Source organism: Falsiroseomonas tokyonensis (assembly GCF_019024325.1).
Lineage (GTDB): Bacteria > Pseudomonadota > Alphaproteobacteria > Acetobacterales > Acetobacteraceae > Falsiroseomonas > Falsiroseomonas tokyonensis.
Genome location: NZ_JAFNJS010000001.1, coordinates 615,236 through 844,788, shown reverse-complemented (window position 1 = coordinate 844,788; position 229,553 = coordinate 615,236). Strand labels below are relative to the sequence as shown.

Sequence of the window (229,553 nt, the reverse complement as noted above, 5' to 3'; positions counted from 1 at the left end):
AGCAAGGCGGAGACGGACGGCAATTTCGTCATGACCGGCTCCGGCGGCGTGGTGGAGGTGCAGGCGACGGCCGAGGGCGCGCCCTTCAGCGAGGAGGAGCTGCTCAAGCTGATGGCGCTGGCTCGCGCCGGAACGGGCAAGCTGTTCGAGATGCAGAAGGTGGCGATCCGCGGATGACGCATCGGCGCTTGGCGGAGACCCGGATCGTGCTGGCCTCGCACAATGCGGGGAAGGTGCGCGAGAATGCGGCGCTGTTGGCCCCGCACGGCATTTCCATCATCAGCGCCAAGGAGCTGGGGCTGCCGGAGCCGGAGGAGACCGAGGACACCTTCCTGGGCAACGCCAGCATCAAGGCGCTGGCCGCGGCGCGGGCCTCCGGCCTGGTGGCGCTTGCGGATGACAGCGGGTTTTCCGTGGCCGCCCTGGATGGCGCGCCGGGGGTGCGGACGGCGGATTGGGCGGAGACGCCGGCAGGGCGCGACTACGCGATGGCCATGGGCAAGGTCGAAAAGCTCGCGCGGCATGCGGCGGATCGGCGGGCCTGGTTCTCCTGCGCCCTGGTGCTGGCCTGGCCGGATGGGCACACGGAGGGTTTCCTGGGGGAGGCGCATGGCCAGTGGGTCTGGCCGCCGCGCGGCGCCAATGGCTTTGGCTACGACCCGATGTTCGTACCCGAGGGCGGCGCCGAGACCTTTGGGGAAATGACCACCGAGGCCAAGCACACCATCAGCCATCGCGCCGCGGCCTTCCGGCTGCTGGCCGAGGCCTGCCTGCCGCCGCCCGCATGATCCGCGCGGCCCTGCTGCTTCTGCTGCTCGCCTGGCCGGCGATGGCGGAGGAGGCGGGGCCGCTGCGGACGGAGGCCGGGGTGGTGGCGCGGGATGCGGCGGCCACCGGCGCGCTGGTCTGGCTGCATCCGCATTACATCGAGGGGCCACCCCCCGCGGCGCCGGGCTGGACGTCTCGGCTGGTGGCGGCGGGCTGGGACCTCTGGCGCTACGATCGCGCCGGCGGGCGGGACCCGCTGGAGGCCGGCGCGGCCGGGCTGGCGGCGGGAAGCGCAGCGTTGCGGGCGCGGGGCTATCGGCGCGTGGCAGTGGTGGGGGAAAGCCGCGGCGCCTTCATCGCACTGGTCGCGCTGCGCTATCCTGGCGTGGCCGATGCGGTGGTGCTGGCCGCACCCGCCGCGCATGGAAGGCGGGTGGAGCGGCGCCCGCAGGCCCTGGCCGATTTCACGGCCGCGCTGGCCGCCGCCGCGCCGACCCCGGGGCAGCGCCTGGCGCTGCTGCTGTTCCGCGACGATGGCTGGGACCCGGACCCGGAGGCCCGCGCCGCCGTCTTCCGCGCCGCCACCGCCCGGCTGGGCGCGGCCGGGCTGCTGCTGGACCGGCCCGAGGCCCCGACCGGCCATGGCGGCGTGCAGGAGGAGGCCTTCGACCGCCTGTTCGGCGCCTGCCTGGCCGCCTTCCTGGATTTTGCAGGCCCGCCGCCGGCCGCCTGCCCGCTCAGCCCGCCTTGAGCCAATAGGCGTAGCGGTAGTGCTCGGTCAGGCCGAGGCCGGCATTCATCGCCAGCGAGGCGAGGTTGGTGCAGGAGACCTGGGCATAGGCCCAGTCCGCGCCCTGGTCCGCGCCCCAGGCGCCGGCCGCCGCCATCACCCGCTGGCCGAGGCCGCGGCGGCGGAATTCGCGGCGCACCGCCAGGTCGAACAGTCCGGCGCAGCGGCCCTGGGCAGTGACGAAGGCGCTGGCGGCGGCGATGCCGTCGATCTCGAGCAGCGCCCAGGCGGCGGGCACGCCCAGCAGCTCCGCCATGCGGGCCTTCTCGGCGCGGCGGGCGGGCACCTGGTGCTCCGCGGTACCGACCACTTCCAGCCATTCGGGCGCGGGGCCGGTCAGGAAGCGCACGGCCGGGTCGTGGCGGGCGAAGCCAGCCAGCGAGCCGCCGATCACCTGGCTGTGGTCATGGGCGGTATAGCCGCGCGCGGCCAGCAGATCGGTCAGGCCCTCCGGATCCAGCGGCGTGGAGCGGAAGCGGCAGGGCTGGCCGGCGGATGTGTAAAAAGCCTCGGCGCGGGCGATGCGGGCGGGCAGGTCGGGGTCGGGGCGCGGGTCCAGGCCGCAGGCGGCATTGGCGCGGCCGGTGCCGCCCAGGAAGCGGCGGAACACGAAGGGGCCGTCGAAGGCCAGGATGGGGGCGGGCACGGCGGTCAGCGTCGCCTGCTCGATGAGCAGGATATCCGGGGTGGTCACGCAGGCGTCTCCGCGGCGAGGCCGGCGATGGCCGCGCGATAGGTGGTCTCGAACAGCGCATCCAGCGCGGGATTGGCGCCCTTCAGCCCGGCGGCGACGCGCCCGGCCCAGCCGACATATTCCACTCGCCGCGCATGATCCCAGCCCGCCGGAGGGCTGGTCGTGATGGCGCGGAGGTTGGAGATCTTGTCCGCCAGCTTCAGCATCTTGGCGGCCGGAGAGCGCCCCGGCGCGTGGCGCACCTGCAGCGCCTTGCGGGCTTCCTTGGGGAGCGACTTGTCATCCGTCGCCTCCGCCACCAGGCCCGCGACCTCGGCGCCGAATTCGGCCACCAGGCGGTCATGGGTGATGGGGTCCGGATCGGCGTCGCTGTCCTCGACCGTGTCGTGCAGCAGGGCGGCGAGGATGGCATCCTCCGGCGCGCCGTGCTCGGCCAGGATCTGCGCCACTTCCAGGACGTGGTTCACATAGGGCTCGGCGGCGGCGCCCTTGCGGCGATGGCCGGCATGGACGCGGGCGGCGAAGACGGCGGCGCGCATCAGGCGGGCGGATAGGGTGGGCTGGTCCATGGCGAAGTCCGGCGGGCGAGGGCGGCGCGATGCCGCCCCCGCGCAAGGTCAGGTGTTCATCGCGTCGAAGAAGTCCTGGTTGGTCTTGCTGTATTTCAGCTTGTCCAGCAGGAACTCCATGGAATCCTGCGTGCCCATCGGGTTCAGGATGCGGCGCAGGACCCACATCTTGGACAGCGTCGCGCGATCCACCAGCAGCTCCTCCTTGCGGGTGCCGGACTTGGTGATGTCGATCGCCGGGAAGGTACGCTTGTCGGACAGCTTGCGGTCGAGGATGAGCTCGGAATTGCCGGTGCCCTTGAACTCCTCGAAGATCACCTCGTCCATGCGGCTGCCGGTGTCGATCAGCGCGGTGGCGATGATGGTGAGGCTGCCGCCTTCCTCGATATTGCGCGCCGCGCCGAAGAAGCGCTTGGGGCGCTGCAGGGCGTTGGCGTCCACGCCGCCGGTCAGCACCTTGCCGGAGGACGGCACGACCGAGTTGTAGGCGCGGCCGAGGCGGGTGATGGAGTCCAGCAGGATCACGACATCCCGCTTGTGCTCGACCAGGCGCTTGGCCTTCTCCAGCACCATCTCCGTCACCTGCACGTGGCGGGTGGCCGGCTCGTCGAAGGTGGAGGCCACGACTTCGCCGCGCACGGTGCGGGCCATGTCGGTGACTTCCTCGGGGCGCTCGTCGATCAGCAGCACGATGAGGAAGACGTCGGGGTGGTTCGCCGTGATGGACTTGGCGATGTTCTGCAGCATCACCGTCTTGCCGGTGCGCGGCGGCGCCACGACCAGGGCGCGCTGGCCCATGCCGATGGGGGCCACCAGGTCGATGATGCGGTGGGTGTAGTCCTTGGTCGGGCCCTTCGCGACGGCCTCGGCCTCGGGGTTTTCCATCTTCAGGCGCCGCGTCGGATACAGCGGCGTCAGGTTGTCGAAGTTGATGCGGTGCTTGAGCGCCTCGGGCGGCTCGAAATTGATGGTGTCGACCTTCAGCAGGGCGAAGTAGCGCTCGCCATCCTTGGGCGCCCGGATCTGGCCTTCCACCGTATCGCCGGTGCGCAGGCCGAAGCGGCGCACCTGGGCGGGGGAGACGTAGATATCATCGGGGCCGGGCAGGAAGTTGGCCTGCGGGCTGCGCAGGAAGCCGAAGCCGTCCGGCAGGATTTCCAGCGTGCCGTCGCCGTAGATGGCCTGCTCGTTCTCCGCCAGGGTCTTCAGGATCGCGAACATGATGTCCTGCTTGCGCAGGGACGACGCGTTCTCGACCTGCAGGGATTCTGCGAAGGCGAGGAGATCGGCCGGGGACTTGGCCTTGAGTTCGGAGAGATGCATGTGCGGACGCGTCCGTCGTGCGCGAGGAAGGGGATCGGGCGGACCTGGGGTCTCGGTCTGGGCCCTGGTCCCTGGTGCCGGCGAGGGCCACGGGTCCGAAGGGCCATTCCCGCGCCGCGATCCCGTTGCACGGGTTGGGTTGCGGCGACCAGGAGAAGTCTGAGGAGAGGAGGGACCGGCTACGCCGCAGGACGCGACGCTGCGCCGATTTGTCGGAAGGACGCAGCGACCCTATGGGCCGCGCGGCAGACCGTCAATCCACAGATGGCGGTTTTTCGGGGGCTTTGCAAGCGCTTCCTCCGCCCCGTGGCCGCACCCCCCATTCCCGAAAACAGATGAGGGGTCCGGGGAGAATACCTTCTCCCCGGCCTTGCCGCTCAGAACGGCTTCACGATCACCATGATGACGATGACGATCAGCAGCAGCGTCGGCACCTCGTTCCAATAGCGCCAGGCACGCTCCGTCCGCGGCCGGCCATCGGCCTCGAAGCGCTTGCGGGCGGCGCCCAGCATGCCGTGGAAGCCAGACATCAGCAGCACCGAGGTCAGCTTCAGGTGCCACCAGCCGGCGGTCCAGTCCACCACGCCGGGGGTCAGGATCAGCGCCAGGCCCAGCACCCAGGTGGCGATCATCGCCGGGTTCATGATGGCCTTCAGCAGCCGCCGTTCCATCACCTTGAACAGCTCCGACCGCGCATCCCCGACCGGCACCTGGAAGTGGTAGATGAACAGCCGCGGCAGGTAGAACAGCCCCGCCATCCAGGCGATCACCGCGATCAGATGCAGCGCCTTGGTCCAGGGGTAGAGCGGCGCGAGAAAGTCGAGCGTCATGCCAGGCTCTCCGCGTTCAGGCCGAGCAGGCCGGGCAGCGCCGCCATCTCGTGGAAGACTTCGGCGCCCACCGCCGTCAACTCGGCCGGGTCGGTGGCATGGGCGAAGCCGAGCACGCGGCAGCCGGCGGCGCGGCCGGCGCGGCTGCCGGTGACGCTGTCCTCCACCACCACGCAGGCGCGCGGATCGGCGCCGCAGGCCTCGGCCGCCGCGCGGTACATGTCGGGCGCCGGCTTGGGCAGGGCGACGTCGTCGTAGGAGAAGGTGCGGCCGCGGAAGACCTCGGTCAGGCCGAGGCCATGCAGCTTGGTCAGCAACTCGGGGCGGGAGGAATTGCTGGCGACTGCCACGGGGATCCCGGCGGCGAGGATGGCGCGCAGCGCCTTCTGCACGCCGGGGACGGGCACCACCTCCTGCCGCAGCGCGCGCAGCACGCGGGCGACGACGCCCTCGACAAAATCCGCGGGCACGGAATCGGGGCCGAGGCGGGCCTGCACCAGGGGGACGATATTGCGCCAGGACAGGCCGATGAAGCGGCGCTCCGCCTCCGCCGCGTCCATCTCCCACCCCAGGGCCGAAATCTCCTCGGCGATGATGCGGTTGTGCAGCGCCTCGCTATCGGCCAGCACGCCGTCGCAGTCGAACAGAACGGCGGCGGGCCGCAGGACGGGGCGCCTCATGCCGCGGTGCGGGCGCGGGCGGTGCGGGCCGGCGGCGTGCCGGGCATCGCCTCCAGCTTCGCGATCAGCGCGGCGTGCGGGCAGTCCTTGTGGTTCTTGGGGCATTGCCGCGGGCCGGCGAAGGAACACAGCGTGCGCCCGCTGTCGCGGCCGTGCCGCACCAGGTCGGCCAGCGCCCGGATGAAGCCGGGGTGGGAATTCTGGGCGGGGGCGCGGAAATAGCCGGGGACGTGCAGCTTCTCCGCCTCCTCCCGGTATTCCACGTCCAGCTCCACCAGCGTCTCCGAATGCTCCGAGGTGAAGGCGATGGGCACCACCAGCACCGCGACCTTGTCGTGGCCGGCGCGCTCCAGCTCGTCCTCGGTGGAGGGTCCGATCCACTTCTGGGGCGTGACGCGAGACTGGAAGCAGACGACGTGGTCGAGATCGGGCAGATCCAGCCGCGCCACCACGCCGGCCACCGTCTGCTCCACCTGCCACTGATAGGGGTCGCCCGCCGTGACGATGCTCTCGGGCAGGCCATGCGCGCTGAACAGGACGCGCAGCGGGATGGCGGGGTCGAGTTCCGCCCGCGCCTTGTCCCAGGCCTCCCGCACGATCTCGGCGGTGGAGCTGGCGAAGCCGGGATGGGAGTGGAAGCAGCAGATTGTGGTGGTCGGCACCTCCAGCTTCGCCCGCGCCGCCGCCTTCACCCAGGCCAGCGCGCTGCTGCCGGTGGTGGTGGTGGAATACTGCGGATAGAGCGGCAGCAGCAGCACCTCATCCGGCGCCCAGGCCTTCACGGCGGCGGCCGTCTCATCGCTCATCGGGTGCCAGTAGCGCATGGCGGTGAAGCATTTCACCGTGTCACCGCCCTCGGCATTCAGCAGGGTTTCGAGTGCCTGGCCCTGCTCGATGGTCAGCTCCAGCAACGGGGACTTGCCGCCGAGGATGGCGTAGTTCTCCGTCGCCGGCTTGGTGCGGCGCCAGGCGATCAACCGGCCGAGCCAGGGGCGGATGAAGCCCGGCACGCGCAGGATCGCCGGATCGGTGAAGAGGTTCACCAGGAAGGGCCGGATGCTCTCCGGCGCATCCGGGCCGCCGAGGTTGAGCAGCACCACCGCCAGCCGCTTCCGGCCGCCCCCGGGGCTGGGGCAGGTGGCAGGCGCGGGCACGGTGGGGGCTGGGGCGTCCATCACCGCCCGGACATGCCACGTCGCGGCCCCGGGTCAAGGGGAAGCGGGCCAGGATGACGTCCGGCCCGGGCGATTTCCATGGGAATGATCGAAAGCGACTATCGCAGCGGGTCAGCGAAGGGCGGCACGGCGCGCCCCGGTGGCCGCCTGCGCCACCTGGGTCTGCAGCCGCGCCAGCTCCCCCGCCAGGGGGCGATGCACCTGGCGGCGGCCATGCAGCGGGGTCAGCTCGAACAGGCCATTGGCGCAGTAGCGATCCTCGTCCCATCCGAAATGGGAGATGACGGGATAGAGACAGACGCCCTGCACCGGCACGCCGCCGGCCGCCGCGGCCAGCGTCTCCTCCGTCACATAGCGCAGCCAGGTCGGGCGGGGCGCGCCCTCGATGCTCGTCTCGGCCACGAAGATGGGGCGCGGCGCGTAGCGGGCGGCGACTTCCGCCAGCAGATCCCGGAAGGGGCGAAAGCGCGTGGCGTCGAAGACGCTCAGCGGCTCCCCGTGATGCAACCACTGGTTGTTCCAGTAGTAGTTCACGCCGATCACATCCAGCAGATCCTCGGCCCCGCCGAGTTCCGGCGCCTCCCGCCCCGCCAGCATGTCCCAGGCCTGCCACTGGCTGGCATTATGGGCGCGCACCTCCTCGGCCTCCCCAGCATGGCGCGGGACGATGTGGATCAGGGGGTCGATGCTGGCGAAGCGCGCCGCCGGCGCCACTGCCCGCACCGCGCGGATGGCGGCGGCGGAGGCGCGCACGAGGTTGCGCTTCAGCTCCATCCCGCGGCCGGTGGCATGCGGCGAGGAGCGCGCCATGTCGCCGCCGGAGAAGGCGACGAAGGAGATCTCGTTCACCGGGCAGAGGAAGGGCGCGCAGCCGGTCTCCTCCAGGTGCAGGCGGGCGAAGGCGGCGGCGAAGGCGGCGAAGCGGTCGACGAAGGCGGGGCTGAAGACATCGAGGTCATCGGGCCAGCCGTAATGGCAGAGGTCCCACATCACCTGGGTGCGCATCGCCTCCGCCGCGCGCAGCATCGGCAGCAGGGAGGACCAGTCGTAATGCCCGGGCGAGGTCTCGATCAGGTGCCAGCGCAGCCCGTCCCGGACGCTGCGGATGCCGTGCTCGGCCAGCTGGCTGTAGTCCTCCAGCGCCAGCAGGTCGTGCCGGGTGGCGGCGATCATGTCGAGGCGCCGGCGGCTCATGTTCCGGTGCGAGGAGCATTCGAAGCCGGCGAGGAAGAAGGACTGGAACAGGGGGGCGGGGAAGGTCACGCAAGACTCCAGGGCCAGGCCAATGAACTCCGCCAACGCGCGAGGCGGCGGAACGTGCCCGCAGGCGCGGCGAATTCGCGCCGTCTCAGTCGGCCCTGCCGGCGGCTTCCGCCGGCAGCCAGACCCGGAAGGTGGAGCCGACGCCTTCCTCGCTTTCGATCAGCAGCTGGCCGCGGTGGCGGTTCACGATGTGCTTGACGATGGCGAGGCCGAGGCCGGTGCCGCCGGCATTGCGGCCGCGGCCGCGATCGACCCGGTAGAAACGCTCGGTCAGGCGCGGCAGGTGCTGGCGCGGAATGCCCGGACCGTCATCCGCCACGGTCAGCACCAGGCCGGGCCGGGCGGGCCAGCGGGGCGGCACCGTCTCCTCGGCCGGGGCCACGGCAAGGCGGATGGTCCCGCCTTCCCGCCCATAGCGCACGGCGTTCTCCAGCAGGTTGCGCAGCACCTGGGCCAGCTGGCCGGCATCGGCGGGCCGGGCGACCAGGCCGGCCGGCGCCTCCAGCGCCACGCGCGCGCTGCGGGTGGCGAGGATCGGCGCCATAGCCTCCACCTCCGCCGCCGCAAGGGCGCCGAGGTCGACGCTGCCGGTGGGGGGCTGGTGTTCCGTGATCTCGATGCGGGACAGGCCGAGCAGGTCGTCGATCAGCCGGCGCATGCGATCCGCCTGTTCGGCCATGATGCCGAGGAAGCGGGCGCTGGCCTCCCGGTCATCCACGGCGGGGCCACGCAGCGTCTCGATGAAGCCGATCAGGCTGGCCAGCGGCGTGCGCAGCTCATGGCTGGCATTGGCGACAAAATCGGCGCGCATGCGCTCCACCGCCCGGTCCCGCGTGCGATCCGAGAGCACCAGCAGCAGCCTTCCGCCATCGCCGAGCGGCGGGTCCATCGGCACCGCATGCACGCGCAGATCACGCGGCACCGGCACGGGCAAAGCGATGTCGGCCATCTGCTTCTGCCCGCCGGACAGCGCGGCGGCGACCGCCTCGGCCAGGGCCGGGTGGCGCAGCAGGGCGGCGAGGTCGCCGGCGCTGCCAGGCGCGGCGCCGAACAGGGCGCGGGCTTCCGCATTGGCACGCAGCGGCGCGCCATCCGCGTCCAGCACCACCAGCGGGTCGGGCAGGCGCTCGATGATCGCCTCATCCGCCTGGCGGAGGCGGGAGACCTGCTCGGTGCGGGATTGCAGGGCGCGGGCGACGCGCCGGGCGGTATCGGCCACATCGGCGATCGAGGGCAGCAGCAGCGGCCCGGCCAGTTCCGGCACCATGCCGCCGCCCTCCGCAGCCTGGCGCAGCGCGGCGGCCAGACTGCCGACATTGCCGAGCCAGATGCGCGCCACGGTCAGGGCCGCGACGATGGTGGCGCCGAGTGCCAGCAGGCCGGGGGCCGGGTCCACCGCCTCGCCCAGCAGCAGCAGCAGCAGGGCGATGGCCGGCACGCCGCCGATCAGCGCCGCGCCGGCCAGCCAGCGTCCGGTCGGGGGGGCGGCGACGGGCACCGAGCGTCAGCCCGTGGCGCGCCGGGCGGAGGCCAGGCGCGGCTGGGCAGCCGGGTTCATGATCCCGCGCCGGTCGGCACCGGGGCCTGTTCCACCAGCAGCGGCTCGCTGCCCGGGCTGACGGCATAGACGGCAAGGCCCCGCTGGGTGCGGCCATCCGGCAGCAGCAGCACCGGGCCATCGGCGCCCGGGAAGCCGGCGCCGGCGGTCACGCCGGGCGATTCGCCGTTGCGCAGGGCACGGGTGGCGATGGCGGCGGCGTCATAGGCAGTGGCGGCGACGCGCGGCGGGGTCTCGCGGAAGGCGTCGCGGTAGCGGGCCTCGAAGCGGGCGCGGGCGCGGCCATCGGGGCCGGCGAACCAGGCATCGACCAAAGCGGGCTCGCGGCCCAGCGAGGGGTCGTTCAGCCAGAGCGCCGTGCCCATCAGCCGCGGCGAGGTGCCGCCGGCCTGGGCCTCCGTCATCCAGGTGGCGGCGAAGCGGCGCGCGCGCTCCCCGGACTCGCCGATCAGCACCGCATCGGCCCGGCCGCCGCTGACCCGGGCGCCGGAGGCGGCCATGGCGGGTTCGGCATTGGCCGGGTGCAGGGCGATGCTGGGCGGCGGCAGGCCGAGATCGGCGGTGGCGCCGCGCAGGGCATTGGCCAGGGCGCGGCCGAAATCGGTGTCCGGCGCACCTAGGGCGAAGGTCCGCGCGCCACGCGCCGCAGCGGCGGAGACGACGCGGCGCACCTGCTGTTCCGGCGTGATGCCCAGCACCCAGACGCCATTGCCGGCGCGCTGCGAATCATTGGTGAAGGCCAGCACCGGCACACCGGCGGCCTGGGCCGGGCCGGCGACGGCCGCGACCTCGGCGCTGGTCAGCGGGCCGACCAGGATGCGCGCGCCATCGGCGATGGCCGCGCGGGCGGCGGCGGCGGCGCCGCTTGGCGTGCCGCCGGTGTCCCGCGGCGCAAGCTCGATCCCGGACTGCGATTCATCGAACAGCGCCATGCTGCCGGCATTCAGCATGGCCTGGCCGAGCGGCGCCTGCGGCCCGCTGAGCGGCAGCAGCATGCCCATGCGCTGCGGCCCCACCGGCCCCGGCTGAAGTGCCTGGCCGCCGATCGGCGGGGCAACGCCGATGAAGGAGGGGCGGGGGGCTTGCGGCGCACAGGCGGCGAGGCCCAGAAGGGTGCCGAGCAGCGCCCCGAGCGTCCCCCCGCCAAAGCGGCGGCGCCCCCATTCTCGGGCGCCTTCCCGGGCGCCGGGCGCCGCTTGCGAGGGCGCTCGGCCAGCGCAGGCTTCAGACGGGTAGCAGGACGACGGACGTGGCAAACGGCGACCCTCCTGAGCGGGCGGCGCCTGGGGAGGCCCCGCTTGGGCTTTCCCTGGTGGCGACACCGATCGGCAATCTCGGCGACCTTTCACCCCGGGCTCTCGCGGTGCTCGGCGCGGCGGATGCCGTGCTCTGCGAGGACACCAGGGTAACAGGCCTCATGTTGCAGCGTTATGGCGTCTCCGCGACGCTGGTACCACTGCATGACCACAACGAAGCGGAAATGATCCCCCGCGTGCTGGCGATGATCGAAGGCGGGCAGAGGCTGGCCCTGGCCTCGGATGCCGGCACGCCGCTGGTTTCCGACCCTGGATACCGGCTGGTGCGCGCCGCGATCGAGGCCGGAGTGCCGGTGACCGCCATTCCGGGGCCCAACGCGGCGGTGGTCGCGCTGACGCTGTCCGGCCTGCCACCTCACCCTTTCGTGTTCCTGGGTTTCCTGCCGCCGAAGGACGGGCCGCGGGCTGCGGCCATCGCCCGGCACCGGGCGGCGGAGCGGGCGGGGCTCAGCGCCACCCTGGTGCTGCACGAGGCGCCGCACCGGCTGGCGGAGACGCTGGCGGCGCTGGCGGAAGGGCTGGGCGGCGAGCGGCCGGCCTGCGTGGCGCGGGAGCTGACCAAGCGCTTCGAGGAGGTGCGGCGCGGATCGCTGGCGGTGCTCGCCGCGCATTACGCGAACGAGGCCGCGCGGGGCGAGATCTGCATCTGCGTGGGGCCGGCGCCGGAGGAGACAACGGGCGCGGCGGACCTCGATGCGCAGCTGCGCGCGGCGATGGAGGGGCAGAGCCTGCGCGACGCCGCCGCCATGGTCGCCGCCGCCACCGGCCTGCCGCGCAAGCAGGTCTATGCGCGGGCGCTGGAACTGGCGGGGCGCGGATAGAGCAGGGCGGAGCTGGGCGCCATCGTATTGGCGAGCTGGCCGAAGGGTGTGACGACGCGGCGATCCCCGGACAGCACCAGGCCCAGCACGGGCACGCCGCAGGCCTGGGCGAAGACGGCCGGGATGTCCTGGTTGGTGATGACGAGGCTGCAGCGCGCCACCGCCGCCTTCAGCCGCCCCGGCGACCATTGGCGCCGGCGCCAGACGGGATTGGCGAGCTCCGGCAGCAGCAGGGGGCGGTCGGGCAGCAGGGCCTCGGCGAAGGCCTGGGTGCCGAGGTAGTCGTCTTCCGGCAGGCCGGGATGCTCGATGGGCAGGGGCAGGATCGGCAAGCCGGGCGGCAGGGTGCCAAGGCGGTCGTGCAGCGCGTCCAGAACGGCCGGCAGCAGCGCGGGCCAGGCGGCGCGGATCCGCGTTCCATCCTGCACCGCGATGCCGAGCAGCGGGCCGTCGGGCAGTTCATGGTCGAAGGCGGGGTCCGGGGGCAGCGCGGCCTCGGGGTAGGGCACCAGGCGCGGCTCCGGCGTGACGATCTGCCAGAGCAGGATGCGGTCCATGGTGAACCAGTCGCGCAGCTCCAGCCGCGTGGCCTGGTTCAGAAGTTCCGCGCCCGGGGGCGGGTCGCGCGGGGCGGCGCCGCGGGCGAGGGAGAAGGCACGGGTTTCCAGGATGGCGCCGGCGGCCAGGGCGGTGGCGGCGATGGCCAGGGCCTCGGCCAGCTTGGCCGGCTCCTCGAAGACACCGGCCAGCACGACGCGCTGGATGCCGAGCTGCGCCGGATCCGGCTGCGCGGGGACCGAGGCGAATCCCTCCGGCGCGGTGGGGGCCGGCGTGGCCAGAAGCAGCGGACCGCTTTCGGGGAACAGCGCCGGCAGCAGCGAAAGCAGCAGGCGGGAGCGCAGGCCGCGGCCCGGTCGCTCGGCGAGGACGAGCGTGCGCATCAGGCGGCGCGCCAGGAGGTCGGCAGCAGGCCGATGCAGCGCGAACCCGGCCGCAGCCGATGCTGCAGGGCGATGAAGGTGCGGCGCAGGCTGTTATCCTCCAGCGGATGCAGCCCGATGACGCGCACGCCGCTGCCGATGGCATGCACCGCATTGTGCTTGCGCTGGGTGATCAGGGTGTCGAGGCGGCCGATGATGCCCTTGAGGCGCCGCGGCGTCAGTTCCTGGTGCCAGAAGCTGCGGTCCAGCAGCTGGGGCGCGGCGATGCGCCCCTCAGGCAGGAAGTCGTGCAGGAACTGGGTGACGCCGGCGAGGTCGTCCTCCTCGCTGCTGTAGCGGTGCACGGTGCTGACGATGGGCACCACGGCATGGCCGGCGAATTCCGCGAGCAGGGCGCGGATGCGCGGCGCTTCCAGTTCCAGGCAGGCCTTCATCATCGGCGTCGGGATGATGGACAGGCCGAGCAGCGGCATGCCCTGCGGCAGCAGGCGGTCGGCCAGCGCCGGATCGGGCGCGATGTTGCATTCGGGAAAGTGGGTGATGGCGGGCAGGCGCGCGATGCCGGCCTCCGCGAAATACTCCACAGCCAAGTGATCGCGCACGGTGAAGGTGCCGAGGCGTTCGATGACGCCGCGCGCCGCCTCGTCCAGCCAGGCCTCCACCTCCTTCAGCCGTCCGACGCCGAGATTGTGGAAATGGACCTCGGCGCCCTGGCGCTCCGCCCTGGCCATCCAGGGCAGCCAGGTGCGGAGGGCGCTGGTGACGCCCACCATGCCGCCGCCGAAGACGATGCGAGAAGGGTTCAGCGCCAGCAGGGCCTCGCCCGTGGCGAAGCAGCCGGTGAGCGCGGGGACGCAGCGGCGGGTCCAGTCCGCATCGACGGAGAGGGCATGCGCATCCTCGCCCGGGAAGGCTTGCATGGCCTCGATCAGGCAGAGCTCGTCGCCCAGATTGCCGTAGCCATAGGCGCCGAGAAAGGCCGTGCGGGGGGCGGCGGGCGTCGGTGCGGCCGCGGGCTCGGGCCGCGCAAACCAGCTTCGCCAGGACATCAACGCACCAGCAGCGGCAGCAGGGAATCGAGGCGCAGCAGGCCGTCCGGCGTCGCGGCCAGGCGCGCGGGCCCGTGCCAGGCTAGCAGGCCTTGGGCCAGCAGGTCTTTTAGCGCCTCCGCCTCCACGCAATCCGCGAAGGGCAGGCCACTGCGTTCCTCGATCCGCCGCACATCCACCCCCTCGGTCAGCCGCAGGCCCATCAGCAAGGCTTCGCGCGCGCGATCACGCGGCGAGAGCGCTTCCTCCTCCACCACCGCATGGCCGTAGCGGTTGACCCGGCGCAGCCATTCCTCCGGTCCGCGATGGCGCCGGATGGCGAGCAGGCGGCCATCCGGCATGGTCAGCCGCTGATGCGCCCCGGCGCCGATGCCAAGGTAATCGCCATAGCGCCAATAGGCGAGGTTGTGGCGGCTTTCAGCACCAGGCTGGGCGTAGTTGGAGATCTCGTAGGGGAGCAGGCCGAAGCGGGCGGCTTCCTCAGCGGTGGCGGTATAGAGGCGGGCGGCCTCTTCGCCCTCGGGCAGGGTGAAGGCGCCGCGGCCGAAGAGGGTGGCGAACTGCGTGCCGGGCTCGATGGTGAGCTGGTAGAGCGAGAGATGGTCGGCGGCCAGCGCCAGGGCCTGGCGCAGCTCCGCCCGCCAAGCGGCTTCGGCCTGGCCCGGGCGGGCGTAGATCAGGTCGAAGGAGAGGCGGGGGAAGGTGGCGCGGGCCAGTTCCAGCGCGGCAATCGCCTCTCCCGCATCATGGCGGCGGCCGAGGAAGGCGAGAGCCGCGGGATCCAGCGCCTGCACGCCGAGGGAGGCGCGGTTGATGCCGGCGGCGCGGAAGGCCCGAAGTTTCGCCAATTCGACGCTGGTGGGGTTGGCCTCCAGCGTGATCTCGAGATCCGGCTCGGCTTCGAAGAGACTTCGGGCGTCCTCGATCAGCAGGGCGGCGGTGGAGGGGTCCATCAGGCTCGGCGTGCCGCCGCCGAAGAAGATGCTGGCCAGGCGTCGCTTTCCCGCGTGATTGGCCCGCGCCGCCTCATGCGCCAGTTCCCGGCGCAGGGCGGCGGCGAAGCCGGCCTGGTCGATCCGGTCCCGCACATGGCTGTTGAAGTCGCAGTAGGGGCACTTGGCGGCGCAGAAGGGCCAGTGGATGTAGAGGGCCAGCGGTTCCATCAGCGGGGGATATGGCGATGTCGGGCGGATCTGTCGAACGGGTGCGCGCGGCGCTGCGCGCGGCGGGCCATGTGGATACGGTCGCGGCCTTCCCGGACGGCACCCGCAGCGCGGCGGATGCCGCGGCGGCGGTGGGCTGCGACGTGGCGCAGATCGCCAAGTCCATCGTGTTTCGTGCGGGTGACCGTCCGGTGCTGGTGATCGCCTCCGGCGCCAATCGCGTGGATATGTCGAAGGTCGCTTCCGGCCTGTCGGAAGCCAGCGGCTCGGTGTTTCACGTGAAACGCGCCCAGGGCGACTGGGTGCGGGATGTGACGGGCTTTGCCATCGGCGGCGTGGCGCCGGTGGGTCATCTGACGCCGCCGCTGGTGCTGCTGGATGAGGATCTGTTCCAGTACGAGCAGGTCTGGGCCGCGGCGGGATCGCCCATGCATGTCTTCGCGACCTCGCCGGCGGAGCTGCTGCGACTGACGGGCGGCAGCCGTGCGCCGATCCGGGAGGAGGCGTGAGGCAGGCCTGGCCGGCTCAGGGAAGCAGGACGGTGCTGCCCGTGGTCTTGCGCCCCTCCAGTGCCCGATGCGCTTCCGCCGCATCCTTCAGGCCGAAGGTCTGGTTGACCCGGATCTTCACGGCGCCCTGGGCCACCACCTCGAACAGCGAAGCGGCCTGCGCCTCCAGATCCTCGCGCTTCGCCGTGTAGGTCGCGAGCGTCGGGCGGGTCAGGTAGAGCGAGCCCTTGGCAGCCAGGATGCCGATATCCGTGGTGACGGGGCCGGAGGCATTGCCGTAGGAGACCATCATCCCGTAGGGCGCCAGACAGTCCAGCGAGGGGGTGAAGCTGTCGCGGCCGACGCTGTCATAGACAACGGGCAGCATGGCGCCGCCGGTGATCTCCTTCACCTGGGCGGGCAGCGTTTCCAGGCCGATGACGATGTGGTCCGCGCCATGCGCGCGGGCCAGCGCCGCCTTCTCCTCGGTGCTGACGCAGCCGATGACGGTGCAGCCGAGATGCTTGGCCCATTGCGTCATGATCAGCCCGACGCCGCCCGCCGCGGCATGGATCAGGATGGTCTGGCCCGGCCGCACCTTGTAGGTGCGGGTCAGCAGGAAGCCGGCGGTCATGCCCTGCAGCATCATCGCCGCCGCCTGATCGAAGCCGATCGCATCCGGCACCTTCACCAGCCGATCGGCCTTGATGGTGCGGGCTTCGGCATAGGCCCCGATCGGGGCGGTGGCATAGGCCACGCGGTCACCGGTGGCGACGTGGGTCACGCCCTCGCCCACCGCCTCCACGACGCCGGCCGCTTCCATGCCGATGGTCGCAGGCAGGGCAGGGGCCTTGTAGAGGCCGGTGCGGAAATAGACGTCGATATAGTTCAGCCCGACGGCCTTGTGGCGGACCAGCGCCTCCCCGGGTTTCGGCGCCGGCACCGGCACCTCCTCCCACACCATCTTCTCGGGGCCGCCATATTCGTGGATGCGGATGGCATGGTTCATCGGGGGGTCGTCCCTGCAGCTGGGGGGAGGAGGAATTCGGCCTGGGGGTGGCCGGAGGGGTTCTGGGCACGCGCCTGGCGCTCGAGGTCGAGCAGGACGCGCTTGGTGGCGGGACCCTCGCCGCCGGAATAGCCGCCGAGCCGACCGCCGGAGGCCACCACGCGGTGGCACGGGATCAGGATCGGGATGGGATTCGCCCCATTCGCCTGGCCGATGGCGCGGGCGGAGGATTTGAGAAGCTGCGCGAGATCGCCGTAGGAGCGGGTCTCGCCCGGCGGAATCGCCCGCAGCGCCGCCCAGACACGTTGCTGGAAGACGGAGCCGAAGGGCGCCAGGGGCAGGTCGAACCCGGTGCGCAGGCCGTCGAAATAGTCCTGCAGCTGGGTCACCGCCTCCCGCAGCAGCGGCGTCGGCTCCTGGTCGCGGCCACGGCCCCAATCGAGGGCGACGATCGCACCATCTTCCGCGGAAATGGTGACCTCCCCGATCGGGGTGAGGCAGGTGATTTGGGGCATGCGCATCCGTCCAGGGGCCGCCATGCGCCACAATCGGCGGGCGCTCGTCAAGCCGGGGCAGTCTAGGGCCTTCCGGGGCGGATGTCGCGGCCACGGCCGCCGCCCTGGCGGCTGAGGCGGCCCGCCGCTACATGCCGGGCGTGAAGGCCCTTCGCCGGAGGCTCCCGTGACCGATGCACCCACCGCCGCTGCCGGCGCGCTGCCGGACCCGCCCGCCTATTTCCGGGCCCATGTCTTCGTCTGCTGCAATCGGCGCCCCGATGGTCACCGTCGCGGATCCTGCGCCGCGCGCGGCAGCGAGGCGCTGCGGGACTATATGAAGGTGCGGGCCAAGGAGTTGGGGCTGAAGGGCGTGCGGGTGAACCAGGCCGGCTGCCTGGACCGCTGCGAATTCGGCCCTGCCCTGGTCATCTACCCCGAGGGCGTCTGGTACAGCCCGAAGACGCGGGAGGATGTGGATGCCATCCTGCAGGCGCATCTGTTGGAGGGCGGGCGCGCCCGGCACCTGATGCTAACCGAGCATGACCTGCCGCCCCCGAAGGTCTGACGTGCCCGGCCGCGTTTCACGTGAAACACCGGCGGCCGCATGACCGGGATGACGGATACCATCCTGGCGCGCGCCTCGGGCGCCGGCCAGGCGGCGGTGACGGTGCTGCGGCTGTCCGGCCCGCAGGCCGGCGCCATGCTGCAGACCCTGGCCGGCCGCCTGCCGGAGCCGCGGCGGGCCAGCCTGCGGCGGCTGCGCGATGCTGCAGGCGAGGTGCTGGACCAGGCGCTGGTGCTGTGGTTTCCGGGCCCCGCCAGCTACACCGGCGAGGATGCCGCCGAGCTGCACCTGCATGGCGGCAGCGCCGTGGTGGCGGCGGTGGAGGCAGCGCTGCTGCGCCTGGGCGGCCGCCCCGCCGAGCCCGGCGAATTCACCCGCCGCGCCTTCCTGCATGGCCGCATGGACCTGACACAGGCGGAGGCGGTGGCGGATCTCATCGCCGCCGAAACCGAGCAGCAGCGGCGCCAGGCCCTGCGCCAGGCCGAAGGGGCGCTTGCCACGCTCTATGGCGGCTGGAGCGTGCGGCTGACCCGCATCCTGGCCCAGCAGGAAGCGGCCATCGAATTCGAGATGGACGACCTGCCCAGCGATCTGTCGGAGCTGGCCCGCCAGGGCGCCGCCGCGCTCCGGGGCGAGCTCGCCGCGCATCTGGACGATGGGGGGCGGGGCGAGCGGCTGCGGGAGGGGCTGTCCATCGCCATCCTGGGCGCGCCGAATGCCGGCAAATCCTCCCTGCTCAATGCACTCGCCGGACGGGATGCGGCCATCGTCGCCGCCCAGCCGGGCACGACGCGGGATATCGTGGAATGCCGGCTGGTGCTCGGCGGCGTGCCGGTAGTGCTCGCGGATACCGCGGGGCTGCGCCAGACGGAGGATGCCGTGGAGCAGGAGGGGGTGCGCCGTGCCACCCGCCGCGCGGGGGAGGCGGACCTGCTCCTCCTCGCCTTCGCCTGCGACGCGCCGCCGGATGCCGAGAGCCTCGCCCTGCTGGAGGCAGCCCCGGCCGCGCTGGTGCTGGCCACAAAATGCGACCTGGCACCGCCGCCGCCCCGGATCGCGGGCCGGGAGGTCCTGGCGACCAGCACGCGGACCGGGCAGGGGCTGGAGTCGCTGCGGGACGCGCTGGCTGCCCATGCGCAGCAGCATGCCAGCCTCGGCGACGCCCCGGCCCTGACCCGCGCCCGGCACCGCGCCGCCCTGACGGAGGCCGCCTCTCATCTGGCTGAGGCCGAGACCGCGCGCCTGCCCGAACTCGCCGCCGAGAATTTCCGGGCCGCGCTGAACGCCCTCGGCCGGCTGACGGGGCGCGTGGAGGTCGAACAGATCCTCGACGCCATCTTCCGAGACTTCTGCATCGGCAAGTGATCGGCCTATACCCCGCGCCATGGCGACGATCCCTGAATTCGACGTGGTGGTGGTGGGCGGCGGGCATGCGGGCTGCGAGGCCGCGGCCGCGGCCGCGCGCTGCGGCGCCCGCACCCTGCTGCTGACCCATCGCCTCGACACGATTGGCGAGATGTCCTGCAACCCGGCCATCGGCGGCATCGGCAAGGGCCATCTGGTGCGGGAGGTGGATGCCCTGGACGGGCTGATCGCCCGCGCCGCGGATGCAGCCGCCATCCACGCCAAGCTGCTGAACCGCAGCAAGGGCCCCGCCGTGCGCGGCCCCCGCATCCAGGCCGATCGCCGACTCTACCGCGCCGCCATGCAGAGGCTTCTGGCGGAGACGCCGGGCCTCACCCTGCTGGGCGAGGCGGCCGAGGATCTGGAAATCGACGCGGAAGGCCGCCTCCGCGCCGTGCTGACCGCCGGCGGCACCCGCATCCCCTGCGGCGCCGTCATCCTCACCACCGGGACTTTTCTGCGCGGCGAGATCCACCTGGGCGACACGCGCACCCCCGCCGGCCGCAGCGGGGAGGCGCCCTCCATCGGCCTGGCCCGCACGCTGGACCGCCTTGGCCTGCCGCTCGCCCGGCTGAAGACCGGCACGCCGCCGCGCCTCGATGGCCGGACCATCGATTGGGAAGCCCTGGAGCCCCAGCCGGGCGACGACCCGCCCGAGCCTATGTCCTGGCTGACCGACAGGATCACCAACCCTCAAGTCGAGTGCCGCATTACCTGGACCACACCCGAAACCCACGCGCTGATCCAGGCCAACCTGCACCGTTCCGCCGTTTATAGCGGCCAGATCCAGGGCGTCGGCCCGCGCTACTGCCCCTCGATCGAGGACAAGATCGTCCGCTTCGCCGACCGCCTGCGCCACCAGATCTTCCTGGAGCCCGAGGGGCTGGATGACGACACGGTCTATCCGAACGGCATTTCGACCAGCCTGCCGGAAGACGTGCAGGCCGCGCTGATCGCGACAATCCCGGGCCTGGCGAAGGCCCGCATCCTGCGGCCCGGCTATGCCATCGAATACGACCACGTCGACCCGCGCGCCTTGCACCGGACGCTGGAAGTGCGGGCCGTGCCGGGCCTGTTCCTGGCAGGCCAGATCAACGGCACCACGGGCTATGAGGAAGCCGCCGCCCAGGGGCTGATGGCCGGGCTCAACGCCGCCCAACGTGCCGCCGGCCGGGTGCCGGACCGAATCCTCGGCCGGGCCGAAGCCTATATCGGCGTGATGCTGGACGACCTGGTCAGCCAGGGCGTCAGCGAGCCCTATCGGATGCTGACCGCGCGTTCCGAGCACCGTCTCAGCCTTCGCGCCGATAATGCCGGGCTGCGGCTGACGGATCGCGGCCTCGCCTGGGGCTGCATCGGCCCGCTCCGCGCCGCCCGCCATGCCGCCTTTGCTGGCCAGGTCTCGACCGCGCTGGATCACGCCGCACAGGATCTCGCCACGCCCTACGAGATCGCCGCCGCCGGCATCCCGATTCGCCAGGATGGCCGCCGCCGCAGTGTGCTGGAGGTGCTGGCCCTGCCGGATGTCACCGCCGCCATGGCCGCCGCCGCCTTCCCCTGGCTCGCCGAATTGCCCCCCGCCGTCGCCGTGCAGATCGAGGCCGAGGCCTTCTACGCGCCTCACCTCCGCCGCCAGGAGTCCGAACGCCGCCTGCTGGCGCGGGAGGAGGCGCTCGCCGTGCCGCCGACGCTCGACTTCCGCGGCATCCCCGGCCTCTCCGCCGAGATGCAGCAGCGCCTGGCCCGCGCGCGCCCCGACAGCCTGGGGAGCGCCAGCCGTGTCCCTGGCGTCACCCCCGCCGCGGTCGCCGCCCTGGCCATCCACCTTCGACGCGGCGTGGTCGAGCCGGTATAGGGGTTTCACGTGAAACACCCGCCCGCCCTTTCCCCGCACAACATCCCCGACCCGACGCCGCTGGACGATGCGGCACGGGCGCGGCTGGAGGCCTATGTCGAGCTGCTGCTGCGCTGGAACAGCCGCATCAACCTGGTCGGCCGCGCTACCGTGGAGCAACTGCGGCAGCGCCACATCGCGGATTGCCTGCAACTCGCCCCGCTGCTGCCCCCCAGCGAAGGCCCGCTCGGTGACCTCGGCTCCGGCGCCGGCCTGCCCGGCCTGGTGCTGGCCATTGTCACCGGCCGGCCGACCCATCTGGTCGAATCGGACCGCCGAAAGGCCGCCTTCCTGACTGAGGCCACCGCCCAGCTCGGCCTCGCCGGCGTCACCATCCACCCGACCCGAATCGAGACCGCGCGCCTGCCGCCGCTGGCGGTCCTCACCGCCCGGGCCCTGGCACCGCTCGACGCCCTTCTTGCCCATGCCGCCCGCCTGCTGGCCCCTAACGGCGTCGCGCTCTTCCCCAAGGGCCGCACCGCAGAGGCCGAGCTCGCCGAGGCCCAGGCCCACTGGTCCTTCACCCTGCACCGCTTCCCCAGCCGCACCGACCCGGAGGCCACCATCTTCCGCCTCACCGATATCCGCCATGTCCAGCCGCAAGACTGACCGCGCGCCGCCGCGCGTGCTGGCCTTCGCCAACCAGAAGGGCGGCGTCGGCAAGACGACCACGGCGATCAACCTCGCCACGGCATTGGCCGCCAACCACAAGGTGCTGCTGCTGGACCTCGACCCGCAGGGCAATGCCTCCACCGGCCTCGGCATCGCGCGCGAGCACCGCGCCGCCGGCAGCTACGCCCTGCTGGTGGAAGGCCGGCCCCTGGCCGAGCTGCTGCGCCCGACGCAGGTGGCGAATCTCTCCATCCTGCCCGCCGACCCCGACCTCGCCGGCGCCGAGATCGAGCTGGTCGGCCTCGACGACCGCGAGCACCGCCTCGCCAAGGCCTTCCGGGATGCGCCGGAAGCCCTGGCCGAGTTCGACTACGTCTTCTTCGACTGCCCCCCCTCGCTCGGCCTCATCACCCTGAACGCCCTGGTCGCGGCCGATGGCGTGCTGGTGCCGCTGCAGACGGAGTTCTTCGCGCTCGAAGGCATCAGCCAGATCACCCGCACCATCGAACGCGTCCGCCGCGCCCTGAACCCGCGGCTGCGGCTGGATGGCATCGTCCTGACCATGATGGACCGCCGCAACAACCTGTCGGAGTTGGTCGCCAGCGACGTGCGCGGCTTCTTCAAGGACAAGGTCTTCGAGACCGCGATCCCCCGCAACGTCCGCGTCAGCGAGGCCCCCTCGCACGGCCTGCCGGTCCTGCTCTATGATTTCCGCTCACCCGGCGCCCAGGCCTATGTCAAACTCGCCGCCGAATTCCTCAAACGGGAGCGTGCGCGGATCCGCGCCACATGAGCAGCACAAACCGCAAACCCACCTCCCGCCTCGGCCGCGGCCTTTCGGCGCTGATCCCGGACGCCCCCGCCGGCAATGCCGCCGAGGCGCTGCGCTCCGTCCCCGTCGAATCGCTGGAGCCCGGCCCCTTCCAGCCGCGCGGCGGCATGGATCGCGCCAGCCTGGATGAGCTCGCGAGCTCCATCCGAGAGCACGGCATCCTCCAGCCTATCCTGGTGCGTCCGAAGCCCGGCAGCTCGGACAGCTACGAGATCATCGGCGGCGAGCGCCGCTGGCGGGCCGCCCAGGCCGCGCAGCTGCACGAGGTTCCCGTCGTCATCCGCGACCTTGGTGACCGCGAGGCCATGGCCGCCGGCCTGGTGGAGAACCTGCAACGCCAGGACCTGAACGCGGTCGAGGAGGCGGAGGGCTATAAGCGCCTGCTCGACGAATTCGGCGTCACCCAGGAACATCTCGGCCAGTCCGTCGGCAAAAGCCGCAGCCATGTGGCCAATACCCTGCGCCTGCTGAACCTGCCGGGCCCCGTGCGCGACCTGGTCCGCAACGGCGTGCTGACCGCCGGCCATGCCCGCGCCCTGATCGGCACGCCGGACCCGGCACGCCTCGCCGCCCAGGTGGTTTCGCGCGGCCTGAACGTCCGCCAGACCGAGGCGCTGGCCACCGCCAAGCCGAAGCCCGAGGGCACACCGCCGCGGCCGCAGGACCCCGAGACACGCGCCCTGGAGCGCGACCTGACCGAGCGCCTCGGCCTACAGGTGCAGGTGCGCCACGCCGGCAAGGGTGGCGAGGTGGTTGTCCGCTACCGCGACCTGGACCAACTCGATGGCCTGATCCGGCTGCTCAACGGCGGCGGCTGACCCGCCGCCGGGCGCGGGCCTTCAGACCGCGCCAGCCACCGCCGCCACCACCCGCGCCACCTCGGCCTCGGTCAGATAGGGGTGCATGGGCAGCGACAGGATCCGCTCGCACAGCATCTCCGCCACCGGAAGCTCCGGCGCACCGGCCGCGATGCCGCCGGCATGGGCCGCGGCATAGGCCGGCTGCCGGTGCAGCGACTTCGGATAGTAGATCGAGGTCGGCACGCCCGCTGCCTTGCAGGCCTCCTGCACCCGGCTCCGCTGCGCCGCATCGGCCAGCAGGATGGAATAGAGGCCCCAGGCATGGCCCGGCACCAGCTCCGGCACCTGGACCTTGCCCGCCAGCCCCGCATGATAGGCCGTCGCCACCTTGGTGCGCGCCGCCAGCTCGCCCTCCAGCAGCGGCAGCTTGGCCAGCAGGATCGCCGCCTGCATGGTGTCCAGCCGCCCATTCATGCCGGTGCGCTCCACCTCGTAGCGGGTCTTGCCCTCGCCATGGGTGCGCAGGCTGCGCCACAGCTCGGCGCGGTCCGCGTCATCCGTCAGCAGCGCGCCGCCATCGCCGTAGCAGCCCAGCGTCTTGGTCGGATAGAAGCTGAGCGCCGTCGCATGGCCCCAGCGCCCCAGCCGCTTGTTGCCGAGCGAGCCCCCAAAAGCCTGCGCCGCGTCATCGAGGGCGAACATCCCCTTCTCGGCGCAGATCGCCTCGATCGCCGGCCAGTCCGCCGGCAGGCCGAAGAGGTCCACGCCCACCACCGCCGCCGGCCGCAGCCGTCCCTCGGCCTCGACCAGCGCGATACGACGCTTCAGATCGGCAATGTCGATATTGAAGTTTCGCGGGTCCACATCGACAAAGATCGGCGTGGCCCCCAGCACCAGCGGCACCTCGGCGGTCGCCGTATAGGTGAAGGCCGGCAGGAACACGGCATCGCCGCGCCCGATGCCCTCGCCCATCATGGCGATCTGCAGCGCATCGGTGCCGGAGGACACGCCCACGCCATGGGCGCAGCCGGCAAAGGCAGCGAGCTTCTGCTCCAGCTCGCCCACCTCGGGCCCGTTGATGAAGCGGCCGCCATCGAGCACGGAGGCCAGGCGCTGGTCCAGCTCGGCGCGGATCAGCGCCTGCTGCGCCTTCATGTCGAAGAGGGCGATGGGAGGGAGGCTGGTCATGGGTATCCGTCGGCAGGTTTCGCGGTCTTCTAGACCCCCCGCGCCGCGCCGGCCAAATCACCCGGCATTTCGCCGCTTTGCGCGGCACGGCGCCGGCGCGTTAGCGGCTTTGCAACCCAAAGGCGACTAGCTAGCGGTCAACCAGACCGGATCCTGCCCCGATGCGCATTCGCAATGTCTTCCTGCTGGCCTTCGGGCTGCTCGCCCTGCCCGGCCTCGCCCTGTCGATCTGGATTGCCGTGGGGGCCTGGCAGGAAGCCCGGCGAGCGGATCGCGCCATCCTCGCCACCCGCACCATCAGCGACGTGCTGCGCGCCCAGTCCACCTACGCCGTCCAGATCGGCCGGTTGAACAACGCCGCCCTTGCCCAGCAGTCCGATCTCGCGGAGCTGCGGCTGGGCCATGCCGACATCGCCGGCTTGCTCGCCGCCGCCACGGCCAGCGCCCAGGCGGCCGGCTTCGATCCCGCCGCCCTCACCACCACCCAGGCGCGGCTCGATGACCTGCTGCGCCGCGTCACCGCCGCCGCGGCGCAGCCGCCCGCGGCGCGCGACCCCGCCATCGCCCGGGACCTGACCCAGGCCCGGGCCGAACTCGGGCAGGGCATGACCAACCTGGCCCTGGCGGTCGGCCAGCGCCTGGCACTGACGGCGCCGGAACTTGCGGTGCGGCTGGAGATCGCGATCCAGGTCGCCGCCCTGCGCGAACTCGCCGGCCGGCGCGCCCTGTTCATCAGCAGCTGGGTCGGTGGCCAGAGCGTGCGGCCGGAGCAGATCCCCCAGGCCCATGAATGGAGCGGCGCGATCCGCGAGACCTTCGCCAATATCGAGCGCCTGACCCAGGCGATCGGCACCCCGCGCCTGATGCAGGCGCTGGCCGCGCAGCGGCGGAACTTCCTGGAGACCGCGGATCCGACCTGGCGTCGCATGGTGCAGGAAGCCGTGGCCAACCTCGCCTCCGGCGGGAGCACCTGGTCGATGACCCTGCCGCAGGTCCGCGCCTTCTCCCCGACGGAACTGACCCGGATCGTGGAAATGCGTGACGCGGCGCTGGAGGAAGCGCTTCAGGTGGGCATGGACAACAGCAGCGAAAGCTGGCGCAGCCTGGAACTGGCCCTGGCCGCCATGGCGGCGATCCTCGTCCTGGTCAGCGCCAGCCTGGTCATGCTCATGCGCCGTACCGTGGCGCCGATCGGCGCATTGACCCGCGTGGTCGGCCGGATCGGCGGCGGCGAGCTGACGCTGGATGTCCCCGGCCAGGCCCGCACCGATGAGCTCGGCGAAATGGCCGTCGCCATCGAGCGCCTGCGCCAGGCCTCCCTCGAACGCCTCCAACTCGAAGCCGCCCAGGCCGCCGAGCAGCAGGCCCGCCTCGCCCGCGCCGCCCAGGTCGAGACCCTCCTCCACGGCTTCGAGGAGGAAACCGCCGACGTCCTCCGCTCCGTCGCCTCCGCCGCCACCCAGCTCGACGCCACCGCCGGCTCCATGGCCGCCACCGCCGAAAGCGGCGCCGCCCGTGCCAATGCCGTGGCCCAGGCCTCGGCGCTCGCCAGCACCAATGTCGGCTCCGTCGCCGCCGCCACCGAGCAGCTCTCCGCCTCCATCGCCGAGGTCGTCCGCCAGATCGAGGCCTCCGCCACCGCCGCCCGCGAGGCCACCGCCGCGGCCGAGGCCACCGACGCCACCGTCCGCGGCCTGTCGGATGCCGCATCCCGCATCGGCGACGTGGTCCGCCTGATCGGCGACATCGCCGGCCAGACCAACCTCCTGGCGCTGAATGCCACCATCGAGGCCGCCCGCGCCGGCGAGGCCGGCAAGGGTTTTGCGGTCGTGGCCAGCGAGGTGAAGCAGCTCGCCGCCCAGACCGCCAAGGCCACCGAGGAAATCGGCTCCCAGATCGGCGCCATGCAGACCGAGACCAGCCGCACCGTCGAGGTGGTGCGCGCCATCGCCCGCACCATCGAGACCCTGAACACCACCACCGCCCAGGTCGCCGAGACCGCCTCCCAGCAGGCCCAGGCCACCGCCGAGATCGGCCAGGCCGTCGCCGAGGCCGCCAGCGGCACCCAGCAGGCTGCCCACCACGCCACCGGCGTCAGCGAGGACGCCGCCCGCACCGGTTCCGCCGCCAGCGATGTCCGCAGCGCCTCCGCCGAACTCGCCCAGCAGGCCGAAGGCCTGCGCGGCAAGGTCGATACCTTCCTCGGCGCCATTCGCGCCGCCTGAGGCAAAGGGTGCCGGCTGCGGGCGCTTCTTCCGGAGTGGAAGGTTTTGCCACGCCAGCGCGGCAGGGTGGGGGATTAGCGAAGATGTAAGTGATCCGGTGGCAAAAGCCACCCAACACAAAAAGGCTTCACCCCCATGCGCCTCCGCTCGATCCTGCTCCTGGGCCTTGCCGCCATCGCCCTACCGGGCTTCCTGATCTCGCTCTGGCTTTCCGCCAGTGCCTGGCAGGACGCCCGCGCCGCGGACCGCAGCATCCTGGCCACCCGCACCATCAGCGACGTGCTGCGCGCCCAGGCCGGCTATGCGGTGCAATCCGGCCGGTTGAGCGCCGCCCTGGTCGTGGCCCAGCCCAACCTGGCGGAACTGCGGGCGGGGCATGAGGAGGCGATGCGCGCGGTGGCGGCGGCGGAGGCCAGCGCCACCGCCGCGGGCTTCGAACTGACCGCGCTGCAGCGGACCCGCAGCGTGGCGACGGAGCTGCTGCGCCGCGTCACCGAAGCCGCGGCGCAGCCGCCGCAGGGCCGCGACCCGGCGATCCTGCGGGACCTGACCGCCGCGCGCAGCGATCTGGGCAACCGGCTTTCGGCCCTGGCGCTGGAGGTCGGCCGCCGCCTGGCGGTCACCGCGCCCGACCTCGCCATCCGCGCCGAAATCGCCATCCATGCCGCGAATCTGCGCGACCTGGCCGGCCGGCGCGCGCTGTTCATCACCGGCTGGCTGGGCGGCCAGCCGGTGCAGCCGGAGGCCGTGGCCAGCGCCCGGGTCCTGACCGGCCGCATGCTGGAAAGCTTCAGCCATATCGAGCGCCTGGTGGATGCGTTGGCCACGCCCCGCCTGACCCAGGCGCTGGAAGCCCAGCGGCAGGGCTATGTGGCGCGGTCCGAGCCGGGCTGGAGCCGGCTGATCGACGAAGCCTCCACCCGCGTCGTAGCGCCGCAGGCCGCCTGGTCGACCGATCTCGCCAGCTTCCGCCCCTTCTCCGTCGCCGCCCTGGCTGCCCTGCTGCCGATGCGCGATGCGGCGCTGGACGAGGCGCTGGCGGCCGGCGAGGCAACCAGCGACGAGCATTGGCAGATGCTGCAGGTCACCGCCATCGGCATGCTGGCGACGCTCGCCCTGGTCATCGGCGTGGTGGTCGCCATCCTCCGCCGGGTGGTGGCGCCGCTGGCCACGCTGACCCGCGTGGTCGGCCGGATCGGCGGCGGCGAGCTGACGCTGGATGTCCCCGGCCAGGCCCGCACCGATGAGCTCGGCGAAATGGCCGTCGCCATCGAGCGCCTGCGCCAGGCCTCCCTCGAACGCCTCCAGCTCGAAGCCACCCAGGCCGCCGAGCAGCAGGCCCGCCTCGCCCGCGCCGCCCAGGTCGAGACCCTCCTCCACGGCTTCGAGGAGGAAACCGCCGACGTCCTCCGCTCCGTCGCCTCCGCCGCCACCCAGCTCGACGCCACCGCCGGCTCCATGGCCGCCACCGCCGAAAGCGGCGCCGCCCGCGCCAATGCCGTGGCCCAGGCCTCGGCGCTGGCCAGCACCAATGTCGGCTCCGTCGCCGCCGCCACCGAACAGCTCTCCGCCTCCATCGCCGAGGTCGTCCGCCAGATCGAGGCCTCCGCCACCGCCGCCCGCGAGGCCACCGCCGCGGCCGAGGCCACCGACGCCACCGTCCGCGGCCTGTCGGATGCCGCATCCCGCATCGGCGACGTGGTGCGCCTGATCGGCGATATCGCCGGCCAGACCAATCTCCTGGCGCTGAATGCCACCATCGAGGCCGCCCGCGCCGGCGAGGCCGGCAAGGGTTTTGCGGTCGTGGCCAGCGAGGTGAAGCAGCTCGCCGCACAGACCGCCAAGGCCACCGAGGAAATCGGCTCCCAGATCGGCGCCATGCAGACCGAGACCAGCCGCACCGTCGAGGTCGTCCGCGCCATCGCGCGGACCATCGAGACGCTGAACACCACCACCGCCCAGGTCGCCGAAACCGCCTCCCAGCAGGCCCAGGCCACCGCCGAGATCGGCCAGGCCGTGGCCGAGGCCGCCAGCGGCACCCAACAGGCAGCGCATCACGCCACCGGCGTCAGTGAGGACGCCGCCCGCACCGGTTCCGCCGCCAGCGATGTCCGCAGCGCCTCCGCCGAACTCGCCCAGCAGGCCGAGGGCCTGCGCGGCAAGGTCGATACCTTCCTCAGCGCCATCCGCGCCGCGTAGGAAACCGACCGCCGGCGCCGGGCTCAGCCGGGGCCGGCGGTCCGCTCGTAGTGCCGGAAGTACTTGTCGGTGACCATGTCGGTCTTCACCACGATGCAGACATCGGTGGTGTTGAATTGCTGGTCGATCACCGCGCCATCGCCGACGAAGCCGCCGAGACGCAGATAGCCCTTCACCAGCGGCGGCAGCGCATTCAGCGCCGCGCGCATGTTCAGGGATTCGGCCGGCAGCCGGTCCATGGGGACATAGCGCGCCGGCACCGCGCGCGGCCGCAGCGCCGGCGGGGCCAGGTGGTTGGCATGCAGGTAGCTGAGCTGCGGTGCCAGCGCCTCCAGATCCGTGCCGGGCAGGGAGGCGCAGCCGAACATCAGGTCGATGCGGTGGCGGAAGACGAAGGCGGCAATGCCGCGCCACAGCAATTGCAGCGTGCCGCGCGTGCGATAGGCGCCGGCGACGCAGGATCGGCCCAGCTCCATGATCTCGCCATCGAAGGCCAGCAGCGGGGTCAGGTCGTATTCCGCCGCGGAATAGAAGCGGCCCAGTCGATCGGCGCCCTGCCGGCGGATCAGCCGATAGGTGCCGACCACCGCCTCCGGCCCATTGCCCAGGTCGTGGTCCAGCACCAGAAGGTGGTCCGCCACCGCATCATACTCGTCCCGGTCGCGGCCGCTGTCGCGGGTGGCGGCATCGGCATGCGCGCCCATTTCCTCGTAGAAGACGCGGTAGCGCAGGGCCTGGGCGGCATCGATCTCGGCCGCGCTTTCGGCGACGCGCAGGCCGAGATTGCCGGCGCGAAGCTCCTCGAACCCCCCTTCCAGCGCGGCGGCCTGCCGCAGGTCGCCGGGCATCGGTCCATCGGCCGGCCCAAGGTCCGGCATGGGGCCGTCCACACTCATGGCAATTCCTTCAGGCAGATGGTCGCGGCCTGGCGCTCAGCCGCGCGACTTCCCCGGGCGGGGTGGGCGGGCCGCCGGGGCGGCGGGGGCGCGGCGGCCGAAAAGTTCCAGCCGCTGGCCGACCAGGATGAAACCGAGCCGCTTGGCGATGGCCTGTGCCAGCTTCTCATGTTCCGGATCCTCGAATTCCAGCACCTTCCCGGTGTCGACATCGATCAGGTGGTGGTGATGGCCGCGATCGGTCGGGTCGTAGCGGGCGCGGCCGCCTCCGAAGTCGCGGCGCTCCACGATGCCCTTTTCCTCCAGCAGCCGGACCGTGCGATAGACGGTGGCGACCGAGATCTTGGCATCCAGGGTGACGGCGCGGCGGTACAGTTCCTCCACGTCCGGATGATCCTCGGCCTCGCTGAGGACGCGGGCGATCAGCCGGCGCTGGCCGGTCATCTTCAGGCCGCGCTCGATGCAGAGCCGCTCGATCCGCGACGGATCGGGGCGGTCCGCGTCAGCGCGCGTCGGGGCGTCGGAACTCTGCATGGTGGCGCGCGGCACCCTCCGGCGATCCGGCCGAGGCGGGCCGGAGCGCTATCCATAGCCCCGGCCGCGCCACGAGGCCACCCGGAGGATGCGGGTGGGTCGGCAGGCGCGGCGGGTCAGGCTGCGAGATGCGGCGGGCCGCTCGAGGCGGCAGGGGCGGAAAATCGCCGCGGAACCGACCCGTCCGGGAGTCTCGAACGGTCTATCAGGCCTCGCGGGCCGCCGCCGCGGTCGCGCGGCCCCGGCCGGGCGGGCGGCCGCGCGGCTTGGTGCCGAGGCCGATGCGCTTGGCAAGGGTCGAGCGGTGCTTGGTGTAGTTCGGCGCCACCATCGGATAGTCGGAGGGCAAGCCCCAGCGTTCGCGATACTGGTCCGGCGTCAGGTTGAAGGAGGTCTTGAGGTGCCGCTTCAGCATCTTCAGCTTCTTGCCGTCTTCCAGGCAGATCAGATACTCGGGCGTCACCGACTTCTTGACCGGTACGGCAGGCTGCGGCCGCTCCGCCACCTCAGCCACCGGCTGGCCCATGCTGGACAGGGTGCGATAGACTTCCTGGATCAGGTTCGGAAGATCCGCCACAGCCACCGAATTATTCGAGACATGGGCCGAGACGATTTCGGCCGTCAGGCCCAGAAGGTCGGGATTCGCGGTCGTGTCAGCCATTTTTCTGGTCTCGCTTGCGTCATCCGGCCGGTCTGGACCGAATACTTCGCACCAGCAGGACGAGAGGTCCTGTAGCACGATGCTCATCGCGACTATATTGCTTGGAATCGTGCGATTGCAACGTCGTTTGTCGAAGGAATAGGCAGGTTCCGATGAATCTTGTGACCGCGGAAGAAGTTGGCCCTGACCAATCGCTCGATATCACCGGAGAGACTTGCCCGATGACCTTCGTGCGCACGCGGCTGGCGCTGGACCGCATGCAGCCCGGCCAGGTGCTGCGCCTGGCGCTGAAGGGGGAGGAGCCGCGCCGCAATGTGCCGCGCACGGCCACCGAACAGGGCCATACCGTGCTCTCGGCCACCGAAGCGCCGGATGGCGTCCTGGTGCTGCTGATCCGCAAGAAGGGTTAAATCAGGAATGGTTCTTCAGATCGCGCCGCAGCACCAGCGCATCCGCGCCGTCCGGATAGTAGCGCCGGCGCCTTCCCACCTCGGCGAAGCCCGCCGCGGCATAAAGCGCCCGCCCCGCCGCATTGCGTTCCGAGACTTCCAGGAACATCGCCGCCGCGCCGCGCAGCACGGCGCCGGCCATCGCCTCCGCCAGCAGGGCCGAGCCCAGGCCGGCGCGGCGCTGCGCCGGGTGCACGGCCAGCGTCAGGATCTCCGCCTCATCCGCCGCCACCCGGGCCAGCACGAAGCCGGCGCCGGGGCGCAGCAGGCCGAAGGCGCCGGGCAGGTCCAGCATCAGGGCGATGGCATCGGCGCCCCAGGCCTCGCCGGGCGGAAAGGCGGCGGCGTGCAGGCTGGCGGCTTCCTCGGGATTCATCCCGCCAGATCGCCCCTGGGCGGCCGCACCGCCGGTGGCTCGACATAAAGCGGCCTTGCATCGCGCGGCGGGATCGTGCCCGCCAGCCGGCGCAGCGCCACCAGCCCGGCGGCGGAGGCCAGGGGCAGCAGGGCCTCGGTCAGCAGCGCATCGGCCCCCAGCTGGCATAGCCGCGCCGCCGCCTGCGGAGCGGCATCGCCCACCAGGGCGACCGGGCTCGCCGGCATGGGCAGCTCATCCTCCGCCATCGCGCGGGGCGCTTCCGCGGCATGCCAGGCGCCGGGGGCCAGGCATTCCAGCACCAGCCTTCCGCGCTTCGTATCGATGGCGGACCACACCGCCCGCGCCTCCCGCAGGGCCTCCGGCAGGCTGGCGGCCAGCGCTTCTCCGGTGGTGATGCCGATCAGCCGGGCGCCGGCGCCCAGCGCCAGCCCTTCGGCCAGCGCGATCGCGCTGCGCAGCCCGGTGAAGCCGCCAGGGCCCACCACCACCGCCACCGCATCCAGCCCCGGCGCCTGCGCGGCCAGCCGGCGCAGCACGCGATCGGCCATGGGCGGCAGGGCCGTCGGCTGCTGCCGCGCGCCATCGACCACCTCCTCCGCCACCAGCCGGCCAGCGGCAAAAGCGGCCACGGAACAGCGGGCCAGCGCGCCATCGAGCACGATCAGGTTCATCGCCACGGCCCCGATGCCGCAACCGCGACCGCGTCCGCGCATGGCAATGCTTGCCCAAGGGTCCGCCGCTTGCTTTGGTTGCGGTGCAGAAGGACCCCTCCGATGAACGAGATGCAGATTCCGCGTCGCAACAACCTCGACGCGTTCTGGATGCCCTATAGCGACAACAAGTATTTCAAATCCACCCCGCGCATGCTGGCCCGCGCCGAGGGCATGTCCTACTTCACGCCCGAGGGGCAGGAGATCCTGGACGGCACGGCGGGCCTCTGGTGCTGCAATGCCGGCCATGGCCGGCGGGAGATCGTCGAGGCGATCCAGAAGCAGGCCGCGGTGATGGATTTCGCGCCGACCTTCCAGCTCGGACACCCCATCGCCTTTGAGGCGGCGGCCCGCGTGGCGGAGATCACGCCGGAGGGCATGGACCGCGTCTTCTTCGTCAATTCGGGGTCGGAGGCCGCGGATACCGCGCTGAAGATCGCGCTGGCCTATCACAAGGCGCGCGGCGAATCCCAGCGCGTGCGGCTGGTGGGGCGGGAGCGCGGCTATCACGGCGTCGGCTTCGGCGGCATGTCGGTGGGCGGCATCGGCGGCAACCGCAAGCAGTTCGGCGCGCAGCTTCCCTATGTGGACCACCTGCCCCACACCCACCTGCCGGCCCAGAACGCCTTCGCGAAGGGCCAGCCGGAGCATGGCGAGCACCTGGCGGACGTGCTGGAGAACCTGGTGGCGCTGCATGGCGACACCATCGCCGCGGTGATGGTCGAGCCGGTGGCCGGGTCCACCGGCGTGCTGGTCCCGCCCAAGGGCTATCTGGAGAAGTTGAGAAAAATCTGCACGAAGCACGGCATCCTGCTGATCTTCGACGAGGTCATCACCGGCTTCGGCCGCATCGGCACGAATTTCGGCAGCGAGCGCCTGGGCGTGACGCCGGACATCATGACCATGGCCAAGGGGCTGACCAATGCCGCCGTGCCGATGGGCGCGGTGGCCACCAGCAACGAGGTCTACAGCACGATCGTGGATGGCATGCCCTCCGGCATCGAGCTGTTCCACGGCTATACCTATTCCGGCCATCCGCTGGCCTCCGCCGCGGCGATCGCCACCATGGAATTGCACCGGGCCGAAGACCTGCCCGGCCGCGCCCGCACCATGGAACCCTATTTCGAGGAGGCGGCGCATGCCCTGCGCGGCACGCCCGGCGTGATCGACGTGCGCAACATGGGCCTGATCGCCGGCATCGAGCTGGAGCCGCGCACCGGCAAGCCCGGCGCCCGCGCCATGGAGGTGTTCCGCACCTGCTTCGATGAGGGCGTGCTGGTGCGCGTCACCGGCGACATCGTGGCGCTGTCGCCGCCGCTGATCATGGAGCGGCCGCATGTGGACCGCATCTTCGGCACCCTGGCCGATGCGATCCGCGCCGTGCCGGCCTGAGTGAGCCTGCCCCGCCCCGCCTGGCCCCTGCTGCTTCTCCCCGCCGCAGCCGCGCTGGGCGGGGTGGGACTTGCCGCGGCGGGGCTCTGGCCGGGGGGGGATGCGGCGCCGATCCTGTCCGGCCTGGTCCTGCTGCAGGCCGCGGGCGCGCTGGGCGCCGCGTGGGCTTGGCGCCGCAGCGCCCGGAAGGCGACCGAGGATCTGGCGGAATGCACCCGACTGGCGGAGGCGGAGGCGCGGCGCCGGGCGGATGGGCTGCGCACGCAGATGCTCTCCACCGCGGCGCATGAGGTGCGCACGCCGCTCAGCGGCATCGTCGGGCTGCTGGAGCTGGTGCTGGACCAACCCGGCCTGCCGCCGGCGGTGCGGGCGGATGTCACGGCCTCCCGCCGTGCGGCCTCGGACCTGATGACGGTGCTGCGCGACCTGATCGAGGTGCCGGGCGCCGCCCAGCCGCCACTGGCCGCCCTGCCCTTCCGCATCGACGACCTGATGGAACAGGTGGTGGCGCTGCTGCGCGCCCGGGCCTCGGCCCGCGGAAACCGGCTGGCGGTCGCCGTGGCCGTCGGCACGCCGCCCGCCTGGCGCGGCGATCCGCCCCGCATCCGACAGATCCTGACCAATATGGTGGCCAATGCCATCCGCTTCACCGAAGGCGGGGAAGTGCGGATCGAGGCGCGGCAGAATGCGCAGGGCGCGCTGGAACTCTCCGTCTCCGACACCGGGCGGGGGATCGCGGCGGAGCGCGTCGCCTCGCTCTTCGACCGCTTCCAGGACAGCGATGGCGGCACCGGCCTGGGCCTGTCCATCTGCCGCGACCTGGCGGCGCGGATGGGCGGGCGGATCGAGGTGCATAGCGCGCCCGGCCGCGGCAGCAGCTTCACCGTCACCCTGCCGCTGCCGCAGGTGGCGGAGGCGCTGGTCCCGGGCGCCGATGCGCCGCCGGAGCGCCTGCCACCGCCCGGCCCCTTGCGCGCCGGGCCGCCGGTGCTGGTGGTGGACGATGTCTCGGTGAACCGCCGGCTGATCGGCACGCTGCTGGCCCGCGCCGGCTATGCGCATGAGGACGCGGCGGATGCCGCGACGGCGCTGGAGATGGTGGCGGCCCGGCCCTATGCCGCCGTGCTGATGGACCTGCATATGCCGGGGCTCGACGGGCTGGAAGCGACGCGGCGACTGCGCGCCATGCCGGGGGCGGCCGGCCGGCTGCCGGTGCTGGCCGTGACCGCCCAGGCCGAGGGGTGGGAGGCGGCGCGGGCGGCGGGCATGGATGCCTATCTGGTGAAGCCGGTGGCCATGGCGGAGCTGGTCCGGGCGCTGGAGGAAGCGATCCGCGCCCGCGCCCAGCCGAGCTGAGCCGCCCGCCCTGCAACCCTTGCGCAGGGCCCGCCCGCGGAACGCACGGGTAGCGGCGGGGGGCAAACCCATATATGCGCCCAAACCGCTTCCGGAGATTTTCGCGATGGCCGATGCCGCCACCACTGGTCCCGTCCCCGTCACCGTCCTGACCGGCTATCTGGGCGCCGGCAAGACCACGCTGCTGAACCGCATCCTGTCGGAGAATCACGGCCGGAAATTCGCCGTGGTGATCAACGAGTTCGGTGAGCTCGGCGTGGACAACGACCTCGTCGTCGATGCGGACGAGGAAGTCTTCGAGATGAACAACGGCTGCATCTGCTGCACCGTGCGCGGCGACCTGATCCGCATCATCGGCGGGCTGATGAAGCGCAAGGGGAAGTTCGACGGCATCATCGTGGAGACCACGGGCCTGGCCGACCCCGCCCCGGTGGCGCAGACCTTCTTCGCGGACGAGGATGTGAAGCGCGCAACCCGGCTCGACGCCATCGTCACCGTGGTGGATGCGAAGCACCTCTTCGCGCGCCTCGATGACAGCAAGGAGGCGCAGGAGCAGATCGCCTTCGCCGATATCATCGTGCTGAACAAGATGGACCTGGTGACGGCCGAGGAGGCGGATGCCGTGGAGCGCCGGATCCGCGGCATCAACCCCTATGCCGAGATCCGCCGCGCCACGAAGTCCGACGTGCCGATCGAGGCCGTGATCGGACGCGACGCCTTCAACCTGGAACGCATCCTGGAGCGCGACCCGGAATTCCTGTCCGGCGAGGACGACCACACCCATGACGACGCCGTCATGAGCATGTCCTTCGAGGTGTCCCGCCCGCTGGACCCCGAAAAGTTCAACGCCTGGATCAGCGAGCTGCTGCAGAAGAAGGGCCAGGACCTGCTCCGCACCAAGGGCATCCTGGCCTATGCCAATGACGACCGGCGCTTCGCCTTCCAGGCGGTGCATATGATCGCCGACGGCGACTATATCGGGAACTGGAAGGACGGCGATCCGCGGCGCTCCAAGATCGTCTTCATCGGCCGCGACCTGAACCGCCCGCAGCTGCGCCGCGGCTTCGAGGCGTGCCAGGTGCCAGCATGAAGGCGACGATCTGATGGCAGGCGTGACCGAAGCCGATTTCCTGCTGGCCCAGCGCGGCGCGACGCAGGAGCTCGGCGCCTGGGTGGTGGCGGCCATCTTCGACCGCGCAGGTGTGCTGGGCTTTGCGCTGGCGGATGGCACGGTGCAGATCGGCGACAAGGCGGTGACGGCGCATGACGGCGCCATCCTCTCCGCCTGCGCCGATGCCAGGGGCGGCTTCCTGACCGGCAGCGATGACGGAAGGCTGGTGCATACGGCGCCGGACGGCACCGTGACGCAGATCCAGAAATTCGGCAGCAAATGGGTGGACCATGTGGCCGCCCATGACTCCGGCGTGCGCGCGGCCTCGGTCGGCAAGGTGGCGCATGTGCTGGATGCGGCGGGGGCGGTCACGAAGTCGCTGACCCACCCCTCCTCGGTCGGCGGGCTGGCCTTCGATGCCAAGGGCAAGCGGCTGGCGGCCAGCCATTACGGCGGCGCCTCGCTCTGGTTCGTGGCCGCGAAGGAGGACAAGCCCCGCCTGCTGGAGTGGAAGGGCAGCCACCACGCCATCGCCTTCAGCCCCGACGGCACGCATGTGGTCACCGCCATGCAGGAAACCGCGCTGCATGGCTGGCGGCTGGCGGATGGCCAGCACATGCGGATGTCCGGCTATCCCGGCAAGACCCATTCCATCGCCTTCAGCAGCCGCGGCCGCTGGCTGGCAACCAGCGGTGCGGAATCCGTGGTGCTCTGGCCCTTCTTCGGCGGCGGCCCGATGGGCAAGGCGCCGACGGAACTCGCCGGCGGGGACGAGGTTCTCTGCAGCGCCGTCGCCTTCCATCCCCAGCACGAAGTCGTTGCCGCCGGTTTTGGCGACGGGCTGGTGCTGATGGCGGAAGTGGCCAGCGGCAAGGTGGTGCCGGCCTGCCCGCCGCGTGGCTCCGCCATCACCAGCCTCGCCTGGAACGCCACCGGCACGCGGCTGGCCTTCGGCACCGAGGCGGGTTTTGCTGGCTTCGTCGACCTTTCGAAGCGCTGAGGAGAGCCCGCATGGACATGCCCGTGATCGAGAGCCCGAACATCCGCATGCCGCGCCTCGGCCTCGGCACCTGGCCGATGAAGGGCGCGGAGTGCACCGCGGCCGTCGAATCCGCCCTGTCGCTCGGCTACCGGCACATCGACACGGCCGAGATGTATGGCAATGAGGAAGCGGTGGGCCTGGGCCTGGCCGGCGCCGGCCTGCCGCGCGGCGAGATCTTCCTGACGACGAAGATCTGGAACGACAAGCCGAACGGCGCCGCCATCCGCACCGCCTTCGATGCCAGCCTGAAGCGTCTGGCGACGCCCTATGTCGACCTGCTGCTGATCCATTGGCCGAGCCCGGAGCTGGACCTGCCGGATGCGCTGGCCGGCCTGGCCGCGATCCGGGCGGAGGGCCGCGCCAAGGCGATCGGTGTCTCCAACTTCCCGCCGAAACTGCTGCAGCGGGCGATCGACCAGGGGGTCGGGCTCGCCTGCCTGCAGGTGGAATGCCATGCGCTGCTGGACCAGTCGAAGCTGCTGGAGATCTGCCGGGCGAATGGCATGGCGCTGACCGCCTATTCGCCGCTCGGCAAGGGCAAGGCCCCGGACGAGCCCGCCCTGCAGGCAATCGCCAAGAAGCACGGTGCCACCGCCGCCCAGGTGGCGCTGGCCTGGCTGCTGGCACAGCCCGGGGTCGCCATGGTGCCGAAGGCGGCCAGCCCGGCGCGTCAGGCGGAGAATCTGGCGGCGCTGGATCTGAAGCTGGATGCGTCGGACCTGGCCGCCATCGCGGCGCTGCCGAAGGACCGGCGCTTCGTGAACCCCGGCATGGCGCCCGACTGGGTGAACGGCTGAGGTTTTTTTTGGGGCGCGGCTTGGAACCGGACCGGCCCGAACATTCTAATCCCGTGCAATCGCTGCGTGACGAAAAGGGGCATCCCATGGCGGAGCCATCGGAAGACGATCTCGACCTGGGCATCAGCCTGGAGGTGGTGGCGACACTGGTCGACCATGCCCGTGCCGTGCAGGGCACCGAAGTGGTGGACCTCGACGCCGATGAGGAGCCCGACGCGGATGCCGGCGAGGCCGAGGCCGAGTTCGACGAGGACAGCCTGCGGGCCGCGATCCTGGCGCTGAACGAGGACGAGCAGGCGGCGCTGATCGCCCTGGTGCTGGTCGGCCGCGGCGACTTCACCCCCGAGGAATGGGACGAGGCCATGGCCCAGGGCGCCGAGCGCGACAATGGCGAGGATGCCGCCGAGATCCTGCTCGGCATCGACAATTTCGGCGACCTGCTGGCCGAGGGCGTGGGCGCCTTCGGCCTGTCGATCGAGGATGTCGACCGGTAGAGCACGATCCGTCCTCTCGGACGGATCTCGTGCTGTACAAGTCATTGTTTTTAAAGCACGAAAGCGGATAACACTGATTCAGTGTTATCGGATAGTGCTTTAGCCTGCCGCGCTACTTCAACGGCGGCACCAGCAGCTTGGCATTGTAGTGGCAATGCGCCACGGCGGGGCAGCGCCAGCATTCCGGCTGGCGCGCCTTGCAGATGTAGCGGCCGTGCAGGATCAGCCAGTGATGCGCATCCCGCAGCATGTCGGGCGGGCAGCGCTTCACCAGCCCATCCTCCACCTGCCGCGTGGTCTTGCCCGGCGCCAGGCCGGTGCGGTTGCCCAGGCGGAAGATGTGGGTGTCCACCGCCATCGTCTCCTGCCCGAAGGCGACGTTCAGCACGACATTCGCGGTCTTGCGGCCGACGCCGGGCAGCGCCTCCAGCGCCGCGCGGTCGTTCGGCACCTTCCCGCCGTGGCGGTCCAGTAGGATCTGGGACAGCGCCACCACGTTGCGCGCCTTGCCCTGCCACAGGCCGATCCGGCGGATATGCGGCGCCACCCCCTCGACGCCGAGGGCCACCATGGCGGCGGGCGTGGCAGCGGCCTCGAACAGGGTGGCGGTGGCCTTGTTCACCGCGACATCGGTGGTCTGGGCCGAGAGCGCCACGGCGACCAGCAGCGTATAGGCATCCCGGAAATGCAGCTCCGTCTCCGGCGCAGGGTTCGCCGCCGCGAGTGCGCGCAGAAAGGCCTCGGCCTGGGCGCGGTTCATCGGGCGGGGCTTGCGGATCCGGGTGGCGGGCCGGGCGGCAGGCTTGCGACCAGGGTCAGGTTCTGGTTTTTCGGGCATGGCGGAAATCCAGCCCTACCCCATAGTGAAGCAGGATGTCAGCCACCCCGATCCTGTTCGAGGCCGTCAGCACGCCGTCGCAGAGCCTTTCCGCGCGGGGGATGCGGCTGCTCTGCCTGTTTTCCGCCGCGGGCGCGGCGATTCCGGGCGGGCTGTTCCTGGTGCTGGGCGCCTGGCCCGTGCTGGGCTTCCTGGGCGTGGAGGTGGCGCTGGTGCTCGGCCTGGTGGCGCTGCACCGGCGCTGGAGCGCCCGGGCGCGGGAGGTGGTGCAGCTGACGGAGACCGACCTGCGCATCGTCACCGCCAATGGCCGCGGCGGGCGGCGGGAGACGGTGCTGCAGCCCTATTGGACGCGGGTGGCGCTGGAGGAGGTGGCCGGCGGCGTCGCGCGGCTCAGCCTGGTGCAGCGGGGGCGGCGCGTGGAGCTGGGGTGCTTCCTCTCAGACGCCGAGAAACGCGACCTGGGCGAGGCATTGGCCGAGGCGCTGCACCGCTATCGCAACCCCGACTTCGACAACCCCCAGTTGCGCTGACCCTTCCGCTAATCGGCGGGGGTCAGGCTCTTGATCAGGTCGAAGACCCGCTTGCGGACGGAGGCATCGGTGATCCGGTAATAGGCGCGGACCAGCTCCAACGTCTCCCGCCGATGCAGGGTATCGTCCTCGAAGCCTTCCTGCTGCTCCTGGAATCCGGTGAAGCGGCGGTTGCCCTGGCTGCCGCCCATTTCCGGCGGCATGTCGTCGAAGAAGAATCCGATCGGCACGTCGAGGACGCGGGAGATGTCAAACAGGCGGCTGGCGCCGATGCGATTAACGCCCCGTTCATACTTCTGGACCTGCTGGAATGTGAGGCCCAGGGCCTCTCCCAGCTTTTCCTGGCTCATGCCGAGCAGGGTGCGACGAAGCCGCACGCGGCTGCCGACATGGACGTCGATCGGGCTCGGGCGGTGCTCACGGTCCGCGCGCTCGACCACGTCATCGGTTGGAATGGCCAATACTCCGCACTCCACTCCAGGGAAGTTCATGTCCACCCGTGCAGGGGGCCATCCTGGCCTGGGCGGAGCCGATGCAATGAGGTGCAGAACCCCAAGCCAGCGGCCCGGCCAATGGGTATCCGCGCGGTTAGGATTTGCCAACTCTTTTGAGAAATCTCAATAAAGCTTCCACACCCCCGGATGCGGATGATCAGGGAGACAACCCTTCGCGATGTGACGCCACTCGCGAAACCGAACCATAGATTGCACCCGCTGATACCAAGGCGAGTAAAACTAGCGGTATCCACAATCCGAGATAGGCGAAGGGCGTCGCCGGCGCCGCGCGCGGCAGGGGGGCCACCACAACCCCGGTTTCCGCCAGCCCCATCCGCGCCACCACCCGCCCGCGCGCATCGAAGACCGCGGAAATGCCGGTCTGCGCCGCCCGGACCAGGGGCAGGCCTTCCTCCACCGCGCGCAGCCGGGCCGCCGCCAGGTGCTGGTGCGGCCCGGCGGAGACGCCGAACCAGGCATCATTGGTGATGTTCAGCAGGAAGCCCGGCCGCTCCGCCGGCGTCACCGCGCCGGGGAAGATCACCTCGTAGCAGATCAGCCCGCCGAAGGCGGGCAGCCCCGGCAGGCGGATGGCGCGCAGCCCGGGCCCGGCGGTGAAATCCAGCGCCGAGACCACCAGGCGGATCGGCAGCAGCCCGCGCAACGGCGTGTATTCGCCGAAGGGCACCAGATGCGCCTTGTCATAGGCCTCCAGCACCGTCCCCTGCGCATCCAGCGCCAACAGGCTGTTCCAGACCCGGCTGGCCCGGCCATCGGCGCCGAATTCGGCCCGTACGCTGCCCGCCAGCAGCAGGGCGCCCGGCGGCAGGGGGGCGGTGGCCAGCTCCGCCGCGCGGGGGTCGCTGGCCAGCAGGAAGGGGCTCGCCGTTTCCGGCCAGACCACGACGATGCGGTTGCCCGGCGCCTCCTGCGCCGCGGTGCGGACGCCGCCGGCGGTCAGGTCGATATAGCGCTGGAAGATCGGCAGGCGGGCATCCTCCCGCCACTTCGCCTCCTGCGCCACATTGCCCTGCACCAGGACCATGGAGACGGGCTCCGGCTCCGGCTCCACGGGCCAGAGGCGGGCCAGGCCGATGCCGGCGAAGGCCAGCAGCGCCAGCCCGCCGCCGATCCAGCCGCGCCGGCCGGCGAGCGGCGCGAGCGCCAGCAGCACGGTGGCCAGTGAAAGCCCATGCACGCCCACCCAGGCGGCGGCCTGGATCGGCAGGCTGCCGAAGGCCCAGACGGTGCCGAGCAGGTTCCAGGGAAAGCCGGTGAAGACCACGCCGCGCAGCAGCTCGGCCGCCAGCCAGGCGGCGGCGAAGGCCAGCGCGGCCGGCCAGCCGGGACGCGCCCAACGGGCGGCCAGGGCCGGCAGGATGGTGAAGGCGCCGAGCGGCAGGGCCAGTGCCGGCACCGCGATGGGCACCAGCCACCAGAAGCGGTCGACCTCGGTGAGGATGGCGTTGGTCAGCCAGTGCAGCCCGGCGACATGGAAACCCCAGCCCCAGGCCAGGCCGATCAGCGCCGCGCGCCGCGCGCTGGGCGCGGCGGTGACCATCAGGAACAGGCCCGGAAGGGTCAGCAGCAGCACCGGCACCAGATGCACCGGCGGCAAGGCGAGCGCGGTGACGGCGCCCAGCCCGAAGGCCGTGGCCAGCGCCCGCCAGAAGCCCGGCCCCGCCACCCGCCGGAGCAGCGCCTGGCGCCAGCGGCCCGGCGCGGCCAGGCGGCGCACCAGCCCGGTGCGCGGCGCGGCCGGGGAAGGCTTGGTCTTCAGGCGACGCCGACCGGCGCCTGGGTCGCATCCTGGGCGCCCGGGCCCCGGCGGCTCTGCCACAGCGCCACGAAGTCGATCGGCGCCAGCATCACGGGCGGAAAGCCGCCGTCACGGGTGATGTCGGCCAGGATGTTGCGGGCGAAGGGGAAGAGCAGGCGGGGGCATTCCACCAGCAGCACCGGCTCCAGGTGCTGCTGCTCCACATTGATGGTGAAGACACCGCAATAGACCAGCTCGGCGATGAAGCAGGGGGTCTCGCCCACCTTGGCATCGGCGCGGATCTGCAGCGAGACCTCATAGACATTCTGGCCCTGCTCCAGCGGGCGGGCCTGCACGTCCAGCGCCAGGTCGACCCGCGGCTGCTCGCGCAGCGTCACGTAGATCTCGGGGGCGCCCGGCACCTCGAAGGACAGGTCCTTGGTGTACTGGATGTTCAGCTGCAGCGGCGGCGCCGGCTGGCCGGTCGGGCCGGAGGCCGCGCCGTTCGGGATGGGGGAGGAAGGCGCGTTCTGGTCGGACATCGGGGGTTCCCGCTCAAGCGAAGATCGGCGGCCGTCCGCTACCACGGGTCCCCGCGCCGGGCCAGGGTGGCGGGCGCCGTCCGGCATCACGCCTTGACGTGGGCGACCCAGGCTTCAAAACGGTCGCCGCCCAAGCAGAGTGCAATCCGATGATCCGCGTGTTTTCCGGCATCCAGCCGTCCGGCGTTCCCACCCTCGGCAATTACCTCGGCGCCATCCGCAATTGGGTGCCGATGCAGGACACGCATGAGGCGATCTTCTGCGTCGTCGACCTGCATGCCATCACCGTCTGGCAGGATCCGAAGGAGCTGGCGCGCCAGACGCGGGAAATGGCGGCCGCCCTGATCGCCTGCGGGCTGGACCCGGCGCGCTGCACCCTGTTCATCCAGAGCCATGTGCATGCGCATACGCGGCTGGCCTGGATCTTCAACTGCGTCGCCCGCCTCGGCTGGCTGAACCGCATGACCCAGTTCAAGGACAAGGCCGGCAAGGACCGGGAGGCCGCCTCCAGCGGGCTCTATGTCTATCCGAACCTGATGGCCGCCGACATCCTGACCTACCATGCGACGCAGGTGCCGGTGGGCGACGACCAGCGCCAGCACCTGGAGCTGGCCAATGACATCGCCCAGAAGTTCAACCACGACTACGGCGTGGACTTCTTCCCGAAGATCGAGCCGCTGATCCAGGGCGTCGCCGCGCGCGTGATGTCGCTGCGCGACGGGACGAAGAAGATGTCGAAGTCGGACCCCTCCGACCAGTCGCGCATCAACCTGACCGACGACCACGACGCCATCGCGCAGAAGATCCGCAAGGCGCGCACGGATGCCGAGCCGCTGCCCGGCCATGCCTCGGGCCTGGAGAACCGGCCGGAGGCGCGCAACCTGGTCGGCATCCTCGCCGCCATCACCGGCACGCTGCCGGAGAATGTGCTGCGGGAGCATGAGGGCAAGGGGTTCGGCGCCTTCAAGGAGGTGCTGGTGGCCGCCCTGGTCGGGCACCTCGACCCGATCCGCAAGGAAATGGCTCGGCTGCTGGACGACCCGGCGGCGCTGGATGCCCAGCTGCGCCTCGGCGCCGACCGGGCCGAGGCGATCGCCGCCCCGATCTGCGCCCGGGCCGAGGAGATTGTCGGGTTCTTGCCGCGGCGGTAGCGCGGGTCCGTCATAGGGCCGGCCGATCGCGCCGATCGGCGGATCCTCGTTTCGCCGAAGCCCCCTTCCGCCCTATCCTGGGCGGGAGGAGCGAGAAAGATGCAGCGACCGATCTCCCAGCCCGTCCCGCTCGACGATGCCGCCCTGGATCGCGTGACCGGCGGTAACGGCGTGACGCTGACCTTCGGCGATATCGATGGCGATGGCGTGCCCGACCTGGGCAGCATCGGGCCGAACCCGCCACCGGGCGGCGGGCCGGGCGGCGATATCGCCCCGCCGGAGCTCGACCCGGATGGCGACGGCATCCCGAACCAGGGGCCGGGCGGGGGCGTACAGCTCGGCCAGGGCGACCTGGATGGCGATGGCTTGCCGGACATGCCGGTCACCGGCGGCGGCCCGCCCGAGGATCCACCGACCACCCCGCCCGGCCAGCCGGGCGGCGGCGTCACGGTTGGCTGAGCAGCCAGACCCAGACCGGCAGGGTGAGGATGGAGACCGCATGCTCGCTGGTGGTGATCGCCGCCATCAGCGGCGCGTCGCCGCCCATGGCGCGCGCCATCACATAGCTGGTCGCCGCCGTCGGCAGGGCCATCAGCAGCACGGCGATGGCAGTGGGCAGCGCCTCCAGCCCCAGCAGCCGGGCGAGCGCCAGCGTCATCAGCGGCACCACCGCCAGCTTCAGCACGGCCGTCGCCAGCTGCACCCCCGGCCGGTCACCCAGCCCCTTCAGCGTCAGCGCGGCGCCGACGCAGAGCAGGCCCAGCGCGACGGAGGCCTGGCCCAGTGCCCGCACCGCCGGATTCAGCCCCGCCGGCAGCCCGCCCAGCAGCGAGAGGAGAAACCCCAGCGCGCAGGCGATGATCAGCGGGTTCAACAGCACCTGCCGCAGCAGCCGCCCCGGCCGCACCCTTCCCTCTCCGCCCAAGGCGAAGACCAGGGTGGTGATCGTCTGCACCATCGGCACGATCAGCCCGGTGCAAATGGCGCACAGCGCGATTCCGGGCGGCCCCCAGATGGCCCCGGCGATGGCGAAGCCCATCAGGTTGTTGAAGCGGATGCCGCCCTGCAGGATGGAGGTGGTGGCGGGATGCGCCGCCCCGAAGGCCCGCGCCAGCAACAGCGACAGCGCCGTGCCGGCCAGCAGCGCGCCCCAGATGGTCCCGGCCAGCCCGCCCACCGGCAGTTCCGCCAGCCGCATGGTGGACAGGGCGGAGACGATCAGGCTGGGCAGCAGCACCCAGAAGACCAGCTTCTCGATCCCCGCCCAGATCGCATCCTCCCGCAGCAGGCGCCGGCGCAGCAGGGTGCCCAGGGCGAGCAGGCCGAAGACGGGCACGAAGGCGTCGAGCCAATGGGTCATGAAGCGCCTATCATCCGGTCGGGCAGGCGTGATTCCTAGGGAAGCCCTCAGCGCCGCGCCACCGCCACCACATAGAGGCAGGGTTGCGTGGCGGAGGGGTTTTCGTAGCGGCAATCCGCCGGCGGGCCCAGCGCCAGGCAATCGCCGGGCGCCAGGCGGTGGGTCCGCTTCCCCTCATGGAACAGCAGCTCTCCCTCCAGCAGCCAGATGCACTGGCCGGCGAGCAGCGCGTAGCTTTCGGCTGGATAGGGCACCACGGCGCCGGGCGGCAGTTCCACCCGCACCAGTTCGGGATTGGCGCCGGGGGGCGAGAGCAGGCGGCGCAAATAGCCGGTGCCGGGATCCCGCCACAACGCCTGCCCCTCCGCCCGCGCCACCACCCCGCCCGGCACCGCGGCCTCCGCCCGTGCCAGCAGGGCCGAGAGGGTCAGGCCGAAGGGGCCGGAGAGGCGGCCGAGCAGCGCCGCCGTCGGGCTCGCCTCCGCCCGCTCCACCTTGCTGATCATGGCGCGGGAAACGCCGGAGCGTTCGGCGAGCTCCGCGATCGACCAGCCGCGCGCCTCCCGCTCCGCCTTCAGCCGGGCGGCAAGGCGCTGGCCAGCGGCATCGGGGGTCAGATCGTCTTGCATGGTGGATTTCTGTCTATCATAGTTTCCTCCCCGGCAGGAGCCTTCCCGCATGACCACCCCGATCGGCCATAATGGCGGCCCGCCGCTGGAGGAGCCCGATCCGGATGAGGGCTATCGCCATTACTGCTGGAAGCGCGCGCATCGCGCCGCCTGGCGCAGCCCGGGGCGGGAGATCGTGCTGCGCCGGCTGGAGCGGGCCGAGGCGCTGGGCATGAGCTATCGCGACTATACGCTCGAGATCCTGGAGCGCGGCCGGTACCTCTAGATGCTCGCCGGCACCGCGCTGGGTTCGGGCAGCGGGGCAGGCGCCTCCGGCCCGGCATCGGGCACGGGCGGCAGCCGGTCCTGGGACGGGCCGCGGGCGATGTCGCGCAGGCAGGCGGCCTCGCCGCGGCGGGTGGTGCCGATGGCGCGCGCGGCGGCGAAGGCCACCCGCATCCCGCCGCCCGGCGCATCATCGCGATAGAGAACCAGGTCGAGATGGCATTGAGGGCCCTGGTAGTGCCAGATCTCCGCCTGCCCCTCCTCCCGCCGCAGGCGCGGCGCGCCGAGCCAGGCGGTGACGCGGTCCGGTGGGTGGCCCACCAGCTGCCCCGCCATGGTGGGCGGCGCTTCCCGCAAGCCCTGCACGATGGCGGCGGGGTGGGTGGCTGGCTGCGGCGGGGGCGGGAGGGTTCCCTCGCCCCCGGCCGCCGCCGGTCGCGGCGCGATGCCGGCGAGGCTCGCCTGGTGCGAGGCCAGCGCCTCCTGCAACACCAGGGCCGGATCTGCCCGGTCCGGCTGGGCGCAGCCGGTGGCGAGCCCAGCCAGCAGCAGCAGGCCGACGCGGCGCATGATCCGCGGGGCCGGCCGAAGACCCGGCCGGGACCCGCGGGGGCGCATCAGCCCTCGGCGTAGGCGCGCGGCGCCGGGCCGGGGGGAACCTGGCCCTCGCCCAGCATCTCCATCTTGCCGGAGATCTGGCCGCCATCCTCCACCATCAGGCGGCGGCAGCGGGCGGTGCCGATGACGCGGCCGGTGCCGCGGATCACCAGCTGGCCGCGCGCGGTCAGCGTGCCGTCGAAGGTGCCGGCGATCTCGGCATCCTCGACCTGGACCTCGCCCTTGAAGACGCCGGTCTGGCTGATGGACAGCTCGGTCGCCTGGATCATCTGGCTTTCGACCGTGCCTTCCACCACCAGGCGCTCGGCATCGGCCACCGTGCCCTGCAGGCTGATGCCGCGGCCGACGACCAGCGTGCGGCGATCCGGCGCCTGCGGGCGCGGCGTCGGCATGGTCGGCGCGCCCTGGCCCTGCGGGCTGCCCATCTGGCCCCCCATCTGGGGCGGACGCGGCGGAATGGCCGTGCCGGCGGGCGGCGTCGGGCCGGTCGGCATGGTGGGGGTGGGCGGCTTCGGGGCAAGGCTCATGGTGGAGGCATCCCTGGAGGGTCGGAGTAAAGGCGCGCCCAGATCCGGGTCGCGGGCGGTGGGCACGGTGGTGGATTGCGGCTCGGGACGCTGATCGGCACTGGGCTCGGCCGGCTTTTCGTCCCGGCGACGGCCGAAGACATTCATCATCGTCCCCCTTCAACGGTTGCAAGCGGCAGCGTCGCCTCCGGGCGCAGCGGGCCGGCGCCATTGCGGTCCGGTGATGCGGCCCAGTGAATCAACAAGGCGCGCTGCCAGCGCTCCGTGCAGATGCATCGGCTAACATGCTCCAAGCCGGTGAGACAACGCCGCCAGACAGGGCTAGGGCGATTTGCCGCAAGTCATCCACCGGAAAATCCGCGCGGAAAGTTCCGGCCGCCGATGCCTCAGCGCGCCCGGTGCAGCAGGTGGGTCATGGCGGCGGTGCCCAGCACCGGCACCAGCAGGTTCAGCCCCGGCACCGCCGCGACCAGCGCCAGCAGCCCGCCCAGGCTCCAGATGGCCAGGCGCCGCCGCCGGCGCAGCGCCCGCGCCGCCTCGGTCCCCATGCGGCGCAGCGCCACGCCCTCGAACAGCCCCTGGCCGAGCCCGATGGCGGCAACGGCCCAGAGCAGCACCAGCCCGATCCCCGGCAGCAGCAGCGACAGCGGCAGCAGCACCAGCGTCAGCGCCACCATCTGCGCCGCCAGCACCGTGGAACTCCAGACCTGGGCGGGGACGGAGGCGCCCTGCGGCGGCGGCAGGGCAGGGTAGTGGCGCCGCTCCACCGCCTCCGCCACCCCATCCAGGAACAGGCCGGAAATCGCCAGCAGCAGCGGGATGAACAGCCACCAGGCGGCCACCGCCACCAGCAGGGCGCCGGCCGCGGCGGCGGCCGTGGCCAGCCAGCCCTCGCCCCCCGCCACCGCGCCGAGCCCCCAGGCGGAGAGCCAGCCGAGCCCGACCAGCCCTGCCAGCGCCCCCAGCGCGCCGAAGGCCAGGGGCCGCCGGAAGGCGGGGTCGGGAAGCTGGCGCATCGCCAGCAACAGATTTTCGAGCATGTTTTTCAATTGGCCTGCCGGCGCGCGCGGGCCAAGGCGCAGGCGGGCGGAAGCGGGGTCAAAAGGGGTTCAGGGGCGGTTCATGCCCCCGGACTAGCCTGCGGCCCGCCCTTCCGGCAGTTTCCGCCCAATCGCAAAAGGCCGCTCGCACCATGACCAACGCCACCCCGCCCCGGCTCGACCTGCTCGGCATCGGCAATGCCATCGTCGATGTCCTCGCCCGCGCCGAGGACGGCTTCCTGGCCAGCCATGCCATGACCAAGGGCAGCATGGCGCTGATCGATACCGCGGCGGCGGAGCGCATCTACGCCGCCATGGGCCCGGGCGTGGAAGGCAGCGGCGGCTCGGCCGCCAATACCTGCGCCGTCGCCGCGGCGCTGGGCGCCCGCGTCGGCTTCCTGGGCAAGGTCGCGTCCGACGAGCTGGGCCGCGTCTTCGCCCATGACATCCGCGCCGCCGGCGTGCAGTTCCCGACCCCGCCGCTCACCGGCGGGGCGCCCACCGCGCGCTGCCTGATCCTGGTGACGCCGGATGGCCAGCGCACCATGAACACCTTCCTGGGCGCCTGCGTCGCCTTCGGCCCGGACGATGTGGACGAGGCCGAGGTGGCCGCGGCCGCCGTCACCTACCTGGAGGGCTATCTGTTCGACCCGCCCGAGGCCAAGGCCGCCTTCTTCAAGGCCTCCCGGGCCGCGCATGCGGCCGGCCGGCAGGTGGCGCTGACCCTGTCCGACCCCTTCTGCGTCGGCCGCCACCGCGCCGCCTTCCAGGACTTCGTGAAGAACGAGACCGATATCCTCTTCGCCAATGAGGCCGAGATCCTGTCGCTCTATGAGACCGAGAGCCTGGAGACCGCGGTCGCCCGGGTGCGGGAGGAGGTCTCGCTGGCCGCCATCACCCGCTCCGAACAGGGCAGCCTGGTGGTGGCGGGGACGGAGCAGTGGCAGGTGGCGGCGGTGCCGACCCAGGTGGTGGACACCACCGGCGCCGGCGATGCCTATGCCGCCGGCTTCCTGGCCGCCCTGGCACAGGGCCAGGCCCTGGCCGAATGCGGCCGCTGGGGCTCGGTCGCCGCCGCCGAGGCGATCAGCCATTTCGGTGCCCGGCCGCAGGCCGACCTGCGGGCGCTGGTGAAGGGCTGAGAGCCTGACCCGGAAGGTCGGCGGCTGAGGGCCGGTCGCGGATTTTTCGTCCTGGCCAGGACGGCAACGCCGCCGATGCTGGTTGCATCGGCAAGTTGTCGGACGCCGCCAGGGCGGAAAAGACGCATCGGACCGACCCGCCGATCTTTTGGGCCAGGCTCTAAGCGCGGGAACTTCGCCGCGGGCGGCACGTTGCGCGCCGCCGCGGCACCGGGAAACCCCGCCGCGCCGCGCTGCGTTGGAGCCTCCGACCGGGCCATCCGGCCCCATTGAAGGAGGTTCAGCATGCGAAGCAACCACGCCCTGATCCTGGCCAGCGCCCTGATCCTGCCCTGGGCGGCCCAGGCCCAGGTGACACAGCCTATGAATTCGGCGCCCATGAGTTCGGCCCCGATGACTTCGTCCCCGATGGCCTCCGGCACGGAAACCCAGCCGATGGCCAGCGCCATGGACACCGTGGCGGTCGAGAACTTCCTGCAGAGTGCCCGCCAGGCGCTCTCTGCCAACCGGATGGCGCAGGCCCGGGAAAACCTGGAACAGGCAGAGACGCGGTTGCTGACGCGCTCCACCCTGCCGAGCCAGGCCGGCACGCCCATGGCGCGCGGCCCGGTCGCAGATATTTCCGCGGCGCGGGATGCTCTGGACCGGCGTGACCGGGCCGCGGTGAATCGCCATATCGACCAGGCGATGGCGCATCTGCGCCAGCCCGCCAGCATGGGCAGCGCGAACCCCGCCGGCGACATGTCCACCGGCAGCAGCATGCCCTCCGCCCCCGCCAGCGGCGGTGGGGCGATGGGGGCGCCGCGCAGCCTCGGCCCGACCCCGGCGCCGATGTTCCAGCCGGGCCCGATGCCGAACCCGAGCACCCGGTAACCCGGTCCCGCCGCAGCCCCGCCTTGCGGACGGGGCTGCAATGGGCCGGCCCGATGCGCTTCCCGCTCGCTTTTTGGCGTCCGCCGCCTTATGTGTGCGCCGCATCAAAGCCAATGGCCCAGCGAAGTGCCTGGATGACCGTCCCGTGACGGTCATGCCCGGGACGGCGGGGGTCGGCGCGCGGCGGTCCTGCGGGAACGCCCGCTCACACTCTTGAGGCCGGAACCCGGACAGAACCATGGACATTCGCAACGTCGCGATCATCGCCCACGTCGACCACGGCAAGACCACGCTCGTCGACAATCTCCTGAAGCAGGCCGGCGCCTTCCGCACCAACCAGGTGGTGGCGGAGCGCGCGATGGACCGCAACGACCTCGAGCGCGAGCGCGGCATCACCATCCTCGCCAAGTCCACCGCGGTGGAATGGAAGGGCGTGAAGATCAATATCGTCGACACGCCCGGCCACGCCGACTTCGGCGGCGAGGTGGAGCGCATCCTCTCGATGGTCGATGGCGCCGTGGTGCTGGTGGATGCCGCCGAGGGCGTGCTGCCGCAGACGAAGTTCGTGCTGACCAAGGCGCTGGCCCGCGGCATCCGCCCGATGGTCGTCGTCAACAAGGTGGACCGCCAGGACGCCCGTCCGGACGAGGTCCATAACGAGATGTTCGACCTGTTCGCGGCGCTCGGCGCCGACGACAACCAGCTCGACTTCCCCATGCTCTTCGCCTCCGGCCGCCAGGGCTGGGCGGATGCGACGATGGACGGTCCGAAGAAGGATCTGTCCGCGCTCTTCGACCTGATCCTGTCCCACGTTCCGGCGCCCGGCCTGGACGAGACGAAGCCCTTCGCCATGAATGCGGCGATCCTGGAGGCCGACAACTTCCTCGGCCGCATCCTGACCGGCCGCATCGAGCAGGGTACCGCCCGCTTGAACATGCCGGTGAAGGTGCTGCGCCGCGACGGTTCCGTGGTCGAGACCGGGCGGCTGACCAAGCTGATGACCTTCAGCGGCCTGGACCGGGTGACGGTGGACACCGCCTATGCGGGCGACATCATCGCCATCGCCGGCCTGTCCAACGGCACCATCCCGGACACCATCTGCGACCCGGCGGTGTCCGAGCCGCTGCCGGCCATCCCGGTGGACCCGCCGACCCTGTCCATGACCTTCCGCATCAATGACGGCCCGCTTGGCGGCCGCGAGGGCAAGAAGGTCACCTCCCGCCAGATCCGCGACCGCCTGTTCAAGGAGGCCGAGGGCAATGTCGCGATCTCCATCAAGGTGTCCGAGGAAGTCGACGCCTTCGAGGTGGCCGGCCGCGGCGAGCTCCAGCTCGGCGTGCTGATCGAGCAGATGCGCCGCGAGGGCTTCGAGCTGACCATCGGCCGCCCGCGCGTGCTGACCCGCGAGAACCCGGAGACGGGCGAGCGCGAGGAGCCCTTCGAGGAATGCCTGGTCGATGTCGACGAGGAATACTCGGGCGTCGTCGTCCAGAAGCTGTCCCTGCGGAAGGGCCAGATGCAGGACATGCGCCCCTCCGGCGGCGGCAAGCAGCGCCTGACCTTCCTGATCCCGTCGCGCGGCCTGATCGGCTATCATGGCGAGTTCCTGACGGACACCCGGGGCACCGGCATCATGAACCGCATCTTCGCGGGCTATCAGCCCTGGGCCGGGCCGATCGAGGGGCGGCGCAACGGCTCGCTGATCAGCAACTCCGACGGCGAGGCGATCCAGTACTCGCTGTTCTCGCTGCAGGAGCGCGGCACGCTCTTCGTCGATCCGGGCGTGAAGGTCTATGTCGGCATGATCCTCGGCGAGCATTCGCGCGAGAACGACCTGGACGTGAACCCGATCAAGGAAAAGAAGCTCACCAACATCCGCGCCGCCGGCAAGGATGAGGCGCTGCTGCTGGTGCCGCCGCGCCGGATGAGCCTGGAGCAGGCGATTTCCTACATCGAGGACGATGAGCTGGTGGAGGTGACGCCGACCGCGGTGCGCCTGCGCAAGCGCTACCTCGACCCGCATGAGCGCAAGAAGAACGCGCGCAAGTCGGAGAGCGAGGCGGCCTGATCCGCCCTACCCGCCGCACCTCCCGGAAGGCCCGTCCGCACCGCGGACGGGCCTTTTGCATGTCCGCCGCCCGCCTGGTGGGATTGGCAGCCCCTATGACGGCCAAAGGCACGAGCCAGGTATCGCTGCGCGAGACGCGGGGTTATCCTTGTGCCATCGGACGGACAACAGAAGGAGGATCCGATGACGGGCACACCGACGACGATCGCGGGCAGCGAGCTGGAAAAGGTCTCCGGTGGCAGTTTCACCGACCGATACGGCACCGAGGGCGCCGACACGATCGCGACCGGCGATGGCATGGACAAGATCTTCGCCGGCGGCGGCAACGACATCATCGGCTCCGGCGGCGGCACGGATGAGGTGCATGCCGGCTCCGGCAACGATTTCGTCAATGCGGGGGCCGGCGATGACAAGGTGTTCGGTGGCGATGGTCACGACACGATCCAGGGCCGCGGCGGCTCCGACGAGCTGTTCGGCGAGGCTGGCAACGATTTCCTGGATGGTGGCGCCCATGACGGCGTGGCCGACAAGGCCTTCGGCGGGGAGGGAAATGACAGCTTCGTCTGGGCGCCGGGCGACGGCAATGACGAGTTCCATGGCGGCAATGGCCAGGACACGCTGCTGCTGCATGGCGTGAACCTGGACACGCTGAACGCCGCGCTGCAGCTCTATACGCCGGGCCTGCAGATGATGGTGGATTTGTCCGGCCAGGTGAGCTTCACCAACCAGTCGGGCCAGGCGGTCAGCTTCAGCGGCCAGATCACCATCGGCGGCGAGACGCTGAAATTCTTCGATGTGGAACGCCTGCAGATCCAGGTCTGATCCTGGCCCGGCCCAGCCCGGGGCGGCCCCGGCAACGGGGCCGCCCTTTTTTGTTGCCCTCCAAGGCGCAGCCTATCCGCCCCATCGTCACGCCCCGCCTTCGGCCGCCCCGGGGCCTGTCCTAGCCTTTCATCTGCACGATGATGGATGCGGGAGCAGGACGCCAATGAGTACCGACCACCCCAAGCCGACCTCCTTGCTCGGCAGCCGCGGCTGGCAGGATCTGGCAGCGGGCTGGGGCCGGCGCGGCCGGAGCCGCGACAGACGCCACACCGACCCCGCCGCGCGCCCGGCCGCGCCACGCGCCACACCGCAACCCGCCTGCATCTGGTCGCCCAGGAACGGCGATGCGCAATTCACCGGCCAGCCGGGCCAGGACCTTCTGATGCTGCGGGATGTCACCCTGACGCAGTTCATCATCGCCATGAACCTGCGCGAGCCTGGGCTGTCGCTGCACCTGGATGCGGATGGCGGCATCGGCTTCATCGACCGTGCGGGCGAGCCCTGCGTCTTCAGCGGCGACCTGACGCTGAACGGCGCGACGCTGCGCTGGGACGGGGTCTTGCGCATCGTCCTGGCCTGAATCCGGGGCTGAACCGCGGGATCGCGGCAGAGGCGCCCTGCGGCGCGCCGCCGGAGGAGGTCCGGTAGGGGGTGCGCGGCGCGCCACAGGGACCGGCTCCGGAGCGGGGGGCGCCTCGGGACCGTGACGGAGACGCTACACCTTTGCTGCACCGCCCCCAAAAGGGTTTCGTAGGGGTCCGCATGCGAAGTTGATGCGGCTCCCATACCCGCCGCGCGGGCCCCTTTGCCTATCCGCCAGATCTTGCGGCAAACTCCGGAGTCGCAACGGCTTGGGACGGCGCATGCGCGCTCACAGATTGCAGCTCGACAGCCGCGGACGCGTGCTGCTGACACCGGCGCTGCGCGCCGCAACCGGCCTGCTGCCGGGCCTGAAGCTGCGTGTTCTGGTGGAGGATGGCGAATTGGCGGTCTCCCCCGGCGAAATGCCGGAGCGCGGCCGCAGCCCGACGCTGGACCGCAAGGGGCGCCTGACCCTGCCCGGGCCGCTGCGCCGCTCGCTTGGCCTGGCGCCGGGGGCGATGCTGCTGCTGCGGGTGGATGCGCCGGGGCTGCGTCTGGTGGCGCCGGCGCGGCTGCTCGGCCGGATGCGGGCCGCGCGCCTGGCGCTGGCTCAGGCGCTGGAGCAATAGCGCCGACAAGCGCCTTGAATCGCGCGGGCTTTTCGCGGCGCGGCAAAAGGGCTTAAGCCTTTGCCGCCGGCAGGGCCGCACTGGCCCCGGCTGCGCCGCCGAAGGAGTTCCGCTTGGCCTCGCTGATGCCGGATGCGCTGCGACGCAGCGCGCTGTTCCAGGATCGCCGCCTGCTGCTGATGCTGGCGCTGGGCTTCTCCGCCGGCCTGCCGCTACCGTTGGCAGCCGGCCAGGTGCTGCGGCAGTGGTTCACCGAAAGCGGCATGTCGCTGGGCGCGCTGGGGCTGACCGCCCTGATCGGGCTGGCCTATGCGAACAAGTTCCTCTGGTCGCCGGTCTTCGATGCGGTGCGGCCACCGTTTCTCGGCCGCCGGCGCGGCTGGCTGGTGGTGCTGCAGCTGGCGCTGATGGCCGCCATCGCCGGCATCGGCCTGACCGATCCGAGCCAGGGCGCGCAGGCCACCGTGCTGCTGGCGGTGCTGGTCGCCTTCCTTTCGGCCAGCCAGGACATCGTCATCGATGCCTGGCGCATCGAGATGCTGGGCGAGGATGAGGAGCGCCAGGCCTATGGGCTGGCCGCCTATGTCTGGGGCTACCGCCTGGCGCTGCTGGCCAGCGGCGCCGGCACTTTGCTGCTGGTGGCGCATATCGGCTGGTCCGGCGCCTATTTCTACGCCGCGACATTGATGCTGGTGGGGCTGGCCGCGACCCTGGCGGGGCGGGAGGCGGTGGCGCCGCCCGCCATGCCCTTGGGCTGGGGCGAGCGGCTGCGGATGACCGTCGTCGCCCCCTTCCGCGATTTCATCCGCCGCCGCTACTGGCTGGCGATCCTGGCCTTCATCGCCCTGTTCAAGCTGGGCGAGGCCCTGGCCAGCATCCCGCTGACTGCCTTCTACCGCTCCGAGGGCTTTACCCGGGAAGATCTGGCCACCGTCGGCACCGTCTTCGGCCTGGCGGCGACGCTGCTGGGGGCGGTGGCCGGCAGTTGGCTGGTCGGACGCATCGGGGTCGGCCGGGCCCTGATCCTGACCGGCATGACGCAAATGCTGTCCAACCTGATGTACCTGGCGCTGGTCGGCGGGGGGCGGGACATCCCGATGCTGTTTGCCCAGGTGGGGATCGAGAATTTCACGGACGGCCTCGCCGATGCGGCCTTCCTGACCTACCTCTCGCTTCTGGTGAACCGCAGCTTCAGCGCCACGCAATATGCGCTGCTCTCCTCCCTCGCCGCTGTGCCGCTGCGCAGCATCGGCGCCTCCGCCGGGCAGCTGGCCGCGGCGCTGGGCTGGTCCTGGTTCTTCCTGCTGACCACGGCGGCGGCGCTGCCGGCCATGGCCATCATGCTGTTTCTGCTCCGGCAGCTGCCGCCGCCTGCGGACAAGGACACCGCCGCATGACCAGCCCGATCCTGCTGACCCCGCTACTGCTGATCTTCTCCAACGTCCTGATGACCTTCGCCTGGTATGGCCATCTGAAGCAGCCGGCCTGGCCGCTCTGGCTGGCGGTGGTGGCCAGCTGGGGCATCGCCTTCTTCGAATACTGCTTTGCCGTGCCCGCCAACCGCATCGGCTATGGCACCTTCACGGGGCAGCAGCTGAAGGTGATGCAGGAAGTCATCACCCTGGCGGTCTTCGCCGTCTTCAGCGTGATGTTTTTGGGGGAGCAGCTGCGCTGGACCTATTTCGCGGCGATGGGCTGCCTGGTGGCGGCGGTGGTTTTCATCTTCTTGCCGGTCGACTGATCTCTCAAACGGTCTCTCAGCCGGTCAGCACCCCGTGCTGCCGCAGGAAGGCCAGCAGCGGCAGCAAGGGCAGGCCCAGGATGGCGCTGTGGGCGCCGTCCACCCTGGCCATCAGATGCACGCCGAGGCCTTCCAGCCGATAGGCGCCGACGCTGGCCAACAGCACCTCGCCTTCCGCCGCGAGGTAGGCATCGAGAAAATCCTCGGAGAAGTCGCGCATGGTCAGGCGGGGCGTGGTGACGTCCTGCCAGATGCGCTGGCCGTCGCGCCAGGCGACGGTCGCGGTCACCAGCTCATGCGGCCGGCCGCGCAGTTCCAGCAGCTGGCGGCGGGCGGCGGCCAGGTCCACCGGCTTGTCGTACCAGCGCAGCACGCCGGCCTCATCCCGGCAGACCAGCAGCTGGTCGCCGCCGATCACCAGCGCCTCCGGCCGCTTGCGCGCCACCCGCATGGCCTTGGCGTCGGCCAGCATGATCGCGGCCTCGGCGGGCGGGATGCCCTCGGCTTGGCAGGATTCCTTGATCGCGGCCTCATCGACCGCGGCCGCCACCGCCTCGAAGCGCAGCCCGGCCGATTCCAGCAGCGCGCGGCGGCTGGTGGAGGCGCTGGCCAGGACCAGTTGCGGGCTTTCGGCCTGCCGCATCAGGCCAGGGCGCCCGCAGCGGGGTCGGCCGGGCGGGGCGGCTCGGCCGCGCGAAGGCCGCGGCGGGCGTGCCAGGCCTCCATCAGCTGCAGCACGGTGGCCGCCGTTTCCTCGATGGACCGGCGGGTGACGTCGATTACCGGCCAGCCGTATTTGGTGCAGAGCCGGCGCGCCGCCTGGATCTCCGCCTTCACCGCCTCGGGATCGACGTAATCCGTCGCGTCATGGTGCACGCCATGGGCGCCGATCAGCTTCAGGCGATGGCGGCGGATCTCGATCAGCGCATTCGTCTCGATATGCAGGCCGATCACCGGGCAGGGCGCCGATTCCAGCTCCGGCGGCAGCGGCGCGCCGGGCACCAGCGGCACATTGGCCGCCTTGATGCCGCGATTGGCCAGGTAGAAGCAGGTCGGCGTCTTGGAGGAGCGGGAGACGCCGACGATGCAGACATCGGCCTCCGCGATGCCGGCCGTGCCCTGGCCGTCATCATGCGCCAGGACGTAGTGCATCGCGTCGATGCGGCGGAAATAGTCGGCATCCATCACATGCTGGGCGCCGCGCTTTTCCCGCGCCTGGGCGCCGATCGCCTGCTGCAGCATCTCCATCACCGGCTCGAGCGGCGACATGTGCTCGATATGCAGGCGGTCGCAATGCTCCTCCAGCGCCAGGCGCAGGCTGCGGTCGACCAGGGTGAACAGCACCGGGCCGGGCTCGGCTTCGATCCCCTCCAGCACCCGGTCGAGCTGCAGGCGGGAGCGGATCAGCGACCAGCGATGATGGACGACATGCGGATCCTCGAAGCGCGACAGCGTCGCGCGGGCGATGGAATTCAGCGTCTCTCCGGTGCTGTCGGAGACGAGATGCAGGTTGATCGTGCGGCTTGGCATGATGATGCACCTGGTTCCCGACCTGCGGGGCCGCCTGATCCTGCTGGTGCCCCCCTGGGCAGGATTAGCCCAAGGCGCGGCGGCATGACAGGGCGCCGCGCAGGCGCCGCGGGGCCTGCGGAAAGCCGTGGAAGCTGGGGACAGAATTGCGCCCGCGCCCGACCGCTCTCGGTCAGTGGGGACAAGCCGGCGGCGCCGCGCACAGGGGATGGAGTCACCGGGTCGCGGGCCGTTTACGGGGACAGCCCGATTCCACCTTCGGAATCAGCGCATTGCGCGCCGACCCTCCCCTGGATGAAGCTGTGGATGAAAGCTGCGTCTGCTTGATCCACATCGTCCACAGGGCCCTACAGCTACCCCAGACTCTTTCAGATTCTTTCTTCTTATGGGGGAATTGGCCTTTCCGCGGCCGTGCCCTAGGCAGTGACCAGCGGAGCGGAACCAGGGGAGGCGGGTTTGACGGCAGAGCCAGCAGGCGCGGCGACGGGGCTGGGCCAGGACAAACCGCTGCTGCGGGCCCTGTCCGGGGAGGCGGTCTGGCCGCCGCCGATGTGGCTGATGCGCCAGGCCGGGCGCTACCTGCCCGAATACCGCGAGATCCGCGCCCAGGCGGGCGGCTTCATCACCCTCTGCACCACGCCGGAGATGGCGGCGGAGGTCACGCTGCAGCCGATCCGCCGCTACGGCATGGACGGCGCCATCCTGTTCTCCGACATCCTGATGGTGCCCTGGGCCATGGGCCAGCCGCTGCGCTTCGCCGAGGGCGAGGGCCCCCAGCTGGAGCCGTTGCGCGACCTGGCGGCGGTGAATGCCTTGGAGGTGGGCGCCGTGCGAGAGCGCGCCGCCCCGATCCTGGAGACGGTGCGCCTTGTGCGCGCGGCGCTGGAGGCGCAGCACCCGAAGACCGCGCTGATCGGCTTCGCCGGCAGCCCCTTCACGGTGGCCTGCTACATGGTCGAGGGCCATGGCAGCCGCGATTTTGCGACCACGCGCCAGATGGCCTTCGCCGAACCGGCCCTGTTCGGCAAGCTGATCCGCACGCTGGTGGAGGCCACCACCGAATATCTGCTGGCCCAGGCCGAGGCGGGCGCCGAGGCCCTGATGCTGTTCGACAGCTGGGCCGGGCTGCTGCCGCCCGCACAATTCCGCCGCTGGGTGATCGAGCCCACCGCCACCATCGTGCGCAGCCTGAAGCGTCTGCACCCCTCCATCCCGATCATCGGCTTTCCGCGGCTGGCCGGCCCGCTGATCGGCGAATACACGCTGCGCACGGGGGTCAATACGGTGGCCATGGATACCTCGATGGATCCGCGCTTTGCGGCTACCGCCGTGGCGCCGACGGTCGGGCTGCAGGGCAACCTCGATCCGCTGTCGCTGATCGTGGGCGGTGATGCGATGGAGGCCGAGGCACGGCAGATCCTGGCGGCGATGCGCGGCCGGCCCTTCGTCTTCAACCTGGGCCATGGGATCGAGAAGGTGACGCCGCCCGAGCATGTGGCGCAGCTGGTGCGGATCGTACGCTCGGGCGGCTGACGGAAAAGCCCTCTTCCCCTGCCAGGGGGGGGTTGGACGCATGCGTCCAAGGTTCGGTGAGGGGGGTTTGCACATAGGCGCGGTTGCGCCCGTCTTGCGATAGCCCCCCTCACCCAACCCTCTCCCCCCGTTGGGTGGAGAGGGCTTTGTGCGTCAGTTCGGCAGCAGCACGAAGAGCGCGGCCCGGTCGCGCATGCCGCCGGCCTCGGCGCCGGCGGCATCGCCCCAGCCGGTGAACAGGTCGGCACGGGCGGGGCCGCGGATGGCGCCGCCGGTGTCCTGCGCCACGGTCAGCCGCCGTGCCGCCCCGGTGACCCAGACAGGCGTGCCCAGCGGCGTGCGCGTGCGATCCACGGCGATCGACCGGCCGGGCGTCAGCGGGGCCCCCAGGGCGCCGAGCGGCCCGGCCTCCGGCGGCAGTTCGGTCAGGGGGCGGAAGAAGACATAGCTCGGGTTGCGGTTCATCAGCGCGGTGGCCTCCGCCGGTGGCGCCGCGGCCAGCCAGGCGCGGATGGATTGCATGGAGACCGTCTCGCGCGTCAGCGTGCCGTTCTCCACCAGGGCGCGGCCGATCGCGTAGTAGGGAAAACCGTTCTGGGCAGCGTAGCCGAGGCGCAGCACGCTTCCATCGGTCATGCGGATGCGGCCGGAGCCCTGGATCTGCAGGAAGAAGGCATCCACGGGGTCGTCCACCCAGGCGAGCTCCAGCCCGCGGCCGGCCAGCGCCCCGGCGGTGATGACGGCGCGATCATGAAATGGCTGCAGGCGGCCATCGCGCACCAGGCCGGCGGTGCGGCGGCCGCGCAGATCGGTGGCGAAGGTGCCGAGATCGACCTCCACCAGCTCGGGCGGGCGGGCGTAGAGCGGGGTCTGGTAGGGGCCGGTGCGGGACGGGCTGCCGCGCAGCTCGGGCTCGTAATAGCCGGTGAGGACATCCTCGCCGACCGCCAGCGCCGTGAAGCGGCTCTCGAAGAAGCGGCGGGCGGCCGGGGCGTCATCCGCCGCCAGGCCCAGGGCGGCGGCGCAGGCAGGCCGAAAATCGCCGGCGGTCCGGGCGGTCGGCCCCTCCCCGCCCATCGGCCGGTCCGCCGGCAACCCGGCGAGCACCGCGCAGCTGGCCCGGAAGGCCGGCAGCGCCTCCGTCAGCCGGTCATCCGCCCAGCCGGGTAGTTCGGCGAATGGTACCACCCGCGGCAGCGGCGCCGGTTCCGCACACCCCGCCAGCACCACCGCAACAGCTGCGAAAAACCTTCGCATCCAGACCGCGGCAGCGTCCCGACTAGGCGGAGCGGGTGGCGGTGAGGCGCCAGGTGGGGTCGCTGCTGCGGAGGTCGCGCTGGAAGGTCCAGATATCCGTCAGTTCGGTCACGGCTTCCGCGCCGGCGGAAATGCTGCCGTCGCTGGCCGTGGTCAGGTTGATCTGGTCGCTGACGAAGCGAACCGTCACATCGGCCACCGTACCGCGCAGGTCGGCGGATTCGATGCCGGCCTCCTGCATGGCGCGGACTTCGGAGCGCTGGGTCTCGCCGGCCTGTTCGCGGGCGGTGATGGCGCCTTCGAAGCCGCCATAGACGTCGTCGGCCAGCAGGGCGCGCAGCGTCTCGCGGTCGCCGCGGGCGAAGGCGTCCACCACCATGCGGAAGGCGGCCTCGGCGCCGTTGAGGAAGCTCGGCGGATCGAAGCTGGGATCGACGCCCTTGATGCGGGCCAGGGCCTGGCCCGTGGGCGTGCGCGGGTCCGGCACCACGTGGCGGGTGGTGCTGGCGGGGGCGGGGGGCGGCAGTTCGGGCACCTCGGCCTCCCCGGCCGGGCGCGCGGTGCGCGGGTCATAGGGGTGCGGACCCTCGCGGGGCGGGCGCTCGAAGCCGGTGCGGCGGCCGAGCACGCTCCGCAGCCGCAGCACCAGGAAGGCCGCGACCATTGCGAACAGGATCAGATCGACAGGAAAGCCGCCCGACATTGCCAACTCCTCATCAAGCACTCACTTAAGGCGCCCCCAGCCCACCCGCAACGCCGGAGCCTGCGATCTGTCCCTGATGCTGCATCTAAGCCGTCCGGCGGGCAGGCATCGGGGCGGGGATTGCGGACCTGGCCGGGCTGCGTCACCTGTCGCACCGCATCAGGAGCCGCCCCGAAGATGATCCTGCTCCGCCATGGCCAGAGCGAGTTCAACCTGCATTTCAGCGCCACGAAGCGCGACCCCGGCATCATCGATCCGCGGCTGACCCCGCTCGGCCATGCCCAGGCGGAAGCCGCGGCGGCGGCGCTGGCGGCCGAGGGCATCACGCGCGTCATCGCCTCCCCCTATACAAGGGCGCTGCAGACCGCCGCGCCGGTGGCGAAGCGCCTGGGCGTGCCGGTGCTGGTCAATCCGCTGGTGCGCGAACGTTACGCCTTCACTTGCGATATCGGCAGCCCCGCCACGGCGCTTTGTGCGGAATGGCCGCATCTGGACTTCACCCACGTGGCGGAGACCTGGTGGCCGGCGCAGGAAGAACCGGCGGACCAGGTGCTGGCCCGCGCCGCGCTGTTCCGCGGCGAAATGTCCGCGCTGGAGGATTGGTCCAGCACGCTGGTCGTCGCGCATTGGGGTTTTATCCTGGCCATGACGGGCCAGTCGGTCGGCAACGGCACCTGGCTGCGCTGCGACCCGACGGAGCCGGCGCTGACCGAGGTGTCCTGGAAGCATCACTGAGCTTTTCGGGTTCCTGGCGCCCGGGGCCGGGCTTCAGGCTGGCGCGGGACGGCCGCCGAAGATCGCGGTGCCGACGCGGATATGCGTCGCGCCTTCGGCGATCGCGGCCTCGAAATCGCCGCTCATGCCCATGGACAGCACCGCAAGGCCGTGCCGCGCGGCCATTCCGGCCAGCAGGGCGAAATGGGGGCGCGGATCGGCCTCGGCCGGGGGGATGCACATCAGCCCCGTCACGGGCAGGCCGTGTTCCTCGCGGCAGGCGCGGATGAAATCATCCGCCTCGGCGCGCGCGATGCCGGCCTTCTGCGGCTCGTCACCGGTATTGACCTGAACCAACAGCCGGGGCTGGCGACCCTCCCGCGCCATGGCGTCGCGCAGCGCCACGGCGAGTTTCGGGCGGTCCAGGCTCTCGATCACATCGGCGACGCGCACCGCCTCCCGCGCCTTGTTAGTTTGCAGCGCGCCGATCAGGTGCAGCCGCAGCGCGGGCCAGGCGGGGCGCAGCGCGGGGAATTTTCCCTCGGCCTCCTGCACCCGGTTCTCGCCGAAGACCATCTGCCCACAAGCCAGGGCGGCTTCCACCGCGGCGCCGGGATGGGTCTTGGAAACGGCGACCAGCGTGACCGAGCCGGGCGCCCGGTTGGCGCGCAAGCAGGCCTCGGCGATCCTGTCCCGGATTTGCTTGAGCTGGCTGGCAATGGGATCGGTGGGAAGGTCGTTGGGCATGGCGCGGAGGCTAACGCAATTCGGGGCATGGCGGAAACAAAGCCGGTGACCGAAGGGCGGAGCCTGCTGGCCTGGTCGCGCCGGCTGACGCCGCGGCGCGACCGGCGCGGCGTGCTTCCCCGGCTGTGGCTGGTCTCGGACCCGGTGCGGCTGCCGGACCCCTGCGCCGCCGCGGCCCGGCTGCCACGCGGGGCAGGGGTGCTGGCGCGCGGCCTGGCGCCCGCGGTACTGCAGCGCCTGCGGCAGGTGGTGCGGCGGCGCGGGCTCGTGCTGCTGCTCGGCGGCGATCCGGCCGGCGCGCTGCGCGCGCGCTGCGGGCTGCATCTGCCGGACCGGCCGCCCCCTGGAACCCTGGTCGCCTTCCTGGCGGCACGGCGTCGAGGCGCGCCCTGGGCGCGGCTTTCGGTGGCGGTGCATGGCCGGGCGGCGGTGGCGCGGGCGCGGCGCCTGCACGCCGATTGCGGCTTTGTCTCGCCGGCCTTCGCCACGGCCAGCCATCCGGGCGCGGCCGCGCTCGGCCCGCTGCGCTGGGCCGCGCTGGCGAGCGGCCAGGGCCAAGCCGCCATCGCGCTCGGCGGCGTGGCGCCCGGCACGGCCGGCCGGCTGCCGCGACGGGGGGCTGGGCGCGCGGCCGGGCTCGCGGCAATCGGCGCATTGCGAGCCTGAGCCAGGGGGCAAGCGGCCTGTGGCTCCGTTGCCACACTGTCTCAACGAAGTCGCGCCGGGCTGTCCTGCGGCGTTGCCCGATCCGCAATGGCCGGACCATTATCCGCTCGGGCCTGACTGCTGCCAGGGGGGAACCTGGTGGCGGCGTCCTGCCGAGGGGGGCAGGCGGGTTGTCGCATGCCGGGGGCCACCCGGTGCAGGAGGAGGTTTTAGATATGCGCAAGATTCTGCTGGGCACCACTGCGGTGGTGGGCGCCGCGCTGATGGGCATGGGTGTGGCCCAGGCGCAGGAAGCGCCGACGGTTCGCGTCGGCGGCTACTTCGAATTCACGGCCGGCTACGTCAACGACGACTTCGACCGCCCCAATGTCACGGGCGCCAATCGCTCGCGCTCCAAGGTGGATTTCCGCAGCGATATGGAAATCAGCGTGATCGTGCGCGGTAAGGCTGCCAACGGTTTGTCCTACGGCGCCGAAATCGAGTTGCAGATGGACAACGTTACGTCTCCTGGCGGCTCCTCGGGAGTGCTTGGGAGCGGGTTCATCGGAGCCGGCAGCGGTGGCATCGTGGATACTGATGAGGCTTGGGGCTTCATTTCCAGCCCGACGCTCGGTACCTTGCAGTTCGGTGACCAGGACAGCGCCGCGGATCAGCTCAAGGTCGCTGCGCCAAGCGTTACCAACCTTGGTGAGTCCGGTGGCTGGGATGAGTTCGTTGCCATTGATGGAGCTAACACCCGCTACATCCTCTCGACGATCAACGACGGCAACGATTCCACCAAAATCATCTACCTGTCCCCGCAGTTCTTCGGCTTCGACTTCGGCGTCAGCTATGCGCCAAACACCTTTGAAGGCGAGAATCTTCTTCAGAATAACGCCCAGCAGAATGGCTCGCTGCAGCGCAACGCGAATGGTGGCTTTATTCGCAACGAGTTGTCCGGCGCGCTCCGTTACCGCGGCAGCTTCGGCAATGTCGGCGTAGCTGCCGCCTTCTCCGCAATGCGTGGCGATGCACCAGACGGCGTAGCGCCTGGCTTCCAAGATCCGAATGCCTATCAGGTCGGCTTGAACTTGTCCGCCTACGGCTTGACTGTCGGTGGTCACTACGTGTGGGGCAAGTTCGACCGCGCCTCCTTTGGCCGCATTGGCCTGCCACAGGGTCGCGATACCTCCACCAACTGGACGATTGGCGCGACCTACCGCATCGGCGCCATGTCGCTCGGCGCCTTCTATGCGCTTGGAAAACGTGACAATGGCGGCGCCCTCGCCGACCGTGAACAGCGCGCAATTGGCGTGGGCGCGGTCTATACCCTTGCGCCGGGCCTTGAGGCGTTCGCGAACTACACGAACGTTAACGATGAGAACGTAGCCGGGCTGACAGCAACGGGCGTAGTGGCCGCGAATGGGGCCCCGGGCAACCTTCGCAACCGCAACATCGACATCTTCATCATCGGAACGCGCCTGGCCTTCTGATCCTTACCGATCAGCGACCCGAAGGGGGCGGCAGGGAAACCTGCCGCCCCTTTTCGTTTCAGGGTGGCGGCGCGTCGCCAACCCCGGCTTTGCGATCCTGCCCGCAACGGGTAAAGACCGTCCCAAGACATGGCCCCCGATGGGTTGGGATGGGCCGGGATGAGAAAAATGCGCCTGACGCGACTGATGATGGTCGGCCTGACCGGAACCCTGCTGGCGGCGTGCAGTGCGCTGGAAGGCAATGTCCGAACCCCCGGGCTCGACGAATACAGCTCCGACCGCCGGCGGGACCAGGTGCGTGGACGCCTCGGCGGCACCGACGGCATCCTGATCTTCGGTACGGACCGCAACCAGCAGCGCGGCGGCGGCGCCGGAGAGGCGTCCGGCATCGGCGTGAATGCCTTCCTGTGGCGCGCGGCGCTGGATACGCTGTCCTTCATGCCGCTGTCCTCGGCGGACCCCTTCGGCGGCGTGCTGATCACCGACTGGTACTCGCCCCCGGGCAATACCAGCGAGCGCTTCCGCGCCACCGCCTATATCCTCGGCCGGACGCTGCGCTCCGACGGCGTGCGGATTGCGCTGTTCCGGCAGGAATTGCGCGGCAATGCCTGGGTGGACGTGCCCGTCGCGGCCAGCACGGCCTCGGAACTCGAGGACCAGGTGCTCGGCCGGGCCCGCGAACTGCGCGCACAATCCACCGCCGCGGCGCGCTAGCCGACGCAGCGCAGCAGGATGAACGAGATCACGCCCATCCCGGATTCGGGTCAGCCGCAGCCGGCCCGGCATGACTTCGCCGCCGCCGAGCCGCGCTGGCAGGCGGAATGGGACCGCCGCGGCTGCTTCTCCGTGCCGGACGTGCCGCCCGAGGGGGCCAGCAAGTACTACGTGCTGGAGATGTTCCCCTACCCCTCCGGCAAGATCCACATGGGCCATGTCCGGAACTACACGCTGGGCGACGTCGTGGCGCGCTACAAGCGCGCCCGCGGCCACCTGGTGCTGCACCCGATGGGCTGGGACGCCTTCGGCCTGCCGGCGGAGAATGCCGCGCGCGAACGCGGCGTGCATCCGGGCGAGTGGACCTACCAGAACATCGCCAATATGCGCGCCGAGCTGAAGCGCATGGGCCTGTCGCTCGACTGGTCCCGCGAATTCGCCACCTGCGATGTCGCCTATTACGGCAAGCAGCAGAAGCTGTTCCTGGATTTCTGGAAGGCCGGGCTGGTCGAGCGGAAGGAGTCCTGGGTCAATTGGGACCCGGTCGACAATACCGTTCTGGCCAATGAGCAGGTGATCGACGGCCGCGGCTGGCGCTCCGGCGCGCTGGTCGAGAAGAAGAAGCTTTCCCAGTGGTTCCTGGCCATCACCAAGTATGCGCCGGATCTGCTGGAGGCGCTGGGCGGGCTGGACCGTTGGCCCGAGCGCGTGAAGCTGATGCAGTCCAACTGGATCGGCCGCAGCGAGGGCGCGCGCGTGCGCTTCAAGCTGACGCAGCCGGTGACCGAGACGGCCGAGGTCGAGGTGTTTACCACCCGCCCGGACACGCTCTTCGGCATGTCCTTCCTGGCGGTCGCCGCCGAACACCCGCTGGCCGCCGCGGCCGCCGCCGCGAACCCGGCCGCCGCGGAGTTCGTCGCCGAATGCCGCCGGATGGGCACCAGCGAGGCCGCCATCGAGCAGGCGGAGAAGCGCGGCTTCGACACCGGCTTCCGGGTGGCGCACCCTTTCATCGAGGGCGCCAGCTTCCCGGTCTGGATCGCGAACTTCGTGCTGATGGAATACGGCACCGGCGCCATCTTCGGCTGCCCGGGCCATGACGAGCGCGACTTCGAATTCGCCACCAAATACGGGCTGCAGATCAAGCCCGTGGTGCTGCCTCCGGGCGCCGATCCGGCGACCTTCAGCCTGGATGGCGCCGCCTATACCGATGACGGCACGCTGTTCAATTCCGGCTTCCTGGACGGCAAGCCGGTGCCAGCCGCCAAGCGCGCCGCCATCGAGAAGCTGGAGGCCCAGGGCCAGGGCACCGGCGTGGTGAATTGGCGCCTGCGCGACTGGGGTGTCTCCCGCCAGCGCTACTGGGGCTGCCCGATCCCGGTCATCCATTGCGACAGCTGCGGCGCGGTGCCCGTCCCCGAGGACCAGCTGCCGGTCGAGCTGCCGCAGGACGTCGACTTCTCCCGCCCCGGCAACCCGCTGGACCACCACCCCAGCTGGAAGCACGTGAACTGCCCGTCCTGCGGCGCCAAGGCGCGGCGGGAGACGGATACCTGCGACACCTTCGTCGACAGCTCCTGGTATTTTGCGCGCTTCTGCTCCCCGCATGCGGCCGCGCCCGTCACGCAGGAAGCGGTCAATGCCTGGCTGCCGGTGGACCAGTATATCGGCGGTATCGAGCATGCGATCCTGCACCTGCTCTATTCCCGCTTCTTCACCCGCGCCATGCAGGCGACCGGCCACCTGGCGGTGGCGGAACCCTTCGCCGGCCTGTTCACCCAGGGCATGGTCCAGCACGAAAGCTACAAGGCCGCCGATGGCCGCTGGCTGTACCCCGAGGAGGTGGAGTTCAGCCTGGCCGCCGATGGCACCCGCAGCGCCACGCTGAAGGGCGGCAACGAGCCGGTGACCATCGGCCGCATCGAGGCGATGTCGAAGTCCAAGCGCAACACGGTGGATCCCGGCGCCATCATCGGCCGCTACGGCGCCGATACCGCGCGCTGGTTCATCCTCTCCGACAACCCGCCGGAGCGGGACATGGAGTGGACGGAATCCGGCGTCGCCGGCGCTTTCCGGTTCACCCAGCGCGTCTGGCGCCTCGCTTCCAACGCGCTGCCGACGCTGCCCACCCCCGGCGCCCCGATGCCCGAGGCGACCGGCCCGGCGAAGAAGCTGCGGCAGGTGACGCACCGGACCATCACGGCGGTGACCGAGGCGCTGGACAGCTTCGCCTTCAACGTCGCCGTCGCCCGCATCCATGAATTCGCCAATGCAATCGGCGAGGCGGAGGCCCAGGCCGGCGCCGAGGGCATGGGCGCGGCGCGGCGGGAAGCGCTCGAAATGCTGGCGCGCCTTTCCGCCCCGATGATGCCGCACCTGGCGGAGGAGCTGTTTTCCCTCCTCAATCCGGACTCGGACAAACTGGTCGCCCAGCTGCCCTGGCCGGAGGCCGACCCCGCCCTGGTGCGGGCCGAGACCATGACGCTGGCCGTTCAGGTGCTGGGCAAGCTGCGCGCCACCATCGAAGTCTCCGTCAACGCGACCGAGGCGGAGATTTTCGCCCTGGCCGAGGCGGAGGAGAACGTGCAGCGTGCCTTCGGCGGCAAGCCGGTGAAGAAGCGGATTCATGTTCCGGGGCGGGTGGTCAATTACGTCGTCTAACTCCCTGACGCGGCGCGGCCTGCTCGGCGGCCTCGGCCTTATGGCGCTCGGCGGCGCCCTGGGCGGCTGCGGCTTCCGGCCGCTCTATGGCTCGGCCGGGCCGGGCGAGGTGGATGTGCGGGCGGAGCTTTCCGCCATCCGCGTCACCGTCATCCAGGAACGCTTCGGCCAGCTGCTGCGCCGCGCCCTGTACCAGCGCATGGGCCAGGATATCGGCGGGCCGCAGGAGGCGCGCTACGAGCTGCGTCTGTCGCCCAGCCTGCAGGCCGAAGGCATCGGCATCCAGCGCGACGGCACCGCCACCCGCATCCGCTACCTCGGCGCCGCCAACTGGCTGCTGGCCCGCCCCGGCCCGCCGCCCGAAACCCTGGCCTCCGGCGTGGAGCGCGCGACGGAAGCCTACAACATCCCGCCGAACCAGTTCTTCGCCGCCGACAGCAGCCGGGAAGCCGCGGAAGCGCGGCTGGCCGAACTGCTGGCGGAGCTGGTGGTGACGCGCATCGCGGTGGACTTCCGCCGCCGCGCCGCCGGCGACGCCGCCCTCGCCCGGGGCGGGCCGGCCGCGCTGCCCGCCACACCCACTGCGCCGGTGCTGCAGCCGGTGCGGCCGGAGCTGGTGCCCGGGATGACGCCGAACCTGCGCTGAGCGCAGCATGGCCAAGCTCGACCCGAAACGCCTTGCCGCCTTCCTCGACAATCCGGGCGCCACGCGCGCCGTGCTGCTGCATGGCGACGATGCCGGCCTGGCGCGTGAGCGGGCGGAGCAGCTGGTGCGCGCGGTGCTCGGCGGCGCCATGGACGACCCCTTTCGCCTGGCCGAGCTGAGCCGCGACGAAGCCGCGAAACCCGGCGCCCTGGCCGGCGAAGCCGCCGCACTCGCCATGACCAGCGGCCGGCGGGTAGTGCGGCTGCGGGACGCGACCGACGCCCATGCCACGCCCCTGAAAGAAGCCCTGGCCAGCGCCGGGGAAGCCCTGCTGATCCTGGAAGGCGGCGAACTGACCGCGCGGTCCAAGCTGCGCGTCCTGGCGGAGGCCGCGCCCGATGTGATGGTAGTGGCCTGCTGGCGCGAGCGGCCGGACGAACTGGCCGGCACCATCGGCCGCATGCTGCGCGAACAAGGGGTGCAGGCGGACGCCCCCGTGCTCGGCTGGCTCGCCGCCCGCCTCGGCGAGGACCGGCTGCTGCTGCGCCGCGCGGTGGAGGTGCTGGCCCTGCATGCCGGCCCGGACGGCAAGGTGGACGAGGCTGCCGCCATGGCCTGCGTGGCCGAAGGCGCCTCCGCCGACCTCGACACCGCCCTGATGGCTGCCACCGCCGGCGACGCCCTGGCCGCCGACCGCGCCCTGGACGCCGCCTTCGCCGAAGGCGCCAACGCCGTGATGGTGGTGCGCGCCACACTGCGCCACGTGCAGCGGCTGCACGAGGCCGCAATCGCCGGCGGCGATTCCGGCGCCCTGCGCCCCCCCGTCTTCTTCCGCCACAAGCCCGCCTTCGACAAAGCCCTGCGCATCTGGCCGCCCGCCGCCCTGGAAGCCCAGGGCGCCGCCCTGCTCGAAGCCGAACGCCGCACCAAGACCACCGCCTTCCGCGAGGTCCACGAAACCCTCGCCCGCGCCGGCATCGCCGCACTGGCCCGACAGGCTGCCGGGCTGGCGCGGCGGTGAGGCGCCGCAGGGGGGACGCTGTCCCCCCTGCACCCCCCTGCCAAGGGGCAGTGGCCCCTTGGAACCCATTGATTCATGAGTAGAAATGGAGAGGGGCGGGAGGAACCGCGGGCTCGGCGGTCCCGCTGGCCCCTCTCCATTTCTACTCAAGGTCCCGTGGTCCAGGAGGCCACTGCCTCCTGGCGGGGAGGGTGCGGGAGGGGCAGAGCCCCTCCCGCTGCCGCCAAGCGCCACCCCGGCCCGGCATCTTCGTGCTTGTGTCGGCGCCACGCGGTGCGGTTGCATGGTGGCTTGTCATGCAGCGGGAGGTCGCGGATGCGCCGCAGGTCCCTTCTTGCCGCGGCGGGTGCCGCGGCTGCTCTGCCTGTTCCCCGCCAAGCGCGGGCCAATGAGCCTGTCGATGTCGCGCTGGTGTTGGCGGTCGATGTCAGTCGGTCGGTCGATGAGGATGAGGCGCGGCTGCAGCGGGAGGGGTATCGCACGGCGATGACCGATCCGCGGCTGATCGAGGCGATCCGTGGCGGCATGATGGGTGGGATTGCCGTGGCTTATGTCGAATGGGCGGGGCTGGAGTATCAGCGCCTGGTGCTGCCCTGGACCCGGATTGGCGACCAGATGCAGGCCGAGGTCTGGGCGAGTGCCCTGGCGGAGGCGCCGCGCGCCTCCCTGTCCTGGACCTCGATCTCGGGTGCGATCGATTTCTCCCGCCGTGTGCTGGTGGATTGCCCTTTCGAGCCGACGCGCAAGGTCATCGATGTTTCGGGTGACGGGGTGAACAACAGTGGCCCGCCGGCGGAGGAGGCGCGCGATCGTGCGGTGGCGGAGGGCATTACCATCAATGGCCTGCCGATCCTGAACGACCGCCCCACCTTCGGGCGCCGCCCGCCCATTCCGCTGGATATCTATTTCCGCGAAAGCGTCATTGGCGGGCCCGGGGCCTTCATGATCGCGGCGGAGGATTTCGATGATTTCGGCCAGGCGGTGCGGCGCAAGCTGATCCGGGAGATTGCGGGGCTGCCGGCGCCGGACGGCTTCGTGAACGCCGGGTAGGTTCAGCTTCTCGTCCGACTGACCCATGGTCCCATCGATACGGGTGGAGATCATGGCTTGGCTCTGTTCCGCAGTTTCTGGCACGGGGGTCCGCTCAGCCCCTATGAGGAGCTGTGCCTGGCCAGCTTCGTCCGGCAGGGCCATCGGTTCGAGTTGTTCACCTATGACCCTGCGCTTGTGGTGCCGGCGGGGGTGGTGCGGCGCGATGCGGCGGCGATCCTGCCGCAGGACCGCATCTACTTCTACGAAGCCGGGCTGGGTCGTGGCAGCGTCGCCGGCTTCGCCAATCTGTTCCGCTACACGCTGCTGGCCCGCGAGCCCGGCTGGTGGGTGGATACGGATGTGCTCTGCCTGCGGCCCGATCCGCCGCAGGCGCCCTGCTTCTTCGCCTGGGAAGGGCCGGACCTTGCGCTGGTCGGCAATGCCATCCTGCGGCTGCCGCCCGGGGATGCGCTGTTGCCGGCGATGCTCGCGGCGCGGGACAGCTTCGCGCCGGACCAGCCCTGGGGCACCGCCGGCCCGCATCTGCTGACCGCCACGCTGCGGCAGGCGGGGCGGCTGGGGCAGGTGGCGGCGCATGGTGTCGCCTATCCCTGGCACTTCACCGAGGCCTTCGCCGTCTTCGATCCCGACCGGGTGGAGGAGGTGGCGGAGGCGGTGGGGGCCGCCTGCTTCCAGCACCTGTGGAACGAGATGTTCCGCTGCGGCGGCCTGCCCAAGTGGCTGGCGCCGCCCGCGGGCAGTTATCTCGATCGGCAGTGCCGGGCGCATGGCATTGTCTTCCCGCCGGGCCCGAGGCTGCGGCAGGAGGATCTGCAGCGCCAGGCGCGGGTGACCCGGGCCGCGCAGGGCGCCGAGGCGGCGCAGGCGGAGGCGGCGCGCTTGGCCGCCGAACTGGCCCGGAACGGCGCGCAACTCGCCCAGCTGGAAGCGCGCTGCCGGGACCTGCAGGCCAGCCATGCGGCCGAGCGGCGGATGCGGTTGGCGCTGGCCGAATTGCATGATGCGCTGCTGGCGCGGCTGCGGCATGGCGCGAGCCCGGCCTGGCGTCGCTGGCTTGGGCGCTGCCTCCGGGCCTCGTCGGGGGGCTGAGGCGGGCCTCGGCACACGCCGCGGGTTCGCCGGGACGCGACCCGTTCCGGCAGCGGCTGGAACTGCGGCGCCGCGCGCGGCGTTGGTCCTGCATCAGGACATCCAGCAGGTCCGGGGCAAGGCCGAACAGGCCGCGCGACGCCGCCAGCGTGCGCCCGGAAGCTGGTCACAGGAGACCAGGATGACAATGGCTGCTCCCGCGAAAGGCCCCGGTGGCGAGGCCCGGGCTGTGCTGCTGTGCCTTTCCCATTTGCGATGGGATTTCGTGTTCCAGCGCCCGCAGCATCTGATGACGCGTGCCGCGCGGGACCATGAGGTGATCTTCTTCGAGGAGCCGGTGGCCGGCGAGGTTCCCGCCCCGCGGCTGGATCTGACGCAGGAGCCGGGCGGCGTGCTGCGCGCCGTGCCGGTGCTGCCGCCGGGGATGGATGAGCAGGCCAGGCTGGCCGCGCAACGCAGCCTGCTGGATGGGCTGCTGGCGGAACGCGCCGGCCAGCCACTGGTCGCCTGGTTCTACACGCCGATGGCGCTGGGCTTTGCCGACCACCTGAAGCCCGATGTCACGGTCTATGACTGCATGGACGAGCTTTCCGCCTTTCGCGGCGCGCCGCCGGCCATGCTGGAGATGGAGCGCCGGCTGCTGGAGCGGGCCGACCTGGTCTTCACCGGCGGCCGCAGCCTGTATGAGGCGAAGCAGGACCGGCACCCGCAGGTGCATTGCTTCCCCTCCTCCATCGATACCGCGCATTTCGGCCAGGCCCGCAGCGGGCTGCCGGAACCGGAATCGATGGCCGGCATCGGCCGGCCGCGCATCGGCTTCTTCGGCGTGATCGACGAGCGGATGGACCTGGAGCTGGTGGCCGCCTTCGCCGCGCTGCGGCGGGACTGGCAGCTGGTGATGCTGGGCCCGGTGGTGAAGATCGACCCGGCCAGCCTGCCGCAGGGGCCCAACCTGCATTGGCTCGGCGGCCGCAGCTACACGGAGCTGCCGGCCTATCTGGCGCATTGGGACCTGGGCTTCATGCCCTTCGCGCTGAACGAGAGCACGCGCTTCATCAGCCCGACCAAGACGCCGGAATTCCTGGCGGCCGGCCTGCCGGTGCTGTCCACGCCGGTGGTCGACGTGGTGCGCGACTATGGCGAGGCCGGGCTGGTCGAGATCGTCACCAGCGCGGCGGAGCTGGCCGAGCAGGCTGAGCGGCTGCTGCGGCAGAAGCGCGCGCCGTTCCTGGCCCGCGTCGATGCGCGGCTGGCGGAGAATTCCTGGGACCTGACCTGGGAACGGATGCAGGCGCTGATCCAGGCAGAGGCCGCGGCCTTCAGCCATCAGGCCGGACGACCGGCCGCCGGCATCCTGCCCGCGGTCGCTGAGGCAACGGGGGTGGCTCATGTTTGATTGGCTCGTCGTCGGTGCCGGCTTTGCCGGCTCCATCCTTGCGGAACGCCTGGCCGCCGAGCGTGGCGACCGCGTGCTGGTCATCGACAAGCGCGAGCATATCGGCGGCAATGCCTATGACCACCTGGATGCCGCCGGGGTGCTGATCCATCGCTACGGCCCGCATATCTTCCACACGAACAGCGAGGCGGTCTTCGCGCATCTGTCGAAGTTCACCGCCTGGCGCCCCTATGAGCATCGCGTGCTGGCCGAGGTGGTGAGCCCCACCACCGGCGAGGCGGTGCGGGTGCCGATGCCGATCAACCTCGACACCATCAACAAGCTCTACGGGCTGGACCTGACCGAGGACCAGCTGGAAGCCTGGTTCGCCGAGCGGGCGGAGCAGGTGGATGTGGTGCGCTCGAGCGAGGATGTGGTCGTCGGAAAGGTCGGCCGCGAATTGTACGAGCTGTTCTTCCGCGGCTACACGCGCAAGCAATGGGCGTTGGACCCCAGCGAACTGGACAAGTCCGTCACCGCCCGCGTGCCGACGCGCACCAATCGCGACGATCGCTACTTCACCGACAAGTTCCAGGCGATGCCGCGGGACGGCTATACCGCGATGTTCGCGAAGATGCTGAATCACCCGAACATCACGGTGCGCACCGGCGTGGACTTCGCCGAGGCGCGCAGGCGCTTCAGCTTCCGTCGCGTGATCTGGACCGGCCCGGTGGACGAGTATTTCGGCCATCGCCATGGCCGCCTGCCCTATCGCAGCCTGCGCTTCCAGCATGAGACGCTGGACCAGCAGCAGGCGCTGCCGACCGGCACGGTGAACCACCCGGCGGAAGCCACGCCCTTCACACGCGTCTCCGAATACAAGCACCTGACCGGCCAGGTGCATCCGAAGACCAGCGTGACCTACGAGTTTCCGGCAGCCGAGGGCGACCCCTACTACCCGATCCCCCGGCCGGAGAACCAGGCGCTGTACAAGAGGTATGAGGCGCTGGCGGATGCCGAGCGCGACACCTGGTTCGTCGGCCGGCTGGCGACCTATCGCTACTACAACATGGACCAGGTGGTCGGTCAGGCGCTGGCGACCTTCGAGCGGATCCAGAAGGTGGTGCCGCCGGCGCCGGTGAACGACGAGATCGCCGCCAGGGTCGCCGCGGGCGACTGAGGTCTACAGCACGATCTGTCCGAATGGACAGATCTCGTGCTGTAGAAGCTATTGTTTCTAAAGCACGAAATTGGTTCACACTGATTCAGTGTGAACCGATGGTGCTTTAGGAGCCCTCTCCCCCGTCCAGGGGAGAGGGATTTTTCATTCCGCCGCCTGTCGCGTCGGCTCGCCCGCCGCGCCCGGGCGCCGTACGCGCAGCCGCCGGATGCGACGCGGATCCGCGTCCAGCACGCGGAATTCCAGGCCGGAGGGGTGGGAGATCAGCTCGCCCCGCGCGGGCACCCGGCCGGCAAGCGTGAAGATCAGCCCGCCGACCGTGTCGATATCCGCGCTGCGCTCCTCCTCGGTCAGCACCGCGCCGAACTTCTGCTCGAAGGCCTCCACCGTGGTGCGGGCGTCGAGCTCGACCGTGCCGTCCGGGCGGTCCTGGATGGTCGCGGGCGCGACCTCGTCATGCTCGTCCGAGATATCGCCGACGATGGTCTCGACCAGGTCCTCGATGGTCACCAGCCCGTCGATGCCGCCGTATTCGTCCACCACCAGCGCCATGTGGATCCGCGCCGCGCGCATCTGCAGCAGCAGGTCCAGCACCGGGATGGTGGGCACGACGAAAAGCGGACGGCGTAGGATGGCCTTCAGCGAGAAGCTCGCGGGGTCCCGGCCCACCGCGGCGAAGACGTCCTTGATATGGACCATGCCGACGATGTCATCGAGGTTCTCCCGATAGACCGGGAAGCGGCTATGGCCCTCGCGCTGGATCAGGCGGATGGCCTGGTCGAGCGTCAGGTCCTCCGGCATCGCCAGGATATCGGCGCGCGGCACCATCACGTCATAGGCCGCCTTGTCGCGCAGCCGAAGCACATTGCCGAGCAGCGCGCGCTCGTTCAGGTCCAGCCCGCCGCCGATGCCGTCCGGCGCGTGCGGTGCGCCTTCCTCCTGCCGACCCTCCAGCAGCTCCTCCACCTGGTCGCGGACGGTATCCGCGGTACGGCGGCGCAGCAGGCCCTGGATCCGCCAGAGCAGGCTGTTGCGCCGCTCGAGCGGGGAAGCCTGGGTCTCGTGGTCTCCGTTGCCGCTCATGTCGCTGGCCGTCCCCGGCCCTCCTTCCAGGGGTTGGGGCGGCCGAGGCGGCGCATCACGCGCGCCTCCGCCTGTTCCATGCGCCGCGCCTCGCCGGCGTCCAGGTGGTCGTGCCCGGCCAGGTGCAGGGCGCCGTGGGCCACCAGATGCGCCAGGTGGTCGGCGGCCTTCCGACCGGCCTCCCGCGCTTCGCGCCGCACCACGCCGAGAGCCAGGGCGATATCGCCCAGATGCCCTGGCATGCCGCCTGGGAAGGACAGCACATTGGTCGGCTTGGCCTTGTCGCGATGCCCGGAATTGAGACGCTTGACCTCGGCATCGTCGGTCAGCAGGACGGTGACGGCGCCGGCCGCGCCGGCTTCCCGAAGGGCCGCGGTCACGGCGCGGCGGGCCAGCGCTTCCGGCCGATGCACGGCGGCGCGCCAGGCCTGGGTGGCGAGCACGACGGTGATGTCCGGCGCCTCGCTTTGCATCCCGGCCCTGGCAGGCTTGCCCCGGCCGGGATGACTACTTAACGGTTCCATCGCTCTCCAAATGCCCCCGGCGGCGACCCCCTGCGCGGGGGCCGTCGCCGTACACCATTCATCCGCGCCCGCGCGCCGCCTGGTCCATGCGACCATAGGCGGCGACGATGCGCGCAACCAAGGGATGCCTTACCACATCTTCCTCGGCAAATCTCGCCACGGTGATACCCTCCACCCCTTCGAGGATGGAAAGCGCCTCCGCGAGGCCCGAACGCTGGCCCGGCGGCAGGTCCACCTGGGTGGGGTCGCCGGTGATCACCATGCGGCTGCCCTCGCCCATGCGGGTGAGGAACATCTTCATCTGGGCCGCGGTGGTGTTCTGCGCCTCGTCCAGGATGGCGTAGCAATGGGCCAGCGTCCGGCCGCGCATGAAGGCGAGCGGCGCCACCTCGATCTCCCCGGCCGCCATGCGGCGGGTGAGCTGTTCGGCCGGCATCATGTCGTGCAGCGCGTCATAGAGCGGGCGGAGATAGGGATCGACCTTCTCCTTCAGGTCGCCCGGCAGGTAGCCGAGCTTCTCGCCGGCCTCGACGGCCGGGCGGGACAGCACGATGCGGTCGACGCGGCCGGCCTGCAGCAGGGCCACGCCCTGCGCCACGGCGAGGTAGGTCTTGCCGGTGCCGGCGGGGCCGACGCCGAAGACCATCTCGTTGCGCGCCAGCGCGTCGATATAGGCGGCCTGGGCCGGCGTGCGGGGCGCGATGGCGCCCTTGCGGGTGCGGATCGCCGGCAGGTCCTGCAGCGGCAGCCGGGGGTCGGACTCCTGCACCCCCTCCGCCATCCGCATCGCCGCCTCCACCTCCGCGCTGCCCACCGGCTCCCCCTTCTGCAATCTGCGCCACAGCGCCATCAGCGCCGCTTCCGCCACATCGGCGCGTTCCGGCGTGCCGGTGATGGTCAATCGGTTGCCGCGGCTGCCGAGGCGGACGCCGAGGCGGATTTCCATCCGCGCCAGGTTCCGGTCGTGCTCACCATAGAGCAGCGGCAGCAGCTGGTTGTCGTCGAATTGCATGGTGACGACACGCTGCGTGTTGTTGTCCCGCGGAAGGGCGGGGCGCGGCGGGGGGCGGAGGCTGAGCGCGGCGGGGGGTGTGTTCAAGCGGCGGCCTTCTCCTGACGGGGCGTTTGCGACGGAGGACCGAGCGCCTCATTCCCCTCGAGGCGGACGGATAGCGAATTGGGCAGGGCGGCGGTGACGGTCGCCCGCACCATCTGGCCCGTCATGGCCGCCGAACCAAGGCCATGCACCGGCTGCAGCCAGGGCGAGCGGCCGGCGAACTGGCCTTCGTGCCGGCCGGCGCCGGTCACCAGTACATCGCAGACCTGCCCGACGCAGGACCGGTTGAAGGCATCCTGCTGTTCCCGCAGCAGGGCCTGGATTTCCTGCAGCCGGCGGTCCTTCTCGGCTTCCGCCACCTGCAGGCCGGCGGTCGCCGCGGGCGTGCCGGGGCGGGGGGAGTATTTGAAGGAATAGGAGAGCGCGAAGCCGACATCCGCAATCAGCTTCAGGGTGGCCTGGTGGTCCGCCTCGCTCTCCCCCGGATGGCCGGCGATGAAGTCGGAGGACAGGGCGATATCCGGCCGCGCCTGCCGCAGCCTGTCGGCGATGCCGCGGTAGAGATCCGCCTTGTGGCCGCGATTCATGGCCTGGAGCATGCGGTCCGACCCCGACTGCACCGGCAGGTGCAGGAAGGGCATCAGCTGCGGGATGCGGCCGTGGGCGGCGATCAGCGCATCGTCCATGTCGCGCGGATGGCTGGTGGTGTAGCGCAGCCGCGCCAGGCCCGGGATTTCCGCCAATTCCAGCAACAGCCGGTCGAGCGACCAGCTGCCGCCCGAAAGCCCCTCCCCATGCCAGGCATTCACATTCTGGCCGAGCAGCGCAATCTCCCGCGCTCCCTGCGCCACCAGGCGCTTCGCCTCCGCCAGCACGGCGGAGGCAGATCGGGAGTATTCGCTGCCGCGGGTGTAGGGGACGACGCAGAAGGAACAGAACTTGTCGCAGCCCTCCTGGATGGTGAGGAAGGCGGTGACGCCCTGGGGCGTGGTGGAATCCGGCAGGAAGTCGAATTTCTGTTCGGCCGGAAAGTCCGTCTCGATGACGGAGCCGGTGGCGCGGCTGATGCGGGCGACCATTTCGGGCAGCCGGTGATAGCTCTGCGGGCCGAGCACCAGGTCCACATAGGGGGCGCGGGCGGTGATCTCGGCGCCCTCCGCCTGGGCGACGCAGCCGGCCACCGCCAGGATCATCCGCTGGCCCGACTGTTCCTTCGCCTGCTTCAGCACGCGCAGCCGGCCGAGCTCGGAGAACAGCTTCTCGCTCGCCTTCTCCCGGATATGGCAGGTGTTCAGCACCACCATGTCGGCGTCTTCCGGCGTCTCGGTCGGCGCATAGCCGAGCGGGGCCAGCACATCGGCCATGCGGCCGCTGTCATAGACGTTCATCTGGCAGCCCCAGCTGCGGATGAACAATCGCCTGGGGGGGCCAGGCCGATCCAGGTCTTCAGGCTTCATTCCGGGCCATACTCCGCCGCCCCGCCCTGGGCCGGGCGGAGGGAAGCGGGGGATTTGCGCAGGCCGCGCGCCCGGGTCAAGCGAGGCGCTTCTGGCCCGCGGCCAGGAAGGTCTTTTGCTCCACCGCGGCAGGCTGCGGGATCGCGCCGCGCCGGGTCAAGCGGGAAGCGCAGCCCATGGCCCGCCCGGGCTTCACGCGGGCAGCAGCTCGGCCGCCGGCTGGCGCGGCCGCGGCGGCGCCGGGGCGCGCAGCGGCAGGGCCGGGCGGTTCTGCCGCAGGGTGGCGCAGGAATCCGCCACCACCCCGGCGCAGGCCGCGGTCAGCGCCTTGCGGTCCGGCCAGTCCGCGGCCTGCAGCGGCGCATGCAGGATGATGGTGGCCCGCCCGCCCGGGCGGCGCGCCAGTCGCCAGAAATGGGTGAAGATGTCCGTGTCGCCGTACCAGGCAAACAGCGGCCGGTCGCGGCGGCAGGCCGGCAGGCCGCCCAGCCGGTCGAAGACCACGGAGACCGGCTGCACCACCCGCGCGGTATCGGCGACGGAGAGAAAGGCGCTGCGGAAGGGCAGCACGCGGCCGCCATCGCTGGTCGTGCCCTCCGGGAACAGGATCAGGCTGTCGCCCTCGGCCAGGCGGGAACGGATGGCATCGGCCTCCCCCTTCGTGCCGGTGCGCTTGCGGCTGACGAAGACGGTGCGGCCGAGCTTTGCCACGGTGCGGATCAGCGGCCAGCCCTCGATCTCGGACTTGCCGACGAAGGCCGCCTCCAGCGTCGCGCCGAGCACCAGGACATCGAGCCAGGAGGAATGGTTCGAGACGAAGAGCACGGGTGCCTGCTTCGCCGGCTCCCCCACCACCTGGATGCGCAGCCCCATCAGGGCGCAGAGGGTGCGGTGATAGACCCGGGCGAAGGCGATGTGGCCGCGGCCCGGCAGCAGCAGCAGCAGGGCCTGGATCGGGATGGCGACCAGGGTCCAGAGCAGCAGGGAGACCAGCCGGCGCACCGCCCGGAAGCGCCCGCCAAGGGGCCGCAGGCCCAGCACATCCCCCCAGAGCCCTTCCGGGTCCGAGGCGGAGAATTGGATGGGCTTGCGCCGCAGCAGCTTGCGCGGGCGAAGCACCTCGGGCGCGGTCAGTCGAGCGGTTGCCTGCATGGAGAAGCATTAAGACAGCGATCCAAGGCAGGGCAATGAAGGCTTGACGACCATCCCGTGAACACCGGACCGGCTCCGCATCTTTTGTCGCGCCGGTGGCGGGCAGGGCACCGTCATGCCGCACCGGCCGCGTTGTGCACCGCCGCGGGTCACGGCAGGGTGCGGAACCCTGCAAGCCCCTGTAAGGTCCGCCTCATGACGCTGATCCCGCCCTCTTTCCGGCGCCGCGCGGCGCCGCGCCCCGCGGCCTGACCCGCATGCGCCTGGCTGTCCTGGGGGCGGGTGCGGTGGGGCCGGGGGCGGCGGCGCTGGCCGTCAGCCGGGGGCATCGGGCGGCGCTGTGGTCGCCGCGCGGCGGCGGCACGCATGGCATCGGCAGCAGCCTGGCGGTGCAGGGCGTGATCTCCGGCACCGCGCGGGTGGATGTGGCGGTCGATGTCGCCCGCGCCCTGGCCGGGGCCGACGCCGTGCTGGTCAGCGTGCCGCCGCATGCGCTGGGCCCGGTGCTGCGCCGCATCGTGCCGATGCTGGCCGAGGGCGTGCCGGTGCTGCTGGCGCCCAGCCATTCGCTGGCGCCGCTGCTGCTGGACCGGCTGCTGGCCCGCGCCGGCCGCCGCGCCCCGATCGGCGCCCTGGCCACGCCGCCGGTGGTGGCGGAGCGCCTGTCCGGCGACGAGCTGCGCATCCTGGCCCTGCCGGAGCGGGTGGAGCTCGCCAGCATTCCCGCCGCCGCCGCCGAACCCCTGGCGCGGCTTTGCACAGATCTCTTCGGCATGGACTTCCTGCCGCTGGGCGACGCGCTGGGCACGGCGCTGGCGGCGCATGAGCCGGTGCTGCAGGCGGCGCTCGCGCTGGGCAACGTCACCCGGATCGAGGCCGGGGAGGATTGGGACCAGCATGGCCGCATGACGCCCGCCATCTGCCGCCTGGCGGAGCGGCTGGATGCGGAGCGGCTGGCGCTGGCCACCGCCTATGGCCATGCGGTGCCGAGCCTGGCCGCCGCGCTGCATCGCCGCGGCGGCGTGCCGCAGGGCCCGCTGCCCGTCATGGCCCGCGCCTTGGCCGCCGCGCGCCCCACCCCCGGCCTGCGCGGGCTGGACGTGGCGCAGCTGGCGGTCAGCGTCACCTATGGCCTGGCGCTGTGGCTGCGCCTGGGGGCGGCGCGCGGCCTGCCGATGCCGATGACCCAGGCGGCGGTGGCGGTGCTGGAGGCGATGACGGGCAGCAGCCTGTCCGCCGACGATTTGTTGGAAGGGCTCGACCTGCAGAAGCTGCCGGCGCTGCTGCGGGACGGGCACGCGCGGTAGGGGGCGGGCGGGCGGGCCCCCACCCGGCCGCTGCGCGGCCACCCTCCCCCGTAAACGGGAGAGGGTACTGCCCCCTCCCCCGTTCACGGGGGGTTGCGGCACTGCCGCGACGCCGAAGGCTGGTCGGGGTGGGGGCCGGGACCGCGCCCCCTACCGTCCCGCCGCCCGCCGCAGCCGCGGCTTCTCCCCGGCCGGCACTTCCCGGTCCAGCAGCCCGTGCATCGCGGCCACAGTCTGCGGGCTCAGCCGGTGGATGCCCTCGGCCAGGCGATTGGCCAGCGCCGTCGCCTCCGGCGTCAGCCCGGCGGTGTCCAGCGTGACGCGCGGATGGGAGAGTTTCGCGAGTTCCGACAGCGCCTCCGCCTCGTCCCAGATCAGGCCGAAGAACTCGTTCACCTGGTGCACCAGCCCGGCCGAGGGCCGGCCGCGATGGCCGTGTTCGAGCGCGGAGAGATAGGCGGAGGAGACCTGGAGGTGGGTCGCCATGTCCTTCAGCGTCACCCGCCGCTGGCGTCGCAGCATGCGAAGCCTTGCGCCGAAGGGGGTCATCGCCGTGTCGGCGTATTGGTGCGGCGACGGCGCAGCAGCAGGTTCACGGCACCGGAATTCGTGGGGTGCGGATGCGCGGCGCCGAGCACCAGGGGGCGCATGTCGGGGTCGTTCAGCCAGTGCGGCAGTTCGCGCTGCAGAATGCCGCCCTCCGGCTGCGGGCCCTTGCCGGTCACCACCGTCACGGTGCGCACGCCTTCGGCGGCCGCGCGGTGCAGAAACGCACGAAAAACCAGATGCGCCTCCGCCACCCGGCGGCCGTGCAGGTCCAGCGTGCGCTCCGCCCGCATATCGCCGCGGCGCAGCGCCTGCCAGCGCTTGCGGTCGAGCCCGCCCGGCACCTCCCCCACCCGGATCTCGGGCGGCGGCAGCGGCCGGGCTGGCTTCTTGGGCGCGGGCGCGATGGCGAGCTGGGCCGGGGGCTCCGGTGCCGGTGCCGCGGGGGCGGGCGGCGCGGGCGGGCGCTGATGGCCAAACAGCGGCCGGATCTCCGCGGTGAAGGCGCGCCACAGCGCGAGGTCGGCCTGGTTCAGCCGCTTTTCGCGCATGGCCTGTCTCAATCGCCCGGGGCGGCGGGGGCGCCCGGCTGGGTGGTGGCCTCGGCCCGCGCCTCGGCGGGGCTTTCCATGCGGGGCGCCGGCTCGTCCTCCACCAGCAGGATATGCAGGCGGCGCGGGCCATGCGCGCCGAGCTCCAGCGTCTGCTCGATATCGGCGGAGCGGGAGGGGCCGGTGACCAGCATGATGTTGCGCGGCATGAAGCCGCCGGTCAGCGAATCCTGTGCCCCCGCCCGCAGCCGGTCCCAGGCCTCCTCATAGGCGCCGACCACGTCGGAGGCGCGCAGCACGGCGATTTCCGTATCGGGCAGCAGGTTCAGCGTGGTCGGGCGTTCCGCGCCGGAGGGCAGCACCAGCGTGCCGGTCTCCGCGATGCCGGCCCAGGCATGCTGGAGGGAGACGGCATCGCCATCCTGCGCCCGCCGCGCCTCCCGCTCCAGCATCGGGCGGGTGGACCAGTCGATCCCGGTGAGGTCGGGATGCGGCGCCATGACGATGCGCGACGGCAGGTTCTGCGCGGCCAGGTAGTCCGCTACGGCGGCGGGGATGGCGGCGTGGTCCGGCACGCGCTCGACCGTGCCGAATTCCTTTTCCACATTGCGGATGAACAGCGCGATCTGCTCGGCGCGCGGCAGGCGGGACCGGGCGGGGATGAGGTGGCGCGGATGGGTGGCGATGCGGCCGGCCAGCATGGCCTGCTGGTCCGCCGGCAGCGGGCCGCGCTTCAGGCCGCGGCGGATGGCGCCCAGGATGGCGTCCTTGCTCATCGCTGTTCGTCTTCCATCGCGTCCCGCACCGCCTGTTCCAGCTTGGCCAGGGCTTCCTCGATCCGGTCCAGATCCTCGTTCAGCCGCGCCGCGGGCGTGTCCGCGTCGATGCGGGCATAGATTTCTTCCAGCGTGCCGGTGGGGCGCGGCGCGGTGCGGGTCGGGGCATTTTCGGGGAAGCGGTAGCCGTGGATGCGCTCCGCCTCCTCGCCCGCCGGCAGCATGGGGTCGCGGCTCATCGGCGGCCCCCCCGCTGCTGGGCCTGGTAGCGCGCCATGAAGGTGCCGCCCGGCTCGGGCGCCGGCAGGTCCCGCCCCGCGGTCCAGCCGCCGGCGAGCGGCAGGGATTTGAAAGCGCCCTTGCCGCGGCCGAGCAGCCCCAGCGCGCCGATGCCAAGCTTCGTGGCCAGGCGATAGGCCGTGGGCCGCTTGGCGAACCAGGCCCAGAAGCCGAGGCCCGAGCGGACGGATTGCGGCGACAGATGCCGCTCGAATTCCCGCTCCCGCCAATGCCGCATCAGCTTCGGCAGGGGGATCTTCACCGGGCAGACGCTTTCGCACTTGCCGCAGAAGGTGGAGGCGTTCGGCAGGTTGCCGGCCTTGTCGATGCCGATCAGCGTGGGCGTCAGCACGCTGCCCATCGGGCCCGGATAGACCCAGCCATAGGCGTGCCCGCCGGTCACGCCATAGACCGGGCAGTGGTTCATGCAAGCGGCGCAGCGGATGCAGCGCAGCATCTCCTGGAAATCGGTGCCGATCATGTTCGACCGGCCATTGTCGATCAGGACCACATGGTAGTCCTCAGGCCCATCGAGATCGCCCTCGCGCCGGATGCCGGTGGAGAAGGTGGTGTAGACGGAAAAATCCTGGCCGGTGGCGGAGCGGGCGAGCAGGCGCAGCAGGCTGGTCGCATCCTCCAGCGTCGGCACCACCTTTTCGATGCTGGCCAGCACGATGTGGGTTTTCGGCAGGGTCTGCGTCAGGTCGCCATTGCCTTCGTTGGTGACGATGACGGAGGAGCCGGTCTCGGCGATCAGGAAATTGGCGCCGGTGATGCCGACATCCGCCGCCAGGAAGCGCGACCGCAGCTTGGTGCGGGCTTCCGCCATGATGTCGCTGCGCTCATGGAAGACGCGGTCCTTCGGCAGCTCCGTATGGATCTCCCGGAAGGTCTTTTCCCAGTCCTCCCGGTTCAGGTGAAAGGCCGGGCCGATGATGTGGCTCGGCGGCTCCTTGCGAATTTGAAGGATGTATTCGCCGAGGTCGGTCTCCACCGGCTCGATGCCATGGGCTTCGAGGTGGTCGTTGATGCCGAGCTCCTCGGAGATCATCGACTTGCCCTTGGTGACCGTGCGCGCACCCTTGTCGCGGCAGATCTTCAGGACGGCCGCGCGGGCTTCGTCGGCGGTCGAGCACCAGTGGACCGTGCCGCCGGCGCGCTCGACCTGGGCCGCATAGGCCTCCAGGTAGAAATCCAGGTTCGCCAGGGTGTGGTTCTTGATGTCGCGGCCGATCTCCCGCAGCCGCTCGAATTCCGGCAGGGCGGCGACCGCCGCGGCGCGCTTGCCGTGCGAGGTGCCCTTGCTGCGGTCGAGCGCCTTCTGCAGCCCGGCATCGGCCAGGGCGCGGGCGGCATTCGCCTTGAAGGCGGGGGAGGTGATGTGGACCACGGGCGCTCTCCTGCTTGCTGCTGATATAGCGGGAAAAGCCGATCCGTGCAGCCTCGGCTGCTGGGCTACCCCAGCAGCCGCCCGATCACCCGCGCCGTGTAATCCACCACCGGGATGATCCGCCCGTAATTGATCCGCGTCGGCCCGATCACGCCGATGGCGCCCACGATCTGCTCCGCCCCGTTGCGGAAGGGCGAGACCACCATCGACAGCCCGGCGCTGTCGAACAGCCCGCTCTCGGCACCGATGAAGATCTGCACCCCCTCCCCGCGCTGGGCCAGGTCCAGCAGGCGCAGCATGGTCTCCTGCGCCTCCAGCCGCTCGAACAGCGCCTGGATCTCCTGCACCCGCTGGGCGTGGTCCAGGTTCTGCAGCAGCTTCGCCTGGCCGCGCAGGATCAGCGATCCGCCGGCGCCGCCGGACCAGGTGCCGAGCCCGGCCTCGATCACCTGGTTGGTCAGGGCATCCAGCGCGGTGCGGTTGGCGGCGATCTCCTCCGCCACCGTGCCGCGGGTCTCCTCCAGCGTGCGGCCGGACAGGCGGGCGTTCAGGTAGTTGCTGGCCTGCTGCAGGGCGGAGGGCGGCAGGCCGAGCGGCACCTCGATGACGCGGTTCTCCACCTGGCCATCGGCCGTCACCAGCACCACCAAAGCGCGGCCGGTGCCGAGCGCCACGAATTCGATGTGCCGCACCGGCGCTTCCCGCTTCGGCGCCACCACCAGCCCCGCGGCGCCGGCGAGGCCCGAGAGCATCTGGCTGGCCTCGCCGAGCGTTTCCTGCAGGGAACGCCCGCCGGCGGCGCAGCGGGCGGCGATGGCGTCCCGCTCCTCCTCCGGCAGCACGCCGAATTGCAGCAGGCCGTCGACGAACAGGCGGAGGCCGCGCTCGGTCGGCAGGCGGCCGGCGGAGGTGTGGGGGGCAAACAGCAGCCCGGCATCCTCCAGATCCGCCATGACATTGCGGATGGTGGCCGGCGACAGGGCCTGCGGCAGGCGGCGCGACAGGGTGCGAGACCCCACCGGCTCCCCGGTCGCGACATAAGTCTCCACCAGCTCGCGAAAAATCGCGGCGCTGCGGTCGTCCAGTCCCGGTGGCAGCGGGATGGAGGTGATGGAATGGCTCATCGCGGGCGCCCCGGTGGGGCGCGGCGGCCTGGTGATTGGACCCATGGGGGCGTGTCCCAAACCGTTAAGATTCAAGGAATAGGCTAGGGTCCGGCATGGTGCGCGGTCAACCTTGCCCATGCCCTAAGGTCATGTCGCGGGGCGCCTGCCGCAAGGCCTGGTAGCAGGCCCCGCCGTCGGCACCGGCAAGGTTTCGACACGATCGTGCCATTCCCCGGTTACGACAGGGCGCTGGAATGCCGCCCGAGGCGAGGAGGTCGGGGGCATGGCAAGGCGGAAGGACATCGGGCTTTGGGCGCGGCTGCTGGGCAGCTGGCTGGCGCCGTTGCAGCCGGCAGGCGCGGGCGGGCGGGCATGACGGCGATGTTCACGGCGGCCTCCCTGCTGCTGGCGGGCGGGGCGGGGCTGCTCTCCTCCCTGCTGGTGGCGCCGGTGCGCGGCGCAGCGCGCCTGGTGGCGCTGCTGCTGGCCTCCACCGCCGCGGTCGGGCTGGGGCTGCTGCTGCTGGTCGGGCCGCCGGAGCCCGAATTCTTCCTGACCCTGCCGATCGCGGCATTGCCATCCCAGCAAGGTTGACGCGGCCGGCCATGCGCCGGCAGGTGGCGGCATGCTGCGCCTTTTCCTGTTCACCGCGCTGCTGATCGGGGCCGCCCCGGCCGCCGCACAGCCGGCCGCCCCGCCCGAGGACCCCTGGACCGCCTGCACCCGCGCCATCGCGGCGGCGGAGGCGCGGAGCGGCATCCCGGATGGGCTGCTGCTGGCCATCGCCCGGGTCGAAAGCAGCCGCGCCCGCCCCGGCGGCGGCAGCGCGCCCTGGCCCTTCGCGCTGAATGCCGGGGGCGAGAGCCTGTTCCCCGAAACGGCGGCGGAGGCGGTGGCGAAGGTGGAGGCGCTGCGCGAGGCCGGCCAGCGCTCCGTCGATGTCGGCTGCATGCAGGTGAACCTGTTCTACCACCCCGCGGCCTTCCCGGAGCTGGAGCAGGCCTTCCACCCGCCGACCAACGTCGCCTATGCGGTGCGCTTCCTGCGGGAGCTGCGTGGCCGCACGGCGAGCTGGGCGGAGGCGGTGGCGCAGTACCATTCCATGGAGCCGGGGCGGGGCCTGGCCTATCACCAGCGGGTGCGGGTGGCGCAGGGCACCGCGCTGCCGCCGGCCGCCGTTTCGGGGCTTTGCGCGCCCGGGCTGCGGGCCCGGCTGGTGATCCCGCCCGGCGCCGGCGCGCGGCCGCGCCTGACGTGCAGGAGATAGGGCCTGTGGACGGTTGGGCTGCGGGCGCGTCCGGCGGCGCTTTTCCGCGCTGGGGGCTGTCCACCATGCTCGCCGATGGAAAGCCATCGGCTCCGCTGTCTTCCTGCCCAGCACGAAAAATCCCTCGCCGGCCGCATCCCGGCCCCAACCGTCCACCGGCCCAGGGAACCCGAGGCTCCTTCCGCGCTTACAACGGCATCACGCGGAGCGACGGGACATGGGTTTCATCTGGACGATCATCATCGGCTTCCTGGCCGGTGCCCTGGCAAAATTCCTCATGCCCGGCCGCGATCCGGGCGGCTTCATCATCACCATCCTGCTCGGCATCCTGGGCGCTGTCGTGGCGACCTGGCTGGGCCAGGCGGTCGGCTGGTACCGGGCGGGCGAGGGGGCGGGCTTCATCGGCGCGGTGGTCGGCGCGGTGATCGTGCTGGCGATCTACCGGGCCATCGCCGGCCGGCGCGCCTGACGGTTTCGCCCCAGCCGGGGCGAAGGACGTGCGTCGTGGAAAGGGGTCCATCCGCGCTGGATGGGCCCCTTTCGCGTTTCAGCGCGAGACCTTGGCCTCGATCGCATCCCAGATGGCGCGTTCCAGGTGGATGCCGTCGAAGCGCGCGATCTCCTGCAGGCCGGTGGGGCTGGTGACGTTGATCTCGGTCAAATAGCCGCCGATCACGTCGATGCCGACGAAGATCATGCCGCGCGCCCGCAGCTCCGGCCCGATGGCGGCGCAGATCTCCTTCTCGCGGTCGGTCATGATGGTCTGGGTGGCCTTGCCGCCGACATGCATGTTGGACCGCGCCTCGCCGGCCGCCGGCACGCGGTTGATGGCGCCCATGGCCTCGCCATCCACCAGGATGATCCGCTTGTCGCCCTCCCGCACCGCGGGGACGTATTTCTGGATCACCAGCGGCTCCCGCGACCGCTCGGTGAACATTTCGACCAAGGCATTCATGTTGGGATCGTCGGGGCGCAGGTGGAAGACGCCGGCGCCGCCATTGCCGAACAGGGGCTTGATGATGATGTCGCCGTGCTTCTGGCGGAATTTGCGGATCTGGCCGACATCGGCCGTCACCAGCGTCTCCGGCATCAGCTCCGGGAAATGGGTGACGTAGAGCTTCTCGGGCGCGTTGCGGACGCTGGCCGGGTCGTTCACCACCAGGGTCCTGGGGTGGATATGCTCCAGGATGTGCGTGGCGGTGATGTAGGCCATGTCGAAGGGCGGGTCCTGGCGCATCAGCACCACGTCCACCTGGCCGAGGTCCAGCTCCTCGGTCGCGCCCAGGGTGAAGTGGTCGCCCTTCACCCGGCGCACCTCCACAGGCTGGGCCTGCGCCAGCACCCGGCCGCCCAGCAGCGCCAGGTCCCGCACATGGTAGTGCCACAGCGCGTGGCCGCGGGCCTGGGCTTCCAGCATCATGGCGAAGGTGCTGTCGCCGTCGATGTTGATGGAGGCGATGGGGTCCATCTGGACCGCGACCTTGAGGCTGCGCGCCATGCGGGGATCTCCGTTGTGGCCCCTCCTGTGGCACTGCCGGCCGCCGGTTGAAAGAGGGGGCCGCCGCCATTGACCGGCGCGGTGGCGGCGGGGCACTTCAGCGGAATGAACATCCTCTCCGGAAAGGCCCGCAAGGCCGGTGTGCTGGGCTGGCCGGTGGCGCATTCACGTTCCCCGCGCCTGCACGGCTTCTGGCTGGAGCGCTACGGCATCGACGGCGCCTACCTGCCTCTGCCGGTCGCCCCCGTGCATTTTCCGGAGGCCGTCCGCGCCCTGGTCCAGCTCGGCTTCGCCGGGGCCAATGTGACCATCCCGCACAAGGAGGCCGCCTTTGCCTTGTGTGATGCGGTGGATGACGCGGCGCAGCGGGCGGGGTCGGTCAACACGCTGTTTTTCCGCGAAAATGGCCGGATCGAAGGCACCAGCACCGATGGCTACGGCTTCCTCGAATCGGTGCGGGAGCAGGCGCCGGGCTGGCAGGCGGGGGATGGGCCAGCGGTGATCCTCGGCGCCGGCGGGGCGGTCCGGTCGGTCGCCGCGGCGCTGCTCGATGCCGGCTGCCCGCGGCTGGTGCTGGCCAATCGCACCGCGGTGCGGGCGGAGGCCCTGGCCCGGGATCTCGGCGGGCCGATCGAGGTGACGGACCGGCCGCGCCTGGAAGACGCCGCCCTGCTGGTGAACGGCACCTCGCTGGGCATGGAGGGCCAGCCGCCGCTGGTGCTCGACCTGGCGCCGCTGCCCGCCACGGCGGTGGTGGCGGACCTGGTCTATGTGCCGCTGGAAACGCCGCTGCTGGCGGCCGCGCGGGCGCGCGGGCTGCAGGCGGTGGATGGGCTCGGCATGCTGCTGCACCAGGCGCGGCCCGGCTTCGCCGGCTGGTTCGGGGTGGAGCCGCGCGTGGATGCGGCGCTGCGCGCCTTCGTTGCGGCCGACCTGATGCCATGAAGGTCATCGGCCTGACCGGCAGCATCGGCATGGGCAAGTCGACGGCGGCGAATACCTTCCGCCGGCTGGGCGTGCCGGTCTTCGACGCCGATGCGGCGGTGCATGCGCTGCAGGCCCGCGGCGGCGCGGCCGTGGTGCCGGTGGAGGCCGCCTTTCCCGGCACCACGGCGGAGGGCCGGGTGAACCGGGAGGCGCTGCGCGCCCGCGTGCTGGGCGATCCCGCGGCCCTGAAGCGGCTGGAAGGCATCATGCACCCCCTGGTGCGCCGCGCCGAACGTGCCTTCCTGGCGGCCTGCCGCCGGCGGGGCGCGCGGCTGGCCGTGCTCGACATCCCCCTGCTGCTGGAGACCGGCGGCCAGGCCCGGGTGGATTTCGTGCTGGTGGTCTCCGCCCCCGCCGCCGTGCAGCGCGCCCGGGTGCTGCGCCGGCGCGGCATGACGCCGGAGCGCCTGGCCGCCATCCTCGCCCGTCAGATGCCGGATGCGAAAAAGCGGCGGCGGGCGGATGCGGTGGTGCAGACCGGCCAGTCCCGGCACCATGCCCAGCGGCAGATCCGCGAACTGGTTGGAAGGATGCGCCGCTGATGCGCCAGATCGTGCTGGATACCGAAACCACCGGCCTCGACCCCGCCTCCGGCGACCGGGTGATCGAGGTGGCGGCCATCGAGATCTTCAACTTCATGCCGACCGGCGCGACCTTCCACGAGCTGGTGGACCCGGAGCGCGACGTGCCGGAGGAAGCGACGCGGGTGCACGGCATGACGGCCGAGATGCTACGCGGCAAGCCGCTGTTCCGCGACATCGCCGGCAAGCTGCTGGATTTCCTGGGCGATAGCGAGATCATCGCCCATAACGCGCCCTTCGACTTCGGCTTCCTGGATGCCGAGCTGGTGCGCGCCGGCCGGCCGCGGCTGGATCGCGCGCGGATGGTGGACAGCCTGGCGGTGGCCAAGCGGCGCTATCCCGGCCTGCCGAACAGCCTGGACAGCCTCTGCCGGCGCCTCGGCGTCGATAACTCCATGCGCACGGCGCACAATGCGCTGCTCGACGTGAAGCTGCTGGCCGAGGTCTATCTCGAGCTGATGGGCGGCAAGCAGCCGGGCTTCGAGCTGGCCGCCCGCGCCGCCCGGCCCGCGGCCCCCGGCAGCATCGTGGTGGCGCCGGTGGCCCGCACGCCGCGGCCGATCGTGCCGAGCGAGGCGGAGCTGGAAGCGCATGCGGCCTTCGTCGCGAAGAAGCTGAAGGACCCGCTCTGGATCAGCCTGTCCGAGGCGCCGTCCCTGTCATAAGGTGGCCCGATGACCTCGCCCCGCCCCCGCGTCGCGCTCTTCGTCACCTGCCTGGTGGACCTGTATCGCCCTTCGGTCGGCTTCGCCGCCATCAAGCTGCTGGAGGAGGCAGGCTGCCAGGTGGTGGTGCCGCAGGCGCAGACCTGCTGCGGCCAGCCCGCCTACAATTCCGGCGACCGCGCCACGGCCACCGAGCTGGCCCGCGCCGTGGTCGATGAATTTCTGGCCTACGACTACACCGTCGCGCCGTCAGGCTCCTGCGCCGGGATGATCAGCCACCACTTCCCGGGCCTGTTTGCCGACGACCCGCACTACCGCGGCAAGGCGGAGGCGCTGGCCGCCAAGACGCACGAGCTGGTCTCCTTCCTGGTGGATGTGCGCGGCATGACGCAGGTAGCGGCGAAGTTCGACGGCATCGCCACCTATCACGACAGCTGTTCCGGCCTGCGGGAGCTCGGCGTGAAGGCGCAGCCGCGCAAGCTGCTGGGCTCGGTCGCCGGCTTGGCGCTGAAGGAAATGGGCGACAGCGAGCTGTGCTGCGGCTTTGGCGGGACCTTCTGCGTGAAGTACCCGGACATCTCGACGCGCATGGTCTCCGACAAGACCAAGGACATCGCCGCGACTGGCGCCGACACGCTGCTGGCCGGCGACCTGGGCTGCCTGCTGAACATGGCGGGCCGGCTGGGCCGCGAAGGTTCTGCCGTTCAGGTGCGGCATGTGGCGGAGGTGCTCGCCGGGGTGACCGAGGAGGTCGCGCCGATCGGGATGGCGAAGGGCTGAGGCGCGGCGGGCCGGCATGGCGCAGGTCAAGATCTACGGTCGCCGCGCCACCCTGGCCCCGCTGCGGACCGCCCTCTCGGATGCGATCCATGCCGCGGTCATGCAGGCCCTGGCCTATCCGGCGGAGAAACGCTTCCACCGCTTCATCGGCCTCGACGCCGAGGACTTCATCCACCCGCCCGACCGCAGCGCACACTACATCATCATCGAGATCAGCCTGTTCGAAGGCCGCTCGCCCGAGGCGAAGAAGGCCCTGATCCGCGGCCTCTTCGCGCGCATCCCGGAGGCCACCGGCATCACGCCCCAGGACATCGAGATCACGCTTCAGGAGAGCCCGCGCAGCGCCTGGGGCATTCGCGGCCTGCCGGGGGATGAGATCGGGCTGGACTACAAGGTGGAGGTCTGAGGCGGGGCCGACTCAGCGCCACCCCTGCGCCGTCGCATAAGCCACAATCCGGTCCGCGGTGCCGCGGGCCAGGGCGCCGATTTCCTGCGGGCCGCGGGCCTCGCCCATGGCGCCGCGGATCGCGGTGCCGGCCACCACCATGCCGGCGCCCCGCCCGGCGCCGATCACGCCGCCGGGCATGCGGCCGCTATCGGCATCCAGCGCGAAGCTGTCCACCTCCCGCGGTGCGGCCCCGGCCACGTCCTGGAAGGCCAGCACGGCATGGCCGGCGACCCGGCTGGCGCCCAGGCCGAAGCCGATGACGGTGCGCCGCGCGCGGTTGCCTTCCTCCAGCGCGGTGAAGCGGCCCTGCACCAGTAGGCGGGGCGTCGCGGCCGTGGCCGCGCCGGCCTCGGCGGCGGGGGCGGCGGTGAAACCGCGCTCGCGCAGCGCGGCCACCAGGGCGGTCTGGAAGCCGGCGATGGCTTCCTCCGCCGCCGCGCGGCGGGCAGCGGCGTCGTTACCGTTCATGGCGCGCTGCGCCCGCAGCAGCGGCGCGGCATCCAGCGTCACCTGGCGCGGGTCCAGCGCAAAGCGCTCCACCACGATCTGCGCCGGCGCCGGCAGGCGGTCCGCGGCGGGAAGGCCGGGTGTGGCAGGGGCCAGCGGGGCGACCGTGGCCTGGGCGCAGGCGCCCAGCAGCAGCAAGGCGAGCAGAGCGGGAATGGGGCGGAACATGCGAAACCTCCTTGCGGCAGGAAGCTTGCTGCACCCATTCCGATAAAGGAACTGTTATGTCGCCGGCCGCGGCCGGTCAGACGATCCGCACGGCCCCGTCGCCGGGAATGTCCGGCGCGCCGAGCGCCACCAGCAGGGCGCTGCGCAGCGCCGCCAGTTTGCGCTCATTCTCCACCTTCAGCCCGAAGACATCCTTCACGTAGAAGACGTCCACCGCCCGCACGCCATAGGTGGTGATATGGGCGCTGGCGATCTGCAGGCCCTGGCCGCTGATCGCCGCCGTCACCGCATGCAGCAGGCCGGGCCGGTCGCGGCCATTCACCTCGATCACCGTGTGGGTGTTCGACGCATGGTTGTCCAGCACGACGCGGGGCGGGATGGTCACGGCGCGCAGCCGGGCCGGTTCGCGACGCACCTTGGCGATTTCCTCCTCCAGCCGCAGGCGGCCGGACAGCGACTGCTCGATCAGCACGGCCAGCCGCGCCAGGCGATGCGGCGCGTCGAAGGCACCGCCGGCAGCGTCCTGTACCCAGAAGGTATCGAGCGCCATGCCATTGGTCATGGTGTGGATGCGCGCATCGACGATGCTGGCGCCGGCCACCGCCAGCGCGCCGGCGATGCGGCTGAACAGGCCGGGGTGGTCGGAGCAGTAGACGGTGACCTCGGTGACGGAGCGCGCCTCGATCACGCGGGTGCGGACCGTCAGCGGGGCGTTGTCGGCCTCGGCCTCGCGGATCATCTCGGCGTGGCGGGCATGCGTCTCGGGATCGAAGGACAGCCAGTAGCCGGGATAGCCGAGGCCGAGGAACAGGTCGGTCTCCGCCTTGGTCTGGTGCGTCAGCAGCGCCGCGGCGGCGGCCCGCGCCCGGGCCACGCGGGTGTCGCGCTCCGGCACGGAAAGCCCGCCGGCCAGCACTTCCGCCACGCGCCAATACAGTTCGCGCAGCAGCGTCGCCTTCCAGCCGTTCCAGACCTTCGGGCCCACGGCGCGCATATCGGCGACGGTCATCACCAGCAGCAGCCGCAGGCGTTCGGGGGACTGGACGGTCTCGGCGATGTCGAGGATGGTCTTGGGGTCGTCGATGTCGCGCTTGAAGGCGGTCTGGCTGATCAGCAGGTGGTTCAGCACCAGCCAGGAGACGGTCTCCGTCTCCTCCGGCGACAGGCCGAGCTTGGGACAGATCTCCAGCGCGATCTGCGCGCCCATTTCCGAATGGTCGCCGCCGCGGCCCTTGGCGATGTCATGCAGCAGGACGGAGACGTACAGCGCGCGGCGCGACTGGATCTGGCCGATGAGCTCGGAGGCGACCGGCGCGACCTCTCCCAGCTCGCCGCGTTCCAGGGCGGCCAGCACGCCGATCGCCTCGATCGTGTGCTCCTCCACGGTGAAGACGTGGTAGGTGTCGAACTGCATCAGGCCGACGATGCGGGCCCAGTCCGGCATGAAGCGGGACAGGAAGCCCACCTCGTTCAGCACGCGCATGAAGCGCGCCGGGTCGCGGCCGGTCAGCAGGTCGAGGAACAGCGCATTGGCGGGCAGGTCGTCGCGCAGCTGCTGGGCGTAGCGCGCATTGCGGATCAGCGCGCGATGCGCCAGCGGGTGGATTTCCAGGTTCCGGTCCCGCGCGGCGCGCACCAGGCGCAGCATGATGGCGGGGTCGGCGGCGATGTTCCGGTCCGGCGCGAACAGCACTTTCCCGTCTGCCAGCGCCATGCCGGCCTGGGAGAGCGCGGCATCGCCGGCGGGCAGCACGGCGGGGGGCCCAAGCGCCGCGCGTTCCAGCGCGGGTTCCAGCAGCCGGGTCAGGCGCACCACGTCCCGGGCTGTCAGGAACAGGTGCTTCATGAAGCGCTCGACGCCGTCCTGAACACCATGTCGTGTGTATCCCATCCGGGCACCGACGACGGGCTGCAGGTCGAAGGTCAGGCGTTCTTCCGCTCGGCCGGTCACGTAGTGAAGGTGAAAGCGGACGGTCCACAAGAAGTTCCAGGCGCGGCGGATGGCGCGGGCTTCCTGCGGGGTCAGCAGCCCGCCGCCGGGGCTGTCCGCGCCGACCAGTTCCGGCATGCGCTGCACGCCGAAGGCATGGCGTGCGAGCCAGTAGAGCGTTTGCAGGTCGCGCAGCCCGCCGCGGCCTTCCTTCACATGGGGTTCCACCAGGAAGGGGCTTTCGCCGTAGCGGGCGTGCCGCGCCTGGCGTTCCGCGCGCTTCGCCGCCAGGAAGGGCGCCAGGCCGCTGGCCTTGCGGGCGGCGAGGAAGGCGGTGTCGAAGCGCTCGAAGATCGCACGCTCGCCAGCCAGGAAGCGGGCATCGATCAGCGCGGTCTGGATGGTGACGTCGCCGCGGGAATCCTCGATGCACTCCGCGACCGTGCGGGTGGCATGCCCCACCTTCAGCCCGAGGTCCCAGAGCAGATACAGCAGGAATTCGACCGACCGCCGCCCCTGCGGCCCGAGCGGCTTCTCCGACAGGAAGAGCAGGTCGATATCGGAATAGGGGGCGAGGACGCCGCGGCCATAGCCGCCGGTGGCGATCAGGGCGAAGGGCGGCTCCGCCGCCGGTGCGACGGGCGGTTCCGCCGCGGCCTCGGCGCCCGGGCTGATCGCCGGATCGGCGCAAGCGGCCAGGGTATAGCTGTGGATCGCGGCGACGATGCCGTCGGTCAGTGCGGCCAGCCAGCGTGCGGCGCCGAGGCCGGAGAGGTCATGCGCCTCGAAGGCCCGCTGCACCCGGCCCTGGATGCGGCCGAGCTGGCGGCGTAGCAGGCCGAGCGCGATGTCGCGCGCAACCGGCCGGCCATCGACCAGTCCCGCGATGAGATCCGGCAGGACCTCGGGCGGTTCGGCCGGGAGGGCAAGAGCAGCCGCTGGGGTGGGCGGTTGGCCGAGGCTGACGGTCATTCCTGTCACACTACCGTGTCACCCGCGCCAGCGACAGTCTTCTCGTGTTGCGCTGCGATAACTTCCGCAGCCGAATCATTCATCTGCTCCGCCAGAGCCTTCAGCCGGTAGAGCGCGTCCTGCGCCTCTCGCGGGGAAAGCGCATCGGGGTCCAGTGCGGCAAGTTCCGCGTGCAGCGGGGTCTGCGGGGCGGTGGGGCCAGAGGAAGGGCGAGCGGCGAAAAGCGGCAGTTCGTCCGCCAGCGTATCCGGGCCGCCGGCCCGCGCGCGGGCCTCCAGCGCCGCCAGCACTTCGGCCGCGCGTTTCAGGACTGGGCGCGGCACGCCGGCCAGGCGGGCCACATGCACGCCCCAGGAGCGTTCGGAGGCGCCGGGGCCGACCAGGTGCTGGAACACCACCTCCCCCCGCCATTCCCGCACCTGCATGCGGGCGAGCTGCACTTCGGGCAGGCGACCAGCCAGGGCGGTCAGTTCATGAAAATGGCTGGCGAAGATGGCGCGGCAGCGGATGCGGTCGTGCAGCGCCTCCAGCACCGCCCAGGCGATGGCGAGGCCATCCCAGGTGGCGGTGCCGCGGCCGACCTCGTCGAGCACGACCAGGGACCGGGCGGTGGCCTGGTTGAGGATGGCGGCGGTCTCGGCCATTTCCACCATGAAGGTCGATCGCCCGCCGGCGATGTCGTCACCGCCGCCGACGCGGGAGAACAGCCGGTCCACCAGGCCCATGCGGGCGGCGGTGGCGGGCACGAAAAGGCCCGCCTGGGCCAGCACCACCATCAGCGCATTCTGCCGCAGCCAGGTGGACTTGCCCGCCATGTTCGGGCCGGTCAGCAGGCACAGGCGGCGGCCCGGCGACAGGTCGCAGTCATTCGGCACGAAGGCCGGGCCGCGTGCGCGTTTCTGGACGGCTTCCACCACCGGATGGCGGCCGGCGGTGATGCAGAATTCCGCGCGCTCGGTGAGTTCCGGCCGGCACCAGCCGCCTTCGGTGGCGAGCTGCGCGCTGGCGGCGTGCAGGTCGAGTTCCGCGAGCGCCCGGGCGGCGTCCGAAATGGCGCTGCCGGCGGCCAAGGCTAGGCGTTTCAGATGGGCGATGCAGGCGCGTTCGCGTTGCGCGGCACGCTCCCCGGCCTCCGCCACCTTGCGGTCCAGCTCGGCGAGCGCGGTGCAGGTGAAGCGCATGGCGTTCGCCATGGTCTGGCGCAGGATGGGCGCCATCGGCTGGCCGGCGGCGACCGGCGGGGATTGCACCAGCTTCTGGCCGGCGACGGCGGGGAGTTCTGCCAGAAAGCCGAATTGCTGGTGGTGGCGAATCTTCAGGCTGGCGACGCCCCAGGCCTGGGCGAGGTCCATCTGCAGCGCCGCCACCGCCTCCCGCGCCCCATCGCGCAGGCGGCGCAGCGCGTCCAGCTCCCCGTCATAGCCGGCGGCGATCACCCCGCCATCTTCCAGCCGCGCCGGCATTTTTTCGGCGTTCAGCGCGCGGCCGTATTCGGCGGCGAGCGTCGGGTCCAGGCGCAGGGCGGCGCGCGCCTCGGTGATCAGCGGCGGGGGCGGGATGGGGGCGGCGTCCAGCGCCTCGGCGGCCTGCTCGGCGCGCGCAAAACCGCTGGCGAGTGCGGAAAGATCGCGCGGGAAGAAGCGGTCCAGCGCCAGGCGGCCGAGCGCCCGGGCCATGTCGGGGGCGCCCTTCAGCGTGCCGCGCAGGGCCATGCGTGTGGCTTCCGCGCCCAGCAGGAAGGCCACCGCATCATGCCGAGCGGAAACGGCCTCGGCCTCGGCCAGGGGCGCGGACAGGCGGGCGGCGAGTTCGCGGGCGCCGGCCGCGGTCAGCGTGCGATCGACGGCGGCAAACAGCGTGGCCTCGGTCCCGCCGCGCTGATCCCGTAAAATTTCCAGGCTGCGCCGCGTCGCGGCATCCAGCGCCAGCGTGCCGGCGGCGCCGGCCTGCGGGCGGGGCGGGTCCAGCCGCGGCAGGGCGCCGGCCTGGGTTTCGCGGACATAGGACAGGGCCAGCGCCGCCGCCGAAAGTTCGGCGGGGGAGAAGCGACCGAAGCCGTCCAGCGTGGCGACGCCAAAGGCCTCCCGCAGCAGGCGGGCCGGATCGCGCGGCGGGGCGCGTTCGGCGATGCGGCCGGGCAGGCGCTGGGCGAGGTCCGGCAGCTCCGCCAGCTCGCGCGGCGCGCAGGCCTCCACCGGCTCGATCCGCGCCAGCAGGGCGCCGAGCTCGGCGCGGGCCAGACCCATGGTCTCGAAGGCGCCGGTCGAGACATCGACCCAGGCGGCGGCCAGGTCCCCGTCGGTCTCGGCCAGCGCCAGCAGCCAGGCGGGGCGGGCGGCGTCGAGCAGCCCGTCCTCCGTCACCGTGGCCGGCGTCACCACGCGCACCACCTCGCGCCGGATGGTGGGGGCCTTCCGCTTTTTCGCCTCCTCCGGCGTTTCCATCTGGTCGCAGATCGCGACGCGGTGGCCCTGGCGGATCAGCCGCGCCAGATAGGCCTCCCAGGCATGCACCGGCACGCCGCACATCGGCACCGGCTGGCCGCGATGCTCGCCGCGGAAGGACAGGGCGATGTCGAGCGCGGCGGAGGCCGTCTCGGCATCGCCGAAGAACATTTCGAAGAAGTCGCCCATGCGGAAGAAGACCAGCGCATCCGGATGCGCGGCTTTCGCAGCGAACCATTGCGACAGGGCCGGAGTGGCGCCTTCGGCGGGCGGGAGGTTGGCGGGATCGCTCACCGGTCCTCGATAGACCGCCGCGCCGCGGCTGCGAAGGGCCTTGCGCTTAGCCGCCGAAAGGCGGGCAACGCAGCTGCGAAGCGGCTGTCTTCCCAGGCCTGCGCCGGGCTGCGATGAAGGGGCAACGTGAGTTGGGGAAGACACGGACCATGGACGACGCGCGCAAGCAGCCGGGCGAGGCGCTGGCCGATACCCGCACCGCCCGCATCACCGACCAGGAAGCGCTGGCGATGCATGCCGAGGGCCGGCCGGGCAAGCTGGAGATCCGGCTGACCAAGCCGCTGACCACCGCGCGCGACCTCTCGCTCGCCTACAGCCCGGGCGTGGCGGCGCCCTGCCTGCAGATCCACAAGAACCCGGCGCTAGCCTACGACTATACCAGCAAGGGCAATTTCGTCGCCGTCATCAGCAACGGCACGGCGGTGCTGGGGCTGGGCAATCTCGGCGCGCTGGCCAGCAAGCCGGTGATGGAGGGCAAGGCCGCGCTGTTCAAGCGCTTCGCCGATGTCGATTCCATCGACCTCTGCCTGGACACGGAGGATGTGGACGCCTTCGTCAATTCGGTGCGCTACCTCGGCCCGTCCTTCGGCGGCATCAACCTGGAGGACATCAAGGCGCCGGAATGCTTCGTCATCGAGCAGCGGCTGCGCGAGCTGATGGACATTCCCGTCTTCCATGACGACCAGCACGGCACGGCGATTGTCGCCGCCGCCGGGCTGATCAATGCCTGCCACCTGACAGGCCGCGACCTGAAATCCGTCAAGCTGGTGATCAACGGCGCCGGTGCGGCGGCGGTGGCCTGTGCCGAGCTGGTGAAGGCCATGGGCATCCACCCGCAGCATGTGATCCTGGCCGATACCAAGGGCGTCATCTATCGCGGCCGGACGGAGGGCATGAACCAGTGGAAGTCGGCGCATGCCGCCGACACGAATTGCCGCACCCTGGCCCAGGCGATGGAGGGTGCCGACTGCTTCATGGGCCTGTCCGTGAAGGGCGCGGTGACGCCCGAAATGGTGCGCAGCATGGCAGCCCACCCGATCATCTTCGCCATGGCGAACCCCGACCCCGAAATCACGCCGGATGAGGCGCGGGCGGTGCGGCCGGACTGCATCATCGCCACCGGGCGCAGCGACTATCCGAACCAGGTGAACAACGTCCTCGGCTTTCCCTTCATCTTCCGGGGCGCGCTGGATGTGCGGGCCAGCACGATCAACGACCCGATGAAGGTGGCCGCCGCCCATGCCCTGGCGCTGCTGGCGCGCGAACATGTGCCGGAGGAGGTGGCGGGCGCCGGCGCCGGCAAGTCCCTGCGCTTCGGGCCGGACTACATCATCCCGAACGCCTTCGACCCGCGCCTGATCAGCCGCATCCCGCCCGCCGTCGCCAAGGCGGCGATGGAAAGCGGCGTCGCGCGCAAGCCGATCATGGACCTGCATCGCTATGCGCGCGACCTGGCCGGGCGCCTCGATTCCACCGCCCATGCGATGGAGGCGATCGCGGAGCGCGTGCAGGCGAACCCGCGCCGCGTGGTCTTCGCCGAAGGCGAGGAGGAGCGCGTGATCCGCGCCGCCATCGCCTTCCGCAATGCCGGCTACGGCACGCCCATACTGGTGGGGCGGGAGGATCGGGTGAATGCGGTGGTGGCTGGCCTCGGCATCGCCATGCCGGAGGGGATCGAGATCCACAATGCGCGGCTGTCGGACCGCAACACCGCCTATGCCGAATGGCTCTATGCCAAGAAGCAGCGCGAGGGCTTCCTGCAGCGCGACTGCCAGCGGCTGGTGAACCTGGATCGCAACGTGTTTGCCGCCTGCATGGTGGCCGCCGGCGATGCGGATGCGATGGTCACCGGCGCGACGCGCAGCTATGCGGCGACGCTGGAAGGCGTGCTGACGGCGATCGACCCGGCGCCGGGCACGGTGCTGTTCGGCCTGACGCTGATGCTGGCGCGCCGGTCCGGCACCGTGCTGGTGGCCGATACCGCGATCCATGAGCGCCCGGATGCGGCGACGCTGGCGGAGATCGCGACGCGGGCCGCGGCCGCCGCGCGCCGGCTGGGGCATGAGCCGCGCGTCGCCTTCCTCGCCTTCTCCACCTTCGGCGATCCCAAGGGCAGCATCCCGGGCAATGTGCGGGATGCGGTGAAGCTGCTGGACCAGCGCCAGGTGGATTTCGAGTATGACGGCGAGATGGCCGCCGATGTGGCGCTGGACCCTGGCCTGCGCGCCGCGCTCTATCCCTTCTGCCGCCTGACCGGCCCGGCCAATGTGCTGGTGATGCCCGGCCTGCATGCCGCGCATATCCTCACCAAGGCGGCGCCGCGGCTGACCTCCGCCCAGACCATCGGGCCGTTGCTGATGGGGCTGTCGGCGCCGGTGCAGATCGTCGGCATGGAGGCGGGGGTGAACCAGATCCTGGACATTGCCTGCCTCGCCGCCCATGCGGCGCTGCCGAAGTGAGATGACCCAACGCGTCTTCACCATCGGCTATGAGGAGGCGACGCCGGACCGGCTGATCGCCGCCCTCAAGGCCCAGGGCATCGTGACGCTGGTCGATGTCCGGGCCCTGGCGAACAGCCGCAAGCCCGGCTTCGCCAAGCGCGCGCTTTCGGCGGCGCTGGCCGAGGCCGGGATCGCCTACCAGCATGTGCCGGCGCTGGGCACGCCGGCGGAAGGCCGCGCCGCCGTGCGCGCCGGCCGCCCGGCGGAGATGCGCCGCATTTTCGGGGCGAAGCTGGCGGGGACGGAGGGCCAGGCGGCACTCGCCGCGCTGTCCGCCCAGGCGCGGGCGGAGCCCATCTGCCTGCTCTGCCTGGAAGCCGACCCCGCCCAATGCCACCGGACCCTGGTGGCGGAGGCGGTGGGCCTGCCGGTCATCCACCTGGCGCCGGTCTCCACCTAACCGCGCTTTCATTTGCGACTGAGTTGCAGGTGCAGTAGGGCATCGGGCCGCCCTGGAGGCCCTCGATGCATCTGTCCCGCCGGTCCCTGCTGCTCGCCCTGGCCGCGTCCGGGGCCTTGCCCCGCCATCCGCTGGCGCAGGGCGCGCCCGCCACGCTGACCGTCAGCCAGTTCTCCGAGACCCGCGACCTCTCGGCGATCGACCCGATGCGCAGCCTGGACTTCACCATCCCCACCAGCCTGATCTTCGACCCGCTGCTGGAGCGTGACGCCGAGGGGCATCTGGTGCCGGCGCTGGCCACGGCCTGGGAGCGCGTGGCGCCGACCACCTGGCGCTTCACCATCCGTGGCGATGCGCGCTTCCATGACGGCAGCCTGCTGACGGCGCGGGATGCGGCGGCCACCTTCGCCTTCCTGCTGGACCCCGCCAACCGCTCCGGCCTGCGCCTTCAGGTGCAGCCGATGCAGCGGGCGGAGGCGCCGGACGACACCACGCTGCTGCTGCACACCTCGGTGCCGACCGGCCTGCTGCCGCAGATCGTGGGCGCGGTGCCGGTGCTCTCCGCCGCGCAGCTCGCCGCCCCCGATGCGCCCTTCCGCACCCGCCCGATCGGCTCCGGCCCCTGGCGCCTGGCCGCCTGGCGGCCGGGGGAGCGGGTGGAGCTGGAGGCGACCGGCGCGCATTGGGCGATGCCCGCGCCCGGCTTCGGCCGCATCACCGTGCGCGCGGTGCCGGAAGCCTCGACCCGCGTGGCGGATCTTCTGTCGGGCGGCGCGCAGATCGCGGGCGATATCCCGCCGGGCCTCGCCGCCCGGGTGGCGCGCGGCGCGCGGCTGGTGATGCAGCCGGGCGCGCGCACCCAATACCTCTCCTTCTGGTTCCGCCCGCCCTTCGACGATGCGCGGGTGCGGCTGGCCGTGCATCACGCCATCGACCGCAAGGCCCTGGCCGAGGCCACCTGGGGCGCGTTTGCCGATGTGGCGACCGGCGTCGTACCCACCGGCTTCGGCGGCTACACCGAGGCCTTCCCCCTGTCCGACCACGATCCGGACCGCGCCCGCGCCCTGCTGCGGGAGGCCGGGATCACCACGCCCCTGGCCGTCGAGCTGGACACGCCGCCGGCCGAGATCCAGGCCGCCCAGGTGCTGCAGGCGCAGCTCGCCCGCGGCGGCTTTGCCGTGCGCATCAACCCGCTCGAAAGCATCGCCGCGGCCTTCGATGCGCGCCGCCTGGCGGCGCAGGAGCGCGGGCGGATGTTCGTGGTGACCGCGCTCGACAACCACGCGCATGACGCGGTGCGCCCCTTCACCGCCTTCTACGCCGAGAACGGCTTTCTCAAGGGCAGCATGGGCTACAAGCCGGATGCCCGGATGGCCGCGCTGCTCTCGGCCTATATGGCGGAGGGCGATGCGGCGGCCCGGCTGCGCGCGGCGGAAGCGCTGATGGCGGTGGCCAAGGCCGATGCACCGGCCAGCTTCCTCGCCTTCCCCAAGGCCGCCTATGGCGTGGCGGCGGGCGTCGAGATGCCGCGCACCGCGCATGGAAGGCTGGACTTCGCGGCGCTGCGCCCGCGCGCGGCGTGACCTCCGCCCTGCGCAGCCTGCTCGGCGGCGCGCTGGCGCTGCTGGTGGCGCTGCTGGTGCTCGGCCTGGCGGCCGATCTGCTGGGCGATCCGGTCAGCCGGCAGATCGGACCGGAAGGCGATGCCGCCGCCAGCGCCGCGCTGCGCGCCGCCCTCGGCCTGGATGCGCCCTGGCTGGAGCGGGTGCTGCGGCCGATGCTGGACCTGTTCCGGGGCGATCTCGGCACCTCCTCCTGGCTCCGCCGCCCGGCGGGCGAAGCGGTGGCGGAGGCGCTGGGGGTGACGCTGCGCCTCGCCCTGCTGGCCTGGCCGGTCGGCCTCGCGGCCGGTGCGGCGCTGGGCCTGGCGCTGGCCGCGCTGCCGGCCCGCCTGGCGCGGCTGCCGCTGCTGCTGCTGGCGGTGCCCGGCTTCGTGGTGGCGGTGGTGGCGGTGGAGGTCTTTGCCGTCGGCCTCGGCTGGGTGCCAGCGGCGGGCTATGCCGGGCTGCGGTCGCTGCTGCTGCCGGCGGCGCTGCTGGCCGGCGCGCTGGCGGTGAAGCTGGCGCTGATCCTGCAGGACGGGCTGCGCGCCATCGCGACCGAGCCCTTTGCCATCTTCGCCGAGGCGCGCGGCCTTTCCGCCACGCGCCGCCTGCTCGCCTACCGCCTGCTGCCGGCCTCCGCCCTGCTGGCACGCTTCGGGGCGCTGCAGGCGGGCTATCTGCTGGGCGGGGCGCTGGTGATGGAGACGGTTTTTGCCCTGCCCGGCCTCGGCAGGCTGGCGGTGCTGGCCTTGCAGCATGGCGACCTGCCGCTGCTGCGCGCCGCCATGCTGGCCGCTGGCACCGGCTTCCTGGTCGCCCGTTTTGTCGCGGAGGCGGCGCAGGCGGCGCTCGACCCGCGCCCGACCGCGGCGCGCATCGCGTGATCCGGGCCCTGCCCTGGCTGGGGCTGCTGGCGCTCGCGGGGCTGGCTGCCTGGCTGTTGCCGGATCCCCTCGCGCTGTCGCCGCACCGGCTGCTGCCGCCCAGCCTGGATCATCCCCTGGGCACCGATCCGCTGGGCCGTGACGTGGCGGCGCGGCTGCTGGCGGCCGCGCCGGGCAGCCTGGGCCTGGCGCTGGCGGGGCTCGGCGCCGGCCTCGCTCTGGCGCTGGCCACCGCCCTGCCCGCCGCCTGGCTGGATGGCCGCCCGGCCGGGCGCGCCCTCTGCGGCACGGCGCAGGCGCTGCTCTCCTTCCCGCCGCTCTGGCTGCCTCTGGTGGTGCTGGCGCTCGCCGGGCGCGGCGCCGGCGCGCAGGTTTTGTGCGTGGCGCTGGTGCTCTGGGCTGATCTGCACTGGATCCTGCGCGGCGAGGCGCGGCGCGTGCTGGCCGAGCCTTTTGTGGAGGGCGCCCGCGCGATTGGCTTTGGGCCGACGGCGATCCTGGCGCGGGAGGTGCTGCCCAATCTGGCCGGGCCGTTGTTGTGGCTCGGACTGGTCAAACTCCGCGCGGCGGTGGTGCTGCTGGCCACGCTGGCCTTCCTCGGCCTCGGCGCGGCGCCGCCCGCCCCCTCCTGGGGCGGCATGGCGGCGGAGGCGCGGGACTGGTTCCTGGATGCGCCCTGGCTGCTGGCCGCCCCCGCCGGCGCCATCGCCGCCAGCCTGCTGCTGGCCTCCACCCTGGCCGCCAGCCTGCGCGGCCATCTCGGCCTGATGCCCCATCCCACCCGACGGAGCGGATCATGAGCAACACCACCCTCGAGCCCACCAAGGCCGCGGTCATCGCGCATTGGAACCGCCGCGCGGCGGATTTCGACGCGGGCCCGACGCATGGCCTGCTGAACCCGGCGCAGGATGCCGCCTGGCGGGCGGTGATGGCCCAACTGGCTCCCGCCACGCCGGCGCTGGACGTGCTGGATGTCGGCTGCGGCACCGGCTTCCTGGCGCTGCTGCTGGCCGAGGCCAGCCACCGCGCCACCGGCATCGACCTGGCCGAGGAGATGCTGGCCATCGCCCGACCCAAGGCCGCGGCGCGCGGCCTGGACGTGCCCTTCCTGGCGGCGGATGCCGAGGCGCCCGGCCTGCCGGCAAACAGCTTCGACCTCGTGGTGGAGCGGCATGTGCTCTGGACCCTGCCCGACCCGGCCCGCGCCCTGCGCGCCTGGCGCGACCTGTTGCGCCCGGGTGGCCGCGTGGCGCTGGTGGAGGGGGCCTGGTGGGACATGCAGGCGCGGGACGAATATGCCTCGATCCATGCCGCGCTGCCGCTGTTCGGCGGCCGCCCGGCGGAGCAGCTGGCCGCGCCGCTGATCGAGGCCGGCTTCGCCGCGCCGCAGGTGGTGCCGCTGATGGACCCCGCGCTCTGGACCCAGGCGCCGAAGCATGAGCGCTATCTGGTCGTCGCGACCCGCGCCGAGGCGTGACCGACCCCATCCTCTCGGCGCGCGACCTGGCCGCCGCTTATCCCGGGCTGCTGGCGCTGCGTGGCGTTTCGCTGGCCTTGGCGCCGGGCGAGGCGCTCGCGGTGGTCGGACGGTCCGGCTGCGGCAAGACCACGCTCGGCCGCATGCTGGCCGGGCTGCCGGTGCCGGGCGCGCGGCTTTCGGGGGAGCTGGCCTGGCCGGGCGGCGCGGCCCCGGTGGCCCAGGCGCGGCGGCGTGGCCTGGCGCGGCAGGTGGCCTGGCTGCCGCAGGAGGCGATCGCGGCGCTGCATCCGCAGCTGACCATCGGCACCCAGGTGGCGGAGACATTGCGCGCCGCCGGTCAGCGGGCCGACGCCGCGGCCGTGGCGGGTTGCTTGGCGGAGGTCGGCCTGCCGGCGGAATTCGCCGCGCGCCATCCGCATCGGCTCTCCGGCGGCCAGGGGCAGCGCGCCGCGCTGGCCTGCTGCCTGGCGCAGTCGCCTTCCGTGCTGGTGGCGGATGAGCCGACCAGTGCGCTGGACGAGTCGACCGGCGCGATGCTGCTGCGCCTGCTGGCGGAGCGCCGCCGGGCGCGTGGCATGGCGCTGGTGCTGGTGACCCACGACTTGCGGGCGGCGACCACGCTGTGTGACCGGATGCTGGTGCTGCAGGACGGCGCGATCGCCGAGGAAGGGCCGGCGCTGCGCCTCGCCCATGCGCCGAGGTCCCAGGCGGCGCAGGAGCTGGTGGCGGCGCTGCGGCTGGGCCAGGCGGCCTGATGCTGCGCGCGGAAAACCTGTCGCTGCGCTATCCGGGCGCCGCGCGGCCGGCGGTGGATGGGGCCAGCCTGGCGGTGGCGCCCGGTGCCTGGGTGGCGCTGGCCGGCCCCTCCGGCTGCGGCAAGTCCACGCTGCTGCGGCTGCTGGCTGGGCTGCGCGCGGCCGATGCCGGGACCATCGCGCTGGATGGGGCGCCGCTGCCGCCGCCCGGCGCGGCGCGGCGCGCCTGGCATCGCCGCGTGCTGCTGCTGCCGCAGGACACGGCGCGTGCCTTCAACCCGGCGCTGGCGCTGCGGCCCCAATTCCGCGCGGCGCTGGCGCTGCACGGACTGGGCACGGATGGCCCGGCGCGGGATGCGCTGGCGCTGGAGGCGCTGGCCCGCTGCGGCGTGCCGGCGGCGGCGCTGGACCGGCACCCTGCCGGCCTGTCCGGCGGCCAGCGGCAGCGCGCGGCGTTGGCACGGCTGCTCTGCCTGTCGCCGCGCATCCTGCTGCTGGACGAGCCGACCGCGGCGCTGGACCCCGCGACGGCGCTGGAAGTGTGCCGCCTGCTGGAGGACATCCGCCGCGCCCCCGGCGGCCCCGCCATCCTGGCCGCGACGCATGAGCGCTGCGCCCTGGCCCATGCGGATCTGGTGCTGCCGATGGCCGATGGCGTGCTGGGCTCAGCCCGCCGAGGGCTTGCGCGTGCCGCCGAGGTAGCGCCGCTCCGGCCGGTAGGTCAGCCAGCGGCGTAGCCCGCGCAGGAAATCGCGCACCGGGCTGCGGGCGCGGAAGCCGAGCGGGGCGAAGGACAGGTCGAGGGATGCGGGCATGCGGAAGGGCTCCCGGGTTCGGGTTCGCCTTCCTGGCGTCGCGGCACGGGGCCGAGGCCCGACTATGCCGCGGGAAGATTAAGCCGGTGTTGCGCCCGCCGCCTGACCCCCGGGTCAGCCGTCCAGCCGGATGCCCAGCTCCCGGATCAGCGGCCGCCAGACGGCATTTTCGCGCTGCACGAATTCGGCGAATTGCGCCGGCGTCCAGGGCTGGTACTCGATGCCGAGATCGGCCAGGCGCTTGGCGATATCCGCGGAGGTCATGGCGCGCACCATCTCCTGCGCCAGGCGCTCCACCACCGGGGCGGGCGTGCCGGCGGGCACGGACATGCCCTGCCAGCCATAGGCCACCGCCTCCGCATGGCCCAGCTCGCGCAGCGTCGGCACGTCCGGGAACAGGGCGCTGCGCGCCTCGCTCATCACGCACAGGGCGCGGACGCGGTTGTCCTTGATGAAGGGGGTGCCGGTGGCGGTGTCGATCACCACCACATCGACATTGCCGGCCAGCAGGTCCTGCATCGCCGCCGGGCCGCCGCGATAGGGCACATGCTCCGCCGCCAGCCCGGTGCGCCGCTTGACCAGTTCCATCGCCAGGTGGTGCGGGGAGGCGACGGCCGGCGTGCCATAGGTGGGCGCGCGCGACTTGGAGGCCTCGACCAGCCCCGCAAAGTTCCGCACAGGGGAATCCGGCCGCACCACGATGAACAGCGGAAAGCGCCCGATGAAGCCGACGCCGGTGAAATCGCGGTCCGGGTTGTAGGGCAGGCGCGCATAGAGCGCCGGGTTGTAGACCAGGATGCCGTTGTCGACATGCATCCAGGTGTAGCCATCCGCCGGGCTGCGGGCGACGATCTCGCTGGCCAGCACGGCGCCGCCGCCGGGGCGGTTCTCCACCACCACGTTCTGGCCGAGGCGCGGACCCATCTGCGCTGCGATCAGCCGGGCGAAGGCATCCGATGCGCCGCCGGGCGGATAGCCGACGATCCAGCGCAGCGGCCGGTCCGGCCAGGCCGCGCCCTGGGCCCGCGCCCCCGTGGCCAGCCCCGCAATCCCCAGACCCGCCAAAACCTCGCGACGCCCCAGCATGCCCCGTCTCCGTCCTGATGCGCCATCATGCGGCTTGGCGTGCGCCGCGCAACAGCAACCATGCGTCCCGGCTGCGCCCCGGATGTGCCCCCGCTGGGCAACGGCGCGCGCTTCGCCGCCAAACCGGGCGGCGGGCGGCGCCAAAACGGGCAGGGCCGGTCTGCCATGCGTGCCACGCGCATCCCTTCGGCCAAAGATTGTCTTGATCCCGCCATATCGCGGCGTGAAATTTCGCGAATGCGCGCAATGGTCGGTATCTCCTGCTGTGTGAAAGCCTTCGGCCTGTTCGGCACGCCGAACCATGCCGCCTCGGACAGCTATGTCCGGGTCTCGCTGGGGCCGATCGGCGCCGTGCCGGTGCTGCTGCCCGCGGCCGGAGAGGCGCTGGTGCCGGATATCCTGCCGCGCCTGGATGGGCTGATGCTGACCGGCAGCCGGTCCAATGTGCATCCCAACCACTATGACGGCCCCGCTCATGCGGAGGGCACGCCGGAAGACCCGCAGCGGGATTCCACCACCCTGCCGCTGATCCGCGCCGCCATCGCCGCCGGCCTGCCCGTGCTGGCCATCTGCCGCGGCTTCCAGGAGCTGAACGTGGCGCTCGGCGGGTCGCTGGACCAGCGGATCCAGGACCTGCCGGGACGGATCGACCATTCCACCCCCTCCGACCAGAAGCTGTCCGGCGTGCGCACCGGCAAGGCGCATGCGGTGCGGATCACCCCCGATGGGCAGCTGGCGCGCATCTGGACCGCCGCAGGCGCGCCCTTCCGGGCGGAGGCGGTGCCGGTGAATTCCCTGCACAACCAGGGCGTCTGCCGCCTTGCGCCGCGCCTGGTGGCGGAAGCCTGGGCGCCGGATGGCACCATCGAGGCCGTGCGCGTGGCCGATGCGCCGGGCTTTGTGCTGGGCGTGCAATGGCACCCGGAATACGACTGGGAGCAGGATGCGCGGTCCCGCGCCATCTTCACCGCCTTCGGCGCCGCCACCGCGGCCTGGGCGGCGGGGCAGCGTCCGGAGGCCGTCCGCCGGGCCGCGGCCTGATCCCGCAAACGTCTTTTGCAACCGGGGCTCGCGGCGCGCTATGATGCGCGGGCCGGCCGACTATCGCCGGCGGACGAAGCCCGGTTCCCCTGCCGGCTCGCCCGACCAATCCGATCGGAAGTTCAAGCGTTGGCGCCCGGTCACCCCCCTGACCGGGCGCTTCGCGTTTGCGGAGGCGTTGGATGGATGAGGCCAGGCTGGCGGCGCTGCGGGCCCGCTTCGCGGCGACCGGTGGGTCGGAAACGGTCGCCGGAACCGGCGCGGAGACAAAGGATCCGCTGTTCCGCCGGATCATCGAGACCCAGTTCCAGGGCGACCGCCGCGCCTGGCCCTTTGCCGGGCTTGCCACCTTCTGCGGCGCGCCCTTCCAGGCCGACCCCTTTGTGAATTCGCCCGAGATCGGGCTGGTCGGCGTGCCGATGGATCTCGGCGTCACCAACCGGGCGGGCGCCCGGCTCGGCCCGCGGGCGATCCGGGGCGTCGAGCGGATCGGGCCCTATGAGCCGGCCCTGCACATGGCGCCGCTGACAGAGGCGCGGGTGGCGGATCTGGGCGACGTGCCCATGGCGTCGCGCTTCTCGCTGGAGAGCTGCCACAGGGATATCGAGGCGCATTTCCGGGCGCTGCGCACCGCCGGCATCCGCACGGTGGCCGCCGGCGGCGACCATTCCATCAGCCTGCCGATCCTGAAGGCGCTGGGCGCCGGGCGGCCGCTGGGCCTGGTGCATATCGACGCCCATGCCGATACCGGCGGGGAGTATGAGGGCACCCGCTTCCACCATGGCGGCCCCTTCCGCCAGGCGGTGCTGGAGGGCGTGCTGGACCCCGAGCGCACCATCCAGATCGGCATCCGCGGCGGCGCGGGCTATCTGTGGGAATTCTCGACCGCCAGCGGCATGACGCTGGTCCAGATGCATGAATGCGCCGAGATGGGCATCCCCGCGGTGCTGGAGCTGGCGCGGAAGGTGGCGACCGGGCCCATCTACGTCTCCTTCGACGTGGATGCGGTGGACCCGGGCTTCGCGCCCGGCACCGGCACGCCGGAGGTGGGCGGCCTGACCCCCCTGCAGGTGCTGCAACTGCTGCGCGGCCTGGCCGGGCTGGATGTGGTGGGCGGCGATGTGGTGGAGGTGGCGCCGCAATACGATGCCGGCACCGCCACCGCCCAGATCGGCGCCCAGGCGATGTTCCAGATCCTCTGCCTGCTGGTGCGCGCCCCCTCCTTCCGCGGTTAAAATGGACGGAAGTCCAGGCCTTCAAAGCCTGATTCCAGCCTGTTAGAATGACCCTCCGCGCGGTGCGGGTAAGGGTCGGCCTGTCGCCGCCAGAAATCGGGAATCCAGGTGCCATGAAGTTCACGGTGGACCGGGCGGTGCTGCTCAAGGCGCTCGCGCATGTGCAGAGCGTGGTGGAGCGGCGCAACACCATCCCGATCCTGGCCAATGTGCTGCTGGAAGCCCGGGAGGGCGGGCTGCGGCTGACCGCGACGGATATGGAAATCGCGGTGGTCGAGGATGTGCCCGGCGTGACCGTGGCCCGCGCCGGTCGCACCACGGCCCCGGCCGCGACCCTGTTCGAGCTGGTCCGCAAGCTGCCCGACAGCGCCAAGTTGGAGCTGGACCACCCCGGCGGCGACGCGCAGATGACGCTGCGCGCCGGCCGCTTCGACGCGAAGCTTTCGGTCCTGCCGGTGGAGGATTTTCCCTCCATGACCGAGGGCAAGCTGCCGCACCGCTTCGCCATCGGCGCCGCCACCCTGCGCGGGCTGATCGATAGCACGCGCTTTGCGATCTCCACGGAGGAGACGCGCTACTACCTGAACGGCATCTACATCCACGCGGCGGAATCGGGCGGCGGCAAGGTGCTGCGCGCCGTGGCCACCGACGGCCATCGCCTGGCCCGCGTCGAGGAAGCCTTGCCGGAGGGCGCCGAAAGCATGCCGGGCGTGATCGTGCCGCGGAAGACGGTGAACGAGCTGCGCAAGCTGGCCGAGGAAGTGACGGATGAAATCGCCGTCGCCCTGTCCGACACCAAGATCCGCTTCACCCTGGGCGCGGTGCAGCTGACCTCCAAGCTGATCGACGGCACCTTCCCCGAGTATGAGCGGGTGATCCCGCGCGGCAACGACAAGATCCTGCGCGTCCAGAAGAAGGATTTTGCGGAAGCCGTGGGGCGCGTGGCGGGGATCAGCAGCGAGCGGTCGCGGCCCGTGAAGCTGTCCATCGATCGCAATCACCTGCTGCTGTCCGCCGCCAGCGCCGAGCTGGGCCAGGCGCAGGAGGAGCTGGACGGCGACGTGGTGAGCTATGAGAGCGGCCCGCTCGAGATCGGCTTCCAGGCGCGCTACCTGAACGACATCACCGACCAGATCGCCGATACGGTGGAATTCCGCTTCTCCGATGGCTCCGCGCCGACGATCGTGGCGGATAGCGCGAAGCCGGAGGCGCTGTACGTGCTGATGCCGATGCGCGTCTGACGACCGCTTGCGGTCACGGCCGCCCGGACCATCTCCGGACGGCCATGACCCATATGCCAGCGCCCGTTGCCAACGCCGACCTGCCGGACTGGCTGGTCGGCGAATTGCGTTCCGACCATGCCGGGGAGACCGGCGCCGTGATGATCTATCGCGGCATCCTGGCCTTCGCCCGCGACCCGGAGATCCGCGAATTCGCGGCGCGGCATGGGGCGACCGAACAGGGGCATCTGGATTTGCTGGAGGGGCTGCTGCCGCCGCGCCAGCGCAGCGTGCTGCTGCCGATCTGGCGCGTGGCGGGCTGGTTGACCGGGGCACTGCCGGCGCTCGCCGGCAACCGCGCCATCTACGCCACCATCGATGCCGTCGAGACTTTTGTCGATCACCACTACCAGGCGCAGATCGACCGGCTGGATGCGGAGCGCATCTTTCCGGAGATCCGCGCCCTGCTGGCGCATTGCCAGGAGGAGGAGGTGGAGCATCGCGATGAGGCACGGGAAGCCGCCGATGCCCCGCCCGGCCTGCTGCTGCGCGGCTGGGCCTGGCTGGTGGGCAGTGGCTCCGCCGCCGCCGTCCAGGCAGCCCGGCGGATTTAACGGGGCGGGCCACCCCTGACGCCGGTCCGCTTGCGGCGTAGAAGCGCCGCATGGAGCTTTCAGCGGATCTTCTCGTCGCCGGCGGCGGCATGTCTGGCACCATGGCGGCGATCGCCGCGGCCCGCGCCGGGGCGGATGTGCTGCTGGTGGAGCGCTTCGGCTTCCTGGGCGGTGCCGCCACCGCGGCGGCCGTCGGCCAGTTCGTCGGCTGGGAAACCGCGGCCGGGCGCCGCGTGGTGGCGGGACTGGCGGAGGAGGTGGTGGCGCGGCTGCAGGCGCTTGGCGCCAGCGACGGCCATTCCCACTTCACCATGTCTACCGGCCACCGCATGGACCGCGTCTGCTACGACCCGGAACTGCTGAAGCCGGTGCTGGACGCCATGGCGGCGGAGGCCGGCGTGCGGCTGCTGTTCCACACCGCGATCCTGGGCGCGGAACGCCAGGGCCGGGCCATCACGAGCGTCGATCTGCTGACCAAGGCGGGGGTGTGCCGGGTGAGGCCGCGCCTGGTCATCGATGCCAGCGGCGACCTCGACCTGCTGGCTCGGGCCGGCGCCGACTTCCTGGCGCTGCAGCCGGGCCAGGTGATGCAGCCCGCCACCGCCATGTTCCGCTTCGGTCCGATCGACCTGGCCGCCTTCGACGCCATCCCGCCCCAGGACCTTGCCGCGCTGGCGCAGCAGGGTGTCGCGGAGGGAAGGCTGGCGCGCGCCGCACTGCATGCCAGCCGCATTGAGGGTACGGCGGATGCCTGGTTCAATATCGGCCGCCTCGCCTTCGATGCGACGGACCCGCTGGCACTCTCCGCCGCCGAGGTGGAGGGGCGGCGCCAGTCGCTCGCCGCAGCCGGCTTCCTGCGCGACCTGGTGCCGGGCTGCGCGGCGGGGCGCATCCAGGCCTTCGCGCCGCAGGTGGGCGTGCGCGAAAGCCGCCGCATCCACGGCCTGCATGTGCTGGAGGAGGCGGAGCTGCGCGACGGCCAGGCCTTCGCCGACCGCATCGCCTGGGGCGCCTATCCCATGGACATCCATCCGGCCAAGGGCGCCGGACTGCACTTCGAGGGATTCGGCGCCGACCACGCCTATGCGATTCCGCTGCGCGCTTTGCTGCCGCGCGGCTTCGACAATGTGCTGGTGGCCGGGCGCGGCATCTCCGCCAGCCACAAGGCGCATGCGGCGATCCGGGTGATGCCGATCGTCATGGCGATCGGCCAGGCGGCGGGGATCGCGGCCGCGATGGCGGCCAGGGGCAATGCGGCGCCGGCGGAGATCGACGTCGCCAGCTTGCAGGACGCGCTGCGCCAGGCCGGCGCGCATCTGCCGTGAGGAGGGAACAGGATATGACGGACCAGAAGCTCATCACGCGCCGGATGGCGCTGGCGGCGGGCGGCGCGCTGCTGGCGGGCGGCGCCTTCGCGCAGGCCAATGCCTGGCCGACGCGGCCGGTCCGCATCATCGTGCCCTTCGCCGCCGGCGGCCCCGCCGATGCGCTGGCCCGCATGCTGGCCGAGATTTTCGGGCCACAGCTCGGCCAGCCCGTGGTGGTGGAGAACCGCGCCGGCGCGGGCGGAATCCTGGGGACCCAGGCGGCGGCACAGGCGAATGACGGGCATACGCTGCTCTTCGGCAGCGTCAGCATGACCATCGTGCCGCACCTCCAGCCGCAGCCGCTGGCCTATGACGTGGTGCGGGATTTCGTGCCGCTCGGGCTGGTGGCCTCCACGCCCTTCGTGCTGGTGGTGCCCGCAACCTCGCCGCTGCGCAGCGTGGCCGATGTGGTGGCGGAGGCGCGCCGCGGCGGCATGGCGGCGGCGAATAGCGGCCATGGCACCATCTCCCACCTCACCGCGGAGCTGTTCGCCGAGGCGGCGGGGGTGCGGATCGAGCCGGTGGTCTATCGCGGGGAGGGCGTGCTGATGCCGGACCTGCTGAACGGCGCGGTGCCGATGGGCTTTCTGACCCTCTCCACCGTGCTGCCGCAGATCCAGGCGGGGCGGCTGCGCGCGCTGGCCATTGCGGGCTCCGCGCGGCTCGAGGTGCTGCCGGATGTGCCGAGCCTGGCCGAGCAGGGGTTTCCGGGCATCGAGGCCGATGGCTGGCAGGCGCTGTTTGCGCCGCGGACGGTGCCGGAGGCCGGGGTGCAGCGCCTGGTGCCGCTGCTGCGCGATGCCGTCGCAAGCCCCGCGCTGCGTGAGCGCATTGTCGGCTTCGGCGCCATTCCCGGCACGCGGGACCGCGCGGCCTTCGCCGAGATGTTCCCGCAGGAATATCAGCGCTGGGGCGCGGTGGTGCGGGCGCGCGGCATCCAGGCGCAATAGGGCGTGGACGAGACCTATGACGCGGTGGTGCTGGGCAGCGGCGCCGCGGGGCTGACGGCGGCGCTGACCGCGGCGGTGGCGGGGCTGCGCGTGCTGGTGGTGGAGAAGACCGACAGGCTCGGCGGCACCAGCGCCATGTCCGGCGCCGGCACCTGGGTTCCGGCAAACCACCATGCGGCAGCGGCCGGCATCGCGGACAGTCCGGAGGAGGCGCTGGCCTATATCCGCGCGGCCGCGCCCGAAGGCTGGGAAGCGACCGAGGACGCGTTGTGGCAACGGCTGGTCACGGCCTCGCCGGCCATGCTGCGCTTCGTCGAGGCGCATTCGCCGCTGCGGTTTCGGCTGACGCCGGAGGGCGATCCGCTGCGCAACCTGCCGGGCGCCAAGCCGCGCGGACGGATGCTCTCGCCGCTGCCGCTCAGCCGGTGGCGCGCGGGGCGCTTTGCCTTTCGCATCCGGCGATCGACCATCCCGGAAATCTTCACCTATCACGAGGCGGTGGAGACGGACCTCTATCACCACCCCTATCGCACGGCGGCGAAACTGTGGGCGCGGCTGGCCTGGCGGCTGCTGGTGAACAGCCGCGGCAAGGGCACGGCGCTGATCACCGGCCTGCTGCGCGGCTGCCTCGATGCCGGCGTGGATTTTCGGCTGTCGGCCCGCGCTGTCGAGCTGCTGCAGGATGAGACGGGCAGCGTGATGGGCGTGGAGATGGAACAGCGCGGCCGGCGGCTGACCATCGCGGCGCGGCGCGGCGTGGTAATCGCGACCGGCGGTTTCGAATGGGATGCGGCGCTGCGTGCGCAGCATTTTCCGGGGAAGGTGGACTATCTCGGCAGCCCGCCGGGCAATGAGGGGGATGGCCATCGCATGGCGCAGGCCGCCGGCGCGGCGCTGGCGCATATGGACCAGGCGACGCTGACGCCGGCCGTGCCGGTGCGGCATGAGGGGCATCTGATGGCGCGCCCGGTGCCTTTCCACACCGAGCCGAATGCGATCCTGGTGAACCGCCATGGCGTTCGCTTCGTGAACGAGCTGGTCTTCAATATCGGCGAGGCGATGGATGCGCGCGATGCGTCCGGCCAGCCGATCCACCTGCCCTGCTGGGTGATCGCCGATGCGCGGCTGCTGGACCGGCTGCCGCCGGCGCGCTGGGCCGCGAAGGACGATGCGGGCTGGCTGCACCGCGCCGCCAGCATCGCTGAGCTGGCGCAGAAGATCGGCCTGGACCCGGCGGCGCTGGAGGCGACCGTCGCGCGCTACAACGCCGCCTGTGCCGCTCAGAAGGACAGCGATTTCGGCCGCCCTTCCGCTGCCGATGCCGCCGCCAGCGGTGACAAGCGCCGCCGTGGCGGGCTGGAGGCGCTCGAAAAAGGGCCGTTCCTGGCGATGCCCTTCAACCGGTCGATCCTCGGCACCAAGGGCGGGCCGCGCACGAACGATCAGGCGGAGGTACTGCGGCCGGATGGCAGCGTCATCGCCGGGCTGTTTGCGGCGGGCGCGTCGAGCGCCAATCCGCTCGGCACCCGCGGCGTCGGCACCGGCACCACCATCGGGCCCTACATGGCCTGGGGCCATGTGGCGGGTTTGCGGCTGGCGCAGCGGAATGCGTGAGGGTCAGCCAAACGCCACGGAGGGCAGCCAGGTGGCGATGCCCGGGAAGAGGCAGAGCAGCGCCACGCCGACCAGCAGCGCGATCCAATAGGGCAGCGCGGCCAGTGCCGCCTCGCCCAGCTTCACCTCGCCGCCGGTGATGCCGACCAGGACAAAAAGATTCATGCCGACGGGTGGCGTCAGCATGCCGACCTCGATCATCAGCGTGACCACCACGCCGAGCCACACGGCGTCGAACCCCACGCCGGTCAATAGAGGAAAAACCAGCGGCAGGGTCATGATCATCATCGACAGCCCGTCGAAGAACATGCCCAGCAGCAGATAGACCGCGACGACGACCAGCAGCAGCACCCAGCGCGACAGGCCCCATTCGGCAACGCTCGCCAGCAATTGCTGCGGCAGGCCCAGCAGGCTGATGGCCTGGGCCAGCACCAGGGCGCCGATGAAGACCATGGCGATGACGGCGAAGGTGCGCACCGTGCCGACCAGCGAGGCGAGGCAGCCGCGCCAGGTCAGCTCGCCCATTGTGAAGCCCAGCAGCAGCGCGGCGGCCACGCCGACGCCGGCGGCCTCGGTGGGCGTCGCCAGGCCGGCGAAGAGGCTGCCGAGCACGGCGACGATCAGCCCGATCAGCGGCAGCACGCCGATCAGGCCGCGCAGCGCCTCGCCCAGCGCCACGCGCCTTTCCGCCGGCGCGATGGCGGGGTTGCGCAGGGCGGCGACCAGGATCCAGGCCATGAACAGCGCCGCCATCATCAGCCCCGGCAGCAGGCCCGCCAGGAACAGCCGCCCGATGGAGGTATCGGTCAGCGCGCCATAGATGAGCAGGGAGAGCGAGGGCGGAATCAGCAGCCCCAGCGTGCCGCCGGCCGCCAGCGTGCCCACCGTCTGCGCCCGGTCATAGCCGCGCGATTTCAGCTCCGGGTAGGCGACGGACCCCACCGCCGCGGCCACCGACATGGAGCTGCCGGAGACCGCGCCGAAGACCGTGCAGACCGCGATATTGGTGTGCAGCAGCCCGCCCGGCAATCTCGCAAAAATCGGCGCGAGCGCCCGATAGACGCCGCGGGCGAGGCCGGAGGCCACCAGCAATTCGCCGAGCAGGATGAACAGCGGAATCGCCGTCAGCGTGAACTCGTTCAGCGTGTTCCAGACGGTCTGGACGCCGATGCGCGTGGAGCCGCCGGCGAAGAAATGCAGGATGGCGAAGCCCGTCAGCCCCAGCGCCGCGCCGAGCACGGCGCCCGAGAGCACGGTCGCCGTGACCATGCCGAGCAAAAAGGTCCAGATCACAGATGCTGTGCCTTCTCCGCCGGCGGTGGCCGCAGCGCCGCCCAGGCCGCGACCAGCCCCGTGAAGGCGAGGCCGGCGGGCGCCAGCGCCACCCAGGGGCCGAGCGGCAGCCGTGCCTGCTCGCTCATCAGCGACAGCCGCCAGGTGAATTCCGCCAGGCCGTAGCTTTCCCAGGCGAAGACCGCGCAGAAGGCGACCATGATGAGCTGGCCGAGCACCCAGGCGATGCGCCGGCCGAGCGGCGGCAGCCGCTCCGTCAGCAGCGACACGCGGATATTGGCATTCCCCGCCATGGCGAAGGGCAGCGCCAGGAAGGCCAGTGCCGAGAGCAGCAGCCCCGCAAGTTCCTCGGTGAACCAGAAGGGTGCGGCGACGGCGTAGCGCATCACCACCGCCGCCACGACCAGCCCCAATATGCCCGCGCAGGCCGCCGCCGAAAGGGCGAGCAGCGCGCGGGAGATCGCCAGTAGCGCGCGGTCGATCGCCTCCAACTCAGTTGGCGCCGAGCGCGGATTGGATGCGCGTGCGCCAGGCCGGGCCCTGGCCGCCGGCCTCGCGCATCAGCGTGTCCCAGGTGGACATCGCGGCGGTGCGGATCGCCTGCTGCTCGGCCTCGGAGAAGGTGGGGTGGAAGGTCACGCCTTGGCCGCGCAGGCGTTCCCGCGCCGCCTCGTCATCCGCCGCATCCTGCTCGAAGCGCGCGCTGCGCTGTTCCATGGCGCCGACCGCGGCCTGCAGGGCGCTGCGGTTCTCGGCGGACAGCGCGCGGAAGCGGGCCTGGTTGGCCAGGATGATATAGGGCGTCGGCGGGAAGGCGAAGCCGGTGCTGGTGGCGTGCTTCGCGACCTCCTGCAGGCTGATCGTGTGAACGATGCGCGGCGGGTACAGCGCGCAATCCACCACGCCGGTCTGCATCGCGGCATAAAGCTCCTGCTGCGGCACGATCTGGGCGGCGACCCCGAGCGCCCGGAAGGTCTCCACCTGCTCCCGCGATCCGACGCGCAGTTTTACGCGGCGCAGCTCGTCCAGCGTGCGGACGGGGCTGCGGCAAAAGAGGGCGGCGTCCAGCAGGCCGAGCTGCATGAAGCCCACCGGCTCGATGTTCCAGCGGCGGATGCCCTGGCTCAGGCTTTCCTGCAGCGCCGGCATCACGCGGTTCAGCTCCGCCGCATTGCGGATCAGGCCGAAGACCAGGATGGAGGACATCGCCGCATCGTCGCGGCCCAAAAAGGGCGGCCAGATGAAGCTCATCTCCGGCGTGCTGCCCTGCATGGTGCGCAGCATGTCGGCATCGCGCAGGTTCATGGCATTGCCCTCAAACACGTTGAGGGTGAAGCGGCCATTGGTACGCGTGCGCAGGTCCGCGGCCAGCTCTCGCACATGCTGGCTCTCGATGCGCGTCGGCGCGTAGCTGTTGTGGAAGCGCCATTCCACGTTCTGCGCCCGCGCCGTGCCGGCCAGGCCCAGCAGGGCGGCCATCGCGCCCAGCATCCATTTCCGCATCTTCGCCACTCCCGCCAGATTGCCGCGGACGATAGGAGGCGGAGGTGGAGATTGACAATCATCCATCCGGCGCTGCCCATTGCAACCATGGCAGGACATATCGACAGGGACCGTGCCGCGCGACTGATGCAGGCAACGGGGCTGGATGCGCTGGTGCTGGCCGCGCCCGAAAGCTTTGGCTGGGCCACCGGCGCGCCGGCCGGCGTCGCGGCAAACTGGCGGCGGCTGGGGGCGGCGATCGCCGTGGTGCCGGCGGACCCCACGCGGCCAGTGGGCGCGGTGGTCAGCGACCTTTTTGCCGGCGCGGCCGAGGCGGCGGGCTGCGCGCCGCTGCACCGCCACGTCACCTGGCCGGAAACTGCCGACCTGCGCCCCTTCCTAGGCACGGCGGAGGATGCCGCCACGCTGGTTGCCCGCGCGACGGCGCAGCGCCCCCCACATTTCGCGCGCCCCGCCACCTTCGACCGCGCGGCGGGCCTGGCCGCCCTGCGCGCCCTGCTCTCCGACCAGGGTCTTTCCCAGTCCCGTCTGGGGGTGGAGCTTTCCGCCGTGCCGGCGGCCGACCTGCCGGCGCTGGAGGCGGCCGTCGCACCCGCGCGCATCACCGATGCCTCGCCGATGGTGGAACGGCTGCGCGCCCACAAATCGCCCGCCGAAATCGCCCTGCTGCGGGAGGCCGGGCTCATCACGGAGACTGCGCTGCTCAGCCTGCTGCCGGAGTTGCGCGAAGGCGCGACGCGGGCGGCGCTGGGCCAGCGTTTCGGCGAACTCGTCCGGCAGGTGGCGCAGCGGCGCGGTACGCCGGCGGTGACGGCCTGGGAGTATATCGGCTTCGGCGCCTCCCCCTGGTCCAGCCCCGGCGGCATCGCGCGCGGCGATGTGGTGAAGGTGGATGTCGGCGCCGTGGTCGGCGGCTATTCGGCCGACCTCGCCCGCACCTTCGCCTGCGGCCCGCCGCACCCGGCGGCGCGCGAGATCCACGCGGCGCTACGGAACGCCTTCGAGATCGGCCGCGCGCTGTTCCGCCCCGGCGCCGCACTGCGCGAGATCCACGCCGCCTGCCTCGGCGCCATGCACGCCGCCGGCTTCCCCAGCTATGCGCGCGGCCATTTCGGCCATGGCCTCGGCGCCTCCATCTGGTCGGAGGAATATCCCTATACGGCGGCGGATAGCGAGGTGGTGCTGGAGCCGGGCATGGTGATGGCCTTCGAACTGCCCTGGTACCTGGACGGCCTCGGCGGCTTCATCGTGGAGGATATGCTGCTGGTGACCGGGTCGGGGGCGGAGACCCTGGCCGGGGGCGGGCTGCCGCACGCCCTGGTGGAACTTCCCTGATCCGGACTTCACGCCAGGGTCATCCGGTGCAACCCTGTATTCAATGGGCACAGGGGCAGGCAGCATGACAGCGTTTCCGGCTGGCCGACGCAGGCTGCTGGCCGCAGGGGCGGCGGGGCTCGCTTCCCCCGCCCTGGCCCCCTCCGCCCTGGCGCAACCCGCCTGGCCCACGCGCCCTATCCGCCTGGTGGTGCCCTTCGCGGCCGGCGGCGGCACCGATGTGGTGGCGCGGATCTATGCGACGAAGATGAGCGAGCTGCTGGGCCAGCCCATGGCGGTGGACAATCGCGGCGGCGCCGGCGGCAATGTCGGCATCGAGAATGTGGTGCGGTCCCTGGCCGATGGCTACTCGCTGCTGCTCTCCTCCAACGGGCCGGTGGCGGTGAACCGCTTCCTTTATCCCGGCCTGCCCTTCGACCCGCTGCGCGACCTGGCGCCGGTCAGCCTGGCCTTCCGGATCGAGCAGGCGCTGGTGGTGCGGCCGGGGCTGCCGGCGGCCAGCGTCGCCGAGTTCGTGTCCCTGGCCCGGACGAGGGAGCTGCATTGGGGCTCCGGCGGCACCGGCAGCACGCTGCATCTGGCCGGCGCCCTGTTCAACCTGCGCGCCGGCGTGCAGCTGACCCATGTGCCCTATCGCGGCTCTGCCCCTGCCCTCGCGGATCTGCTGGCCGGACGCATCGACGCCATGTTCGACAGCCTGCCGAGCTGCCTGCCGCAGATCCGCGCCGGGCAGCTGCGCGCGCTGGCGCTGTGCGCGGCGGCGCGCCACCCGCTGCTGCCGGGCGTGCCGACGATGCAGGAAGCCGGTATCGATGGCTACGAGGCCGGGACCTGGGGCGCGGTCTTCGCGCCGCGCGGCACGCCGGAGGCGATCCTGCAGCGCCTGAGCGCTGCCACGCAGCAGGCGCTGGCCGATCCCGCGACGCGCGACCGCCTGGCCGCGGCCGGCGCCGATGCGCAATCCTCCACCCCGCAGGAGCTGGACGCCCTGCTGCGGGCCGATAGCGCGCGCTGGGGCGAGGTGGTGCGGGAGGCCAATATCACCAGCGCCGGGTGATCACCCGGCGCGGTCGCGGTCGAGCTGCGCCAGGATTTCCGGCATCCGGTCCGTGGCCTGCTGCGACAGCGTCTCGAACAGGCTGTTGCCATGGGCGTCGATGCCGACGGTGACGGGGCCGAGGCCGCTGACGGCCAGCCGCACCAGGCGGTAATGCGCCACCAGGTCGTTCCAGGCCACCGCCTTCACCGCAGTGATGGCCGAGGAATGCAGCGGCGCGCCGCCGCCGAGGAAGGAGAAATAGACGCAGCCGACCTCGGCCATCGCCTCCCGGCAGGCGGCGTCCAGCCCGCCCTTGCCGCCCACCGCGGTCAGGCCGAAGTGGCGGATGAGGCGGGGCATCAGCGGGTTGAAGCGGGTGCTGGTGGTGGGGTTCATGTACAGCACCTCCAGCCCGCCATCGGCCGTGTCCTGGCTGTAGCTGCCGAGATGCAGCAGGGACTGGCCCTGCAGCGGGATGGGCGGGTCGACGCCATCCTCCATGCATTTCAGGATGCGGTGATGCGTCGGCAGGCCGGCGGTGATGGTGATCTCGCCATCCAGCAGCACCATGTCGCCGGCGCGCAGGCTGCGCGCATCCTCGCGCGACAGCGGCATGGTGACGCGGCGATAATCGAGCAGGTTCATTCCATGCGCTCCACGCTGCCATCCGCGTGGATGCGCGCGCGGGTACGGCGGTTGATCCAGCAGTTGAAGCAGACGGCGACGGGCGTGTAGCCATGGCCCGCGCTGTAATCGACATGCACGGCGAGCGCGGTGGTGTCGCCGCCGGTGCCCATTGGGCCGAAACCGGTGGCGTTCACTGCGCGCAGCAGGCGTTCCTCCATCGCCGCCAGCACCGGCTCCGGGTTCACGCTGCCGATGGGGCGATAGGTGGCCTTGCTGGCGATCTTCGCGGCGACATCGAAACTGCCGCCGATGCCGACGCCGATGATGACGGGCGGGCAGTGCTGCGAGCCCGCGGTCATCACCGCCCTCATCACATAGGCTTCGATATCCGCCAGGCTCGGGAAGCTGAAGGTTTCCGCCTGGGCCCAGCGGCCGGAGCCGAGCGCCTTGGGCTGGCAGGCGATCTCGATCCAGTCAACGCCGGATTCCATCTCCCAGGTCACCAGGGGCATGTCCTTGCCCTTGTAGCCCCGTTCGTTGGTCAGCGGGTTCGTCACATGCTTCAGCAGCGGCGGCTGGATGCGGCCGACGAGCTCGTCGAAGCCCTCGACGATGGCGGCCTTCAGGTCGCCCTCCCAGCGCGCATTGGCGCCGAGGGTCACGCGAAATACCGGCACGCCGGCATCGGAGCAGACGAAGCGGTCGGTCTGCTCGGCGCGCATGGCGCTGCCCAGCATGATCTCCAGCACCCGCTGCGCCCCCTCATGCGTTTCCGTGGCGCGGGCGCGGCGCAGGGCGTCCTTGGTGTCATCGGGGACGCGGCGCAGCGACCAGTCATAGAGCTGGGCCGAGAGAGTCTTCACGGCCTCCTGGGTGATCGGCATGGCGGACAGGCTTTCCTTCCCCAAAAAGGTCATTACTCTGGCCTTTCTGGTATCCTAAGCATTTTCAAGTCGGGCGGGAACGCCCGACGACTCGGAAAATGCGATCAACAACACGCTTGGTGTCGGTTTGCCGTGCGCTTGCACGGCGAACCGGTTCCAAGCCCCATAGGACACGTCCCATGCAAGCCACCCAAGGCGAATCCCTTCTGGTCATGACCGCGGTGCCCGCGGACCTGCGGCAGGCGCTGGAGGCGGATGGCCATCGGCTGGTGGATCTGTCCAGCCAGCCGCCGGGGCCGGTGACCGGCTTTCGGATCGGCGTGACCAGCGCCATGGCGGGCTGCGATGCCGCGATGTTTTCCCGCATCCAGGGCATGAAGCTGCTGGCCAGCACCGGCACGGGTCTGGACCGGATCGACCTGGATGCGGCGCGTGCCGCGGGCTGCGCGGTGCTGAACACGCCGGATGTGCTGACCGAGGATACGGCGGACTACGCCATTGCCCTGCTCTACGGCATCGCCCGGCGGGTGGTCTATGCGGATGCCTTCGTGCGCTCCGGCGCCTGGACCAAGGGGCGGCCGGAGAGCGGCACGCGGCTCTTCGGCAAGACCTGCGGCATCTTCGGGCTCGGCCGCATCGGCGCCGCCGTGGCCCGCCGCGCGCAGGGCATCGGCATGAAGGTGCTGTGGTCCGGGCCGCGGCCGAAGCCGGAGGCGCCCTGGGGCTATGTGCCGAGCCTCGCCGAGCTCGCCGAAAAATCCGACGTGCTGGTGATGTGCTGCCCCGGCGGGGCGGAGACGGCGGGCATCGTGAATGCCGGGATCCTCCAGAAACTCGGGGCGGCGGGCTTCCTAATCAATATCGCCCGCGGCTCGGTGGTGGATGAGGCGGCGCTGGTGGCGGCGCTGCGCGACGGCACCATCCGCGGCGCCGGCACCGATGTGTTCCAGTCCGAGCCGGTGCCCGACCCGGCGATGCTGGCGGCGCCGAACATGGTGGTGGCGCCGCACTACGCCTCCCTCACCCGCGAGACCCGGGTCGATATCGTGCGGATGATCGTGGAGGGCATCGGCGCCTTCCAGGCCGGCCGGCCGCATCACGACGCCACCCGGGGATAGACTTGGCGCGCCGAACCGGCTTAAGGTCATAGGAGTGACCTAAGAGACCGTTTGAGAACACCGGCGGGTCGGTCCCGCGGCGCTTTTCCGCCCCTGCGTCGCGCCTAGGGCGCGCTGCTCGCACGACGCCGGATTTGCCGATGCAACCAGCATCGGCCGCATCCGGCGCCTGGCAGGGACAAAAAATCGCCTGCGGGCCCTCAGCCGCCGGCATTCTCAAACGGGCTCTGAGCCGTTTCGGAGGAAACAAATTGTCCATGCTGCTGCACTGGTCGCCGCGCTCGCCCTTCGTGCGCAAGGTGATGATCTTCGCGCATGAGACCGGCCTGGCCGACCGCATCACCACCACCCGCACGCCGGTCGCCATGCTGGCGCCGCATGCGGGGCTGATGACGGAAAACCCGCTGAGCAAGATCCCGACGCTGCGGCTCGAGGATGGCAGCGTGCTCTACGACAGCTATGTCATCTGCGAGTATCTCGACACGCTGCATGGCGGCCCGCGGCTGATCCCGGCGGAAGGCCCGGCGCGCTTTCTCGAACTCCGCCGCCATGCGCTGGGCACCGGCTTCCTCGACCTGCTGATCCTCTGGCGGAACGAGCGGGACCGCGCGCAGCCGCTGCAGCCGATGATGGATGCCTTCGCGGTGAAGACCAAGGCGGCGCTGGCCGCGGTGGAGGCGGAGATCGACAGCGTGCCGCGCGGGCTGGCGCAATTCACCTTCGCGGTGCTCGGCAGCTACCTCGACTTCCGTTTCGCCGATCTCGACTGGCGCGCGAACTGCCCGCGCTTCGCCGCCTTTCATGCGGAATTCGAGAAGCGGCCCTCGATGCAGGCCACGCTGGTGACGGAGGGCTGATGGGCCCGCTCTCGCATCTGCGGGTCCTCGACCTCGGCCGCATCATGGCGGCGCCCTGGTCCACGCAGATCCTGGCCGATCTCGGCGCCGACGTGATCAAGATCGAGCGCCCGGGCGTGGGCGACGACACGCGCGCCTGGGGCCCGCCCTTCCTGAAGGACTCAGCGGGCAATCCGACGAAGGAAGCCGGCTATTTCCTCGCCGTGAATCGCGGCAAGCGTTCCGTTACCATCGATATCACCAAGCCCGAGGGCCAGGCGGTGGTGCGGCAGATCGCGCAAACCGCCGATATCGTGGTGGAGAATTTCAAGGCCGGCGCGCTGGCCAAATACGGGCTGGATGCCGCGACGCTCCGCGCCCTGAAGCCGAGCCTGATCTGCTGTTCCGTCACCGGCTTCGGCCAGGACGGACCGCGCGCCGACCAGGCGGCCTATGACTTCATGATCCAGGCCATGGGCGGGCTGATGAGCGTGACAGGCGCGCCGGAAACGCCGCCGCAGAAAGTGGGCGTGCCCATCGTCGACCTGATGACCGGCATGTACGCCACCGTCGCCATCCTGGCCGCCGTGGCGCGGCGGGCGGAGACCGGGCAGGGGGAAACGATCGACCTCGCCATGCTGGACGTGCAGGCCGCCTTCCTGGCCAACCAGGCGATGAACCATTTTGTCGGTGGCCGCGTGCCGCAGCGGGCGGGCAATCGGCATCCGAATATCCAGCCGCAGGATGTCTTTCCGGTGTCGGACGGGTTCATCGTGCTGGCCGTCGGCAATGACGGGCAATTCGCAAAGTTGTGCGAGGCGATCGGGCGGCCGGACTGGGCCAAGGATGCGCGCTTCATCCGCAATGCGGATCGCGTGAAGAACGAATCCCTGCTGACGCCGCTGCTGACCGAGCGTTTTGCCGAATTCACCCGCAGCGATCTCACCGCGCTGCTGGACGCGGCCGGCGTGCCCTGCGGTCCCATCAACACCGTGCCGGATGTCTTTGCGGATCCGCAGGTGGTGCACCGCAAGATGCTGCGCAAACTGCCGCATCCGCATGGCGAAGTGCCGCAGGTGGTCAGCCCGATCCGCCTGCAGGATGCCCCGCTCGAATTCAACCGCCCGCCCCCGCTGCTCGGCCAGCATACGGCGGAGGTTCTGGCGGAACTGGGTTTGGATGACGCCGCGCGTGCGGCCCTGGCCGAAAGTGGCGTGACATGACGAAGCCCCGCATTCCCCTCCCCGGTCGCGAGGAGCTCGACGCGGCGCAGCGCGAAGTCTGGGACAAGGTGGTCTCCGGCCCGCGCGGCCAGGTCATCGGCCCGCTGCGGGCCGCGATCCACAATGCGGAGCTCGCCGGGCGCTGGTCCGCGCTGGGCGAATCCCTGCGCTTCTCCACCAGCCTGCCGAAGCGCCTGTCCGAACTCGCCATCTGCGTGACGGGCCGCCGCTGGAGCGCGCAGGTAGAGTGGTTCGTGCATGCGCGCACCGCCGAGCAGAACGGCATTTCGCCCGCAATCCTGGATGCGATGCGCGAGGGCCGGCCGCCGGTCTTCGACAAAGCGGACGAAAAGCTCGTCTATGAATTCGCCCGCGCGCTGCAGCAGGAAGGCCGCGTGCCGGATGCGATCTACGCCGCCGGCGTCGAGGCCTTTGGCGTGCGCGGCGTGGTCGAGCTGACGGCGCTGGTGGGCTACTACACCATGGTCTCCATGACCCTGAACGCCCACGGCATCCCGCTGCCCGATGGCGAGGTGCCGCCGCTGACGGCGCCGGAGCGCGGCCTGTTCACCCTGCCGGAGGCCGCGGCGTGACCAGGCCCCCAAGACACCCGGCGCGCCACGACTGACGCCGGGACAATCGACATGGAGGAAACGAAGAAAATGAACATCACCCGCCGCGCCGCAATCGGTGCCCTCGCCTTGCCGCTGGCCGCGCCGCGCCTGGCGCGGGCGCAAACCTTCCCCGACCAGCCGATCCGCATGATCGTGCCCTTCGCCGCCGGCGGCCCCGCGGATCTGATCGCGCGCGTCACGGCGCGGGTGATGTCGGAACGCCTCGGCAAGCCGATCGTGGTGGAAGCCCGTGCCGGCGCCGGCGGCGCCATCGGCGTGGATGCGGCGGCCAAGGCGCGGCCGGATGGGCATACCATCGTCATGGCGAGCTCGGGCGCCATCGTCATCCTGCCACATCTGCAGGCCAGCATGCCCTACGACCCGCAGAAGGACCTGGCGCCGATCACCCAGGTGCTGGCGGTGCCGCAGATCATCGCCATCGCGCCGAACCTCGGCCCGAAAAACCTGGCGGAGCTGGTGGCCATGGCCAAGGCGCGGCCGGGCGCGCTGTCCTTCGGCTCCGCCGGCGTCGGCTCGTCCCTGCACATGGCCGGCGAATTGCTGAAGATCCGAGCCGGCATCGACATCGTGCATATCCCCTATCGCGGCGCCGCGCCGGCGGTGACGGACCTGCTGGCCGGCCGTATCCAGATGCTGGCGGCCGATGTGCCGGCGCTGCTGCCGCATGTGCAGGGCGGTTCCGTGCCTGCCTTGGCGGTGACGGCGGAGCAGCGGCTCGGCATCCTGCCCAACCTGCCCACCGCCATCGAGGCCGGCGTGCCGGGCATGGTCAGCGAGACCTGGTACGGGCTGCTCGGCCCATCCGGCATCCCGGCGGACCGGCTGCGCATCCTGGCCGAGGCCGCGCAGGCGGCGCTGCGGGACACGCAAACGCGGGACGCGCTGATCGCCCAGGGCGGGCGCATCGTGGGCAGCAATCCCGAGGATTTCGCGAACTTCATCCGGCAGACCTCCACCACCTGGGGCGAGGTCGTGCGCGCCAACAACATCAAGCTGGATTGAGCGCCATGCAGCGACGTTCCCTTCTGCTCGCCGGCGCCGCGCTGGGTTTTGCTTCGGCGGCCCACGCGCAAGGATGGGCGCCCACCCGGTCGATGCGCCTGGTGGTGCCCTTCGCCCCCGGCGGCGCGGCGGATACGGTGGGCCGGCTGCTGGCGGAACCGCTGGGCACGGCGCTGGGCCAGACGGTGACCATCGACAACCGCCCCGGCGGCGGCACCACCATAGGCGCGCAGGCGGTGGCACGCTCGGCGCCGGATGGGCTGACGCTGCTCTACGCCACGCCGAATGTGCAGATCCTGAACCCGCATCTGATGCGCAGCCTGCCCTACGATCCGCAGAAGGATTTTACGCCCGTCATCGCCATCCTGCGGGCGCCGAAACTGCTGGTGGTGCGGCCGGACTTCCCGGCGCAGGACGTGGCGGGGCTGATCGCGCTCGGCAAGTCGAAGCCGGATGGGCTGACCTATGCCAGCGCCGGCGTCGCCTCCTCTGGCCACCTGGCCGCGGCCATGTTCGGGCAGATGGCGGGGCTGGAGATGCTGCACATCCCGTTCCGCGGCACCGCGCCGGCGACGCAGGATGTGATGGCCGGGCGCGTCGACTTCATGATGGACAATATCGCGACCTTGCTGCCGCTGGTGCGCGATGGCCGCATGAAGGCTTTGGGCGTCAGCACGGCGGACCCGGCGGCCGCCGCGCCCGAACTGCCGCCGATCGGCCGCACCCTGCCGGGCTTCCACGATGCCAGCTTCAACTACCTGCTGGCCCCGGCGGGCACGCCGCCCGAGATCATCGCGCGGCTGAACACGGTGCTGAACGAGATCCTGGATTCGCCGGCGCTGACCAGCCGCTTCGAGATCCTGGGCATCGAGAAGCTGGGCGGCACGCCGCAGGCGCTGGAGGCCATGGTGCGGGCGGAGCATGATCGCTGGGGCCCGGTGATCGAGCGCGGCGGGATCCGGCTGCAATGAGCCCCGCCATCACCCGTCGCGCCGCGCTCGCCGCCGGCCTGGCCACGCCCTTCCTCGGCCCTGCCGCCAGGGCCCAGGCCTTCCCGAACCGTCCGCTGCGGATGATCGTGCCCTATGCGGCCGGCGGTTCCGCCGACGCCTCCGCCCGCCAGCTGGCGGAGGCCATGGCCGGGCCGCTGGGCCAGCCCGTGGTGGTGGAAAACCGCCCGGGCGGGGCGGCGACCATCGGCGCGCAGGCGGTGGCACGCGCCGCGGCGGATGGGCATACGCTGCTCTACGGCACGCCGGCGCCGCAGATCATCAGCCCGCATCTGATGCGCAGCGTGCCCTATGACCCGATCAAGGATTTCGCGCCGGTCTCCGGCTACAAGCGCGCGCCGAACCTGCTGGTGGTGCATCCCTCTGTCCCCGCGCGCAACCTGGCGGAGCTGATCGCGCTGGCCAAGGCGCGGCCGGGCACGCTGACCTTCGCCTCCTCCGGCGTCGGCTCCTCCTCGCACCTGGCGGGGGAGCTGCTGAAATACATGGCGCAGATCGACATCACCCATGTGCCCTATCGCGGCACCTCCGCGGCGATGACGGACCTGCTGGGGGGCACCGTCTCCATGGCGCTGGACACGCTCTCCGTCCTTCTGCCGCAGGCGCGCGACGGGCGGCTGCGGGCGCTGGGCGTCACCACGCCGGAGCGGTCCAAGCTGGCGCCGGAAATCCCGGCGATTGCAGAGACGCTGGCGGGCTTCGATGCCGCGCCCTTCAACTACATCGCCGCGACCGGCGGCACGCCCGCGCCGGTGGTGGCGCGGCTGAACGAGGTGATCGTCGGCATCCTGCGCCGCCCGGACTATCTGGCGCGGATGGAGGAGCTGGGCGAGGAGGCGACACCCTCCTCGCCCGAGGCGCTGGCCGCGACGATCCGCGCGGAAAGCGCGCGGTGGAAACAGGTGATCGAGGCGGCAGGGATACGCGTGGAATGAGCTTTTCGACTTTGCGCCTGGACGTGGCGGATTTCGTCGCGACGGTGACCATCGATCGCGCCCCGGTGAATGCGCAGAACGGCGCCTTCCGGGAGGAGATTGTCCGGATCTTCGACGAGCTCCACGACCGGGACGATGTGCGCGCGATCGTGCTGACCGGCGCGGGCAAGACGTTTTCCGCCGGGGCGGATCTGAAGGATCGGCCGGATCGCAGCGCGCCCGGCGCCTTCCCGCGCCACAACCGCCTGGTGCGCGCGGGCTTCGACTGCGTGCTGGAATGCGAGAAGCCGGTGATCGCCGCGGTGAATGGCGCGGCCATCGGTGCCGGCTGCGTGCTGGCGCTGTGCTGCGACATCCTGGTCGTCGCCGAGGAATCCTTTTTGTCCATGACCGAGGTCGATGTGGGCCTGGCCGGTGGCGTGAAGCATGTCCGCCGGCACCTCGGTGAATCCGATGCGCGGCTGATGATCTATACCGCGCGCCGCATCACCGGGCCGGAGCTGTACCGGATGAACGCGGCTTCCGTCTGCGTGCCGCGCGAGAAGGTAGTGGAAGCGGCCCAAGGCATCGCCGCGGAGATCGCCCAAAAGGTGCCGCTGGCGGTGCGGGCGGCGAAGCGGAGTTTCCAGGTGACCGAGGACCTGCCGCTGCATGAGGGCTATCGCTACGAGCAGTCGCAGACCGTGGCGCTGGCCTCGACCGAGGATACGCAGGAGGCGCTGCGCGCCTTCGCGGAGAAGCGCAAGCCTGTCTTCAAGGGGCGCTGAGGAGAAGAGCCATGCAGATCACCCGGCGCGGCATCCTGGCGGCGACGCTGACCACGCCCCTTGTCGCGCGGGCCCAGGAGGCCTGGCCGCAGCGGCCCATCGTGCTGGTGGTGCCTTTTGCCCCGGGCGGCCCCGTGGACAATGTGGCGCGGCCGGTGGCGGAGGGAATGCGCCGGCGGCTCGGCCAGGCGGTGGTGGTGGAGAACCGCGCAGGCGCCGGCGGGCTGGTCGGCGCCCGCGTCGTCGCGGCGGCGCGGCCGGATGGCTATACGCTGCTGGTCGGCTCGCCCGGCCCACTGGTGATCGCGCCGGCGGCCGGCGCGGCGGATGCGCCGGACCCGCTGCGGGCGCTGGCGCCGGTGGCCTTGATCGCCGACAGCCCGCAGATCCTGGCGGTGACAAAGGACCTGCCGGCGGCGGACCTGGCGGGCTTCGTAGCCCTGGCCAAGGCGCGGCCGGGGGCGCTGAACCTGGGCTCCGCCGGCATCGGCACCACGCCGCACCTGGCGCTGGAACTGTTTTCCGAGCTCGCCGGCATCCGGCTGGAACATGTGCCCTATCGGGGCACCGGCGCCGCCCTGCCGGACCTGGTCGGCGGCAAGATCGAGGCGCTGTTCGGCGATGTCTCCGCCGTGCTGCCGCTGGTGGAGGCGGGGCGGGTGCGGGCGCTGGCCGTCACCTCCGATGCGCGGCTGCCACTGGCGCCCGCCATCCCGACCACGGCGGAGCTCGGCTATCCGGCGCTGGTGGTGCGGAACTTCCAGGCGCTGCTGGCCCCGGCCGGCACCCCGCAAGCCATTTTGGAGCGCCTGTCGGAGGCGGTGGCGGAGGCGCTGACAGACGAACAGGTGCGCGGCGCGCTCGCCCGCATCGGCGCCCTGCCGGCGCGCAGCGGTCCCGCGCATCTGGCGCAGTACCTGGCGGCGGAGCGGGCGACCTGGGAGCCGGTGATCCGGCGCATCGGGCTGCGGCTGGAATAGCGCTCAACGGGCCTCGGGCGCCGCGGCGATCATGGTGGCGAGCATGGTCGCCACGAGCGTTTCCGCCCCGGCAGCATCGCGCACAAAAATGTCCGCGCGGCAGAAGGTGAGGGTGCGGCCGGGCTTCAGCACCTCGCCGCGCGCCACCGCCACCAGGCCGGAGGCGGGGCGCAGGAAGCTGGTCTTAAATTCCACGCTCAGCACCTCCCCGCCCGGCGGCAGCAGGGACATGGCGGCGAAGCCGCAGGCATTGTCGGCCAGGGTGGTCAGTACGCCGGCATGGAACAGGCCGTGATGCTGGGTCAGGCCGGGGGCGAAATCGGCCTCGATGGTGCAGCGGCCGGGCTCCATGGCCACCAGGCGGCCGCCCAGCGTGGCCATCAGCCCCTGGGCGGCGAAGGCGGCCGCGATGCGGGCCCGGAACTCCGGGTCCCGCGGCTGCACTACAGGCGCCATCCTGAATGGATGGCGACAATGCCACCCGAGAGGTTGCGATGCGCCACGCGTTCCAGCCCGGCGTCGCGCATCATGTCTTCCAGCGTTTCCTGGTCCGGGAAGCGGCGGATGGATTCGGCCAGGTATTCGTAGCTGTCGCGGTCCTTGGCGACGCGGGCGCCGATCTCGGGCAGCACCTTGAACGACCAGACATCGTAGACTTTCGCCAGCGGCTCGATCGCGACTTTCGAGAATTCCAGGCAGTGGAAGCGGCCGCCGGGGCGCAGCACGCGGCGGGCCTCGCGCAGCACCGCGGACTTGTCCGTGCAGTTACGCAGGCCGAAGGCGATGGAGACCTTCTCCACCGAGCGGTCCGGCAGCGGGATGTGCTCGGCATCCACCACGGCGAAGTCGAGGCCGGTGGTGATGCCGCGGTCCAGCGCCCGCTTCTGGGCGACCTCCAGCATGGCCGGGTTCACGTCGGTCAGGATCACCCGCTTGGCGCCGCGGGCCAGCGCGCCGAAGGCGATGTCGCCCGTGCCGCCGGCCAGATCCAGCAGCGTCTCCCGCGGCGAGGCCGCGATGGAATTAACAAAGATCCGCTTCCAGATGCGGTGGATGCCCAGCGACATCAGGTCGTTCATCAGGTCGTAGCGGGGGGCCACGCTTTCGAAGACCTCCCGCACCATGGAGGCCTTCTGGGTGCGGGGCACCTCGCGGAAGCCGAAATCGGTTGTGTCGCTCATCGTCGCACCTTGCCCCTTTGGCGGCAGCCTTGCCAGTAGCACGCCCCAGCGCGATGACAGATGGCATCGCCGCTCCAGGATGCAGCGCCCCGCTGTGCCTCACGACCGCGGCAGCCCGAGGAAAAAATGCCGGAATTGCCGGAGGTGGAGACGGTGATGCGGGGGCTTCGGGCGGTGCTCGAGGGGCGGCGCATCAGCAGGGCCGAGACGAACCGGGAGGGGCTGCGCTGGCCCTTTCCGGCGGGGCTGGCGGGGCGTCTGACGGGGGCGCGGGTCACCGGCTTCCGGCGGCGCGGCAAATACATGCTGGCGCGGCTGGATACGGCCGAAAGCCTGCTGATCCATCTCGGCATGTCGGGGCGGATGGTGGCGCGGCCGGTGGCGGGGCCCGTGGTGCCCTTCATGGGGCCGCAGGGCGTGTTCTCGGACGCCCGGGGCCACAACCAGCCGCCGGAGGCGCATGAGCACCTGGTGATGGAGACGGAGGACGGCACCCGCGTCGGCTTCGTCGATCCGCGCCGCTTCGGCAGTGTCGACCTGGTGCCGACGGCCGCCGAGGATGCTCACAAGCTGCTGGCCGGGATGGGGCCGGAGCCCCTGGAGCCGGACTTCACGGCGGCGAGCCTGGCGGCGTCGCTGGTGGGCAAGCGGACGCCGATCAAGGCGGCGCTGCTGGACCAGCGCGTGGTGGCGGGCCTCGGCAATATCTATGTGGCGGAGGCGCTGTTCCGGGCGCGGATCTCCCCGAGGCGGGAGGCCGCGACGGTGCCGGGCGCCCGGGCGCAGCGCTTGGCGCCGGCCATCAAGGCGGTGCTGGAGGAGGCGATCGGCGCTGGCGGGTCCAGCCTGCGGGATTATGTGCGGGCGGATGGGGAACTCGGCCGGTTCCAGGACCGCTTTTCCGTCTATGACCGGGAGGGCCAGCCCTGCCCGCTCTGCCCCGGGCCGGGGGCCGGCTGCGCGGGCGTGTCCCGCATCGTGCAGTCCGGGCGCAGCACCTTCTATTGCGCGCGCACGCAGCGTTGAGCGGTTTCGCCGGGTGCGCTACCGCTTAAGGGCAAGCGGGGGAGATGGCGCATGGCCTATGAGATGATCCTGGTCGAGACGCAGGGCCGGGTCGGTGTCATCACCCTGAACCGCCCCAAGGCGCTGAATGCGCTCTGCGACCAGCTGATGACGGAGCTGGGCGAGGCGCTGCGGGCCTACGATGCGGACCCCGCGGTGGGCGCCATCGTCGTCACGGGCTCCGAGAAGGCTTTTGCCGCCGGCGCGGATATCAAGGAGATGAAAGACCGCGACTTCCCCGCGATCTACTTCGACGATTTCATCGGCAAGCGGTGGGAGGATGTGCTGCGCATCCAGAAGCCGGTGATCGCCGCGGTGGCGGGCTTCGCCCTGGGTGGCGGCTGCGAGCTGGCCATGATGTGCGACCTGATCCTGGCCGCCGACAACGCGAAATTCGGCCAGCCGGAGATCAACCTGGGCGTCATCCCCGGCGCCGGCGGCAGCCAGCGCCTGACACGCGCCATCGGCAAGTCCAAGGCCATGGAGATGATCCTGACCGCCCGCATGATGGATGCGGCGGAGGCGGAGCGCGCCAACCTGGTGGCCCGCGTGGTGCCGGTGGCCGACCTGCTTCCGGAGGCGCTGAAGATGGGTGAGAAGATCGCCAGCCTCTCCGCCCCCTCCGTCGCCATGGCGAAGGAGGCAGTGAACGCCGCCTTCGAGACGACGCTGCGCGAGGGCGTGCGGCTGGAGCGCCGGCTGTTCCAGTCCCTTTTCGCCACCGACGACCAGAAGGAAGGCATGTCCGCCTTCGCCGAGAAGCGGAAGCCGGCCTTCCGCAACCGCTAGAATCCGGCCGGCCGGGTGGCTCGCGAAAGCCGTGCATTGACTCCCGCGCGGCCCAAAGGGTAGTAACCCGGCCTTCGCTGGTGGCGCGTGCCACCGGCCTCCGAAACTTTTGACTGGTCAGAACAAGACGCCATGGCGAACACGGCTTCCGCGCGCAAGCGCATCCGCCAGACCGAAAAGCGCACGGAGCGCAATCGCGCGCGCCGCTCGCGCGTTCGCGGTTTCCTGCGCAAGGTCGAGCTGGCGATCGCCGGCGGTGACAAGACGGTCGCGCAGGAAGCCTTCCGCGCGGCGCAGCCCGAGCTGCAGCGCGCCGCCGACAAGGGCGTCTTCCACGACAATACCGTCGCCCGCAAGCTGTCCCGGCTTTCGGCGCGCATCAAGGCGCTGGGCGCGACCGCTCAGGCCTGACCAGGCCGTCCGGCCCGCCGCCTGGTGCGGCGGGACCACGGGCCCTCTCCAGCTTTCAAGATTTTGACACGAATGACAAGCAACCTGCAGAGATAGCGGGCTGCTTGCTGTTTCTGTTTCGAAATGTCATCGCTGCGGGTGCGTGACTACTTGGATTGGCCGCGAGGCGATCTTCGAATCCACCAGTAATCATTTGCGCCGGCCAAGCGCGTCGCGGTAACTTCGGACCAGTCGCGCTCATCCCCCAGGAGCCGCGCGCCTGTCTTTCGCGGCCGGATCCTCCGCAGCCGATCGGTCAAATGCACATCGCCCCGCAAGGGCCCACGAGGTTGGCAGGTGCATCACATGGAGAATGCGGTCGGCCCGTCGTCTCCTTCCTCCCCCACGCAGCTGGCGGAGGTCTGGGCACGCATCCGGGGTAGGCTGAAGGAAGAGGTGGGTGAGGTCGAATACCGCACCTGGCTGCGGCAGATGACGCTTGCCTCCGTGCAGGGCGAGGAAGCCATCATCCTGCTGCCCACCCGCTTCCTGCGCGACTGGGTGCGTGGCCATTACGGCGACCGGCTGCGCGCGCTGTGGCAGGCCGAACTGCCCTCCATCCGCCGCCTCGACTTCCGCGTGATGCCGGAAAACCGCGCGCCGGAGCCACGGACGCCGGCCGTGACGGACCCGCGGAATGGCCTGGCGCACGACATGGAAGCCACGGAAAACGCTGGTAAATCCGCGCGCATCACGGCACGCCAGCTGGCCGAGCCGGTGGAGGCCGCGGGCCTGGCGGAGCCGCTGGGCCGGCCGGCCGAGCCGCGCGCCGCAGAGGGCCGGGGCGACTGGTCCGCGCCGCTGGATCCGCGCTTCACCTTCGACAGCTTCGTGGTGGGCAAGCCCAACGAATTCGCCCATGCCTGCGCGCGGCGCGTGGCGGAACGCCCGGCCAGCCCGGGCTTCAATCCGCTGTTCCTCTATGGCGGCGTTGGGCTGGGCAAGACGCACCTGATGCATGCCAGCGCCTGGGCGATCCGCGAACATGCGGTGGCCGATGGACGGCCGCCGCTGACCGTCGCCTATATGTCCGCCGAGAAGTTCATGTACCGCTTCATCGCGGCGCTGCGCAGCCAGAGCACCATGGAGTTCAAGGAATCCCTGCGCTCCGTCGATGTGCTGCTGATCGACGATCTGCAGTTCCTGATCGGCAAGGACAATACCCAGGAAGAATTCTTCCATACCTTCAATGCACTCATCGATGCCGGCAAACAGATTATTGTATCCGCCGACAAGTCGCCCTCCGACCTTTCCGGCATCGAGGACCGCCTGCGCACCCGGCTGGGCTGCGGGATGGTGGCCGACCTGCATGCCACCACCTATGAGCTGCGCATCTCCATCCTGCAGGCCAAGGCGCAGACCCAGGGCGTGCCGGTGCCGGTCAAGGTGATGGAGTTCCTGGCCCACAAGATCACCTCCAACGTGCGGGAGCTGGAAGGCGCGCTGAACCGGCTGATCGCCCACGCCAATCTCTTCGGCCGCCCGGTGACTCTGGAAGGCGCGCAGGAGGTGCTGCACGACATCCTGCGCGCGCATGACCGCCGGGTGACGATCGAGGAAATCCAGAAGCGGGTGGCGGAACACTACAATATCCGCCTGACCGACATGTCCTCCCCCCGCCGCGCGCGGGCCGTGGCGCGGCCGCGGCAGGTGGCGATGTATCTGGCGAAGCAGCTCACCAGCCGTTCCCTGCCCGAGATCGGCCGCCGTTTTGGTGGGCGCGACCACACCACCGTGATGCACGCCGTCAGCCGCGTGGCCGAGCTGATGCAGGCCGACAGCGCGTTTGCGGAAGATGTCGAGCTGCTGCGCCGGATGCTGGAAACCTGATCGGGGCTCGGTGAGGGGGCCTGCGCCGGGCTACGCCGCCTTCGCAACCCTCACCGGCAGCACCGCCGCCAACAGATCCTCCAGCAATTCGGGCAGGGCCAGCGGCGTCGCATCGCCGCCGCCGCGGCCGAAATGGCCGGCGGCCTCCGCCTGGCTGCGGCCGAGGCGCGTGGCCAGCCGCGCCAGCGCCTCGGCGCATTGCAGCCGCGTCGGCAGCGCGGTGAGGGCGAGCTCCGGCGCCAGAAGGTCGTTGGCGCCGGTCAAGGCGAGACGCTCCGTCCCCACCTGCCGCGTCGCCACGATGCCATGCGCCGCGCGCTCCGCCTTCGCCACGACGAAACTGCGATGGGTCAGACCGGGCGCGACCCATGAGATGCGGCGCGTGTACAGATGGCCGAAGCGTCCCAGCGCCTCCGCCACCGCGGTGGCCATGGCATTGTGCATCTCGACATAGGCGCGCTTCTCGTTGGGGCCCCATTTCCAGCGCGCGGCGGAGACGCGCAGCGCGGTGGAATCCGCCCGCCAGGGGGAGACGGCATTGCCGCGATCCTCGAAGAGGCCGGGGTCGTCGTAGAGCACGGCGGGCGAGGTGCCGCCCGGGTAGTCCAGCATATGTTCGTAGGGCACCAGGCCGAGCGGCTCGCTGATCACGGCGCGATGCACCACCACGCCATAGGGGTGTGTCAGCGGCGCCAGGCTGAACAGCGCCTCCGGCTCCTCCGCCGTCCGGAAAGCCAGCAGACGCGGCTCGGCGGGCGCGGTGGGCGCGAAACCGGCGGCGAGCAGCGCGGCGTTGATGCGGCGATGCTCAGTCGAGAGGATGTACGGCTTGGTGCGCGTGCAGGGCAGCAGCAGCAGCACGTGTTCCCGGGCCTCGGGCAGGCTCGGCACGTAGTCCTGCCCGACAAAGCGCATCCAGGCCGCGATGCGGGGATGTTTGAGCGCATCCACATTGTCCTGCGGCGAATACAGCGCGAGCGTCGGGTCCAGCGTGAAGGGCGCGCGAAACTTCGCGGCGGATTCCAGCAGGCGCTGCGCTCGGTCGTCGGTGGTGACCATGCGTCAGGTCTCCAGCAGGGAAGCGAGGAACAGGTCCTCCGGCGCCAGGTTGCGGGCCAGCAGGCCCTCGGCGCGGAGGTAGCGGATGAGGGTCGCAAAAACCTCGCGATTGGCGGTGAAGCCCGCGGACCAGAAGGCGGGGCCGAGCCGGCGCTCCGTTTCCTCCAGCTGCTGCGCCAGGAAGGGCAGGCCAACGGCGAGCGTCGCACTGTCATGCAGCCGCAGCCGCGCCAGGCGCTGCGACTCCACGAAGGCGTCAAACAGCGCGCGCGGCAGCCAGGGATTTTCGTCCACGAAGCGGCGCTTCACGGCGATGAGGTGCATCGGCGGGAAGATCCTTGTGCGCGCAAAATAGTCGAGCTCCGCGGCCATGGGATCGGCGAAGAGGCGACCGACCTTGTCGGGGGCGCTGAAAAAACTGTCGGGCGCGCGGGCGGTGTAGAGGGCGTCGATCTCGCCTGTTTCCAGCATCTCAGACAGGCTGCGATCGGTGACGTGCTCGATGGCGACGCCCTCCGGATATTGCTGGGGGTGATCCTCGCCGGCGCGGGCCTCGTTCAGCCCGGCATTGACGTAGATCGGTGATCGCCAGTGCAGCCCGTAGTGCTCATCGAAAATGCCGCGCAGCCAGACGGCGGCGGCCATGTCCCAGACCATGGTGCCGATGCGGCGCCCTGCCAGATCGGACGGTTTTGTGAATCCCTTCGCCTTGTTCACGAAGACGCAGGAGAAGCGGAAATGGCGGGAGGGGAAGACGGGGATGCCGACGTAATCCTGCTGCGGCCTGTCGAAATGCCGCAGCCAGGTGGCGATGGGGAATTCGCAGCAGTCGAAGCGGTGTTGCGTCATCTGCAGGTTGAACAGCGGCTGCAGCGGCATGACCGTCGTCTCCGCCGCCACGCCCGCGATGGGCACGCGACCCTCAGCCAGGGCACGGGCACGATCGCAGTCGGAGACGCCTATGGTGAGGTGCAGGCTCATGCGAGGCGCGCTCCCAGGGTCTCGGCGGCGGCCAGCAGGGCGGCGTCCTGGTAGGAGCCACCGATCAGCGACAGGCCGATGGGAATGCCATCCAGCGTGCCCGCGGGGATGTTCACCTGCGGCAGGCGGCACAGGCTGGCGACGCAGGTCAGCGCCAGGGTGCGATCCCGGAAGGCCATCTGTGCGGAGACGGGGGCATCGCGCAGCGGCGGCAGGTCATGCGCCGTCGGGAGGATGAGCACCCCATCGGTGCCGAGCAGCGCATGCAGGCGTGCCGTGAGCCTTTCGCGTTCGCGCCAGGCGGTGGCGATGGCCTGCGGCGTGACGGTGGCGGCGAGTTCCAGCCGGTCCGCCACGGCGGGGCTGAGGCGGCGGCCGGGCTCGCGCGCCCAGGTGCCGTGGGTGGTCCAGAGCTCCCCCAATTGCAGCGGCCGGAAGGTGTCGAGCCAATGCGCGGCGCCTTCCTCATACAGCGTCACGCTCTGCGCCGCGCCGAGGCCCTGGGCCGCGTCGCGAAGCGCGGCGCCAAGGGTGGGTTGCGGAATCTCGAAGGCATCCTCGGCGATCAGCAGGCGCGGCGCGGTCGCGGGGGCGGGGCCGAAGAAGACCTCGCCGATGCGGCGCAGCAGCGCGGCGTCGCGCGCGAACCAGCCCACCGTGTCGATGCTCGGCGCCATGGGCATGACGCCGGCGACCGAGACGCGGCCATGCGTGGTGCGGATGCCGTAGAGGCCGCAGAAGGAGGAGGGTACGCGGACGGAGCCGCCGGTATCCGTGCCGAAGGCGAAGTCACACAGCCCCCCGGCGACCGCGGAGGCGGAGCCGGAGGAGGAACCACCCGGCACGCGATCCGGCGCGCGCGGATTGATCGGCGCGCCGTAATGCGGGTTCTCGCCGAACAGGCCGCTCGCGATCTCATCCGTATGCGTCTTGCCGATCAGCGTCGCGCCGGCATCCAGCGCCGGCAGCAGAGCGGAGGCGGTGGTGAGCGAGACGGGCGCATCGCGCAGCCGATCCGGATTGCCCCAGCCGCTGCGTGTGCCGGCCACATCGAACAGGTCCTTCGCCGCAAAGGTGAGCCCGGCGAGCGGGCCGCTGGGGGCGCCCTCGATGCGGATGTCGCCATGCGCCACGAAGGCGCTGGCGCGGATTTGCTCGGGCGTCATTCTGCGGCGGCCTTTTGGTTGCTGCGGTCCAGGGCGTAGCTGGTCATGAAGGCGTCGACAAAGCCGGTGTCGCGCGCCCAGTCGTGAAAGCGGTAGCTGTTGCCGCGCGTCACGAAGGGCGCGCCAGAATAGAACATCTCGTATTGCAGATGGCGCGATCCGAATTCGGAACCGATGGCGTCCCAGGCCAGCTTCATCAGTTTCACGCGGCCTTCGCTATCCGTGACGGGGGAGCGTTGCGCGGCGCGGATCAGCCCCTCGATCTCGCCGCCATCGAAATCGGCGGCGGAGGAGGGCACCATGATGACGCCGCCGCCGGCCAGGCCGCGGATCGCCTCGATGAACTCGGGATAGGTGGTTTGGGCAATCACCTGCGCGGTGACGAGCATCGGGCGGTTGGGCACGAAGTAGCCGTGGAAGGATTCGCCGGCCGCTTCCATGGCGACGACCAGCGCCTCGATATTTTGCGATTTCGCCGCCAGCAGCCCCAGCGTTTCGCGGGTCTGGGGAAAGCCCAGAATGCCGTTCACCTCGGCCACCTTGTGGGCGAGGCCAAGAAGAAAACGCAGCTTCACCATCAGGCGGACGATGCATTGGTAGTTCTGCATCACATGCGCCCGCGTCTCATGCCACTGCGCCTGGGCCATCCGCAAATCCTTGTGGACGAAGACGCAGTCCCAGGGGATCTTTACGTCCTCGAAGACCACCACGGCGTCGTTCTCATCGAAGCGGGAGGAGAGGGGGTAGTCGAAGGTGGAGGTGGCGGCGGCCTGGTAGCTGCGGCGCGAGTGCAGCTTCAGGCCGCGCGTCGCCATGGGCGTGACGGCGGTGAAGGCGTAGGCCTCGTCGCCCGGGGCGAGCGCCGCGAAGCCGGAGACCATCAGGTCGTTCGCCATGATGCCGCTTGTGGCCAGCATCTTGGCGCCGCGGATCGTGATGCCGTGGCTGTCCTCATCCACCACGCTGGCGACCAGGCCGCCGCCGGGCTGGTTGCCAGCGGAGCGGGACTTGTCCGCCTGTGGATTGACGATGACGTAGGACAGGAAGCGATCCGCGTCGCGCGCCCCCCGGAAGTAGTCTGCCAGCGCGGCGGCGCGCGGGGCTTCATAGGCGTGCAGACCCATCATGAAGCCAACAAAAGTGGAGGCGACGTGGTCGGGTGAGCGGCCGATCATGCCGCAGCTCTGCTTCGCCCAGCGCTCCATGGCGCGGCGGCGGATGACCAGTTCCGTGTGGTTGCGTGGCAGGGACCAGGCGCGATTCACGCGCGCGCCGGTCTCGGTCACGAAGGTCATCTCGTCGGGGTGCTGCGCCTGGTAGTCGTAGAGCGAAGCGGCGGAGGCGACGGCGCCGGCGAAGGCGGGGTCGATGGTGACATCCTGCACGCGCCGGCCATCGATGAAGATGGTGCGCTCGTCCCGCAGGCTGCGCAGATGGGCGGCACCGTCCTTGATCATGCCGGGCTCCTGTCGGAGGCGAGGCGGAGGTCCACGAGCTCCGCCTCGTCATAAGCACATAGCGAGTCGTAATCCGCGCCGGACTGCTCGCAGAACAGATCCCGGGCGATGCCGCGCGCGATGCGCTCTACCGTTGGTCGCAGGGTTGAGATGCCGGCGGAGGAGGCGGTGGAGGGCATGGCGGCGAAGGAGGAGGAGCGCAGCCGCGCCAGCCACGGCGCGGCGCCCGGGTGGCGTTCGGTGAAGGCGAAGCTGTCGTTGAGATAGGGATAGGCGCCCAGCAGCCGGTCCTCCGCCGCCGGCGCAAAGCGGTCGCGCCACAGGGCTATGTGCTGCGCCAGCCCCGCAAGTTCGGGCCGCAGCGTGAGGTCCACCACCAGCCCGGTGCCGACGATCAGGAAGTCGACCTCCAGCGTCGCGCGCGGCGTCTCCAGCCGGATCGTCTCGCCCATCATGCCGAGCGTGGTCAGCGGCGCTCCCAGATGCAGGAAGAAGCGATCATGTGCCGCGCATCGCGAAAACGTCTCCTGAGGCGGTGGCTGGTTCAGGGCAAACAGCGTTTGCATGAAGCGCCATTTTTGCGCGTCCGGCAGATCGGCGAAGTGGTGCAGGAAACCGAAGAATTCCATCCAGCGGTTTGGGTTGACGGATGGCAGCACCGGGCGACGCGCCAGCAGATCGACGCGCACGGCGCCGGCCTCCAGCGCCGTTGCCGCATTGTCGAAGGCCGAGGCGCCGGCGCCGAGAATCGCCACGCGCCGACCCGCCAGCCGGGCAAAGTCGATGGGCTGCGCGGTATGGGCGTAATGCGTGGCGGGCAGCGCCTGGGCGATCATCGCCGGCACTTGCCAGCCGCCACAGCCATCCAGCCCCGTGGCCAGCACCACCTGCCGCGCCAGCAGCCGCTGCGCCGTCCCATCCGCATGCACGGCCTGCACCGCCAGCAGCGCGTCCCCTTCCGGCGTGATGCCGGTGACGCGCCAGCCATGCCGCACCGGCAGCGCCAGCACGCGCTGCAGCCAGGTGAGATAGGCCTGCCAGTCCTCCCGCCCGATCTTGTGCAGCGCCGCCCAGGCCGCTTCGCCGTACTGGGCCTCGTACCAGGCGCGGATGGACAGCGAGGGCAGGCCCAGCTCCGGCCCCGTCACATGCTTCGGCGTGCGCAGCGTGTGCATGCGGGCGAAGCGCGTCCAGACGCCGGCCTGGCCCGTGGGCTCCGCCTCCAGCACCGCGATATTCTCGATGCGCGCGCGCTTCAGGGCGAAGGCGGTGGCCAGGCCGCATTGCCCGCCGCCGACCACCAGCACATCCAGCACCGGCCCGTCCGGATGCGTGACCGGTCGCACCCAGGGCCGCGCCGGATAGGCCAGCGTCTCCAGCTCCCATTCCAGGCGACGCTCCAGCCGCGTCAGCGCATCGGGTGGTGGAAGTGCGTCCATGCTCAGCCCTTCGTGTTCATGCGCAGGCCGCCAGCGCCGGCGGCAGAAGCGCGCCGTCGCGCATCAGGAAGGCGCCGTCTGCCATCACATGCTTCAGGTCGCGCGGCCGGGCCGCCATCAGCAGGCGCGGCGCCAGCTCCTCCGCCTTCGCAGCGGTGAAGGCGGCCGCGCGCAGGTCGAAGGCCAGCAGATCCGCCCGCGCGCCGGGCGCCAGCACCGCGCCGCCGGTAGCCATGGCCAGCACCTGCGCGGGTGTCGGCCATTCGGCATCGGGGCGGCCGGCGCGCGGCAGCAGCAGCGCGAATTTCGCGGCCTCCAGCATGTCCTGCGTGTCGTTGCTGCCGGGACCGTCGGAGCCGATCGCGAGGCGCACGCCGCGCGCCAGGGCGCGGGCCACCGGCGCGATGCCGCTGCCGAGGCGGAGATTGGCCAGCGGGTTGTGCACCATCAGCGTGCCGGTCGCGGCCATGCGATCCAGCTCGGCATCCGTCAGATGTACGCAATGGGCGAATTCGGCGTGCGAACCGGTGAGACCCAGCGCCTGCAGATGCGCCACCGGATCCGTGCCGAAGCGCGTGCGGCAATCCGCGGCGTCCTTCGCCGTCTCGCAGAGATGCAGATGCAGGAGGGCGCCATGCTGCCGCGCCAGGGCACCGAGGCCGCTCAGCAGCGCATCGCTGCAACGCTGTGGCGCGGAGGGGCCGAGGCCGATTTCCGCACCCTTCGGCGGCGCCTTCACCAGCGCCTCCGCCACCGTCAAGGCCGTCTCCGTGCTCGGCGGGGTGAAGCTGGCCGAGGGTGAGGGCAGGTCGCGCAGCATCATGGCGATGCGGCCGCGGATGCCGCCCTCCGCCCAGGCGGCGGCGGCGATGGCCACCGACTCCACATTCGGCGGGATCTGCCGGAAATGATCGGTGACCTGCACGGCGCCACCGCGGATCGCCTCCGCCGCGGAGACCAGGATGGCCTGGCGGATGCGCGCTTCCGGCAGCGCATCCTGGCCATCGGCATATTCAGCGGCGAGCCATTCATCCAGCCGCGCCATGGGCGCCCGGCCACGCGCCAGCGCCTCCGGCGAATGGGTATGCGCGTTGACGAAGGCGGGCAGCAGCAGCAGGTGGTGTGCGCCGATCTCCTCCGCCTCCGTCACCTCCAGCGCCGCGCCGATGGCGGCGACGCGGCCCCCGGCCACCAGCAGGTCGATGGGCGCGCGGGGCGCCCAGTCGGCGCCGCCGGGAAGCAGCGTGGCGCCGCGGAACAGCAGGGGCCTCGCGAGACGGGTCATGCCGCCAGAACCTTGCGCGCATCGGCCGCGATCTCACCGGGCCGGCAGAGCCAGATGCGCGACCGCGCCGCGGCGAGATGCGCCAGCACGCGCCGCAAATGCCGCAACCGGAAGGGATGGCCGACGAGGAAGGGATGCAGCGACAGGTTGAAGACCAGCGGCCATTTTTGGGACAGGCGCAGCTGTTCCTCGAACTGGTCGATCAGGATGTCGGCCCAGACCGAGGGCGGCCATTTGGCGGCGTGCAGCGCAGGAATGTCGTTGGTTGGGCGCGAATAGGGGACGGTCACCAGCAGGCCGGCGCGGGTGGCCAGAAGCGTCGGCTGGTCGTCATGTGTCCAGTCCATGCAGTAGTCGAAGCCCGCCTCCGCCAGCAGGTCCGGCGTGGCGTGGGTTTCGGAGACCCAGGGGCCCATCCAGCCGCGCGGCGCGGCGCCTTCCTCCTGCGCGATGCGGTCGCGACAGGCGGCGATCATCGCGCGCTCGGTTGCCTCGTCCATGTCGGACTGGCGTTCGGCATTGGTGCGGCCATGGCCCACGAATTCATCGCCGCGTGCGCGAAAGGCCTGCGCGACGTCCGGGCACAGGTCGTAGATCGCGGTGTTGAGCAAGGCCGCCGCCGGAATCGCATGCTCATCCAGCGCATCCAGCAGGTTCCAGACGCCGACGCGGTTGCCCCAGTCGCGAAATCCGTAGTTCTGCACATCGGGTTCGGGCAGCGGGTTCACCAGCGGAATCCCCAAGCCCTCGGCGAAGGGAAAGGCCTCGAGGTTCACCGCGACATGCACAGCCAGCCGCGTGCCATTCGGCCAGTCCCAGACCGGACGGCGCGCGATGGCGGAGAAGGCGTAGCGTCCGTGCTGGCGCATCAGGCGGCGATCGCCAGGGCGACACCGAAGGTCTCGTCGATCCGCACCGTGTCGTGGTCCGTCTCGTTGGTGTCGGACAGTTCCAGGTTGAAGAAGTCCTGCTGCGTCGCGTTGAAGAAGGGGCCGGCGTGCCAGGTGCCGCGATGCAGGGCCAGCGCGGTGCCGCCGGGGATGCGGAAGCAGGCGATGGCATCCGCCGTCAGCGGCGCATCGGCACGCGCCAGGCCGATGAACCACGCCGCGCCATCGGCGGAGGCCAGGCATTGCGTGACGCGCAGGTGCCGCGTGATGCCGCGGATCAGCAGCGGCCGATGCGGCAGGCGCATGATGGTGAGGCGCGTCCGGCCCTGGGTCAGGTCCAGCGTCGCATCCTGCGGGCCAAAGGGCGTGCCATCCGCGCCCGGCAGCACCAGCGTGCCATAGGGGGCGATGGCCTCCGGGGTCGCGGCCAGGGGCGTGACGGGAATTGTCGTCATGCGGCGGCGCTTTCGGGCAGGGTGAAGGGGGCGAGTTCGGCATGGTCGCCGGCCACGAAATGCGCCCAGTCGGCCTCCTGCTGATCCAGGAAGAGGCGGCGCTTCACCCCCTCCACCAGCCGCGGCAGGGCGTATTTCATGCCGCTGACACTGGCGGCGATGGGGCCAAGGCTGAGCGAGGCGGCGCCGGTGATGCTGAAGACCCGCTCCACCCAGGGCGCCGCGCCCGGCACGCGCTGCTGGAAGCCGCCCATGCGGTCCAGATAGGGCTGTCGGCCGAGCCGCGGCTCCGCGACCTCGGGCGCAAAGCGGTCGCGCCACAGCGCGATCTCCGGCAGCAGCGCCGCATATTCCGGGCAGAGCGAGAGGTCGGAGAGGAAGCCCGTCGCGATCACCAACCGATCGAAAACCTGGCGGCGCCCATTGCCCTCCACCAAAATCTCCCCGCCCGTCCAACGCACGGCCTCCCAGGGCATGCCGGTGGCGAGCCGAAAACCGGGCAGGGCGATGGCGGCATCGAATGTGGGCTGCGGTGGCGGCTGGCCGATGCGGCGCAGGCGCAGGGCGTAGTCCCACTTCACCGCATCCGGCAGGTCCACGTAATGCGCGAGGAAGCCGGCATTCTCCATCCAGCGGCGCGGATTGTCGCGCGGCACTTCGGGGCGGCGGATGCAGATGGTGGCACTGGCGGCGCCGGACTGCAGCGCGGTGATGGCGATATCGAAGGCGGTGGCGCCGGCACCCAGCACACCCACGCGCTCCCCCTGGAAGCAGGCGGGGTCGATCAGGTCGTTCGCATGCAGCACGCGGCCCGCCGGCAACGCCTGTGCGATCTCCGGCGGAATGGCATGGCCGCCGCTGCCGCCGGAGCCGGTGGCCATCACCACGCTGCGCGCATGATGCAGCACGGGGCCGGCCGGCGTCTCGAAGCGCAGTTGCAGCAGCGTGCCGTCCGCGCTGGGCTCCATCGCGACCAGCCGAGAATGGTTCTGCACGGGCAGGTCCATCACGCGGCGGAACCAGCGCAGGTAGTCCATCCAGGCGGTGCGCGGCACGCGATACATCGCGGCCCAGCCCGCGGCGCCGTGCTGGGCTTCCCACCAGGCCCGGAAGCTGGCGGCTGGCAGGCCGCCATCGGGGCCGGTCAGGTCCTTGGGCGTGCGCAGCATGGCCATGCGGGCGAAGCTGACCCAGGGGCCCTCACGCCCGGGCGGGGAGGCATCGAAGACGGCGAGGCGCGTGACCCTTTCGCGCCGGAGGGCCGCGGCGGTGGCCAGGCCGTACATGCCGCCGCCGATGATGGCGCAATCCAGCGCCTCCGCCCCATCCGGCGCGGGCAGCGGGGCGACCCAGGGCGCGGCGGGATAGGCGAGCAGCGCCATCTGATGCGCCAGCTGGCGCTCCAGCTCGGCCAGGGAGGTGGGTTCGGTCACGCAGGGCTCCGCCGGTGGGGGAGGGTGGGGAACAGGACGCGGCGATCCATCCGCGCGTCCCGCGGCGGGACGCGACGGCGCTGGATCAGCCGGCTGGTCGCCACCGCCCGCGGGCGCGCGCCAGGCCATGCGAACGCGGCGGCCGGCCGGGACGCCCAGGGGTAGAGCCTGGTCGTCCGGCGGCGGCGTTGCGAAAGGGGGGCCAGCGCGTCATGCCAGGCAGGCCTGGCAAGCCCCATGCCAGCGCCCGGGCCCGGGCGCGCCACCAGCCTCCGCCGGGCTCTGGCGAAGCTTTCGGCACTCCGCCGGCGCGCTGCCTGCCTTCCAAGCAGCCGGCGCGGCGCGGGAAGCACGACAGGCACGGTAGCGCAACGGCCTGCGTAACCTTCCCGAAATGGGTTGCCCCGCCGCGCAGGGCGTGGTCATCCTGCCGCCCGATGGACGCCGCCGCTGACCTAACCCCCCTGCTCTCCGCCGTCGCCGGCGGTGACCGGATCGCCCTGCGCGCGATCTATGAGCGGCAATCGACGCGGCTCTTCGGCGTCGCCAATGCCATCCTGCGCGACCGCGACGCCGCCGCCGATGCGCTGCAGGACGCCTTCTTGCGGATTGCCCATCGCGCGCATCAGTTCGATGCCTCCCGCGGTGCGCCGGAAGCCTGGCTGGCGGCGATCGTGCGCTATGCGGCGCTCGACATGGCGCGCGCGCGGGGCCGGGAAATTCCCAGCGACGATCCGGCGCTGGGCGACCAGCCGGTGGAGCCGGAGGCGCTGGAACGGGTTTCCGCCGATGCCGAGGGCCGCCGCCTGCGCAACTGCCTGGCGACGCTGGAGGAACGCAACCGGCGCGGCATCGTGCTGGCCTTCGTGCATGGGCTGAGCCATGCGCAGATCGCGGCGAAGATGGAATTGCCGCTGGGCACGGTGAAGGCCTGGATCCGCCGTGGTCTGCTGCGCCTGCGGGAGTGCCTGACGTGATCCCCGCCAGCCTGACACCGGAGGAGCGCGAGGCGCTGGCCGCCGAATATGTGCTCGGCACGCTGGAGGCGCGGGAGGCCCAGGCGGTCGCGGCGGCGCTGGACAGCGATGCCGCACTGGCCGAGGCGGTGGCGGAATGGGAGGCGCGGCTGGCGCCGCTCATCGCCCTCGCCCCGCCCGAGGCCCCGCCGCCCGGCCTCTGGGACCGCATCGCCGCGGCGCTGGATCCGACGCCCACCCGGGCACCCGCCCCCGCCAAACGTCCCTGGTGGGCGGGGCTGCGCGACCCCTGGCGGATGGGCGCCATCGGCGGCACCGCGCTGGCGGCTGGCCTCGCGGCCTTCATCCTGCTGCGGCCGGAGCCCGAGCCGCGGCTGATGACCGTGCTGCTGAGCGAGCGCGACCAGCCGGCCTGGCTGGTGGAGGCCGATGGCGGCGGGCTGCGCCTGGCCTCCGTGAATCCACGCCCGGCGCCGGAAGGCCGCGCGCTGCAGCTCTGGGCGCTGCCGCAGGGCGCGACGGCGCCGACCTCGCTCGGTCTGATCCCGGCGGAGGGCCGCATCAACGTCGCGCCCACGACCATCCGGCCGAGCCCCGGCATGCTGATCGAGATCACGGTGGAGCCGCCGGGTGGGTCGCCGATCGGCCGCCCGACCGGGCCGATCCTGTTCATCGGCCGCCTGTCCCCCGCCGCCGGAACCTGAGCCGCCGGAATCTGAGCCGCCCGAAGCCGGGCCACGGGACGCTGGGCCGCGCGAATTTTTCGGCCCAGCCCGCATCCAGTCGCATCCGCCCTCCGTAACGCCAGCAGCAAGGCCTCAAGGCCTGCCCTGGAAGATGGAGAAACGCCGATGCCGAAGACCGCTCGCACCGCCCTTGCCGCCGCCGCCCTGATCGCCGGCGGTGCCCTTGCGGCCCCCGTCGGGGCGCAGGCCGCCACGCTCCTCGGCCTGACCGCCGACAACCGGCTGATCCGCATCGACAGCGAGACGCGCCGTGCCGAGGCGCCGATGCGCGTGACCGGCGCCGATGGCCGGCTGCTCGGCATCGACCAGCGGCCGCAGGATGGCGGGCTGTATGGCGTGACGGAAAGCGGCCAGATCGTCCGCATCGACCCGATGAGCGGCCGCGCCACGCAGGTCTCGCGCCTGAACATGCCCTTCGAAAGCGGCGGCCGCGCCGTGGTGGACTTCAACCCGGTGGCCAACCGCCTGCGCCTGATGGGCATGAGCGGCGTGAACTTCCGCGTCAATGTGGAGACCGGCGAGGTGGTCCGCGACGGGACGCAGAAGTACATGGACGGCTCGCCGCAGGCCGGCACCACGCCGCGCATCACCGCCGGCGCTTATACCAACAGCGTCGCCCCGCCCGCCGGCGCCCCCGCCGCCGGCCAGCCCGGCGCGCCGAGCACCGCGCTCTATACGATCGATACGCTGCTCGGCACCTACAACCTGCAGGCGCCGCCGAATGACGGCGTGCAGCAGGTGAAGGGCATGCTGGGCATGAGCGTGCCGGTGGCGCTGGGCTTCGACGTGCTGTCGGATGGCCAGGGCGGCAATACCGGCTTCGTCCTGGCCGGCGGCACGCTGCATGGCATCGACCTCGCGACCGGCCGCCTGATGGCCCAGGGCGCCGTGGCGGGCCTGCCGGAGGCCGAGGTGATCGACATCGCTGCCATGCGCTGACCCCTTCGGCGGCCTGCGCGTTCCCCGCACGCCCGGCGCATGCCGCCCGAAGCCGCCGCCGTGCTGCCGCACGGCGGCGGTCGCTTTTCCACCCAGACCTGGGCTGGACAGCGGACCACTTGTCGGGATTGTTCCCGGCCAAAGCGGGGATCGACAGGATGCGGATGCTGGTTCTGGGCGCGGGCGCGCTCGGCGGCTATTTTGGTGGGCGGGCACTGGAGCGCGGGCTTCCGGTCACCTTCCTGGTGCGGCCCGGCCGCGCCGCGGTGCTGGCGCGCGACGGGCTGCGGGTGCGCAGCGGCTTTGGCGATATCGACCGCCCCGTGGACACCACCCTGGCGGCGGGGCCCGGCTTCGATGTCGTGCTGCTGTCCTGCAAGGCCTATGACCTGGACAGCGCCATTGCTTCCATTCGCCCGGCCGTCGAGGGCGGGGCCTGCGTGCTGCCGATCCTCAACGGGCTTTCGCACATTGCCACGCTGAACGCCGCCTTCGGCGCCGAACGCGTCTGGGGCGGCCTCGCCAAATGCGCGGCGACGCTGACGCCGGAGGGCGTGGTGCAGCATCTCGGCGACTGGCACTGGCTGACCTTTGGCGAGCAGGACGGCCGGATGGATGGGCGCGCCGCCGCGCTGGCCGCGGCACTCGGCCAGGCGCCGGGGCTGGTGGCGGAGGCGGTGCCGGATATCCAGCGGCGCATGTGGCAAAAGCTGGTGCATCTCGGCACCGTCGCCGCCGCCAGCGTGCTGATGCGCGCCAGCGTCGGCGAGATCGTCCGGGCTGGCGGCACGGATTTTCTCCTCGGCCTGCTGGAGCGGAATGCGGCCATTGCCGCGGCGCAGGGGCATCCGATGACGGAGGCCTTCCTCGCCAATTACCGAAAGCTGTTCGCCGACCCCGCCAGCGCCTACACCGCTTCCATGCTGCGGGACCTGGAAGCGGGCGGGCGGACCGAGGCGGACCATATCCTGGGCTTCCTCTGCGCCGCGGCGCGACAGGCCGGCCTTCCGGCGGAGGTGCATGACTTGGCCCATCTGCATGCGCGTGCCTATGACCAGCGGCGTGCGGCGGGGCGGCTGCCGTGACCGACCTGGTGACCCTTGCCTCGGACCAGCTCCGCATCGCGGTGAAGCCGCAGGGCGCGGAACTCGCCAGCCTGAAGGATTCGGCCGGGCGCGAATTCCTGTGGCAGGCCGGGCCGGAATGGCCGCGGCATGCGCCGGTGCTGTTCCCCTTCGTCGGCCGGCTGCGCGACGACACGCTGCGCATCGGCCACGAGGTCTATCCCATGGGCCAGCACGGTTTTGCGCGCGACAGCCGCTTCGAGCTGGTGGAGCAGGGCGCCGAGAGCTGCCGCTTCCTGCTGGCGGACAGCGCCGCAACCCGCGCCGTCTATCCCTTCGGCTTCCGGCTGGAACAGGCCTATGCGCTGCATGGCGCGTCGCTGACCGTCACCACCACCGTGCACAACCCTGGCGAGGGCACGCTGCCCTTCTCGGTCGGCGCGCATCCCGCCTTCCGCTGGCCGCTGCCCGGCGCCGGCGGCAAGGCCGCGCACCGGATCGAATTCGAGCAGGAGGAGGCCGGGCCGGTCTGGCGGCTGGATGAGAACGGGCTGATCGACGCCACGCCCCAGCCCTTGCCCGTGCATGGCCGCAACCTGGGCCTGCGGGAGGATCTGTTCCGCCCCTCCGCCATGATCCTGCTGAACCCCGCCAGCCGCCGCCTGCGGTATGCCGCGCCGGGCGCGCCGGGGCTGGAGATCACCTGGCAGGGTTTTTCCGAACTTGGCCTGTGGATGCGGCCGGGCGCGGACTTCCTCTGCATCGAGCCCTGGGCGGGTTATGCCGACCCGGCGCAGTTCTGGGGCGATATCTGGGCCAAGCCGGGGATGCAGATGCTTGGGGCGGGGGAAAGCCGCAGCTTCATGTGGCGGGTGACCATCGGGTAGCCGGGCACCCTTGCCAGCCGGCCGGGCGGGGCTATGGTCCCGCGCATCGCGTTCCCAAGGAAGCATCAGCATGGCCGACTACGTGATTCCGCCGCCCGCCCAGGCCTTCATCCCGGTGAAGGGCGGCGGGTCCTTCCCCGTTCGCCGCATCTTCTGCGTCGGCCGCAACTACGCGGAACACGCCATCGAGATGGGCAGCGACCCGACCCGCGAGCCGCCCTTCTACTTCACCAAGCCGGCCGATGCCGTCGTCATCAACGACGCCGACATGCCCTATCCGCCCGCCAGCAAGTCCCTGCACCATGAGATGGAGCTGGTGGTCGCCATTGGCACCGGCGGCAAGGACATCAGCCAGGCCGATGCGCTGAAGCATGTCTGGGGCTATTGCTGCGGCCTCGACATGACCCGCCGCGACCTGCAGAACGAGGCGAAGAAGACCGGCCGCCCCTGGGACATGGGCAAGGGCTTCGACCACTCCGCCCCCATGGGCCTGCTGGTACCGGCCGGCGACTTCGACCCCTCCAAGGGCAAGATCGAGCTGAAGGTGAACGGCAAGGTCACGCAGACCTCCGACCTGTCCAAGCTGATCTGGTCGGTGCCGGAGGTGATCGCGAACCTCTCCGGCCTGGTGAAGCTGGAGCCGGGCGACCTGATCATGACCGGCACGCCGGAAGGCGTCGCCGCCGTGAACAAGGGCGACCTGCTGGAAGGCATGGTCGAGGGCGTCGGCACAGTCACCGTCAAGATCGTCTAAGTGAATCCCCCTCCCCCGTTCACGGGGGAGGGTCGGGGTGGGGGCAAGCCACCGCTCCCATCTCGCACGAAGGCCGCATGACCCTCCGCATCGTCACCTGGAACATCAATTCCGTCCGGCTGCGCCTGCCGCTGCTGGCCGATCTCGTCTCCACGCTGCGCCCCGACGTGATCTGCCTGCAGGAGACCAAGTGCCCCGACGAACTCTTCCCGCATGAGGGCGTGGCCGCGCTCGGCTTCGAACACCGCGCGGTGCGCGGCATGAAGGGCTACAACGGCGTCGCCATTCTTTCCAAGCTGCCCTTCGCGCGGCGCGACGGCGTCGACCCCGATTGGTGCGCCAAGGGCGACTGCCGGCATATCGCGGTGGAGCTCGATGCCCCCGGCGGCCCGGTGGAACTGCACGACTTCTACATCCCCGCCGGCGGCGACATTCCCGACCGGGAGCTGAACCCGAAATTCGCCCACAAGCTGGACTTCGTGGCCGAGGCCACCGCCTGGTCCGCCGCGCGCGCCGCCGCCGGCGGTTTTCGGCGGGCCGTGCTGGTCGGCGACCTGAACATCGCGCCGCTGGAACACGACGTCTGGTCGCACAAGCAGCTTTTGAAAATCGTCTCCCACACGCCGGTGGAGACCGAGGCGCTGACCGCCATGATGAAGGCGGGCGCCTGGCATGACGCGCTGCGCCACTTCGTGCCGGCGGACCAGAAGCTCTATACCTGGTGGTCCTATCGCGCCGCCGATTGGCGCGCCTCGGACCGGGGACGCAGGCTGGACCATGTCTGGGTCTCGCCGGACCTCGCCGGTGGGCTGGTCAGCCATACCGTGCTGAAGGATGCGCGCGGCTGGACCCAGGCCTCGGACCACGTGCCGGTGCTGGTGGAAATCGCCGCCTGACACTGCCGCGCGGTGGCCAGGCGCGCGGCGCCGTGGTCAGCTTCGGGGCGGAGGGAACAGCCATGCTCGAAGCGCTCAGCGGCGCCACGCGGCTTTTCGTCATCCTGGGCGACCCGATCGCCCAGGTGCAGTCGCCCGGCAGCCTGACCCGTGCCTTCGTCGCGCGCGGGCACAATGCGGTGCTGGTGCCGATGCAGGTGGCGGCGGCCGAGCTGGATGAGGTGATGCGCGGCCTGTCGCGGGTGGGCAACCTCGACGGCATCGTGGCGACGGTGCCGCACAAATTCGCGGCCTTCGCGCATTGCAGGACGACCACGCCGCGCGCCGGCTTCCTGCGCTCGGTGAACGTCCTGCGGCGCAATTCGGATGGCAGCTGGCATGGCGACATGACGGATGGCGCGGCTTTCATCGACGGGCTGCGCCAGGCCGGCTTCGCGCCGGAAGGAAAGCGCGCACTGCTGGTGGGCGCGGGCGGTGCCGGCACCGCCATGGCGCTGGCGCTGGTCGAGGCCGGCGTCGCGGCCTTGGCCATCCATGATGCGGATGCGGCGCGGCGCGACCTGCTGCTGGCGCGGCTGGAAGGGCGCGGCGCGGTGCTCGCGGCGGGCAGCGACGATCCCGCGGGCCAGGACCTTGTCGCCAATGCCACGCCGGCCGGCATGCGGCCGGGCGATGCGCTGCCGGTCCGGGTGAACCGGCTTTCGCCCGACAGCTTCGTGGCCGATGTGGTCACGAGCCCGGAGGTGACGCCGCTGCTGGCCGCGGCGCGCGCGCTGGGCTGCGGCACCCAGACCGGCCTCGGCATGTATGCGGCGGGGCGGGAGATGATGGTGGACTTCCTGCTGCAGGAGCCCGGATAAAACCCGGCTCGCAAAGATCGTCGCGGGAAGACCAGCCCATGTCGCTCTCAGGCAAATGCACGACTGCCAGCCTGCCATCCTGCGCGGATGCGCCATTCCGCCCTCGCCTTGCTGCGCCATGCGCTGACCGGCAACCGGTCCTGGGCGCCGTCCTGGCGCGATCCGGCGCCGAAGGCCGCCTATGACACGCTGATCGTCGGCGGCGGCGGGCACGGCCTGGCCACGGCGCACTACCTAGCGAAGAACCACGGCATCACGGATGTCGCGGTGCTGGAGAAGGGCTGGCTCGGCGGCGGCAATGTCGGCCGCAACACCACCATCATCCGCTCCAACTACCTGCTGCCCGGCAACACGCCCTTCTACGAGAAGTCCATGCAGCTCTGGGAAGGGCTGGAGCAGGACCTGAACTACAATGCGATGGTCAGCCAGCGCGGCGTCCTGAACCTGTTCCATTCGGACAGCCAGCGCGATGCCTATGCGCGGCGCGGCAATGCCATGCGCCTGGCGGGCGTGGATGCGGAGCTGCTGGATGCGGCGCAGGTGCGTGCCATGGTGCCGGGGCTGAACCTGGACAGCCAGCGCTTCCCGGTAAAAGGCGGGCTGCTGCAGCGGCGCGGCGGCACCGCGCGGCATGATGCCGTCGCCTGGGGTTTTGCGCGCGCGGCGGACCAGCTCGGCGTGGACCTGCTGCAGAACACGGAAGTGACCGGCATCCGCATCGAGCGCGGCCGCGTGCTGGGCGTGGAGACCACGCGCGGCTTCATCGGCGCGAAGCGCGTGGGCCTGGCGGTGGCGGGCAACACCTCCCGCGTCGCGGCCATGGCGGGGCTGCGACTGCCGATCGAAAGCCATGTGCTGCAGGCCTTCGTCTCGGAGGCGGTGAAGCCGATGATCGACACCGTCGTCACCTATGGCGCCGGCCATTTGTATGTCAGCCAGTCCGACAAGGGCGGGCTGGTCTTCGGCGGCGATATCGACGGCTACAACTCCTACGCCCAGCGCGGCAATCTGCCTGTGGTCCACGACGTGATGGAATGCGCGGTGCAGCTGTTCCCTTCCATGTCGCGCCTGCGATACCTGCGGCAATGGGGCGGCATCATGGACATGTCGATGGACGGATCGCCGATCATCGATCGCACGCCGGTGGATGGCCTCTTCCTCAACTGCGGCTGGTGCTATGGCGGCTTCAAGGCGACGCCGGCCAGCGGCTGGTGCTTCGCGCATACCATCGCCACGGGTCAGCCACATGCGTTGAACGCGGCCTTTCGGCTCGACCGTTTTGCGACGGGCCATGTGATCGACGAGAAGGGCGCCGGCGCCCAGGCGAACCTGCACTGATGCGCATTCCCTGCCCCTTCTGCGGCGAACGCGACGCCGCCGAATTTTTGACAATTGGCAGCGCGCCGCCGCCGCGCCCTGCGGCGGATGCGCCGATGGCGGCGTGGCACGACTACGTGCATCTGCGCGACAATCCCGCCGGGCTGCATGCGGAGCTCTGGCAGCACATCCATGGCTGCCGTCAATGGCTGCGGGTGATGCGCGACACGCGCACGCATGTGGTGGCCGGCGCGGAGGCCTGCCGGCGATGACGCGCCTCGCCACCGGCGGGCTGATCGACCGCATGCAACCGCGGCGCTTCACCTTCGATGGCCGCGGCTATCAGGGCTATGCAGGCGACACGCTGGCCTCCGCGCTGCTGGCCAATGGCCTGCGCTTGGTCGGGCGGTCCTTCAAGTATCATCGCCCCCGCGGCATCTGGGGCCTGGGCAGCGAGGAGCCGAACGCGCTGGTGGAGCTGCGCGCGGGCGGCCGGCAGGAGCCCAATACGCGCGCCACGACCGCGGAGCTGTTCGAAGGTCTTGTGGCACACAGCCAGAATCGCTGGCCCAGTCTGCGCTTCGACGTGATGGCGGTGAACGGGCTGTTCGGCCCGCTGCTCTCCGCAGGCTTCTACTACAAGACCTTCATGTGGCCGTCCTCCTTCTGGGAGAAGGTGTACGAGCCGCTGATCCGCCGCGCCGCCGGCCTCGGCCGCGCCGCCACCGCGCCCGATCCGGACCGCTATGAACGGATGCATGCGCATTGCGATGTGCTGGTGGTGGGCGCCGGCCCCGCGGGCCTTGCCGCCGCACTCGCCGCCGCGCGGAGCGGCGCACGCGTGATCCTGGCGGAGGAGGATTTTGCGCTGGGCGGCCGGCTTCTGGCGGATCGGCAGGAGATCAACGGCGCGCCGGCGCTGGACTGGGTCGCGTGGGTGCTGGCGGAACTCCAGAACCTGCCGGAGGTCACGCTGCTGCCGCGCACCACCGTCTTTGGCGCCTTCGACCACGGCACCTATGGCGCGGTGCAGCGCGTGGCGGACCATCTGCCGGAGCCGCCGCCAGACATGCCGCGCCAACGCGGCTGGACCATCGTCGCGAAGCGCGTGGTTCTGGCGGCCGGCGCGGTGGAACGACCGATCGCCTTCCCAGGCAACGACCGCCCCGGCGTGATGTCGGCCGCGGCGGTGCGCGGATACATCCACCGCTACGGCGCTCTTCCAGGCCGCCACGCGGTGGTCTTCACCGCCGGCGATGATGGGCTGCGCACGGCCACCGCGCTGCGCGATGCGGGGGCGGAGGTAACGGTGGTGGATCCCCGCCCCGAGGCGCCGGCCATGCCCGGAATGCGCGTGGTGGCGGGCGCGCGGGTTGTCGGCACGCGCGGCCGGCTCGGCCTGTCGGCCGTGCAGCTCGACAGCGGTGAGCGCATCGCCGCCGATGTGCTCGCTGTCGCCGGCGGCTGGAACCCGACGCTGCATCTCTCCGCCCATCAGGGTGGGCGGCCGGTCTGGGACGCAGCGCAGGCTGCCTTCCTGCCAGGTACGCCGCCGCCGGGCATGGTTGTGGCGGGCGCCGCAGCGGGGCGCTTCACCCTGGCCGCCTGCCTCGCCGATGGCGCCGCCGCGGGACTTCAGGCCGCGCGCGATGCGGGGCATGACGGCAGGCCGCTGGACCTGCCGCAGGCGGAGGACGAGCCCGCCGGCCTGCGCGCGCTGTACCATGTGCCGGGCCGCAAAGCCTTCGTGGATTTCCAGCACGACGTCACCGTGGACGACATCGCGCTGGCCGCGCGCGAGGGTTTTCGCAGTGTCGAGCATGCCAAGCGCTACACCACCCTCGGCATGGCCACCGACCAGGGCCGCACCGCCAATGTCGTGGGCCTGGCCATCCTGGCGGAGGCGACCGGCCGCGGCATCGCCGAGACCGGCACCACGATGTTCCGCCCGCCCTACACGCCCGTGACGATCGGCGCGCTGGCCGGCGCGCAGACGGGGCGCGATTTCCGGCCCGTGCGCCGCACGCCGCTGCACGCCTGGTCCGCCCGCCACGGCGCGAGTTTTGTGGACAGCGGCGCCTGGCAGCGCGCGGAATGGTATGCGCGGCCGGGCGAGACGGGCTGGCGCGACAGCGTGGATCGCGAGGTGCTGCAGGTGCGCCGCGCGGCCGGCTTCTGCGATGTCTCGACCCTGGGAAAGATCGAGGTGGTGGGGCCGGACGCCGCGGCGCTGCTCGACTTCGTCTATGCCAATACCATGTCGACGCTGAAGCCCGGCCGCATCCGTTACGGCATCATGCTGCGTGAGGACGGTTTTGTTCTCGATGACGGAACCTGCGCACGGCTGGCGAAGGATCGCTTCTTCGTCACCACGACGACGGCCAATGCGGCGCGCGTGATGCAGCATCTGGAATATGCGCATCAGGTGCTGCGGCCGGAGCTGGATGTCGCCATCCTCTCCGTCACCGAGGCCTGGGCGCAGATCGCGCTCGCCGGACCGCAGGCGCGCGACGTGCTGGCGCAGGTCACGCAAGCCGATGTTTCCAACGCCGCACTGCCGCATATGGCCTGCCTGGACGCAGCATTCGTGGGCGGGCTGCGCGGGCGGCTGTACCGGATCTCCTTCTCCGGCGAGCTCGCCTACGAGATCGGCGTGCCGCCCGAAGCGGCGGAGGCGCTGGCGGACCGGCTGCTGGCGGCCGGCGCCGTGCCCTATGGGACGGAGGCGCTCGGCGTGCTGCGCATCGAGAAGGGCCATGCCGGCGGCGGCGAGCTGAATGGCCAGACCACGGCCGGCGACCTCGGCCTCGGCCGCATGCTGTCCACCACGAAGGACTTCATCGGTCGTGCCCTGGCGCAGCGGCCGGCGCTGGTGGATCCGGCGCGGCCGGTGCTGGTGGGGCTGCGTGGCGCGGGGCTGCGCACGGGGGCGCATCTGCTGGCGCCGGGGGCGGCGGCGGTGACGGAGAATGACCTCGGCCATGTCACGGCGGCCTGCTGGTCGCCAAACCTGCAGCAGACCATCGGCCTGGCGCTGCTGGCGGAGGGGCGCGACCGCATAGGCACGCGCATCCGCGTCTTCGACGCGCTGCGCGGCCATGACGGGGAGGCGGAGGTGGCGGCCCCTGTCTTCATCGACCCGGAAGGCACGCGCACCCGTGGTTGAGCTTCAGCCCTTTTGCGGCATCGGCCTGACGGCGCTGCATGGTCCGCCGGACCTGCTTCCGGGATTGCCGCAGCGCCCGGGCTGGGCGCCGGTGGCGGGTGCCACTGCGGTCTGGACGGCGCCGCGGCAGTGGCTGTGCTTCCACGCGCCGGGCCTGGTGCTGCCCGTGGCGCCCGCGCAGCGCACGCCGATGGATGGCGCGCGCAGCCTGTTTGCCCTGCGCGGCCCGCTGGTGCGCGAGCTGCTGGCAACAATCCTGCCGCTGGACCTGCATCCGCGCGCCTTCCCACCGGGCGCCGCGGCGGCGACGCTGGGCGCGCACCTGCCGCTGCTGCTCTGGCTCGATGGCGAGACCTTCCACCTGTCCTGCGCCCGCAGCTACGGCGACAGCCTGGCTGCGGCGCTGCAGGCGGCCGGGCGGGGGCGGAACCTAAGGGTCAGAGACGCCGTGCGATATTCGCCGGCACCGGCTGCCGGCTGATCTCCGCCACCAACCGCGTCAGCACCTGGCCGGGGCCGATTTCCACAAATTCGGGCTCGGGCTCGTCCAGCAGATACTGCACGGTCTCCACCCAGCGCACGGGGCTGTCGATCTGCCGGGCCAGGAGATGCGCCACCTCCCCGTCCCGGTAGGGCAGGGCGGTGGCATTGGCGATCACCGGCAGCATCAGCGGCTGGAAGGTGATGCCGGCCAGGAATTCGGCAAAATCCAGCCGCACGGGCTGCATGTGGCGGGAGTGGAAGGCGGTCGCGACATTGATCGGGAACCAGCGGCCGCCGGCAGCCTCCACTAGGGGCTGCGCCGCCTCCAGCGCCGTGGCGGGGCCGGAGAGCACGGTCTGCGTTGGCGCGTTGAGATTCGCGAAATCCAGCGACGTCTGGCCCGCCAGCGCCGCCTCCAGCCGCGCCCGTTCCAGCCCCAGCACCGCGGCCATGCCGCCGCCGGTCATCGCCCCCATCAGCGCGCCGCGGCGCTGCACCAGGCGCAGGCCGGTGGCGAAATCGAAGGCCTCGGCGGCAAACAGCGCGGCATATTCGCCGAGGCTGTGGCCGGCGACGAAATCCGGCGTGCGGCCGCTATCCTCGACCCGCGCCAGATGGCCCAGCGCCTCCACCACATAGAGCGCCGGCTGGGTCCATTCGGTGCGGCGCAGCCTGCCCTCCGCATCCTCCAGGCAAAGGGCTGCAATGCTGGTACCGAGGATCGCGTCCGCCTGGGCCACCAGATCGGGAAAGCGCGGGAACAGGTCCCGCCCCATGCCGCGCTGCTGTGAACCCTGTCCCGGAAAGATATGGATCAGCGTCATCCGAACCGCTCCTCGAGGATCTCCAGGCTGCGCAGGTCCTGGCCGAACTGGTTGATGGCGGGCAGCGCCAGGGTTTTGGGGCCCAGCACCTGGCGGGTGAAGGTGGCGAGCGTGCCGGTGGGCCCCGCTTCCACGAAGCGCAGCGGCGTGCCTTCCGCCACCAGCTTGCGCAGCGTCTCGGCGAAAAGGATCGGCCCGCGCGCGACCTGCCAGAGATGCGCGGCCGTCAGCCCGGGCAGGATTTCAGTCGTGGCGCAGGAGACCAGCCTGTAGCGCGGCGGCGCGAAGGCCCGGCGGGATGCTGCGGCCTGCAACGCGGATTCCGCCGGCGCCAGCAGCGAGGAATGAAAGCCGTGCCGTACCGGCACCAGCGCGACGATCAGCCCTTCGGCCTCCAGCGCCGCGCGCAGCGCCGGCAGGGCGGCGCGCGGCAGGGTCAGCACGCAGTGACGGTCGGAGTTCTCCGCCGCCACCTCGGCGCCGGCTTTGCGCACGGCGGGCAAGGCCGCGACACGCGCGGCGCCCTCCAGCACCGCCAGCATGGCGGCCGGTGGCAGCATGGCCTCGATGATCCGCGCATTCTCGAACAGCAGCGCGAAGGCGTCTTCCAGCGGCAGCACGCCGGCGACGGTGGCGGCGATGGTCTCGCCCAGGCTGTAGCCGAGCAGCAGCTCCGGCTGGATCCCGCGCGCGAAAAGCACCTGCGCCAGGGACCAGCCCACCGCCAGCAGCGCCGGCGCGGTTTCCATCTGCCGGTCGAAGCTCTCGCTTTCCGCCATCGGACGGCCGTAGATGATTTCGGTGATGCTGCGACCCTCGATCGGGCCGGCGGCCTGGTCGCAGCGCAGCATGGCGGCGCGGAAGACCGGATCCGCGCCGAACAGCTCCCGCCCCATCTGGTAGTATTGCGCGCCCTGGCCCGCGAACATCATCACCGTGCGGCCATTGCCCGCGCCCATGCCTGCCGTCATCGTCCCGCCATGCCCGAAGTCCCTTCTTCCGCGCGCAATCTGGTGCGCCTGCGCTGGCTTCTGCCGGAGAGCGCCGATGCGCCGACCCTGGAAGCCTGGCACGCGCGCCTCAGCGCGGCGGAACGCGCCACCGCTGCGCGCTTCCATTTCGACGCCGATCGCCGCGCCTATATCGCCGCCCATGCCCTGGCCCGCGAGATGCTGGCCGAGGCGGGCGGCCTGCCGGCGGAGGACTGGACCTTTGACATCGGCCGGCACGGCAAGCCGGAAGTGGCGGCTGCGCATGGCTTGCCCTGGCTGCGCTTCAACCTGTCCCACACCCGCAGCCTGGTGGCCTGCGCCGTCACCGCCGTGGATGATCTGGGCCTCGATGTGGAAGATCTCGCGCGTCGCGAAGCCGGTCCGGGCCTCGCGGAACGCTACTTCGCGCCGGCCGAGGCGGCGCTGCTGTCCGCCATGCCGCCGGCCGACCGCCATGCCGGCTTCCTGCGGATCTGGACGCTGAAGGAGGCCTATGTGAAGGCGACCGGGGAGGGCATCGGCGCCGGCCTCGACAGTTTCGGCTTCACGCTGGACCCGCCGCGCCTGGCCTTCGCGCCGGGCGGCGTGGCGGGCTGGCGCTTCCTGCAATGGCAGCCGACGCCGCGCCATATCCTGGCGCTGGCGCTGCGCCGCCGCTGAGGACTCAATCCGCCCCATGCGGCAGGCCCTGGTCCAGCGGCGGCGAGACCAGTTCCGGCCGCTCCCGGCGCGACAGCATCAGGTAGCAGGCCGGCACCAGCACCAGGGAGACCAGCAGCCCCAGCGTCATGCCGCCGACCACGACGGCGCCGAGATCCTCGCGCGACCGCGCGCCGGGCCCGACGGTCAGCAGCAGTGGCACCGCGCCGAGGCTGGTGGCCACCGTCGTCATGAGGATCGGCCGTAGCCGCGTGGCGGCGGCTTCCACCACCGCCTCCTCCATGGCGCGGCCCTGGTCGCGCAGCTGGTTGGCGAATTCGGTGATCAGGATGCCGTTCTTCGCCACCAGCCCGATCAGCGTGACCAGCCCGATGAAGCTGTAGGCGTTCAGCGTGCCCCCCACCGCGAGCAGCCCGAGCCCTGCCCCCACCATGGCCAGCGGCACGACGGACAGCACGATGAAGGGATCGCGGAAGCTTTCGAACTGCGCCGAAAGCACGAGGTAGATAAAAACCAGCGCCAGGACGAAGACGATCAGCACCGCGGCATCCGCCTGCTTCAGCGCCCGCGTCGGCCCATCGAAATCCAGCTGCGTTCCCGGCGGCAGCACCCGCGCGGCTTCGGCCTCCAGATCGGCAATCACCTGCCCCAGGGTCCAGCCCGGCGCGACGGAGGCGCCGATGCGGGCGGAGCGCAGTTGCTGGAAGCGCGGCAGGGAGGAGGCGCCGACCGTCTCCCGCAGCGTCACAATCTGCGCCAGCGGTACCAGGTCGCCGGCTGCGGTGCGCAGGTTGATATTGGACAGGATGCTGGTGTCGCGCCGGTCGGCCTCGTCCACCTGCACCATCACCTTGTACTGCTCCCCCCCGAAGCCGAGGAAGCCCACCTGCTGGCCGCCGAGGAACACGTTGATGGTCTGGCCGATGCGGTCGATCTCGATGCCCAGCACCGCCGCCATGGCGCGGTCCATCAGCACGTCGATGCGCCGCGTGTTCAGGTCGAGATCGACCGCCGGCGCGGTGATGCCGGGATGGGCGCGGGCATAGCTGGCGAGCGGGGCCATCAGCCGGGCCAGGTCCTCGTAGCTGCCGGTGGATTTCACCACCAGCTGCACCGGCGGCACGCTGCCACCGGCCAGCGGGTTGGGGTCCAGCAGGTTGAAGCGGGCGCCGGGGATGTTGGTGAGCGCCGGCAGGATGCGGGCGCCGATCTCGGCGGCGGTTGCCGCGCGATCCGCCCAGGGGCGCAGCATGAGGAAGGCCAGGCCTTCGTTCGGCGCGGTCAGCCCATTCATGATCATGCTGCCGCGGCGTTCGGAGACGTCCTCGAACACCGTCTGCACGCGGGCGGCGATGGAATCCATGTAGGTATTGGTGGAGTCCTGCGGCGCGGTAAATTTCACCATCAGGTAGCCGGCGTCGTCGCCCGGCGCGAATTCCGCCGGCAGCTTCGACATCGCCGTGATGCCGGCGAGGAACAGCAGAACGCCCGCCAGCGCCAAGAGCCGCCGATGCCGCAGCAGCCGCCGCAGCAGCCGCGCATAGCCGGCCGAAAGCCGCGCAAACAGCGCATCCAGCCGCATCGCCACGCCACCCGGCCGCTTCGCGCGCAGCAGCCGCGAGCACATCATCGGCGACAGGGTGCGGGAGACGAAGCCCGAGAGCAACACGCCGGCGGCCAGCGTGAAGGCGAATTCGCGGAACAGGCTGCCCAGCAGCCCGGGGACCAGGCCCAGCGGCAGGTAGACGGAGGCCAGCGTCAGCGTGGTGGCGACGATGGCGAAGCCGATCTCGCGGCTGCCGATGAAGGCCGCCGCCACCGGGTCCCGCCCCTCATCGATATGGCGCTGCACATTCTCCACATCGACGATCGCATCATCCACCACCAGCCCGATGGACAGCACCATGGCCAGCAGGGTGAAGGTATTGATGCTGTAGCCCGCCACATACATGAAGCCGAGCATGCCGATCAGCGACAGCGGGATGGTCACCAGCACGATCAGCGAGGATCGGAAGGACCCCAGGAACAGCAGGATCACCAGCGTCACCAGCACCACCGCCACCAGGATGGTCTCCGCCACCTCCGCCACCGCGGCCTCGATGGTCTCGGAGGCATCGAAGATGACGGCGACCTGCATCTCGCTCGGCACCAGCCCACGCAGCATGGGCTGCAGCGCCCGCACCGCGCGCGCCACCTCCAGCGGATTGGCGCCGGATTGCGGCACGACGCCGACGGCGAGGCCGGCCCGGCCATCGATGCGGATGGAATTCGCCTCACTCTCCGGCCCCACCTCCACCCGCGCCACATCGCCCAGCAGCACCAGGGTTTCGTCGCCGATGCGCCGCACCACGATCTGGGTGAACTGCTCCGGCCGGATCAGCGCGGTATCGGCATAGACCAGCGCGCGCCGTCCATCGCGTTCCAGCGCGCCGGACGGCACGGCCAGGTTCTGGGCCAGCACCGCCGCATTCACATCCGATGCGGTGACGCCATGCGCGGCCAGCAGATAGGCGTCGAGCCAGATGCGTACGGCATAGCGCCGCTCGCCCAGCACCTGCACGGCGGCGACGCCATCGACGGAAGCCAGCGCCGGCCGCACCACGCGGCCCACCAGCTCCGTGATCTCCATGGCATTGCGCTCGGGGTCGGTGAGCGAGAGGTAGATCACCGGCGTGGCGTCCAGGCTGATCTGCGCCACCGTGGGCGGCAGCGCCGCGCTGGGCAGCACGGCGCGCAGCGTGCCGACCTTGTCGCGCACCTGGGTCACGGCATCCAGCGGGTTGGTGCCCACCTTGAAGCCGATCTGGATCTGGCTCAGCCCCTCGCTGCTGGTGGAGACGATGGTGTCGATGCCGCCGATCGCCGCCACCGCCTGTTCGATCGGCGCAGTGATGGTGCGCTCGATCAGGTCGGGCGTGGCGCCGGCATAGACGGTGCTGATCGAGACATAGGGCAGGTCGAAGCGCGGCAACTCCCGGATCGAAAGGCGGGACAGGCCGAGCAGGCCGATCACCGCGATCATCAGGTTCACCACGATGGTGAAGACCGGCCGCCGAATGAAAAGGTCGGAGACCGAGGTCATCGCCCCGGCGCCCCGAGCGCCGCCGGCACAGGCGGCGACTGGGCCACCACGTTCACGCGGCGCCCGTCATCCAGGTTGAACTGCCCTTCCGTCACCACGGTATCGCCCGCGGCCAGGCCTTCCAGCACCTGCACCCGGTCCGCCATCTGCAGGCCGATCCGCACCGGCACGCGTTCCGCCCGGCCTTCCTTCACCCGGAAGACGGAGGCGCCGGTCAGCGTATATTGCACCGCGCCCGGCGGCAGCAGCAGCGCATCCGGCACCTGCTCGATCACCAGCCGCACGCGGCCGAAGACGCCCGAGGGCAGCACATGGCCCGGATTCGGCACCTCGCCGCGCAGATGCAGCGTGCGCTCGTCCAGGTCCGGGCGCGTGTCGATCAGCGAGACGCGGCCGGTGAAGCGGCGGCCGGGCACGGCATCCACCTCCAGCGCGAATTCCTGGCCCACCCGCAGCACCGGCAGGAAACGCTCCGGGATGCGGAACTGGATGCGCAGCGTGGTGCGATCCTCCAGCCACAGCAGCGTCTTGCCGGCGGGCACATATTCGCCGACGCCGAACAGCCGCTGCCCGGCGAATCCGGCGAAGGGCGCGCGCAGCGTCAGCTGGTCCAGCGTGGTGCGGCGCACGGCGAGTTCCGATTGCGCCTGCTGCAGCGACGCGCGGTCGTCATCCATCTGCTGGCGGGACCGCACGCCGACCAGGGACTGGCCCCGCTCGAAGCGTAGCTGCGCCACCTGCAGCTGGCCCTGGGCGGCGGTAAGCTGCGCATCGGCGATGCGGCGGTCGAATTCCACCAGCGGCGTGCCCTGCGCCACGGCGCCGCCCTCGGTAAAATTGGCCGCGAGCACGACGCCGCCGGTGAGCGAGGCGATCGGCACGCTCTGCACCGCGCGCAGCGTGCCGATGGAGGTCAGCACGCTCTGCACCTCCCCACGGCCCAGGGTCATCACCTGCACTGCCGCCGGCGGCTGTTCCCGCGGCGTCGCCGGCGCGGCTGCGGCGGGCGTTGCAGCGCCCGGTGCCTCGGCGCCTGGCCGCAGCCCGTACATGGCACCCGCACCCAGCGCGCTGCCAAGGGCCAGAAATGCGGCCGCGAGGAGGGAACGTGACGCCATGCAGCCTTCCAGGCCCCGGCCGGAGGGGCAGGAGCGTTTCCTCGGGGATCGTTCCGCATCCTAGGCAGGGGCTTGCGGTCTGTTCAAGCACTGCCCGCGAAGCGCGCGCCGAGACAGGTGAGGCACGTCTACCGCGAGACATTATTGAAACAGCGGTTTGACTGGCGCCCGCCCCGGCGCTTCGCCATACTCACCCGCGAGCGGTTTTCATGCCGCACACGCGGAGGTTAAGGGGGAGAGGCGCTTGCGAAACGGGGCCGCCATCGCCGTCGTCGCCCCCCCGGCCCGGCCCATCGGCCCCCCTTCGCGCGGCGACGCCTGCCGATGATGGATGGCGCCCTCGCCGGACCTGTGGCGATGGGTGCTGCCGCCGTGGTCGGGCTCGCCTGCCGCCTGCCGGGTGCGGCCGATTACACGGCCTTCGCCGAATTGCTGATGCAGGGCCGCTGCGCCATCACCGAGGTGCCGCCCACACGCTGGGACTGGCGCCGCCATCATGGCGATCGCGGCGCGGATGGCGCGGGCACGCTGCCGCCCGGTACCACCGCCTGCCGCTGGGGCGGCTTTCTCGAGCGGCCCGCCGAGAGCTTCGACCATGCCTATTTCGGCCTCTCGCCGAAGGAGGCGCGGCTGATGGATCCGCAGCAGCGCCTGCTGCTGGAGGAGGTCGTGCAGGCCATGGCCGATGCCGGCCTGGCGCCGGAGGGCCTGCGCGGGCCGGGCCATCGCACCTCGGTCCATGTCGGCTTCATGGCGCAGGACCATCTGCAGGCGCTGACTGCGGCCGAGGTGCCGCCGGATGGCCAGGCGAGCCTCGGTGGCACCGCGGCGCTGCTGGCCAATCGCGTCTCGCATGCCTTCGGGCTGAGCGGGGAAAGCGTCGCGGTGGATGCCGCCTGCGCCTCCGGCCTCGTCGCGTTGCACCAGGCGCGGCGGGCGCTGGCGGCGGAGGAATGCGATACGGCGATCGTCGCCGGCGTCAGCCTGCTGCTGTCGCCCTGGCGGCATATCGCCTTCTCCCAGGCGCGGATGCTGAGCGCGCGTGGCCGCTGCGCCACCTTCGATGCGGCCGCCGATGGCTATGTGCCGGGCGAAGGCGTGGTGGTGCTGCTGCTGCGCCGGCCGGAGGATGCGCGGCGTGACGGGCTGCGGGTGCATGGGCTGGTGCTGGGCAGCGCCACCGGCCATGTCGGCGCGACGCGCACCGTCACCGCGCCCTCGCTGGCCGCGCAGCGGGAGGTGATCCAGCGCGCGGCGCGCAGCGCGGGCGTTGGTCTCGACAGCCTCGGCTATGTCGAGGCGCATGGCACCGGCACGCCGCTCGGCGATCCGATCGAAATGGCGGCGCTGGCCGAAGCCTTCGCCGAAGCGGGCGCGCAGCGGGGCGGCTGCCTGGTCGGTTCCGCCAAGACCAATATCGGGCATCTGGAGCCGGTGGCGGGGCTGGTGGGCGTCGCCAAGCTGCTGGTCATGCTGCGCGCCCGCCGCATCGCGCCGACGCTGCACCTGGCCGAGCCGAACCCGCTGATCGATTTTGCCGAAGGACCCTTCCGCCCGGCGCTGGTGGCGGAGGATTGGCAGCCCGCCGCGCCCGGCCTGCCGCTGCGGGCCGGCGTCAGCGCCTTCGGTTTCGGTGGCGCGCTGGCGCATGCCATCCTGGAGGAGGCGCCGGAGCCTGTCCCGCAGGCCGCGCTGGCGGTGCCGGAGGAGGGCTGGCCGCTGCTGTTTTCCGCGCATGATGCCAATGCTTTCGACGCGCTCTGGCAGCGCTGGCGCGCCTTCGCGGCCGGGCCGCTGCCGCCGCTGGCGGATCTCGCCCGTACCCTGGCCTGCGGCCGCCCCGCGCAGCGGTTCCGGGCGGCGGTGCTGGCGCGGGATTCGGCGGGGCTGCGCCAGGCGCTGGCGGCGGAGCCCGCGCCGGTCGCGGCCGGCACGCCGCGCGTGGCGCTGCGGCTGGGCGCGCAGGCCGCGGCGCAGCGCGCCCTGGTGCAGGATATCCTGCGCGCGCTGCGCCCCTGCTGGATCGAGGCGCCGGCCGCGCTGCTGCCGCTGGCGCGCAGCCTCGCCGCGCCGCTGCGTGATCTCGATTCGGGGCGGATGGAAGGCGCGCCGCGGCTGACCACGGCCGCGCTCGGCCCCTTGCGGGATGCGCTGGTGGAAGCGGATGCCGGGGAGGCGGACCGGCTGCTGGCGCGGGCCGCGACCCTGGCGCGCGGCAATGCGACCTTCGCCGGCTATCTCGCCGATTGGCAGCGCGCGCTGCCGCCGGAATACGGCGCGCTGCTGGGTGGCGCGCCGCGCCGCCTGGCGCTGCTGGCCTGCGTCACCGCCCTGGCGCGGCTGCATGAGAAATGGCAGCTGCCGCCGCGCCACCAGGCAATTGGGGAAGCCTGGTTCGCCGCTGCCGCGCTGGTGGCGGAAGGCCATCTGACGGAGCAGGCCGCGGTGGCCTGGCTGGCGGGCGGCTCGCCGCCACTCGATATCCCCTGCCCCGACTTTCCGCTGCTGCGCCGCCTGGCGGAGGAGGGCGCGGCCGGCGGCGAAGCGGACGTAACCCTGCTGATCGGCGGATCGCCCGGCGAGGCGTCGGAGAGGGTGCTGCCGCTGGATGCCGGATCGCGCCATGCGGTGCTGGCGCGGCTCTGGGTGGCGGGGGCGGCGGTGAACTGGGACGGCCTGCCCGGTCGCATCGCGGATGCGCCGCTGCCGGCCTATCCCTTCACCCCGCATCGCCACGCCCTGCCCATGCCGCCGCGGCCGGGTGCCGAACCGGATCCGGAGGCCGCGCTGGCGGCGCAGCATGTCATCGGCGGTGCGCCGCTGCTGCCCGCGGCGGCCATGCTGCTGCGGCTGGCGGCGCGGCCCGCGCCCTGGCGGCTGGAGCAGGTGGAGTTTCGGCGCCCGGTGCCCGCCGCGCAGGCCGATGGGCTGCGTCGCGAGTCGCAGGGCGAGCTCGCTTTGCGCCTGCCGGATGGCACGACCGTCGCCGTGGCCGTTGAGACCGCAGGCCACGTGCCCGCGGCCGCACCGCCGCAGGCCGCGGCCGGCATGGCGCTGGACGATCCCTATGCGCGTTTCGCCGCGCGCGGCCATGCCTATGGTCCTGGCCTGCAGGTGCTGGGCGCGGCGCAGGCGGGGCCGGCAAGGCTGGCGGCGGCCCTCGCGCCGGCGGCGCCACTCGCGCTGCTGGACGGCGCCCTGCAAGCCTGCCTGCTGGCGGCGCTGCAGGCCGGGTTGGTGGCGGCCGAAGGCCCGCCGCTGCTGCCGGCCGCCATTGCCTCCGTCTGGTTCGGCGGCGCCAATGCGGCGTGCGCGGAAGTGCCGCGCGCCAGCCTGCGGCCCCATCCGCGCGGCTTCGGTGCGGATGTGCTGCTGCGCGATGCGGCGGGCACGGTCTGCGCCGAATTGCGCGGCGTCCGCTTCGTCAGCCTCGCGCCGGCCGAGGCGCTGCCGCTGCGGGTGCTCGCCTGGCAGGGCGCGCCGCTGGCCGCGGCGCTGCCCCGGGGCGCGCTGGTGCTGGGCGGCGGGGCGGAGGGCGCCGGGCTCGCGGCACTGCTGCCCGGCGCTGCGTGGCAGGACGCGCCTTTGGCGGCGCTGCCGCCGGATGCGCGGGACGTCTTCGTGCTCTGGCCGCTGGAGGCGGCAGAGGCGACCGGGATGCTGGCGCCTCTGCGCCGGCTGCTGGCGGAAGCCGTCGCGGCGGCGGTGCCGCGCCATATCCGCTTGGTGACGCAGGCGCGCCATGCTGTGCTGCCGGGCGATCAGGTGCAGGCGCCGCTGGCCGCCATGGTCGCGGCGCTCGGCAAATGCGCGGCGCGGGAGGGCGGGCCGGCGCTGCGCGTCACCACGCTCGACCTGCCCGCGCGGCCCGGCCCCGCCGATTGGCTGGCCCTGGCGCAAGCGGAGGATCCGGTGCTGGAGGAGGTGGCGATCCGCCATGGCGGCGCCTTCGCCCCGCGGCTGCTGCCGGCCCCCGCCTGCGCCACGACGCCTGTGCCGATGCAGGGCGTGCAGCTGGTGGTGGGCGGTGCCGGCGGCCTCGGCCGGCTGGTGGCGCGGCGACTGGCACGGCCGGGCGGCCGCATCGCCCTGCTCGGCCGCAGCGTCGCGCCACCCGGGCTGGAAGCGCTGTTGCAGGAATTGCACAGCGCCGGCGCCGAGGCCTGCTACCTGCCCGTGGATATCGCCGACGCCGCCGCGCTGGATGCCTGCCTGGCCGGGCTGCGCGCGCGCTGGGGGCGGATCGGCCGCGTGGTGCAGGCGGCCATGGTGCTGGCCGACCGGCGCCTGGCCAGCCTTTCGGAGGCCGATTTCGCGGCCGCGCTGGCGCCGAAACTCGCCGGCACGCTGAACCTGCTGGCGGCGACCGGGCAGGATGCCGCGCGGCTGGCGCTCTTCGGCTCCGCGCTGGTCCTGCGCGGCAATGCGGGCCAGGCGAACTATCTCGCCGGCTGCGCGGCGCAGGATGGGCTGGCCGAGGCCGCCGGCGGGCGCGTGCAGGTGCTGGATTGGGGCCTTTGGGGCGATGCCGGGCGCGTCGCCGGCCGCGCCGCCGGCATCGCCGCCGCCACCGGGCTGCGGCCGATCGCCGCCGAGGCCGGGCTCGATGCGCTGGAGGCGGCGATGGCGCGGCCGGAGGCGCGGCTGGTCGCGGCGCATTTTGACTCCGGCTGGGATGCGGCGCTGGCCGAGGCGCCGGATGGCTGGGCCGCGTTGGCCGGCGCGCTGCCCGCCTTTCCGCCTGGCGCCGTGGAGGTTTGGGCGGATCGGCACGCGGCCGCGCAGCTCGCGGCTGGCCTGGCGGATGCGGGTCTGCTGCCGGAAGGGGAGACGGCAGAGGCTTGGCGCGCGCGGCTCGCCGTGCCGCTGCCGCGCCTCGCCACGCCGGCCGCCGCTTTGCCGGGCCTGCTGCTGCGCCAGGGCGCGCTGCGGCAGGATGCGGACGGGCGGCTTTGGCCGATGCCGGTGGAAGCCTCGCCGATGCCGGAGGAGGCGCGAAGCTGGGCGGCGGCGGCCGCACCCTGCCTCGCCGCCTGGCCGGCCCTGCTGCGCGGCGCGGCCGAGGGTGCCGCGCTGCTGGTGCCGGAGGGGGATCCCGCGCGGCTGAACGCGCTGCGCCACGACCTGCCGGCGGATCGCGCCTGGCTGGCGGCCCTGGCCGCGCTGGTGGGGCAGGCGCGGCCGGCGCGGCTGCTGCACCTGGGTTGCGGCGACGGGCTGGTGACGCAGGCCATCGCCGCCTCCCTGCCGCCGGGCGCGGCGCTGGTGGCGGTGGATCGTAGCGCCGCGGCGCGCGCCGCCGCCGAGGCACGGCTGGCGGGCCGCGGCTTGCGGCTGCTGCCGGATGCAGCGGGGGAAGCACCCTTCGACCTGATGCTGAGCCTCGGCCCCACCCCGCCGGCCGAGGCTGCCGCGCGGCTCGCGCCCGGCGGCCTGCTGCTGCTGGCGCTGCGCGGCGCTGTCGCGGACCGGGAGATCGCGACCCTCGGCCTGCATGCGGCGGCCTGGGACGCTCCACCGGAGGCCACTGCTTGGCAGGCGGAGCTGGCCGCCGCCGGCTTCGACCGCATCGCCCTGGCCGAGACGCCGCAGGGTATTTTCGCCATGGCGCGCCGGGGCGATGCGCCGCCGCAATCCCGGGAGGATCCGATGGCCACGAGCCCAGACCTGCTGGCGGCCGTGACGGAAGCCGTCGCGGCGGTGATCGAGGTGCCGGTGGCAGAGGTGGAGCCCGGCGCGCGCTTCATCGAGATGGGCGTCGATTCCATCGTCGCGGCCTCGGTGGCGGATCGCCTGCGCCAGTCGCTCGGCCTGCGCCTGCCGGTGCATGTCTTTGGCGACCATCCGACGCCGCAGGCGCTGGCGGACTACATCGCCCGGCTGCAGCCGACGGCCCCGGCTGCTCCGCCTCCGCCACCGCCGCAGGCCGGGGGCCGGCTGGCGCAACTCATCGAGGTGCTGGCGGAGGTGATCGGCGTGCCGGCGGCGGAGATCGAGCCGGAGGCGCCCTTTGCCGCGCTCGGCATCGATTCCGTGGTGGCGCTGCGCGTGGCAGAGCTTTGGGCGCCGCGCCTCGGCCGGCGCCTGCCGCTGCATCTCTTCGGCGATTTTCCGAGCCCCTTGGCGCTGGCGCAGCAGTTGGAGACGTCGGCGGCCCCGCCCACGCCGAGGCCGGAGCCGGCCCTTGCGGCACCGCGCGTCCTGGCGCCGCCCGCAAGCGCCGGCGGCGATGCCATCGCCATCACCGGCCTCTCGGCGCGCTTCCCCGGCGCCGCCGACCTGCCCGCCCTCTGGGACCTGCTGCAATCCGGCGGCAGCGCGCTGGGCGCCGCGCCGCCGGGGCGCTGGACCGCGGCGGAAATGGCCGCCCTGGCGCCCGGCCTGGACCCCGCCCGCCTCACCCGCGGTGGCTTCCTGGAGGATGCCCAGAACTTCGATGCGGGTTTCTTCGGCCTGTCGCCGCGCGAGGCCATGGCGATGGACCCGCAGCAGCGCCTGCTGCTGCAGGAAGCCCACAATGCCCTGGCCGAGGCCGGGCTGTTCACCGCCCCGCCGGCACTGCGGCAGCGCATGGGCGTCTGGGTCGGCGCCAGCCCGGGCGACTGGGCGCTGAAGCTGGCGCTGGCCGGCGGCGGGCCGGATCGCGTCTCGCTCGTCGGGCAGCTCGGCGGCAGCCTGGCCGCGCGGCTGGCGCATCACTTTGGGATGCAGGGGCCGGCGGTGACGCTGGATGCCGCCTGCGCCTCCGCCGTCGCGGCGCTGGCCGCCGCCAGCGCGGCGCTGCGGGCCGGGGAGGTGGATGCGGCGCTGGTCGGCGCCGTCGCGGTGATGGCGACGCCACAGATGCCGGCGCTGGCCGGGGCCGCCGGCCTGCTCTCCGCCAGCGGCCGCTGCGCCGCGCTTTCGGCCGAGGCCGATGGCATGGTTTTGGGCGAGGGTGTGGGCGCACTGGTGCTGCGGCGGCTGGAGGATGCGGTGGCGGCGGGCGAGCCGATCCACGCCGTGCTGCGCGCCGCCCGCATGGGGCATGACGGCGGCGGCGGCCTCGGCATTGCCACGCCGAGCGCGGAGGGCCAGGCGCGGCTGGCCCGGACGGTCCTGGCTGCGGCGGGAACGGCGCCCGGCGAGATCGGCTGGCTGGAGGCGCATGGCGTCGGCACCGCGGCGGGCGATGCGACGGAGCTGGCGGGCGCCGGCGCGGCATTGGGCGGCCGGACGGTGCCGGTGGGCTCCGTGAAGCCGGCGCTGGGGCATGGGCTGGCGGCGGCGGGGCTGGCGGCGCTGTGCAAGGTGGTGCTGCAGCTGCGCCACGGGGTGCTGGCGCCGACCGCAGGGCTGGGCGCCGCGGCGCCGGAGCTGGCGGCGGCGGGTTTTGTGGCCTCCGCCACCGCCGCGCCCTGGGCGGGGGCACGGCGCGCGCTGGTCAGCGTCTTCGCGCTGAATGGCGCCAACGGCATGCTGGTGGTGGAAGAAGCGCCCGCCCTGCCGGTGCCGCCGGTGGCCGAGGGGCCGCAGCTGCTGGTGCTGACGGCGCAGACCGAGGCAGCCTTGGACGCGCGCCTCGCCGCGCTGGCCGAATGGCTGCGGCGGCATCCCGCAACCCGCATGGCCGACCTGGCGCGCAGCCTGGCGGAGGCCGCGGCGCCGCTGCCCTGGCGCGCCGCGCTGGTGGCGGCGGATGCGGCGGAGGCGCTGGCCCGGCTGAAGGGCGCGCGCACCGGCCGCGCGCCGAAACGGGATCCCGGCGCGGCGGCGCTGCTGGCCAAGGCGGCCCAGAGCCTGCTGGCCGAGGCGCGGCCGGGCGATGCGGCGCCGCTGCAGGCGGTGGCGGAGCTCTTCGTGGCCGGCGTCGCGGTGGCGCTGCCTTGGGATGCGGGCGCGCGGCGGCTGACCCTGCTGCCGGGCTATCCCTTTGCCCAGGACAGCTTCTGGCCGGGGGCCGCGGTGGCCGAGTCGGTGGCGGTGGCCACGCCCGATCCGCTGCGGGCGCTTCTGGGCGCGGTGCTGCGCATGCCGCCCGAGCGCATCGCGGCGGATGTCGCGCCGGTGGCGCTGGGGCTGGACAGTCTGCTGGCGCTGGAGCTGCGGCAGCGGATTGCCGCCGAACTCGGCCGCGACGTGACGGTGGCCGCGCTGCTGGCGGCGCCGGATCTGGCTTCGTTGCACGCGGCGGTGGCGACTGCGCCCGCCTCTGCGCCACAGGCCGTGATTGTGCCGGATGCGGGGGCACGCCATGAACCCTTCCCGCTGACCGACCTGCAGATGGCCTATCTGGCGGGCCGCGGTGCCGCCCTGCCGCTCGGCGGGCCCTGCCACAGCTATTGGGAATTCGCCGTAACCGCCGAGGCGCCGGCGCTGGAGGCGGCGCTCAACCGGCTGGTGGCGGCGCATGACATGCTGCGCGCCGTCATCGATCCGGATGGCCGCCAGCGCGTGCTGCCGCAGGTGCCGGTCTACCGCATCGCGGTGCAGGACTGGCGCGGCCTGCCGGATGCGCCGCAGCGCCTGGCAGCCTTGCAGACCGAATTCGAAAACTTGCGCTTCGACGCCGCGCGCTGGCCGCTGTTCCGCGCCGAAATCAGTCGCACGCCAGCCGGCACGCGACTGCATTTGGCGGTGGATCTGCTGATCCTCGACCTGCCGAGCCTCTTCGGGCTGCTCGGCCAGTGGGCGGCGCTGCTGCGCGATCCGGCCGCGCCGCTGGCGGTGCCGCCGATCACCTTCCGGGACTGCGTGCTGGCCGCGCGCCCCGCGCCGGCCGCGGCGCTCGACTTCTGGGCGGCGGAGGCGCCGCGCCTGCCGCCGGCCCCCGAACTGCCCGGCGCCAAGGCGCTGGAGCCGGGGGCGGTGTGGCCGGCACGGCGGCATGTCACGCGCCTGGCACCTGAAGCCTGGGCCGCGCTGCGTGTCCAGGCGGCAGCAGCCGGCGTCACGCCGGTTCATGCGCTGCTGACCGCCTTTGCGGAGGTCCTGGCGCATTGGGCGGTGGCGCCGCGCTTCACGCTGAACCTGACGATGATGGACCGCGGCGCCGCGCATCCGGCCATCGGCGCCGTGCCGGGCTGCTTCACCTCCACCCTGCTGCTCGGCCTCGACCTTTCCGCGCCGCTGCCCTTCCGCGCCCGCGCGGCGGCGGTGCGGGACCGGCTGGGCGTGATGCTGGCCCATGCGGCACCGGGCGGCGTGCGGGTGCTGCGCGACCTGGCAAAGGCGCAGGGGACGCGGCCGCTGATGCCGGTGGTCTTCACCTCCGGCCTCGGCCATGGCGAGGGGGTTGATGCGCTGGGCCCGCTGGTCGGCGGGCTGACGCGCACGCCACAGACCTGGCTGGACGCGCATGTGCATGAGGATGCGGAAGGCGGGTTGCTGGCCTGCTGGGATGCGATCGAGGCGCTGTTCCCGGACGGCCTGATCGCCGCGATGTTTTCGGAGTTTGCTGCGCTGTTGCAGCGCCTGGCGACCGCGGCGGCCTGGCAGGTGGATGCGCGCGCGGCCATTGCCGCTGCGGAGCGGGCACGGCGGGAGGCGCGCAATGCCACGGCGGCGCCGGTGCCGGCCGGCCTGCTGCACGAGCCCTTCCTGCGCCAGGCGCTGGCCGCACCGGATCGGCTGGCGGTGGTGGCCGGGGATCGCCGCCTGACGCATGGCGCGCTGCTGGCGGAGGCGCTGGCCGTGGCGGCGGCGCTGCCGCAGGCGCGGCCGAACGAATTGGTGGCGGTGGTGCTGCCGAAGGGCGCGGCGCAGATCGCGGCGGTGATCGGCGTGCTGCTGGCCGGCGGCGCCTATCTGCCGCTCGACCCCGCCTTGCCGCCGGCACGGCTGCGGGGGCTGATCACGCGCGGCGAGTGTCGCGCCATTCTGACCGATGCCACGACCGAGGCTTCGCTGGGCGCGGCCTGGCCGGAGGGGCTGGCGATCGTCGCGCTGGACCGGCTGGGGCCAGCCCCCTTGCCCACCAGCATGCCCGCCCCGCGCGCCAAGCCGACCGACCTCGCCTATGTCATCTTCACCTCCGGCTCCACCGGCGAGCCCAAGGGCGTGATGATCGACCATCGCGGCGCGCTGAACACTGTTGCCGATGTGAACGACCGTTTTGGCATCGGGCCGCAGGACCGCACCCTGGCGCTCTCCGCGTTGAACTTCGACCTCTCCGTCTGGGACATCTTTGGGGTGCTCGGCGCGGGCGGCGCGGTGGTGATTCCGGCGGCGGGATCTCTCGCCGATCCGGCACATCTCGCGGGGCTGGTGGCGCGGCATGGCGTCACGGTCTGGAACTCCGTGCCCATGTTTTTGCAGCTGTTGCTGGAGGGCGCGCCGCAGGCCGAGCAGCTGGCTTCGCTTCGGCTCGTGATGCTGAGCGGCGATTGGATTCCGCTGGCGCTGCCGCCGCGCTTTGCCGCGTTGAACTCGCGTGCGCAGATGATTAGCCTGGGTGGTGCGACCGAGGCCTCGATCTGGTCGATCCTGCATCCGATCGCGGCGCAGTCGCAGCCGGGCTGGCCCTCGGTGCCCTATGGGGCCGCCATGCGCAACCAACGCATGCTCGTGCTGGACGAGGCAATGGCGGACTGCGCGGACTTCGTGCCCGGCGAAATCCATATCGGCGGCATCGGCCTGGCGCAGGGCTACTGGCGCGATCCGCTGCGCAGCGCGGAGCGCTTCGTGACGCATCCCGTGACCGGCGAACGCCTCTACCGCACCGGCGACATGGGCCGCTGGCGCGCGGAGGGGCTGATCGAGTTTCTGGGACGGCGCGACGGGCAGGTGAAGCTCGGCGGGCATCGCGTGGAACTCGGCGAGGTGGAGGCGGCGCTGGCCGCGCTGCCTGGCGTGACGCAGGCGGTGGCGGTGGCGCCGGCGGATGCAGGTGGGCGGCGCCGGCTTTTTGCGTTCTGCGTCGGCACGGCGGGGGCCACGACGCTGCGCAACGGGCTGGCGCAGCGCCTGCCGAGCTACATGCTGCCGACCGAAATCCGCCTGCTGCCGGCACTGCCGCGCAATGCGAATGACAAGGTGGATCGCCGCGCATTGGAGCAGCTGTGCGGGCCGGATGCGCCGGTCGCGGTGCCCGTCGCGGCGGTGGCGACACCGGCAGCCCGGCTGCTCGCGATCTGGCGTGCGGTGCTCGGCAATGCGGCGCTGGAATCGGACGCAAATCTGTTCGAGGCGGGCGCCACCTCCTTCACCGCGGTCGAGGCGGCGGCGCGGATCACGCGCGAGATCGCGGCCTGTTCCGTCACCGACCTGTTCGAGTTTCCCTCCGTCGCGGCTATGGCCGCGCATCTGGCGGGAAGCGCGCAGGCCGAACCGGATCCTGCTGCGCAGCGAGCCGAACGCCGCCGCGCCGCGCGTGCCTTGGCGAGGGAGCCCGCATGAGCACGGAACACGTCGCCATCATCGGCATGGCCGGCCGCTTCCCCGGCGCGCCGGACCTCGACGCCTTCTGGCAGAACCTGATGCAGGGCCGCGAATCCATCCGGCGATTCACGCCCGCGGAATTGCGCGAAGCCGGCTTCGGCGATGCCGCGCTGGCCGATCCGCGGCTGGTGCCGGCCTTCGGCGCGCTGGCGGATGTGGACCGCTTCGATGCCGGCTTCTTCGGCTTCCCCGCCAGCCGCGCCGCGCTGCTCGACCCGCAGCAGCGCCTGCTGCTGGAATGCGCCTGGCACGCGCTGGAACAGGCCGGCTACGGCCCCGGCGCGCAGGACGCGGTGATCGGCACCTATCTGTCGATGACCGCCAGCACCTACGACACTGGTGCGGCGAAGGACGACCTCGGCGACGGCTTCTTCGCGCTGACCAGCCGCGACAAGGATTATGCGGCGACGCGCATCGCCTGGCGGCTGGACCTGACCGGGCCGGCGCTGATGGTGCAGACTGCCTGCTCCGGCTCTCTCGCCGCCGTGCATCTGGCGGCGGAGGCGGTGCTCTCGGGCCAATGCGACATGGCGATCGCGGGCGGCTGCTCCGTGACGCTGCCGCAGGGCGGCTATCGGCAGGCGGAGGGGCTGATGCTCTCGGCCACCGGCCAGCTGCGCGCCTTCGATGCGGCGGCGGATGGCGCGGTGCCGGGCAATGGCCTCGGCATCGTGGTGCTGAAGCCGTTTTCGCGCGCGGTCGCAGACGGGGATACGGTGCTGGCGGTGATTCGCGGCAGCGCGATGAACAATGACGGCGCGCGCAAGGCGGATTTCCTCGCGCCCTCCGTCACCGGGCAGCGCCGCGCGATTGCCGAGGCACTGGCGATGGCGGAGGTGCCGGCCGAAAGCATCGGGCTGGTGGAATGCCACGGCACCGGCACGGCGATCGGCGATCCGGTGGAATTACGCGCCCTGGCGCAGGCTTTTGGCAAGACGCAGGACGAGGCGCGCTGCCTGATCGGCTCCGTGAAGGGCAATATCGGGCATCTCAATGCGGCTGGCGGGATTGCCGGGCTGATCAAGGCAGTGCTGGCGCTGCGGCATGGGCAGGTGCCGCCAAGCCTGCATTTCCGCAGCATCAATCCCGCGATTCCCCTGGCGGAGACGCCCTTCGCCGTGGCGGCGGAGGCTTGCGGCTGGCCCGCAAAGTCGGGGCCGCGCCGCGCAGGCGTCAGCTCCTTCGGCTTCGGCGGCACCAATGTGCATGTCGTGCTGGAACAGGCGCCGGCGCTGCCTGCGCTGCCGCCGCATGCGGGGCCGGTGGTGCTGGCGCTGAGCGCCAAGGATGCGGCGGCGCTGGACCGTGCCACGCAGGCCCTGGCCGCGGCGCTGGAGGCGGAAGACGCGCCGGCGCTGGCCGATGTGGCCTGGACCCTCGCCGCCGGCCGCCAAGCCTTCTCCCACCGCCGCGCCGTTCTGGTGCAGGATCGCGCGCAGGCCGTGGCTGCGCTGCGCGGCGGGGCGCAGGCGCCGCTGCCGGAGGCGGCCCTGCGCTGGTGCGCGGGCGACGCGATGGCGCCGGCCGCACTAAGTGGCGTGGCCTCCGGGCGTCGCGTGCCCCTGCCCGGCTATCCCTTCGCCGCGGAACGTCACTGGCACCGCGCGCCGCAGCCCGCCCCCGCCGTGGCCGCGGGGGGCTCACTGCTGGAACGGCTGCGCCGTCTCTTCGCCGAGACGCTGCAGGAGCCGCCCGAAAAGCTGGATCCAGACGCCACCTGGGACCGCTTCGGCATCGACTCCCTGCTGGTCGGCACGCTGACGGCGGAGCTGAAAAAGACCTATCCGGCGCTGCGCTCCACCGTGCTCTTCGAGCACGACACGCTGAACCGCCTGGCCGCGCATCTGGCGGATATGGAGCCGGTGGTCGCGGCGCCCGCCGCCACGACGCAGCGCGAGCCGATCGCCGTGATTGGCCTTGCCGTGCGGCTGCCGGGCGCGCCGGATCTTGACGCCTTCTGGGATCTGCTGCGCGAGGGGCGGTCCGGTATCTCCGCAGTGCCGGCGGAGCGCTGGCAGGGCGCGGGGCACGGCGGCTTCATCACGGGTGTCGAGGAATTCGATCCTCTGCTGTTCGGCATCAGCCCGCGCGAGGCGCGGCTGATCGATCCGCAGGCGCGGCTCGCGCTGCAATCCGCCTGGCACGCCATAGAGGATGCCGGCTACAGCCGTGCCGGGCTGCGGGACAGCGCCCAGGGCCGCGATGTCGGCGTCTTCATGGGCGTGATGAACATGCCCTGGCGGCTGCTTGGCCTGGCGGCGGCGGAGGCGGGGCATGTGGTGCAGGGCAACCACTGGTCCGTTGCCAATCGCGTCTCGCATCACTTCGATTTCGGTGGGCCGAGCCTGGCGGTGGACAGCGGCTGTTCCGCCAGCCTGACGGCGCTGCACCTGGCCTGCGAAAGCCTGCGGCGCTGCGAATGCGGCGTGGCGCTGGCGGGCGGCGTGAACCTCATCCTGCATCCGGTGCAGCAGGCGGAGCTGCGGCGCACCGGCGTGCTGGCGCAAGGCGCGGAATGCCATGTCTTCGGCGCCGCGGCGGACGGCTTTGTGCAGGGCGAGGGGGTGGGCGTGGCGGTGCTCAAGCCGCTGTCGCGTGCACTCGCCGATGGCGATGCGATCCATGGCGTGATCCTGGGCTCCGCCGTGAATGCCGGCGGCCGCACTGCGGGCTATACCGTGCCGAGCCCGCGCGCCCAGGCCGCGGTGGTGCAGGCGGCGATCGCCGCTTCGGGTGTGGCGGCGGACAGCATCGGCTATGTCGAATGCCACGGCACGGCGACGGCGCTGGGGGACCCGGTGGAGATCGCGGGCCTCGGCGACGGGCTGCGCGCGGCGGGCCGCAGTGTGGAGGCGGGGGCGCTGCCGATCGGCTCCGCCAAGGCGAATATCGGTCATCTGGAGTCCGCCGCGGGCATCGCGGGATTGGCAAAACTGCTGCTGCAGCTGCGGCACGGGGAGATCGCACCGGCAATCCATGCGCAGCCGCCGAATCCGCGCATCGATTTCAGCCTGGGGCCCTTCTTGATGCCGCAATCCGTACTGCCATGGCCCGGCGCGACCCGGCGCGGCGGCGTGAGTTCCTTCGGCGCGGGCGGCGCCAATGCGCATCTGGTGGCGGAATCCGCGCCCCCCGTCGTGCCCCGCGCGATGGCGGAAGGCCCGCATCTGGTCCGGCTGTCTGCGCGCACGCCGGACCAGCTGCGCGCCTATGCGCAGGTCCTCGACGGCTGGCTTGCGGTAACGACCGAGCCGCTGGCCGATATCGCCTGGACCTTGGCGCAGCGTGAGGCGCAGGACCATGCCATCGCGCTGCCGGTGCAGGATGTGCCGGCGCTGCGCGCGGCGCTGCGGCGCTGGCTGGCCGATGGCACGCTGCCGCCGCGGCGCGATGTGCCGTCGCCCATCTTAGGGCGGCGGGTGCATCTGCCGGGCACCGTCTTCGCGCAGGAACGGCTGCGGCTGCCGGACGTCGCGTCCACGGCAAAGGGGCTGCTCGGCCCCGCCATTCCCTGCCTGGGGGCGGAGGCGCGCTGGCGCGTGGCGCTGCCCGCGACGCACCCGGTGCTGGCCCATCATCGGGTCGGCGATCGCGCGCTGCTGCCGGGTGTGGCCGTGCTGGACATGATGCAGGCGGCGCTGTCCGCGGTCGGGCGCTCGACCCTGCCCCTGCAGCTGCGCGACCTCGCCTGGCTCGCCCCTGCGGAGGCGGGCGAGGGTGGTCTGCGGGCGGAGCTGGTGCTTTCGCCGGGCGCGGCGGAGGCGCTGGACTTTCGGCTGGAGCAGGCGGGCGTCGCGCTGCTGCGCGGCCAGGTGGCGCCCTTCGCGCCGGCTTCGGATGCGGCGCTGGCCGATGCGGCGCGATGCCATGAGGTGCTGGAGGGCGGGGCCGTCTATGCGCGGCTCGATTCGCTCGGCCTGCATTACGGTCCCGGTTTCCGCGCCATCACCCGCCTGGCGATGGGCGAGGCCGAGGCGGTGTCCGAAGTGACCTGCCCCGAGGACGCCGCGCTCACCGGCTGCGCGCTGCATCCGGGGCTGCTGGATGCGGTGCTGCAGACCGCGGCGATGCTGGTCTTCCGCCAACCCGGCGCGGTGCGGCTGCTGCCGATGGCGCTGGATTCCGTGCAGGTGCTGGGCCCGTTGCCGCGCCAGGGCCGCGTTGAGGCGCGGCTGCTGACGGCGGCGGATCGGCTGGATGTGGCCGCCTTCGATGCCGTGCTGCGTGACAGTGCTGGCCGCGCCGTTGTTGTCTTTCGCGGTCTCGCTGGGCGCGTGGATCGTGCGGCCGCCGCCCCAGCGCTGGGTGATTGGTTCCTGACGCCGGGCTGGCAGGCGGCGCCGGCGGCCGCGGCCCAGGCGCTGACGGCGCCGCTGCGGCTTGCCGCACCAGGGGCGGCGCTCGACGGCGCCACGGTGCTGCCGCCGGAGGACTGGCCGGCCTACGTCACGCGGATGGCGCCCGAGAATCTGGTGCTGGCCTGCGCGGAGGCCGAAGCGCTGCCGCTGGCCGTCTTCCGCACGCTGCAGGCGCTGCGCCAGGCGCGCGGGGCGCGGCCGGCGCGGGTGCTGCTGCTGGCGGCGGAGCAGTCCGGCCGCGCCACGCCGGCCTGCGCGGCGGCCATGGCGCTGCTGCGCGTGGCGCACCGCGAATGGCCGGACTGGCGCATGGCCTGGGCCTGGCTCGCGAGCTGGGATGAGCCGGCCTTGGGTGAGCCCGGCGATTCGCAGGCTCGTGAGGTAGCCTGGCGCGGCGGCACGCGCTTCGTGCGGGTCCTGCATCCGCTGGCCGTGCCGCCCGCTGCGCCGGCCTGGCGGCAGGGCGGGCATGCGCTGATCCTTGGCGGCGCCGGCGGCATCGGCCTGGCCTTGGCGGCGCGGCTCGCGCAGCGCCACGGCATGCGGCTGACACTGGTGGGACGGCGCGCAGAGCCGGTCGAGGCGCTGGCGCCGCTGCGGGCCATGGGTTCTGAGATCCTGTACCTGCAGGCCGATGCGACAGGGCCGGGCGAGATGGCGCGCGCCGTGGCCGCCGCACGGGCCCAGCACGGGCCGATCCACGCCGCCATCCACTCGGCCATCGTCATGCAGGATGCCAGCCTGGACCGCATGTCGGAGGCGGATTTCACCGTGGCGCTGGCGGTGAAGGCGGCGGGCACGCGCGCGCTGGCGGATGCTGTGGCGGCGGAGCCACTGGACGTCCTGGTGCTGTTCTCCTCGGTGAACAGCTTTGCGGCCAATGCGGGCCAGGCGAATTACGTCGCGGGCTGCGCCTACAAGGATGCGCTGGGGCTGGAGCTCGCGGCGCGCGGCCTGCCGGTGCGCGTGGTGAACTGGGGTTACTGGGGGGAGGTCGGCCGCGTCGCCGATGCGGCGCATCGCGAGCGCCTGGCGCGGCGCGGCGTGCAGCCGATCGGCACGGCGGAGGGGCTTGCGGCGCTGGATGCGCTGCTGGCTCTGCGCGATGCGCCGCAGGTCGCCGTGCTGAAGGGTGAGGCGAAGTTGCGTGAGGCGCTCGGGGTGGTGATCGCGGCGCCGACGCTGACCGCCGCGATGCAGGCGCATGTGATGGCGGAGGCGCCGGCGATGCAGGGCGCCTGGGACGAATACGCTGCCATCGAAGCCTTCGCGCGGCGCCGCCTGCTGGCCTGGTGGAACTCGGCGGCGCTGCTGCCGGAAGGGGCGCGTGCGACGGCCGCGGCGCTGGCCGCGCAGCTCGGCGTGGTGTCGCGCCATGCAAAACTGTTCGCGGCACTGCTGGAAATCCTGGAACGCGAGTGCGCCATCCGGCGTGACGGTGCGACGCTGGTTGGTCAGGCGCGCGAGGCCGGCGATGTTCTGGCTGACATGCAGCGTTTCGTCGCGGCGCATCCGCCTTTCGCTGCGCATGTCACGCTGCTGGAGACCTGCCTAGGGGCCCTGACCGATGTGCTGCGCGGGGAGCGGCTGGCGACGGAGGTCATGTTCCCCGAAAGCTCGCTGGCGCTGGTGCAGGGCATCTATCGCGGAAATCGCCTCGGCGATTTCTGCAACCGGCTGGTGGCGGCCGCGGTGGCCGAGGCGGTGCAGAAGCCGGGGCCGGTGCGCGTGCTGGAAGTGGGCGCCGGCACCGGCGGTACCAGCCGCAGCGTGCTGGCCCGGCTCGATGCGCGCGGTGAGGTCGAGTATGTCTATACCGACATCTCGCTCGCCTTCGCGCAATTCGGCCGGCGCGAATTCGGCGCGACGCGGCCCTGGCTTTCGGGCCGCATGCTGGATGTGACGCGCGACCCGGCGACCCAGGGTCAGCAGGCGGAAAGCTGCGACGTGGTGCTGGGCGCCAATGTGGTGCATGCGACGCCGGATCTCGTGCGGTCGCTGTCGCACATCCGCTGGCTGCTGAAGCCGGGCGGCGTGCTGGTGCTGTATGAGATGACCGCGATCCACGATTTCGGCACGCTGACCTTCGGCCTGCTGGACGGTTGGTGGATGGCCGAGGATGCGCGGCTGCCGCATGCGCCGCTGCTGGATGTGGCGGGCTGGCGCGCCCGGCTGGCGGAAGCCGGCTTTGGCGAGGTGGCAGTATTCAGCGAACCGGGGCTGACGGAAGAAGCGCAGTTCCGCCATGCCGTGATCGTTGCGCGCAACGTCACGGCGCCGCAGCCCGTACCCGCGCCGCGCGGCATGCGCGAAAGGCTGCGCCGGCGCGCGGAGCCGGAAACCGCCGCACCCGCCGATCTCGTCGCGCTGATCCGCGCCACCGTGGCGGAGGTGCTGGAGATGCGGGTGGAGGATGTCCGCCCGGATCGCAGCTTTGCCGATTACGGCGCGGATTCCATCCTCGGCGTCTCGCTCGTCGCGGCGCTGGCCGAGAAGCTCGGCTTGCCGCTGAACCCGACCGTGCTGTTCAACCACGAGACGGTCGAAAAGCTGGCGCGGCATCTGTCGGCGCGGCACGGCGAGACATTGCGGCTGCCGCAGGCGGCGCCAGTGGCCGAAAGCACGGCGCCGGTGCCGGTCGCGGTCATCGGCTGGTCCGGCCGCTTTCCGGGGGCGGGTGATATCGACACCCTCTGGCAAAATATGCGCGCGGGCATCGACAGCGTCGGGCCCGTGCCGGCCAGTCGCTGGAACCACGCGGCGCTGCGCGCGCAATCGCCGCTCTGCCCAGATGGCGGCTTCCTCGAGGATATCGAATCCTTCGACCCGCTCTTCTTCGGCCTGTCCCCGGCCGAGGCCACCGCCATCGACCCGCAGCAGCGGCTGTTCCTACAGGCGGCCTGGCATGCGCTGGAGGATGCGGGCCACGGCCCCGCGGCGCTGGCCGGCCTCACCTGCGGCGTCTTTGCCGGCACCGTGGCGGGCGATTACGAGGCGCGGCTGGCGCAGGCCGGGCGCGTGCCGGATGCGCGCAGTTTCACGGGCAATGCCGCCTCCATGCTCGCGGCGCGCATCGCCTATCGGTTGGACCTGCACGGGCCCTGTCTGTCCGTGGATACCGCCTGCTCCTCCTCCCTCGTCGCGCTACACCTGGCGGCGGAGAGTCTGCGACGGGGCGAATGCGATCTTGCCCTGGCCGGTGGCGTGGCGGTGATGACGACGCCGGATTTCTATCTCGCCGCCACTCAGGCGGGCATGCTCTCTCCCACCGGGCGCTGCCGCACGTTGGATGCGGCGGCGGATGGTTTTGTGCCGGCGGAGGCGGTGGCCTGCCTGGTGCTGAAGCGCCTGCCCGATGCGATGCGCGATGGCGACGAGGTGCGGGGCGTGATCCTCGCCACCGGCGTGAACCAGGACGGCGCCAGCAACGGCATCACGGCGCCGAACGGTGCCGCGCAGACGGCTCTGCTGCGCGAGGTGTGGAGCCGCGCCGGCATCGCGCCGGCCGATCTCGGCTATGTCGAGCTGCACGGCACCGGCACGCGGCTGGGCGACCCGGTGGAGCTCGGCGCGCTGCGCGAGGCTTTTGGCGATGTCGCGCTCGGGCGCTGCGCAGTGGGCTCGGCCAAGGCGAATCTCGGCCATACGCTGGCGGCGGCGGGCGTGGTCGGGCTGATCCGCGCGCTGCTGGTGCTGCGGCATGGCACGGTGCCACCGGCGGTAAACTTCTCCAACGCCAATCCGCTGCTGCCGCTGGGGGCGGAGTCGCCCTTCGTCGTGCCGTGCGCGGCACAGCCGCTAGGTGGTCGCCTGGCGGCCGTCTCCGCCTTCGGCTTCAGCGGCACCAATGCGCATGCCGTGCTGGCGCCGGCGCCACCGCGCGCGACCCCGGCGCGTGCGCAGCGGAATGACCATCTGGCGGTGCTCTCGGCGGAGACAGCGGAGGCGCTTGCGCAGCGGCGGGCGGATCTCGCCGCCTGGATCGCGGCGCATCCCGAGGCGGAGATCGCCGATATTTGCGCCACCCTCGCGCTCGGCCGCATGCATCACCGCCCGTATCGCGCCGCCTATGTCGTGGCCGATGCGGCGGCCCTGCGGGACGCGCTGGCCGAGGAGGCGAGCCTGGCCACCACGCCGGAGGCGCGCGCCTATCTCGCCGGCGATGCGCCGGACTGGCGCGCGCTGCACCCGCAAGGCAGTTTTGGGCGGCTCACCTTGCCGCCCTATCCCTTTGCGCGCCGTCGCTGCTGGCCGGAGGCCGCGGTGGCTGCGACGCTGTTCGAATCCGTGATGGCGGATCTCGCCGCGGAGGGCGGCACATGAGCCTGGTTGATCCCGCCCCACTGCTCGACCGCTACGCCACCGCGCTGCTGCGCGCCATGGCACTGCCCGCGCCGGCGCCACGCCACGCACGCCTGGCCGCGGCGCTGGGGCGCCATGCGCAGGATGCGGCCGGCACGCCGCAGGCCGAGCGCGCGGCGCTGCTGCAGACGGCGCCCGGCCTCGCGCCACATCTCGCGCTACTCGAGGCCTGTGCGGCGGCGCTGCCGGATGTGCTGGCGGGCCGTGTGGTCGCGACCGACGTGCTCTTCCCCGGTGGCGCCACGCATCTGGTGGAGGGGCTGTATCGCCAGAACCCCTGGGCGGATCGCTTCAACAACGTGCTCGCCCGTGCCACCGCGCGCGCCGCGGCCGCTGGCGGGCTGCGGGTGATGGAGGTGGGCGCGGGCACCGGCGGGGCCTCGGCGGCCGTGCTGGCGGCGCTGGATGGCGTGCCGGGGCAGGTGGCGCGCTACCTCTACACCGATGTCTCGCCTGGCTTCCTGGCGCATAGCCGCGCGCATTTCGGTGCCGGCCGCCCCTGGCTCGATTTCCGCCGTTTCGATCTGGAGGCGGAGCCGGAGGCGCAGGGATTCGCGCCTGGCGACTGCGATGTGCTGATCGCCTCCAATGTCGTGCATGCCACGCGCCGCATCGCCGACAGCCTGGCCCGGCTGCGGCGCCTGCTGCGGCCGGGTGGGCTGCTGCTGCTGAACGAGCTGACCCGCGCGGGCGCTTTCGCCAGCATGACGTTTGGGCTGCTCGACGGCTGGTGGGCCTTTGAGGATGCGGAGGCGCGCCTGCCAGATGCGCCGCTGCTGTCCCTGCAACAATGGCGCGCGGCGCTGGCGCAGGCGGGTTTTGGTGCGCCGGGCGCGGTCGGACTCGGCGCGGACCCGGAAAATTCGTTTCAATGCGTGCTGGTGGCAGAGGCGGTGGGCCAGGCGGCCGCGCCAGCCGCGACCGATGTGGAGACAAAACTCACCGCGCTGCTCGCCACGGCGCTGGGCCTGGCGCCGCAGGAAATCGCGCGCGACCGGCCCTTCGGCGAATACGGCGTCGATTCCATCGTCGCGCCACAGCTCGCTGCGGCGGCGAATGCGGCGCTGGGCTGCGACCTCGCCCCCACCGACATCTTTGGGCATGCGACGCTGGCGGCGCTGGCGCGGCACGTTGTGGCCAGCACGCGGGCGCCGGTGTCCGCGCCGCATGCCGAGCCCGCTGCCAATCCGCGCGATATTGCCGTGATCGGCCTGTCCTGCCGCTTCCCCGGCGCGCCTAACGCGGACGCCTTCTGGGACCTGCTGCGCGAGGGCCGCAGCGCCATCCGCCCCGTGCCGCCAGAGCGTTTCGCACTTTCGGCAAAACTGCCGGCGGCCTGGGGTGGGTTTCTCGACGAGCACGACGCCTTCGACCCCGAAATCTTCAACATGACCTGGCGCGAGGCGGCGGCGATGAGCCCTCAGCAGCGCGTCTTCCTCGAAGCCGCCTGGCATGCGCTGGAGGATGCGGGCTATGGCGCGCGCGCGCTGGATGGCCTGTCCTGCGGCGTCTTCTGCGGCGTGGCGCATCGCGAACATGGCAGCACGGAGGGCGGTGAGAGCCTGCCGGCGCTCGGCAATTCGGTCGCGATCCTCACCGCGAGGATCTCCTACCTGCTGAACCTGCGCGGTCCCTCGCTGCCAGTGGATACCGCCTGCTCCTCCTCCCTCGTCGCCATTCATCTCGCCTGCCAGAGCCTGCTCTCGGGCGATGCGGAGATGGCGCTGGCCGGTGGCGTCTCCGTGCTGCTGACGGATGACCGGCTGCACCTGTTCCTGCGCGATGCGGGCATGGCCTCCCCCACCGGCGCCTGCCGCGCCTTCGATGCCGGCGCCGACGGTTTCGTCCCCGGCGAGGGTGTGGGCGTGGTGGTTCTGAAGCCGCTGGCCAAGGCGCTGGCGGCGGGGGATCGCGTGCTGGGCGTGATCCGCGGCTCCGGCATCAACCAGGATGGCCGCACCAGCGGCATCACCGCGCCCTCCGGCCCTGCGCAGACGGCGTTGCAGCGCGCGGTGTGGGAGAGGGCGGGGATCGCGCCCCAGAGCATCGGGCTGGTGGAGGCGCATGGCACCGGCACGCCGCTGGGCGATCCGATCGAATGGCGCGCGCTGGCCGCGGCCTTCGGGACGGGGGCGCCGGCGGGCGGCACGGCGATCGGCTCGGTGAAGACCAATATCGGCCATGCGCTGACGGCGGCCGGCGTCGCCGGCTTCATCAAGGCGTTGCTCGCCCTGCGCCACGAGACCATTCCACCCAGCCTGCATTTCGGCACGCCGAATCCGCAGCTGCCGCTGGCGGGCGCGCCCTTCCGCGTGCCAGTGGCCGCCGAGCCCTGGCCGTGCCGCGCGGGCCAGCCGCGCCGTGCCACCGTCTCCTCCTTCGGCTTCAGCGGCACCAATGCGCATCTGGTGCTGGAGGAAGCGCCGGCCCTGCCCGCAACCCAGGCCAGCGGGGGCGACCTCGCCTTCCTGCTTTCCGCCAGAACTGCGGAGGCGCTGGCCGCGCGGGTGGCAGACCTGCGGCGCTGGATCGCGTCGAATCCGGATGCCGCGCCGCGCGACCTGGCCTTCACCCTCGCTGCCGGCCGCAGCCATTTCGCGCATCGCCTGGCCGTGGTGGCGCGGGACCTGGCTGGGCTGGAGGCGGCGCTGGCGAGGCCCGAGCCGGTGGAGGCGGAGACCTCGGCGGCGGCGGAGGCGGCGCTGGCGGCGCTGCCGGCCTCGACCGCCGCGCAGCAGGTTGCGGCGCTGTATCGGCAGGGCGCGGATGGGGACTGGGCGCGGCTGTTTCCGGGGCCGCTGCCGCGACGTCTCGGCCTGCCGGGCTACCCTTTTGTGCGGCTGCGCTTCGATGCGCAGGGCGTGGTGCAGGCGCCCTTGCTGCTCAGCCTGGATCCCGCCGGCTGGCCGATGGCGGACCATCTGCTGCACGGCCGTCCGCTGCTGCCGGCGGCTTCCATCCTGGATCTCGCGCTGCGCGCGGCACCGGGCCAGTCCGTGGGCGATCTGCGCCTCCTCGCCCCCGCCTTCGCCGCTGCGGGGCAGGCTGCGCGGCTGGAGACGCGTGGCGAGGGTTTTGCGCTGATCGGGCCGGATGGCGTGCTGCATGCGCAGTTCCGCGCGGTGCCGGCGTTGCCGCTGCCGGCGGGTGAGACGCCGGGCGGCATCGCGTCCCGACTCGGGCCGGTGCAGCAGGGCGCGGCGCTCTACACCCGCTTCGCCGAGACGGGGTTTGTCTATGGCCCAGGGCTGCGTGCCATTCAAAGCCTGCAGTCGGCGGGTGAGGAGGTTCTGGCGTGGCTCGCGGTGCCGCAGGCGGCGCCGGCGGGCGAATACCTCGCGCATCCCGCCCTGCTGGATGGCGCGATGCAGGCGGCGATCGGGCTGGCGGGGGACGGCGCCCTGCCGGAGGGCGTGGTGCCCATGGGCCTCGGGCGGCTGACCCTCACGCGCCGCCTGCCGGCCGCCTGCTGGGCGCATATCCGCCGCCGCCCGGCGAGCGAGGCAGGCGTGCAGCGCCTCGACATCGCGCTGCTGGACGAGCAGGGCGCGGTGCTGGCGCAGCTTGAGGATTTGGCGCTGCGCCTGCGCCAAGCGGAGCCGGCGCCCAATTTCGCGGTGCCGGTGCGCTGCCCCGTCGCGTCCGCGCCGCAACCGGAGCCGGATCTGGTGCTGGGCGATGTGGCGCTGTGGGAGGCGCTGGGAAGGCGTCCGCGGCTGGTGACCCAAGCCGAGGTATCAGGCGGCTGGCCGGCGCTGCTGGCGGGGCTCCCGGCGCCGCCCGCGTGCATCTGGCACCACGCCGATGGCGAGGCGGGGTTTTTCTCCCTCGCCGCGCTGGCGCGTGCGCTTCTGGCGACTCCGGGCGACACGCCCTGCGCCTTGCTGCACTTGCATGACGGCTCGCCCGAGGGCGCCATGGCCGGCGGGCTGGCGCAGGCCCTCGCGAAGGAGAGCGGCCGGCTGCGTCTCGGCAGCCTGGCGGTGCCGCCCGACGGCACGCCGGCGGACTGGGTGCCGCGCGCGCTGGCGTTGCCGCTCGCGCCCGGGCTGGCGCTGGACGGCACCGCGCGTGGCTGGGCCTTCGTGCCGGGCGAGGGCGCCACGCGGCTGCGACGCGGTGGCGTCTATGTGCTGGCGGGTGGCGCCGGCGGCATCGGCCAGCTGCTGGCGCGGCACCTGGTGCAGCGATGGCAGGCCAAGGTGATCGTGCTCGGCCGCTCACGGCGTGACGCGGTGCCGGATGACGCGCTGCTGCACCTCCAGGTCGACCTGACCGATGCGGATGCGGTGGCCTCGGCGCTGGAGCTGGCGCGCCAAAGATTCGGGCCGATCCAGGGTGTGGTCCAGGCGGCGGGCGTGCAGCGGGACGGGCTTTTTCGAAATCTCGCGGAGGCCGATCTGCGCGCGGTGCTGGCGCCGAAGCTCGCCGGCACGCGTGCGCTGGATGCGGCGACGCGGCAGGATCCGCTCCATTTCTTCGCGCTGTTTTCCTCCCTCGCCGGGTCCTTCGGCGCGGCGGGGCAGGCGGGCTATGCGGCGGCGAATGCCTTCCTCGATGCTTTTGCGGCGCAACGGCAGGGGCCGGGGGTGAGCCTCTCGATCGCCTGGCCCTATTGGGCGGCGGGCGGCATGTCCGTCGCGGAGGGCGAGGCCGAGGCGCGCGCCAGCGCCACCGGCATTGCGCCGCTTGGCAGCGCGGCCGGCCTCGCGGCCTTCGAGACGGCGCTCGGGATGGATCACCCGCATCTGCTGGTTCTGCCGGGGGATCGTGCGGCCATCGCGCGTTTTATCCAGGCGGAGCCGCAGGAAGCCGCCGTGCCGGCGCGGGTGGTGGATGCCACCGCCTCCACGCTCGACCTCGTCACCGCGATCTTCGCGGAGGCCGCGGGCATGCCGCCCGATCGGCTGCGCCCCGATCGCGCCTTCGAGGATTACGGCATCGATTCTATCCTGGTCACCAAGCTGACGGCGAAGCTGGAACAGGCGCTCGGCACGAAGCTGCCGGCGACGCTTCTGTTCGACCATCGCACGCTGCGCAGCCTGGCGGCGGCGCTGCCGTCGCGCGAGGTCGTGCAGCCCACGCTGCAGTCGGCGCCGGAACCTGCCACGCGCCCGCAGGACATCGCCATCATCGGCATGGCCGGGCGTTTTCCGGACTCCGACACGCTCGAAGAATTTTGGCAAAATCTGCGCGCGGGGCGGGAGGTGATCCGCGATATTCCGCCGGAACGCTGGGACGCGGTGCGCAGCGGTGGCGCCACGCGGGGCGGCTTCCTGCGACAGGTGGATCGCTTCGATCCGCTCTCCTTCGGCATCTCCCCCGCCGAGGCCGCGCGGATGGATCCGCAGGAGCGGCTGTTCCTCGAAACCTGCTGGGAGGCGATGGAGGATGCGGGCCATACCCGCGCGAGCCTCGCCGGGCCCGCGCGGCAGGGTGGCGTCTTTGTCGGCGTCATGTATGGCGATTATGCGCTGCGCGTCGCGGACCAGCATGCGCAGGGCAATCCTGTCTCCGGTGCCGCACCCTATTGGTCCATCGCAAATCGCGTCTCCTATGCGCTGGATCTGCGCGGGCCATCCCTGGCGCTGGATACCGCCTGCTCCGCCTCGCTCACCGCCATCCACCTGGCCTGCCGCGCGCTGATCGACGGAGACTGCGCGGTGGCGATCGCGGGCGGCGTCAACCTGGCGCTGCATCCGCTGAAATTCGTGGGTCTCCAGGAAGGGCGCTTCGCCTCCAGTGACGGCCGCTGCCGCAGTTTTGCGGAGGGCGGCGACGGCTATGTGCCGAGCGAGGGGGTGGGCGCCGTCATCCTGAAGCCGCTGGCCCAGGCGCTGGCAGATGGCGATGCGATCCACGCGGTGATCCGCGGCAGCGCCGTGGCGCATGGCGGCCGCACCAATGGCTATACCGTGCCGAGCCCGGCGCGGCAGGCGGAGGTGATCGGCACGGCGATGGGGCGCGCCGGTGTGCAGCCGGCGGAGATTTCCTTGGTCGAGGCGCACGGCACCGGCACGGCGTTGGGCGATCCGGTGGAGGTGGCGGGGCTCAGCGCGGCCTATGGCGAGGGGGTGGTGCGCGGGTCCGTTGCGCTCGGCTCCATCAAGGCCACCATGGGGCATATGGAGGCAGCGGCGGGCGTCGCCGGGCTTTTGAAACTTGTGCTGCAAATGCGGCATCGCTGGCTGCCGCCGATGCCGCGTTTTGGTGGCCCGAACCGCAAGATCGATTTTGCGCGGTCTCCCTTCCGGCTGCAGCATGACGGCGCGCCATGGACGGGCACGGCGCCCTTGCGCGCGGGGCTGAGCGGTTTCGGTGCCGGCGGATCCAATGCGCATCTGGTGGTGGAGGAAGCGCCGATCCGCGCAGCCTTGCCGATGCGCGAGGGCCCCGCGCTGCTGGTGCTCTCGGCCCGCACCCTGCCGCAGCTGCGCGCCACGGCGGCGCGGCTGGCTTCGGCCCTGCCGGGCTGCGGTCATGCGCTGGCCGATATCGCGGCAACGCTGCAATGGGGGCGGGAGGCGCTGCCGGTGCGGCTCGCCTTCGTGGCCGCGGAGGTCGCCGAGGCCGCCGCGCGCTTTGCCGCTTTTGCGGCGGGCGATGCGTCAGGCCTGCACCACGGCGTGGCGGAGGAGGATGCGCCGCCGCCGCCGCCGGTGCCGCCGGGCGCCACGCTCGAAACCCTGGCGCGCGGCTTCGTCGCGGGGGCGGAGATCACCTGGCCCGCGCCGCTGCTCCGCCGCGTGCCCTTGCCGCCGCGCGCCTTCCTCGGCGAGCGGCACTGGATCGAGAAAGCCGGCGCATCGCGGCTCTGGCGGCGGGAAGATGCGCTGGTGCGCGACCATGTCGTGGCCGGCCGCCACCTGCTGCCCGGCGCCGCGCTTCTGCAAATGGCGCTGGAGGCGGCGCCCGAGGCCGCGACGCTCACCGATATCACCTGGCTGCGCCGCGCCGATGTGCCGGAGGCCGGGCTGGCGCTGCGCCTGCGGCGGGAGGGCGAGGGCTTCGTCGTTGCGGATGAGGCGGGCCCGCTCGTTCGGGGTCGAATCGGAGGTACCGTGGCCGTCGAGGTTGCGGGGCCGGACTCGGTGGCGCAGCGTCTGGATGCGGCGGCGATCTCCGCGCGGCTGCGGGCGCTGGGACTGGAGTATGGGCCGAGCCTCTCGCTGCTCGACTCCGTCGAGACGGACGGCACCGCCATCCGCGCGCGCATTCGTGCCCCTGACAATCTGGCGGCGCTGGTGGACACCGCCTTCCAGGCGCTGATCGGCCTGGCGCCGGCGGGCGAGGCGCCGGCCCTGCGGATTCCCTTCGCCCTGGCGGGGTTGCAGCGGCTGGGCGATGTGACGCAGGCGCGGCAGGTGGTTGGGCGCCGCCGTGGCGACCTGGCGGAGGGGCTTTTCGACATCGCCGCGCTGGATGCGGCGGGGGCGCCGCTGCTGCGGCTGTGCGGGCTGGCAACCCGGCCCGCGCCGGTTACGGCGACAAGCCCCGCGCCGGCCACGGCGACAAGCCCCGCGCTGCCCGTGGTGACGCCCGACCTCGCAGCCAGCACCTTCCGGCCCGTCTGGCGCGCGGTCGCGGCACCGGGGCCTGTGGAGATTCCCTTGCTGCTGGCGGGCTGCGACGCGGTGCCGGCCGCGCTCGCGCATCTGCCGCGGCTCGGCGCGGATGGCGTGCCGCAGGGCGCGCGGCTGGTCTGGCTGGCGCCCGCCACGGCGCAGGACCCCGCCGCGCCGGCGCTGGCGCTGCTCGCCACCCTGCAGGCGCTGGACCGCGCCGGGCGGCTGCGCCAACCGCTCGGCCTGACGGTGCTGGCCGCGGCCGATACGCCCGTCGCCGCCTCGCTCTTCGGCCTGGCGAAATGCGCGGCGCTGGAATGGCCCATGCTTTCCGTCGCACTGTTGCGCGCCGATGCCGCGGCGCTGGCGGCGCCCGATCTGGCGGCGCGGCTGGCGGCGGAGCCGGGCCAGGCCCCGGCGCGCGAAGTGGCCTGGCAGGGCACGGCGCGGCGCCAGCTGGTGCTGGAGGAAGTCCCGCTGGCGGAGGCGCCGCTGCCACCGGGCGCGGTCTGGCTGGTGGTGGGCGGCACCGGCGGCATCGGGCTGGCGCTGGCCGAAAGGCTGGCGCAGCATCCGGAGGCGCGCATCGCGTTGGTCGGCCGCAGCGCGCCGTCGCAGCCGCTGGGCCCGCAGATCCGCCACTTCGCCGCGGATGCGACGGATGAAGCGGCGCTGCGCCGCCTGCTGCCAGAACTCCGCGCCGCCTGGGGCCGCCCGGTGGACTACGCCGTGCAGGCCGCGCTGGTGCTGCGCGATGGCGCGCTCGCCCGGATGACGGAGGCCGATTTCCGCGCCGCCTTCGCCCCGCGCGCGGAAGCCACGCTGGCGCTGGAAGCGGCGCTGGCGGCGGAGCCGGTGCCGCCGCGGGCGGTGATTCTCTTCTCCTCGGCCAATGCCCTGCCGGGTGCGGCGGGCCAGGCGAATTACGTCGCCGGCTCCAGCTTCGCCGCTGCGGCCTTGCGGCAGGGCGAAGCGCCCTGGCGGCGGCTGGTGATCCATTGGGGCCTCTGGGGGCAGGTCGGCGCGGTGGCGGATGCGGCGACGCAGGCGCGGCTGGCGCGGCTGGGCGTGCACCCCATCCTGCCCGCCGACGGCATGGCCCAGCTCGGCGCCATCCTGGGCGGCGAGGCCGATGCGGTGGTGGCGGTGAAGGCCGAGGCCTCGGCGCTGGCGCAGCTGGGCGTCGTGCCGGCCGAGGCGGGAGACGCCGATCTGGCACCCTCCGTCGCCGCCTTCGCCGCGCTGGAACGTTGGGGCCGGCTGCGGCTGCGCGCGGTGCTGGATGGGATGGGCCTGCCGGGGGCGGCGACGCCAGCGGGGCTCGCGCGGCGCCTTGGCATCGCGCCGCGCCATGCGACGCTCTTCGCCGCGCTGCTGGAGCTGCTGGCGCGGGACGGGCTGGCGCGCAACGACGACGGGCTCTGGCGCTTCCCGCCTGCCCCGGAAGCGGGCGCGACGCCCGAAGGCCCCGGCCTCGCGGGTCCGCTGGCGCTGCTGCAGGCGGTGCTGGATCGCTACCCCGCGTTGCTGCGCGGCGAGGTCGATCCGGTGGAGGTGCTCTTCCCCGGCGCCGAGACCGCGCTGGTGGAAGGCGCCTATGCCGGCAATCCCGTGGCGGATCGGCTGAATACGCTGCTGGCCCAGGCCGTGGCCACGGCGCGGCCGCTGCGGGTGTTGGAGATCGGCGCCGGCAGCGGCGCCACCACCGCCGCGCTCTGGCCGCTGCTGCGCGAGGCCGGTGCGGAATACTGGTTCACCGATGTCTCGCGCCACTTCCTGACGCGGGCAGAGGCGCGCTTTCCCGGCATCCGCACCGCGCTCTATGACGCCGAGCGCAGCCCAGCGGAGAACGGTGTTCCGCAGGGCGGCTTCGATGCCGTGATTGCCACCAATGTGCTGCATGCGACCCAAAACCTGCCCGCCACGCTGAAGCGCCTGGCGCCACTGCTGCGCCAGGGCGGGCTGTTGGCGGTGAACGAGGTGACCCGACCGCAGGATTTCGCCACCATCGTCTTCGGCCTGACCGAGGGCTGGTGGCGTGGCGCCGCGGAGCCTGGCCGGTTGCCAGGCACGCCGCTGGCCGATGCCGCCCGCTGGCAGGCGCTGTTCCGGGATGCCGGCTTCTCGGATGTCACGGCGCTGACGCCGGAGGAAGGCGGGCAATCGCTGATCCTGGGCCGCCTGGCGCAAGCAGCCGTGCCCATTGCGGTGCCCGCACCGGCGACCGCGGCCCCGGTGACGGAGGCCGCGCCCACCATCCTGCCGCCACGCCTCGTGGCACTGCTGCGCGGGCATTTCGCAGCGGTGCTGAGACTGCCGGCGGAGGAGATGCGGCTGCACCAGCCCTTCGATGGCTGGGGCCTGGAATCGCTGACGGCACTCGATATCCGCAACCGCATCGCAGCGGATTTTCCGGATGTGCCGGCGACGCTGCTGTTCGAGCAGAACACTTTGGCCCGCCTCGCCACCCATCTGCTGGAAGCGCATCCCGCCCAGGCCGCCGCCTTCCTGGATGAGGCACCAGCCGCGCCCTTGCCCGCGCCCGCGCCGCGTGTGCAAGGTACCAGCGACGCCATCGCCATCATCGGCTTCTCCGGCCGCTTCCCTGGCGGCGAAGATCCGCAAGAATTCTGGCAGCTGATCGAATCCGGCGGCAGCGCCATCGCGCCGGTGCCGGCCGCGCGGGGCGGGGCGGAGGGCGCGCCGCGCTGGGCCGGGTTGATCGAGGGCGTGGACCTGTTTGACCCGCTCTTCTTCGGCCTGTCGCCGCTGGAGGCGGAGGCGATGGATCCGCAGGAACGGCTGTTCCTCGAAACCGCCTGGGCCACGCTGGAGGCGGCGGGCACCACGCCGGCACGGCTGGCGCGCCAGGCCGGCGGCGCGGTCGGCGTCTTCGTGGGCGTGATGAATACCGGCTACCAGTGGCATGCGGCCCAGGCCTGGGCGGCGGGGCAGGCGCAGGCCGGGGCGTCGCATTTCTGGTCGATCGCCAACCGCGTTTCGCATCTGCTGGATCTCGGCGGGCCGTCGATGGCGGTGGATACCGCCTGTTCCTCCTCCCTCACCGCCATACACCTGGCCTGCGAAAGCCTCCGGCGCGGCGAATGCGGCGCGGCGATCGCGGGCGGCGTGAACCTCATCCTGCATCCGCGGCAGATGGCGAATCTGGCGGCGGCGGGGATGCTGGCCTCGGGCGGCGCCTGCCGGGCTTTCGGCGCGGGCGCCGACGGCTTCGTGGATGGCGAGGGGGTGGGCGCGGTGCTGCTCAAGCCGCTGGCGGCGGCGCGGCGCGATGGCGACCGGATCGAGGGCGTGATTCTGGGCAGCGCCATCAATTCCGGCGGCCGCACCGCGGGCTTCACCGTGCCCAATCCACAGGCCCAGGCGCGCGCCATCCGTGCGGCGCTGGCGCAGGCCGGCGTGCCGGCCGAGAGCATCGCGGTGGTGGAGGCGCATGGCACCGGCACCGCGCTCGGCGATCCGATCGAGGTGGCGGGACTTCTGGAAGGCTATGGGCGCGCCCGGCGCCAGGTCGCGCTGGGCGCGCTGAAAGCCAATATCGGCCATCTCGAATCCGCCGCCGGCATCGCGGGCCTGACAAAACTGCTTCTGCAACTGCGCCACGGCCGTATCGCGCCGCATCCGCAGGCCGCCACGCCGAACCCGCTGATCGATTTCGCCGCGACGCCCTTCCGGCTGCCGGCCACGGCGCAGGATTGGCCGCGCGTGCCGGGGGCGCCGCGCCGGGCCGGGCTCAGCTCCTTCGGCGCCGGCGGCGCCAATGCGCATCTGATCCTGGAGGAGGCGCCCGCTGCGCCGCAGCTGCAGGCGGCGCCGCTGGCCGAGCTGGTGCCGCTCTCCGCGGTGGACGAGCCGGCGCTGCGCGACCTGGCGCAGCGGCTGCTGGCGGCGCTGGACCGCGTGCCGGACCTGGCCGCGGTCGCGCATACCCTGCGGGTCGGCCGCATGGCCCAGGCCGTGCGGGCAGTGCTGCTGGTGCGGGACCTGGAAGGGCTGCGGGGCGGGCTGCGGGCGGTGGCCGCCGGCGCCGCGGCGCAGGGCCTGACGCGCGGCGGCACGGCCAGCGCCACGGCGCGCATGCTGGCCGAAACCACGGAAGGCCAGGCGCTGCTGCGCGGCCTGCTGAAGGCGCGCGACCTGCCGGCGCTGGCCGGCCTCTGGGTGGAAGGGGCGGAGATCGACTGGCAGGGGCTGACGCCGGACCCGCCGCCCACACCGCTCGACCTTCCGGGTACCGCCTTCGCCCGGCAGCGCATCTGGCTGCCGGAGGCCGCGGCGCCGCAGAACAGCACTGCCCTGCATCTGCTGGCGCGCGGCTGGCAGGAGGTGAAGCTGCCCGAGGCCAGAAGCAGCGCCGGCCTGCTGCTGGTGCTGACCGCCGATGCCGCGCTGGCCGCAGCATTGGGTGCCGCATGGCCCGGACCGAACCTGGTGGCGGAGAGCGAGGAGGCGGCGCTGCGTCAGATCGCGCGGCTGGACCCGCAGGGCGCCCTGCCGCCGCTGGTGGTGGTGGATGCGCTGCCGGCCGAGGCGCTGCTGCCGCGCTGCCTGGCGCTGCTGCGCGCGGCGCAGCGCGGCGGCCTCGCGCACCGGCTGCGCCTGCTACGCCTGCATCGGCAGGAGGCGCCGGCGATGGAAGCCGCCTGCGCCGCGCTGCTGCGATCCGCCCTGCTGGAAGCACCGGATGGCGCGGTGGCCAGCATCGCCGTGGAGGGTGAGGCGGATGCCGCGCAGCTCGGCGCCATCTGCCGCATCGAGGGCACGGCGGAGACCACGGCGCCGGAGGTGTTTTGGCGCAGCGGACGGCGCTTCCTGCCGGTGCTGGCGCCGCGCCCGATGGCCGATGCGCCCTCGCCCTTCCGCGCCGGCGGCGCCTATCTGCTGGTCGGCGGGCTGGGCGAGGTCGGCCGCGCGCTGGCGGTGCAGGCGGCGCGGGCCGGCGCGCGCATCGGCCTGCTCGGCCGACGGCCAGAGGCGGAGGTGGCGCCGCTGCTGGCCGAGCTACGGGTGGAGGGTGTGGAGCTGGCCTATGCCGGCTGTGACCTGACGGATGCGGCGGCGCTGGAACAGGCACTGGCGGCGCTGCGCGCGCGGCTGGGTGCCTTCCAGGGCGTGCTGCAACTGGCCCGCGCGGTGGAGGATGGGCCGCTGGCGGAGAAGGACGCGGCCGGGCTGCAGCGCGTGCTGGCGCCCAAGCTGGAAGGCACGCTGGCGCTGGATGCGGCAATGGCCGAGGAGCCGCTGGACTGGTTCATCCTCTGCGGGTCCCTTGCCGGCTGGTTCGGCCTGGCCGGCGGCGCGGATTACGCCGCCGCCTGCGCCTGGCAGGGCGCCTTCGCGGAGGCGCGGCAGGCGCAGGTGCTGCGCGGCGAGCGGCAGGGCCGCACGGTGGCAGTTGCCTGGCCACAATGGGCCTATGACCGCCATGCGACCCCCGCCCGGCTGGCGGCGCTGGCGCGGCAGGCCATGGCGCCGCTCACCGCGCGCGACGGGATCGCGCTGCTGGGCCGCGCGCTGGCGGCGGATGGCCCGGCGCAGCTGGCGGCGGTGAAGGCGGAGGCGGCCGGCCTGGCGCGCATCGTCGAAGCCTATCGCGCCGCCGCCGATGCGGCCGCCCTGCCGCCGGGTGAGGCCATCGCTGCCGAACTCGCTGCGCTGAGCGAGGCCGAGCTGGCCAGCTACATCGCCCATCTGCGCGGCGCCGCCCCCGCGCGGCCGGAGCCTGCCGTGGTGGTGCCCCTACCCGTGCCGGCGCCCGCCCCGCCCATGGATGACACCGAAGCCGCGCTGCGTGCCGTGCTTTCGGCCTACCTGAAGATCCCGGCGGAGCGGCTGGGGGCGGAGGTGGCTTTTGCGACCATCGGCCTCGATTCCATCCGCGCCCTGCAGGCGGCGGAACGGCTCGGGCGGCGCTTCGGCCTGGCGCTGGACCCGACCGTGTTCTTCGAACATCCCACCATCGGCGACCTGGCCCGCGCCTTGGCCGCGCGCCTGGCGCCAGCGCGGCTGGAGGCGGGGGAATGAGCGCGGAGCGCCAGCGACTGGCGGAGGAGGCGACGCGGCTCTGGCAGGCGCGCCAGGCACCTGCGCTGCGGCCCGGCGCCTTCCGGGCGCGGGAGGCGTCGGTGGCGACGCGGCGCGCCCCGGGGCAGCTCGACTTCACCCTGATGTTCTTCTCGGCCGAGGCGTCGGAGGCGCCGCGCCCGGACCTCTACGCCACGCTGCTGGCGGCGGCACGGCGCGCGGATGAGCTCGGCTTCCCGGCGCTGTGGCTGCCGGAGCGGCACTTTTCGCCCTTTGGCGGGCCCTATCCGGAGCCTTCGGTTCTGGCGGCGGCGCTGGCCACCCAGACGCGGCGCATCCGGCTGCGCGCCGGCAGCGTGGTGCTGCCGCTGCACCATCCCGTCGCGGTGGCCGAACGCTGGGCCATGGTGGACAACCTCTCGAACGGCCGCGTCGACATCGCCTTCGGCAGCGGCTGGAATCCGCGCGACTTCGTGCTGGCACCCCAGAATTTCGCGGATCGCACGGCACTGCTGCAGCGGCGGGTGGAGGAGGTGCGCCGGCTGTGGCGTGGGGAGGCGGTGGAATTCGCCGGGCCCGAGGGCCAGCCGACACCGGTGCGCCTGCTGCCGCGGCCGGTGCAGGCGGAACTGCCCGTGTGGATTTCCTCCACCGGCAATCCCGAGAGTTTTGCCCGCGCCGGCGCCATGGGTGCGAACCTGCTGACCATGCTGATCGGCACGGAGCTGGACGACCTGCCGCCGAAGATCGCACGCTACCGCGCGGCGCGGGCGGCGGCGGGGCATGATGCCGGGCTGGTGACGCTGATGCTGCACACGCTGGTGCATGAGGATGGCGCGATGGTGCGCGACGCCGCCCGCGCGCCGTTCCGAAACTATGTGCGCGGCGCGCTGGAAAGCCAGCGCATGGCGCATGCGGCCGGCCGGCTGCTGACGCCGGAACAGCGCGAGCAGATGACGGGTTTTGCCGCGGAACGTTATGCGCGCGGCGCCGCGCTGTTCGGCACGCCGGAGGATTGCGCGCCGCTGCTGGCCCGCGTGGTGCGCGCCGGCGTCGACGAGGTCGCCTGCCTTGTGGATTTCGGCGTGCCCGAATCCCTGCTGCTGGAGGGGCTGCCGCATCTCGCGCGACTGGCCGCGCCGATGGGGGCGATGCACCAGCCCGCGGCGGCTGCGGTCGCCGCGGATGCGCCGATCGCCATCATCGGCATGGCCTGCCGCTTTCCCGGCGCGCCGGATGTGGAGGCCTATTGGGCGCAGATCGCGGAAGGGCGCAGCGCGTTGGCACCGCCGCCACATGGCCGCGGCACGGCCTTGCCACGCGGGGGATTTCTGGACGACGTCGAGGGCTTCGATGCCGCGCGCTTCGGCATCGCCCCTGCCGAGGCCGCGGCGATGGACCCGCATCAGCGCCTGCTGCTGGAGACGACCGACGCCGCCTTGCAGGATGCGGCGCTGGACGTCACGAAACTGCGCGGCAGCGAAACGGGAATCTTTGCCGCCTTCTACTCCACCAGTTTTGCGGAACATGCGGCGGGCGAGGCGGATGGCGTGGCGATCACGGGCCGTGTGCCCTCCATGGCCGCGAACCGCATCTCCTACCTCTTCGACTGGTCGGGGCCGAGCGAGCGCGTGGACACCGCCTGCTCCTCCGGCCTTGTGGCCATCCATCGTGCTGCGGCGGCGCTGCGGGCGGGGGAATGCGGCGTGGCGGTGGCGGCGGGGGTGAGCCTGCTGCTGTCGGATGCGGAATCGGCGGCGCTGGCCAAGCTCGGCATCCTCTCGCCGAGCGGCGCCTGCCGCGCCTTCGATGCCACCGCGGATGGGCAGGTGCGCGGAGAGGGCGTCGGCGCGCTGGTGCTGAAGCCGCTGGCCGATGCGCTGCGCGATGGTGACCCGGTGCAGGCGGTGCTGCGTGGTTCCGCGGTGAACCACGGCGGCGCGCGCAGCGGGTCGCTGACCCTGCCGGGCGTGCGAAGCCAGGCGGCCTGCATCGGCCAGGCGATCCGCGCGGCCGGCCTTGCCGCTAGCGACATCGCCTATGTCGAGGCGCATGGCGCGGGCACGCCGGCGGGTGATCTGGCGGAGGTGCGCGCGCTGGAACAGGCGCTGGCGGGCCGCGCGCCCGGCAGCGTGGCGGTGGGCAGCGCAAAGCCGCTGATCGGGTCGCTGGATGCAGCGGGGGGAATCGCGGCAGCGATCAAGGCGGCGCTGATGCTGCGCCATGGCACGCTGCCGCCGCTGCCGCATCCGCCAACGCCGCCCGAGACCTTCGATGGCGAAGCGAGCCCGCTGCGCTTCGCCGATGCGACGGCGCCCTGGCAAGGCGGCGCGGTGCTGGTGCATGGCTATGGGCTCGGCGGCGTGAATGCGGATCTGGTGCTGGAAGCCGCGCCCGCTGCAGCCCAGCGTGCCGTGCCGCCCGCGCCGGTGACGATCGAGGTCACGGCGCCGGATGCCGAGACGCTGCGCGCGCTGCTGGCGCGACTGCGCGATTGGTGCGCGGAGACCACGGCGACCCTGGCCGATATCGCCGCCACCCTCGCCACCCGCCCGCGCGGCGCCTGGCGCTGGCGCAGCCCGCCGCTCGCCGATGTCGCGGCGCTGCATGAGGTGTTGCGTGAGGCGCAGCCCGAACCGACGCCCGCCGGCCCGCCGCCCGCCCCGCCCGTGGAGGGACGCCGCGTGCCCATGCCTGTGGCGCCGCCGCGGCGCATGCACTTCCCGCTCTTCGAAAAGCCAGCCGGCGCCGTCGCGACCTTCTACGATTTCGTCACGCGGGCGGAGGCGGTGGGCGATGACGAGGTCTTCCTGACGCTTGCGCCGTTTGAAAAAATCGTGCCGGGATTCTCCTGGACACGCTGTTTCCAGGACCCGGCGGCGAACCCGGCGCATTGGCGCCTTCTGCAACAGGCGCAGCGCGAGATGCGCGCCGTGCTCTTCGCCCCCGTCGATTTCACCCGCGTCCGGCGCGTGCTGGATTTCGGCTGCGGCCTGGCCACGGACCTGATGGCGCTGGCCGCCGCGCATCCGCATCTGCGGGCCGATGGCTGCACCATCTCCGCCGCCCAGGCCGCCGCCGGGCAGGCGCGCGTCGCGGCGCGGGGACTTGCCGAGCGTGTCGCCATCCATCACCGCGACAGCGCCGGCGATGGCTTTCCGGGCGGGCCCTACGACCTCATCCTCGGCTTCGAGGTGGCGCACCACATCCGCGACAAAGATGCGCTGTTCCGCAATATCGCGACGCATTTGTCGAAGCCGGCGGGGCTGCTGCTGCTGGCCGATTGCGTTGCCAATACCGTGGCGCCGATCGACCTGCCGGAGCTCGGCGCCTTCACCCCGGACCGCGACAGCTATGCGGCGCTGCTGGCGCGGCACGGCATCGCCATCCGCGACTGGATCGACATCTCGATCGAGATCGCGAATTTCCTCACCGATCCCGAACTGGATGCGATGCTGGGGCAGGAGGCGGTGGCGGCCCGCGGCACCGCGCGCGCCGCTTCCATGCCGCTGGCCGCCGCCGTGCAACGCTCCTGGGACGGGTTCGGCGTGGCGCTGCGCGAGGGGCTGGTCTCCTACGTCCTGGTCACCGCCGCCCCCGACCCGGCCGCATCCGCCGCGCAAAACCGTGCCGCCATGGAGGCTTCATGACCACGGCCTACGCCCGGCGCCTCGCCGCCCTGAAACAATCCGCGCCGCAAGGCGGCGATGTGCTGGAGACGCTGCGCGGATTGTTCGCGCAGAGCCTCGGCGTGGCGCCCGACACCATCGAGGCGACGCGGCCCTTTGCGGAGATGGGCCTCACCTCGCTGCTCGCCGTGCGCTTCCTCGACCGCGTGAACCGCCATTTTGGGCTCAGCCTCGGCGTGGAGACGCTGTTCGCGCATGCCTCGCTCGCGGCGCTGGCGACGCAGATCCGGCCGCCGCCCATCGTGGCACCCGTGGCGCAGCGCGCTGCGCGCTCGGCGGATATCGCCATCATCGGCATGTCCGGCCGCTTCCCCGGGGCACCCGACATCGTCACGCTGCGGGAACGGTTGGCGGAGGGTGCGCTGCTGGTCGGCGCCATGCCGGCGGACCGGCTGGCGCATCCCGTCGCCGCCCCGCCCAATGCCGCAGCCGGTTTTCTCTCCGGCATCGACCGCTTCGACGCCGGCTTCTTCGGCATCTCGCCGCGCGAGGCTGCGGCGATGGACCCGCAGCAGCGCCTTTTCCTGGAGGAATGTTGGCTGGCGCTCGAGAATGCGGGGCTGCCGGCCGAAAGCCTGCGCGGCCGCCGCATCGGCGTCTTTGCCGGCGCGGCGAGCGCAGGGCATGAGTCGCTGGTGGCGGAGGAATCGAGCCACGGGCTGACCGGCAACCTGGTCTCGCTGCTCGCCGCGCGCATCGCCTATGCGCTGGATCTGCGCGGCCCGGCGATGGTGGTGGATACCGCCTGCTCCGCCTCCCTCGTTGCGGTCCATCTCGCCTGCCAGGCGATCCGCGCCGGGGAGGTGGAGATGGCCCTGGCCGGCGGCGTGCGCCTGTTCCTCGACGACCGGTCCTTCGCCACCATGGGCCGCATCGGCATGCTCTCCCCTGGCGGTCGTTGCCGCAGCTTCGATGCCACAGCGGATGGCATCGCGGTGGGGGAGGCGGCGGCGGCCGTGGTGCTGAAGCCGCTGGACCGCGCGCTGGCGGATGGCGACCGGATCGAGGCGGTGATCCGCGCCAGCGGCACCAACCAGGATGGCCGCAGCAACGGCATCACCGCACCCAATGGCCGCGCCCAGGCGGAGCTGATCCGCGAGGTCTGGGACCGTGCGGGCATCGATCCCGAAAGCATCGGGCTGGTGGAGGCGCATGGCACCGGCACGCCGCTCGGCGACCCGATCGAGGTCGCGGCGCTCGCTGAGGTTTTGGGGGAACGTGGCACGCCGGCCTGGCTGGGCTCGATCAAGTCGAATATCGGCCATACGTCGGAGGCCGCGGGCATTGCGGGCCTCATCAAGGCGGTGCTCTGCCTGCGGGACGGCCTGGTGCTGCCGAGCATCGGCTACGACACGCCAAACCCACGCGCCGGCTTTGGAAGCGCGTTGCGCGTGGCGGCCGAAGCCTTGCCCTGGACGGAACCGCTGCGGCGCGCCGCCGTCAGCGCCTTCGGCCTCTCGGGCACCAATGCGCATGTCGTGCTGGAGTCACCTCCGGCGGTAGCGCCGCGCGCGGTGGCGGGGGGGCCCTGGCTGGTCGCGCTCTCCGCCGCCACGGCGGAGGGCCTGCCACGCCTCGCCGCGCGGCTGGCGGTCTGGCTGCGCGCGCAGGCGGCGCCGCGGCTGGACGACGTGTGCCGAACCTTGATCGACGGCCGCAGCGCCATGGCCTTCCGGCACGCCTTCGTGGCGCCGGACCTCGCGGCGATCCTCGCTGCGCTGGATGCCGTGACACCCGCCGACGCGGCCCGGGTGCCGCGCGATGCGGCCAGCCGTCCCGCCATGGGCGCGCCTGCCACGCAGGCGGCGCAGTGGTGCGCGGGCGCCCGGCTGGATGGCGCCGCGCTGTACCCGAACGCACGCCGCAGCCTGGCCCTGCCCGGCTATCCCTTTGCGCCGGAAGTGCATTGGGCCGCGGCGCCGCAGGGCCTGCCCCTGCGCCTGGCCCATGACCATCCGCTGGTGCGGGACCATCTGCTGGGTGGCGCGGCGGTGCTGCATGCCGGGCTGTTTCTTGAATTCGCGCGGCAGGAAGCGGCGCGCGCCGGCGCCTTTCGTGGCGCGATGCATGACATCGCCTGGCTGCGCACGGCCACCGTGCCCGAAGGCGGCACGCTGGCGCTGAACCTGGCCATCGAGGACGGCGCCTGCACCCTCTCCGCCGCAGACGAAGCGCGCCCCTTCGCGCGCGCGAAACTCGGCGCGGTGGCGCGGGCGCCGGCGCCGGTCGATCTCGCGGCGCTGCGCGGGGCCGCCACGCAGCGCATCGCGCGCAGTGACCTGCCGGGCGGCGACGTGGTGCAACTCGGGCCGAGCTATCCCGGCTTCGAGACGCTGTGGCTGCTGCCCGATGGCGCGCTGGGCTGCCTGCCCGCGCCGCCCGATGCCTGCGGCCTGCCGCCACGCCTTTCGGACGCCGCGATCCAGGTGGCTGTCGCGGCGCTGGCTGCGCGGGATGGCGCTGCGGCACTGCGCTATCCGGCGGCGCTGTCGGCGCTGGAGATGTTTGGCGCGGCGCCGGCCGGCGAAGCCTGGATCTACGCGCGCCCTTGCGAGGCGGATCGTGTCGATGTGCTGCTGCTGGATTCAAAGGGCACGGTCCGCCAGCGCTGGTCCGGGCTGGAGCTGCGCGCGGCGGCGGCGGCGGCGCCTCGGCTGGTGCCGCGCAGCATGGTGCCGGATTGGGTGACGGTGACGACGCTGCCCGCGGAGCCCGCCTGGCCGGACCTGGTGTTGGGCGAGGCGCCCGGCTTGGCGCTGCCCGCGCCCGCCATCGCGCTGGAGGATGCGGTGGCGCTGGAGGCGGCGGTGGCGGCGCTGGATGTCGCGCGCCCGCCCGTCATCTGGCTGCTGGACACCCAGTCGGCGGAGACGCCGCAGGCCGCCTTTACGCTGCACCGCCTGGTGCGCGGACTGGTGCGCGCGGGGCTGGAGACGGCGGCGGTGCAGCTGCGCATCGTCACCGCCCATGCGCATTGCGTGACGCCGCAGGATGCCCCGCGTCAGCCGATGGCGGCGGTGACGGAGGGCCTGGCCAAGGCCATCGGCGTGGAATTCCCCGCCTGGCGCGTGGCGATCTGCGACATCGACATGGCCGCGCCCCCCGCGCCGCTGCAGATCGCCACCGAGGCGGGCGACAGCAATGGCGAGTCGATTGTCCTGCGCGGCGAGCGGCGCTTCCGGCGCGTGCTGCGCCCGGCGACGCGCACCGAAGGCGGCGCGCTGCGACAGGGTGGCCGCTACCTGGTCGTCGGCGGCATGGGCCGCGTTGGCCGCGTGCTGTGCCGCATACTCGCGCGTGATTTCGGAGCGAAGCTGGTGCTGCTGAGCCGCAGCCCGCTGGATGCGGACCGCGCGGCCTTCCTGGCGAAGCTGGGGCCGGAGGCGCGTTATATCGCGGCGGATATCGCGGCGCCGGGCGCGCTGGAGGGCATCGGCCCGCTGGATGGCGTGGTGCAGGCGGTGGTGGATCCCGTCTTCGGCCGCTGCGACCGGATGAGCGAGGCGGAATTTCGGGCCGCGCTGCACCCGAAGGTGCATGGGCTGGTGGCGCTCGCGGATTGGGTGGCCGCGCGTCCCGAAAGGCCGAAGCTGATCGTCTTCTCCTCGATCGGCGCCTTCGCCGGCTTCCCGGGCACCGCCGGCCAGTCCGCCTATTGCGCCGCCTGCTGCTTCGAGGCGAGCTATGCGCTGCATCTGCGCGAGGCGTTGGGGCTGGATTCGCAGGTCGTGCATTGGGGCCTGTGGCAGCACGCGGATCTCAACCCCGCGATGGTCTCGCGCCTCGCCGCGCAAGGCGTTGACGTGCAGGATGCGGCGGCGAGCGCGCGGGCCTTGGACGGGCTGCTGGCCGCGCCGCAATCCGTGCATGCCGCGCTGTCCGATGCCGTCTGGGCGGCGATGGGCGGACCGGATGCTGCGGCGCCCGCCGCGTTGGCCGAGGCGGCGCGCGCCATCGTCGCGCCGGTGGCGGCGCAGCCTAACCTGCATGCCGCGATGGATGCGCATGCGCGCGCGCTGCTCGCAGAGCGGCTGGCCGAAGCGGGCCTGCTGCCCGCAGTAGGAGAGCGCCTGCCGCGCAGCCGCTGGAGCGTCGCGTCGGACCAGGCGCGGCTGGCCCTGGCGCTGGTGGAGATACTGGCGCGCCATGGTGTGCTGCGCGCGGAGGGTGAGGATCTGCTCGGCCTCGCCGTCCCGGATCCCCAGCCCGCGGCGGCACGCGAAGCCGCGCTGCTGGCGCGAGACGCCTCGCCCGGCATGCAGGCGGCGCTGGCCCTGCTGCGGCTCTGTGTCGCGGCGGTGCCGGACATCCTGGCGGGGCGGCGCGCGGCGACGGAGGTGCTGTTCCCGGGCGGCAGCACGGAGCTCGTCGCGCCGCTCTATGACGGGCAGCCGGCGCTAGTCGCCTGCAATGCGATGATGGCCGCGGCCAGCCTGGCCTTCGCGCGGGCCCAAGGCGCCCCGCTGCGCATCGTGGAGGTCGGTGCCGGCACGGGCGCGACGACGGCGCCGGTGCTGGCCGCGCTGCAGGCCGCCTGTGTCACCTTCGACTACCACGTGACGGATCTCTCGCCGGCGCTGCTGCGCGGCGCCAAGGCGCGCTTCGGCACGGCGCCGGGCCTGCACTACACGCCGCTCGATATTTCGCGCGACCCGGCCGCGCAGGGCTTTGCGGAAGGCACGGCGGACCTCGTGCTGGCCTCCGACGTGCTGCATGCGACGCCGGATGTGGCGCAGTCGCTGCGCCATGTCGCCGCGCTGCTGCGGCCCGGCGGCGTGCTGCTGCTGAACGAGACCACGCGGGCCGAGGATGTCGCGACGCTGACCTTCGGCCTGCTGGAGGGCTGGTGGCTCGCCCAGGACGCCGACCGCCGTCTGCCGCATGCGCCGCTGCTGTCCATCCCCTGCTGGGCGAAGGCGCTGCGCGAGGCCGGCTTCGGCGCGGTGGAGGCGGTGCCGGCGCCGGGCTTTGGCGAGGCAGACCCGCCGCATGCCGTGCTGCTGGCGCGCCGTGGGCCGCATGCGGCAGCAGCGGCCCTCGCGCGCCCTACCGTCGCGCGCGTGCCGGCGGCCGCCATGGCGCCCCAGGGCCTGCAGGCGCTGCTGGCGGAATGCGTTGGCGCCGCGCTGGACCTGCCGGCCGCCCGCATCGAGGCGGATGCGCCCTTCGGCGAGATCGGCGTGGACTCCATCGTCGCGCCGCAGATCGCGGAGGCGGTGAACGACCGCCTCGGCATCGCGCTGCGTTCCACCGATCTCTACAATTTCGGCTCCCTCGAAGCCCTGGTGCGGCATATTGAGACGCGCTTTCCGGAGGTGGCGGGGCGCCTGGCCGCGCCGGCACCCATCGCGGCAGAGCCGGTCGCTGCAAGCGACGATGCCATCGCCATCATCGGCATCTCGGGCCGCTTCCCCGGCGCGCCGGATCTCCCCGCCTTCTGGGAGATGCTGCGTACCGGCCGCCATGCGGTGCGGGAGGTGGACCGCTTCGACCTGACGCCGATCCGCAACCGCAGCAATGCGCGCTGGGCCGCGCTGCTGGAGGATCACGACCGGTTCGACCCGCTCTTCTTCGGCATCTCCCCGGCCGAAGCGGAGGCGATGGAGCCGCAGCAGCGGCTGCTGCTGGAAGAGGGCTGGCGCGCGCTGGAGGATGCGGGCCTGCCGCCGGAACGCCTCGCCGGCCGAAGCTGCGGCGTCTTCGTCGGCGTCTCCGCCAGCAACTACGTGGCGGCTCCCGCGCCGGCGGCCTTGCAGACGCTGGGCGGGTCGGTCGCGATCCTTTCCGCGCGGCTGTCCTATCTGCTGGATCTGCAGGGGCCGTGCTTCCCGGTGGATACCGGCTGCTCCTCCTCCCTCGTCGCGCTGCACCTGGCGGCCGAGAGCCTGCGGCGCGGCGAGAGCGAGGTCGCACTCGCCGCGGGCGTCTCCTGCAACATCATCTCGCCGCATCTGTTCCTGTACCTCTCGGATTCCGGCATGGCCTCCCCCACCGGCCGCTGCCACAGTTTTGACGATGCCGCGGATGGCTTCGTGCCGGGCGAGGGAGTCGGATGCCTGGTGCTGAAGCGGCTTTCGGACGCGCGGCGCGATGGCGATCGAATCCACGCGGTACTGCGCGGCAGCGGCACCAACCAGGATGGCCGCACCAGCGGCCTGACGGCGCCGAGCGCGACCTCGCAGACCGCGCTGGAGCTGCAGGTCTACCGCCAGGCCGGCATCGATCCCGCGACGATCGGCATGGTGGAGGCGCATGGCACCGGCACGAAGCTCGGCGACCCGATCGAGGTAGCGGCGCTGACCGACGCCTTCGGGCAGTTCACGGCGCAAAAGCAGTTCTGTGCGCTGGGCTCGGTGAAGACGAATATCGGGCATTGCATGGCCGCCGCCGGCATGGCGGGGGTCGCCAAGGCGGTGCTCGCGCTGCGGCATCGCGCGATTCCGCCGAGCCTGAATTTTGGCCGGCCCAACCGGCATATCGAATTTGCGGCAACGCCCTTCTTCGTGAACACGACGCTGCGCGACTGGGATGCGCCGTCGCCGGGCGTGCCGCGCCGCGCGGCCATTTCCTCCTTCGGGTTCAGCGGTAGCAATGCGCATGTGGTGATCGAGGAGGCGCCCGCCGCCGAGGCGGCGACGCCGGCGGCGCCCGGTGGGCGCGTGGTGCCGGTCTCCGCCCGCAGCGCCGCGGCGCTGGAACAGCTGCTGCGCGACCTGGCGGATGGGCTGGAGGCCGCGCCGCAGCCGCTGGCCGATGTGGCGGCGATGCTGGCGCTGCGCCGCGGCCATTTTCGCCACCGCCGCGCGGTGGTGGCGCAGCATGAATCCGAACTGCCGACCCTGCTGCGCGAAGCGGCGGCGCGGGCGGCGCGGGAGGCAGAGCCCGGTGTGAACCCCATCCCGGCCATCGCCGCCGCCTGGGACGCCGGCAGCGCGGCGACGGCGGAGGATCTGGCGGCGCTGGCGGCGCTGCATGAGGCCGGCGCCCGGATTGACTGGGCGCCGCTGGCGGATGGGCGCCGGCCGGTGCTGGACCTGCCGGGCCATCCCTTCTTCCGCCAGCGCTACTGGGCTTTCGATGCCATGGCGGGCTTTGCCGTGCCGGCGGCGGGGGACCTCGTCCTGGACGACAGCCTGCCACTGCTGCGCGACCATGTGGTGCAGGGGCGCCGCCTGCTGCCGGGCACGGCGACGCTGGACATGCTGCGCCAGGTCGCGCTCGGTGCCTCCACCGGCACGCTGCGCGAGATCGCCTGGCTGGCGCCCGCCCTGCCGGGCATGACGCTGCGCGCGGCGGCGGAGGGCGAGGGCTGCAGCGTTTCTTCGGCCGGGCGGGTGCTGGCGCGGGCGGCGGTGGATCGCGCGCCGCCCGCCGCCTCGCCGCCGCTCGACCTGGCGGCGCTGGCGGCGCGCTGCGGCCAGGCGATGACAGGCGAGGATTGCTACGCCGCCTTCACGCGGCTCGGCTTCGCCTATGGCCCTGCCTTGCAGGTGCTGGCGGAGCTTCGGCTGGGCGAGGGCGAGACGCTGGCCCACCTGCGGCCGGGCGCCGGGCTGGATGCCGCCACGCTGGATGGCGCCCTGCAGGCGGCAGCGCTGATCGGGCTAGAGGCCGCGGGCGCCGCGCAGGGCGACCGCTTCGTGCCCGCCGGGCTGGAAGCGCTGGAGATCCACGCCATACCCGCCGCCGGCACCCCGCTGCGGGCGCATGCGATCCTGCGCGCCGATGCCACGGCAGCAGCGCCGGGCTTCGACATCACCCTGGCCGAGGAGACAGGCCGCCTGCTGGCGGTGCTGCGCGGTCTGCGCGCGCGGCGCCTGCCGGCGGAGGTCTCGTCCAGCATCGGCACGCTGGCCTTCGTGCCGGACTGGCAGGAGTCGCCGCTGAGCGCCGGCACGCTGCCGGATGGCGCGCTGCTGCTGCTGGCCCGCGATGCGGCGCTTGCCGATGCGCTGCGCGCCGCGCTGCCTGCGGGACGCCGCCTGACACTGGCGCGGCCTGAGCACGATTTCGATCCGTCCGATGCCGAAAGCTGTGCCGCGCTGCTGGATCGCGTGGCGCCCGCCATGGTGGTGAATGCGCTGCGCCTCGGCGCCAGCCCGGCCGAGGGGCTGGGCCAGGCGCTGGCCACCATGGGGGTGGAGGAGGGGGCGCGGCTGCTCTTCCTGCTCGCTCGCACGGTGCGGCCGATGGCCCTGCTGCATCTGGAACCCGCCGCAGACGGCGCCGCGGGCAGCGCCGCCGTCGCCTTGCTGCGCAGCGCGGTGGCGGAGAACGGCGGGTTGCGCGCGCGCGTGCTGCGCATGGCGCAGCCGACGGCTGCGGCCCTCCTGGAGGAACTGGCCGAGCCCTGGCCGGAGGTGGCGGAGATCCGTCGCGACGGGGCAGGCCGCACCGTGCTGGGCCGCGTCCCCGCGACCCTGGCCGAATCGCCGCCAGGCTGGGTGCGCGCGGGCAGCACCTGGCTGGTGACCGGCGGGCAGGGCGGGCTGGGCCTGGCGCTGGCGCGGCACCTGGCGGCGCAGGGCGCCGCGCGCATCGCGCTGCTGTCCCGCGGCGCTCCGGATGCGGCCGCGCTGGCTTTGGTGGAGCAGGCGGGCGCGGTGGCGCTGCATCTGCAGGCCGATGTGGCGGACCCCGTCGCGCTGCGCGCCGCACTGGCAAGACTTCGGCGGCAATTCGGGCCGCTGCACGGCGTGGCGCATGTCGCCGGCGTGTTGCACGACGATCTGCTGGCGCGGCAGGCGCCCCAGGACTTCGACGCGGTGCTGGCGCCGAAGGCGGCGGGCGTGGTCGCGCTGGACCAGCTCACGGCTAACGAGCCGCTCGACGCCTTCCTGCTGTTCTCTTCCACCGCCGCGGCGCTCGGCGTGCCGGGGCAGGGGGCCTATGCGGCGGCCAACGGCTTCCTGGGCGGCTTCGCGGCGCAGCGCCAGGCGCGGGTCGCCGCCGGCCTGCGGCAGGGCGCGACGCTGGCGGTGGACTGGCCGCTCTGGCAGGGCGGCGGCATGGCGCCGCCGGCGGAGGTGGCGGCGGAACTCGACCGGCAGCTCGGCCTTCTGCCCATGCCCCAGGCGGAGGGGTTTCGGGTGCTCGGCGCCGCGCTGGCGCTGGGCGTGCCGCATCTGCTGGTGCTGCATGGCCGGACGGACCGGCTGGGCGCCGCGCTGCGACCCGTGCAACGCCCGCCCGCCGCGGCGGCTGGTCCTGTCGAGGCATCGGAGGTCATCGCCTATCTCGCGCGGCTGCTGGAGGAGGTGATCCATCTGCCGCCAGACCGGCTCGACGCGGATGAGCGGCTGGAGGAATACGGCCTCGACTCCATCGGCATCATGCGCCTGAACGCGCGGCTGGAGGTCGATCTCGGTGATGTCTCGAAGACGCTGTTCTTCGAGCATCGCACGGTGCGCGACCTCGCCGCGCGATTGCTGCGCGACCATGGCGCGGCGCTGGGCGCGCTGCTGGCGCCGGGTGTTGCGGCTGCGCCGCCGCCGGTCGCGGAGGCGCTGCCCGCGCCACGCGCCGTGGCGGCGCGGGGAAGCGGCGACATCGCCATCATCGGCATCGCCGGCAGCTATCCCATGGCACCCGATCTCGACATTTTCTGGGAGAACCTGCGCGAGGGCCGGGATGCCATCACCGAAATCCCGCCGGAGCGTTGGCCGATCGAGGGTTTCTGGGACGCGGATCGCGCGCGGCCGGAGACCAGCTACACCAAATGGGGCGGCTTCCTCGCGGATGCCGACTGTTTTGACGCGCGCTTCTTCGGCATCTCGCCGGTGGAGGCCGACAGCCTGGACCCGCAGGCGCGCAAATTTTTGGAAACCTGCTGGGCGGCGCTGGAGGATGCGGGCCGCACCCGCGCCACGCTGTTCGACGGGGACCCGGCGCCCGAAAGGCGGCGCGGCGGCGTCTTCGTCGGCGTGATGAATGGCGACTATGCGCTGCTGGGACCGGAGGAAGCGGCGCGCGGCAATCTCATCGGGCCCAACGCCTCCTACTGGAACATCGCCAATCGCGTCTCCTGGATTCTCGACCTGCACGGGCCGAGCCTGGCGCTGGACACCGCCTGCTCCGCCTCGCTCAGCGCCATCCACGCCGCCTGCCAGGCCTTGCGCGCGGGGGAGTGCAGCGTGGCACTGGCGGGTGGCGTGAACCTCATCCTGCACCCCAGCCGGCACTGGATTTTGTCGAAATCCGGCTTCGCCGCCTCGGATGGCCGCTGCCGCAGTTTTGGCGTGGGCGGCGATGGCTATGTGCCGGGCGAAGGTGTGGGTGCGGTGCTGCTGAAACCGCTGGAGCGGGCGCTGGCGGATGGGGATCGCATCCATGCCGTCATCAAGGGCAGCGCGTTGAACCATGGCGGCCGCAGCGGTGGCTTCACCGTGCCGGACCCCGCGGCGCAGGGCGCGCTGGTGGCGGAGGCGTTGGAGCGCGCCGGCACACCGCCCGCCAGCATTTCCTACATTGAGGCGCATGGCACCGGCACGGCGCTGGGCGACCCGGTGGAGGTGGCGGGCCTCGGCCGCGCCTTTGCGGGGTTGCCGGAGGGATCGCTGCCGATCGGATCGGTGAAGTCGAATATCGGCCATCTGGAGGCGGCGGCGGGCATCGCCGGCCTCACCAAGGTGGTGCTGCAATTGCGGCACGGGATGCTGGCGCCCAGCCTGCATGCCGAGGTGCTGAACCCCGATCTCGGCCTGTCCCGCACGCCGCTGCATGTGCAGCACCAGGCGGCGCCGTGGCTGGCCACAAACGGGCCGCGCCGCGCCGGCATCAGCAGTTTTGGCGCGGGCGGCGCCAATGCGCATCTGGTGGTGGAGGAGGCGCCGCCGGTAGTGCCCGCGCCGATGGTGGCGGGCCCCTTCCTGGTGCCGCTTTCCGCCGCCACGGAGCCGGCGCTGCGCCGTGTCGCCGCTTCGCTCGCCGCCTGGCTGCAGGCGCATCCCGATGCGGGGCCGGCGGATGTGGCGCGCACGCTGCAGACGGGGCGCGAGGCGATGCGGTTTCGGGCCGCCTTCCTCGCCGGCACGGTCGCCGAACTGCGGTCAGGGTTCGAGGCCATCGCGGCCGGCCAGGGCTTTGCCGAGGGTGAGGTGAAGCGCGATGCCGGCGGGCCGGCGCCGGATGGCGACCTGGCCGCGCTGGCCCGCGCCTGGGCCAAAGGTTCTGCGAAGCCGGACTGGGATGCGCTTGCGCCGGGCCGACGCCCGCCGATCTCCCTGCCCGGCATCAGCTTCGAAAAGCGGCGCTGCTGGGTGAAGGTGACGCCGCGCGGCGCGCCGGCCAAGCCCGCGCTGGCACTGCCGCCGGGCATCGAACTCGGCGTGGCGGATGCGCAGCGCAAGCACGTCATCGGCATTGCGGCGGATGCGCCGGTGCTGGCCGAGCATCGCGTCGGCGGGGCCAGCATCCTGCCGGGCGCGCTGCTGCTGGCGCTCGGCCTGCGCGCCGGCGGGGCGCGGGCCCTGGCGGAGTGGCGCTTCCTGCGGCCTGCGGATGCGGCGGCGATGGCGGCGGGCCTGTCGCTGCAGCTGGAGGAGGGGCGCATCGCCATCGAGGCGGGCGCGCGGTTGGCGGAGGGGCGCGTCGCCACCGGCGCACCCGCAGCCACCGTCCTGGTGGCCGCTGAGGACTGTCCGCAGCGGATCGATGGCGCCGCGGCCTATGCGCTGCTGGCCGGGGCGGGCGCCGATTACGCCGGGGGCTTCCGCCGTCTTCTCTCAATCCAGCGCGGCGCCGAAGCCGCGATCGCCACCCTGGCGCCGGGCGCGGCGGATTGGGCGGAGGCGCTGGACGCCGCCTTCCAGATCACCTTCGCCCTGTTGCCGGAGGAGGCCCAGGCCGGCGGCTACCTGCCCGCAGCCCTGGGGCGGCTCGACATCCTGGGGGAGCCCCAGGCGGTGACGCGCATTCTCGGCCGGCGCCGCAGCGCGGAGGCGGGGGAGATCGTGCTCGACCTGGTGCTGGAGGATGCGGCCGGCGCGCCGCAGGCCATCCTGCACGGCTTCGTCGCCCGTCGCGCCGCCGCCCTGCCGGCGCTGGAGGCCTGGCACGCGGTCTGGGATCCGGTGCCGATGCCGGAGGCCACGGCGCCGCTGCGCGCCCCCGTGCTGCTGGCGCCCTTTGCCAATGCGGCGCTGGCGGCGCGGCTGGGCGCTGTGCTGGGCGTGGCGCCCGACACTGCCCTGCCGGACCTCGGCACGGATGCCGTCTGGCTACTGGTTGGCGGCGTCGAGGACTCGGCGGCGCAGCTGGAAGCCGCCGTGCTGCATCTGGCCGCGCTGGTCCGCGACCTCGCCGCCCGCCCGGCGCCGCCGCGGCTGGTGGTGGTGACATCCGGTGCGCAGCGCGCCCGGCCGGGCGAAAAGCCCTGCCCGCTGGCGGCGGCGCTTGCCGCCTTCAGCCGGGCGGCCGCGCGCGAACAGCCGGAGCTGCGCCTGGCCCTGCTGGATGTCGACCCCGCGGATGTGGAGGCGCCCGCCCTGCTGCCCGCGCTCGCCGCCCCGGGCGCGGACTTGGCGCTGCGCGATGGCGTGGCCCTGCGCCGCGGTTTTGGCGCGCTGGACCTGCCGGCGAGCCCGGCGCCGGCGGAGGGCGTGGTGCTGATCGCGGGCGGCGCCGGCGGCCTCGGCCGGGCGCTGGCGGAACATCTGGCGGAACGCGGCGCGCGCGTGGTGCTGCTCGGCCGCAGGGTGCCCAGCGCGGCCGTGGCCGAAACCCTGGCGCGCGGCGCCGGGCGCATCCTGCATCTGCGCGCCGACCTGGCGCAGCCCGCGGCGCTGGAGGCCGCGCTGGCCGAGGCGGTGGCGCGCTGCGGCCCCATCACCACCGTGGTGCATGCGGCGATGGACCTGCGCGAGGGTCGCGTGCTGGCCCAGGCGGATGCGGATATTGCGGCCGTGCTGGCGCCCAAGACCACGGGCCTCGCCAATCTGCTCGCCGCCCTGGCGCGGCAGGAGGCGGGGGGTGCGCCAGCGCGATTGGTGGTCTTCTCCTCCGCCAATGCGGAAACCGCCAATCCTGGCCAGGCCGCCTATGCCGCCGCCAGCGCCTTCGCCGATGCCTTCGCCCTGCGGCAGGACCGCCCGGTGCTGGTGCTCGACTGGGGTTTCTGGGGGGAGGTCGGCGCGGTGGCGACGGCGGCGCATCGCACGAGCCTGGCGCGCATCGGCGTGCACCCGATCGGCACGGCCGAGGGGCTTTCGCTGCTCTTCCGTGCCTTGGCCGCGCCGGGGCTGGATCGCGTGATGCCGCTGCGCATCTCGGACCGCGTGGCGGCGGAGCTGCGCGCCGATGCCACGCGGCGCTTGGCAGTGCCGGCCGAGCCGCCGCTGCGCCTGCTGCCCGCCGCGCGCGCGGCAGCCGAGGCGGTGCAGGCCGAGGGCGGCGCGGTGCTGCGCGGCGCGGCCGAGGGTTTTGGTGCCATCAACCGGCACGCCACGGCGCTGGCGCGGGCCACGCTCTCGGCTGCTGGCTTCCCGAAGGCCATCGCGCCCCAGAAGCGCCTCGAGGCGGCGGTTCAGGCGATGCTGGCGAAGGCGGAGCCGCTGGATGCGGTGGCGCTCGCCGCCCAGGCGGAGGATTTGCTGGCCCGCGATCCCGCTGCGGCGCCCTATCTCCGCCTGTTGCAGGCCTGCACCAAAAGCCTGCCGGCGGTGCTGACCGGGGAGGTGGATGCCAATGCCGTGCTCTTCCCCGGCGGCAGCTTCGACCTCGTCGCGCCAATCTATGCGGGCAATCCCGTGGTGGACCATCTGCAGCACATGCTCGCGCAGGCGGTGGCAGCGGCCGTCGCGGCGCGGCCGGGGCCGGTGCGTATCCTGGAAGTCGGCGCCGGCACCGGCGGCACAACGCGCTTCGTGCTGCGCGCTTTGGCGCCCTTCGCCGATCACGTTGACTACCTCTTCACCGATATCGGCCCGGCCTTCCTGGAACAGGCGGAACGCGAATGGCGGGCGGAAGCACCCTTCCTGCGCACGGCGCGGCTGGATATCTCCGCGGCCCCCGCGGCGCAGGGAATGGTCCCGCGCAGCTTCGATATCGTGATCGCGGCCAATGTGCTGCACGCCACGCCGCGGATCGCGGTGACACTGGCCAATTTGCACGCGCTGCTGCGGCCGGGCGGGCTGGTGGCGATCAACGAGGCGACGGCGGCCCAGGACTTCAACACGCTGACCTTCGGCCTGACCCGCGGCTGGTGGCTTTTTGGCGATCCCGAAGCGCGCCTGCCGCATGCGCCGCTGCTGGACCTGCCGCGCTGGCGGAACAGCCTGGCCGCCGCGGGTTTTTGCGGTGTCACCGCGCTGGGCGATCCGGCGCTGCAATGCATCCTGCTGGCCGAGGCCGACGGTTTTGGTCGGACTGCACCCGCGGTGGAAACACCGCGCGTCGTCACGCAGCCGCAGCGCATGGATGACGGCATCGAGGAAAGACTCCGCATCACCGTCGCCGAGGCGCTGCGCCTGGCGCTGGAGGAGGTGGAGCCGGAGGCCAGTTTCTCCGAATACGGCGCGGATTCCATCATCAGCGTGGAACTGGTGCGCCGGGTGAACGAGGTGTTTGGCATCGACCTGAAGACCACCGCGCTTTTCACCTATGCCACGGTGCGTGAGCTCGCCGCCTATATCCGGCTGGAACATGGCGCGGCGGGACCCGCTGAGGCGGAGCAATCCGACGTCGCGGATCGCATCGCCGGGTCGCGCGAGCGCACGGACCGGTTGCGCAGCCTGATCCGCCGGCGCATGGAAGCCAGTGCCGAGCCACCGCCGCCCGACCCCGGCGCCAGCGACCTGGCCAGCCTGCTGCGGCGGCTGGAGGCCGGCGAGATCGGCTATGAGGATGCGATGGAGATGCGCGTGACCGATGCCTGACCCCGTCTCCGGCTTCGCACCGAATCTGTTCCGCGGGCGGCGCGTCTTCGTCACCGGCGGCGCCGGCACCATCAACCTCGGCATCGCGCGTGGCTTTGCCGCACTGGGCGCCGACCTCGCGCTATGCGGCCGCAACCGGGAGACGCTGGAAACGGCGGCGGCGGAACTGCGCGGCCTCGGCGCCACCGCCCTGCCGCTGGTGGCCGATGTGACGGATTATGCGAGCCTGGAGGCGGCGATGGCGGCCTCGCGCCAAACGATCGGCGCGATGGACGTGCTGGTCTGCGGCGCCGCGGCGAACTTTCCCGCACCCGCCGAGCAGATGACGGCGGAGGGATTCCGAAAGGTCATCGCGGTGGACCTGATGGGGTCCTTCAACGCGGCGCGCGCGGCCTTCACACAGCTGAAGGCGCAGCGCGGCAATATCATCTTCGTCTCCGCCACCAATGCGCTGATGCCCTTCGCCTTCCAGGTGCATGTCGGCGCCGCCAAGGCGGGGATCGACAGCCTGATGCGTGGCCTGGCGCTGGAATGGGGCAAGCACGGCATCCGCTGCAACAGCGTGCTGCCCGGCCCGATCGAGCGCACCGAGGGCCTGTCCCGCCTGCTGACGGCGGAGGATATCGACACGCTGAAGGGCTATGTGCCGCTCGGCCGCTTCGGCACGGTGGAGGATATCGCCAATGTCTGCTGCTTCCTCGCCTCGCCCATGGGCGGGCTGCTGACCGGCGTGGCATTGGTGGCAGATGGCGGCCAGAGTTTCTCGGGTTCTGCCATGCTGGCGGAACTGATGATGAATCCCTGAGAGGCCCGGATGGAACGCTCGGAGATTTTCGGCATCGTTGCGCGCCAGATCCAGGCGGTGCTGCCTGATCTGCCGGACAGCGAGATTCGCGAGGATCGCTCGATGACGGAGCTCGGCGCCAATTCCATGGACCGGGTCGATGTGCTGGTGGGTTCGATGGAGGAGGCGGGGCTGGCGCTGCCCATGACGAGCTTCCTCGGCGTGACCAGCATCGGCGGGCTGGTGGACCTGCTGTGGTCGCGGCACCAGGCGGCGCATGGCTGAGCCACGGCGCGTCGTCATTACCGGCCTCGGCGTGCGGGCGCCTGGCGGCGTGCAGGATGCCGCGGGCTTTTCCGAGTTGCTGCGCGCAGGGCGGGTGGCGCCGCTGCAGGGCGAATGGCCGGGGTCGGCGATGACCTTGGGCACAGTCGATGCAGCGGCGCTGCCGAAGCCGGCGCAGCGCGCGGTGCGGGGCGGGTCCCGCGCGCTGGTCGCCGCGCTACTGGTCGCGCTGGCGGCGCTGGCGGATGCGCGCGTGACGCAGGCCGAATCTTTTGGCGTGGTGGTTGCCGGCAGCAATATCGCGCAGGCGCGCAGCTTCGACACCACGCGCAAGTTCCATCAGGAGCCCGCCTGGACGCCGCCGCGCCATGCGGCGGAGGTATTCGATACGCATCTCGCTGCCGTGGTGGCCGAAGCCACCGGCGCGCAGGGGCCGGGGCTTTCCATTGGCGGCGCCTCGGCCAGCGGCAATGCGGCGGTCGCGGTGGCCGCTGACCTGATCGCCATGGGGCGCATGCCGGGCTGCCTGGTGGTGGCGCCGCCGCTGGATTTCGGGCCGGTGGAGTGGCAGGCGCTGGCCTCGCTCGGCGCGCTGGCGCCGCCCGGCGCACCCTGCCGGCCCTTCGACCGCGCCGCCGCCGGCTTCGTCGCCGGCGAAGGCTGTGGCGCGCTGGTGCTGGAATCGCTGGAAGCCGCGCAGGCGCGTGGCGCCACGCCGCTGGCCGAAATCGCGGGCCACGCGCAGGCGCAGCAGGGCCGCGCCGGCGTGGCGCCGGATGCGGCGACGGCGCTGCGCGTGATGCGTGCGGCGCTCGGCGCGCTTCCGGCCGATGCGCTCGGCTTCATCAGCGCGCATGCCACCGGCACGCCCGCCGGCGATGCGGCGGAGGCCGAGGCGCTCGCCACACTGCTAGGCAGTGCGCCGGTGCCGGTGAATGCTACCAAGGCCATGATCGGCCACGCCATTCAGGGCGCCGCGCTGCTGGAGCTGGTGGCCTGCGTACTGCAATTGCAGGGCGGCTTCGTGCATGGCACGCCGGGCTTGGCGCAGCCGATCACGGACCGGCTGTACCTTCCGACCACGGCGCTGGAGCGGGAGTCGCTTTACGCGCTCAGCCCCGCCTACGGCTTTGGCGGGCTTGCCACGGCCGTGCTGCTGCGACACGCAAGGGACCCCGCATGAGCGACGCCATCGGCATCGAGGATCTCGGCGTCTATGCCGGCCGCGCCAGCCTCGATGTGGCCATGCTGGCGGAGGCGCGCGGGCTGAACCAGGCGCGCTTCGCCAATCTGCTGATGCGGCGCAAAAGCCTCTGTGCGCCCTGGGAGGATGCGGTCTCCTTCGCCGTCAATGCCGCGCGCCCGGTCGTCGCGGCGCTGGCGCCGGCGCAGCGCCAGGCGATCGAGCTGGTGATCGTCGCCACCGAATCCGGCCTCGATTGGGGCAAGTCCGCGGCGACCTATGTGCACCACCATCTTGAGCTCCCAAAACACTGCCGGTTGTTCGAGGTGAAGCAGGCCTGCTACGGCGGCACCGCGGCCCTGCAGATGGCGGCGGCCATGGTTGCGGCCTCGCCGAACCCCGAGGCCCGCGCGCTGGTCATCGCCACCGATCTCGGCCGGCCGGTGCCGCATTCCTATGCCGAACCCTCGCAGGGCTCCGCCGCCGTGGCGCTGCTTGTCTCCCGCAATCCCGTGGTGCTGGCGCTGGAGAGCGGCGCGAGCGGCGTGCATGGCTATGAGGTGATGGATGCCTGCCGGCCGACGCCGGAGATCGAGACGGGCGATGCGGACCTTTCCGTGCTCAGCTACCTCGACTGTCTGGAGCACAGCTTTCGTGCCTATGTCGCTCAGCAGCCGGGCGTGGATTTCGTCTCGCACTTTTCTCGATTGGCCTGGCACACGCCCTTCGGCGGCATGGTGAAAGGCGCGCATCGCAACATGATGCGGAAATTCCGTCAGGCGCCGCCCAGCGCGGCGGAGGCGGATTTCGAGGCAAGGCTGCGCGGCTCCCTGCTGTTCTGCCAGGAGGTGGGCAATATCTATTCCGGCACGGTTTTTCTCGCGCTCGCGGGGGCGCTGGCATCGTCGGATTTCGCGCCGCAAGGGCCGGAGCGGATCGGGCTGTTCTCCTATGGCTCCGGCTGTTGCTCCGAATTCTATTCCGGGCTCGCCGATGCGCGCTCCGCCGCCGCCGTGCGGGCGCGCGGCATCGGCGCAGCGCTGCAGGCGCGCCGGCCGATGGACATGCCGCGCTACGAGGCGCTGATCGCGCGCACGCGGGACGGGCTGGTGGGCACGAAGCAGATCACGGTGGCCCGCGACGGCCTCGAACAACTCTGGGAGGAAGGTTTTTCCGGCACCGGCCTGCTGGTGCTCGACCGCATCGAGAACTACCAGCGGCGCTACCGATGGGCCTGACGCTCACGCGCCGCGGCAAGGTTTTGGCCGCAACGCTGGACGCACCGGCGCGCGGCAATCCGCTGAACCGCGCCAGCATCGCCGGGCTGCACGCGGCACTCGATGAGGCGGAGGCGGATCCAGACCTGCGCATCCTGACCATCCAGGGCGCCGGCGGCGTCTTCTGCGCCGGCATGGATTTTTCCGAGGCCACCGCCACCAGCGACATGGACGAGGCCGGCATCCGCGCCCTGGTCGGCAGCCTCTACGACCTGTTCGAGCGGCTCGGCGCCAGCGAGATCGTCACCGTGGCGCTGGTGGATGGGCCGGCGACGGCGGGCGGGCTCGGCTTGGTCGCGGCCAGTGACATCGCCATCGCCACGCCGCGCGCCAGCTTCCAGCTGTCCGAAATCCTGTTCGGCCTGCTGCCCGCCACCGTCGCGCCCTTCCTGGTGCGCCGTATGGGCGCGCAGGACCCCTTTCGGATGACGTTGACGGCGGAACGCATGGATGCCGCCACTGCCCTCGCCCGACGCCTGGTCGATGAGGTGACGGAGACGCCCGCGGATTCGCTGCGCCGCCTTCTGATCCGCATGGACCGCGTGGCGCGCCGCGATGTCGCGGCCACCAAGGCGTACTTCCGCCAGCTCTGGATCATGAACGACGCCACGCGCGGCCACGCCGTCGAGACTATCGCGACCCGAATCGCGGACCCGCGCAGCATGACCGCAATCCGCGCCTTTCTGGAATCGGGAGGCGCGCCGTGGAGGACGCCGTAGCCCTGCACTGGCAAGGCGAGATCGCCATCGTCACGCTGCAGGACCGCGCTGGCCGCAACACGTTTTCGGTTGCCCTCGTCTCCGGCCTCGCCGCCGCCTTTGCCGCGATCGAGGCGAACCCCGCTGCAAAGGTCGTCGTGCTGCATGGCGCGGAGGGCATCTTCTGCGCCGGCGGCACGCTCGAGGAACTGATCGGCATCGCCGACGGCCGCCAGAAATTCGACGAGGCCGGCTTCTACCGCATGCTGCTCGACTGTCCGCTGCCGGTGATCTCGGCGATGGATGGGCATGCGCTGGGTGGCGGGCTGGTCTTCGGCCTTTATGCGGATCTGTCCGTACTCGCGGTGGAATCGCTCTACGCCACCAACTTCATGAAATACGGATTCACGCCGGGCATGGGCGCGACGCTCATCGTGCCGCACCGGCTCGGCAATGCCCTGGCGAACGAGATGCTCTTCACCGCCAATGGCTATCACGGCGGCGCGCTGCGGGAGCGTGGCCTGGGCCTGCCCGTGGTGAAGCGGGCGGAGGTGCTGCCCACCGCGCTGCGCCTGGCGCGCGATCTGGCCGCGAAACCGGCAGTTGCGCTGCGCCTGCTGAAAGCAGCCCTGGCCACGCCGATCCGCGACGCCCTGCCCGCCGCCGTGGCGCGCGAACAGGCGATGCATGAGGTCACCTTCGCTCAACCCGGCATCCACCAGCAGATCCGCAGCCGCTTCGGCGCGTGAGCATTTTCAAGCCCGGCGTGAGAGCCGGGCGACTCGGAAAATGCGACCAGCAACAAGCCCCCTACAGCTGCGATTCGATCGGCAGCCAGCGTAGCACCCGCGCCAGCACGCGGCGGCGCAACGAGGCATCGGGCTCGCCATGCAGCTTGCGCAGCACGCCCTGGGGCCCGGCGCCGGTCCAGGTCAGCCGCCCCTCCTCCAGCCCCAGCCGCCAGCTGCGCGCCGGATCGGCGAGCCGGTCATGCTCCGCCCGCAATTCGCGCGCCAGCACGGGGTGGTGCACGAAGGCGCCCATTTCCGTGTTCAGCGCGGCGGAGCGCGGGTCGAGGTTGAAGGAGCCGACGAAGATCGGACCGTCATCCACCACGAAGGCCTTGGTATGCAGGCTGGCGCCGCGCGACCCGAAGGCGCTGGTGCTTTCATCCTCGCCGCTCGGCTTCAGCTCGAACAGGGACACGCCGGCGCGCAGCAGCGGTTCCCGGTAATGGGCGTAGCCGCCATGCACGGCCACCACATCCGTCGCCGCCAGGGAATTGGTCACCACCGAGACCTTCACACCTCGCGCCACCAGGTCCAGCAGCAGCGCCAGCCCGGCCTTGCCCGGTACGAAATAGGGCGAGATCAGCAGCGCCTCCCGCTGCGCCTTGCGCAGGGCATCGGCGATCTCGGGCGCAATGCCGCCGGCGGCGCGCGCCTGGCGGCGGGCAGCCAGGCCGCGCTTCGCCTTCTCCGGCGGGTCCGCCACCACCTGCACCGCAGCGGGGGCGATGGCGACCATGCCGCGCGCCAGCGGGGCTGCGGCGCCGTTGAAATCGCCGAGATGCGCCAGGTAGCGCACCGCCTCCGGCTCCGCCGCCGCCTCGGCCAGGGCGCGGCGCAGCTTGGGCAGGCCGCGATGATTGTCGGCCGGCGGGCAGACCACGGCGGCGGGGCGGGCCAGGCGGTTGTGCCAATAGCGCTCGAAGACCCGCCTGGTGCCGGCGACGGCCGCGCCGGCCAGCACCAGGTCGAGGTCGCGGAAATTGAACTCGTCCGACTTGGCGCCGAAATACTCGTCACCGATGTTGCGGCCGCCCGCGATGGCCACCTTGCCATCGGCGATCCAGGCCTTGTTGTGCATGCGCCGGTTCAGGTGCCAGCCGCCGAAGAGCATTTCCAGTAGGAAGCCGGCCCGGCCGAACATGCGCCAGCGCGTGCCGTTGAACAGCCGCACCGTGATCATCGGGTGCGAATCCAGGGCGGAGAGCACGCGTTCCCGCCCCAGCGCATAGGCATCGTCCAGCAGCAGCCGGACCCGCACGCCGCGATCCGCCGCGGCCAGCACCTCCGCCGCCAGCAGGCGGCCGGTCACGTCGCCGTGCCACATGTAGTAGATCAGATCGAGGCTCCGGCTGGCCGTGCGAGCGGTGGCCACGCGCACGGCGAAGGCATCCAGCCCCTCCGGCACCAGCGCCGCGCCGGCCTCCGCCCCGCCGATCCGGGCCAGGACCTCTGCCAACGCCTGGTCGAGCGCCGAGACAAGCGGGGCTTCCTCGCCCTTCGCTTCCGGCGCCGCCAGCGTCATGGCTGGGCTCTCACGCATGCCGCTCCCTTCCCGTCAGCGCGCGAGATCTGGCGATCCGGAACGCGCGCCACAAGAAAAGCGCGCAGCAGCCTGACGGTTGCAACCCTTGGCCGGTTCAGGCCGCCTGGTGCAACGCCTGGTCCACGCCCAGGCGGATGGAGGCGGTGAGCGGCAGGTGGTCCGAGGCGACGCGGGCCAGCGCGCTGTCATGCGCCGCCACCTCCGTCACGATCCCGCGCGGCCAGCCCAGGATGCGGTCCAGCGCCAGCACCGGCAGGCGGGTGGGGAAGCTGGCGGGGCCCGGTGCCACCGGGCCGAAGAAGGGTTCGAAGGCGCGCAGAGAGGATCTGGCGCCAGGGCGCCATTCGTTCAGGTCGCCCATCAGCAGGGTGGGGATGGGCTCCTGGCCCTCCGGCTGGTCGGCCAGGGCCTCCAGGATGGCGGCGGCCTGGCGGGCGCGGCAGCGGCGCAGCAGGCCCAGATGCGCGGCCACCACGCGCAGCCTGCCGCAGGGCAGGTCGAGTTCCGCCACCAGCGCCCCACGGGGCTCGGCCCCCGGCAGGGCCAGCCGGCGGAAGCGCGCGGGCGTGCCTGGGCGCACGAGAATGGCATTGCCGTGCCAGCCATGGCCATCCGGCAGGTCGGAGACCGGCAGCAGTGCCAGCCCTGTCTCCCGTTCCAGCGCCGCGGCATCCATCAGCCCGACGCGGCGGCCGAAGCGGCGATCGGCCTCCTGCAGCGCCACCAGGTCTGCACCAAGCTCCGCGATCACCGCCGCGGTCCGGGCGGGGTCGAAGCGGCGATCGGTGCCGACGCATTTGTGGATATTGTAGGAGGCAACCCGCAGCTCCCCGGGCCCGCAGAGGGGCGCCGTGGCGCTCAGCGGCGCCATGCGGGCCGGGCGGCGTAGTTCCACCATCAACCCCTGCACCGCCGCATGGGTGCGGAGCAGGCGATCGGCAACCTTGAGGCGCCTGGGTTCCGCCCCTCGGCGAGGGTAACGGGCATTATTCGTTTCGGTCATGCGCAATTCGGGGCCGGATTCCGTCTGACGGGGCGCTCCGGCGACCCGATGGGAGGATGGAACAGCCCTGCAGAAATAGTCCCTGCAGCGGCGGCTTCCAAGGTCCCTTCGAGGCCGGGGCGTGAACATCTTGCACCTCGGGGATGAATGCCGCGTTGCAACTCCCACCCTGCGGCTCCGGTGTTCCGGCGCCGGGCACCATCCCATCGCGCTGCTGCCCCAGGCTGCGCCGCGGCGATGGGCGCGATCCGCAGGCGGCCGCCTCCGCGCTGGAGGGCGTGGAAGGCGTGGTGCATCTGGCGGCCGAGGTCAGCGTCGGCCGTAGCATGTATGAGATCGAGCGCTACGTCAGCACCAACGATGTCGGCACCGCCGTGCTGCTGCAGGCGATGATCGAGCGTCCGGCGCAGCGCATCGTCGTCGCCCCCTCCATGAGCGTCTATGGCGAGGGCCGCTGTCGTACCGCCGACGGCCGCTTCGATTGCTTCGCCGATATCTCCCGCGCTCGCAGCCTGCTGGGCTTCGCGTCACGCTTCGTGCTGCAGGACTCGCTGGGCGAACTGGCGGAATGGTTGGCGGCGCAGAAGGTGGTGGACCGCAATGCGGACATGCGGCGGCACTTGGAAGCCCGAGGCCTGGTGGCATGACCACGCCCGCCTTCGGCTTCGCGGAATGGTTCCGCCCCGTCGAATATGCGCGCACCGAGAAGGCGATCGAGGCCATGGCCGCCGCCGGCGCGACGCATCTGCGCACGCATGTCTCCTGGGCCGAATATCATTAGCCGGAGGGGCCCGCCTGGTACGACTGGCTGCTGCCGAAGCTGGCGGCGCGTTTCGATCTGGTGCCCTGCCTCCACGACACGCCGCCCTCCCTTTCCCGCACTGGCACCGCGGCGGGTCCGCCCCGACGGCTGCGCGACCATGCCGATTTCGTCGATCACGCGCTGACCCGCTACGGCCGCCACTTCCGGGCGGTGGAGCTGTGGAGCGAGCCGAACAACCTGCTCGACTGGGATTGGCGCGAGGATCACGACTGGGCGCTGTTCTGCGAGATGGTGGGCGCCGCCGCCTCTCGGGCGCGGCAGCGCGGCTTTGTCACCGTGCTCGGCGGGCCATGTCCCTTCGATGCGCATTGGCTGCAGCTGATGGGCGAGCGTGGCGTCCTGGGGGAAATTGATGTGCTGGGGCTGCACGGCTTTCCCGGCACCCGGGACAGCGAGCTCGGCGCCTGGGATGGATGGCCGCCCCTGATCGAGCGCGCCCATGCCATCCTGGCGGAGTCCAATCCCGCCGCCCGCATCTGGATCGCCGAAGCCGGCTACGCCACCTGGCGGCACGATGAGGCGGAGCAGGCGCGCGCCTTCCTGCGCGAGGGACGCCGGAGGAGCGTCTTTAACGGTGTGGCTGGCAGGATATTCCGGACAGTGTCAGCGTGCAGGAAGGCCTGCGCTTCGACCAGCGGCACTGCCATATGGCGTGGTCGATACCGCCGGCCAGCCGAAGTCTGTCGCGCGGCTGCTCTCCGCAGGCGGGCCGCCCGCGCTGGCGGAGACGCTGAAGCTTTCGGCCCCGCGCGTCGCAGCCGATTTGCGCCCCATCGTGGTCATGGGCGGCGCCGGCGGCGCTGCGCCAGGCCTATGAAAGTGCGTGTGAAATTGGGATCGTGCCCAATACGGTGGCCGCCGCCGAGCTTCCATCAACTGTGCGCCAGGATTTCGTCTTCGCGGCGGCGCGCTGGTGGGATGAGGGCAAGGGCGGCGCGCTGCTGGATGCGGCGGCCGGGCGCATCGGCTGGCCGGTGCAGGCCGCCGGGGCCTGTCGAGGTCCGAAAGGGCAGGCCTTCCATTTCGCCCATGCGCAGGCGCCGGGGCCGCTGCCGCATGCAGGTCGTGGCGCTGATGCGCCGCGCGGCGATCTTCGCCTCGCCGTCCCGCTACGAGCCTTTCGGCCTTGCGGCGCTGGCGGCCGCGCAGGCGGGGGGGGGGCGCTGGTGCTGGCGGATGTCCCCACCTATCGCGAGATCTGAAACGGCGCCGCCAGCTTTGCCGCACCGGATGACTCGGGGGGGGCTTTGCCGAAGAGATCGATGCATTGGCGCAAGATCCGGCAATGCGGCGGGCCCGCGCGACACAGGCGCGACAGCGGGCGCTGCGATTCACGCCGGGCTGGCAACTCTCGGCCCCGCTGGCCGCTTATGCAGGAGCGTTAGCTTCGTGATCTTCCGCGTGGAGCAGCCATGCGCTTCGTTTTCTACACTCACTCGCTGGTCTCCGACTGGAATCACGGCAATGCCCATCGCGCATCGTGCTGCAGGCGTATACCGGCCTTGCGCGGGCTGGAGAACTGGCGGCGATGCTGCGCCAGCCGGCATCTGCCCGTGCCGCGCTGGCAGCGAGGGGCTGAAGGCGATCCGCACGCAACGCGACAGCCGCCGCCGGCGGCAGGATGATGGCGGCGGCGCTGCGCCCCCGCGCGCCAAGCATGTGCTGGTGGCGGGCGTCGCGGGCTTCCTCGGTTCGCATCTCGCGGCGCTGCTGCTGGCGCAGGGCCATCGCGTGACCGTCCTCGACACTATGCAGACCGGGCACCAGGAGAATCTGCGGGAACTGGCGGGCCATGCGCGCTTCCGCTTCATCCGGCATGATGTCTGCGAAGCCTATGAGGAGTCGCCGGCGCTGGACGAAGTCTACAACCTCGCCTGCCCGGCCTCTCCACAGCCAGACCAGGCCGATCCCGTGCATACGATGCTGACCAATGTGCTGGGCGCGCATAAGCTGCTGCGGCTCGCCGCGCGGCATGATGCGCACTTCCTGCAGGCCTCGCCCAGCGAGGTCCATGGCGACACCGAACAGCATCCGCAGCAGGAGGACGATCGCCGGCATGTCAGCAGCACCGGGCCGCGCGCCTGCTTGGACGAGGGCAAGCGCGCCGCCGAATCACTCCGCTTCGACAATCTGCGGCTCGGGCGCGTGAATGCGCGAGTGGTGCGCAGCTTCAACACCTACGGCCCGCCCATGCGCGCGGATGACGGCCGCATCGTCTCCAACTTCGTCTGCCAGGCGCTGGCCGGGCAGAAGCTGACGATCCATGGCAGCGGCGAGCAGACCCGTTCGCTCGGCTATGTCTCCGACCTGATTCGCAGCCTGGTGGCGCTGATGGAGATGCCGGTGAATCCCGCGGCGCCGATCAACCTCGGCAATCCGAACGAGCCCAGCATCCGGGAGATCGCGGAGCTGGTGCTGCGGCTGACCGGATCCCGATCCGGCCTTGAATTGCACCCTCTGCCGGTCGATGACCCGCGCCGGCGCTGCCCGGAAATGGGCCGGGCGGAGGCCCTTCTTGGCTGGCGGCCGGACCTCGCGCTGGAGGCTGGCCGGCGCCCCGGGGCCTGGCCGCCGCGCTGCCCGGCGCGGAGGGGCCGCGGCCCGCCTCGCAGGCCCGGCCGCCGTCGCGGGATGTCCACGGATTGATGCATGGCCCGGCGCCGCGCAGACTTGCGAGGGGCGGCCAGGCACATCAGGTGCTGCGCGATCGAAGTTTGGATAAGGCGCCCGGCGTGGTGGGCGGGACCGGTCGCAGGGACGCAGCACCGGTTTCCTTCCAAGCCGACGGGTCGCATCTTGTGCCCGGGAGAAAGTAATTGCGCCAGATGAAGTCCTGCTGCTTTGAGCGATTGCGGCCCTTCCGCACCAAGACTCCATAAGGGACAGGCTTTTGCTCACTTAGTTGCGTGCGGTGAGAAACTCGTTGTTCAATGATCCTGCACGGCTGCTATGCGATCGGGATGGCGCATTGCCCAGAACAAGAGGTGGCGTGCATGGCTGATGCCGGTTTCGGCCGTGCCGATGCCGCGGAAGAGCGGCCGGAGGTTGTCGCGCTGGTCGTGGCCGTCATCGGCGCCACCCAGGCGGCGCTGGATGCGATCCTGTCCGGGCTGGCGCGGCCGCAGGATGTCATGCTGCTCCTGCTGCCGCGAGTGGGCGAGGCCCTGGCGCCACCCGCATTGCGGGCCGAGGACGGCATGCGAATGCAGGGCGGCCGTGTCGTGGTGATTCCGGAAGGTTCCGAAATGCGGATCCGCGACGGGCGGCTGCGCATCGCTGCCGTCCCGGACCCTGCCATGACGCCGCTCGATGCCCTGCTGGCCAGCCTGGCCGAGGCCGCAGGTTCGCGCGCCATCGCCGTGCTGCTTGCGGACGCCGAGGCCGGCGCCTCGCGCGGGCTGGCCGCGCTGCGGCGTGCCGATGGCTGGGTGATGGCGGAGGAGGCTGTGGCCGAAGCCGAGGTCGACCAGCGGATGCCGCGGCTTGCCATCGGTCCGGCGCTGAGCGCCTGGGCCGCCGCCACGCGCCGCAGCTTGGGGCAGGAGATGCTGCAGGCGATCCAGCAGCCGGTGGCGCTGCTCGATTCCCGGCGCCAGGTGCTGGGCGCGAATGCCGCCTTCCATTCCGCCTTCGGCCATG

The 229,553-nt window shown here is 72.0% G+C and carries 186 protein-coding genes (2 of these 186 running past the window's edge); 113 read left to right on the top strand and 73 right to left on the bottom strand.

What is annotated here, in order from left to right; translation table 11 throughout:
• The 3 genes in view from rph to J3S20_RS03700 are tightly spaced (each overlapping or abutting the next) and all read left to right on the top strand, a layout consistent with a single transcriptional unit that may run on beyond the window.
• On the top strand, positions 1 to 177 hold the 3' portion of the coding sequence (gene rph, locus J3S20_RS03710; protein ID WP_216834708.1) for a ribonuclease PH. It extends 576 nt beyond the left edge of the window; 177 of the gene's 753 nt are visible here — the last part of the coding sequence; the start codon falls outside the window, past its left edge; the stop codon is at positions 175 to 177.
• Complete coding sequence (locus tag J3S20_RS03705; protein WP_216834706.1) at positions 174 to 788, top strand: non-canonical purine NTP pyrophosphatase; 615 nt, start codon at positions 174 to 176, stop codon at positions 786 to 788. Before rph ends, J3S20_RS03705 begins: the two co-directional genes overlap by 4 nt.
• Positions 785 to 1,519, top strand: a complete 735-nt coding sequence (locus J3S20_RS03700) for an alpha/beta fold hydrolase (RefSeq protein WP_216834704.1) — start codon at positions 785 to 787, stop codon at positions 1,517 to 1,519. Before J3S20_RS03705 ends, J3S20_RS03700 begins: the two co-directional genes overlap by 4 nt.
• Here J3S20_RS03700 and J3S20_RS03695 read toward each other — a convergent pair.
• The 9 genes from J3S20_RS03695 to J3S20_RS03655 all read right to left on the bottom strand — a co-directional run bounded on the left by J3S20_RS03695 (position 1,506) and on the right by J3S20_RS03655 (position 10,651).
• The gene (locus J3S20_RS03695; protein WP_216834702.1) at positions 1,506 to 2,252 is read right to left on the bottom strand and encodes a GNAT family N-acetyltransferase; all 747 of its coding nucleotides are present in this window, start codon (positions 2,250 to 2,252) and stop codon (positions 1,506 to 1,508) included. The two genes, J3S20_RS03700 and J3S20_RS03695, sit on opposite strands and share 14 nt — an antisense overlap.
• Positions 2,249 to 2,821: an HD domain-containing protein gene (locus tag J3S20_RS03690; RefSeq protein WP_216834701.1), complete on the bottom strand. Its 573-nt coding sequence runs from the start codon at positions 2,819 to 2,821 to the stop codon at positions 2,249 to 2,251. The genes J3S20_RS03695 and J3S20_RS03690 overlap by 4 nt, the downstream gene beginning before the upstream one ends.
• A gap of 48 nt (positions 2,822 to 2,869) precedes the next feature.
• On the bottom strand, positions 2,870 to 4,144 hold the full coding sequence (rho, locus tag J3S20_RS03685; protein ID WP_216834699.1) for a transcription termination factor Rho: 1,275 nt from the start codon (positions 4,142 to 4,144) through the stop codon (positions 2,870 to 2,872).
• A gap of 377 nt (positions 4,145 to 4,521) precedes the next feature.
• On the bottom strand, positions 4,522 to 4,974 hold the full coding sequence (gene hemJ / locus J3S20_RS03680) for a protoporphyrinogen oxidase HemJ (RefSeq protein ID WP_216834697.1): 453 nt from the start codon (positions 4,972 to 4,974) through the stop codon (positions 4,522 to 4,524).
• Positions 4,971 to 5,654: an HAD family hydrolase gene (locus tag J3S20_RS03675; RefSeq protein ID WP_216834695.1), complete on the bottom strand. Its 684-nt coding sequence runs from the start codon at positions 5,652 to 5,654 to the stop codon at positions 4,971 to 4,973. The genes hemJ and J3S20_RS03675 overlap by 4 nt, the downstream gene beginning before the upstream one ends.
• Positions 5,651 to 6,829: a ferrochelatase gene (gene hemH / locus J3S20_RS03670; protein WP_216834693.1), complete on the bottom strand. Its 1,179-nt coding sequence runs from the start codon at positions 6,827 to 6,829 to the stop codon at positions 5,651 to 5,653. The genes J3S20_RS03675 and hemH overlap by 4 nt, the downstream gene beginning before the upstream one ends.
• A 111-nt stretch (positions 6,830 to 6,940) precedes the next feature.
• Entirely contained in the window at positions 6,941 to 8,092 is a 1,152-nt protein-coding gene (locus tag J3S20_RS03665; RefSeq protein WP_343215145.1) for a beta-glucosidase, read from the bottom strand.
• 85 nt (positions 8,093 to 8,177) lie between these two features.
• Positions 8,178 to 9,590, bottom strand: a complete 1,413-nt coding sequence (locus J3S20_RS03660; protein ID WP_216834691.1) for an ATP-binding protein — start codon at positions 9,588 to 9,590, stop codon at positions 8,178 to 8,180.
• A 56-nt stretch (positions 9,591 to 9,646) separates the two neighbouring features.
• Entirely contained in the window at positions 9,647 to 10,651 is a 1,005-nt protein-coding gene (locus tag J3S20_RS03655; protein ID WP_281419439.1) for a penicillin-binding protein activator, read from the bottom strand.
• Between the two features lie 248 nt (positions 10,652 to 10,899).
• Between J3S20_RS03655 and rsmI the strand changes: the two genes are divergently transcribed.
• On the top strand, positions 10,900 to 11,787 hold the full coding sequence (gene rsmI / locus J3S20_RS03650; RefSeq protein WP_216834687.1) for a 16S rRNA (cytidine(1402)-2'-O)-methyltransferase: 888 nt from the start codon (positions 10,900 to 10,902) through the stop codon (positions 11,785 to 11,787).
• On the opposite strand, the gene J3S20_RS03645 is transcribed toward rsmI, so the two are convergent.
• Genes J3S20_RS03645 through hemW form a run of 3 tightly spaced genes read right to left on the bottom strand, consistent with a single transcriptional unit; the run spans position 11,751 to position 14,943 of the window.
• Positions 11,751 to 12,728, bottom strand: coding sequence for a hypothetical protein (locus tag J3S20_RS03645; RefSeq protein WP_216834686.1), 978 nt, complete (start codon positions 12,726 to 12,728; stop codon positions 11,751 to 11,753). The genes rsmI and J3S20_RS03645 overlap by 37 nt on opposite strands.
• Positions 12,728 to 13,777 (bottom strand): polysaccharide pyruvyl transferase family protein, encoded by a 1,050-nt coding sequence (locus J3S20_RS03640; protein WP_216834684.1) that lies wholly within the window; start codon positions 13,775 to 13,777, stop codon positions 12,728 to 12,730. Before J3S20_RS03640 ends, J3S20_RS03645 begins: the two co-directional genes overlap by 1 nt.
• Complete coding sequence (hemW, locus tag J3S20_RS03635; RefSeq protein WP_216835426.1) at positions 13,777 to 14,943, bottom strand: radical SAM family heme chaperone HemW; 1,167 nt, start codon at positions 14,941 to 14,943, stop codon at positions 13,777 to 13,779. Before hemW ends, J3S20_RS03640 begins: the two co-directional genes overlap by 1 nt.
• A 14-nt stretch (positions 14,944 to 14,957) precedes the next feature.
• Between hemW and J3S20_RS03630 the strand changes: the two genes are divergently transcribed.
• Positions 14,958 to 15,449, top strand: a complete 492-nt coding sequence (locus tag J3S20_RS03630; RefSeq protein WP_216834682.1) for a YbaK/EbsC family protein — start codon at positions 14,958 to 14,960, stop codon at positions 15,447 to 15,449.
• A 16-nt stretch (positions 15,450 to 15,465) separates the two neighbouring features.
• Here J3S20_RS03630 and J3S20_RS03625 read toward each other — a convergent pair whose 3' ends face one another.
• Both J3S20_RS03625 and J3S20_RS03620 read right to left on the bottom strand, forming a co-directional pair.
• Positions 15,466 to 16,437 carry a quinone oxidoreductase family protein gene (locus J3S20_RS03625; RefSeq protein WP_216834680.1) on the bottom strand — a complete coding sequence of 324 codons (972 nt, stop codon included), beginning with the start codon at positions 16,435 to 16,437 and terminating at the stop codon, positions 15,466 to 15,468.
• On the bottom strand, positions 16,434 to 16,952 hold the full coding sequence (locus J3S20_RS03620) for a methylated-DNA--[protein]-cysteine S-methyltransferase (protein WP_216834678.1): 519 nt from the start codon (positions 16,950 to 16,952) through the stop codon (positions 16,434 to 16,436). Before J3S20_RS03620 ends, J3S20_RS03625 begins: the two co-directional genes overlap by 4 nt.
• Before the next feature lie 166 nt (positions 16,953 to 17,118).
• Between J3S20_RS03620 and J3S20_RS03615 the strand changes: the two genes are divergently transcribed.
• From J3S20_RS03615 to J3S20_RS03590, 6 genes are read left to right on the top strand one after another with little or no spacing between them, the layout of a single operon-like run.
• Positions 17,119 to 17,499, top strand: a complete 381-nt coding sequence (locus J3S20_RS03615) for a (2Fe-2S) ferredoxin domain-containing protein (RefSeq protein ID WP_343215144.1) — start codon at positions 17,119 to 17,121, stop codon at positions 17,497 to 17,499.
• A 48-nt stretch (positions 17,500 to 17,547) separates the two neighbouring features.
• Positions 17,548 to 18,864 (top strand): tRNA uridine-5-carboxymethylaminomethyl(34) synthesis GTPase MnmE, encoded by a 1,317-nt coding sequence (gene mnmE / locus J3S20_RS03610; RefSeq protein WP_216834677.1) that lies wholly within the window; start codon positions 17,548 to 17,550, stop codon positions 18,862 to 18,864.
• Positions 18,865 to 18,883: 19 nt separating this feature from the next.
• Positions 18,884 to 20,758, top strand: coding sequence for a tRNA uridine-5-carboxymethylaminomethyl(34) synthesis enzyme MnmG (gene mnmG / locus J3S20_RS03605; RefSeq protein ID WP_216834675.1), 1,875 nt, complete (start codon positions 18,884 to 18,886; stop codon positions 20,756 to 20,758).
• A 9-nt stretch (positions 20,759 to 20,767) separates the two neighbouring features.
• Complete coding sequence (gene rsmG / locus J3S20_RS03600) at positions 20,768 to 21,406, top strand: 16S rRNA (guanine(527)-N(7))-methyltransferase RsmG (protein WP_343215143.1); 639 nt, start codon at positions 20,768 to 20,770, stop codon at positions 21,404 to 21,406.
• The gene (locus tag J3S20_RS03595; RefSeq protein WP_216834673.1) at positions 21,387 to 22,202 is read left to right on the top strand and encodes a ParA family protein; all 816 of its coding nucleotides are present in this window, start codon (positions 21,387 to 21,389) and stop codon (positions 22,200 to 22,202) included. The genes rsmG and J3S20_RS03595 overlap by 20 nt, the downstream gene beginning before the upstream one ends.
• Positions 22,199 to 23,059, top strand: a complete 861-nt coding sequence (locus J3S20_RS03590; RefSeq protein WP_216834671.1) for a ParB/RepB/Spo0J family partition protein — start codon at positions 22,199 to 22,201, stop codon at positions 23,057 to 23,059. Before J3S20_RS03595 ends, J3S20_RS03590 begins: the two co-directional genes overlap by 4 nt.
• Before the next feature lie 21 nt (positions 23,060 to 23,080).
• Here J3S20_RS03590 and J3S20_RS03585 read toward each other — a convergent pair whose 3' ends face one another.
• Positions 23,081 to 24,229, bottom strand: coding sequence for a DegT/DnrJ/EryC1/StrS family aminotransferase (locus J3S20_RS03585; protein ID WP_216834668.1), 1,149 nt, complete (start codon positions 24,227 to 24,229; stop codon positions 23,081 to 23,083).
• A 161-nt stretch (positions 24,230 to 24,390) separates the two neighbouring features.
• Here J3S20_RS03585 and J3S20_RS03580 point away from each other — a divergent pair, with 161 nt between their 5' ends.
• Positions 24,391 to 26,454, top strand: a complete 2,064-nt coding sequence (locus J3S20_RS03580; RefSeq protein ID WP_216834666.1) for a methyl-accepting chemotaxis protein — start codon at positions 24,391 to 24,393, stop codon at positions 26,452 to 26,454.
• A gap of 135 nt (positions 26,455 to 26,589) precedes the next feature.
• Positions 26,590 to 28,653: a methyl-accepting chemotaxis protein gene (locus J3S20_RS03575; protein ID WP_216834664.1), complete on the top strand. Its 2,064-nt coding sequence runs from the start codon at positions 26,590 to 26,592 to the stop codon at positions 28,651 to 28,653.
• A 23-nt stretch (positions 28,654 to 28,676) separates the two neighbouring features.
• Here J3S20_RS03575 and J3S20_RS03570 read toward each other — a convergent pair whose 3' ends face one another.
• The 3 genes from J3S20_RS03570 to J3S20_RS03560 form a co-directional block, all read right to left on the bottom strand.
• Positions 28,677 to 29,501, bottom strand: coding sequence for a GNAT family N-acetyltransferase (locus J3S20_RS03570; RefSeq protein WP_216835422.1), 825 nt, complete (start codon positions 29,499 to 29,501; stop codon positions 28,677 to 28,679).
• An 84-nt stretch (positions 29,502 to 29,585) separates the two neighbouring features.
• Positions 29,586 to 30,083: a Fur family transcriptional regulator gene (locus J3S20_RS03565; RefSeq protein WP_216834663.1), complete on the bottom strand. Its 498-nt coding sequence runs from the start codon at positions 30,081 to 30,083 to the stop codon at positions 29,586 to 29,588.
• 205 nt (positions 30,084 to 30,288) lie between these two features.
• Positions 30,289 to 30,744, bottom strand: coding sequence for a MucR family transcriptional regulator (locus tag J3S20_RS03560; protein ID WP_216834660.1), 456 nt, complete (start codon positions 30,742 to 30,744; stop codon positions 30,289 to 30,291).
• A gap of 152 nt (positions 30,745 to 30,896) precedes the next feature.
• Between J3S20_RS03560 and J3S20_RS03555 the strand changes: the two genes are divergently transcribed.
• Positions 30,897 to 31,154, top strand: a complete 258-nt coding sequence (locus J3S20_RS03555) for a sulfurtransferase TusA family protein (protein ID WP_216834658.1) — start codon at positions 30,897 to 30,899, stop codon at positions 31,152 to 31,154.
• A gap of 1 nt (position 31,155) precedes the next feature.
• Here the strand turns inward: J3S20_RS03555 and J3S20_RS03550 are convergent, their stop codons facing one another.
• Together J3S20_RS03550 and tsaB are read right to left on the bottom strand one after the other, a co-directional pair.
• Entirely contained in the window at positions 31,156 to 31,569 is a 414-nt protein-coding gene (locus J3S20_RS03550; protein ID WP_216834656.1) for a GNAT family N-acetyltransferase, read from the bottom strand.
• Positions 31,566 to 32,285, bottom strand: a complete 720-nt coding sequence (gene tsaB, locus J3S20_RS03545; protein ID WP_216834654.1) for a tRNA (adenosine(37)-N6)-threonylcarbamoyltransferase complex dimerization subunit type 1 TsaB — start codon at positions 32,283 to 32,285, stop codon at positions 31,566 to 31,568. The genes J3S20_RS03550 and tsaB overlap by 4 nt, the downstream gene beginning before the upstream one ends.
• A 60-nt stretch (positions 32,286 to 32,345) precedes the next feature.
• Between tsaB and J3S20_RS03540 the strand changes: the two genes are divergently transcribed.
• From J3S20_RS03540 to J3S20_RS03515, 6 genes are all read left to right on the top strand, one after another.
• Positions 32,346 to 33,674 carry an aspartate aminotransferase family protein gene (locus J3S20_RS03540; RefSeq protein ID WP_216834653.1) on the top strand — a complete coding sequence of 443 codons (1,329 nt, stop codon included), beginning with the start codon at positions 32,346 to 32,348 and terminating at the stop codon, positions 33,672 to 33,674.
• Positions 33,675 to 35,030 carry a hybrid sensor histidine kinase/response regulator gene (locus tag J3S20_RS03535; protein WP_216834652.1) on the top strand — a complete coding sequence of 452 codons (1,356 nt, stop codon included), beginning with the start codon at positions 33,675 to 33,677 and terminating at the stop codon, positions 35,028 to 35,030. It abuts the gene before it with no gap.
• Positions 35,031 to 35,136: 106 nt separating this feature from the next.
• Positions 35,137 to 36,120, top strand: coding sequence for a CobW family GTP-binding protein (locus J3S20_RS03530; protein WP_216834651.1), 984 nt, complete (start codon positions 35,137 to 35,139; stop codon positions 36,118 to 36,120).
• Positions 36,121 to 36,133: 13 nt separating this feature from the next.
• Positions 36,134 to 37,141 (top strand): WD40 repeat domain-containing protein, encoded by a 1,008-nt coding sequence (locus J3S20_RS03525; RefSeq protein WP_216834650.1) that lies wholly within the window; start codon positions 36,134 to 36,136, stop codon positions 37,139 to 37,141.
• A gap of 11 nt (positions 37,142 to 37,152) precedes the next feature.
• Complete coding sequence (locus J3S20_RS03520) at positions 37,153 to 37,980, top strand: aldo/keto reductase (RefSeq protein ID WP_343215142.1); 828 nt, start codon at positions 37,153 to 37,155, stop codon at positions 37,978 to 37,980.
• Between the two features lie 86 nt (positions 37,981 to 38,066).
• Positions 38,067 to 38,474, top strand: coding sequence for a DUF3775 domain-containing protein (locus J3S20_RS03515; protein ID WP_216834649.1), 408 nt, complete (start codon positions 38,067 to 38,069; stop codon positions 38,472 to 38,474).
• A 112-nt stretch (positions 38,475 to 38,586) separates the two neighbouring features.
• Here J3S20_RS03515 and nth read toward each other — a convergent pair whose 3' ends face one another.
• Positions 38,587 to 39,234 (bottom strand): endonuclease III, encoded by a 648-nt coding sequence (nth, locus tag J3S20_RS03510; protein ID WP_216834648.1) that lies wholly within the window; start codon positions 39,232 to 39,234, stop codon positions 38,587 to 38,589.
• A 113-nt stretch (positions 39,235 to 39,347) separates the two neighbouring features.
• Between nth and J3S20_RS03505 the strand changes: the two genes are divergently transcribed.
• A complete protein-coding gene (locus tag J3S20_RS03505; protein WP_216834647.1) occupies positions 39,348 to 39,845 on the top strand; it encodes a DUF2244 domain-containing protein in 498 nt (165 codons plus the stop codon).
• A gap of 8 nt (positions 39,846 to 39,853) precedes the next feature.
• Here the strand turns inward: J3S20_RS03505 and J3S20_RS03500 are convergent, their stop codons facing one another.
• The 3 genes from J3S20_RS03500 to secB all read right to left on the bottom strand — a co-directional run bounded on the left by J3S20_RS03500 (position 39,854) and on the right by secB (position 42,640).
• Complete coding sequence (locus J3S20_RS03500) at positions 39,854 to 40,336, bottom strand: helix-turn-helix domain-containing protein (protein WP_216835419.1); 483 nt, start codon at positions 40,334 to 40,336, stop codon at positions 39,854 to 39,856.
• 160 nt (positions 40,337 to 40,496) lie between these two features.
• The gene (gene lnt, locus J3S20_RS03495) at positions 40,497 to 42,077 is read right to left on the bottom strand and encodes an apolipoprotein N-acyltransferase (protein WP_343215141.1); all 1,581 of its coding nucleotides are present in this window, start codon (positions 42,075 to 42,077) and stop codon (positions 40,497 to 40,499) included.
• Between the two features lie 38 nt (positions 42,078 to 42,115).
• The gene (secB, locus tag J3S20_RS03490; protein WP_216834646.1) at positions 42,116 to 42,640 is read right to left on the bottom strand and encodes a protein-export chaperone SecB; all 525 of its coding nucleotides are present in this window, start codon (positions 42,638 to 42,640) and stop codon (positions 42,116 to 42,118) included.
• A 149-nt stretch (positions 42,641 to 42,789) separates the two neighbouring features.
• On the opposite strand from secB, the gene trpS reads away from it, so the two are divergent.
• Positions 42,790 to 43,791, top strand: a complete 1,002-nt coding sequence (gene trpS / locus J3S20_RS03485; RefSeq protein ID WP_216834644.1) for a tryptophan--tRNA ligase — start codon at positions 42,790 to 42,792, stop codon at positions 43,789 to 43,791.
• Between the two features lie 99 nt (positions 43,792 to 43,890).
• Complete coding sequence (locus J3S20_RS03480; RefSeq protein WP_216834643.1) at positions 43,891 to 44,250, top strand: hypothetical protein; 360 nt, start codon at positions 43,891 to 43,893, stop codon at positions 44,248 to 44,250.
• Here the strand turns inward: J3S20_RS03480 and J3S20_RS03475 are convergent.
• On the bottom strand, positions 44,237 to 45,151 hold the full coding sequence (locus tag J3S20_RS03475; RefSeq protein ID WP_216834640.1) for an AEC family transporter: 915 nt from the start codon (positions 45,149 to 45,151) through the stop codon (positions 44,237 to 44,239). The two genes, J3S20_RS03480 and J3S20_RS03475, sit on opposite strands and share 14 nt — an antisense overlap.
• A 47-nt stretch (positions 45,152 to 45,198) precedes the next feature.
• The gene (locus tag J3S20_RS03470) at positions 45,199 to 45,780 is read right to left on the bottom strand and encodes a helix-turn-helix domain-containing protein (RefSeq protein ID WP_216834638.1); all 582 of its coding nucleotides are present in this window, start codon (positions 45,778 to 45,780) and stop codon (positions 45,199 to 45,201) included.
• Positions 45,781 to 45,829: 49 nt separating this feature from the next.
• Here J3S20_RS03470 and J3S20_RS03465 point away from each other — a divergent pair, with 49 nt between their 5' ends.
• A complete protein-coding gene (locus J3S20_RS03465) occupies positions 45,830 to 46,045 on the top strand; it encodes a hypothetical protein (RefSeq protein WP_216834636.1) in 216 nt (71 codons plus the stop codon).
• Here J3S20_RS03465 and J3S20_RS03460 read toward each other — a convergent pair.
• The 3 genes from J3S20_RS03460 to J3S20_RS03450 form a co-directional block, all read right to left on the bottom strand.
• A complete protein-coding gene (locus J3S20_RS03460; protein ID WP_216834635.1) occupies positions 46,042 to 46,614 on the bottom strand; it encodes a hypothetical protein in 573 nt (190 codons plus the stop codon). The genes J3S20_RS03465 and J3S20_RS03460 overlap by 4 nt on opposite strands.
• Positions 46,615 to 46,661: 47 nt before the next feature.
• Positions 46,662 to 47,189: a bactofilin family protein gene (locus J3S20_RS03455; protein WP_281419402.1), complete on the bottom strand. Its 528-nt coding sequence runs from the start codon at positions 47,187 to 47,189 to the stop codon at positions 46,662 to 46,664.
• Positions 47,190 to 47,575: 386 nt separating this feature from the next.
• Positions 47,576 to 48,229 carry an EI24 domain-containing protein gene (locus J3S20_RS03450; protein WP_246602246.1) on the bottom strand — a complete coding sequence of 218 codons (654 nt, stop codon included), beginning with the start codon at positions 48,227 to 48,229 and terminating at the stop codon, positions 47,576 to 47,578.
• Positions 48,230 to 48,381: 152 nt separating this feature from the next.
• Between J3S20_RS03450 and J3S20_RS03445 the strand changes: the two genes are divergently transcribed.
• The 8 genes from J3S20_RS03445 to J3S20_RS03410 all read left to right on the top strand — a co-directional run bounded on the left by J3S20_RS03445 (position 48,382) and on the right by J3S20_RS03410 (position 56,089).
• Complete coding sequence (locus J3S20_RS03445) at positions 48,382 to 49,371, top strand: adenosine kinase (RefSeq protein WP_216834631.1); 990 nt, start codon at positions 48,382 to 48,384, stop codon at positions 49,369 to 49,371.
• 285 nt (positions 49,372 to 49,656) lie between these two features.
• Positions 49,657 to 50,244 carry a hypothetical protein gene (locus J3S20_RS03440; RefSeq protein WP_216834629.1) on the top strand — a complete coding sequence of 196 codons (588 nt, stop codon included), beginning with the start codon at positions 49,657 to 49,659 and terminating at the stop codon, positions 50,242 to 50,244.
• Between the two features lie 238 nt (positions 50,245 to 50,482).
• Positions 50,483 to 52,312, top strand: a complete 1,830-nt coding sequence (gene typA, locus J3S20_RS03435; RefSeq protein ID WP_216834627.1) for a translational GTPase TypA — start codon at positions 50,483 to 50,485, stop codon at positions 52,310 to 52,312.
• 183 nt (positions 52,313 to 52,495) lie between these two features.
• The gene (locus J3S20_RS03430; RefSeq protein ID WP_216834626.1) at positions 52,496 to 53,134 is read left to right on the top strand and encodes a calcium-binding protein; all 639 of its coding nucleotides are present in this window, start codon (positions 52,496 to 52,498) and stop codon (positions 53,132 to 53,134) included.
• A gap of 166 nt (positions 53,135 to 53,300) precedes the next feature.
• Positions 53,301 to 53,717: a hypothetical protein gene (locus J3S20_RS03425; protein ID WP_216834624.1), complete on the top strand. Its 417-nt coding sequence runs from the start codon at positions 53,301 to 53,303 to the stop codon at positions 53,715 to 53,717.
• Between the two features lie 283 nt (positions 53,718 to 54,000).
• A complete protein-coding gene (locus J3S20_RS03420) occupies positions 54,001 to 54,348 on the top strand; it encodes an AbrB/MazE/SpoVT family DNA-binding domain-containing protein (RefSeq protein ID WP_216834622.1) in 348 nt (115 codons plus the stop codon).
• Positions 54,349 to 54,461: 113 nt separating this feature from the next.
• Positions 54,462 to 55,745, top strand: coding sequence for an AmpG family muropeptide MFS transporter (locus J3S20_RS03415; RefSeq protein WP_246602245.1), 1,284 nt, complete (start codon positions 54,462 to 54,464; stop codon positions 55,743 to 55,745).
• The gene (locus J3S20_RS03410) at positions 55,742 to 56,089 is read left to right on the top strand and encodes a DMT family protein (RefSeq protein WP_216834621.1); all 348 of its coding nucleotides are present in this window, start codon (positions 55,742 to 55,744) and stop codon (positions 56,087 to 56,089) included. The genes J3S20_RS03415 and J3S20_RS03410 overlap by 4 nt, the downstream gene beginning before the upstream one ends.
• A 16-nt stretch (positions 56,090 to 56,105) precedes the next feature.
• Here J3S20_RS03410 and J3S20_RS03405 read toward each other — a convergent pair whose 3' ends face one another.
• Positions 56,106 to 56,732 (bottom strand): Maf family protein, encoded by a 627-nt coding sequence (locus tag J3S20_RS03405; protein WP_216834620.1) that lies wholly within the window; start codon positions 56,730 to 56,732, stop codon positions 56,106 to 56,108.
• Positions 56,732 to 57,619, bottom strand: a complete 888-nt coding sequence (locus J3S20_RS03400) for a pyruvate, water dikinase regulatory protein (RefSeq protein WP_216834619.1) — start codon at positions 57,617 to 57,619, stop codon at positions 56,732 to 56,734. Before J3S20_RS03400 ends, J3S20_RS03405 begins: the two co-directional genes overlap by 1 nt.
• A 489-nt stretch (positions 57,620 to 58,108) precedes the next feature.
• On the opposite strand from J3S20_RS03400, the gene hemE reads away from it, so the two are divergent.
• Positions 58,109 to 59,152 (top strand): uroporphyrinogen decarboxylase, encoded by a 1,044-nt coding sequence (hemE, locus tag J3S20_RS03395; protein ID WP_216835412.1) that lies wholly within the window; start codon positions 58,109 to 58,111, stop codon positions 59,150 to 59,152.
• Between the two features lie 153 nt (positions 59,153 to 59,305).
• Here the strand turns inward: hemE and mltA are convergent, their stop codons facing one another.
• Entirely contained in the window at positions 59,306 to 60,409 is a 1,104-nt protein-coding gene (gene mltA / locus J3S20_RS03390) for a murein transglycosylase A (protein ID WP_216834617.1), read from the bottom strand.
• 22 nt (positions 60,410 to 60,431) lie between these two features.
• Entirely contained in the window at positions 60,432 to 61,112 is a 681-nt protein-coding gene (locus tag J3S20_RS03385; RefSeq protein WP_216834615.1) for a Tim44/TimA family putative adaptor protein, read from the bottom strand.
• 177 nt (positions 61,113 to 61,289) lie between these two features.
• Between J3S20_RS03385 and J3S20_RS03380 the strand changes: the two genes are divergently transcribed.
• Positions 61,290 to 61,847, top strand: coding sequence for a histidine phosphatase family protein (locus J3S20_RS03380; protein WP_216834613.1), 558 nt, complete (start codon positions 61,290 to 61,292; stop codon positions 61,845 to 61,847).
• Positions 61,848 to 61,880: 33 nt separating this feature from the next.
• Here the strand turns inward: J3S20_RS03380 and J3S20_RS03375 are convergent, their stop codons facing one another.
• On the bottom strand, positions 61,881 to 62,573 hold the full coding sequence (locus J3S20_RS03375; protein ID WP_216834611.1) for a YggS family pyridoxal phosphate-dependent enzyme: 693 nt from the start codon (positions 62,571 to 62,573) through the stop codon (positions 61,881 to 61,883).
• Positions 62,574 to 62,600: 27 nt separating this feature from the next.
• On the opposite strand from J3S20_RS03375, the gene J3S20_RS03370 reads away from it, so the two are divergent.
• The 10 genes from J3S20_RS03370 (at position 62,601) to glf (ending at position 74,450) form a co-directional block, all read left to right on the top strand.
• Positions 62,601 to 63,239 carry a thiamine phosphate synthase gene (locus tag J3S20_RS03370; RefSeq protein ID WP_216834608.1) on the top strand — a complete coding sequence of 213 codons (639 nt, stop codon included), beginning with the start codon at positions 62,601 to 62,603 and terminating at the stop codon, positions 63,237 to 63,239.
• Between the two features lie 215 nt (positions 63,240 to 63,454).
• On the top strand, positions 63,455 to 64,711 hold the full coding sequence (locus tag J3S20_RS03365) for a porin (protein WP_216834606.1): 1,257 nt from the start codon (positions 63,455 to 63,457) through the stop codon (positions 64,709 to 64,711).
• 168 nt (positions 64,712 to 64,879) lie between these two features.
• Positions 64,880 to 65,425: a DUF3576 domain-containing protein gene (locus tag J3S20_RS03360; RefSeq protein ID WP_343215140.1), complete on the top strand. Its 546-nt coding sequence runs from the start codon at positions 64,880 to 64,882 to the stop codon at positions 65,423 to 65,425.
• Positions 65,426 to 65,443: 18 nt separating this feature from the next.
• On the top strand, positions 65,444 to 68,086 hold the full coding sequence (gene leuS, locus J3S20_RS03355) for a leucine--tRNA ligase (RefSeq protein ID WP_216834602.1): 2,643 nt from the start codon (positions 65,444 to 65,446) through the stop codon (positions 68,084 to 68,086).
• The gene (gene lptE / locus J3S20_RS03350) at positions 68,052 to 68,732 is read left to right on the top strand and encodes an LPS assembly lipoprotein LptE (protein ID WP_216834600.1); all 681 of its coding nucleotides are present in this window, start codon (positions 68,052 to 68,054) and stop codon (positions 68,730 to 68,732) included. Before leuS ends, lptE begins: the two co-directional genes overlap by 35 nt.
• A 7-nt stretch (positions 68,733 to 68,739) precedes the next feature.
• Entirely contained in the window at positions 68,740 to 69,753 is a 1,014-nt protein-coding gene (gene holA, locus J3S20_RS03345) for a DNA polymerase III subunit delta (RefSeq protein ID WP_216834598.1), read from the top strand.
• Positions 69,754 to 70,068: 315 nt separating this feature from the next.
• Positions 70,069 to 70,803, top strand: a complete 735-nt coding sequence (locus tag J3S20_RS03340) for a DUF1194 domain-containing protein (RefSeq protein WP_216834596.1) — start codon at positions 70,069 to 70,071, stop codon at positions 70,801 to 70,803.
• A gap of 57 nt (positions 70,804 to 70,860) precedes the next feature.
• Positions 70,861 to 71,895, top strand: a complete 1,035-nt coding sequence (locus tag J3S20_RS03335) for a glycosyltransferase family 32 protein (protein ID WP_216834594.1) — start codon at positions 70,861 to 70,863, stop codon at positions 71,893 to 71,895.
• 289 nt (positions 71,896 to 72,184) lie between these two features.
• Positions 72,185 to 73,291, top strand: coding sequence for a glycosyltransferase (locus J3S20_RS03330; protein WP_216834592.1), 1,107 nt, complete (start codon positions 72,185 to 72,187; stop codon positions 73,289 to 73,291).
• On the top strand, positions 73,284 to 74,450 hold the full coding sequence (gene glf / locus J3S20_RS03325; protein WP_216834589.1) for a UDP-galactopyranose mutase: 1,167 nt from the start codon (positions 73,284 to 73,286) through the stop codon (positions 74,448 to 74,450). The genes J3S20_RS03330 and glf overlap by 8 nt, the downstream gene beginning before the upstream one ends.
• Before the next feature lie 144 nt (positions 74,451 to 74,594).
• Here the strand turns inward: glf and J3S20_RS03320 are convergent, their stop codons facing one another.
• From J3S20_RS03320 to J3S20_RS30720, 5 genes are all read right to left on the bottom strand, one after another.
• Positions 74,595 to 75,533 (bottom strand): hemolysin family protein, encoded by a 939-nt coding sequence (locus tag J3S20_RS03320; protein WP_216834587.1) that lies wholly within the window; start codon positions 75,531 to 75,533, stop codon positions 74,595 to 74,597.
• Positions 75,530 to 76,006, bottom strand: coding sequence for an rRNA maturation RNase YbeY (ybeY, locus tag J3S20_RS03315; protein WP_246602244.1), 477 nt, complete (start codon positions 76,004 to 76,006; stop codon positions 75,530 to 75,532). Before ybeY ends, J3S20_RS03320 begins: the two co-directional genes overlap by 4 nt.
• Before the next feature lie 109 nt (positions 76,007 to 76,115).
• Positions 76,116 to 77,156 carry a PhoH family protein gene (locus tag J3S20_RS03310; protein ID WP_408872048.1) on the bottom strand — a complete coding sequence of 347 codons (1,041 nt, stop codon included), beginning with the start codon at positions 77,154 to 77,156 and terminating at the stop codon, positions 76,116 to 76,118.
• Positions 77,153 to 78,571 carry a tRNA (N6-isopentenyl adenosine(37)-C2)-methylthiotransferase MiaB gene (miaB, locus tag J3S20_RS03305; RefSeq protein ID WP_216834583.1) on the bottom strand — a complete coding sequence of 473 codons (1,419 nt, stop codon included), beginning with the start codon at positions 78,569 to 78,571 and terminating at the stop codon, positions 77,153 to 77,155. The genes J3S20_RS03310 and miaB overlap by 4 nt, the downstream gene beginning before the upstream one ends.
• 192 nt (positions 78,572 to 78,763) lie before the next feature.
• A complete protein-coding gene (locus tag J3S20_RS30720; RefSeq protein ID WP_216834581.1) occupies positions 78,764 to 79,723 on the bottom strand; it encodes a lysophospholipid acyltransferase family protein in 960 nt (319 codons plus the stop codon).
• A 257-nt stretch (positions 79,724 to 79,980) separates the two neighbouring features.
• Here J3S20_RS30720 and J3S20_RS03295 point away from each other — a divergent pair, with 257 nt between their 5' ends.
• Entirely contained in the window at positions 79,981 to 81,030 is a 1,050-nt protein-coding gene (locus tag J3S20_RS03295) for an NAD/NADP octopine/nopaline dehydrogenase family protein (protein ID WP_216834579.1), read from the top strand.
• Between the two features lie 150 nt (positions 81,031 to 81,180).
• On the opposite strand, the gene J3S20_RS03290 is transcribed toward J3S20_RS03295, so the two are convergent.
• From J3S20_RS03290 to hrcA, 6 genes are all read right to left on the bottom strand, one after another.
• Positions 81,181 to 81,579, bottom strand: a complete 399-nt coding sequence (locus J3S20_RS03290) for a helix-turn-helix domain-containing protein (protein WP_216834577.1) — start codon at positions 81,577 to 81,579, stop codon at positions 81,181 to 81,183.
• Positions 81,576 to 82,127 carry a Smr/MutS family protein gene (locus tag J3S20_RS03285; protein WP_216834575.1) on the bottom strand — a complete coding sequence of 184 codons (552 nt, stop codon included), beginning with the start codon at positions 82,125 to 82,127 and terminating at the stop codon, positions 81,576 to 81,578. Before J3S20_RS03285 ends, J3S20_RS03290 begins: the two co-directional genes overlap by 4 nt.
• An 8-nt stretch (positions 82,128 to 82,135) precedes the next feature.
• Positions 82,136 to 82,903 (bottom strand): LutC/YkgG family protein, encoded by a 768-nt coding sequence (locus J3S20_RS03280; RefSeq protein WP_216834572.1) that lies wholly within the window; start codon positions 82,901 to 82,903, stop codon positions 82,136 to 82,138.
• Positions 82,900 to 83,142 carry a hypothetical protein gene (locus tag J3S20_RS03275; RefSeq protein ID WP_216834570.1) on the bottom strand — a complete coding sequence of 81 codons (243 nt, stop codon included), beginning with the start codon at positions 83,140 to 83,142 and terminating at the stop codon, positions 82,900 to 82,902. Before J3S20_RS03275 ends, J3S20_RS03280 begins: the two co-directional genes overlap by 4 nt.
• Entirely contained in the window at positions 83,139 to 84,572 is a 1,434-nt protein-coding gene (locus J3S20_RS03270; RefSeq protein ID WP_216834568.1) for a LutB/LldF family L-lactate oxidation iron-sulfur protein, read from the bottom strand. Before J3S20_RS03270 ends, J3S20_RS03275 begins: the two co-directional genes overlap by 4 nt.
• Positions 84,573 to 84,637: 65 nt before the next feature.
• Positions 84,638 to 85,696: a heat-inducible transcriptional repressor HrcA gene (gene hrcA, locus J3S20_RS03265; RefSeq protein WP_216834566.1), complete on the bottom strand. Its 1,059-nt coding sequence runs from the start codon at positions 85,694 to 85,696 to the stop codon at positions 84,638 to 84,640.
• A 354-nt stretch (positions 85,697 to 86,050) separates the two neighbouring features.
• Between hrcA and J3S20_RS03260 the strand changes: the two genes are divergently transcribed.
• The 3 genes from J3S20_RS03260 (at position 86,051) to J3S20_RS03250 (ending at position 87,414) form a co-directional block, all read left to right on the top strand.
• Entirely contained in the window at positions 86,051 to 86,272 is a 222-nt protein-coding gene (locus tag J3S20_RS03260; protein WP_216834564.1) for a hypothetical protein, read from the top strand.
• A gap of 31 nt (positions 86,273 to 86,303) precedes the next feature.
• Positions 86,304 to 86,945 carry a transglycosylase SLT domain-containing protein gene (locus tag J3S20_RS03255; RefSeq protein WP_216834562.1) on the top strand — a complete coding sequence of 214 codons (642 nt, stop codon included), beginning with the start codon at positions 86,304 to 86,306 and terminating at the stop codon, positions 86,943 to 86,945.
• Between the two features lie 217 nt (positions 86,946 to 87,162).
• Positions 87,163 to 87,414: a GlsB/YeaQ/YmgE family stress response membrane protein gene (locus tag J3S20_RS03250; protein WP_216834560.1), complete on the top strand. Its 252-nt coding sequence runs from the start codon at positions 87,163 to 87,165 to the stop codon at positions 87,412 to 87,414.
• A gap of 78 nt (positions 87,415 to 87,492) precedes the next feature.
• Here J3S20_RS03250 and gshB read toward each other — a convergent pair whose 3' ends face one another.
• Entirely contained in the window at positions 87,493 to 88,443 is a 951-nt protein-coding gene (gene gshB, locus J3S20_RS03245) for a glutathione synthase (protein WP_216834558.1), read from the bottom strand.
• Between the two features lie 105 nt (positions 88,444 to 88,548).
• Between gshB and J3S20_RS03240 the strand changes: the two genes are divergently transcribed.
• From J3S20_RS03240 to J3S20_RS03220, 5 genes are read left to right on the top strand one after another with little or no spacing between them, the layout of a single operon-like run.
• Entirely contained in the window at positions 88,549 to 89,388 is an 840-nt protein-coding gene (locus tag J3S20_RS03240) for a shikimate dehydrogenase (RefSeq protein ID WP_246602243.1), read from the top strand.
• Entirely contained in the window at positions 89,385 to 89,972 is a 588-nt protein-coding gene (gene coaE / locus J3S20_RS03235) for a dephospho-CoA kinase (protein WP_216834556.1), read from the top strand. Before J3S20_RS03240 ends, coaE begins: the two co-directional genes overlap by 4 nt.
• Positions 89,969 to 90,676, top strand: coding sequence for a DNA polymerase III subunit epsilon (gene dnaQ / locus J3S20_RS03230; RefSeq protein ID WP_216835407.1), 708 nt, complete (start codon positions 89,969 to 89,971; stop codon positions 90,674 to 90,676). Before coaE ends, dnaQ begins: the two co-directional genes overlap by 4 nt.
• 9 nt (positions 90,677 to 90,685) lie before the next feature.
• Positions 90,686 to 91,456: a (Fe-S)-binding protein gene (locus tag J3S20_RS03225; protein WP_216834555.1), complete on the top strand. Its 771-nt coding sequence runs from the start codon at positions 90,686 to 90,688 to the stop codon at positions 91,454 to 91,456.
• A 16-nt stretch (positions 91,457 to 91,472) separates the two neighbouring features.
• Positions 91,473 to 91,862 carry a tautomerase family protein gene (locus J3S20_RS03220; protein WP_216834553.1) on the top strand — a complete coding sequence of 130 codons (390 nt, stop codon included), beginning with the start codon at positions 91,473 to 91,475 and terminating at the stop codon, positions 91,860 to 91,862.
• A 12-nt stretch (positions 91,863 to 91,874) separates the two neighbouring features.
• On the opposite strand, the gene J3S20_RS03215 is transcribed toward J3S20_RS03220, so the two are convergent.
• The 3 genes from J3S20_RS03215 to mutS form a co-directional block, all read right to left on the bottom strand.
• Positions 91,875 to 92,579, bottom strand: coding sequence for a DUF4410 domain-containing protein (locus tag J3S20_RS03215; RefSeq protein WP_216834550.1), 705 nt, complete (start codon positions 92,577 to 92,579; stop codon positions 91,875 to 91,877).
• Positions 92,580 to 92,655: 76 nt separating this feature from the next.
• The gene (locus tag J3S20_RS03210; protein ID WP_216834549.1) at positions 92,656 to 95,481 is read right to left on the bottom strand and encodes a [protein-PII] uridylyltransferase; all 2,826 of its coding nucleotides are present in this window, start codon (positions 95,479 to 95,481) and stop codon (positions 92,656 to 92,658) included.
• Positions 95,482 to 95,486: 5 nt separating this feature from the next.
• Positions 95,487 to 98,219 (bottom strand): DNA mismatch repair protein MutS, encoded by a 2,733-nt coding sequence (mutS, locus tag J3S20_RS03205; protein WP_216834547.1) that lies wholly within the window; start codon positions 98,217 to 98,219, stop codon positions 95,487 to 95,489.
• 149 nt (positions 98,220 to 98,368) lie between these two features.
• On the opposite strand from mutS, the gene J3S20_RS03200 reads away from it, so the two are divergent.
• The 8 genes from J3S20_RS03200 (at position 98,369) to J3S20_RS03165 (ending at position 106,580) form a co-directional block, all read left to right on the top strand.
• Positions 98,369 to 100,678: an NADP-dependent malic enzyme gene (locus tag J3S20_RS03200; RefSeq protein WP_216834545.1), complete on the top strand. Its 2,310-nt coding sequence runs from the start codon at positions 98,369 to 98,371 to the stop codon at positions 100,676 to 100,678.
• Position 100,679: 1 nt separating this feature from the next.
• Positions 100,680 to 101,120: a DUF488 domain-containing protein gene (locus J3S20_RS03195; protein ID WP_216834543.1), complete on the top strand. Its 441-nt coding sequence runs from the start codon at positions 100,680 to 100,682 to the stop codon at positions 101,118 to 101,120.
• A 65-nt stretch (positions 101,121 to 101,185) separates the two neighbouring features.
• Complete coding sequence (locus J3S20_RS03190; RefSeq protein ID WP_216834542.1) at positions 101,186 to 102,703, top strand: ABC transporter substrate-binding protein; 1,518 nt, start codon at positions 101,186 to 101,188, stop codon at positions 102,701 to 102,703.
• The gene (locus J3S20_RS03185) at positions 102,700 to 103,608 is read left to right on the top strand and encodes an ABC transporter permease subunit (RefSeq protein WP_216834540.1); all 909 of its coding nucleotides are present in this window, start codon (positions 102,700 to 102,702) and stop codon (positions 103,606 to 103,608) included. Before J3S20_RS03190 ends, J3S20_RS03185 begins: the two co-directional genes overlap by 4 nt.
• A complete protein-coding gene (locus tag J3S20_RS03180) occupies positions 103,605 to 104,408 on the top strand; it encodes an ABC transporter permease (RefSeq protein WP_216834539.1) in 804 nt (267 codons plus the stop codon). The genes J3S20_RS03185 and J3S20_RS03180 overlap by 4 nt, the downstream gene beginning before the upstream one ends.
• Positions 104,405 to 105,085 carry a class I SAM-dependent methyltransferase gene (locus tag J3S20_RS03175; RefSeq protein ID WP_216834536.1) on the top strand — a complete coding sequence of 227 codons (681 nt, stop codon included), beginning with the start codon at positions 104,405 to 104,407 and terminating at the stop codon, positions 105,083 to 105,085. Before J3S20_RS03180 ends, J3S20_RS03175 begins: the two co-directional genes overlap by 4 nt.
• Positions 105,082 to 105,843: an ABC transporter ATP-binding protein gene (locus tag J3S20_RS03170; RefSeq protein ID WP_216834534.1), complete on the top strand. Its 762-nt coding sequence runs from the start codon at positions 105,082 to 105,084 to the stop codon at positions 105,841 to 105,843. Before J3S20_RS03175 ends, J3S20_RS03170 begins: the two co-directional genes overlap by 4 nt.
• The gene (locus J3S20_RS03165) at positions 105,843 to 106,580 is read left to right on the top strand and encodes an ATP-binding cassette domain-containing protein (protein ID WP_216834531.1); all 738 of its coding nucleotides are present in this window, start codon (positions 105,843 to 105,845) and stop codon (positions 106,578 to 106,580) included. Before J3S20_RS03170 ends, J3S20_RS03165 begins: the two co-directional genes overlap by 1 nt.
• Here the strand turns inward: J3S20_RS03165 and J3S20_RS03160 are convergent.
• Positions 106,509 to 106,658: a hypothetical protein gene (locus J3S20_RS03160; protein WP_216834529.1), complete on the bottom strand. Its 150-nt coding sequence runs from the start codon at positions 106,656 to 106,658 to the stop codon at positions 106,509 to 106,511. The genes J3S20_RS03165 and J3S20_RS03160 overlap by 72 nt on opposite strands.
• A 114-nt stretch (positions 106,659 to 106,772) precedes the next feature.
• Positions 106,773 to 107,744, bottom strand: coding sequence for a Bug family tripartite tricarboxylate transporter substrate binding protein (locus J3S20_RS03155; RefSeq protein ID WP_216834528.1), 972 nt, complete (start codon positions 107,742 to 107,744; stop codon positions 106,773 to 106,775).
• 237 nt (positions 107,745 to 107,981) lie between these two features.
• Between J3S20_RS03155 and J3S20_RS03150 the strand changes: the two genes are divergently transcribed.
• The 7 genes from J3S20_RS03150 (at position 107,982) to J3S20_RS03120 (ending at position 115,785) form a co-directional block, all read left to right on the top strand.
• Positions 107,982 to 108,785 (top strand): gamma-glutamyl-gamma-aminobutyrate hydrolase family protein, encoded by an 804-nt coding sequence (locus J3S20_RS03150; protein WP_216834526.1) that lies wholly within the window; start codon positions 107,982 to 107,984, stop codon positions 108,783 to 108,785.
• Between the two features lie 182 nt (positions 108,786 to 108,967).
• Positions 108,968 to 110,020, top strand: coding sequence for an agmatinase (speB, locus tag J3S20_RS03145; protein ID WP_216834524.1), 1,053 nt, complete (start codon positions 108,968 to 108,970; stop codon positions 110,018 to 110,020).
• A gap of 113 nt (positions 110,021 to 110,133) precedes the next feature.
• A complete protein-coding gene (dnaN, locus tag J3S20_RS03140; protein ID WP_216834522.1) occupies positions 110,134 to 111,261 on the top strand; it encodes a DNA polymerase III subunit beta in 1,128 nt (375 codons plus the stop codon).
• A 44-nt stretch (positions 111,262 to 111,305) separates the two neighbouring features.
• A complete protein-coding gene (locus J3S20_RS03135) occupies positions 111,306 to 111,854 on the top strand; it encodes a demethoxyubiquinone hydroxylase family protein (protein ID WP_216834520.1) in 549 nt (182 codons plus the stop codon).
• 50 nt (positions 111,855 to 111,904) lie between these two features.
• Positions 111,905 to 113,179, top strand: a complete 1,275-nt coding sequence (locus tag J3S20_RS03130) for an FAD-dependent oxidoreductase (protein ID WP_216834518.1) — start codon at positions 111,905 to 111,907, stop codon at positions 113,177 to 113,179.
• Between the two features lie 14 nt (positions 113,180 to 113,193).
• Complete coding sequence (locus J3S20_RS03125; protein WP_216834516.1) at positions 113,194 to 114,171, top strand: Bug family tripartite tricarboxylate transporter substrate binding protein; 978 nt, start codon at positions 113,194 to 113,196, stop codon at positions 114,169 to 114,171.
• A 3-nt stretch (positions 114,172 to 114,174) separates the two neighbouring features.
• Positions 114,175 to 115,785: an FAD-dependent oxidoreductase gene (locus J3S20_RS03120; RefSeq protein WP_216834514.1), complete on the top strand. Its 1,611-nt coding sequence runs from the start codon at positions 114,175 to 114,177 to the stop codon at positions 115,783 to 115,785.
• 3 nt (positions 115,786 to 115,788) lie between these two features.
• Here the strand turns inward: J3S20_RS03120 and J3S20_RS03115 are convergent, their stop codons facing one another.
• From J3S20_RS03115 to J3S20_RS03105, 3 genes are read right to left on the bottom strand one after another with little or no spacing between them, the layout of a single operon-like run.
• Positions 115,789 to 117,078, bottom strand: coding sequence for a TRAP transporter large permease (locus tag J3S20_RS03115; RefSeq protein ID WP_216834512.1), 1,290 nt, complete (start codon positions 117,076 to 117,078; stop codon positions 115,789 to 115,791).
• Positions 117,075 to 117,569 carry a TRAP transporter small permease gene (locus J3S20_RS03110; protein WP_216834510.1) on the bottom strand — a complete coding sequence of 165 codons (495 nt, stop codon included), beginning with the start codon at positions 117,567 to 117,569 and terminating at the stop codon, positions 117,075 to 117,077. The genes J3S20_RS03115 and J3S20_RS03110 overlap by 4 nt, the downstream gene beginning before the upstream one ends.
• 1 nt (position 117,570) lies before the next feature.
• Positions 117,571 to 118,581 (bottom strand): TRAP transporter substrate-binding protein, encoded by a 1,011-nt coding sequence (locus tag J3S20_RS03105; RefSeq protein WP_216834507.1) that lies wholly within the window; start codon positions 118,579 to 118,581, stop codon positions 117,571 to 117,573.
• Positions 118,582 to 118,632: 51 nt separating this feature from the next.
• Between J3S20_RS03105 and J3S20_RS03100 the strand changes: the two genes are divergently transcribed.
• Both J3S20_RS03100 and J3S20_RS03095 read left to right on the top strand, forming a co-directional pair.
• A complete protein-coding gene (locus J3S20_RS03100; protein WP_216834506.1) occupies positions 118,633 to 119,916 on the top strand; it encodes a M24 family metallopeptidase in 1,284 nt (427 codons plus the stop codon).
• Between the two features lie 64 nt (positions 119,917 to 119,980).
• Positions 119,981 to 120,973 carry a Bug family tripartite tricarboxylate transporter substrate binding protein gene (locus tag J3S20_RS03095; RefSeq protein ID WP_216834504.1) on the top strand — a complete coding sequence of 331 codons (993 nt, stop codon included), beginning with the start codon at positions 119,981 to 119,983 and terminating at the stop codon, positions 120,971 to 120,973.
• Here J3S20_RS03095 and J3S20_RS03090 read toward each other — a convergent pair whose 3' ends face one another.
• Complete coding sequence (locus tag J3S20_RS03090) at positions 120,974 to 121,600, bottom strand: fumarate hydratase C-terminal domain-containing protein (RefSeq protein ID WP_216834502.1); 627 nt, start codon at positions 121,598 to 121,600, stop codon at positions 120,974 to 120,976.
• Positions 121,597 to 122,499: a fumarate hydratase gene (locus tag J3S20_RS03085; protein WP_216834500.1), complete on the bottom strand. Its 903-nt coding sequence runs from the start codon at positions 122,497 to 122,499 to the stop codon at positions 121,597 to 121,599. Before J3S20_RS03085 ends, J3S20_RS03090 begins: the two co-directional genes overlap by 4 nt.
• Positions 122,500 to 122,645: 146 nt before the next feature.
• Here J3S20_RS03085 and J3S20_RS03080 point away from each other — a divergent pair, with 146 nt between their 5' ends.
• The 9 genes from J3S20_RS03080 to J3S20_RS03040 all read left to right on the top strand — a co-directional run bounded on the left by J3S20_RS03080 (position 122,646) and on the right by J3S20_RS03040 (position 130,972).
• Positions 122,646 to 123,584 carry an NAD(P)-dependent oxidoreductase gene (locus J3S20_RS03080; protein ID WP_216834498.1) on the top strand — a complete coding sequence of 313 codons (939 nt, stop codon included), beginning with the start codon at positions 122,646 to 122,648 and terminating at the stop codon, positions 123,582 to 123,584.
• A gap of 257 nt (positions 123,585 to 123,841) precedes the next feature.
• Positions 123,842 to 124,441 carry a glutathione S-transferase family protein gene (locus J3S20_RS03075; protein ID WP_216834496.1) on the top strand — a complete coding sequence of 200 codons (600 nt, stop codon included), beginning with the start codon at positions 123,842 to 123,844 and terminating at the stop codon, positions 124,439 to 124,441.
• Positions 124,441 to 125,643 (top strand): CaiB/BaiF CoA transferase family protein, encoded by a 1,203-nt coding sequence (locus tag J3S20_RS03070; protein WP_456305687.1) that lies wholly within the window; start codon positions 124,441 to 124,443, stop codon positions 125,641 to 125,643. The genes J3S20_RS03075 and J3S20_RS03070 overlap by 1 nt, the downstream gene beginning before the upstream one ends.
• Complete coding sequence (locus J3S20_RS03065) at positions 125,640 to 126,236, top strand: carboxymuconolactone decarboxylase family protein (RefSeq protein WP_216834494.1); 597 nt, start codon at positions 125,640 to 125,642, stop codon at positions 126,234 to 126,236. Before J3S20_RS03070 ends, J3S20_RS03065 begins: the two co-directional genes overlap by 4 nt.
• Before the next feature lie 69 nt (positions 126,237 to 126,305).
• Positions 126,306 to 127,280 carry a Bug family tripartite tricarboxylate transporter substrate binding protein gene (locus tag J3S20_RS03060; RefSeq protein ID WP_216834492.1) on the top strand — a complete coding sequence of 325 codons (975 nt, stop codon included), beginning with the start codon at positions 126,306 to 126,308 and terminating at the stop codon, positions 127,278 to 127,280.
• A gap of 5 nt (positions 127,281 to 127,285) precedes the next feature.
• Positions 127,286 to 128,251: a Bug family tripartite tricarboxylate transporter substrate binding protein gene (locus tag J3S20_RS03055; protein WP_216834491.1), complete on the top strand. Its 966-nt coding sequence runs from the start codon at positions 127,286 to 127,288 to the stop codon at positions 128,249 to 128,251.
• Complete coding sequence (locus J3S20_RS03050; RefSeq protein WP_216834489.1) at positions 128,248 to 129,225, top strand: Bug family tripartite tricarboxylate transporter substrate binding protein; 978 nt, start codon at positions 128,248 to 128,250, stop codon at positions 129,223 to 129,225. The genes J3S20_RS03055 and J3S20_RS03050 overlap by 4 nt, the downstream gene beginning before the upstream one ends.
• Complete coding sequence (locus tag J3S20_RS03045; protein ID WP_216834486.1) at positions 129,222 to 129,992, top strand: enoyl-CoA hydratase/isomerase family protein; 771 nt, start codon at positions 129,222 to 129,224, stop codon at positions 129,990 to 129,992. The genes J3S20_RS03050 and J3S20_RS03045 overlap by 4 nt, the downstream gene beginning before the upstream one ends.
• Before the next feature lie 11 nt (positions 129,993 to 130,003).
• On the top strand, positions 130,004 to 130,972 hold the full coding sequence (locus J3S20_RS03040) for a Bug family tripartite tricarboxylate transporter substrate binding protein (protein WP_216834484.1): 969 nt from the start codon (positions 130,004 to 130,006) through the stop codon (positions 130,970 to 130,972).
• A 3-nt stretch (positions 130,973 to 130,975) separates the two neighbouring features.
• Here J3S20_RS03040 and J3S20_RS03035 read toward each other — a convergent pair whose 3' ends face one another.
• On the bottom strand, positions 130,976 to 131,416 hold the full coding sequence (locus J3S20_RS03035) for a PaaI family thioesterase (RefSeq protein WP_343215139.1): 441 nt from the start codon (positions 131,414 to 131,416) through the stop codon (positions 130,976 to 130,978).
• On the bottom strand, positions 131,416 to 132,153 hold the full coding sequence (locus J3S20_RS03030) for a class I SAM-dependent methyltransferase (RefSeq protein ID WP_216834480.1): 738 nt from the start codon (positions 132,151 to 132,153) through the stop codon (positions 131,416 to 131,418). Before J3S20_RS03030 ends, J3S20_RS03035 begins: the two co-directional genes overlap by 1 nt.
• Positions 132,154 to 132,279: 126 nt before the next feature.
• On the opposite strand from J3S20_RS03030, the gene mutM reads away from it, so the two are divergent.
• The 4 genes from mutM to dnaA all read left to right on the top strand — a co-directional run bounded on the left by mutM (position 132,280) and on the right by dnaA (position 136,287).
• The gene (mutM, locus tag J3S20_RS03025; RefSeq protein ID WP_216834479.1) at positions 132,280 to 133,179 is read left to right on the top strand and encodes a bifunctional DNA-formamidopyrimidine glycosylase/DNA-(apurinic or apyrimidinic site) lyase; all 900 of its coding nucleotides are present in this window, start codon (positions 132,280 to 132,282) and stop codon (positions 133,177 to 133,179) included.
• A gap of 51 nt (positions 133,180 to 133,230) precedes the next feature.
• Complete coding sequence (locus tag J3S20_RS03020; RefSeq protein WP_216834477.1) at positions 133,231 to 134,007, top strand: enoyl-CoA hydratase; 777 nt, start codon at positions 133,231 to 133,233, stop codon at positions 134,005 to 134,007.
• Positions 134,008 to 134,139: 132 nt separating this feature from the next.
• Entirely contained in the window at positions 134,140 to 134,418 is a 279-nt protein-coding gene (gene rpsT, locus J3S20_RS03015) for a 30S ribosomal protein S20 (protein ID WP_216834476.1), read from the top strand.
• Between the two features lie 345 nt (positions 134,419 to 134,763).
• Positions 134,764 to 136,287: a chromosomal replication initiator protein DnaA gene (dnaA, locus tag J3S20_RS03010; protein ID WP_216834474.1), complete on the top strand. Its 1,524-nt coding sequence runs from the start codon at positions 134,764 to 134,766 to the stop codon at positions 136,285 to 136,287.
• Between the two features lie 30 nt (positions 136,288 to 136,317).
• Here dnaA and J3S20_RS03005 read toward each other — a convergent pair whose 3' ends face one another.
• From J3S20_RS03005 to J3S20_RS02965, 9 genes are read right to left on the bottom strand one after another with little or no spacing between them, the layout of a single operon-like run.
• Positions 136,318 to 137,346 (bottom strand): hypothetical protein, encoded by a 1,029-nt coding sequence (locus J3S20_RS03005; RefSeq protein WP_216834472.1) that lies wholly within the window; start codon positions 137,344 to 137,346, stop codon positions 136,318 to 136,320.
• Between the two features lie 3 nt (positions 137,347 to 137,349).
• On the bottom strand, positions 137,350 to 138,327 hold the full coding sequence (locus tag J3S20_RS03000) for a substrate-binding domain-containing protein (protein WP_216834470.1): 978 nt from the start codon (positions 138,325 to 138,327) through the stop codon (positions 137,350 to 137,352).
• Positions 138,324 to 139,493 (bottom strand): amidase, encoded by a 1,170-nt coding sequence (locus J3S20_RS02995; protein WP_216834468.1) that lies wholly within the window; start codon positions 139,491 to 139,493, stop codon positions 138,324 to 138,326. Before J3S20_RS02995 ends, J3S20_RS03000 begins: the two co-directional genes overlap by 4 nt.
• A complete protein-coding gene (locus J3S20_RS02990; protein ID WP_216834466.1) occupies positions 139,490 to 140,950 on the bottom strand; it encodes a 4-hydroxyphenylacetate 3-hydroxylase family protein in 1,461 nt (486 codons plus the stop codon). Before J3S20_RS02990 ends, J3S20_RS02995 begins: the two co-directional genes overlap by 4 nt.
• Positions 140,947 to 142,389: an NAD(P)-binding domain-containing protein gene (locus J3S20_RS02985; protein ID WP_216834464.1), complete on the bottom strand. Its 1,443-nt coding sequence runs from the start codon at positions 142,387 to 142,389 to the stop codon at positions 140,947 to 140,949. Before J3S20_RS02985 ends, J3S20_RS02990 begins: the two co-directional genes overlap by 4 nt.
• Before the next feature lie 16 nt (positions 142,390 to 142,405).
• Positions 142,406 to 143,674 (bottom strand): amidohydrolase family protein, encoded by a 1,269-nt coding sequence (locus tag J3S20_RS02980; RefSeq protein WP_216834463.1) that lies wholly within the window; start codon positions 143,672 to 143,674, stop codon positions 142,406 to 142,408.
• Positions 143,671 to 144,543 carry a polysaccharide deacetylase family protein gene (locus J3S20_RS02975; protein ID WP_246602242.1) on the bottom strand — a complete coding sequence of 291 codons (873 nt, stop codon included), beginning with the start codon at positions 144,541 to 144,543 and terminating at the stop codon, positions 143,671 to 143,673. The genes J3S20_RS02980 and J3S20_RS02975 overlap by 4 nt, the downstream gene beginning before the upstream one ends.
• Positions 144,543 to 145,019 carry an ureidoglycolate lyase gene (locus J3S20_RS02970; protein ID WP_216834462.1) on the bottom strand — a complete coding sequence of 159 codons (477 nt, stop codon included), beginning with the start codon at positions 145,017 to 145,019 and terminating at the stop codon, positions 144,543 to 144,545. Before J3S20_RS02970 ends, J3S20_RS02975 begins: the two co-directional genes overlap by 1 nt.
• Positions 145,016 to 146,452: an FAD/NAD(P)-binding protein gene (locus J3S20_RS02965; RefSeq protein WP_216834461.1), complete on the bottom strand. Its 1,437-nt coding sequence runs from the start codon at positions 146,450 to 146,452 to the stop codon at positions 145,016 to 145,018. The genes J3S20_RS02970 and J3S20_RS02965 overlap by 4 nt, the downstream gene beginning before the upstream one ends.
• A gap of 437 nt (positions 146,453 to 146,889) precedes the next feature.
• Here J3S20_RS02965 and J3S20_RS02960 point away from each other — a divergent pair, with 437 nt between their 5' ends.
• The 12 genes from J3S20_RS02960 to J3S20_RS31050 all read left to right on the top strand — a co-directional run bounded on the left by J3S20_RS02960 (position 146,890) and on the right by J3S20_RS31050 (position 158,539).
• Entirely contained in the window at positions 146,890 to 147,429 is a 540-nt protein-coding gene (locus J3S20_RS02960) for a sigma-70 family RNA polymerase sigma factor (protein WP_216834460.1), read from the top strand.
• Positions 147,426 to 148,133 carry an anti-sigma factor gene (locus tag J3S20_RS02955; RefSeq protein ID WP_216834459.1) on the top strand — a complete coding sequence of 236 codons (708 nt, stop codon included), beginning with the start codon at positions 147,426 to 147,428 and terminating at the stop codon, positions 148,131 to 148,133. Before J3S20_RS02960 ends, J3S20_RS02955 begins: the two co-directional genes overlap by 4 nt.
• A 147-nt stretch (positions 148,134 to 148,280) precedes the next feature.
• Complete coding sequence (locus J3S20_RS02950) at positions 148,281 to 149,114, top strand: DUF4394 domain-containing protein (protein WP_216834457.1); 834 nt, start codon at positions 148,281 to 148,283, stop codon at positions 149,112 to 149,114.
• A gap of 158 nt (positions 149,115 to 149,272) precedes the next feature.
• Positions 149,273 to 150,199, top strand: a complete 927-nt coding sequence (locus J3S20_RS02945; RefSeq protein WP_216834455.1) for a 2-dehydropantoate 2-reductase — start codon at positions 149,273 to 149,275, stop codon at positions 150,197 to 150,199.
• Positions 150,196 to 151,065 carry an aldose 1-epimerase family protein gene (locus J3S20_RS02940; RefSeq protein WP_216834453.1) on the top strand — a complete coding sequence of 290 codons (870 nt, stop codon included), beginning with the start codon at positions 150,196 to 150,198 and terminating at the stop codon, positions 151,063 to 151,065. The genes J3S20_RS02945 and J3S20_RS02940 overlap by 4 nt, the downstream gene beginning before the upstream one ends.
• 70 nt (positions 151,066 to 151,135) lie before the next feature.
• A complete protein-coding gene (locus J3S20_RS02935; protein WP_216834451.1) occupies positions 151,136 to 151,819 on the top strand; it encodes a fumarylacetoacetate hydrolase family protein in 684 nt (227 codons plus the stop codon).
• A 77-nt stretch (positions 151,820 to 151,896) separates the two neighbouring features.
• On the top strand, positions 151,897 to 152,715 hold the full coding sequence (locus J3S20_RS02930) for an exodeoxyribonuclease III (RefSeq protein ID WP_216834450.1): 819 nt from the start codon (positions 151,897 to 151,899) through the stop codon (positions 152,713 to 152,715).
• Between the two features lie 62 nt (positions 152,716 to 152,777).
• Complete coding sequence (locus J3S20_RS02925) at positions 152,778 to 153,575, top strand: shikimate dehydrogenase family protein (protein WP_216834448.1); 798 nt, start codon at positions 152,778 to 152,780, stop codon at positions 153,573 to 153,575.
• A gap of 87 nt (positions 153,576 to 153,662) precedes the next feature.
• A complete protein-coding gene (locus tag J3S20_RS02920) occupies positions 153,663 to 154,913 on the top strand; it encodes a sarcosine oxidase subunit beta family protein (RefSeq protein ID WP_216834446.1) in 1,251 nt (416 codons plus the stop codon).
• Positions 154,913 to 155,164 carry a sarcosine oxidase subunit delta gene (locus tag J3S20_RS02915; protein WP_216834444.1) on the top strand — a complete coding sequence of 84 codons (252 nt, stop codon included), beginning with the start codon at positions 154,913 to 154,915 and terminating at the stop codon, positions 155,162 to 155,164. The genes J3S20_RS02920 and J3S20_RS02915 overlap by 1 nt, the downstream gene beginning before the upstream one ends.
• The gene (locus tag J3S20_RS02910; protein WP_216834443.1) at positions 155,161 to 158,058 is read left to right on the top strand and encodes a sarcosine oxidase subunit alpha family protein; all 2,898 of its coding nucleotides are present in this window, start codon (positions 155,161 to 155,163) and stop codon (positions 158,056 to 158,058) included. Before J3S20_RS02915 ends, J3S20_RS02910 begins: the two co-directional genes overlap by 4 nt.
• Positions 158,051 to 158,539, top strand: coding sequence for a sarcosine oxidase subunit gamma family protein (locus tag J3S20_RS31050; RefSeq protein ID WP_216834441.1), 489 nt, complete (start codon positions 158,051 to 158,053; stop codon positions 158,537 to 158,539). The genes J3S20_RS02910 and J3S20_RS31050 overlap by 8 nt, the downstream gene beginning before the upstream one ends.
• On the opposite strand, the gene fabD is transcribed toward J3S20_RS31050, so the two are convergent.
• Both fabD and J3S20_RS02895 read right to left on the bottom strand, forming a co-directional pair.
• On the bottom strand, positions 158,496 to 159,365 hold the full coding sequence (gene fabD, locus J3S20_RS02900) for an ACP S-malonyltransferase (RefSeq protein WP_216834440.1): 870 nt from the start codon (positions 159,363 to 159,365) through the stop codon (positions 158,496 to 158,498). The genes J3S20_RS31050 and fabD overlap by 44 nt on opposite strands.
• Entirely contained in the window at positions 159,362 to 160,336 is a 975-nt protein-coding gene (locus tag J3S20_RS02895; protein ID WP_216834439.1) for an acyltransferase domain-containing protein, read from the bottom strand. The genes fabD and J3S20_RS02895 overlap by 4 nt, the downstream gene beginning before the upstream one ends.
• Positions 160,337 to 160,345: 9 nt before the next feature.
• Here J3S20_RS02895 and J3S20_RS02890 point away from each other — a divergent pair, with 9 nt between their 5' ends.
• Positions 160,346 to 161,017: a 4'-phosphopantetheinyl transferase family protein gene (locus J3S20_RS02890; protein ID WP_216834437.1), complete on the top strand. Its 672-nt coding sequence runs from the start codon at positions 160,346 to 160,348 to the stop codon at positions 161,015 to 161,017.
• A 4-nt stretch (positions 161,018 to 161,021) separates the two neighbouring features.
• On the opposite strand, the gene J3S20_RS02885 is transcribed toward J3S20_RS02890, so the two are convergent.
• Both J3S20_RS02885 and J3S20_RS02880 read right to left on the bottom strand, forming a co-directional pair.
• A complete protein-coding gene (locus J3S20_RS02885) occupies positions 161,022 to 164,099 on the bottom strand; it encodes an efflux RND transporter permease subunit (RefSeq protein WP_216834436.1) in 3,078 nt (1,025 codons plus the stop codon).
• The gene (locus J3S20_RS02880) at positions 164,096 to 165,217 is read right to left on the bottom strand and encodes an efflux RND transporter periplasmic adaptor subunit (protein WP_216834434.1); all 1,122 of its coding nucleotides are present in this window, start codon (positions 165,215 to 165,217) and stop codon (positions 164,096 to 164,098) included. The genes J3S20_RS02885 and J3S20_RS02880 overlap by 4 nt, the downstream gene beginning before the upstream one ends.
• 357 nt (positions 165,218 to 165,574) lie before the next feature.
• On the opposite strand from J3S20_RS02880, the gene J3S20_RS02875 reads away from it, so the two are divergent.
• From J3S20_RS02875 to J3S20_RS02825, 11 genes are read left to right on the top strand one after another with little or no spacing between them, the layout of a single operon-like run.
• Positions 165,575 to 176,593 (top strand): non-ribosomal peptide synthetase, encoded by an 11,019-nt coding sequence (locus J3S20_RS02875; protein WP_216834432.1) that lies wholly within the window; start codon positions 165,575 to 165,577, stop codon positions 176,591 to 176,593.
• The gene (locus J3S20_RS02870) at positions 176,590 to 185,316 is read left to right on the top strand and encodes an SDR family NAD(P)-dependent oxidoreductase (RefSeq protein ID WP_216834431.1); all 8,727 of its coding nucleotides are present in this window, start codon (positions 176,590 to 176,592) and stop codon (positions 185,314 to 185,316) included. The genes J3S20_RS02875 and J3S20_RS02870 overlap by 4 nt, the downstream gene beginning before the upstream one ends.
• On the top strand, positions 185,313 to 198,965 hold the full coding sequence (locus tag J3S20_RS02865; RefSeq protein ID WP_216834429.1) for an SDR family NAD(P)-dependent oxidoreductase: 13,653 nt from the start codon (positions 185,313 to 185,315) through the stop codon (positions 198,963 to 198,965). The genes J3S20_RS02870 and J3S20_RS02865 overlap by 4 nt, the downstream gene beginning before the upstream one ends.
• Complete coding sequence (locus tag J3S20_RS02860; protein ID WP_216834427.1) at positions 198,962 to 202,615, top strand: MupA/Atu3671 family FMN-dependent luciferase-like monooxygenase; 3,654 nt, start codon at positions 198,962 to 198,964, stop codon at positions 202,613 to 202,615. Before J3S20_RS02865 ends, J3S20_RS02860 begins: the two co-directional genes overlap by 4 nt.
• Positions 202,612 to 217,527 (top strand): SDR family NAD(P)-dependent oxidoreductase, encoded by a 14,916-nt coding sequence (locus J3S20_RS02855; protein ID WP_216834424.1) that lies wholly within the window; start codon positions 202,612 to 202,614, stop codon positions 217,525 to 217,527. Before J3S20_RS02860 ends, J3S20_RS02855 begins: the two co-directional genes overlap by 4 nt.
• Entirely contained in the window at positions 217,520 to 218,332 is an 813-nt protein-coding gene (locus J3S20_RS02850; protein WP_216834422.1) for an SDR family oxidoreductase, read from the top strand. Before J3S20_RS02855 ends, J3S20_RS02850 begins: the two co-directional genes overlap by 8 nt.
• A gap of 9 nt (positions 218,333 to 218,341) precedes the next feature.
• Complete coding sequence (locus J3S20_RS02845; RefSeq protein WP_216834420.1) at positions 218,342 to 218,596, top strand: phosphopantetheine-binding protein; 255 nt, start codon at positions 218,342 to 218,344, stop codon at positions 218,594 to 218,596.
• Positions 218,589 to 219,779, top strand: coding sequence for a beta-ketoacyl synthase N-terminal-like domain-containing protein (locus J3S20_RS02840; protein ID WP_216834418.1), 1,191 nt, complete (start codon positions 218,589 to 218,591; stop codon positions 219,777 to 219,779). The genes J3S20_RS02845 and J3S20_RS02840 overlap by 8 nt, the downstream gene beginning before the upstream one ends.
• Entirely contained in the window at positions 219,776 to 221,017 is a 1,242-nt protein-coding gene (locus J3S20_RS02835; RefSeq protein ID WP_216834416.1) for a hydroxymethylglutaryl-CoA synthase family protein, read from the top strand. The genes J3S20_RS02840 and J3S20_RS02835 overlap by 4 nt, the downstream gene beginning before the upstream one ends.
• A complete protein-coding gene (locus J3S20_RS02830) occupies positions 221,008 to 221,775 on the top strand; it encodes an enoyl-CoA hydratase-related protein (RefSeq protein WP_216834414.1) in 768 nt (255 codons plus the stop codon). The genes J3S20_RS02835 and J3S20_RS02830 overlap by 10 nt, the downstream gene beginning before the upstream one ends.
• Positions 221,760 to 222,503 carry a polyketide synthase gene (locus J3S20_RS02825; RefSeq protein WP_216834413.1) on the top strand — a complete coding sequence of 248 codons (744 nt, stop codon included), beginning with the start codon at positions 221,760 to 221,762 and terminating at the stop codon, positions 222,501 to 222,503. The genes J3S20_RS02830 and J3S20_RS02825 overlap by 16 nt, the downstream gene beginning before the upstream one ends.
• 61 nt (positions 222,504 to 222,564) lie before the next feature.
• Here J3S20_RS02825 and J3S20_RS02820 read toward each other — a convergent pair whose 3' ends face one another.
• Both J3S20_RS02820 and J3S20_RS02815 read right to left on the bottom strand, forming a co-directional pair.
• Entirely contained in the window at positions 222,565 to 224,085 is a 1,521-nt protein-coding gene (locus J3S20_RS02820) for a phospholipase D family protein (protein WP_216834412.1), read from the bottom strand.
• A gap of 97 nt (positions 224,086 to 224,182) precedes the next feature.
• Entirely contained in the window at positions 224,183 to 225,091 is a 909-nt protein-coding gene (locus J3S20_RS02815; protein WP_246602241.1) for an endonuclease/exonuclease/phosphatase family protein, read from the bottom strand.
• A 155-nt stretch (positions 225,092 to 225,246) separates the two neighbouring features.
• Here J3S20_RS02815 and J3S20_RS02810 point away from each other — a divergent pair, with 155 nt between their 5' ends.
• The 6 genes from J3S20_RS02810 to J3S20_RS02785 form a co-directional block, all read left to right on the top strand.
• On the top strand, positions 225,247 to 225,738 hold the full coding sequence (locus J3S20_RS02810) for an NAD-dependent epimerase/dehydratase family protein (RefSeq protein ID WP_246602240.1): 492 nt from the start codon (positions 225,247 to 225,249) through the stop codon (positions 225,736 to 225,738).
• On the top strand, positions 225,735 to 225,872 hold the full coding sequence (locus J3S20_RS02805) for a hypothetical protein (protein ID WP_216834410.1): 138 nt from the start codon (positions 225,735 to 225,737) through the stop codon (positions 225,870 to 225,872). The genes J3S20_RS02810 and J3S20_RS02805 overlap by 4 nt, the downstream gene beginning before the upstream one ends.
• Positions 225,873 to 226,566: 694 nt before the next feature.
• Positions 226,567 to 226,731, top strand: a complete 165-nt coding sequence (locus J3S20_RS02800; RefSeq protein ID WP_216834409.1) for a hypothetical protein — start codon at positions 226,567 to 226,569, stop codon at positions 226,729 to 226,731.
• A gap of 22 nt (positions 226,732 to 226,753) precedes the next feature.
• Positions 226,754 to 227,116 (top strand): hypothetical protein, encoded by a 363-nt coding sequence (locus J3S20_RS02795; protein WP_216834408.1) that lies wholly within the window; start codon positions 226,754 to 226,756, stop codon positions 227,114 to 227,116.
• Positions 227,117 to 227,579: 463 nt separating this feature from the next.
• On the top strand, positions 227,580 to 228,560 hold the full coding sequence (locus J3S20_RS02790; RefSeq protein WP_343215138.1) for an NAD-dependent epimerase/dehydratase family protein: 981 nt from the start codon (positions 227,580 to 227,582) through the stop codon (positions 228,558 to 228,560).
• A 347-nt stretch (positions 228,561 to 228,907) separates the two neighbouring features.
• Positions 228,908 to 229,553 carry the beginning of a response regulator gene (locus J3S20_RS02785; RefSeq protein ID WP_216834405.1) on the top strand. 2,108 nt of this gene lie beyond the right edge of the window, so the window shows 646 of its 2,754 coding nt (coding positions 1-646); the start codon lies at positions 228,908 to 228,910; its stop codon lies beyond the right edge, outside the window.

Bases quoted from the DNA above. Each gene is read 5' to 3' on its own strand.
- J3S20_RS03705 (WP_216834706.1), top strand. From the start codon at position 174: ATGACGCATCGGCGCTTGGCGGAGACCCGGATCGTGCTGGCCTCGCAC.
- J3S20_RS03700 (WP_216834704.1), top strand. From the start codon at position 785: ATGATCCGCGCGGCCCTGCTGCTTCTGCTGCTCGCCTGGCCGGCGATG.
- J3S20_RS03690 (WP_216834701.1), bottom strand. From the start codon at position 2,821: ATGGACCAGCCCACCCTATCCGCCCGCCTGATGCGCGCCGCCGTCTTC.
- rho (WP_216834699.1), bottom strand. From the start codon at position 4,144: ATGCATCTCTCCGAACTCAAGGCCAAGTCCCCGGCCGATCTCCTCGCC.
- hemJ (WP_216834697.1), bottom strand. From the start codon at position 4,974: ATGACGCTCGACTTTCTCGCGCCGCTCTACCCCTGGACCAAGGCGCTG.
- J3S20_RS03675 (WP_216834695.1), bottom strand. From the start codon at position 5,654: ATGAGGCGCCCCGTCCTGCGGCCCGCCGCCGTTCTGTTCGACTGCGAC.
- hemH (WP_216834693.1), bottom strand. From the start codon at position 6,829: ATGGACGCCCCAGCCCCCACCGTGCCCGCGCCTGCCACCTGCCCCAGC.
- J3S20_RS03655 (WP_281419439.1), bottom strand. From the start codon at position 10,651: ATGGGCATGCTGCTGCCGCTCAGCGGGCCGCAGGCGCCGCTCGGCCAG.
- J3S20_RS03645 (WP_216834686.1), bottom strand. From the start codon at position 12,728: ATGCGCACGCTCGTCCTCGCCGAGCGACCGGGCCGCGGCCTGCGCTCC.
- J3S20_RS03640 (WP_216834684.1), bottom strand. From the start codon at position 13,777: ATGTCCTGGCGAAGCTGGTTTGCGCGGCCCGAGCCCGCGGCCGCACCG.
- J3S20_RS03630 (WP_216834682.1), top strand. From the start codon at position 14,958: ATGTCGGGCGGATCTGTCGAACGGGTGCGCGCGGCGCTGCGCGCGGCG.
- J3S20_RS03625 (WP_216834680.1), bottom strand. From the start codon at position 16,437: ATGAACCATGCCATCCGCATCCACGAATATGGCGGCCCCGAGAAGATG.
- J3S20_RS03620 (WP_216834678.1), bottom strand. From the start codon at position 16,952: ATGCCCCAAATCACCTGCCTCACCCCGATCGGGGAGGTCACCATTTCC.
- mnmE (WP_216834677.1), top strand. From the start codon at position 17,548: ATGACGGATACCATCCTGGCGCGCGCCTCGGGCGCCGGCCAGGCGGCG.
- mnmG (WP_216834675.1), top strand. From the start codon at position 18,884: ATGGCGACGATCCCTGAATTCGACGTGGTGGTGGTGGGCGGCGGGCAT.
- J3S20_RS03595 (WP_216834673.1), top strand. From the start codon at position 21,387: ATGTCCAGCCGCAAGACTGACCGCGCGCCGCCGCGCGTGCTGGCCTTC.
- J3S20_RS03590 (WP_216834671.1), top strand. From the start codon at position 22,199: ATGAGCAGCACAAACCGCAAACCCACCTCCCGCCTCGGCCGCGGCCTT.
- J3S20_RS03585 (WP_216834668.1), bottom strand. From the start codon at position 24,229: ATGACCAGCCTCCCTCCCATCGCCCTCTTCGACATGAAGGCGCAGCAG.
- J3S20_RS03580 (WP_216834666.1), top strand. From the start codon at position 24,391: ATGCGCATTCGCAATGTCTTCCTGCTGGCCTTCGGGCTGCTCGCCCTG.
- J3S20_RS03575 (WP_216834664.1), top strand. From the start codon at position 26,590: ATGCGCCTCCGCTCGATCCTGCTCCTGGGCCTTGCCGCCATCGCCCTA.
- J3S20_RS03570 (WP_216835422.1), bottom strand. From the start codon at position 29,501: ATGCCCGGCGACCTGCGGCAGGCCGCCGCGCTGGAAGGGGGGTTCGAG.
- J3S20_RS03565 (WP_216834663.1), bottom strand. From the start codon at position 30,083: ATGCAGAGTTCCGACGCCCCGACGCGCGCTGACGCGGACCGCCCCGAT.
- J3S20_RS03560 (WP_216834660.1), bottom strand. From the start codon at position 30,744: ATGGCTGACACGACCGCGAATCCCGACCTTCTGGGCCTGACGGCCGAA.
- J3S20_RS03555 (WP_216834658.1), top strand. From the start codon at position 30,897: ATGAATCTTGTGACCGCGGAAGAAGTTGGCCCTGACCAATCGCTCGAT.
- J3S20_RS03550 (WP_216834656.1), bottom strand. From the start codon at position 31,569: ATGAATCCCGAGGAAGCCGCCAGCCTGCACGCCGCCGCCTTTCCGCCC.
- tsaB (WP_216834654.1), bottom strand. From the start codon at position 32,285: ATGCGCGGACGCGGTCGCGGTTGCGGCATCGGGGCCGTGGCGATGAAC.
- J3S20_RS03540 (WP_216834653.1), top strand. From the start codon at position 32,346: ATGAACGAGATGCAGATTCCGCGTCGCAACAACCTCGACGCGTTCTGG.
- J3S20_RS03530 (WP_216834651.1), top strand. From the start codon at position 35,137: ATGGCCGATGCCGCCACCACTGGTCCCGTCCCCGTCACCGTCCTGACC.
- J3S20_RS03525 (WP_216834650.1), top strand. From the start codon at position 36,134: ATGGCAGGCGTGACCGAAGCCGATTTCCTGCTGGCCCAGCGCGGCGCG.
- J3S20_RS03520 (WP_343215142.1), top strand. From the start codon at position 37,153: ATGGACATGCCCGTGATCGAGAGCCCGAACATCCGCATGCCGCGCCTC.
- J3S20_RS03515 (WP_216834649.1), top strand. From the start codon at position 38,067: ATGGCGGAGCCATCGGAAGACGATCTCGACCTGGGCATCAGCCTGGAG.
- nth (WP_216834648.1), bottom strand. From the start codon at position 39,234: ATGAACCGCGCCCAGGCCGAGGCCTTTCTGCGCGCACTCGCGGCGGCG.
- J3S20_RS03505 (WP_216834647.1), top strand. From the start codon at position 39,348: ATGTCAGCCACCCCGATCCTGTTCGAGGCCGTCAGCACGCCGTCGCAG.
- J3S20_RS03500 (WP_216835419.1), bottom strand. From the start codon at position 40,336: ATGAACTTCCCTGGAGTGGAGTGCGGAGTATTGGCCATTCCAACCGAT.
- secB (WP_216834646.1), bottom strand. From the start codon at position 42,640: ATGTCCGACCAGAACGCGCCTTCCTCCCCCATCCCGAACGGCGCGGCC.
- trpS (WP_216834644.1), top strand. From the start codon at position 42,790: ATGATCCGCGTGTTTTCCGGCATCCAGCCGTCCGGCGTTCCCACCCTC.
- J3S20_RS03480 (WP_216834643.1), top strand. From the start codon at position 43,891: ATGCAGCGACCGATCTCCCAGCCCGTCCCGCTCGACGATGCCGCCCTG.
- J3S20_RS03475 (WP_216834640.1), bottom strand. From the start codon at position 45,151: ATGACCCATTGGCTCGACGCCTTCGTGCCCGTCTTCGGCCTGCTCGCC.
- J3S20_RS03470 (WP_216834638.1), bottom strand. From the start codon at position 45,780: ATGCAAGACGATCTGACCCCCGATGCCGCTGGCCAGCGCCTTGCCGCC.
- J3S20_RS03465 (WP_216834636.1), top strand. From the start codon at position 45,830: ATGACCACCCCGATCGGCCATAATGGCGGCCCGCCGCTGGAGGAGCCC.
- J3S20_RS03460 (WP_216834635.1), bottom strand. From the start codon at position 46,614: ATGCGCCGCGTCGGCCTGCTGCTGCTGGCTGGGCTCGCCACCGGCTGC.
- J3S20_RS03455 (WP_281419402.1), bottom strand. From the start codon at position 47,189: ATGAGCCTTGCCCCGAAGCCGCCCACCCCCACCATGCCGACCGGCCCG.
- J3S20_RS03450 (WP_246602246.1), bottom strand. From the start codon at position 48,229: ATGCTCGAAAATCTGTTGCTGGCGATGCGCCAGCTTCCCGACCCCGCC.
- J3S20_RS03445 (WP_216834631.1), top strand. From the start codon at position 48,382: ATGACCAACGCCACCCCGCCCCGGCTCGACCTGCTCGGCATCGGCAAT.
- J3S20_RS03440 (WP_216834629.1), top strand. From the start codon at position 49,657: ATGCGAAGCAACCACGCCCTGATCCTGGCCAGCGCCCTGATCCTGCCC.
- typA (WP_216834627.1), top strand. From the start codon at position 50,483: ATGGACATTCGCAACGTCGCGATCATCGCCCACGTCGACCACGGCAAG.
- J3S20_RS03430 (WP_216834626.1), top strand. From the start codon at position 52,496: ATGACGGGCACACCGACGACGATCGCGGGCAGCGAGCTGGAAAAGGTC.
- J3S20_RS03425 (WP_216834624.1), top strand. From the start codon at position 53,301: ATGAGTACCGACCACCCCAAGCCGACCTCCTTGCTCGGCAGCCGCGGC.
- J3S20_RS03420 (WP_216834622.1), top strand. From the start codon at position 54,001: ATGCGCGCTCACAGATTGCAGCTCGACAGCCGCGGACGCGTGCTGCTG.
- J3S20_RS03410 (WP_216834621.1), top strand. From the start codon at position 55,742: ATGACCAGCCCGATCCTGCTGACCCCGCTACTGCTGATCTTCTCCAAC.
- J3S20_RS03405 (WP_216834620.1), bottom strand. From the start codon at position 56,732: ATGCGGCAGGCCGAAAGCCCGCAACTGGTCCTGGCCAGCGCCTCCACC.
- J3S20_RS03400 (WP_216834619.1), bottom strand. From the start codon at position 57,619: ATGCCAAGCCGCACGATCAACCTGCATCTCGTCTCCGACAGCACCGGA.
- mltA (WP_216834617.1), bottom strand. From the start codon at position 60,409: ATGCGAAGGTTTTTCGCAGCTGTTGCGGTGGTGCTGGCGGGGTGTGCG.
- J3S20_RS03385 (WP_216834615.1), bottom strand. From the start codon at position 61,112: ATGTCGGGCGGCTTTCCTGTCGATCTGATCCTGTTCGCAATGGTCGCG.
- J3S20_RS03380 (WP_216834613.1), top strand. From the start codon at position 61,290: ATGATCCTGCTCCGCCATGGCCAGAGCGAGTTCAACCTGCATTTCAGC.
- J3S20_RS03375 (WP_216834611.1), bottom strand. From the start codon at position 62,573: ATGCCCAACGACCTTCCCACCGATCCCATTGCCAGCCAGCTCAAGCAA.
- J3S20_RS03370 (WP_216834608.1), top strand. From the start codon at position 62,601: ATGGCGGAAACAAAGCCGGTGACCGAAGGGCGGAGCCTGCTGGCCTGG.
- J3S20_RS03365 (WP_216834606.1), top strand. From the start codon at position 63,455: ATGCGCAAGATTCTGCTGGGCACCACTGCGGTGGTGGGCGCCGCGCTG.
- J3S20_RS03360 (WP_343215140.1), top strand. From the start codon at position 64,880: ATGCGCCTGACGCGACTGATGATGGTCGGCCTGACCGGAACCCTGCTG.
- leuS (WP_216834602.1), top strand. From the start codon at position 65,444: ATGAACGAGATCACGCCCATCCCGGATTCGGGTCAGCCGCAGCCGGCC.
- lptE (WP_216834600.1), top strand. From the start codon at position 68,052: ATGTTCCGGGGCGGGTGGTCAATTACGTCGTCTAACTCCCTGACGCGG.
- holA (WP_216834598.1), top strand. From the start codon at position 68,740: ATGGCCAAGCTCGACCCGAAACGCCTTGCCGCCTTCCTCGACAATCCG.
- J3S20_RS03340 (WP_216834596.1), top strand. From the start codon at position 70,069: ATGCGCCGCAGGTCCCTTCTTGCCGCGGCGGGTGCCGCGGCTGCTCTG.
- J3S20_RS03330 (WP_216834592.1), top strand. From the start codon at position 72,185: ATGACGCGTGCCGCGCGGGACCATGAGGTGATCTTCTTCGAGGAGCCG.
- glf (WP_216834589.1), top strand. From the start codon at position 73,284: ATGTTTGATTGGCTCGTCGTCGGTGCCGGCTTTGCCGGCTCCATCCTT.
- J3S20_RS03320 (WP_216834587.1), bottom strand. From the start codon at position 75,533: ATGAGCGGCAACGGAGACCACGAGACCCAGGCTTCCCCGCTCGAGCGG.
- ybeY (WP_246602244.1), bottom strand. From the start codon at position 76,006: ATGCAAAGCGAGGCGCCGGACATCACCGTCGTGCTCGCCACCCAGGCC.
- miaB (WP_216834583.1), bottom strand. From the start codon at position 78,571: ATGAAGCCTGAAGACCTGGATCGGCCTGGCCCCCCCAGGCGATTGTTC.
- J3S20_RS30720 (WP_216834581.1), bottom strand. From the start codon at position 79,723: ATGCAGGCAACCGCTCGACTGACCGCGCCCGAGGTGCTTCGCCCGCGC.
- J3S20_RS03295 (WP_216834579.1), top strand. From the start codon at position 79,981: ATGCGCCTGGCTGTCCTGGGGGCGGGTGCGGTGGGGCCGGGGGCGGCG.
- J3S20_RS03290 (WP_216834577.1), bottom strand. From the start codon at position 81,579: ATGACCCCCTTCGGCGCAAGGCTTCGCATGCTGCGACGCCAGCGGCGG.
- J3S20_RS03285 (WP_216834575.1), bottom strand. From the start codon at position 82,127: ATGCGCGAAAAGCGGCTGAACCAGGCCGACCTCGCGCTGTGGCGCGCC.
- J3S20_RS03280 (WP_216834572.1), bottom strand. From the start codon at position 82,903: ATGAGCAAGGACGCCATCCTGGGCGCCATCCGCCGCGGCCTGAAGCGC.
- J3S20_RS03275 (WP_216834570.1), bottom strand. From the start codon at position 83,142: ATGAGCCGCGACCCCATGCTGCCGGCGGGCGAGGAGGCGGAGCGCATC.
- hrcA (WP_216834566.1), bottom strand. From the start codon at position 85,696: ATGAGCCATTCCATCACCTCCATCCCGCTGCCACCGGGACTGGACGAC.
- J3S20_RS03260 (WP_216834564.1), top strand. From the start codon at position 86,051: ATGACGGCGATGTTCACGGCGGCCTCCCTGCTGCTGGCGGGCGGGGCG.
- J3S20_RS03255 (WP_216834562.1), top strand. From the start codon at position 86,304: ATGCTGCGCCTTTTCCTGTTCACCGCGCTGCTGATCGGGGCCGCCCCG.
- J3S20_RS03250 (WP_216834560.1), top strand. From the start codon at position 87,163: ATGGGTTTCATCTGGACGATCATCATCGGCTTCCTGGCCGGTGCCCTG.
- gshB (WP_216834558.1), bottom strand. From the start codon at position 88,443: ATGGCGCGCAGCCTCAAGGTCGCGGTCCAGATGGACCCCATCGCCTCC.
- J3S20_RS03240 (WP_246602243.1), top strand. From the start codon at position 88,549: ATGAACATCCTCTCCGGAAAGGCCCGCAAGGCCGGTGTGCTGGGCTGG.
- coaE (WP_216834556.1), top strand. From the start codon at position 89,385: ATGAAGGTCATCGGCCTGACCGGCAGCATCGGCATGGGCAAGTCGACG.
- J3S20_RS03225 (WP_216834555.1), top strand. From the start codon at position 90,686: ATGACCTCGCCCCGCCCCCGCGTCGCGCTCTTCGTCACCTGCCTGGTG.
- J3S20_RS03220 (WP_216834553.1), top strand. From the start codon at position 91,473: ATGGCGCAGGTCAAGATCTACGGTCGCCGCGCCACCCTGGCCCCGCTG.
- J3S20_RS03215 (WP_216834550.1), bottom strand. From the start codon at position 92,579: ATGTTCCGCCCCATTCCCGCTCTGCTCGCCTTGCTGCTGCTGGGCGCC.
- J3S20_RS03210 (WP_216834549.1), bottom strand. From the start codon at position 95,481: ATGACCGTCAGCCTCGGCCAACCGCCCACCCCAGCGGCTGCTCTTGCC.
- J3S20_RS03200 (WP_216834545.1), top strand. From the start codon at position 98,369: ATGGACGACGCGCGCAAGCAGCCGGGCGAGGCGCTGGCCGATACCCGC.
- J3S20_RS03195 (WP_216834543.1), top strand. From the start codon at position 100,680: ATGACCCAACGCGTCTTCACCATCGGCTATGAGGAGGCGACGCCGGAC.
- J3S20_RS03190 (WP_216834542.1), top strand. From the start codon at position 101,186: ATGCATCTGTCCCGCCGGTCCCTGCTGCTCGCCCTGGCCGCGTCCGGG.
- J3S20_RS03175 (WP_216834536.1), top strand. From the start codon at position 104,405: ATGAGCAACACCACCCTCGAGCCCACCAAGGCCGCGGTCATCGCGCAT.
- J3S20_RS03165 (WP_216834531.1), top strand. From the start codon at position 105,843: ATGCTGCGCGCGGAAAACCTGTCGCTGCGCTATCCGGGCGCCGCGCGG.
- J3S20_RS03160 (WP_216834529.1), bottom strand. From the start codon at position 106,658: ATGCCCGCATCCCTCGACCTGTCCTTCGCCCCGCTCGGCTTCCGCGCC.
- J3S20_RS03155 (WP_216834528.1), bottom strand. From the start codon at position 107,744: ATGCTGGGGCGTCGCGAGGTTTTGGCGGGTCTGGGGATTGCGGGGCTG.
- J3S20_RS03150 (WP_216834526.1), top strand. From the start codon at position 107,982: ATGCGCGCAATGGTCGGTATCTCCTGCTGTGTGAAAGCCTTCGGCCTG.
- speB (WP_216834524.1), top strand. From the start codon at position 108,968: ATGGATGAGGCCAGGCTGGCGGCGCTGCGGGCCCGCTTCGCGGCGACC.
- dnaN (WP_216834522.1), top strand. From the start codon at position 110,134: ATGAAGTTCACGGTGGACCGGGCGGTGCTGCTCAAGGCGCTCGCGCAT.
- J3S20_RS03135 (WP_216834520.1), top strand. From the start codon at position 111,306: ATGACCCATATGCCAGCGCCCGTTGCCAACGCCGACCTGCCGGACTGG.
- J3S20_RS03130 (WP_216834518.1), top strand. From the start codon at position 111,905: ATGGAGCTTTCAGCGGATCTTCTCGTCGCCGGCGGCGGCATGTCTGGC.
- J3S20_RS03125 (WP_216834516.1), top strand. From the start codon at position 113,194: ATGACGGACCAGAAGCTCATCACGCGCCGGATGGCGCTGGCGGCGGGC.
- J3S20_RS03105 (WP_216834507.1), bottom strand. From the start codon at position 118,581: ATGCGGAAATGGATGCTGGGCGCGATGGCCGCCCTGCTGGGCCTGGCC.
- J3S20_RS03095 (WP_216834504.1), top strand. From the start codon at position 119,981: ATGACAGCGTTTCCGGCTGGCCGACGCAGGCTGCTGGCCGCAGGGGCG.
- J3S20_RS03090 (WP_216834502.1), bottom strand. From the start codon at position 121,600: ATGAACCTGCTCGATTATCGCCGCGTCACCATGCCGCTGTCGCGCGAG.
- J3S20_RS03085 (WP_216834500.1), bottom strand. From the start codon at position 122,499: ATGACCTTTTTGGGGAAGGAAAGCCTGTCCGCCATGCCGATCACCCAG.
- J3S20_RS03080 (WP_216834498.1), top strand. From the start codon at position 122,646: ATGCAAGCCACCCAAGGCGAATCCCTTCTGGTCATGACCGCGGTGCCC.
- J3S20_RS03075 (WP_216834496.1), top strand. From the start codon at position 123,842: ATGCTGCTGCACTGGTCGCCGCGCTCGCCCTTCGTGCGCAAGGTGATG.
- J3S20_RS03070 (WP_456305687.1), top strand. From the start codon at position 124,441: ATGGGCCCGCTCTCGCATCTGCGGGTCCTCGACCTCGGCCGCATCATG.
- J3S20_RS03065 (WP_216834494.1), top strand. From the start codon at position 125,640: ATGACGAAGCCCCGCATTCCCCTCCCCGGTCGCGAGGAGCTCGACGCG.
- J3S20_RS03060 (WP_216834492.1), top strand. From the start codon at position 126,306: ATGAACATCACCCGCCGCGCCGCAATCGGTGCCCTCGCCTTGCCGCTG.
- J3S20_RS03055 (WP_216834491.1), top strand. From the start codon at position 127,286: ATGCAGCGACGTTCCCTTCTGCTCGCCGGCGCCGCGCTGGGTTTTGCT.
- J3S20_RS03050 (WP_216834489.1), top strand. From the start codon at position 128,248: ATGAGCCCCGCCATCACCCGTCGCGCCGCGCTCGCCGCCGGCCTGGCC.
- J3S20_RS03045 (WP_216834486.1), top strand. From the start codon at position 129,222: ATGAGCTTTTCGACTTTGCGCCTGGACGTGGCGGATTTCGTCGCGACG.
- J3S20_RS03040 (WP_216834484.1), top strand. From the start codon at position 130,004: ATGCAGATCACCCGGCGCGGCATCCTGGCGGCGACGCTGACCACGCCC.
- J3S20_RS03030 (WP_216834480.1), bottom strand. From the start codon at position 132,153: ATGAGCGACACAACCGATTTCGGCTTCCGCGAGGTGCCCCGCACCCAG.
- mutM (WP_216834479.1), top strand. From the start codon at position 132,280: ATGCCGGAATTGCCGGAGGTGGAGACGGTGATGCGGGGGCTTCGGGCG.
- J3S20_RS03020 (WP_216834477.1), top strand. From the start codon at position 133,231: ATGGCCTATGAGATGATCCTGGTCGAGACGCAGGGCCGGGTCGGTGTC.
- rpsT (WP_216834476.1), top strand. From the start codon at position 134,140: ATGGCGAACACGGCTTCCGCGCGCAAGCGCATCCGCCAGACCGAAAAG.
- dnaA (WP_216834474.1), top strand. From the start codon at position 134,764: ATGGAGAATGCGGTCGGCCCGTCGTCTCCTTCCTCCCCCACGCAGCTG.
- J3S20_RS03005 (WP_216834472.1), bottom strand. From the start codon at position 137,346: ATGGTCACCACCGACGACCGAGCGCAGCGCCTGCTGGAATCCGCCGCG.
- J3S20_RS03000 (WP_216834470.1), bottom strand. From the start codon at position 138,327: ATGAGCCTGCACCTCACCATAGGCGTCTCCGACTGCGATCGTGCCCGT.
- J3S20_RS02995 (WP_216834468.1), bottom strand. From the start codon at position 139,493: ATGACGCCCGAGCAAATCCGCGCCAGCGCCTTCGTGGCGCATGGCGAC.
- J3S20_RS02990 (WP_216834466.1), bottom strand. From the start codon at position 140,950: ATGATCAAGGACGGTGCCGCCCATCTGCGCAGCCTGCGGGACGAGCGC.
- J3S20_RS02985 (WP_216834464.1), bottom strand. From the start codon at position 142,389: ATGGACGCACTTCCACCACCCGATGCGCTGACGCGGCTGGAGCGTCGC.
- J3S20_RS02980 (WP_216834463.1), bottom strand. From the start codon at position 143,674: ATGACCCGTCTCGCGAGGCCCCTGCTGTTCCGCGGCGCCACGCTGCTT.
- J3S20_RS02975 (WP_246602242.1), bottom strand. From the start codon at position 144,543: ATGCGCCAGCACGGACGCTACGCCTTCTCCGCCATCGCGCGCCGTCCG.
- J3S20_RS02970 (WP_216834462.1), bottom strand. From the start codon at position 145,019: ATGACGACAATTCCCGTCACGCCCCTGGCCGCGACCCCGGAGGCCATC.
- J3S20_RS02960 (WP_216834460.1), top strand. From the start codon at position 146,890: ATGGACGCCGCCGCTGACCTAACCCCCCTGCTCTCCGCCGTCGCCGGC.
- J3S20_RS02950 (WP_216834457.1), top strand. From the start codon at position 148,281: ATGCCGAAGACCGCTCGCACCGCCCTTGCCGCCGCCGCCCTGATCGCC.
- J3S20_RS02945 (WP_216834455.1), top strand. From the start codon at position 149,273: ATGCGGATGCTGGTTCTGGGCGCGGGCGCGCTCGGCGGCTATTTTGGT.
- J3S20_RS02935 (WP_216834451.1), top strand. From the start codon at position 151,136: ATGGCCGACTACGTGATTCCGCCGCCCGCCCAGGCCTTCATCCCGGTG.
- J3S20_RS02930 (WP_216834450.1), top strand. From the start codon at position 151,897: ATGACCCTCCGCATCGTCACCTGGAACATCAATTCCGTCCGGCTGCGC.
- J3S20_RS02925 (WP_216834448.1), top strand. From the start codon at position 152,778: ATGCTCGAAGCGCTCAGCGGCGCCACGCGGCTTTTCGTCATCCTGGGC.
- J3S20_RS02920 (WP_216834446.1), top strand. From the start codon at position 153,663: ATGCGCCATTCCGCCCTCGCCTTGCTGCGCCATGCGCTGACCGGCAAC.
- J3S20_RS02915 (WP_216834444.1), top strand. From the start codon at position 154,913: ATGCGCATTCCCTGCCCCTTCTGCGGCGAACGCGACGCCGCCGAATTT.
- J3S20_RS02910 (WP_216834443.1), top strand. From the start codon at position 155,161: ATGACGCGCCTCGCCACCGGCGGGCTGATCGACCGCATGCAACCGCGG.
- fabD (WP_216834440.1), bottom strand. From the start codon at position 159,365: ATGACGCTGATCCATATCTTTCCGGGACAGGGTTCACAGCAGCGCGGC.
- J3S20_RS02895 (WP_216834439.1), bottom strand. From the start codon at position 160,336: ATGACGGCAGGCATGGGCGCGGGCAATGGCCGCACGGTGATGATGTTC.
- J3S20_RS02890 (WP_216834437.1), top strand. From the start codon at position 160,346: ATGCCCGAAGTCCCTTCTTCCGCGCGCAATCTGGTGCGCCTGCGCTGG.
- J3S20_RS02885 (WP_216834436.1), bottom strand. From the start codon at position 164,099: ATGACCTCGGTCTCCGACCTTTTCATTCGGCGGCCGGTCTTCACCATC.
- J3S20_RS02880 (WP_216834434.1), bottom strand. From the start codon at position 165,217: ATGGCGTCACGTTCCCTCCTCGCGGCCGCATTTCTGGCCCTTGGCAGC.
- J3S20_RS02875 (WP_216834432.1), top strand. From the start codon at position 165,575: ATGGGTGCTGCCGCCGTGGTCGGGCTCGCCTGCCGCCTGCCGGGTGCG.
- J3S20_RS02870 (WP_216834431.1), top strand. From the start codon at position 176,590: ATGAGCACGGAACACGTCGCCATCATCGGCATGGCCGGCCGCTTCCCC.
- J3S20_RS02865 (WP_216834429.1), top strand. From the start codon at position 185,313: ATGAGCCTGGTTGATCCCGCCCCACTGCTCGACCGCTACGCCACCGCG.
- J3S20_RS02860 (WP_216834427.1), top strand. From the start codon at position 198,962: ATGAGCGCGGAGCGCCAGCGACTGGCGGAGGAGGCGACGCGGCTCTGG.
- J3S20_RS02855 (WP_216834424.1), top strand. From the start codon at position 202,612: ATGACCACGGCCTACGCCCGGCGCCTCGCCGCCCTGAAACAATCCGCG.
- J3S20_RS02850 (WP_216834422.1), top strand. From the start codon at position 217,520: ATGCCTGACCCCGTCTCCGGCTTCGCACCGAATCTGTTCCGCGGGCGG.
- J3S20_RS02845 (WP_216834420.1), top strand. From the start codon at position 218,342: ATGGAACGCTCGGAGATTTTCGGCATCGTTGCGCGCCAGATCCAGGCG.
- J3S20_RS02840 (WP_216834418.1), top strand. From the start codon at position 218,589: ATGGCTGAGCCACGGCGCGTCGTCATTACCGGCCTCGGCGTGCGGGCG.
- J3S20_RS02835 (WP_216834416.1), top strand. From the start codon at position 219,776: ATGAGCGACGCCATCGGCATCGAGGATCTCGGCGTCTATGCCGGCCGC.
- J3S20_RS02830 (WP_216834414.1), top strand. From the start codon at position 221,008: ATGGGCCTGACGCTCACGCGCCGCGGCAAGGTTTTGGCCGCAACGCTG.
- J3S20_RS02820 (WP_216834412.1), bottom strand. From the start codon at position 224,085: ATGCGTGAGAGCCCAGCCATGACGCTGGCGGCGCCGGAAGCGAAGGGC.
- J3S20_RS02815 (WP_246602241.1), bottom strand. From the start codon at position 225,091: ATGACCGAAACGAATAATGCCCGTTACCCTCGCCGAGGGGCGGAACCC.
- J3S20_RS02805 (WP_216834410.1), top strand. From the start codon at position 225,735: ATGACCACGCCCGCCTTCGGCTTCGCGGAATGGTTCCGCCCCGTCGAA.